The sequence below is a fragment of the Ruminiclostridium cellobioparum subsp. termitidis CT1112 genome (assembly GCF_000350485.1).
GTDB classification, from domain to species: domain Bacteria; phylum Bacillota; class Clostridia; order Acetivibrionales; family DSM-1351; genus Ruminiclostridium; species Ruminiclostridium termitidis.
Window position 1 is genome coordinate 115,344 of the sequence record NZ_AORV01000065.1, and the last position, 230,686, is coordinate 346,029.

Sequence of the window (230,686 nt, forward strand, 5' to 3'; positions counted from 1 at the left end):
TTTACCGATCTGAATTCATCGTCGGCCCATTTTGATATTTCTTCCCACATTTTAGGGCTCAGCCTCAGTAGTATTGATTTCTTTTCTGCCATAATATCAGCGCCTTTATATTAGTTGTGCAAAGTCCCGGTATTAATGACCGGCTGCGTATTTTTTTCGCCGCAAAGTACTACAAGCAGATTACTGACCATGGCAGCTTTTCTTTCTTCATCCAGTTCCACAATCTCATTTTCACTGAGCTTATTTAATGCCATCTGAACCATACCGACCGCACCTTCAACTATCTTTTGTCTTGCTGCTATGATTGCCGCCGCCTGCTGCCTCTGGAGCATGGCTGCTGCAATTTCCGGTGCATATGCCAAATGTGAAAGTCTTGCTTCCTCAACTACCACACCTGCTTTTCCCAAACGCTGCTGCAGCTCGTTTTTCAGGGCTTCCGCAACCTCATCCGCGCTTCCTCTTAACGATATTGTATGACTGTCCTCGGTATTATCGTACGGATACATGCCTGCCAGATGTCTCAAGGCCGATTCGCTCTGTACATTTACGTAATCAACATAGTTATCTACATCAAAAACGGCTTCAGCGGTATTTTCCACCCTCCACACTATAACAGCAGCGATTTCGATGGGATTGCCCATTTCATCATTGACTTTTATTTTATCTCCGTTGATATTTCTGGATCTCAGTGAGATCTTTCTCTTTGTATAAAACGGATTTGCCCAATGCCATCCGGCTTTCTTTATGGTGCCGGAATATTTACCGAACAGAATCAGTACCATTGCTTCATTGGGCTGTATGGTAAAGAAGCCCGGCAGCATAAAAATAAATACAATAAACAGTAAGATACCTAATGCTGCCAAAAACTCAGGTCCGATTATTATAGCCTCTACAAAAATGACAACGCTAAGTATCAAAATCAAAAATGATAATAATAGAATAAATCCTCCCGATTTGGTCTTTCCAATTATTTCTTTCATATCGATCCCTCCATATAAGAACAATATTAATATGATATCTAAATGATATCATATTAATATGAAGAAGTCAATTACTTGAATTTACTCGTTATATGGATTCACTCGTTATAAGAATCTATACATTATTTTAAATTATTCATTGATCATATCCTTTAGTTTATCCGGCTTTAAAATCCGTATTGCCTCCTTCTGAAATTCAATTATCCCCCTATCCCGCATTACTCCCATCTCTCTGGACATGGAGGGTCTCGATATATTCAAAAAATCTGCCATTTCATTTCTGTTCATGGGCAATCTGAAGGTGTGGCTGCCCGATTTCTCCATATGCTCCAGCAGCAGGCAGGCTATTTTTGAGTTTATGCTTTTCATGGACAGGTACTCCACCCTTCTGTTGAGCATGATTGCCCTGTTTGACACTGTCTTGAGCAGATTTTTTATCAGCTGTGAGTGAAAGCTGCAGGCCTCACTGCACTGATTTATAATTGCATTATTTTCAAGAAATATTGTCACGCAGTCGGTTTGAGCCTGCACATTCGCCGGCCACTGCACTTTTCCCGAAAATGCAATTACTTCACCGAAAAGTTCTCCGGCTGTGACCACACCCAGCATAACCCTGCTGCCTGCAGCGTTTTCCTTTGTAATGACGGCACTCCCTTCTACCATGATTCCCAGACCGTGGTACCTGCTGCCCGCCATAACAATAAAATCACCCTTGTTATAAGAATGCAGCTTTGGACTGAAGCATTCCAGCATGGTATTGAGCTGAAAATGGTTAAAACCCTCAAACAGTTCACATTTTAACAAGGTCCTGGCAAGAATCTCATATTTACTCAACTCGTTTTCCTCCAAATTTATTTTTTGTATCTCAGGATACCGATTTATATACAATTATACCTTATAATCATCCCATAAGCTAAAAAACAATACCAAATATAAATCACAAATGTAAGTCATAAATGTTAATAAGTATACAATTACTCAATTATAAATTTTAAGGGAGCACAAGCTCAAGAGGAGGATATTATGAAAAGAAATATTATAAGGATTGATGAGGAAAAATGTAACGGCTGCGGCCTTTGTGTAAATGCCTGCCACGAGGGGGCACTTGTTATAGAAAACGGCAAAGCCAAACTTATATCCGACAGTTACTGCGACGGACTGGGAAATTGCCTGCCAGAGTGTCCTACAAATGCAATCACAATTGAAGAACGCGAGGCCGATGCCTACGATGAAGAACTTGTTAAAGAAAACATGGAGAAAAGAGCCGCTGCAGCGCATATGTCTCATGGAGCACACGCACCACATGTACCGCATGTACCGCATGCACCGCATGCACACCCTCCAATGCACGGCGGCTGTCCCGGTTCAAGGGCAATGGCAATAAAGAGATCCGCTGAAAGCAATGTGTCTGCTCCTGTTTCGGCCCAGCCTCTCACTTCCGAACTTATGCAGTGGCCTTGCCAGATAAAGCTGGTTCCTGTGAATGCACCGTACTTTGACAACTGTGATCTGCTGATCGCAGCCGATTGCACAGCCTTTGCCTATGCCAATATCCACAAGGACTTCATAAAAAACAGGATAACTCTCATCGGCTGCCCCAAGCTTGATGATGGGGATTATTCCGAAAAGCTTACAGCCATTCTTTCCAATAACAACATTAACAGCGTTAAGATCCTGAGAATGGAAGTTCCCTGCTGCGGCGGCATAGTAAATGCAGTAAAGACAGCACTCATGGAGTCGGGTAAAATAATTCCCTGGAGTATTGTAATAATCGGAACAGATGGAGAAATCAGACAAAGCTGATTCAAGTCCTCCTTTAAAATATGGAATTTTTCAATTATAATAGGTCTGTGGGCACTATGCTTCACAGACCTATTATTTTTATGAAATGGAGAAACCTATGTTAATTGGTATAATTGGAGCTATGGAGCAGGAAATCAAGCTGCTCACAAAAAGTATGGAGATCACTGAAACTAAAACCATCGGTATGAGAGACTATTATACAGGAAAACTTTTCGGAAAGGACGCAGTCCTGGTATTTTCAAAATGCGGCAAGGTTGCTGCGGCATCTGCGGTTACTTGTCTTATTGAGGTGTTTAAGGTTGATCTGGTCATATTCACAGGAGTTGCCGGCGGAGCAGACAGAGCATTGAATATCGGCGATATAGTAATTGCCGACAGGCTTGTACAGCATGATATGGACGCCAGCATGCTGCCGGGATGTAAAAAGTTCGAGATACCTCTGCTGGGAGTTGACATATTCAAGGCCGATAGCAGGCTTACAGCTCTTGGGGCGAAATCCGCCATGCATTATGTATCACATTATATGGCAGAAGATGTGTCACAGGAAGCCCTGACAGAGTTCCGCATTACAACGCCAAAAGTTGTCGTGGGCACTGTTGCAAGCGGCGACCAATTCATTGCCGACAGCAGCAAGGTCAGAAGTCTGACAGAGGAGATACCCGACCTCAAGTGTATTGAAATGGAGGGAGCCGCAGTAGCCCAGGTCTGCTATGAACATGGGATTGATTATATTGTTTTCAGAGTAATATCCGACAAGGCCGATGAGCATGCAAGCATTAATTTTCCATTGTTTATTGAAAAAACAGCCAGCCATTTCACACGTGGTATAGTACGTCAATTCATTTCAGAAATTGATTAATTTTTGCTGGAGATCAAGAATATTCAGTTTTGACTGACTTTCTCAACAATTATCATACCCGGTCCCGTACCGGGTATTTTTATGTGTAAATACCATCTGCGAAGTATATTGGTTGTTGAGAGTCCCGCAACCCGGCTAATTTACATAATTCTTCAATTATGTAACATTATCAAATACCCTTTAATATACTGCTATTAGAATATATAGTGATAAATATTTGCTTTAAAGGTGATAGCGAATGCCATACACAGATAGGGAATTAATGGCCAGAATAATACAATGTGAAGCCGAAGGCGAAGGTGATAACGGTATGAAGGCTGTAGCATCGGTAATCATGAACAGAACTACAGTACCATACGGTCAGTTTTTCAGGGAACTTCACGGCGACGTACGGGCAGCAATCCTTCAGGCAGGTCAGTTTACATGTGTGAAGGAAGTCGTAGGCGGTCAATATAATCCTCAGAATATATATAACATGAATCCGCAGCAACTTCATTATGACATAGCTGATTGGGCACTGACGGGAGGTATACTGGGATCAGTGGCAGATTGCCTGTGGTACTATAATCCCTTCAGGCCAACCTGCGGCTCATTTTTTCCACCCGGTAATACCGGTGTAATATTTACGCGAATAGCCCAGCATTGTTTTTACACCCCGACTCAAAAATACGCTCAGACATAATACCGACCATAATAAATTCTAATCATGAAAGGAAGTTCGAATTTTATGACAAACCGACCGATTCCATATTATACTCTGCCCTGCTGCTACGAAGAAAGACCGGATGGCACTACACAGATGGTACCTCAAAGCCAGCCGACCACACCTCAAGGTCAACCGGCATTTCCCCAGGGACAGCCGATGCTGCATCAGGGTCAGCCCACACAAGCCATCACAGGAGGACCGCAGGATTTTGCACCCATTACTCCCTTGACGCAGCCTGAGCCGTTGACATTAACCAGTACGGAATATTTAAATGGTTTTTTACGTACTCAATTAGGAAGAAGAGTGCGGGTGGAATTCCTGATAGGAACCGGGACTCTATTGGACAGAACCGGAACATTAGTTGGCGTTGGGGCAAACTATATCAATTTAAGACTTATAGAAAGTGACGATGTAATGACTGCTGATTTCTTTTCCATTAAATTTATTACTTTCTTATTATAATACTTGTTATGATACTTGTCTGATGCTAAAAATATTTGAATCTCTCTCCTGAACAAAAACAACCTCTGCCTCACCGTGCAGGGGTTGTTTTCGAATAGGTGACTTAAATTTCGTTCCCGGAATCATATGATATACATGCTTTGATATTGGCATACCTGATAAAGCGGCAAAAAGGAGATAGTATCCGTCTATCCCCTCTTGCCTTTAGTCCCTTTGAATATTCAGTTTTATTTAGGGAAAACACCCTATAATAAATAAGTAAAATAAACAGTGCTTTTTAAAACCGGACAGAAAAAAATACCGCACTTTTATTGATTAAAAATACGGTATGGAAGCAAAACTCCCATAGTTACCATCTTATCGAATTAACTTTTAATAAAGATTTAACATTAATAAAATCCTTCCTTAAAACTTAAAATGTAAAATTACATTAAAAGGTGGTGATTTTATGGAAAAACTATTTTCAAATCTGAGTGAAGATGAACTGAAAAGACAAATTGCCGAAAACTCAAGGGCAATAGACCAACTTCTTAAAGAGCTGAAAGATTCACCTGTTCTGCTGACCTCTGAAGGAAGGGATATATTATAATATTCCTTTCTTTTTTGTTTAAAGATTTTTATTTTATTTCTCAATCAGACTTACGCTTCTATAAAACTCCAGTTCGAAAACATTTGGCATTGTCGTTTGGTGAATTATAATGAAGATATTCGGCTATGCTTAAGCCTCACCACGGCACACACGCAAGCCCGTATCGTTACCTCTGCTATTCGCATTCCACTTGTCCCGAAAAGACAGCTCACAGCAGAAACCATCTCCAAGCCAACCGCCGCCTCTTATAACCCGTACAGATTCGCTATTACTATCCAGGTCTTCATACCAGTCCCAGCACCATTCCCTTATATTACCTGACATATCATATATTCCTAGCTCATTAGGCATTTTTGCACCGACAGGTTTTGCCCTGTTATTGTTGCTTTTTATTACAGAATAAGACCAAAAGCCTGTTAAGTTTCTATCTCCTGAATTTACCCAGTACCATGCTACTTGATTAACATCATCGCTTCCACTGTATTTATAACTCTTGCTCATTTGACCTCCACGTGCAGCATATTCCCACTCCGCTTCCGTCGGCAGCCGGTAGCCATTAGCTTTTATATTGGTGGTTACGGTCCATTTTACATTATCATTGTCATTCTTATTTTTTAAATCTTTTTTATCCGTATTAATATTGTAATATGGTTTTAACCCCTCTTTTATACTTCTTTTATTACAGTATTCTACACAGTCATACCAGCTTACCATTTCTACCGGTAAATTATTGCCCTTAAATCCTGAGGGATTACTTTCAACTTCTACCTGCCAATTTTTGTCTTTGAATTCCGAGGGATTATTCTTCATTACATCAAACCACTCTTTTTGAGTTACCTCATATCTACAGATAAAAAAGTCAGATATATTTAAACTTTTTCCATAATATTTTGACTTTGTATTTTTAAAAGTTCCACCTTTGACTAATACAAAATTACCAAGTCTTTCTTGATCTTCAAGCTTTTCTTGGTTATTTGGTCCTGCTTGAGAACATGCACTGCCAGCAACTATTATTGATAAAAAAAGAATAATCAATAGTTTTTTCATTAATATATCTCCTTTAAAAGTTATGGCTAACAAATTAAACCTGAAAAGGTACGATTAAGGCCGCCCCGTGGATTCCACCAGACGGCCTCTGGTTATAAAGTGGGCTTAATTACCCTTGGCAAAGGACTTAGTTAACTGTTACATCAGCACTGCCGCTGCTGCCTCCCCATCCTTCTACCGCTACTATACAGTAATTTGTACTGCCTACAGGTTGTCCCAATGCTCTCCAGCCTGCGAAGTGTTCTGCAAGATTTATGCCGCTACTGTTGCTACCGCTGCAATTATACTGTGTAAAAGTCGTATTTCCTTGAATTGAAGGACCTGTTACCGATTGTGTATATAAGGTGTATGTACCCTTGCTGGTACTATAGGAGCCTTTGCTGCTACCGCCGCCTCGACCGATGTAATACTCTACCAACGGTCCTGTAAGCCACCCATAGACACCAAAATATTGAGCACCGCTGGCATAACCGGACCAGCTCATAGTTCTGCTTCCCGATGGATTATAGCCTTTACCGGCAACAAAATTCCCGACATTACTCCAGTTAACTTTGTATTGTCCACCGGATAAATTTTGGTAATTTACTGTTCCCTGACCATTAGTCCAGCTTTGTGAATAGTTTGTTGCCGCATTTCCAATTAATGCAAAAAACATAGAACAACTCATTACAATTGCCAAACATAACATTAATCTTTTAATCTTTAACATAATATAAGCCTCCTTAAATTTAATTTTACTAGTTATTAGTTACTACTTACCTGTATACAAATCAAATATTCTTTTCCAGGAATCACTCCCTTTCATGTTTTTGACGGTTGTGTACTTTACCGTACATTACTTATCCCGTGTCGTATTCGGTTAACATTTGACTTCACCTCCTTTCTGAGAAGATACTTTTACTTGAAACAACAAAATTAAAATACCAAATAGAACGAAACCGGTAAAAATAGTAAACTGAATACACTCACAATAAAATTTACATAAAATTATTGTAAAATTAGCATACTGCTATAAACCACTTCACTTTTTAAGTAGATTATTGATTGGATTCATAAATAAACATAGAATATTTTTGTTACTTAGAATTAGTAAACTTCTGTTTGATTGAATTGTGGAAAATCTCCTGGAAACACATCGCTGACAATTACTTTAGATGTAAATGAAATAATGGAACTTTAGCAAGATAACATATAAAGCAAATAAAGCAAACTTTCATAAGAAAAAGTGTATTCAATAAAATTCTTTCCCGCCTCCCCCAAGATGTAAATTTATGGAAATTGCTTTAAGCTAATAATACCACCTAAGTTTATTTTTGTAAATATGTATTTTTGTAAAATGTTGTCAGTTTTATAAAAATATTTAAAAATGTTACAGTTTGTTGAATATCGATGTATTTTGTTGTAATACTTTCTGTAACTTTCTCAATAAACCGAATCTTAAATTTTAATATAACATACTAATTTCCTGTAAAATTTGCGGCAGATTTTATACTCTTTCGAATAATACCCTCTTTATAGACAACAATTCATTATAATGTGATGAAACAATTATACAGAATCATGCTTGGAATAGCGCCAAGCGGGGTCATGCAAGCCTTATACGAAAGTATGCTGGAGTGTAAATCCGCCAGGCAAGTAATTTCTGTTCAAAAAGCAAAGAACCCTGCGGGATGGACATTTATAGTACTGTCCTACAGGGTCTTTGTTTATAGCCATATTCTTTTTGCTATATAAAAGCATACAGCTGGCTTTACTTACTTATTGAATTCTGACCGAAACCGGTTAAAGGTTTTTTATTGCTGTCCAGTGAGCTGGGACTTGGTTTGCTGTACTTCGTCATCCTTAGCCATGAGGGCGGGCTTATAATATCCTTTAGCCTGTGCCATCTGGAACAGCTTATACTGCGATACTTCATCATTATTACGAATCTGTTGAATGGCAGCACGCAGCGTGGGGTTCGCACACTCGGAAATGGTGTTGGCATAGAACGTCAGACTGCTCTTTACAGAGGAAAGAACATCGTTTACCATTATTTTCTCCTGTATCATTATTACTTCCTCCTTTAGCTTAAAAAGCCTAATAGCTGTTGTTTAGTTTTCATGGCACCCTGTGCTCCATCCTCAAAAAACTTCTTAATTTCAGGATCGGTTGCTTGCTGGGCATAAGCCTGTAATTTTTGATGAGCGGTGTCGTGAGCGCCAATAAGATGGCGCAAGTTCTGCAATTCAGTTTGATTTAATTGTGACATCAAAAAACTCCTTTCAATTATATTCTTGTATTTAGTATTCCAGCATTTAGTATTCCAGAATATGAATAGAATATTCACATGTAGTAAAAGTTAATTGCCTGCAATATCCGTCAGCGCAGCTGTCCCATGTCAATTTCTGTTCCGCTGATTGGAGATTTTTTGAATTCCGCCATCACTTTGCGATTATCAGCTGGCAGGCACTTGGGATGCAGGCAAAAAAAAGCAGGCTGACTCTTTTCACAAGGAGTCAGCCTGCTCGACAAATTTGTCAGGGTCATATTATATTCAATATTTCCTAAGGCGGACAATCATAATTATAGGAGTTTTCTGGTCTTTAAAGGGCACTTCATAAAATCCATCTATTAAAAACCCTGCGTCAAAAGCTTCACGAAAAATATCTTCCATGGAACGGTGATAGTAGTTTTGAAGAACCGGCTGACCGGCAATTGCTTCACCCTTGTCAATACAGGAAGTAAAGTAATCCTTGTTAGGATACGTAAAGCACGGATGATGCGTTGCAAAAACAAAGACACCATTTGGAATCAACATCTCATAAATTGCCTTCATAAGAGGACTTATTTCAGAAATATCCATAATCGCCATGTTGGCAACTGCTTTATCAAACGGCCTGTCTTGTTTCAAAGTCAGCAACTCGTCATAGTTGGTTGCGTCACATACATTGAAATTTATCTTATCAAGAAAATTGGCACGTCTCCTTTTGGCAAGCTCAATCATATTTGGACTGTAATCAAACGCAACAACATTAGCACCGTTTTCTGCGAGTCTCCGTGAAAAATTTCCGTTTCCACAGGCAATATCCAATATCAAGTCACCCGCCTTTACGTCCAGCAATTTTTCAGTAAAAGGTCTGACCAAATCCCTGTGGAAATGATTTGACTCTTCCCCCATAAAATCATCCCAAAACTCAGCATTGGTTTCCCATGCAGATAGTCCATTATCTTTTTCCATTGATTTATCCTTCCCATGTTATATTAATAACCTTTGATCCAAGACTGCCCGAAAAATTGGAATTTGCTTGCTATCACTGTCGGTTATGCTTATTATCTTTAATAATCTTATCACTATCTAACTCTTTCCCATTCATTTGTCTGGCTGTTTTTTTGCAGCTTTAATTTGTATTCACCATTTGCACTGTAAAAATATATTTTATCGCAGGATGGTTGTAATTTTACTTGAAATTCGTTTTTAGCACCGATGTTACTGTTCAATCCATATGTTGAATAAAAAGTGATAAATTTTTTATTTCGGTCTTCACTCTCTTTAAGCATTCTTACATAACCCATACTGCTTGCTACACCAACTTTTATTGTCATTACACCGCCATCTTCGGATATTGAATAATCGTTTATCATAACACTTGTTAATTTTCCCCCAGTACTTAATAACAGCAACCCGATTGCTATTATTAATAAAAGTATGGCAATAACTCCGATTTTCTTTTTCACAGATAATCCTCCTGGATACAAATTCGTGTAGGCTATATAAGTAATCAGCCCTTCAAATCCTGTTTGTCTATATCATGTTATCTCATCATCACATTGAGGGAATTTAGCTATAGCATGGCTGGGTAAAGCTTTTGACCCTCTAAGCCTGTAATGTCCATATCAACTGTAATGGAATAGGTACATACGACTTCATTAATATAATGCGTATAGTATTCTCTTCGCTCCCAATTCTCCATGTCAAGTAAATGGAAATCCATTGATAGCTCCTTAGATAAATATAAATAATCCATAGCTCCAGGCTACTCGGTAAATTCTTGTTTATCGTCATCATATCATATATTGCTGCTGTCTTCCATCATTCTATGAATTTACTAAAGTAACTAATCCAGCCTCCCCACTCCATCTTTACACCTTAAATAAACTCTTTTAAATATATAACCCAAGAAAGTCAAATTCAGTTACTAAGTTAAAAAAGTTGTTTTTAGGTTAAAAAAAATTCCACCCATGGATGGAATTTTTACTTTTCATAAATAATTGTATGCCGAACCCAATATATTTTGCCGCGCTTCAGTAACTACGGCTTTTAATCATCCCCAGCTGCCCGAAGGAGGCCGCCGCATCTAATACAGTTTCCCTTGGGGTATGCTGGATCCATCCCAGAAGCCGCTCGGCTTTTTCCGTAGTGTGTGAATACTCACGGCCCAACATGGGCACCATTGAACGCAGAGCCGGAATAAAAATCGCCAGAAAGCGCACCATCCAGTTGGGAAACGTATTTATTGGCGTTTTTGAATCCGGATATTGTTCACGGTAAATCCGCGTCACTTCCGGCATGCGGATTGTTTGGCTGGCGGCAAGAAAGCGCTCCCCAATGGCATTGTCGTTTTCAAATGCCAGTCGGTGGAGTTGTGCCAAATCCCGTACATTGCTCACCTCAAGGGGAATATTCAGGGCACGGGGCAGCCCACCATTTATCAGCCTGAGCAGAATATCGTTGGAGCTGATATTTCCGGCACTCATAACCTGCCCGAAAACCGCTCCGGGCAGAATTGTACTCAAATCAAGCCCATGTTTTCCGGAAAAAGTCCACGCCGCCTTTTCAGCGGCAATTTTTGATAAGCGGTATGGGTCAAGTTCAGGATTATTGTCATCACTCCAGAATTTTTCATCCAGCACAACCTTACCTGCGGATATTTTTGGGGTAGAAGCCGCTTGGGAGGACGTCATGACAACCCGCCTTACTCCGGCGTCCAACGCGCCTTGCAGGACATTCAGCGTACCGCCCTCAGCAATACGCCGCAATTCTTCTGCTGACTCTGTACCGTGTCCCAAAGGAGAAGCAACGTGAATAATGCCGTCTGCACCGGAAAAACCATCTGCCCAGCCCTCTGGTGAAGTTAAATCAGCCTCAAACGCCGAAAGGCGCAGCAGGGCTTCTTCATTCACAAAAGTGGACAGGTCTTTTTTTAAAGCTTCAACTTTTGTTAGGCTGCGCACGCTTGCACGTACCATATAGCCGTGATTTAAAAATTCGGCGATGACAAATCCGGCAATGTAGCCTGTGCCACCGGTGACTGCAATTGTTTTGTTCATTTTGTGTTTCCTTTCTGCCTGTTGTTTGCAGTGATAATTTCATTCAGTGAAACATCGGGGTTGCGCCACCGTGAGATGCTCTTTTCGTTTTTCATATGTATCGCATTTTGGGGGCATATGTGGACGCATCCAAGGCACCCCTCACATTGACTTTTGAACATCACTGTATCAGTAACGGTAATGTTTCCGGCAGGGCAGATTTTAGCACAGATACCGCATTGGGTACAATTTTGACTTATCATGTAACGCTGCCCCTGTTTGCCGTTCATAAAAAGATTCTCACCGCTTTTTACCACTGCGGTAAGGGCTTTCCAGACAGGTCCTGCCGCAGCATCAAGCCTTCTGCAGTTTTGAATATCTGCAATGATCCGGGAAAGGTTCTCATCAATATGCTTTTCCGGCAGCTTGGCTATTTGGTCATTCATATCAAAGCCAGGCAGATAATTGTCCACCATCAGCAGGCTTTCGGCATAATCGAAATGCTGTCCATATTTCTTTGCAAATTTTTGCACATCCACCATGGCCGCACCGGGCAGATTTCCATAGGTACCGATGGCAAAGGAATAGTCGGCCTCCCATGTGGCTCTTTCTAGGAATTTACGGACCATTTTGGGCATTCCGAAGCCATAAACAGGGAAAATCAGGCCAATGACATTATCTTTGAAATGCAGATCGGGTAAATCAATAACCTGTGGAATAGAAACAAGATTACCGCCGATTTTCTTAGCCACTGCAAGGCAGTTGCCTGTGGATGTAAAATAGAAGATTGTCATGATTATACGCTCCTTATTTAACGCTGTAACAGGTGTCACTGCCAAAGGTTTCGGTCACCGCTGTGCGAAACTCCTCGATGTGATACACTAAATTGCACAGATGCTGAAATTCCTTTCCAAAGTTACCAGTATAAAAATTCATGGTGCCCTCATGCCATACATCTACCAATCCTGCCTCCAACAAGATCTTCAAATGATGGGACACTGCCGGGCGTGAAAGGTGTGTCTTTGCTGTAATTTCACCTACCCGCATTCCATCACATCCGGCGCTCATTAGCGTAATGATAATGGACTGCCTGGTCTCATCCCCGATGGCAAGAAGCAGTCGGCGACTTTTTTTAAAATCAGCTTTAATAAAATCTATCTGCTTATCAAAATCCATAGTATACCCCTTCCGGTTAAATGGTTCAAATCCTTGAACCATTTTTAGTATAGAACATCGTTCGCCGCAGTACAACATTGGGAAAGAAAATCGAGACGAAAGAAAATATTAGAATAATCATCGTTCTCTTCTTTCATACATTTTCCTGATATTTGTATTTATATATGTATTAAGCCCTCCGCCGCTTTGTGCAAGAACTTTCATGCGCTCTATATTATATGAACCAGCACTTTTATAGGTATAGCGATATATTGTCCCTGTGGAAAACTGAACTCTTATATAATCATTCCCAGATTCATACGCAATAATGCCAGAATCGCCGTCACCACCCCTATAACGCTCCATATTATACATCTCCCTCCTAAATAGTTATTCGTTAGAGCTTCATCTGGCCAATAGCAATCGCTCGTTTTTAAGCCACTAAAATTCTTTTATCAGGCAGATTTTGAATTCATTGATGGTAGTAATGAATATTTCTATACCAATAATATTTATCTTTTTGTCACACATTATACCTCTACTGATGCTACCCCATGAATGTGATCTTTGCTTTTCATAGAAATTAAATAAAAAGAAAATATTATGTCAATTATAAATAAAGAGTTTGAGCATAAAATTAACACTCCATACTCTCTCAGGTTCGAATCCATCTATTATATAAATCCCCGCCGGGAGGCCCAGAGGGGCCTATGGGGAGACTGGTCCCACCCGTAAGGCGTCGCGTTTTTGCAACGCAAAAACGCTTGTGTTTTCCGCAGAAAACACAAGCGCCAAATGGCGTGCCCATGGGGATTCCCGCCTGCTTCGCATGCTAACGACGTCGCCCACCGCTCGCTGCGCTTACGGTGCCGGGCTCCTACTCGAAGCTAAAAAAGTGCATTTAGCACTTTTTCTTAACGCTCCGAGCCCTCCCGGGTTCGAATCCCGATTATTTTTACATGCAAAAAACACTTGCATATCTGCAAGTGTTTTTTTTGGCGTGCCCATGGGGATTCGAACCCAAGACCTACGGCTTAGAAGGCCGTTGCTCTATCCAGCTGAGCTATGGGCACATATTAAATTTTGATTGGAGCGGGTGATGGGAATCGGACCCACGCAATCAGCTTGGAAGGCTGATGTTCTACCATTGAACTACACCCGCATTAACCCTGGTACATCAGCATTTGAGAGTGTTTATCGCCAGCCGACTCTTGATATTATACAGGGTACTTTTTAGTTTGTCAACAGATAAAACTATATTTTTTACTAAATTTAAGTATTTCTCAACCTATTATTAAACGGCTCCTAAATCGCTTTTTTCAACGCATTTTTAGGCATGCTCAAGCCTTCCACAAACCTTTGGATAACCTTAAACGTAATAAATATCCGCATTAACCTTTCCCCCGGCAACCTCCATAATCACATAGGATTCGGATTTGCTGCTCCTGGATTCACTCATGCTTCCCGGATTTATTACAAGCTTGTTATCAACATTGTCAATAACAGCCACATGTGTATGACCGAAAAGGATAACCGAAGCATTTTCAGCTTTCGCCTTTGATAATATACGGTTATAATCCCACTTTACGCTGTATTTATGCCCGTGGGTCATAAATATGGTAACACCGTCAATTTCAATTGTCTTATCGGCACTGATGGTTCCTACTCCAATATCACAGTTACCGTATACATACTCAAACTTTTTATCGGGATACAATTGGCTCAATTGTGATGCATCTCTGCAATAATCTCCGAGATGCAAGACCATCTCAACCTCGGGATGTCTGTCCAGAGCCTCCTTTGCATTGAATATGTAACCGTGAGTATCACTCATTACAAGCACTTTCATTATGTCCTTCCCCCATAGAGTCAAAATAACATTAAAATATCTTCAAATAAATTCTTAATCAACTCTTAATCAACTTTAAATTAAATATAAATATATAAATAACCAAATATAATTTAACTTCATATAATTTAACTTCGAATATGCTACAAATAATCCTTGATCTTATCTGCCATCTTTTCCAGAGCCTTGGCGCGGTGGCTTATTTTATTCTTAATATCCATACTTAGCTCAGCCATCGTTTTATCATATTCCCGGACATAAAAAAGCGGATCATATCCAAAACCATTGTCACCCTTGCACTTGAAATCTACAAACCCCTCACAGTTATCTCTTACCACAAAAGACCTTCCATCAGGAAAGGCCACAGCTATTGCACATACAAACCTGGCGGTCCTTTTCTCAAATGGTACCTCCTTGAGCATATGCAACAGCTTTTCATTCCTGTCCCCATCGGTAGCTTCCGGACCGCCAAACCTTGCGGAATAAATTCCCGGGGCACCGTCCAGATAATCAACCTCGATCCCTGAGTCGTCAGCTATTACAATTGTTTTACATATGCTGCATATTTCCACAGCCTTCTTAAGAGAATTCTCTTCAAAGGTCTTTCCATCTTCTACTATGTCTACAGTTATACCGATATCACCCATGGATAATACTTCAAAAGGCATTGTCTGCAATACTTTTTTGATCTCTGCAATTTTACCTTTATTTTTTGTTGCTACAACCAATTTCTCCATCATTTACTCCCCTGAAGTATCCGACTACTCATTTCTTTTTTCTATATCTCTTTCATTCTTCTATACCAACAGCAGCCATGGACATTCAATTCTGCCCAAGTACTTCCTTCTGAATCTGTATCAACTGCTCTATTCCTTTTTGTGCAATTATGAGCAGAATATCCAGCTGTTTTTTGCTGAAACTGTTTTTTTCTCCTGTTGCCTGAATTTCAATAAATTCACCTTTGTCTGACATGATGACATTCATATCAACCTCTGCCGCACTATCTTCCACATAGCACAAATCAAGCAATTCCTGTTCATTTACCACGCCTACGCTGGTAGCAGCTACATAGCCGGTTACGGGCATTTTTGAAATCAAACCGTTTTCCTTCAGCTTCCGGCACGCATCCACCAAGGCCACATATCCTCCTGTAATGGAAGCAGTTCTGGTACCTCCGTCGGCTTGAATGACATCACAGTCTATGGTTATGGTCCTTTCACCTAAAAGTTTCAAATCTACTATGGTTCTTAATGAACGGCCAATCAGTCTTTGAATCTCCTGAGCTCTTCCATTAAGCTTCAGCTTTGAAATATCCCTGGGGTTCCGTACGCCGGTTGCTCTTGGAAGCATTGAATATTCGGCGGTAACCCATCCTTCTCCCGAATCCTTTTTAAAAGGAGGTGTCCTCTCTTCAACGGATGCGGTACATATAACTTTTGTATCTCCTACTTCAATAAGTACCGAACCTTCTGCATGTTTTATATAATTTCTTGTAATTTTTACCGGTCTTAGCTCTGAATGTATTCTTCCGTCCTGCCTCAACATAATTCCTCCATTAAAATGCTGTATAAATAATATCTTAAAATTCTTCAAAAATCATCGGCCTATTTAGATAAATAAACAGTAAAAAAGTTATCTGTTTTGTATATTGTAACTAAAACATGTATCAATTATCCATCACAGCGTTAAAGGTGGTCGGAAGAGTTTTTGCAAATGCTATCTCCGATCCTTCGGGCAGGGTGGTTTCTTTTCCGTCGACAAGTATCTTGGCCTTTGCGATGCCCCTGAGCTGATTCAGGGTATAGTAAATCTGATTTAACAGCCCGTTCTCTTTTTCATTTCCTCCATAATTGGTAAGCTGAGAGGAGAAATCAAGAACAGCTAAATTATCCTGCATATTGCATGAAAGCAGCTTTGTCCCTTCCGGTAAAGTCGTATAGTATTTTTCTCCATCGGTTTTTTTTGTGAGTTCGGTAAATATTACAGCCGGCAACTGACTGTCATCCGTTTTTTGGACCAGTGTTGAAACAGGCACCATATAATTGTACTTCTCATTGCCCGTTGTCATATAATACAGGTCACACTTGACATAGCCGGCTTGTACCTCTGTTTCCCCGGAATTTATAAAAGTGTTGTCCCTGTTTTTAATTCCCGATATATCGGTACCGTTGTTCAGTGTATTTATTGTTCTGCCGTCAACCCTTATGCTCACATCGGAAATTGTCTTAAAGCAGGTAAGAGTATACACCACCGAAGTAATACCAAGCTTTTCATCCTCTTTGGTCGCAAATTCCATAAATTCCTTTGAAAAATCTATAACTGCGCTTCCATTCTTTATAGTCATGCCCTTTATTTTTGTCCCCTGGGGAAGTACGGGATAAAGTCCGTAATAATCCAGCTGCTCCCTGGTTACCGGTTCATTGACCAATCCGCTGACGGCAGCCTTTGCAAGGCCTTCCTGTTTTAGAACATTTCTTGTGACAGGTATCAGCAGGCCGTCCTTATCCCGGTAGTACAAGGTCAACAGTATGTTGTTTTTATCGCTTGAATTGGATGAAACACCTTTACCTGTACCGTTATCAATCAAAACACCGCTGCCCAATAAATCCCCGGAATTTTCACTTGAGGCCGAACTGGATGCCGTAGGATTAGCTGCCGTCTCCTCATTACTGCTGTTTCCGGGAACGGAAGCTGCCGCTGCATTGGCCTGTGTATCCTGGTTACCGGCCGAATCGATTGCCACAGGTATAATTGGCTCGTCATCACCTTTATCCTTCTGCCCTATAAAAGAGCAGCCCGTTGTTATAAGCATAACGATTAAAACCATACTCAAAATTCTTTTCATAAAAAATAGTCCTCCTTATTTTAGAAAAATTTTCCATAAAATAATTATAGACTATATTATGATTTTTTATTATTTCCCGAAAACTCTTTATTGCTGCACCTTTCAGCCGTTCAAAAACGGTTTTGATTTATGTTGTCAATACTACTCTGCAGCTTGTTCGTCAGCAATATCTTGAGCTGCTTCTGCATCGGGATCGGGCTCATTATTGCTTTCATTTTCCAATTTATCTTCGGTTTTTTTTTCACTTGCTATTATATCCAGAGCTTTGAGTATACTATCGTTTAGTGCCTCAGCCGCTTTTTGCTGAAACTCTGGGTTTGTGAGATTTTTCACTTCGGCAGCATTGGTTAAAAAACCTATTTCGGCCAGTATAGCCGGCATTTTGGTATACTTCAGCACGACAAGTCCGGGCCTCTGCACAGTCTTTCTGTTTACAGACTTGAGCTTTTCAATCAAAGCATCCTGTACCATCTTTGCAAATTTTTCACCTGTAAAAGCCGGATCACCTTTTGCTTCAGGATAGTACAAAGTTTCGGTACCGCTGGTCTTTGCACTGTCTATGGCATTGTTATGTATGCTTACAAATAAAGTTGCATTCAAGGCATTTGCTATGTAAGGCCTGTCGTATAATCCCACAAAAGTGTCATCCTGCCTTAACATAAATGTTTTGACATTGTTTTTCTTTAAAAGTGCTTCCAGTTTCAGAGCAATTGCCAGATTAAGGTCCTTCTCCAATATCTTCCCGTTATTGGCCCCCGGGTCCTCGCCACCGTGTCCGGCATCAATTACTACCAGGGCTTCCCCCTCTTTTGCAGGAGTCAACAAATTAATTTCACTTTGCATGCGCTTGTCATTGTAGGACGTGAGGTAAACAAACTCCTGTTTGGCATTAATGGTTATCTTTGTGTCCTGGGTTTCCTTATCCCTGTATATTTCAACGGTACTTACCAGCGAGTCATCAATATTGTAGACTTCATCCTTTAAACTCAGGGAGGAGGCAGCATCGATTGTAATGGTGTATTTAAAGTTCTCAGCATCATATTCGTGCTTGTACCTCTCTGCAATATAACTCCTGTTGTTTTCCTCTTTAATATCTGCCAGCCTTATATTCTTCAATGAAAAATATACCCTGTCATAACTGTTCTCGTAGGAAAGATTTGTATTAATCGGTTTTTCTATTGTTATTTTGCAGCCATCCTGTAAATCTGCCAGCGAGAAATTAGCCATTTCATTAAGGTTTATTATTACCCTGGTTGAATTATCTGAGATAGCCTCAACGCTTATGCCGCTGATGTGAGCTGAAGCAGTCTCTATTGTTTTCTGATCTGATTTTATATTGTTAAATTCAACAGCTATACGGTCTGGATTTGTGAGACGGTAATATTTATACCCCTTATGATTGTCCATTCTTAATGTAACAATGGTCTTCTCCCCCGAATCGGCACTGCTTATTTCCTTTACAGAACCGGTGTAATTGGTTGAAATCTTTATTACATTGGCTTTGGTATCTGTTGAAGCTATAAGACCTTTGACATTTTTCAGAAAATCAACAGGAACGATAAGCCTGTCGTTTATCTTCTTTGCAGGCGAAGTCATTTTTATGATCTTACCGTTGATTTTTGCATTTGAACTGTTATTCTCGAACTGATATTTTTCACCTTTATATGTAATATCCATTATTTGAGTTTTACTGTTCCAGATTACAGTTCCTCCCAGGCTTTCGAATACAGGCCTTAATGGAAACATTGTTACCTTGTTGAAAACTATTCCAGGAAAATCAGTTTTTATTTCCTTGTCATTGATGGTTATCTTGTATGAGACTCCTGAATACTTGACTGACTTGTTGTCATAGTTCAGTGTTAATTGCTGTGCCGCAAAAACCACATTTTGCGATATGAGTATTATGCAGAATAAAATAATACCCGTAATAAATTTCTTCATTCCCACTCTTTTTATCATTTGTCACCCCGTCAAACTTTTCTGTCAAATTTTATTTAAAATTCTGTTGCTACATCAATTATACTATTAGTTGACAGAGTGATATACATATTTCTGGAGTTTTAAAAGAATTGTAATTAAATTGTAAAAAAACTGCCAGTCTTAGCCATTTAACGACAATATGCATCCGCAATATTTTTGCCTGTACAGCCCCATTTCTTTTGCCATTTGCTGCCCCTGCCTGAAACCCGGTCTGAAATCGCGGTATGCAAAAGCAACTCGGTATTTTTCGGCATAAAACTCTCCAAGCTCTTTTATCAGCTCATGCTTTTGATAGGGACTGACAAGAAGAGTTGTTGTATAGGCCTCAAAACCATTTTCCGAGGCATACCGGGCAGCCTCTTCCATTCTCAGGCTGTAGCACCCGGTGCATCTGGCCGCACCTTTGTCCTCAAGGTTTTCCCATTCAGACTGTCTGAAGTCATCATTATATACAACAGGAATATTGGTAATGGAGCTCATTTTTTCAACGTTTTCTTTTCTTCTCTTATGTTCCTCAATGGGATGTATATTGGGATTGTAAAAAAGGCCCTGAATTTCAAAACCCTCTTTTAACAGTTCCTGTACAGGATAGGTTGAACAAGGTCCGCAGCATATGTGTAAAAGTAATTTCATATCCTTCTCCATAAAATATTTCTCCTCTTTATTTCAAATAACGACAGCGCTGTTGTCTCAGGGGAATTTAACCGCCGGCAATATATAAATTATGCATTTAATTGTCACAGCTGCTAATCCTCAAATTCCAGTCCGAAATGACCGTAAGCATTCTTTGTAGCCATTCTTCCCCTTGGAGTCTTGTTTATAAAACCCAGCTGTATTAAATAAGGCTCGTAGACATCCTCAATAGTACCGGGGTCTTCACCGATGGAAGCTGCCAATGTATCCAGCCCTACGGGCCCGCCGCTGAATTTGTTTATAATGCTCAGCAGCATGTTCCTGTCCACCCCGTCAAGTCCTATCTCATCCACCTCAAGGGCATCCAGAGCATGTTTTGCCACCTTCAGATCTATAACGCCTCCGCCCATGACCTGTGCAAAGTCACGAACCCTTTTCAGAAGCCTGTTTGCAATTCTCGGCGTGCCGCGGGATCTTCTGGCAATTTCATAAGCGCCGTCCTCCTTCAGCTCTATGTTCAGAATTCCGGCCGACCGCTTTACTATCTGCTTTAATTCGTCAGCCGTATACATTTCAAGTTTATTGATTACACCAAACCTGTCGCGCAGGGGAGCAGTCAGCAGCCCTGCCCTGGTGGTTGCACCGATGAGAGTGAACCTGGGAAGATCAAGTCTAATGGAACGGGCACTTGGTCCTTTTCCTATGATTATATCCAAAGCGTAGTCCTCCATTGCAGGATACAATATCTCTTCCACACTCCTGTTCAGACGGTGGATTTCATCAATAAACAGAACATCATGGGTGCCGAGATTCGTCAGTATGGCTGCAAGGTCACCTGCTTTTTCAATGGCCGGACCCGAAGTAATTCTGAGATTGACCCCCATCTCGGCCGAGATAATGCCGGCGAGGGTGGTTTTCCCCAAACCAGGCGGGCCATACAGCAAAACGTGGTCCAGTGCTTCCTTTCTTTGTTTTGCTGCTTCAATAAACACGTTCAGATTATTTTTGGCCTTGGACTGGCCTATATATTCATCCAGTTTTTTGGGGCGTAAACTGACTTCATCAAAATCATCAACCCGCGATTCCCTGTCAATTAATCTTTCCTCGGACATATTAACCTCCATGAGCCACATTTGCGGCCATAAATTGTAATGAAATAGCACTCTCTTTTTACCTTCAGACTATTTGGACAATGACTTTAAAGCCTTCATTATCAATTCCTCTACGCCCATTCCTTCCTGATATGCCTTGCTGACGGCCCCCGAAGCCTCAAAGGAGCTGTAGCCCAAAACCATAAGGCCACTGACTGCTTCGGCTGCCGGCGTCGGACTGCCGTTCTCAAAAGCTGGAATGTCCTCGGACATGCTGCCCGCAGTGAGCTGCTCCTTGGATATCTTGTCCTTCAGCTCAAGAATAATACGCTGAGCCATTTTAGGACCAATGCCGGGGGCTTTGGACAGAGTTTTGGTATCCTGCGAAACAACCGCCAGTGCAAACCTTGATGGCGAAAGCGTTGAAATCATGGATATTGCTGCCTTAGGGCCAACTCCAGAAACAGATATGAGCATGTCGAACAACCCCAGTTCCTCCATTGTATGAAAGCCATACAGGGCGGCAATATCCTCCCTGACATAATAATGTGTGTATATTTTAACCTGGGAGCCAAACTGTCCGACACCATTTATTGTCGAAAGAGCTGTAAAAATCCTGTAGCCGATGCCGCCCGCTTCCACTATGATGCTGTCATTGCTTTTTGCTTCAAGAGTTCCTTTTATGTATGCAAACATTTTAACCTCCGCTATGTACGTTTCTTTTAGTAGGCCTTGTTCCCAAGTATCGCACCCATTCTGTGCGAGTTGCCGTGGCATATGGCCACTGCCAGCGCATCAGCCACATCGTCGGGTTTTGGAATAGCCGGCAAATTCAATATGGCCTTTACCATCTGCTGTATCTGAGCCTTTTCCGCCCTTCCGTAGCCAACCACCGACTGCTTGACCTGCAGCGGAGTATATTCAAATATATCCACTCCTGACTTTGCGGCTGCCAGTACTGCCACACCCCTGCCATGTCCCACTGTAAGTGCTGTCTTTATGTTTTTATTAAAAAATAATTCTTCTATCGAAATTGCATCCGGACTGTACTTTTCAATCAGTTCCTCAAGCCTGTTGTTAAGCACCAGAAGTCTCTGGGACAGCTTCATTGAGGCCTCGGTAGTAACAGCACCGTAATCCAAAACCGAAAATTTGTTCCCTTCATATTTTACAACACCAAAGCCTGTAATTGCAAACCCGGGGTCAATGCCCATAATAATCATGTTACCCTCCACGTTCTCAATATCAAATTTTATTATGTATAATTATATAACATATTGCATATTTATGCATAATGTTATATAATACATCTATCGAGCTGCTACCCTCGGCGGAGAAATACTATCTCAGCAGGGGGCATTCATAATATATTTTAGCATAATTTTCAAAGCTTGTTTTTTTTATTTCCATATTAGAGTTTTGTACGCTTTTTATTTTATTTTGTATTGCTGCATGGCAGCGGAAAGGATGGGGTTAATGAGTACTCAAAAGGAAAAAGTTTTACTGGCATACTCCGGTGGACTTGATACTTCAATAATAATTCCGTGGCTGAAAGAAAACTATGGATATGAAGTTATAGCAATGGCAGGAGATGTGGGACAGGGAGAAGAGCTGGAGCCGTTACATGAAAAAGCTATAAAAACCGGAGCCTCCAAGCTTTACATAGAGAATTTACAGGAAGAATTCATAACTGACTTTATTTACCCGACATTAAAGGCAAACGCCGTTTATGAGGGAAAATATCTGCTGGGTACTTCCTTTGCAAGGCCCATCATTGCAAAAAGGATGGTTGAAATAGCCTTAAAGGAAGGCTGTACCGCCATCTGTCACGGTGCTACCGGCAAGGGCAACGACCAGGTGCGATTTGAACTGACTGTCAAGGCCCTGGCTCCTCACCTTAAAATAATAGCCCCCTGGAGAATCTGGGATATCAAATCAAGAGAAGATGCAATAGACTATGCCGAAGCAAGAAATATTCCCATTCCTGTTACCAAAAAGGATAACTACAGCATGGACAGGAACCTGTGGCACTTGAGCCATGAGGGCTCCGATCTTGAGGATCCCTGGAATGAACCGCAGTATGACAAGCTGCTCAAGCTTATGGTTTCTCCTGAAAAAGCTCCCGATGCTCCCACATATGTTGAAATTTACTTTGAAAAGGGGATTCCTAAAAAAGTTAACGGTGTGGAATACAGCCCCGTACAATTGATGGATGTTCTGAACAAGGTCGCCGGTGCCAACGGCGTAGGAATAATAGACATGGTGGAGAACAGGCTTGTTGGAATGAAATCCAGAGGAGTGTATGAAACTCCCGGCGGAACCGTTCTCTATGCTGCCCACAGGGAATTGGAACTGCTCTGTCTTGACAGGGATACCCTGCATTATAAGGATATAGTTGCTCAAAGATTTGCCGAGCTGGTTTACTTCGGACAGTGGTACACTCCTCTCCGCGAATCCCTGTCGGCTTTCGTAGACAAGACACAGGAAACTGTGACCGGTACTGTAAGAATGAAGCTCTATAAAGGAAACTGCATGCCTGCAGGTGCCAAATCGGAGTATTCCCTGTACAATGAAGCAATAGCTACTTTCAGCAAGGACGAAGTTTACAACCAGAAGGATGCCGAAGGCTTTATCAATTTGTTTGGCCTTCCTATCAAGGTCAGGGCTCAAATGCTGCAAAACAAGGAAAATAAATAATTGCCCGGCAATTAATAATACTTTCTCATTTAAGGGGACAATCCGGAGCGGACTGTCCCCTTATCAGATAATACATTGATCGATCATATATATTAATTATAAATTGAGGTGTTTTTATGAAACTTTGGGGCGGAAGATTTGAAAAAGGAACTGATAAACTGGTGGATGATTTCAATTCCTCCATAAGATTTGACTGCAGAATGTACAGGCAGGACATACTGGGAAGCATAGCCCATTCCAACATGCTCGGCAAATGCGGCATCATTTCCATGGAGGAAAGCACCCTTATACAAAATACCCTGAAGGATATTCTCGATGACATTGAAGCCGGAAAGATAGAATTCGAAGTGGATGCTGAAGATATTCATATGAATGTTGAGAAAATCCTCATCTCCAGAATCGGCGACACGGGAAAGAAGCTGCATACCGGAAGGAGCCGAAACGATCAGGTTGCACTTGATATCAGGATGTATTTAAGGGATGAGATCAAAGTCATAAGTGAAATGCTTCTTTCTCTTGAGAACACTATTTTAAATATATCGGAAGCAAATACAGCTACCATATTACCCGGCTATACACACTTGCAGAGAGCCCAGCCCATAACCTTCGCCCATCATACGATGGCATACTTTGAAATGTTCAAGCGCGATTTTATGCGTTTGGGCGACTGCTGCTCCAGGATGAACATACTCCCTTTGGGTTCAGGTGCATTGGCCGGCACCACATATCCGCTGGACAGATACATGGTAGCCGAGGAGCTGGGCTTTAACGACATAACCCGGAACAGTCTTGACGGGGTAAGCGACAGGGATTTTGTCATAGAGCTTGCCTCCTGCCTTTCCATCCTTATGATGCACGTAAGCAGACTCTCCGAGGAAATCATTCTGTGGTCCTCCCACGAATTTGGCTTTATCGAGCTTGACGACGCTTACAGTACCGGCAGCAGTATCATGCCGCAGAAAAAGAATCCCGATGTGGCAGAGCTGGCCCGTGGAAAGACCGGACGGGTTTATGGCAGCCTTATGACCTTACTTACGGTCATGAAGTCTCTTCCGCTGGCTTATAACAAGGATATGCAGGAAGATAAGGAAGCAATCTTTGACGCAGTTGATACGGTAAAAATGTGCCTCCCTGTTTTCTCCAACATGCTGGCTACCATGAAACTCCGCAAAGCAAACATGTATAAGGCCGCCCAGGGAGGTTTTACCAATGCCACAGACATTGCAGACTATCTGGTTAAAAAAGGTATACCCTTCAGAAGCGCCCATGAAATAATCGGCAAGATGGTGCTCTATTGTATTGAAAAAAACAAGGCTATTGATGAAATGAGCCTGGAGGAATTCAGGAGTTTTTCAGATAAAATTCAAGAGGATGTCTATACTGAGATAAGCCTTGAAAAGTGTGTCTCGGGCAGAAACCTGCCGGGGGGCCCGGCAGCCGAAACTGTTCTTATGGCTATTCAAAAGGCTAGAGATTATATAAACTCCTTCAAATAAAAAAAATCCCCTGGTCTTTTTCAGTGATCAGGGGATTTTTTTTAACTTTTATGCCAATCTTCTAGATCCGCTTATATAAATACTGAGAGATATGTTGTTTGGATTAATCTGCATATTTATACCTGATACAGCCACTCCTCTGTTACCCAGCTGAGACTGTATTTCACTTTTGATTCTTTCCAGCAAATCATTATTCTCTTCATTTTTTTTCTTTTGTTTAATCAGCATATACTGCCCTCCAAACCCAGTATTAATTTATTTTTGCCTTTTTCTCCAAAGCCTTCCCCAGACTGAACCATGAGTCTCTCAGCTTAAAACGCATTTCCTCATCAAGAGTCCTCTCAATTATGTCATTCAGGCTCTTCCTGGCATGGATATAATCTTTGATATCGAATTCTTCCTTGGCAATTATACTTTCTATCTCAGTAAGCCACTCTTTTAAATGTTCACTGCCCACGTATTCGGAAGTGATTTTTTTTCTTATATGGGCAACTACCTGTTTAATAGCCTTCCGTTTGACATCAGTATCGGTTTGCATCTTATTTATTTGTCTTTGACTCATATTCTGTTTCCCTCTCCCTTTAAAATTATTAATACAAACTGTACAAATGTTACACCCAGTAATTTACATTAATTATATAATATTCCCTTGCTTATTGTAAACATTCCTGCATGCAAATATACCTGCATTTTGGAAAGAAAACACAACTTATTTCAGAATATCTGCCGCTATGGAACAAAGGCGGCACGCGCAAAAAAACATACTTTCCCGGACAATAAAAAATACCCCGTGCCGGCAGTTTTTCTGCCTCCTCGGGGTACTTTGGAGCTAGCTCCTAATATGTGACTAATTGCTTTCCATTCAGCCTGGACATATCCACATTTTTTTGCTTGTCTTTAGGTACTGTGACGGTTTCAGGATTTCCATCGCTGACATATTGTGAACTTCCCTTGCCCAGAGTATCAAGCCACCAGGCCAGGTCGCATTCCACTTTCTTTTGACCGGTTGACCTGACCCTTGGCAGCGCCAACGGATCAAATTTCGGTGATACCGGTGACGGCGCCGGATTTGCACCAACCAGCACAACAGCTGAATGCTTGTAATCAACACCCTGATAATTCCCTTTTATCACATATTCCTTCAGATCTTTTGAGGCATTTCCGAAAGGCAGTGAAAATGAATTAAAAGAATATCCTGGTACGATTTCATTCATCAACACCTGATTTCCGCCCACCTCTTCAAGCATTTTCTGAACAGTTTTGACCTGAGGCAGCGACACGTGTGTTTTTGTATGATTTCCAATCTCAAAGCCCTTTTCAATCAGATAATTCATCCTGTCGGTCATATTACCCGAACCCTGGAAGGTCTTTACTCCCAGGTTAACGTAAAAGGTTCCCTGCAACCCGAAATCTGGGTGTTTTTTATAGAACTCCTCCATGATCCCTACGGCTGATCTTGGATTAACTGCCAGCTTTCCGTCTTTCTCAATCATATTGAACTGTCCGGAAGTACCGTCGTCAAAGGTAAACACAATGGGTATACAGCCGGCGGGCACATTTATGTTGTTATTGAGCATATCCGTAAGACTGATCAATCTATACTTCTTCTCATACAATTCCGGCAGCAATTTCTCAAATTCATCAAAAGTTGTCGTGTATTCATTATTCCCCTTGGGATAGGACTCTACAAAATTATGGAACATTACAACCATAATCTGTCCGCTTTCATTTGGCTTTACCTTGGTGTAATCAATAACATCTATTCCTTTTGTATCCGTCGCAGGTGCAGTCTGGGAATTGCCAGTTTCGGCAGCAGGACTGCTGTCGGAGGACTGCGTTTGTTCCGATTGCCCGGCCTGTTCCGGTGCCTGTGTTTGTGTACTGACAGAATTTTCAACAGTTGTTTTATTTGTGTACAAATTATTGTTTGAACATCCTGTAAAAACTGTCACCATAAAAGTTAATACAAATAATACAGAGCATACTTTTCTCATAATCCTAATCTCCAAAGTCTCATCTTTAGTCAATTTTACCAAAGTCAATTACGGTTTAAAGCCTTCGCCTTCCAGGCGGATTAAGCTTTCAGCCGATAGTAATTGACTTTTTTATTATTTTACCCAATGCCAATCAGCAGCAGCAGCTAAAATCAGCTTTCAAAATCCACGGAATAAATGATATCTTTTACAGTTTCAATGTACTCCCCAAATTTAACATGTGCAGGATGTACCTGATAGGCCTTCATATCCTCTAAAGAATCAAATTTTGAATAAAGTACAACATCAAAAGATCTTTCAGTCTGTAGAATATCTATACCGACCTCTATTGACCTGATCAATGGAATTTGTTCCTTCAGCGCAAGAAGATCATTTTTCACTTTTTCAAGTGTTCCCTTGCTTTTATCCTTCAGCTTGAAAAATACTACATGTGTAAGCATCAGTAATTACCTCCGAAAATATTTTGTCTATTTAATTTTAACCTTTCCGACAATAAATAGTCAAATATAAAAAACCAATAATCGGCATATATATAATTAGCTTGCCGAAAAAAGTTGAAAATGGATAAAATAAAATTGTACAAAAAAATAATTGTCAGGTTTTAATAATTTAGCAATTTATTATGATAAATTATTAAAATTTCTTATTGAAATATTTGTTATAATATCGTATAATTATACAATAACCGTGTTTATTAATACATTTAAATTAGCTTATATCTATTTTTTGATAAATCCCTATTATTTAAGGGACTGACCCCGGTCAGTCCCCTCTTTTTTTTAATGTTTCAGGAACGGCAGCTTACCCGCCGTTCCCCTGCTTTTTTTGTGCCTGCTCATTATCACTTACTCATTATTTTTACTTATTTCTTATTTATTGTTTAGCTATATTTCTTTGTTTATTTATTGCTTAAGTAACTGTATATTGAAAGCAGTCCTTCCAATCTGGTCATTTTATTCTGTGGATTAAAGTTACCGTTGTCACCGTTCATTGCTTTTAATCCCGATGCTATACATACATATCCAAGAAGGTCGGGGCTAATTTTGCCGGCATCCTTGAAATCAGATTTGTATATCCCCTTCAATTCAGCCACCTGGCCCAATTTAAGGAATTTTACAAAGAATTTAGCCGCTTCCTCCCTGGTTAAAGAGGAATTAGGAGCTTTTTCAGTCTTTGTAATGATCCCCGAATTTATAAGATTGGTATACATTCTGTCAACAGCCGTTTCCTTATCTGCATTTGAATCAATAAAATAAAGGTCATTGAGCTTGCATAATAAAATGAAATAATCTTTCTGAAGCAGCTGGTCATTTGCTTTCAGTTCATTTTCCTGATATCTGATTGACAGCTGAGTGAGTATCTTTACCTGGTTTTCAGCATATAGACCTTTTATGTCGGTATAATCCGAAACATTATTCTCATTGTATACAACTCCCGAATAATTGAGGATATCACCTGTTTCGGCATTGATAATGCATGGTTTGCTGCTGCTTATGAAATATCCCAGTACGGCTTTGTCAGAATCCTGCTTTACCGGTATTATATCTTTCAGGGAAGTATTGCTGTAATCACTGACATATTGAATACCGTACCCCAATTTTGCATTATCAAAGAGTATGTCATATGCCTTCTCAATTGCAATTGCCTTTTTAGGATCATCGAATTTCACATTCTTGGTCCAATTGGAGTTGACACTTGTAACATTTCCACTGAGATTGTCATAGGTTATTGTAAGGTAGTCGTCGGGACACTCCAGACCATCCTGAACCCTGACATATCTGAAGGTAAACTGCTGGTTCTGTGTTTCATCATAAGCATAATAGGTATCGTCATATTTTACTTGAGAATAATAACCCGGTATCAAGCTCTGTAAAATATCGTCACTGATTTTTTTTGCCTCATCCTTTGTCTTTTGAGGTTTGGTACCTGCAGGAGAATCGTAATATGTCCAGAAATTAATCATATCGCCGCTCCTGGCATCCAATGACACCGATACTTCCCTTATTTGGTTTGTCTCCTTGTTGACAACCTTGGTATAGCGCAAATACCAGATGAAGGAATCACTGTTTCTCCAATCCTTCCTGAGTTCGGCACTTGCCAGGGTGAAGCCGCTGTCAAGTTTGAACTGTGCTATGGCCCGTACTTTAGTATCAAGTTCCTCTTTTGTTTTAAGTCCTGACATGTCCTTGACGGCATCCGTTTCCTCCGGAGTCAGTACCACTGCCGCTCCCGCATTGGAAGAAGCCATTTTTTCCATCATATCACTGCTGTAGAGTATCCTGTTATTGCTTGTTGTTTTTTCCACTTCTCCGGTGATTGCGTCGATATACTTGTTGGAATCCTTCGGAATGTAAGCCAGATACGATACAATTTTATCCTTGTCGGATTTAAAATTGTATACAAGCTTTAATCCTAGCTTCTCTGTAAATGCCTTCTTTGCTTCCTCCAGGCTTATGACCTTATCCGCAGACTCAAACTTGGTATTTTTGGAGTAGGTGCAGTTAAAGTTGGAAACTATTCCGGTATAATTATTAACACTTATACTGATTGTATTTCCGGGATAGTCAATACCGTTAACCTGTCTCACATAGTTAAAATTATACTCTCTGTCCTGTGAATAATTGTTGTTATCTACAGCTTTGAATTCAGAAAGAAGAGAAGGATTCAGCTGCTTAATGAATTTTTCCGCTATCTCCCTGCCCTGGCTCTTTGAGTATTTTGGAATTTTCTTGTCATAATTCGAGGAGTACTGGTATGATGAATAGCCGGATATGAAATTGTTCTCATCAATAGTAACGTTGATATACTTTTGTTCAGCTTCATTGCTCCAACCCAGGTTCCATATTACCGTACCATCCTGATTATAAATATTATAACTAAATTTGTTGCAGTCAGCCGGAATTGTTATTTTTTCCTTTACGGCCTTAATGGCATTTTCAAGTCCCTTGTCGTTTGATGCGGAACTGCTCGCCATAGCCGGTATCACAAATGTAATCAATAATGTGACTACAAGCAGCATTGAAATTATTTTTTTCAATCTAATACCCCCTCGTTTTAATAAATGATAGTAAATCTTGCCAACATATCTAATAGACGTAGCCCGATTTTAAAATGTTCCAGTATTTACACCAAATATTTAAAAATAAAATAGCAGCCGTTTTAAAAGCTGCTATTTATAAAAATATTAAGTTGCTTCAACAATCAGACCCGGGCTATTTTATTTTTGGTATTTTAAGCTCCTGTCCCACATATAAGCTGTTGTCTTTCTTTATATTGTTAAACTCCATGATGATATTGTACTTGTTAAAATCTCCGTAAAACTGTTTGCTTATTCCACTGAAGGTATCTCCTGACTTTACAATATATGTATCATAATCAGCATTTGCGTTTTGTCCTGAATTACCCTGCTGGCTGCCCGAGGAGTTATTGCCCGAACCGTTGCCGGAGGAACTGTTGTCCCTGCCGCCCTGGGAATCAACTGATGCCGCGGAAGTTTCAACGGCATTAGAATTCTCGGCATCGTCCCCGCCGTTTTGGGTCAGATCGGCACTGTCCTCCTGGCTGTTGGTGGTCATACTTGCCTGAGAGGTGTTATTATCCTTATCCGAGCCAAAAATACCGCTGTTGGATAATATAAGATATCCCATGAACAATACACCGGATATTACCAAAACACAAACAAACCCTAATATGTAATTTACAATATTGCTTTCCTTGTGCTCTTCTTCCTCTTCGCCTTCGGTTTCATTCTCATAACCCACCGGATTTATCCGCCTGTTGCCATAACCAAATGCAAGGCTTCTGATTTCATCAACCTTGATGACCATAATGGTTATTCCATCCTCCAGCCCGCTCTTCAGTGCCTCCTGATACAGGACACTGGCCATCTTGGAGGGATCGAAACCGGCATCCACCACAGCCTCCAGCCTGCTTCTGGTTATGCCGTTCAGAAGACCGTCACTGCATAAAATGATAAAATCGTCCTCTTCCAGTTCAAAACTCGGTGACAATTTTATTTTTGTTTTGGATTCCTCTTCGGCCAGTTTTAGAATCTGCTCGGTATCATTGAACAAATCAGGCGTAGTAGGATTTATTCCCAGACTTCTTAATTTTTCGGTTTTACGGCCGTTATTTCTTGAGAAGATATCTTTTTGTACGCCCTGTCTGAATAAAAAAGCTCCGTTGTTGCCCAAATTCATAACTGCCGCTCTGTTATTATCAATGATTAGTGAAGAAAAACCTGTCAATCTGGTGGAATTCTGACTTGCAATTACCGATTTGCTATATATCAAATTGCTGGACAACTGTACCGCTTCATATATTCTTTCAGAAATAGTCTCAAGAGAAAACTGCTGAATTTTTGCACTTTCGTGATATTTTTTTATTTCCCTTATGGCTGATATTCCATTAAAATCCCCATCTTCAAGGCCCATGGAATCTGATATGGCAAAGACATAATTATTTGCCGCTTTTTCAAAGGATAATTGTATACTCTGCGTACTATGACAATTGGAAAAACTTCCATTAAAATAAAAGTCGTCTTGCTCTGAGTCATTGCCCATACAGCTTATTACTGTAGCACTCAATCGTACATTTCCATCCACAGGATTTCACCCCATATCGTATTTTAGTTTTTAACGAATGACATTTTTATTGCCATTCAATGTAAAAAATTTGTCTTTTGTTGGCAGGACCGTGTAACTAAATAATATCATACAAGCTTGATTATTACAACAATAGAATGGTTTCAATAATGTAATATAAAGCGCTGCCGACAAATTTCTCAGCTCATTTCCAATTTGCCCGCATAATAAAAAACGAAAAGGTAAGCCCTTTCGTTTTTTATTAAAAATAATATTATTTTTTTGAAGAAAACGCGTTAATAATGGATTTGACAACCGAGCTTGCCACATTGATAATACTCAGCACGTTCTCAGCATTAAACGAGAATGAATCTATGGTTTCGGTAACTGTATCTTCAACTGTAGAAACAACTGATGTTGCTTTATCAAAAGTATCTTTTGCACTAACTGCAAGTTCATCAATACTTTTTACAGTTGACGGCAGCGCTTCGAGAGTTTCTTCAATACTTTCGGATTTTTTGTCAAGTATCTTGTTGACCCTGTCTACTACCTTTAGGCAATTTCTCAGAAGAATTATTAAAAATACTCCAATAATTACAGCGATACAGAAAATAATAAACCATGCCACAACACTAAGGTCTACAGTAACAGACATACACAACTTCCTTTCGCATTTATGACTTATATTCCGGTTTATTCAACTTCTTCTGCTTCTTCTTCCTTATCTTCACCGCAAATAAAAGTCTTTTCTTTTTTAACCAGTTCTTCTATTTTTTCTTTTGCAACATTTAAGCCCTCTTTTACAGTTTCAAGAGTCTCTTTGGTTGTCTTCACAAGATCTTCTCTGGTTTCTTTTCCAGACTGGGGAGCCAGTAAAACTCCTGCAGCTACACCAACAGCAGTACCAATGCCTGCTCCAATAGCTACATTTTTAGCAGTTTGTTTTTTTGTAGATCTTTTCTTCTTCTTTAATAAGTCCTTTAAGTCCATTTATCTGACCTCCTTACAAAATAATTATATAAATACTCTGCTCATTCTATTAAATAATTACCACAGATTACCTATACAAAATCATTATACGACAGTTACCTGGAAATTGATATAATACATATGTGTTTTTTTAAGAAATTTTTTAAATTTCAAAATTTTGCCATAAAAATTCAAAACCACCAAGTCCCAATATAATAATAAGTATGGTTATTGTACCGAAATGTAAATTCTGCTAAACTAAAGCTATAATTTATCCATTGCTTAGGAGGTTTTATAATGAATAACTTGAATATTCTATTTGCATCTTCCGAGGTATTCCCTTTCGCTAAAACGGGAGGGCTTGGGGATGTTTCCGGCTCCCTTCCCAAAGCAATTTCAAAACTTGGTGCCGACATCCGGGTTGTTATGCCAAACTATAAAGGTATCCCGCAAGCATATAAAGATAAAATGGAGTTCATGGGTTATATATTTGCAGATCTCTCCTGGAGACATCAATACTGCGGCATTTTGAAGCTTGTGTACGAGGATGTCACCTACTACTTTCTGGACAATGAGTACTATTTCAGCAGGAATGAACTGTACGGTGATTTTGATGAAGCGGAGCAATTTACATTTTTCAGCAAGGCCATTATAGAAATGCTCCCTCTGATCGGCTTCAAGCCGGACATTATCCACTGCAACGACTGGCAGACCGGCATTGTCAGCCTTCTCCTGAAAGCAAACTACAAAGAGCCTCACTACAGCAAAATCAAAACAGTCTTTACCATTCACAACCTGAAATATCAGGGAATATTCCCGAAGAGTGTCCTGTCGGATTTAATGAATGTTGACTGGCAATATTTTACTCCAGACGGAATTGAATATCATGACTGCGTTAACTACATGAAGGCCGGTCTGGTTTATTCGGATTCCATCAGTACCGTAAGCCCCACTTACGCTCAGGAGATTAAAACCGATTTTTACAGTGAGGGTTTAAAGGACATATTGGTTAAACGCTCTAAAGACCTGTACGGCATTCTTAACGGAATAGATTATGACAAAAATGATCCCAAAACCGACAGGAGAATATATGCCCACTACTCTGCCGACAGTATTTCATTAAAATATGAAAATAAAAAGAAGCTTCAGGAGGAGCTGGGTTTACCTGTAAGACCCGAAGTACCTGTTATTGGTATAATCTCAAGGCTCACTGCACAAAAAGGCTTTGACCTTATAGAGCACGTGCTTGAAGAATTAATACAAATGGATATCCAGCTGGTGCTGCTTGGAAAAGGTGACGAACATTACAAACAGGTCTTTGAAGATGCGGCCTCCCGGCACAGGGACAAGGTTTCTGCCAGCATAACCTTCAGCGACACCCTCGCCCAGCGTATTTATGCGGGATCGGACATGTTTCTGATGCCGTCTCTGTTCGAGCCCTGCGGCCTGGGTCAGATATTCGGCTTCCGGTACGGCTCTGTCCCGATAGTCCGCGAAACAGGCGGACTTAACGATACTGTTTTTGCATACAACGAGGAAACCGGCGCCGGAAACGGTTTTACCTTCGCCGACTATAATGCACATGATATGTTAAATACCATCAGAAGAGCAGTCAGCTTTTATTATGACCGGAAGGATATCTGGAAGCTGATCGTCGAAAGAGGCATGAGGGCCGACTTCAGCTGGAATAAATCCGCAAGGGAATACATGAAGCTGTATCATGAGACCCTGCATAAATAGAAAATCTGTAAAAGAGCCCCTCTTCAAATCTTTATACCTGAAGAGGGGCTCTTTTAAAATTCCTAGTACTCAATTCCTTTGCGCGCTGCTATGCCCTTTTCATAGGGGTGCTTGACCGCCTTGATTTCCGAGACATAATCGGCAGCTTCGACAAGTGCCTTATGGGCATTTCTTCCCGTCATCACAAGCTCCACCTTTTCCGGCTTGTTTTTAACAAAGTCCAATACGGTTTCCAGGGGCAAAAAATCAAGTGACACAGTCCCAAGTATCTCATCCAGGATTACAAGCTCATATTGACCTGTCTGAACCACAGCTCTAACCTGTTCAAACATTTCAGCCGCTTCTCGGGCGGTATGCTCAAGTTCTTCGCCGGTCATATCCCAGGAAAATTTTTTGCAGGTAAACCCGCGGATCACCTTAAAGTCAGGCTCCAGCCTTTTTATAGCCTCAAGTTCACCTGTAGCCGCACTCTTCAGGAACTGCACCAGCAGCACCTTCAGTCCGCTGCCGCAGGCCCTTACGCCAAGCCCCACGGCGGCTGTCGTTTTACCTTTTCCCTCACCGGTATAAATGTGTACAAGACCTGTCTTATTCATGTATAATGCCTCCTCCTAAAAACTTATATTTTTCAAGCAAGCCAAAGTATATTTTTATCTATCATCCTGCGTTATTGCTTCATACAGTTCACAAACTGTCTTATTGAATACAGGATGTATGGCCGATGGATTTATTTCATTCAGCGGTTCCAGTACAAAGGTCCTCTCATGCATTCTGGGATGAGGTATATTCAAGTTTTCCTTATTTATAATCTGATTTCCGTATAGCAGGATATCCAGATCAATGGTTCTTGGTCCCCAATGTATCAATCTCTCTCGTTTAAGCACTTTTTCAATTAGCCCGCATATCTGTAAAAGCTCATCTGCAGATAATACGGTTTTTATTTCTACAACTGCATTTAAAAAATCAGGCTGCTCCAAGTAGCCAACGGGTGCAGTATTATAAAATGATGATACCGAGGTAACTTCAATCCCTTCCTTTTTACTCAGCAGTTCAATTGAAGCATTTAACAGTGCCGCTCTGTCACCTATATTAGATCCGATCCCAATGTAAGCTGTTACTTCCTTTCCTGAATCACTCAAACTAATCGCCTCTTCTCCGTTCAAGCTCAACAGCGGCATATTTAAGGTGATATCCCATAGGAGCCCATGGTTTTTTTAACAATATTTTAACCCATAATGCATTGGAAAAGCTGTTAAAAATCTCATCTATCACTTTTAATGCTGCAGTCTCTATCAAATCGTACTTTTTGGTATTTAAAGCCTTTTGGACCGCCTTACATACATCGGCATAGTTTATTGTTGCATTGATATCACCGTTGACTGCGGCGGTATTAAGGTCAGCCGATACCTGCAGAGACACGATGAAAATCTGCCCAAGCTTCTTTTCCTCTTCTGCGACCCCATGATATGCGTATATTTCCAAATCTTCAATAATTATTTTATCCATATCTACCTCACCATACTATCCATCATTTTGGCTACTCTGGAATTTTGCAAAACATCATGAACTCTGACCATGTCAATTCCTTTTGTAATACCGATTGAAGTAGCAGCCAGAGTTCCTTCAAGCCTGTCGGCAACTTCCAGGTCCAGTACCTTTCCTATGAAGGATTTCCTTGAAGCACCCAAAAGAACCGGGTATCCAAGTTTTTTAAAATCCTCCAGGTGTCTCATAACCGTAATATTTTGCTCCCAGGTCTTGGCGAAACCTATTCCGGGATCGATCATTATGTTTTCATCCGGTATATTGGCGTTTTTAGCTATTGAAATACTTTCTTCCAGTTCAAGCAAAATTTTACCTATTAAATCATCTCCATAATCTGTTCCGCCGGTCCTGTTGTGCATAATACAAACCGGCACCCTGTAAGTTGCTATTACAGCCGCCATATCCGGATCATATTTAAGCCCCCAAACATCATTTACCATGCTTGCTCCGGCTTTAATTGCAAGCTCTGCGGTTTTAGCCCTGTATGTATCTACAGAAACAGGTATCCTGATTACTTTTGAAAGACTTTCTATAACAGGTATCACCCTGTCAGTCTCAATGTCTGCGGCAACAGGTCCAGCTCCGGGTTTGGTGGTTTCCCCTCCTACGTCTATAATGTCTGCTCCTTCATCGTACATGCGAATTGCCTGCCTGACTGCAGCGTCCCGGCTGACGTAACATCCTCCGTCTGAAAATGAATCCGGCGTCACGTTCAGGATGCCCATTATATATGTTTTATTGCCCCATTCCCAGATATTTTTCCATATTTTCATGAATCTCTGTTCCATATCTACCTCCATGTGCCCGTTTGTGACATGCGGTCAGCATATCCCTACAATCCTTACAAAACTCAACCAGTGCAATTTAAATGTTACAGACCACTAATACAATAATTCAGGTTGATCACCATCAGAATACCAGTTACATTCATTTACCATAACACAATTAATACATGGTCTGCAGGATTTATCACCTTCATAGATTACCTCCCCCAAAAGTGATTTCCCTCTTTTCTTTCCACGGTGACCGGTTATTGCTTCTATAATCATTTCCATATCCCGTTTATCAAAATCTAAATCTTCAAGAATCTTTCCCGCCAGCTTTGCCCCCTCTTCAGCATGGTCCGACTTATCCTCATATTGTTTCCATCTCCCTATATCATGCAGCAGTGCTGTGACATATATAAGCTCCTTACTCAAGCCGTAAGCTCTTTCAAGTGAAATAATATAAGCCACCCTTGCCACATCAACAGCATGCTGCAAATCATGACGACAAAATTTTCGTTCCTTCTCCGCGGCTTCGTTTAACCGCAAATATTTTATGAAATCCGGATGCATCAGCACCTTTTTTACAATTTCCATGAAATAGTCACCTGTATCACATTTATTTTAAAAGCAGCATCAATCTGTTGACCAAATTGCTGTCGGTGTTAAATTTTCCGCGTAAAGTCGTAGTTGCTGTTAATGATCCGGTATTTTTTATGCCGCGTGTGGTCATACAGGCATGCTTTCCCTCAATAATGACGGCAATATCCTCCGAACCGGTTATTTTGTGCATTATTTCTGCTATATCCGAGCCAATCCGTTCCTGAAGCTGGAGTCTCTTTCCAACCATATCCGCAATTCTGGCAATTTTGCTCAAACCCAAAACTTTTCCGACAGGTATATAGGCTATTGCAGCCTTCATGTTATACATCAATGCCAAATGGTGCTCACAATAACTGAATATATCCATATCCTTTACCAGTACAATTTCCCTATTGTCCTCTGGTATAATTAAATCATCTTCAAAGGTTTTGTTGAACATTTCAGCTATATCATCATTTGAATAACCTATACCTTCAAAAATCTCCTCATACATATGTGCAACACGCAAGGGAGTATCCTTAAGACCTTCACGATCAGGGTCTTCACCTATGGCTGACAAAATACCCCTTATATGTTCTTGAACTTTCTTTATATCCACTGCCATTTGATATATTACCTTTCCGGCTTACTAAAATTTTAAGCATATTATGGAAACGTCTTACCGTCCGTCCTTATCCGTTTCACCGGTGCATTGACCGGTAAAATCAGCTTCCGGTAATATGTTGCGGCTTATAGCTTACTATGTTATAATAAATAAATATTTTTATACAGCAAATATATTATAGCATAAAGTTCCTCACTCTATATTTGCTAATTCCCCATATTATCAAGGAGGTTTTATGAATTCGGTAGAGAGCAACAGAGAACTGGCTGAAAACAAGCTCATATTACTTTATATTATAAATAATATTGAACCCCCGGTTTCAAATCTTCTTATAACAAAAATAATACTTGAAAACAAACTGATGAATTATATTTTTTTGCAGCAATATCTTGATGAACTCTGTGACGGTAAATTTTTAGAAAAGTTGGATGCGGACAATAAGAAATCCTACAGGATCTCGCCTGCAGGCAAGCAGGGCCTTGACTATTTTATTTCCCTGATACCTGCCGGAACCAAGTCACGCATAGATGAGGCTCTTCTGGACTACAGAAAAAGGATAAAGAATGAAACCAGTGTCATTGCTGATTTTGTCGCAGTTAATGAAAACGAGTATATTACAAATTTAAAAATCTGCGAAGGAAGTTTTACATATATAGATCTGAAATTAACCGTCGGAAGCAGAAATGATGCCAGAAAGCTATGCAATAACTGGACTGTAAATTCCGAAAAGCTTTATAAAAAGATTATGGCCGATCTGGATGAAAACTAATTGCCGAAACAGCCACCAAAAAAAGCAATACTTCTGAGAAGTACTGCTTTTTTTTATGCCATTTTCAGTCCATGCTTCAAACCCCTTGCAAAACATTCCCGAATTAAAAGTTCCAGTTGATATCTTATAATATCTACTCTAAGACTGGCTATCTTCTTTTTTCCATAGTCATCTTTTACGTCATTAAGATATATTTCGCAAAGTTTTAAGAATTCATATGTTTTTTCCACTCTTTGAAGAAGTGCTTTGTCATTAATTTTTTTGATATCCTCAATATTCAGATATTCATAGTTGTAATTATTTAAATCAATTCCTTCTTGCATACTTACCTCCGGAAATAGTAATTATTGAAATACTTAATATTATATTCATATTAAAAGCATTTCATTCCCAGATTATGTAAGTGATTGTTGATTTGCTCCTATTTCAGTTAAGGTAATTCTATTACAGGTGTTTTTACAGATTCCCTGTACAGAACAAACTTATTCCCGATTACCTGAACCAGCTCGGCCCCGGCAGACTCGGCCAGTTCTTCAGCAACGGTCCTGGTATCACACTCGGCATTTCTCAGTACAGTGGCTTTTATCAGCTCTCTTGCTTCGAGGGCCTCTGAAAACTGTTTGATCATATTGTCATTTATTCCGCCTTTTCCCACCTGAAAAATAGGCTGAAGGTTGTTTGCCAATGATCTCAGGTAACTCCTTTGTTTTCCTGTTAACATATATCCTCCTTATGGATCTGAAATATAATTCCAGCACATTATCTATTTATCTCGTATAATCAAATTCCGTATCCAATATCCTTACGGTATCTCCCTCTTCTATACCCATAGCCTCAAGAGCATCAATAACACCTTTCCTTCTCAAAGCTCTCTGGAAATACTGCAGGGATTCATAATTGGCCATGTTCGTAGACCCCAGGACCTTGCGCACCCAGCCGCCCTCCACAACATAAACACCGTCTTCAATGCGGATTTCAAAAGGTTTTTCCCCCTCGGCAGTATATACCACCTCTTCTTCCCTGCTTTCATCAAGGAGTATGGTATCGGGAAGGGTGCTCAATATATCGGAAACATAATACATGAGCTCCTTTAACCCCTTATTGGTAGCCGCTGATATTCCAAACACCTTATAGCCCCTGCCCTCAAGCTCTTCTTTAAAGGCCTGGTAATTCTCTTCCGAGCTAGGTATGTCCATTTTGTTTGCGGCAACAATCTGAGGTCTTGAAGCAAGCACAGCATTATACTTTTCAAGCTCTGCATTTATTGTGTCGAAATCTTCAATGGCACTACGGCCTTCAACACCTGAAACGTCAACAACATGTACAAGCAGCTTTGTTCTTTCAACATGTCTTAAAAACTCATGTCCCAGGCCGACACCTTCATGGGCTCCTTCTATAAGTCCGGGTATATCCGCTATAACAAAGCTTTTACCCTGTTCAATCTGCACCACTCCAAGATTGGGTACCAATGTAGTGAAGTGATAATTGGCTATTTTAGGCTTGGCAGCAGAAACCATTGACAAAATTGTTGATTTGCCAACATTTGGGAAGCCCAGCAAACCCACATCGGCAATCATTTTCATTTCCAGAATCAGGTTGCGCTCTTCTCCCAGGTCACCGCTTTTGGCAAAATTGGGCACCTGCCTGGTGGGTGTGGCAAAATGCTGATTACCCTTTCCGCCCCTGCCTCCTCTGGCTATTATACATATCTGACCTGGTTTTGTCAGATCAACCAGTGTCATCCCCGTCATTTCATCCTTGACCATTGTTCCCAGAGGAACTTTGATTATCATGTTTTCACCGTTTTTACCCGAACAGTTGGACGGGCCCCCATCCTGTCCAGGCTCGGCCTTGAAATGCTTCTTGTATCTGAAGTCGATCAGGGTATTTAATCCCTCATCCACCTGGAAGATAACATCTCCGCCTTTTCCGCCGTCCCCGCCATCCGGTCCTCCGGCTGCTATGTATTTTTCACGGTGGAAGGATACCATTCCATTACCGCCATTACCAGCTTTAACATATATCTTAGCACTATCTATAAACATATTAACCTCCATGAGCCATGTCTATGGCTTTTAGCCGCAACAGCGGCCGTAAAACAGTTATGAAATCTCTCAAATATCCTCCATGAGCCGGGCATTATTAACCGCAATTTGTTAGACTGAATTTATTATACCCAAGTATCGGAATATTTAAAATATTATCTTGATAATATAAGTCAGTTAACGTTAAAAAACACAAATAAAAAAGTAGAAAATGCATATCACATTTCCTACTTTAATTATTTTAATGCGATAAATTTCTTACTCGGCAACTATCATAACCTGCTTCTTATCTCTGCCAAGTCTTGCAAACTTAACCTTTCCATCCTTAAGTGCAAACAAGGTATCATCAGAACCTATTCCTACGTTTACGCCAGGATGAATCTTTGTACCTCTTTGACGAACAAGAATGTTACCGGCTAAAACGAACTGACCGTCAGCCCTCTTAACGCCAAGTCTCTTAGCCGCACTGTCACGGCCGTTTCTTGAACTACCAACACCTTTTTTATGAGCAAAAAGTTGTAAATTAATCTTTAACATGAGATTACACCTCCTCATCCATTACCTTTACATGTTTGGGGTAAGCAAGTTCTATCTGTTTAAAACCTATTTCAGCAGTAGCCATAATTATTTCGGCATCATGCCTAAGTTCAGGTAAAATATCAACATCGACAGAGCATGTCATAAAGCCATGCTTCTCTTCAAAAAAGTCCTTTATCCCTATCAGGTCTCCAAGAGCACCGGCCGCAGTATAAGCAACAGCTGAAACCGCCGCACATACTATATCTCTGCCTTCTCTTGCATAACCTGCATGTCCTTTGACAACAAACTTTATAATATTTCCTGCTTTATCCCTGCATATATTTACATTAATCATCAATAGTTAACCCTTACGCGTTGATCTTTTCGATCTGAACTTTTGTGTAAGGCTGTCTGTGACCTTGCTTCTTTCTGTAGTTCTTCTTTGCCTTGTATTTGAAAACTATAATCTTTTCACCTTTACCATGGCTGAGAACTTTAGCATTAACAGTGGCTGTTTCCAATAATGGAGCTCCAAAGTTAACTTTACCGTCCTTTGATACTGCAAGAACCTTATCGAAAGTAAAAGCCGAACCTTCTTCAGCAGCGAGTTTTTCTACAAAAACCACATCGCCTTCCTGAACCTTATACTGTTTTCCACCAGTCATTATAATAGCGTACATGATACACCTCCTACTAACAGTCTCGCCGGCTGAATGACGTATACATATCATAAAATATGTTCATCACAGGCAATAACCTTATTAAAACCAATAATGGGATTATTATTGACCCGTTATATTTGAAAGCCCTGGCCGAGCGGTTACCGATATATTCTAGCACAACAAGGTAGTCTTGTCAACGACTATCAACAGGACAAAACCTGCATATAACAGGACGAAAAAAGTACGGCACAGGTTATGCGCCATACTTTTTTGTCATACTTACAGCAATTTCCAGGAAATTTCATTCCATCTTAATTCATTTCTAAGGTTCAGAATAGTAGTGTCCTTATTGATAAGCACATATTCAATTCCAGCCATTTCAGCCCAGTCAACAAGCTGCTCGGCAGTAACCTGCGTGGAGAACACCGTATGGTGTGCACCGCCGGCATAAATCCAGGCTTCGGCGCCCACCTGGAGAGATGGTTCCGGTTTCCATAGTACTCTTGCAACAGGCAGTTTAGGCATCCGGGCAGTGGGCTGGATAGCTTCGACTTCATTTATAATCAGGCGGAAGCGGTTTCCCATATCAATCAGCGATACACAAACAGCATGCCCTGCAGCACCGTCAAATACTATTCTGGCGGGATCGGCCTTACCGCCTATACCAAGCGGATGTACCTCCAGACGTGGTTTTGTAGCGGCTATGGTAGGGCATACCTCCAGCATGTGAGCTCCGAGAATCATTTCCTCACCGGGCACCAGATTATAAGTATAGTCCTCCATAAAGGAAGTTCCCTTGTTATCTGACATTACTTTCATTACATTGGTCAGAGCAGAAATCTTCCAGTCTCCCTCTCCTCCGAAGCCGTAGCCCTGTGCCATCAGATCCTGTGCAGCCAAACCAGGCAGCTGCTTGATTCCATGCAAATCTTCAAAAGTAGTTGTAAATGCACTGAAACCGCCTTCTTCAAGAATTGCTTTAATGCCAAGCTCAATTCTTGCCTGCTCTCTGATTGCCTGCAGCTTTTCATCCGTTTTTGCAGAATCTGCAATATCATATTTATTTTTATATTCGGCTATCTGCATATCTATCTGCTCATCAGTAACGTTGTTTATTCTGGCTGCAAGATCCCCGACCCCATGGGTATTAACCGACCAGCCAAATTTAATCTGGGCTTCAACCTTGTCACCTTCGGTAACTGCAACCTCACGCATGTTGTCTCCGAATCTTACAACCTTGAGCTGCCTTCCCCATATAAATGCAACTGCTGCTCTTTCCCAGGCTCCGATCCTTTCACGGACCTTTGCGTCCTCCCAGTATCCGGCAATTACTTTGCGGGACAAACGCATTCTCGCACCGATAAAGCCATGTTCTCTGTCCCCATGGGCCGACTGGTTCAGATTCATAAAGTCCATATCTATATCATTCCACGGAAGTGCCTGATTGAATTGGGTATGGAGATGCAGCAGAGGTTTTTTCAACTGTGAAAAACCTGCTATCCACATTTTTGAAGGTGAGAAAGTGTGCATCCAGGTAATAACACCAGCACATTTTTCATTTGTGTTTGCGTCGGTGAGAACCTTCGTTATTTCTTCAGGTGTGGTAACCGTCGGTTTATAAACAATTTTATAGGGGATGGCAGAGTCCCTGTTCAAAGCTTCAACCATTGCCTTTGAGTGCTCCGCAACCTGCTTCAGGGTTTCAGGTCCGTATAAATGCTGACTCCCCGTTATAAACCAAAATTCAAAATCCTTATAATTCATCATATTATTCTAACTCCTCCCTATGTGTTAAACTTGTATGCACATGTTATAAGTTAATTTTATATCCCATTTGCAAAAAAATCAATACATTTTTCCATATCCGGACAAAGCATGTCCTACAGGCAATGCGGCGCATGCTCCAATTTGTATTCCGCTTGCCGTCAGGACTCAGGTCTTAAAAGCTAACAGCTAATGGTATATAGTACTTCAATACATTGTATGCACAAGTTAAAGTTTCAGAGGACAAATCAAGCTATCCGGGGGACAAAAGTATTATGACCGCTTATATATCCGAATATTCAGGCTCAGGAGACTCAAAAGAATAAAAAAAGGTTGATGGATACTTTTTATCTTCATCAACCTTTTTTGAACCGGTTCTCTATGTAATTATTGATCCTGCAATTCACATTCACTTAAATAGAGAACACCCCTGTTATATTTTCTGATCAGTATTTGATTTCAGCCTGTTAACCGCATTTGTATCAGCTGAATTTATTTTACCGGTACCTTCGCAATAGGGACAGTCACATTTTATCACTGTTGCAAGCTCCTGACGGATCTTCTTCCTGGTCATTTCCACCAGTCCAAGAGCAGTCATTCCTAAAACGATGGTTTTAGTCCGGTCGCTTTTGAGACTTTGCCGTAATGAATCCAAAACCATCTGCTGATGCTCAGAGTCACTCATATCAATAAAATCTATGATGACAATTCCGCCTATATCCCGAAGCCTCAGTTGTTTTGCGATTTCCTTTGTGGCCTCTATATTTGTTTTCAGCACCGTATCTTCAAGATTATTATCCCCCACAAATTTTCCGGTATTAACATCTATTACTGTAAGCGCCTCTGTCTTATCGATAATGATATACCCTCCGCATTTTAACCATACCTTTCTTGACAGGGCTCTCTCTATTTTTGTTTCAATCTGGTAATAGTCAAAAATGGCATAATCCTTGCTGAAAAGTTCAACCCTGTTCTTCAGTACGGGAGAGATCATTTCCACAAGCTCCAGCACCTTGTTGTATTCTTTTTCATCGTTTATGATGAATTTATCAATATTCCAGGTAAATAAGTCCCTCACCGACCTGTATATCAGGTTTATATCCTTGTGGATGCATCTCGGGACCGGTCCGCTGTTTTCCGACTGTTTTATTTTTGCCCACAACCTGGTTAAGAATGAAACATCCTCAATAAAATCAGCTTCATCCTTACCTTCCGATACCGTACGGACAATAAGTCCCATATTTTCGGGCTTCAGCTTTTCGGCTATTTTTTTCAGCTTCTGTCTTTCCTCATCGCTTTCAATCCTGCGGGATATACCCACATAATCTGCATTTGGCAGAAGAACCAGATTGCGTCCCGGAAGTGTAATATGGGTTGAAACCCTTGGTCCCTTAGTTCCGATAGGTTCCTTTATAACCTGGACAGTTATTTCCTGCCCGACTTTCAGTATATCTGTGATATTGTACCCGGTATAATCACGAAAAACGTCTAATTCATCATCAGTGTACTCTTTCTGAGGTACGGCATCACCGACATAAAGGAAAGCATTCTTTTCGTAGCCTATATCGATAAATGCCGCCTGCATACCGGGCAGGACACTGCTGACCTTACCCCTGTATATATTTCCTACAAGCCCCTGATGATTTGTTCTTTCAATGTGAATTTCAGCCAGCTCTTTATCCTCAAGAATACCCACTCTTATCTCACCGGCGCCGACGTCTACAATAATCTCGTTAATCATTCAAATCTCCATTCCTACGTGGAATTAGTGTCAATCACGTCTGTCTATTTCACGTGTATCCGGGTTTTCCCAAATACAACTTACAAAACCTTTCCATCCATGGGGTCCAGCAATTCCTCCTGAACCTTGACATAAAGTTTGGATCTATGAATCCTGTCTATTTCGTATCCGGCTCCCAACATTTCAAACAGAGATTCCACGAGCAATTCGGGCTTTAAATTGGCCTTGCTGCCGGCACTGACCAGCATGGTGAGCTTTATCATATTAAAAGTCCCGCAGGGCTGCAGCCCGAAATCCAGGTCGAAAATCATGTTTCGTATATCGGTATCCTTGACTCCGCTTTTAGTTTTCTTCTTTACTATTATCTCTTTTTGTGAAAGATATTTGCCTATACCGGCTTTCAGGCTCTTTTCAGTGCACTCGTGCCCGGTGCCGATCATTACAACGTATTCGGAAGCTGAAATTGTAGCCATTATATTCTGCTTTGTCTGCCTCTGTTTTGCTGCTAAAACCTCCAGCCCCTGCGGCAGCTGTTCATTGAGCCTCTCAATAAACTCATTCATGGACAGGCTGTCATCAGTAATTTCAAAGTCTCCATATTCCGCTTCACTTGTAACCCCTACGCTCAGGGGCAGACCGAACACCATGCCGGGATGGGGATTAAAGCCTTGTGAGTAGGCGATGGGAAGTCTGGCCCTTCTTATGGCACGCTCAAACACCTTCATCAGATCCAAATGTGAAATAAATTTTACTTCTTCTCCGCGCCTGAATTTTACCCGTATATTAACCAAAATTAACCTCCGTCTATCACATCTTACATGCAATTTATATAATTAACACCTTATCCGCATACTCCGTTGTTCAGAGCGGCAGCACCGCAGCCTCCGCAGTCAACTCTGCAATTGGGAGTGATTTTTCCTTCCAGAGCCTTTTTACTCTCATTTATCAGATATTGTTTGGATACTCCCACATCCACATGATCCCAGGGCAAAATCTCGTCATACTGCCTCCTGCGGGTAACGTAAAAATACGGATCCACACCGCATTCCTCAAAGGCTTTCATCCAAACATCATACTTGTAATGCTCTCCCCAGCCGTCAAATTTACAGCCCATCTGCCAGGCCCTGACCAAAACCTTGCAGACCCTTCTGTCTCCGCGGGCAAATACGGCTTCCATAAAGCTGAGCTTATTCTCATGATAATTATATGTGATCTGCCTTGAACGTATTTTATCTTTCAAATGCATTTGTTTTTCATGGACATTACCAATACTGTCCTGGGGCTCCCACTGAAAAGGCGTGAAGGCCTTTGGTACAAAAGTTGCAGTACTTACGGTTACATTGAGTCCCTTTCCCTTTTTCTCTTTGGGAACATTTCTGTATACATCAACTACCTTATAGGCTAAATCAGCTATCCCTTCAACATCTTCAAGTGTTTCGGAAGGCAGACCCAGCATGAAGTACAGCTTGACACCGTTCCAACCGCCGTTGAAAGCCAGGGATACGGCCCTCAGAAGATCCTCTTCAGTTACTCCCTTGTTGATAACATCCCTCAATCTTTGCGTCCCGGCCTCTGGTGCAAAGGTAAGTCCGCTCTTACGCACTTTCTGCGCCTTTTCCATCAAATCCAGTGAAAAGGAATCGATTCTTAAGGAAGGAAGTGATAAATTCACTTTCCTTTCCTCCATATCTTCAAGCAAGCCTGTGGTTAAAGGCTCCAGTCCCGTATAGTCACTGGTGCTGAGAGAAGTGAGGGATATTTCCTCATAACCGGTGCTTTCTTCCAGCTTCCTGGCCAGTTCCAGCAGCCTTTCCGGACTTTTTTCCCTGACAGGCCTGTATATGAAGCCTGCCTGACAGAAACGGCAGCCTCTTGTACAGCCCCTGAATATTTCAAGCATTATTCTGTCATGAACTATATCTGTGTATGGAACAACAATTTTATCAGGGAAGTATGCCTTATCCATATCCTTGATAATACGCTTCCTTATTCTGGTGGGATAATGGGGCTTCAGAGGCAGAAATTCCTTTATGGTTCCATCCTCGTTGTAGGTAAACTCGTAAAAGGAAGGGACATAAATACCTTCTATTTTGGCAATTTCCTCAAGAAAAGCTTCTCTCGGCTTGCCTGTTCCCTTCCACCCGCCGTATACATCCATAACTTCATTTATTATTTCTTCACCTTCACCCATCATAAAAAAATCAATTATGTCGGCCAGGGGCTCGGGATTGTATGCACAAGGTCCGCCTGCACAGACAAAGGGAGCTCCGGCATTTCTCTCTTCTGCCAGAATGGGAACCCCGGCAAGGTCAAGCATGTTTACTATATTTGAAAAGCTCATTTCATATTGAAGGGTAAAGCCCACAAAATCAAAGTCCTTAATTGGGTCCTTGCTTTCCAGTGAATAGAGCGGTACGTTGTTTTCCCTCATTTTGCTTTCCATATCCGTCCACGGGGCAAATACTCTTTCACAATAGCAGTCCTGTCTTTCATTCAGTAAATGATACAGTATTTTCATGCCAAGGTGTGACATTCCTATTTCATAGGTGTCGGGAAAACAAAATGCAAATCGTATATTAATGGTTTTCGGATCCTTTATAATGCTGTTCCATTCGTTTCCTGTATATCTGGATGGTTTTTCAACACTTTTCAGTAATCCGTCCGAGAGTTTTATCCCCATATCAAGCTCCATTCTCAATTAAATATTTTTACATTATTATATACTCAATTATATACCCCAAAATAGGCTCTATTGACCTAATAGGATTATTTCATATAAACAAAAAGCCAAAAAAAAAGAACAAAATAAATTCTTTAACAACCTTTCGGTAAATATTGACTGTTACCAGAATTTATTATATCAGAACAAATACAATATGATAATATAATTTTTGTAACAGTTAAAATAATTAAATTGTATTTATAATATTCCCTCATTTTTTGAAATTTAAAATTGGCGGCATATATTTCATCAGATTTTGGTATTGGCCACACGTATGTAATTATCAACTTATTTTATTCGCGTGTCAAGAAAATTTGGAACGAATAAATCAGCCAGGTTAAACAGATGCAGGAAATATTATGCTCGTTTAGTTTTGCTATAAATTTTGTTCCACAATCTTTCCTTCATTATAACATAAACATCAGGTGAGCTGATCAAAAAAAGCATCTTCCGCTTATAATGGAGTAATACAAAAACAGCAGGTTCGAAATATTATTCAAACCTGCTGTTCCCAGTGGTCGGAAATGGGAGACTCGAACTCCCGGCCTCTTGGTCCCGAACCAAGCGCGCTACCAAACTGCGCTAATTCCCGAATTACTACATTTATATATTTTAGTACGAAGATTGCAATTTGACAAGACTAAATATTTGTTAAATCAAATTATTTTTAAATTTTTATAATTTTATTTTTTTAAACTCGTCTATTTTTCCGGAAATAAATTCTACTACCTGTTTATGCTCAGCTTTTCCGTTCCCGGTTATGCTGACCGGTTCTCCGAAAGAAATGCATATGGGCTCTTTTCTGCGGATAGGGCCGATGTCCTTTATAAGTTTTCCATTACCCCAGAAATCAGTCTTTATGGCCACAGGAATAACAGGTACACCTGCTTCCTTCGCCAGCTTTATTCCCAATGAATTAAACTTTTCGGGATTGAACACTCCCTGCCTGGTTCCCTCAGGAAACAAAATTATAGAGATACCTTTTTCAATTTTCTCTTTGCCCTGGCTGATAACATTCAGCAAATCCTGCCTGGAATTTTTTCTTGACACAACTATTGGGTTCCGGCTCTTCATAACATGCCCGAAAAGCGGCATGGATATGAGACTTTCCTTGACAACATAAGTAACCTCTTTCAATGGAGCAATTATACAAGGGAAAACAAAGGTCTCCAGCGTACTCATGTGATTGCTCACAAAAACCACAGGTCCTTCCACTTTTGATATGTTATCAATACCATCAATGAAAATTCTTCCGCCGCTTTTCTCAATATCTTCTAATATCCTGTAGCTGGACTGCGCCCATGCTTCACTGTCATATTTATTTTTCACCGCCAGGTTTCTGCCATTTATGACTACTTTGCCGTAGCCGTAAACGAAATACCATCTTGTATTTAAAAAAAGCTTATCAAATATATTTCTTTTATCCCGGCCAGTTTCATATTTGTTTTCATTAAAAAAAGGTTCCATTATAAAATCACACCCAACAATTTGATTGACATGTACTATTTTAACGCTAGGGATTATTATATATCACATTTTATTCCATGTCCAGTTATCCATGGAAGCATATTATAGTATATGTTTTCCTCCTCCAAAAATAACCCTGCAAATATTTTATAAATATTTTAATTTTTTTACTGAAAAATCCCTATTTATAGAATATAATGTAATAAGACATAAAATTTAAATTTATAATAATATTGGTATGGAGATGTTTAATGAATGCGAAAGACATAAAAGTTGGAACCAAATTAGAAGTTGAAATACCTGAATACGATAGAAAAGCTGATGAGTCAACAACCAGTTACATCAGCCAATTGGCTGATGTTATAGATGACAAAACCATATGCATTGTTTCACCTATGAGTGAAGGACGATTAAAATTCCTGTCAAGAAATTTAACTATCATTATTTACTATTTAAACGAAAGACAGGAGCTCCTGTACTTCAAGGGCCAGGTAAAGGGCCATAGAAAAAGCGGGGCTCTGGATGTATTTGACGTAGAGATTGTCAGTGAGTTCAACAAAATACAGAGAAGACGCTTCTATAGACTTGATGTTGTTCTGAACTGTCTGTATAGAGTAATTGACCACCAGCCAATCAGTACCGACAATTACCAGTTCGATGATCTCAGCAATACCGAATTAACTACTGCCTACACAAAAAACATAAGCGGCAGCGGATTCTGCATGATTCTTGAGGAGCCTCTCAATTCCGGTGCAGTTCTTGATATAAGTATTGATCTGGAGGGTTCAGCCACAATCAGGGTTTTTGCTCAGGTAATACGCAATTCCAGTGAAAAAAATAAAAAATTCGAGGCCGGCATGCATTACATTAAAATCTCACCACGTGATTCAGATGTTTTGACCAGATATATATTTGAAAAACAAAGACAGATTTTAAAAAATACCATGCAAGCCAAATTAAAATAGTCCTTACTAAAGTCCGGAAGGCCATGTTTGTATGGCCTTCTTCATTACAGCTTATTATTTCATCTTATTCACTGCGCCTATTCAATGCAGCTTCTGCGTTGCTGCAGCTGCATTCTTATTGCGGTCTCTTTATTTGTACCGCCCTTGTCACAGAGGACAAGCCATGCCTGTTCCGGATATCATCCAGGGTTTTTTCAAGTTTTTCCTCTTTTTCAGAATTATTATCAATTTCATCCTCTTCAAAGAGTGACAGCTGCTTTGACCTGTTACATTTTTCAAAACTGCTTATGCTCACACCAATGAGACGTACCGGCCTTAAGCTGTTCCAGTTTTTACGGAGCAGCGCAAAACCTGTTTCAAAAATTTCTTTTGTCAGATAAGTGGGCTCAATGCCAACCTGCCTTGTAATGCTCTGAAAATCCGAATACTTTATGGTTATTTGAACAGTGCCGGCCTTTTTGTCATGCCTTCTGGCATCAAAGCCCACCTCTTCGCACATCTCAAGAAATAAGTTCCTGACAGCCTCAACATTGGTAGCATCCTCGGACAGAGTTGTAGATCGGCCTATTGATTTCATCTCCCCTGAGGTATGAGGTGCCACCGGAGAATCATCACGTCCGTTTGCATAGTTCTGAAGTTCAGCTCCCATTTTCCCCAGAACCCGGGCAAGCGCTGCCGGATCATATTCTGCAAGGTCACCTATGGTCAGGATTCCCAGATTATTAAGCTTTTCCCCCGTATGCTTCCCTACTCCGTACATATCGGTTACTTTTAAAGGCCAAAGCTTTTGTTTTATATCTTTTACCCATAATTCGGTAATCCCCATAGGCTTCTTTATTTCAGAGGCTATTTTGGCCAGCAGCTTGTTCTCTGAAATACCTATGGAGCACCACAGACCAAGGCCCTTGTTTATATCCTCCATGATTTTGCCGGCAGCCTCTGCCGGCTTTCCAAACAGGCTTTCGGTCCCCGTCATATCCAGCCATGCCTCATCGATGCTGTTCTGCTCAATAACCGGTGAATAATTTCCGAGCAGTGACATTACTTCTCTTGACCTGGCCTCATAATACCGATGGTCGGGCGGAATGAAAAGCATGCCGGGACATAGCTTTAAAGCCTGGTGAACGACCATTGTTGTTTTTACCCCAAATTTGCGGGCCTCGTAATTGGCAGCAAGTATAATGCCCGACCTGTTTCTGGGGTCTCCTGCCACCGCAGCCGGCTTTCCAATAATTTCAGGCCTCCTGGACATCTCACAGCTAATAAAGAACGCATTCATATCAACCAAAAAAATAACTCTGCTCATAACTGCTCACCTCAAGTTACACTGCTAAAAAGGAGTATCTTTTTGGCTTCAAAAAGATACTCCTTATAAACTATACGGTATTCTTATTTAGCGGCTTTAGCCATCTCAGCAAGCTGAGCAAATCCAGCCGCATCGTTTACTGCCATATCAGCGAGAACTTTTCTGTTAAGTTCAATCCCTGATTTTTTCAATCCGCTGATAAATCTGCTGTAGGATAAACCGTTAATTCTTGCAGCAGCATTTATTCTAGCTATCCAGAGTTTTCTGAAGTCTCTCTTCTTTGCTCTTCTGTCATTGTAAGCATAAGTCAGAGATTTCATAACGGCTTGATTAGCCATTCTAAAAAGCTTGCTCTTTGCTCCAAAATATCCTTTTGCAAGCTTCAATATTTTTTTATGTCTTGCGCGAGTTCTCATCGCACCTTTAACTCTTGCCATAAACCTTCGTCCTCCCTCTTATTTGTATGGAATAAGTTTTTTAATCGCAGCTTCATTAGCAGCTGAAACGTACGCACCCAACCTGTGGTGCTTCTTAGCCTTTGTTGCCTTGGAAACGAGTCTATGGCTTCTCCAAGCCTGTCCTCTTTTAATCTTTCCGGTAGCTGTTACTCTGAATCTCTTTTTTGATGCACTATGAGTCTTTAACTTTGGCATATTTATTCTCCTCCTATCCTACTGCTTTGGATTAAGTATCATTATCATACTTTTGCCTTCAAGTTTGGGTTTCTTTTCAACCACTCCAACGTCTTTTACTAATTCAGCAAACTTTTCAAGAATTTCATTGCCTATTGAGGTGTAATGCATTTCTCTTCCTCTGAACTTTACAGAAACCTTAACTTTGTCTCCATCCTTCAAGAACTTGTATGCGTTCTTAACCTTGAATTCAAAGTCATGATCCTCAATCGAAGGAGATACTCTGACTTCTTTTATGCTTATGATCTTTTGATTTTTTCTTGCTTCCTTCTCTTTCTTGGCAAGCTCGAACATGTATTTACCATAATCCATTATCTTGCAAACAGGTGGTTCTGCCTGTGGAGCAATTTTAACCAAGTCAAGATTTTTAGAATTGGCAAGCTTCTGGGCTTCCTTAGCTGCAATGATACCAATCATAGTACCATCCGCATCGATAAGTCTGACTTCTTTCTCCCTGATTTCCTCATTGATCATTAATTCATTTTTGCTAATAACTGACACCTCCGAAAAATAATAGGCAGAAGGTTAACTTCAAGTCCCCAATAATAAAAAAACAATAAAAAAAGTGGATAGAAGCAAGTATCCACCAGTAATCTCAGTCAATGCGCAAAAATACACACTTAATAACCGATATTAACCCTGCAAATCTAAGTCCGCCAGGTGAGAAGTGGAAAACTTCTTCTTGTTTTGCATAAATATGATAACAGAAATTAAGTTACTTGTCAAATTATTTTTAAAATCTGTAAATAGAAATAAATAGAATTTTAAATTTTAGAATCTACATTTTATGAACATCAATCTACAAACCCATTAATATAGCCAGACCATCTTCCGATGTCAGTTTTTCAAGATTGTTAAATATTCTTTCTTCATCCCAGTTCCACCACTGAAGCTTCAGCAAAAACTCAACCTTATCATCACTGAAACGCTTTCTTATAAATTTAGCCGGATTGCCGTCATAAATCGCATAGGGTTCGATGTTCCCAACAACTGTTGAATCAGCCGCAATGATAGCTCCATCTCCAACTTTTATCCCTGGCATGATGGTTACATGCTGACCTGTCCAGACATCATTTCCAATTATAGTATCACCTTTAAAAGGCAGATCTTCAATTGCGTTCATACACCAGGAATTTGTAAGCATATGGATTTTTTTCGTCCCTGGGTCCCGGCTGGCTTGAAACGAGCTTCCACTGTGAGTAGTCAATCTCAGGAAAATATGTGTCTGCTTCAAAGGCATGGTCGATTTCGGTTATATACAGCTTATGGGCCAGCGGCAGAAATGCTTTATAAATTTCAGCCCCGCCAATTATAAAAACTTCACCTTCAGCCGCATATGCTTTTGCCCCGTCTATGGAATTGACAGTTATGCATCCCTCGGGTTTAAAGTCCTCGTCCCTGGTGATTATTATGTTTTCCCTGCCCGGAAGCGGCTTTCCTATGGATTCATAAGTTTTTCTTCCCATTATTACCGGTTTTCCCAGGGTTATTTTTTTAAAGTAGGCAAAATCGGCAGGCAGATGCCAGGGCATCCTGTTTCTGCAGCCCAGAGCGTTATTCTTTCCCATTGCCCAGATCATTGAAATCATACTGCAACAGCTCCCTTTATGTGCGGATGCGGATCATATTCCGTCAGTGTAAAGTCTTCAAACCTGAAGTCGAACAAATCTTTTACCTCGGGGTTTATTACCATCTTTGGCGGCGTTCTGGGCTCCCTGGAAAGCTGCTGCTTCACTTGCTCGATATGATTGAGATATATGTGTGCGTCACCCAGAGTGTGGACAAATTCGCCGGGCTTTAAGCCGCATGCCTGGGCCACCATCATTGTGAACAACGCATAAGAGGCGATATTAAACGGCACACCGATAAACACATCGGCGCTTCGCTGGTACAGCATGCAGGAAAGCGTGCCGTTGACAACATAAAACTGGTAGAAGCAGTGGCATGGCGGCAGAGCCATATTCTCTATTTCTCCCACATTCCAGGAGCACACTATCAGTCTTCTGGAGTCGGGATTTTCCTTTATTTGTGAAATCACCTGGCCCAGCTGGTCTATCTGCCTGCCGTCGGCAGTCCCCCAGGATCTCCACTGATGTCCGTAAACCGGCCCCAGGTCACCGTTTTCATCAGCCCACTCGTCCCATATGGAAACACCGTTGTCTTTGAGATACTTTATATTTGTATCCCCCCTTATAAACCATAGAAGTTCATGAATTATAGACTTTAGATGAAGCTTTTTCGTAGTCAGCAGAGGGAAGCCCTCCTGCAGATCAAACCTCATTTGATACCCAAAGGTGCTGATTGTACCCGTTCCTGTCCTGTCTTCCTTTTTTGTGCCATTCTTCAATATGTGCTGGCACAGATCAAGATATTGTTTCATAACCCAACCCCCGTTAAATATATGTAGAATTCTCTATAAACCCGTTCAGGCAGCCGCCGACACTAAAAACATATCGAGCCGGCGGCTACTACATATTATTTCATAATTAATAATTAAACACAATGCTGATTTTTATCGTTTTATCAGTCAAAGCATACTGCTTTTTTTATATTTTTTAAACGATGTGAACAGAACCTCACTGCCGGAAGCAGCCAGTATAAACACAATCAATACCGCAAAATATCTGTACCTGACCTGAATCTCTATAAGCAAATGCACTCCGAAATAACACAGCAGGATTATTGAAAGCAGCTTTATTCCGGAAGGGATATCCCGGCTGGCCAGCGCTTTGATCAATCCTGTGAGCAGCAGTAAAAACACCAATATATAAAACATCTTTTCAACCCTTACAGCAACCTGTTCTGCCTTTTCCATCCGCGCCGGTGCCTTGAGTTTTCCGTTGTCATCTTCATAAAATTCCCATGCAAGAGTATCAAATTCAGCCCACATTACAAGAACCTTTGTACCAAAAAACTCCAGCAATTTATGGGGTTCAACCGAAACTCTCTCCTTTATGGTCTTTAGAGCCACTTTATTTCTCTTTGAAAAATCCTCTATCACATATATTTTATTCTGGTCATCATAGGAAAACTGCCCCTTCGACTGCTGATTCAAACCGGCAACGAACTTCCAGAGCGGAAAGTTATTGTTCAGGCCTTCGGCATTAATTCCGGTACTTTTTACAGCTGCCGACAGTCCAAGATTGGCAGTCAGATAAACCGCCACAAGAACAGCAGACAAAAGAATCTTTGCCACGCTTTTGTGGTTCAGCGCCTCTACGATACACCACACGACAACGGCTGTGATGATGACCGGCCCCAGGGGCCTGACCGCATTACCGGCCGCAATGAAAATAGCTGCCGCAATTCCTCTGACAAGGATATTTTTATGTTCCAGAAGCAACAGATAAATCCCCGCTAGAAACATGCAGGCTGCAAAGTGCTGATTTGTCAGAACAGCAGCCAGAAAATAAGGTGCGGGATAAATCAAATACAAAAACGAAATAAATCTGGCGGTAAAATCATTGGACACCTTTCTCGCTATGAGGTATACCAGCATATTCGAACCTGCCATGAAAAAGCAGTTCACCAGTTTCAAAGGCAGGAGTCCTGTCCCAAAAAGCTTCATAATCCCTGCATAATATATCACGGGTCCGGTCTGATAGGCCCAGGTCTTAAAATACAGATATTGCTCCAACGCTTTTTTCCCCTGTATCAGGTCTACAGCATATTTATAGAATAAGCTAAAATCCGAGACAGGCCTGGTATCGGCAAAAAAAGCCAGGGTTCCCTTAAATAAAAACGCCATTATAAAGACCATAATGGCGAAACTGGCAGGTAAAATATTCATTTTTAATGATAAAAACAAAACAGCAGCAAAAACCGGAATTGTGATCAGCGCATACAAAATGGAATTTGTATATACCGAAAACCACAAATTGAGAATTATTATATATGTCACAAATATAGCCGTTATAAGAATTATAAGCTTGCTTAATACGGATGCGGGTCTGGGCTCCATTAATTACCTCTGCTTTTTAACGTCATCTTCATTTATTCTTATTATCCCCATCAAAACCCATTAATTCACCGACAATATACAGCGGCCTTGCTTTTACCTCTTCATATATTCTTCCCACATATTCCCCCATAATACCTATCACTATCAGCATTACACCGTTTAAGAACAATGTCACCGCAATGGAGGAAGCCCAGCCCGAGACAACATCATTTTTTATAAATTTTTGTACAAGAACGACCACAAGGTATATAAAGCTAAATACCGATACCAGCATTCCTACAAAAGTAGCCAGTTTCAACGGCTTGTAGGAAAATGAAAAAATCCCGTCCCCTGCAAGCTTCAGCATTTTCTTCAAAGGGTATTTGGTTTCACCGGCAAATCTCTTTTCCCTCTGATATTCAACACTGGTCTGCTTAAAACCTACCCAGCTTACAAGCCCTCTCACATACCTGGACCTCTCAGGCAGGCACTTCATGGCATCACAGACCTTTCTGTCAATCAGTCTGAAATCCCCCACGTCCACAGGAAGTTTTACATCGGTCATACTGTCAAGAAACCTGTAAAAGGTCTTTGCAGTGAACTTTTTAAAGAAAGTTTCCCCGGCTCTCTGAAGTCTTTTTCCGTATACTACTTCATAGCCTTCCTCCCACTTGTCCACCATCTGAAGAATAACTTCCGGAGGATCCTGCAGATCCGCATCTATTATGACGACGGCATCACCTTTGGCGTAGTCCATACCGGCAGTAATTGCGATCTGATGTCCGAAGTTTCTGGCAAAATTAATAACACGTACTTCTTTATTTCCGGAGGCAATTTCCTTCAGCTTGAAGTATGTATCATCCTTGCTCCCATCATTAATGAATATATATTCCACATCCATAAAGTAATCTTTAAAAACCTCCGATAGACGTCTGTAGGTTTCGTCTATCACTTCCTGCTCATTGTAAACAGGTACTACAATCGACAACAGCTTGTTTGCCATACCATCCTCCACAAGCTCCAAAAGAGCTTAGCTTATATTCATATATGATAAAATTCCAAATTAAGCCAACAAAGCACTAAAAAATATTATAACATAGCAGATAATGTGCCGCAAATAATATAAATTCTTCTGAATATGTTATCTGTGGCCTCTTGAAATCTGCATCCTCACAGAGTATCCCAATAGAGATTATTTACATTTTTAAACGGTATTAATACATATTTGTTTTTTTTACCTTCCAGCCCGGACTCATTTCATCTGATCCTAAGATTATGGGGAGATTTAGCCGATAACAGATTAACAGATTTTTTATATAAATTATATTGGGAGTGATATTATGGAATTATTTGAACTAATCTCATACTTAAAGGAAACAGCAGATTACATTGAATTTTCTTTTTATAAGAATTCTTCCGAGATCATGGGTGCCATTTCACAAAAAGGTATTGATGAAGTACTCAATATACTTACTTTAACGGAATTAAGAAAAGGAGTCTTTGAATGTGCCACCACCTGGGAAGTCAGCCCGGATTGCTGCCTGAGCAAAAATGTAACCATTGATATGTCAGGAGAAATGATTTATATCACTGAAACTCTGGAAAGCAGGGACAGCAAAAATTTAATAAAAACCGAAGCTGTTGCCGGCAGCGATTTTGAGAGGGAATACAGTGAAATATTAAGTATGTTAAAGAGTAAATCGCTTAACAGAATTGAAAAAGATCTGTTAACAAAAGTTGTAGCTGCCTTTTTCAATTGAATAAAGTTTAAAGAAGCTGCTGGCAAATCGGTTTCCTGCCGGTTTGCCAGCTAAACCACGTGCTTCGTTTATAAATTTCAGAAAACTGCTTTTATATTATTATTTAGCCCTGGTTCTGATTTCCTCCACGATCCTGTCGACAAATTCCTGGGCTGCCAAAATTCCGAGATCTCCGTCTTTTCTGGATCTGACTGCCACAGCACCGTTTTCCATTTCCTTATCGCCTATTACCAGCATATAAGGTATCTTTTCCATCTGGGCTTCCCTTATTTTGTAACCTATCTTTTCATTCCTGTAGTCAACTTCAACTCTTACACCTCTGTCTTTCAACATCTGTGCAACCTTTTGAGCAAAGTCGTGATGCTTTTCAACCAATGGAAGTATTTTTGTCTGTACAGGACACAACCAGGTCGGGAAGGCACCGGCGTATTTTTCGATCAGCATTGCAAGAGTTCTTTCATAGCAGCCGATTGAGGTTCTGTGAATAACATACGGGTGCTTCTTTTCATTGTTTTTATCAATATAAACCATATCCAGGCGTTCTCCAAGTGCAAAATCAACCTGTACGGTTATTATTGTATCTTCTTTTCCGTGTACATTTCTGAACTGGATATCCAGCTTTGGGCCATAGAAGGCAGCCTCACCCTCAGCTTCCTTGTATTCAATCTGCAGATGATCCAGAATGGTTCTCATCTTGTCCTGAACGTCCTCCCAATCCTCCGCACTTCCGATATACTTTTCCTTGTTGTTGGGATCCCATTTTGAGAACCTGTAGGTTACATCCTCCTGTATGCCCAAAGTCTCCATCATATATTTGATAAGGTCGACAACACCCTTGAATTCCTCTTCCAGCTGTTCGGGAGTACATACCAGGTGGCCCTCGGAAATTGTAAACTGGCGGACACGGATAAGGCCGTGCATTTCACCCGATGCCTCGTTTCTGAAAAGAGTCGAAGTCTCGCCGTACCTGATGGGAAGATCGCGGTAGCTGTGGAGCTTTGATTTGTATATCATAAACTGGAAGGGACAGGTCATAGGTCTGAGGGCCATTACTTCATCGTCCTTTTCCTCGTCACCCAGTATGAACATGCCGTCCTTGTAGTGCTGCCAGTGGCCTGATAGTTTGTACAGGTCACTCTTGGCCATAAGAGGAGTTTTTGTAATGACATAGCCTCTTCTTTCCTCTTCGTCCTCAACAAATCTTTGCAGGGTCTGTACGATCTTGGCACCTTTAGGCATAAGCAGCGGCAGACCCTGACCGATTTCTTCCACGGTTGTGAACAATTCCAGTTCTCTTCCCAGCTTGTTGTGATCACGCTTCTTTGCCTCTTCCAGCCTGGTAATGTATTCATCCAGTTCGCCCCTCTTTGGGAAAGCAGTACCGTATACCCTCTGGAGCATCTTGTTTTTTTCATTTCCTCTCCAGTAAGCACCTGCGGCACTCATAAGCCTGATAGCTTTGAGCTTTCCTGTTGAAGCAAGGTGGGGCCCGGCACACAGGTCCACAAAGTCGCCCTGCTTGTAGAAGGAAATTTCCTCTCCTTCGGGGAGGTCCTTTATGAGTTCAACCTTGTAGGGTTCGCCCTTCTCCTCCATGAATCTGATTGCTTCTTCTCTTGGGAGAGTATATCTTTCCAGGGGCAGATCTTCCTTTATTATTTTTTCCATTTCCTTCTCAAGCTTCGAAAGGTCCTCAGGTGAGAAATTCTTTTCAATATCAAAGTCATAGTAGAAACCGTTATCAATTGCAGGACCGATTGCCAGCTTTACATTTGGGAACAGTCTTTTAACAGCCTGTGCCAGTACATGCGAGGCCGTATGCCTGTATGCGAGCCTTCCGCCTTCATCCGAGAAGGTGAGCAGGTTCAGGGAACAATCCTTTTCCAGCTTGAAATTCAGATCCTTGACCTTTCCGTCCACTTCACCTGCAAGCGCGGCTCTTGCCAGGCCTGCACTGATACTTTCGGCAACTTGAAGTATGGAAATACCCTCCTGGTATTCCTGAACACTTCCATCTTTTAATGCTATTTTAATCATATGCTGTCTCCTTTTCTCTATTTTATTATAAAAATAAAACTCCCGTCCTGAAGTCAATCATAAATTGACTATATAAGGACGAGAGTTATCTCGCGGTTCCACCCTACTTGCAGCTCGTTGCATATCAAAATTTTGATATTGCAGATTATAACGTAATCACCGATCAGGCTCCGAGGTGGTTTTCGGTAAAGTGCAGGTCCGGTTACTTTCAGCTGTTGTATCCGGTCTCTGAAACCCCATTTTTTACTTACTCTTCTCATCAACGCCTTTGTCAATATAACAACAATATAATTAATTATATTCTCACACAATTTATGTGTCAATACTTCAATAGGCCGCAGCACTTTGCCAGATATTGCCTGTATCAGCAATCAGCCTGTTTTACATGATTTGTCAGCCTGCCTATCCCCTCTATTTCCACCTCCACCACGTCACCCGGCTTCATGGGACCCACACCTTCCGGTGTTCCTGTTGTAACAACGTCTCCAGGTTCAAGAGGAATGACCTTTGAAATAAAGCTGATAAGGTAGTCGGTCTTGAATATGTGCATGGAAGTATCCCCGTGCTGCTTGACCTGTCCGTTCAAAATCAGCTTTACATCCAGTTTGGTATAATCCAGACCGGTAACTATATAAGGTCCTATGGGACAGAAGGTTTCATAATTTTTTCCTCTGGTCCACTGACCGTCCGACTTCTGAATATCCCTCGCCGTAACATCGTTCAGACAGGTTGCTCCCAGAATATATTCGGAGGCCTGTTCCGGCTCAATATTTTTGCAGTATTTTTTGATAACTACGGCAAACTCCGCTTCGTAATCAACCCGGTTGGATATCTCCGGCAATATAATTGAATCATCCGGCCCTATTACGGTATGAGGAAGTTTTATGAAGATGACAGGATTCTCAGGTATATCCCGGCCGGAAAACTCTTTGACGTGATCCGCATAATTCAGCCCGACAGCTACAACCTTACCCGGTTTGCAGGGTGCCAAAAGCCTGACATGGCTCAAATTGTACCTTTTATCGGTCACTGCCGGATTTTCAAAAATACTGCCCTGTATTTCGGTAATCTCATTTCCATCTAAAATTCCGTACTTTTCCATTCCATCGGCTAAAAATCTTAAATACTTCATATTAGTTACCCCCGTTCCGCGGCTTGCAGAGTCACATACCTACTTAAAACCAAATTACTTGTTTGAGTGTTATTGAGAGCAATTATAGCACAGCATAATTTCTGCTGCAACAAAAAATCCGTATATGGTGTCCTTCTGCTGACTACTCGCCTAATTTCTTGGAAATAATATTTGTTGATGCAATTTAGTACCCTGCAAGGTAATATAGGGAGGCAAAGTTGAGAAACACCAGATTTAAAAGATTTAAAAAATTCAGACATAAAAAGCTATTCAGCGTAATTCTTTTCGGTATTTTGGTGCCATTAATTTCTTTGCTGCTGGCGTATATACTGGTATCAGTACTGATATTGCCGTCATTAACAAGGTGATTGTTAATATTGTATATAATATTACATTATTCGACCGGCAAAATCGTTTATAAATGCCATTTGAAATACTTCATTATAATACTATAATAAATAGTGAAAATTTAATTATATTTTCCTCCTTTAAATTATTTTACAACCGGCTTGTTTATACAAGCCGGTTTTTGTTTTACCGGATTTTAGCGGTCTGTAACCTCCAAAACGCATATTGTACTAAATGCATATATGATCTTTTATTTTATCAAAGGTTTTCTGTTTTATTCCGGTTATTTTCATCAAATCGGTAACCTTCTTAAATCCACCGTTTTTATCTCTGTATTCAATAATGGCCTTTGCAGTTGCAGGTCCAACATTGGGCAGTCCCTCAAGTTCAGCCTGGGTGGCTGTATTTATGTTTACAAGATTGGTTTTCGCATTTCCGCCTGCTTTTACCTGTTCATCCGCAATCACTGCCCCCAGGCTGTCACTGATAATATCCACACCGCTGTTCAGGATATCCGGTGTCCCGGCTTTTTTTGAGTCTGAAGCAGGGGCGGCAGTTTTTGCCTTGTTATCCGGTTGAGCAGCACTTTTAGCAGCTGCAGCTGTTTTCCCTTTGATCTTCAGCATGGTATTATCCTCCAGCCGGTAAGCCAGATTTATATTATCCAGATCAGCCTCCTTTGTGGCTCCTCCTGCCAGCCTTATGGCATCTTCTATGACATTGCCCTTCTCAAGCATCACAACGCCGGGTTTATTTACACATCCCACAATGTAAACCTTGATGCTTTCGACTGTTTCCTCCTCCCCCCCGCTTTCCCGGTCAATACCGCTTTTTTCACTCCCCGCAGTTATTGGTGCTCTTTCTATCACCGGCTCCTTCAACGGCTGATATACCTGCTTTAAAAAGTATCCCAGCAGGCCTGAGCCGGCAACCATTAATAAAATGACTGCTAAAAGCAACACCTTGTTGATAAAGTATTGCTTTCCAAATATGCATATTTCCATAATACCTCCTTAATACTTTTGAATAAAATGACATGGTTTTAAATATTGATTTCTTGCTTTAACCCAATTTTAATGGCACAAATCACAAGAATGACGCATATTAATCTAATAAAGGCTGTTTTTTTTCGATACGCGAAATTTTAGAAATAACCTGGAAAACACTGCCGTATGCACGAATTTCAGCGGCTTAAGAAATTAAAAGAATTGATCTATTAACATTATAATACAATTACTGTCAAATTACTATATATATAACAAATGTTGTCGAAAGGTTTCATATTTTTGGTTTTTGTTTTATACTTATATAAGATGTATTTTACTGAGGAGGAAATATGAAGAAAGCACTAGTTACATTAATACTTGCCATCATTCTTGCATTTCAAATCTCACCCGCTTTTTGCAAAGATCTGGATATTGATGCAGCCGCCTACATATTGATGGACGCCAAGACTGGAAGTGTTTTATATGAATACAACCCCGACGCCCGTCTGAGACCCGCAAGTACAACCAAAATAGCAACTGCACTTGTCGCTCTGAAAAAAGGTAATTTAAGTCAGGTTATGACTGCAAGCAAGGAAGCCGTTTCCGATATCGGAGTCGGCGGAATGAATATAGGAATTATACCAGGTGAACAACTTACGCTGGATAATTTGCTCCATGCATTGTTAATTGCATCGGCAAACGAAACTGCGAATATTATAGCTGAAAATCTTTTCTCCGGTAAAGAAGAGTTTATGAAGGAAATGAATAAAATGGCTGCCGAGGCCGGTGCAAGAAATTCCACTTTCACCAACCCCTGCGGTATAGACGAATATGAAAAGGATGCGGAGCACTATTCAACTGCAAGGGATCTGGCTCTGATAGCAAAAGAATGCTTAACCTTCCCAACTTTCCGGGAAATCATAGGCCGGAAGAAATTAGACATGCTCAGTCCTACAAATAAGCATAACAAATGGAATGTATTGAGCAACACCAACAAAATGCTGGGCCAGTCATATAATTATGGACCGGATACGGGAGATGACAGAAATCAGTTTACCGTAACAGGTTTAAAGACCGGTTCAACCGTGCGTGCAGGTGCCAACTTCATTGCATCGGCAGTAAACAAGGATGGCCTGGAGCTTATCTCAGTCATACTGGGAGTAAACAACAAACCCGGAAGGACAGTTTTTGATTTTACTGAAACTTTACTTCGGGCAGGATACGAAAATTACTCAAACCAGCTGATAATTGACAGAAACGAAATAATAAAAAAAGTTGTTGTACAGGATGCGGCAGATGATGGCCAGCTGGATCTGGTGACAAACGGCAAGGTTGAGGCCATTTTACCCAATGACAAAAATCTCTGGAAGATTGATGAAAAAGTGACCATAAAGGAGAATTTAAAAGCTCCTGTCACAAAGGGTACCGTTCTGGGAAATATAGCATATACACTTGATGGAGTAAACATAGGCAAAGTTGATATTGTTTCCTCCAGAACAATCGATCAGAGTATGAACGCAAAGATTAAGGCTTATGTAAATAAATTTACTTCTTCTCCCTGGTTCAAATTTGGATCAATAACCTTGGCCGTTGTAATATGCTTTTTTATTTTAAGAAAGATATTAAGAAAAATATCCAGAAGAAGGATTTATAAGATAAAAGAAAGACATAAATGGTAATTTATTTGATTTTTATTTACTTCATATATTGATTTAATTTCAATATACTTATATTATAGTATGTGTTTGATAGTAATATATGGAATGAACCATTATGACTGGTTATGTGGGTTCTGGAGCTTGGAATGGTTCAATCGGAAACGATTAGGAGTTAAAATAACAGCATTTATTGCTTATTAAGAGAGGTGTAATCAATGAGAGCCGAACCGATTTACCAACTCAGAAAAGTCAAAGATCTAAAAGATATGATGGTTCAGAGTACAAATTTATTCGGATCAAGAAATGCATTTTTAATCAAAGGCAAAAATGGAGAATATTACGCAAAGACATATATAGAATTAAAAAATGATATTGATGCTTTGGGAACTGCTCTAATTGATATGGGTTTAAAGGATAAAAAAATAGCTATATTATCTCAAAACAGGGCCGAGTGGTGTACAACCTACTTAACGGTGACCGGAGGGGTCGGTGTGGTTGTTCCGTTAGACAGGGAGCTTCCCTACAATGAAGTTGAGAACCTTACTTCAAGAGCAGGCGTGGACGCCATTGTATTTTCTTCAAAACACAGAAGTGACATGCTGAAGCTTTCCAGAACCTCGGATATTAAGTATTTTATTGATATGGACCTGGATGCGGATGACGATAACAATTTTCTTTCACTCCCAAAATTGATTGAAAAAGGTGAATCCCTGCTGGCAAATGGTGACAAGAGCTATCTGGATGCCGAAATAGACGAAAACAAAATGGCGGCTTTGATTTTCACTTCAGGAACCACAGATCTGGCAAAGGGTGTTATGCTTTCCAGCAAGAACATAGTTTCTGACGTCATATCGGTATGTTCCATGCTGTATCTGGATGAAACCGACAGCGGACTTTCCATACTGCCGCTCCACCACACTTATGAATGTACCGCCAATTTCCTTGTAATGATGTACAACGGCTGCTGCTTCTCTTTTAATGAAGGCTTGAAGTATATCGTACAGAACCTGCAGGAAACCAGGCCGACAATTTTGATGCTGGTGCCGCTGATTCTGGAAAATATGCATAAGAAGATAATAAAGCAGGCCTCAAAGAATTTGTTGAGCAAAATAAAGTTGAATGTTGCCCTTGAAATAAGTAATTTCCTTTACTATTTCTTAAAAATTGACATACGGAAGAAAATATTCAAGCAGGTTCATAATATATTCGGAGGAAGAGTCAGGCTTGTCATTTCAGGAGCTGCCGCCATAAACCCCGATGTGTCAAATGATTTATGCGCAATGGGAGTAAGGATTGTTCAAGGTTATGGACTTACAGAATGTGCTCCTATCGTATCCGTTAACAACGACCGTGGCTTCAGACATGACTCGGCCGGGAAGGCGCTTGCCGGAATAGATATCGAGGTTGAAGATATAGGCGAAGACGGCATAGGAGAATTCGTAGTGACCGGGGATAATGTAATGCTGGGTTATTACGAAAATCCGGCAGCTACAAGCAAGGTGCTGAAAAATGGCCGCCTGTACACCGGTGACCTGGGCTATATTGATGAAGAAGGATATATTTATATAACGGGAAGGAAGAAAAATGTCATTGTAACTAAAAACGGCAAGAACATATTCCCCGAAGAGGTTGAAGCATACCTTGCAAAGTGTCCTTATGTTAAGGAAAGCCTTGTATGGGGCCGTTTTGATGAAGAGTCCGGCGAGACTGAGGTAAATGCGCAGGTTGTAGTGGATATTGATGAAATAAAAGAAAAACTCCGCCTGAATATTATTTCCAATGATGAAGTATACAAGCTGATCCAAGCCGAAATAAAGGAAATAAACAAGCAAATGCCCATGTACAAACGGATCAAGGACTTCACCATCCGTGAGGAAGAGTTTGCCAAAACCACTACTAAAAAAATCAAGAGATATGTTGAAAACATAGGCTAGTTTTACAGATATATGATAAATTAAACCAATATGAGAACAGATATTTAAAATTAAGGGTACGGAAGCAATGTTCCGTACCCTTCTGTTATGTGGATAGTTTTTATTATACTGCAGAGTTTCCTATGACCACATTTCTTTTCTGAGAGCCTGAATATCCTCATTTTCAAGGTACTCGTCATAGGTCATCTGTCTGTCGATGATTCCCTTTGGAGTTATTTCAATAATTCTGTTTGCTATGGTCTGCACAAATTCATGGTCATGGGAGGTAAACATTATTGTTCCCTTGTAGTTGATAAGGCCATTGTTCAGTGCAGTGATGGATTCCAGGTCAAGGTGGTTTGTAGGTTCATCAAATAAAAGGACATTTGCTCCTGAAAGCATCATTTTTGCCAGCATACAGCGGACCTTTTCTCCTCCTGACAGTACCGAAGCCTTTTTTAATGCCTCCTCGCCCGAAAACAGCATTCTTCCAAGCCAGCCTCTCAGGAAGGTTTCTGTCTGATCCTTGGAATACTGTCTCAACCAGTCCACAAGGCTCAGATCAACTCCGTCAAAGTATTCCGAGTTATCTCCGGGAAAATAGGCCTGCGAGGTTGTTATTCCCCATTTAAAATCACCGCTGTCGGCTTCCATCTCACCCATAAGGATTTTAAACAGCGCAGTTTTTGCGTTTCCGTAAGTTCCCACAAAAGCTATTTTATCACCCTTGTTTACTATGATATTTACATCCTTTAAAAGCTGCTCGCCCTCAATTTCCTTTGATATGCCGCTTATCACAAGAAGGTCGTTACCGGCTTCTCTTTCAGGCTTGAAATCTACAAAAGGATATTTTCTTGAAGAAGGCCTTATGTCTTCCAAAGTCAACTTATCCAGCAGTTTTTTACGGGAGGTGGCCTGCTTTGATTTGGAAGCATTGGCACTGAACCTCTGGATAAACTCCTGCAGCTCCTTCATTCTTGCCTCGGTTTTCTTATTTGCATCCTTTGCCTGCTGCAGGGCCAATTGACTTGACTGATACCAGAAGTCATAGTTTCCGAAATATAATTGTATTTTACCGAAATCGATATCCGCAATCTGGGTACAAACCTGGTTCAAAAAGTGTCTGTCATGGGAAACAACTATTACTGTGTTTTCAAAGTTTGCAAGGAAGTTTTCCAGCCAGGTTATTGAAGCCACATCAAGGTGGTTGGTCGGTTCGTCCATGAGCAGTATGTCAGGGTTTCCGAAAAGTGCCTGGGCCAGCAGAACCCTTATCTTTTCGGTACCGTCAAGGTCTTTCATCAGCTTGTAGTGATACTCTTCACCTATATTCAGGCCGTTTAGCAGAATAGCCGCATCTGATTCGGCCTCCCACCCGTTTAATTCTGCAAATTCTGCTTCCAGTTCAGAGAGGCGGATTCCCTCTTCCTCAGTGAATTCGGATTTTGCATATAACTTTTCTTTTTCCTCCATTATTTCAATGAGTCTTTTATGACCCATGATCACAGTCTTCAGAACCTCGAATTCATCATATTCATAGTGGTTCTGCTTAAGTACTGCAAGCCTTTCACCGGGTGTAATGGATACATCTCCCTTACTGGGCTCTATTTCACCCGAAAGAATCTTTAAAAAGGTTGATTTTCCCGATCCGTTGGCCCCGATCAAGCCATAGCAATTACCCTTTGTAAATTTGATATTAACGTTTTCAAATAAAGCCCGTCCCCCGTATCTCAGGGAAATACCGTTTGCACTAATCATTTTTCTTTTTACAGCGGAATAATTTCTTCCGCTATTCACCTCCATTTGTTATATTTAAATTGTAATATTTGCCCATTTACCTTTTTTAAATCTTACCAGATACATTGCCGACCTGATGGAAAAATCCAGAACCAAGGCTATCCATGCAGCAGTTATTCCGGTGTTAAACAGCAATCCCAGAATAAAAGTTACAAATACCCTGAAACACCATATGCCCACAAAGCTTGTGATCATGACATATATTATGTCCCCTGCACCTCTTAATGCATTGGATACCACAGTTACAATCGATACAAAGGGCTGTGAAAAGCTGAAAATCCTTATAGCCGCTGTTCCGATTGAAATTATTCCAGGATCATTTGTATATATTCTGATCAAACTTCCGGCAAAGATAAACAGAAGACTTGAAATTACAACAGTGATCATCAGGCATATCTTAATGGTTTTCCAACCGGCTTTTTTTGCAAGATCTATCCGCCTGGCCCCCAGGCTTTGACCGACAATAGTCGTTGCTGCCAGGCCGAAGCCGAATATTGGAACAAAACACATGGAATTAATAGACATTACTATCTGATAGACAGTTGATGCTTCAGTACCCATCCGTGATATTACCACCTGCAGTATAAGAAATCCGCCCTGCATAATAAGCTGTTCCATTGAAGCCGGTATTCCCACATGAAGAATTCTCTTAAGCAGCTGAAAATCAAAAGTCAGCTTTCCTTTCAGGCTGAAGGACAATGCAACGGATTTGCTCAGAACTACAAGCAGACTAAGCAGCCCACCCACACCTCTTGATACGCATACAGCAATTGCCGCACCTGTGATACCTTTTTTTTCAATTGTCAAATTACCAATACTAACCCCATATATTAAAACATAACTTAGAACAATGTTCAATATATTTACCACATTTGCAATGAGCATGGGCGTTTTTGTGTCGCCTGCCCCTCTCAGGGAACCGCTGATTATTATATTGGAAAACATTAAAGGCAGTGTTATCAAGGTTATCTTAAAGTAGCCGGCAGCCATCTCAACCACCGATCTTTCGGCACCGCTGAAGAATACCGAAATTACCGGTTCCGCAAAAATGATCAGCAGAATGGCTATCACTGAAGACGCCGCAAAGCCGATCAGGACACATTCCTTTATTGCCATTTTTGCGTTTTCGGTATCACCTTCCCCTATCAGCCGGGCAATAATAACCGTGCATCCGGTGGACAGGGCTACAAAAAACACCTGAATAAAGCCAAACAGGGAATTTATAAAGCCTACCGCCGCAACTGCCTGATTGCTTAAGTGCCCTACAAAAGCCAGTGAAACAACCCCTACAATCATAATCAATAGCTGTTCCACAACAGCTGGAACAGCTACTTTAAAAATACTTCCTCTAATATTATTCTCATCTACAACCATTTTTATCTTATATTAGTCAATACTCCATCTGACCAAAGCCTCTCTAAATTGTAAAAGCCCCTGTCCTCCTGATGGAAAACATGGATTACAACATCGGAGTAATCCAGCAGTATCCACCTTGCTGTTTCATAGCCTTCCTTGTGGTGTGCATGAAGCCCCATTTCGCCCAGCTTGAAGTCCAATTCGTCAGCTATTGCTTTTATATGGGTTGTGGAGGTTCCGCTGCAAATAATGAAATAGTCGGCAATTTCAGTAATGTTTTCAATATCGATTATACTTATATCTCTTGCTTTCTTTTCTTCCATAAATGATACGATTTTCTCTACCAATCTTTTAGAATCCAAATGTTTGCACCTCGTCCTAAGCTAAATTTTTAATGAAAAAATTAATTTTATTACGGATTAAAATCACTTCCTAAAATAATTGTCACATCATACCTGGAATCCGGCTGTAATTCTTCCTTAACCACCGAAATCTTCAGTACATCCTTAATAACGTCCGGTATTACACCTTTTTTTCTGATTATAATCTGTGACGTACCCTGCTTTTCCGCATTTGTGCCTGCACTGACTTTATAGCCCTGAGCTTCCAGCATGCCTCTTGTATCTTCGGCCAGTCCGTTTTTGTCGGTGCAGTTTAACACTTCTATAATCAATTTCTTATTGTCAACCGTGGATTGAGCCACAGTATCCTTTGACGGTTCACTTTTTTTCGTGGACTCGCTGTCGACAATTATTTTTTTTGGAGCACTGCTTTCCGACGACTGTTCTTTTGGCGTCTGTTTTTTTACCTCCACGACTTCCTTGTCAAATACCCCGGAGTCCCTTGTAAAATTAGCACCTACTATAATTGATGAAAATAACAATAAAAAAGTTCCAATTGTATAAAATGCAATCTTCATAAATTTACTTACATTACTCTTATTACTCATATTACTCTTATTACTCTTATTACTCTTGTTTCTCATAATTTAATAATTAACCCCTTAAATTCTGATCTGATTATTATCAGAAATCAACATTAAAATACTGTTCCTGGCTTTAATAGTATTGGGATGGATCAATCCCCTCTGGTGAATGACATATTTGATTATATTGTCAAAAGAACCGATTAAAGCCCTGTTTATATCTTCATAGGCCAGCTTTCTCACATTGTCGACCTCACTGTGTGTTCTTCCAGGCTCTATGTAATCTGCAAGAAAAATAATTTTATCCATCATATTCATTTCCGGATATCCCGTAGTATGATACCTGATGGCGTTCAACACAATTTCATCATTGACTCCGTACTTTTCACAGGCTAATATCGCACCCACTTCGCCGTGCATTAAAAACACCTGCCGCTTTTCAAGCTCACTTAGCTCTATTCCATGAATCCTGCAATATTCAAGTGTTTCATCATCTCTCAAGTTTTTTGCACAATCGTGCAGGAGGCCTGCTACGGCTGCCGCTTCCATGTCTTCACCATAATGTTCGGCCAGCGAAACGGCTGCCTTCATGGTATTGACCGAATGAATATATCTTCCCGGCTTCAAGGCTTGTTTTAACAAGAGATCCATTTGGTCCAGCTTCATAGTCATTTTCCTTTTTTATAATTCAATTGCGCTTAATTACCTTCCAAAATATCAGGAAGTAATTTTACTGCTGATATAGTTTGTTTTTAATAATATATTCTTCAACCTCTTCTTTAACGAGGTACTTAACCGACTTTCCAGCCTTGATCCTGTCTCTGATAAAGGTTGAGGATATGTCAAGAAGCGGAATTTCAAAGCTTCTTATATTTATTTCATACTCTCTCTTTAATTCAGCTAAGCGCTTGTTGAAGGCTTCATCTGAAAAGCCCGGCCTCATGACGGCAATAAAATCAGTCAGTTTGAAAACCTCCCGGGCATTTCTCCAGGTCAACAGATCCAATAGCACATCTGCACCGATTATATAGTTAAATTCTGTTCCCTCAGGGTAACGCCGGTGTAATTCTTTTAATGTATCGACAGTATAGGTATAACCTGACCTTTCTATTTCTATCGCCATAGCTTCAAAGCTTGAATTTGAACCGACAGCACATTTGACCATGTTTAATCTGTGCACAGGAGCCGTGACATCTTCCAAACTTTTATGCGGGGGCATACCTGATGGAATAAATAATACCCTGTCAAGCCCATATTCACATCTTACCAATTCTGCAACGGCAAGATGCCCTGTATGAATCGGATCAAAAGTTCCTCCGCAAATGCCAATTTTCAAGAGTGTATCTCCCATCTGGAAATTCCTTTTTATAAATGCCCGATATCCGGTAATCTGTAATATCCAAATCCCCCTTATGGAATAACGTTTTAGATATCACAGACTGCTGATTATTATAATACAAGTGATATTATAGCATAAAAATATTAACTATTTATTAAAAAATATAAAAACACGGTGTTAAATAATAGAAATTTTAAGATGTGCCTATGCGAAATGGCCTGTTATTCCTGAGCTTGCCGGTACTTTTTCATAATGACCATGGTTAGAGCTTTTAATAAAATTGCTATAATTATATAAATCGGAAATGAATATATATGCTTCCAGGTTAATAAAACATATATTTTTAAAGCGACAAATATCGGCTCGCCGACAAAAGTAAAGAACGCTGCTGAAAAAAAATTGGCCAGCAAAAATGATTTCCAGCGGCAAGCATACTGATAAACCAGCATGTACCATACCGGCAGCATTGAAAAGTTCATAGGTATGAGTCTTGGAAAATATGGTTCTATGTCAATGTAGTACTCCCATAAATTGAGCTGACACCCGAATTCGTCAAGAAATGTGACCACTGTTACCACAAGAAGCCCATAAATAAAGATTTCTGCAAGTCTTTTTTTGTCCACAAGTTTTGCCCAGATTATCCATGGAATTATCAGCATGGCCAACAACAGCCAAAACTGAAAGGAGAATACTTCAAATTTGCACCAATGCTTGAATTGCAGAATAATAGCCTTACTTTGAGCATCCAGTATCTGCTGGAAAGACGGAGATTGATCCATTAGCCATAAACCTTCCTTTATTAGGTGATATTACATGATACAACTATTATTCTCAATCAAACAGTAAATATTATTCACAATTAATCTTAGTAAACAAAAAAACTGCTTGAAACAGGCTAAGTTTCAAACAGGCTTTAACCAGTGCATTTTATCGGGTCAGTCCTCGGACAAAAACTCCAGCCAGAGAGAGCAAAGATTCATCGCACCTCTAAAGCCCATGTATGCAGGAGTATACCAGTTGAAATTCCATGAATCCAGTCCTCTGCTAATGGCCGGTGCAGTATCTTTTCCTGCCTTTGCCAGCACTTCTTTGCCTGCCATAAGAATACCCGTGATATTCCGGTCAATATTTTTCATCCACACGGCTTCATTCCAGTATGGTTAAGCTTCAGCTTTCTTTTTCTTTTGTTCACTCTTACCAATTAACCCTTGTGCTGTAAAATATAATCCGCGGCGATCTTATATCCGCCGGCTTGAATAAATGAATTCCCCAGCTCAATGCTCTTTTGCTTATAGCTGCCGTTTGTCAATATCTGAGTAACATAATCCCTTAATAGCTCCGGAGTAATTTCACTCATTTTCATACTTAACCCCGCACCCAGATTTACCAGCCGGTGGGCAACCATCGGCTGGTCATTGGCCTGAGGCACTGCGATGACTGGTACTCCGTAATACAGTGCTTCATTTACGCTGTTAAGGCCGCAATGACTGATAAATACCGAAGTTCTTTTTAATACTTCAAGCTGGGGTACATGATTTCTTATGATTATATTGCCTGGAATTTCACCAAAAGCCGCCATATCAACCTTATTACCAACAGACATAATAACTTTGTACTTCTGACCCCCAAAGGCTTCCATACATTTTGTGTAAAAATCCATGTATTGATTGTTGATGGTCCCAAGCGAAATATAAATTATTGTGCCGGTATCCAGCTCTTCCAACAGTGAATCGTTCTTTTCTGCCCTTGCCAATATGGAGAGTCCCACAAATCTAAAGCTTTCATCGAAGCTTTCACCCTCCGGCTGAAACATTTTTGATGTAAATACCAGATTCAAATACTCTCTTTTAAAAAATATATCCATAATCTCAAGGTTGTCCAAATTCCATTCCTTTCCGGCCTCTTCCAATTCTTTGTATAAAAGATCCAACTGCGGATGAAAACCCGGTTCCAGCATATGTAACGGCAGAGGCGGTTTATTCATGGCAAATGATGTACAGGAACATACAGCCGGGAGCTTCAGCATCCTGGCCACTATATTTCCCCCGCCAAGCATGGCATCATGTATGATCAAATCTATACCGGCATCCTTTATCTTTTCCATTACCAGTGGAACTACGGTTCTATCCATCTTTATTATAAATTCAACCAGTGAGTAAAAGGGATGCTCACCGCTGGGTCTGTATCCTTCAAAGAATTGCTTCAACTGAAATCCATAATCAATAAATTCGGCCCCGGCAGCTTCAATCTTCTGTTTAAACTCAGCGGTTGAGAAATAGATAACCTCCTGCCCCCTGCACACTAATTCTTTTACCAGCGGTAGAGTAGGGTTCATGTGCCCGTGTGCATTACCATTTAAAAACAATATTTTTGACATATAACCTCCTGGGATATACTCTTAGTATCTATTTACTATATCTTTATTTAATATATCATAATGATATATTATGGCTAAAAATTTTTTGCCAGACTATCAAATATAATTACTAATTTAATTTTCTTTCTTAAAATTGTGAGTCCTTATACGCTCAATGGTCTCTTCACACCATTTGATTCTGAACTCCGCGTCATATATGCCATACCTGATCGTGGAAATCCAATATGGATATCCGTCATCTTCCCGGACTTTATTACTGCTTGTGTATTCATTCTCAATGCGGTAATATCTTTCCAGGCTTCTGCAATGACCTTCCTTTACCCTCTGGAGCTCTTTTATCATACTATCGGGAGGAATAACCTTTGCAAAAGTCAGCTTAAGCAGCAGCTCCAATCTCTGAGGAGCCTGTATGGTGGGGCTCATCAACCACTCTGTAAGTTCTTCCCGCCCTTTATCAGTTATAAAATATACATTCCGTGGAGGTCTTCCTTCATTTTGTTCAACTTTCTTTGTTATGACGTTATCCTTTTCCATTTGTTTAAGCACAGGATAAATATGACCAAAATTTTCATTCCAGAAATAAGATATGGATTTATCGCAGATCTTTTTTATGTCATAACCCGAACCCGGTTCAATACTCAGTACTCCTAAAATCGCATATCTGGTTTTATTAATTTTCGGCATGGTGCACCCCAACAATATAATTAAAATAGACACTATGTTTACAATTTATTTCATTAAATAATATATCATTCTGATATATATGTCAATATCGCTGACGCCTTTTATAAACTGAAACTGTCAATAATAAAATTGCCGTCCTGGCCGATTCTCACATAAAACAATTCATTAAAACCCTCTCCAAGTGTTGGTGGCTCAAGTTTTGCATGAGTATTTCTGATTCCCGGTAGAGGTACATTCTCTTTACCTTTTCTCTTGCTGTTTCTATAAATAGCCTCTTTAATATCTGAATTAAAATAATAGCCAATAACTTTAAAGCGGGCACTATGGGCCATATCAATATACCTCTTTCGATCAGCAGCAGTAGAATTTGTATTGTCCACGACAAAAGATTGTCTGGCTTTAATACAGGCCTCCAGAATAATACTTTCCCTGGTCCGCGTTTTCAGCATATCAAGATTTATTCTGATATGAGTATTTATAAAATTTTCCTTATAAAATGTGCTCTTGCCTGTTGCCTGTATACCCGTAAAAATTATGGCTTGCATGTTTACCTCATGAAGAAAGTCTTGATTTCCCCGGGAGACTTTGCTTTTTCCTTTACATGTAGTATAGTTCCCACCCTCAAATACTTTAAAACTTATTTCATATCAGTAGTTTTAAAATGATAATTCCTTTTAATATTTTTTGTGATGTGAAAAATTTTTGGCGTTTCACAAAATTACTATACCATAATAAACAGCTTACCCGGTATCCTCAAAGATTGAGGTGACCAGTTAAGCTGTTTTATAAAGTTTCTTTTTACCAAAGTCAATTACGGTTTAAAGCCTTCGCCTTCCAGGCGAATTATGCTTTCAGCCGATAGTAATTGACTTTTTCCCTATATCCTTCCTGTAGTGCATACCCTCAAAGCTGATTTTCTCAATACCGGCATAAGCTTTGCTGATAGCCTTTTCCATGTTTTCTTCCACCGCCGTAACACCCAGTACTCTTCCGCCTGCCGTATAGAATTTACCGTCGGTACAGCTTGTACCTGCATGGAAGATAGTTAGGTTTTCATCTGCTTCTGCTGCTTCCAAACCGCTTATTTCAAGGCCGGCAGGATATTTTCCAGGGTATCCGCCCGAAGCTGCTATAACGCATACTGCAGCATTATCGCTCCATTCGATTTTTATCCCGGCAAGCTCCTCATCTATTATGGCATTAAATATGTCCAGCAGATCGGTTTTAAGTCTCGGAAGCACGACCTGAGTCTCAGGGTCTCCAAAACGCGCATTGTACTCAATGACTTTAGGTCCGTCTTTTGTTATCATCAGACCAAAATATAAAATTCCTTTGAATTTACGGCCTTCCATGTTCATAGCCTCTATGGTTGGTATGAATATCTCCTTCATGCATTGCTCTGTCAGTTTGCCGTCATATATCAAGCTTGGTGAGAAGGTTCCCATCCCGCCTGTATTCGGCCCCTGATCATGGTCAAATACACGTTTGTGGTCCTGTGACGAAACCATGGGCACTACAGTCTTTCCGTCCGTAAAGGCCAATATGGACACCTCGGGGCCCTCGATAAATTCCTCTATGACAACCTTGTTTCCCGCTTCTCCGAACACCCTGTCATTCATGATGCTGTTCACTGCAGTTTTGGCTTCGGCTATGGTCTGAGCTATAATAACACCTTTTCCAAGTGCCAGGCCGTCGGCTTTGACAACAACGGGTGCGCTGCAGATATCAAGGTACTTTAGCGCCCCGGCACTGCTCTCAAATACCGCATAACCGGCAGTAGGTATATTGTATTTTTTCATCAGATCCTTTGAAAAGGATTTGCTGCCTTCTATAATGGCTGCCGCCCTGACCGGACCAAAGGCTCTGATGCCTGCAGCCTCAAGTGCGTCTACCATCCCCGCCACCAGAGGATCATCGGGTGCCACCACAACAAGATCCATTTTATTCGCTCTGGAGAAATTAACTATCCCCTCGATATCCGTGGCTTTAATGGGAACACAGGAAGCAAGTTTAGAGATACCGCCATTTCCGGGAGCACAGAACAATTCACTTATCTTCGGGCTTTGAGAAAGCTTCCATATTATTGCATGCTCTCTTCCACCCCCGCCAACTACCAAAACCTTCATTTGGACCCTCCCTGATTTTCTTAGTGGTTTGTAACATCTTAGATGTTATTGACCATTAGTGTTTGAAATGTCTCATTCCTGTTAATACCATTACTATGCCGTGCTTGTTGCAGGCATCGATTGATTTCTGGTCATTCAATGAACCGCCGGGCTGGATTATTGCCTTGATCCCCGCCGCTGCAGCTGCTTCAACACAATCTTCAAAGGGGAAGAAGGCATCCGAGGCCATAACAGCACCCTTTGATCTTTCTCCTGCATATTCGATTGCGACTCTTGTGGGAACTATTCTGTTTGTTTGTCCGGGGCCGACGCCGATTGTCATCTTACCCTTGGCAAGTGCTATACCGTTTGATTTTGTATGCTTGACCACCTTCATGGCAAACACCAGATCTTCCAGCTGTTCACTGGTAGGTTCAACATCTGTGACAACCTTCAGCTCCTCTTCATTAAAGAGCTGGCTGTTATACTTCTGAACCAGAAGACCGCCGCATACCTTTTTCATATCAAGCGTGTCTGCAGAAACTTTTTCCGAGATTCCCTCAAGCTTGAGCAATCTGATGTTCTTCTTCTGTGAAAGAATTGCAAAAGCCTCATCAGTAAAGGATGGTGCAACAACTATCTCAACGAAAATCTTATTGATCTCTTCAGCTGTTTTTGCATCTATTTCCCTGTTGGCAGCGATGATTCCTCCAAAAATGGATACGGGATCGGATTCATAGGCTCTCATGTAGGCTTCATATATTGTTGCTGCGCTGCCCACTCCGCATGGATTGGTATGCTTGACGGCGACAACCGTAGGCTCGTCAAATTCCTTAACAAGTTCGATTGCACCGTTTGTATCGTTTATGTTATTGTAGGACAATTCTTTTCCGTGAAGCTGAACGGCACTTGGCAGAACTCCTCTGTTGGCTCCCACTTCCTTATAGAAAACAGCCTTTTGATGGGGATTCTCACCATAGCGCATATCCTGTACCTTTTCAAAGGTAAGTGAAAGAGTTTCGGGGAAGTCAATGTCACCGAGGGTATCTCTGAGATATTTGGCTATAAGTGTGTCATAGTGACTTGTATGTTCAAAAACCTTGTATGCAAGTCTGAATTTTGTTTTCACACTTACATCACCTGTTTCATTGAATTCCGAAAGCACTTTTTCATAGTCTGCAGGATCGACGACAACTGCAACGTCCTGATAATTCTTTGCGGCAGCTCTTAACATGGTAGGTCCGCCTATATCAATATTTTCGATAGCTTCTTCAAGCTCCACGTTTCCCTTTAATATGGTCTGTTTGAACGGATAGAGATTTATAACAACAATATCAATGGTTTCAACGCCCAAGTCCCTGATCTGTTTCATATGTTCTTCATTGCTTCTGATGGCAAGCAGTCCGGCATGAACCTTGGGATGAAGTGTCTTAACCCTTCCATCCAGACACTCGGGAAAACCTGTGATGTCCGAGATGTTTGTAACCTTTAAGCCTGCGTCAGACAAAGCTTTGGCCGTACCTCCGGTAGATATGATCTCCACACCCTTTGCAGCCAGATTTTTGGCAAAATCAACTATGCCTGTCTTGTCCGAGACACTGATTAGTGCACGTTTAATCATTACCCAATCCTCCAATCGAATTTTTAAATTGAATATTTTTTACTCGCCGCCGATAGGACGGGAGCTGTTTTCTTGATCAGTACCTTCTTTCCCTCAATAACCAATCTGTTTTCAGCAAACAGTTTAATGGCTTCGGGCAGTATTTCCCATTCGGCTTGCTCCATAACCCTTTTCTGAAGAATTTCCGGAGTGTCACCCTCCTCTACATAAACAGCCTTTTGAAGTATGATGGGTCCTGTATCGGCCTCAAGCTCCACAAAATGTACTGTTGCTCCGGTGATTTTAACACCTGATTCCAATACGTGTCTGTGGGGAATTATTCCGTAGAACCCCTTTCCGCAGAATGCGGGAATCAATGAGGGATGAATATTTATAACCCTGTTTGTGTAATATTTGTTAAAACGTTCTCCCAGAATGGAGAGAAAACCCGCCATAACAACCAGCTCCACCTTATGTTCAACAAAATGGCTGATCAGCGCTTCGTCGTATTCATCTATATTATTGAAGAACTTTCTGGAAATACATGTGCCCCCTATTCGGTATTTTTTTGCCCTCTCAAGAGCAAATACGCCGGGTTTGCTGGATACGACGGTCGCAATTTCAACATTCCTTATGTATCCGCTTTCTATCTTATCAATTATGGCCTGAAGGTTTGAACCTCCTCCAGACACCAATACGCCTATTTTAAGCATATGATTTCAACTCCTGTTTCGCCTTCTGTGACAGTTCCGATAATATATGCCGCTTCGCCTGCTGATTTAAGATAAGCTGTAATTTCCTCAGCCTTTTGGCCGTCTACTGCCATAACAAGCCCTATCCCCATATTGAAGGTGTTGTATATATCTCTGTCCTCCATATTGCCCAGGCCTCTCAAAAGCTCAAATATGGGCAATACCGGCCAGGTTCCCTTTTCAATATTAACTTTTAGACCTTCAGGTAACATTCTTGGTATATTTTCGATAAAGCCCCCGCCGGTTATATGTGAAATTCCCTTTATCTCATATTTTTCAATCAATTCCAGTACGGTTTTCACATATATTCTGGTTGGCTTGAGGAGTTCTTCCCCCAGGGTGCAGCCCAGACTTTCCACATATTCCTTCAAGTTCTTTTCGGTGGGATTTATCAGTTTGCGGACCAGGGAATAACCGTTGCTGTGAATACCCGAAGAGGGAAGTCCTATCAGCTTGTCTCCCGCCTTTATTTTTTTACCGTCAATGATTTTGTTCCTGTCCACTATCCCAACGGCAAAGCCTGCCAGATCATACTCGTCAACAGGGTAAAAGCCCGGCATTTCGGCCGTCTCCCCTCCGATCAGCGAGCAGCCCGACATAAGGCAGCCCTCTGAAACGCCCTTTACGATTTCTGCAACCTTTTCGGGATAGTTTTTGCCGACAGCGACATAATCCAGGAAAAACAACGGTTCTGCACCGCTGCATACTATATCGTTCACGCACATTGCAACACAGTCAATACCCACTGTATCATGTTTGTTCAATAGAAAAGCCATTTTCAATTTTGTTCCTACTCCGTCAGTACCCGAAACCAAAACAGGCTGTTCATATTTTGACTTGTCCAGGCTGAATAAGCCCCCGAAGCCTCCCAGCTCAGTCATTACCTCCGGTCTGAACGTACGTTTTACATGGTTCTTCATTAACTTGACTGCTTCATAACCTGCCTCAACATCTACACCTGCATCTCTGTAAGTGGTCATATTAACCTCCATGAGCCGCTTAGCGGCCACAAAATATTATTGATGAAAATTTACTCACTCCCACACCGGCTTTGCATCAGCTGCCGCAGCTGAATTTGTCTCCTTCGGCCGGAACTTCTATGGGATAGTCACCCGTCAGACAGGCAGAACAGAAGCCGCATCTGGAATCAACAGGAGTCTGCAGGAGTCCTTCCAGGCTCAGGTAGCCCAATGAATCGGCACAAATCATTTCTCTTATCTCTTCGACAGAAAGCTTGTCTGCTACAAGCTCTTTTCTTGATGATATATCAATTCCGAAATAGCATGGAAATTTAAGAGGGGGTGAGCTCACTCTCATATGTACCTCTTTTGCTCCGGCTTTTTTAAGGATCTTTACTATTCTTCTTGTAGTGGTACCCCTGACTATGGAATCATCTATGATTACGACTCTTTTGCCTTCAATTGTCTTTTTAATGGCATTGTGCTTTATTCTGACAGCCACCTCTCTCATACCCTGACTGGGCTGAATAAAGGTTCTTCCCACATATCTGTTCTTGACTATACCCTCGCCATATGGAATTCCTGTCTGCTTTGAAAAGCCGATAGCAGCGGATATGCCTGAATCAGGCACACCTATTACAACATCTGCATCGACCGGATGCTCAATAGCCAGGAGCTTTCCAGCTTCGTACCGGGACTGTTGAACGCTTGCCCCGTCAATTACGCTGTCGGGTCTTGCAAAATATACAAATTCAAATATGCAGAGCTTTGTATCCTTGTTGTTGAAAACTTTTATAGATCTGATTTCATTATTTTCTATGGTTACAATTTCACCGGGTTCGATATCCCTGATAAATTCGGCGTTGACCGCGTCAAGGGCACAGGATTCTGATGCAATGACGTAGGAGGACGAGGTCCTGCCTATGCATAACGGCCTGATGCCGTAAGGGTCCCTGACACCCAGCATTTTGTTTGCGGTCATTAAAATTAGTCCGTAAGAGCCCTTAACGTCCTTCATCATTTTTTCAACCGCTTCTTCTAAGGTCTCTGAAGTAATACTGTGCTTTGTAACCAGATTAACAAGAACTTCTGTATCATTGGTGGTTTGAAAAATGGTTCCGTTGTCTTCCATCTGTTCTCTGAGAATTGAGGCATTAACAATATTACCGTTGTGTGCAAGGGCAATTTGTCCGTTTCTTGATCTTACAACTATGGGCTGTGCGTTCTCGCGTTTGCTGGCGCCGGTGGTGGAGTATCTCACATGCCCCACAGCCATTGTACCCTGAAGATGGGTTAACAGCACCTTGTCAAAAATTTCAGGAACCAGACCCATATCCTTGTGAAATACGATGGTTTCCTTGTCACTTACTGCAATACCAGCGCTTTCCTGTCCTCTGTGCTGAAGTGAGTACAGGCCGTAATAAGTCATTCCTGCAACATCCATATCATTGTTATCAGTTGAATATATCCCGAATACTCCGCACTCTTCATGCATTTTGTCCATCCTGTCGTCGAAGCAGTCAAGGTTTTCGCATTGCATGCATTGTCCAAATTCACACATGAGTAACTCCTTTTTATTGCCTTATTGGTTTATATTTCCTCAAGTTTCTTCTGAAGTTCCTTATTCTTTTTTTCTACTTTTTCAGCCAGGGATTTTTTATATTCAACCATTTTGTCCCGTAAACCGTGATAAGCTACCGACAGGATCTGAACCGCAAGCAATGCGGCATTTTCGGCTCCGTCAACGGCAACCGTTGCAACTGGAATTCCAGATGGCATCTGGACGATTGAAAGAAGTGAATCAAGTCCGTCAAGTGTTGACGACTTTATGGGTACTCCTATAACAGGAATTGGGGTGTAGGCAGCCAGCACTCCCGGAAGATGCGCAGCCTTTCCCGCCGCAGCTATGATAACATCGATTCCGGTTGCTTCCGCATTCCGTGCAAACTCGGATGCCTTATCAGGTGTTCTGTGAGCTGAACATACCATTACGTCACATTGAACTTCAAAATCCTTTAGAATTTTAATACAGCTTTTCATTACCGAAAGATCGGAATCGCTTCCCATAATTACCGCTACCCTGGCATCTTTAGAAATACACATGCTATTTGCCTCCATTGTTAATATTAATATTAATTAATTGTGAACATTTTTAACCTTTTTAAAAAAATTATTCGCCTTTTGATACAATAATATTATCAAAGAATAAAGACCATTGTCAATTAAAAAAGCGAACAATTTTCAATTGTTCGCCCCAAATATTCGGATTATTGCAATATCCTCAAGTGATCTGCTCATACATTACCTGCTTAAAATTGGCATTTAAAGCGTCAGCAGATAAACTATCAACGGCAGCGTAAATATGGACAGAATGGTGGAAACAAATATGCCTTCGGTAGCTGCATTATAGTCGGAATCATATTCCAGCGCCAGTGCCGAAACTATGGTAGAAGCCGGCATGGCAAGCTGCAGGGCTACAATCCTCTTTACAAACAAATCAAAGAAATTGCCGGTTGCCTTGAAAAACAATATTGCCGCCACCGGTACTATAATCAGCTTGAACAGCGAATAGACAAGATATATTGCCCTGTCGAATATATCCTTTATCCCCTGGATCCTCACTCCGGAAAGTATCAGCCCTATAAATATCATGGACAAATAGATGGTAATGTGCCCGAGATTATAGAAAGCCGAATAGAATATATCCCAGATTGACTTATAAACAAGGGTATTTTCAAAGTTAAATGTCCCTTTCAACAGGATAATGAGCAGTCCGCCCATAAAAGCCAGAGTATTTGGATTGACCAGATGGGACAGATTGTCCCTCCAGTTTTTCGTATTATGCCTGTTGAACAGGTAAACCCCCAGTGTCCAGAGGATAGCGTCGTTTGCAATGTTAAAGAATATGGCATATACGATTCCCTCATCCCCGTACATTGCTTTAAGCAGCGGGTAAGCCATGAATATGACATTTCCGAACATTGACTGTGCAATGTATATATTTTTTGTCTTTTCGCGGATACCCATCAATTTACACGGTCCCAGTGAAATAAACCCGCCCAGCAATATAAAAAATATACCGAGAACAAATATGAGAAAACCGTTTTTAAGGGTCTCACCGGTAAAGGAGTAGTTTCCCATGGTTGTAAATATTAAAAACGGCATTGTTATTTTCAATATCAGAGCCGAGATGTATTTGTGGGAATTTTCCGGCAGGAATTTTCCCTTTCCCGCAGCAAAGCCGGTCACACCCAGTAAAGTTAATATAAGTATCTGTTTGAGAATAATTTCTACTTCGTTCATTGTCTGCCTCCGAAAATAGGTCAAGGTCTGTCGCAAAGATATAATAAAAGCGACCTGTACAGCCGCTTTTATTATATAATCTTATTACTTTATTCTGTTAAAGTCCATAGCTAAATACATATTTATTTACTACATGCAATTTGCAATTTAATGTACACGGCTCTCTGATTTAATTTACTTAATCTTCTCTTTTATCTTCTCTTTGGTCTTCTATTCCGGCATCAGTTTTTGTTACCGCACCGTTTTCTACAATAGTTTGTAGCAGTCTTCTTATCTCGGCTATATCTCCCGATGTTCTGGAATAGTCTATTGCTGTTCTGACAGCAAGTATGGTTATAATAATCCCGATACCAATAAAAAACAGGTATACAATTGCCTCCATATATTCACCTCCAAGGATTTTTCTTGATTAAGATTTCTTAATTAGATTTCTTCAATTAAATATACCACATGTTAACTAATTAGTTCCATGTTTTTGGAGGCTAATTCAACCGCTTGTATGAGAGACAGTATGGAAACATCATAAACCCATCTTAATATGATGCTGGCTAAGCAGCTTTTCGCTTGTAAATCCCTACTGATGCAATATAGGTGACTATCAGAATTCCAAGGCACCAAAGTATCGCTGTTATTGCATTATTTCCGGCACTTCCACCCAGGAGCAGTGAACGTACCGCTTCGATAATGGGTGTCATGGGTTGGTTTTCTGCAAATATACGCACCGCCGGAGGCATGGTTTGAGTTGGTGCAAAAGCTGAGCTAATAAAAAGCAGTATCAACAAAATATAGCTGAATACTCCTGCGCCTTCGGCATTGCTGGCCAGCAGGCCAAACATAACTGCTGTCCAGGTCATTGCCAGAGTAAAAATCAGTAAAATCACGGCGGCAAGAAGCCAACCGGCAATACCTGCACCAGCTCTGAAGCCCATTACAAATCCAAAAACAAGTATCACTACAGTTGAAAACGAATTGAAAAGCACTGATGTGAGCACATGGCCTCCCAGTATTGCTGATTTTGCAATTGGCATCGAATGAAAACGCTCGAATATACCTTTTGTGACGTCATTATTCAGGCGGACTGCGGTATAAGCTATCCCGCTTAATATGCACATCAGAACTATCCCGGGCACCACATAATTAACATATTTGATTGATCCGGTGTTCATGGAACCGCCGAACACATATACAAACATAAGCATCATCAAAACAGGCATAGCAACCACGGTAATTATGGTATCGACGCTCCGGAGCGTGTAATTCAGCACCCGCCCCGTCATGACCATCGTATCGCTGATATTGTTTTTAACTTTGGACAACATAGCCATTAAATTGCCTCCTTTTCCTTGTTCTCACCGATTATGGCCAGGAAAACCTCCTCCAGTGTCGGCAGCTTTTGAGAGAACTCAGCTACAGGTATTCCTTGTTTCTCCAGTTTATTCAATATATCGGTTATTTGTTTTATACTTCCGTCGGTAACAACCGAAAGAGTTGAATTCTGTATATCCTGGCTGGAGCTGTATTCTTTCAGTAAATCCCGGACTGCTTGTAACAGCTTTCCGTCATTAAATTTCAATTCTATATGCCCATGAGGCAGCAGCTTTTTTAGTTCTGCTGCCGTCCCCTCTGCCACAATTTTTCCATCATTAAGGATTGCTATTTGATCTGCCAGCTGGTCAGCTTCATCCAGATACTGTGTGGTTAAAAAAACAGTTATCCCTGAACGTGAGAGCTCCTTAATAATTTTCCACATAGCTATGCGGCTTTGGGGATCCAACCCTGTAGTCGGCTCATCCAGGAATATGACCGATGGATCTCCAAGAAGGCTCATTGCCAGATCCAATCTTCTGCGCATACCGCCGGAATAGGCTGCAACGCGCCTGTCGGCCGCATCAGTTAATTCAAATCTACTCAGCAATTCATCCGCCCTGGAATTGACATCCGAAAGATGCCGGAGCTTTCCGATCATCCGTAAATTCTCTTTTCCCGTCATAACCTCATCCACAGCTGCGTATTGTCCTGTCAGGCTTATGGCTCCTCTGACCTTATCAGCCTGACTCAAAATATCCAGGCCGCAAATTTGCACACTGCCTTTATCAGGTTTCAATAAAGTGGTCAGAATCTTGACAGTCGTTGTTTTACCCGCACCATTTGCTCCGAGAAGTGCAAAAATACTGCCTTTTTTAATTGTCAAATTAATTCCTTTGAGTACTTTTAGTTTCTTGTAGGATTTCTCAAGTCCTTTTACCGAAATTGCAATATCAGCTTTAAACATGTTATGCCTCCTATATTACCGTTACATTTGACAGGTCAGCTTTTGTTCCCTTTAATACTGCGTAGGTCACCTTATCCATGGCAGCACCGTCAAATATTGCTTTTTTGGGCTCAGCCCATTTGAAGGACACATCTCTTAACACAGCATTTCTGAAGGAAGTTCCCTTCAAACCGGCTTTCTCAAAAATGGTACCTGTCAGAGTCATATTGTCAAAGCTCACACCTGATAAATCAGAAGAACTGAAATCTGTATAATCCAGAGTACAATTGCTGAAACTTGTACCTTTGAGATCACCCATTTTTAATATGGCTTTTGTAAGATTGGCTCCGTCAAAATTAACATTTCTCAAATCGGACATATCCAGCTTTGCTCCGGTAAGGTCAGCCCCATTGAAATCCACATTTCTCAGATTGGACATATCGAATTTTGCTCTGGTAAGGTTGGCTCCCACAAATCTTACATCAACCATGTCGCTGCACTTAAAGGAGCTTTCAGAGAGATCTGAGCCGGTAAAATCCGATCTTTTCAAGTCACTGTAATCAAACTTGCTGTCATGCACAGCTACCCCGATAAAATCTGAATCCTGGAGATTGATTTTGGAGAAATCCCTGCTTGTCAGATGTTTCAATTCTCTTGTATTGACTGATATACTTTCTATGATTTCCTTTATATCTCCAATGGAGCTGACTGTCATGTTATAGGCAGTCTCCTCATCATAGCCCTGTTTTGTATAATCATTCAATCTCTCCCGCAAATCACTGAGAAGTTCTTCTTTTAGTTCCTTTACTGTGGACAGATCCTCATAAGGTTGAAATATATCGTTTAGATATTTTTTTAATTTATCGCTCATTTCAATATCCTCCATTTTTATAATAGTAGGTCTAATATACGTTTTGCATCTTCCCAGTTCTGCTTGTTTGCAAAATAGGTACTTTTGCCTTTTTCAGTTATACTGTAGTATTTTCTTCTTCCTCCCTGAGTCTCGTCGCCCCAGTAGGAGATTATGCTTTCATCACTTTCAAGTCTCTTCAGGCTTGAATACATGGTAGCTTCTTTAAGCTCATACTCACCGTTTGAGTTAACATTTATTAATTTTGAAATTTCATATCCGTATTTATCTCCGTTCAGCAGCAACTTCAGAATTATAGTATCGGTATGCCCTCTTAATAAATCCGAGGAGATTTTATTTTCAACCATTTGTTCACCTCCGCAATTACACTATATATCAAATTACTATGTCTGTCAAGGTAGTTTTGTGATCATAGTAATTTGTGGGCAGTCTTTTGAGAGACAAAATCGCTTTATTAATGAGGCGGTACAATTTTTGTAATTGTTTTGGTTGCGCCCTATTTCATGAAGTTAGTGCGGAAGTTACCAGTTGATGTAAAGAATTACACAGGTAAAGCGAATCTAAATTAATTAGCACAACGCGTTAAATTAACTACTGTGTCAGTTAATCCATTAAACTCGCCGGTAAAATCGGACAAAAAAATGGCTGCCGCGTCTGCGACAGCCGTATAAGAGGATATATTTAAAGGAGACAATTTATCTAGATTTTTATTACAGCTTTTACAACATCCTGTTTATTATTTATAACGTAATCAAATGCTTTGGCGACTTCATCAAAATCAAATTCATGAGTAACTATACCCGAAATATCAATTATACCCTTTGCTATGGCTTTTATAGCCGTAGGATAAATATTTCTGTAACGGAATACAGATTTTATCTGTGCTTCCTTTGCCATTATTTTTGCAAAATTGAATTCTATTATATCCTGTGGAGCCAAGCCTACCAATACAATAGTTCCGCCATTTTTGATCAGGTAAGGAGTCTGGGAAATTGTCCGGGCAGAGCCAGCGGTTTCAATTACCGTATCCACACCCTTTTTACCGGTCATTTTTTCTACTTCAGCGAAAACATCTGTTTCAGCAGCATTGATTGTTGCAGTGGCTCCCAGCTTTTTAGCATATTCGAGTCTCTTTGGTATAACGTCTACCACTGTGATATCAGTAGCGCCATAAGCCTTGCAGGCCAAAAGGGTTACAAGTCCGATGGTGCCTGCTCCCAATATTACTATTGAATCCCCAAGCTTCACATTTCCCTGAATTGCAGCGTGCATTCCAACTGCCAGAGGTTCTACAAGTGCACCCTCTTTAGTTGTTATATTGTCAGGAAGCTTGAAGCACATATTTTCCGGAAAAGCGATATAGTTCATCAGGGAGCCATGGTATGGCGGTGTAGCCAAAAACTCCACATCAGGACACAAGTTGTATCTTCCTGTTTTGCAGAATTCACACTGACCGCAGGTAATGCCGGGCTCAAGTGCTACTTTGTCTCCAACCTTAAGATTCTGGACATCGTTTCCTATCTCGACAATAGTTCCGGCGCACTCATGACCCAGTATAAAGTCACCGTTAACAATAAAATCACCTATTTTGCCGTGTTCAAGATAGTGTACATCCGAACCGCATATCCCAACGTATTCAAGCTTTACCATTACATCCCTGTCCCTCAATTTTGGCATTTCAATGTCTCTGATTTCCATCTTGTTGATGCCAGTCATATATGCTGCTCTGTTTTTCATCATTAAACCCTCCTGTAATTTGATTTTAAAATATTAGCTGTCATTAAATCACGCTTATTATAATGTATATTAAGAAGTCTTTTAATTAGATTTGGATAATTTTTTAACAATGTTAAATGTATATAAATTCAATTGCTATTGTTTTCAACTTTAATTTTAAATACTTTAATGTATTTAGTAAATAGTTTTATTATATAGTTTTATAAAAGTTTTATAGTTATCTTTTAGTAAATATTTATAAGCAGCCTGTTATTATTTGTGATACATTATATTGCACCTGAGATGCGTGAAACACATTTCACGCATCTTCAGTGCAGTTAAATCAATAAATCTCATTAATAATTACTATTTTATTGCTCCGGCTTTCTTCAATACATCAATATACTCTTGAACATTATCCTTGTTAACCAATGGGTTTCCGATATCTGTATCAATTTGCTTTTCAGCTCCGGTTAAAAGCTTGTTGCTTGTTTCCATCAATTTTGTTGCAAGGTCATAAGCACTCTGCATACAAGTTGAAGTCATCTTGCCTTCCTGTATTAAGAGAAGAGCTTCTGCAGTTCCGTCAACACCGTAAACAAGCATGTCTTTGAACTTTGCATTGTCTTTTACAACTTCAATAGCACCTGCTGCCATGTTATCGTTCATTGAGATAACGGCATCGATCTTATCATTGGCCTGAACCCAGTCTTCCATGTACTTCATGGCTTCATCCTTATTCCAGTTTGCAATCTGTTCTCCAACAATTTTAACATCAGGACGTTTGTCAAAGAATTCCTTCTGCCAGCTTGCACGTCTTTCATCAGCGTGGAAGTTACCTGAAGGTCCTTTTAATACAACAACCTTAGCATTCTGCGGGATTTGCTCCACTGCTGCACGAGCATTAACAGCTGCCTGTTCATATGGATTTGCATCTACCGAAGATGCTCCTTCAATACCTGAAATACGAGCATTTGTTGTTATTGCAAAAATTCCTGCTTTAACAACCTTTTCAACATATGGTCTTTGAGCTTCACCATTGTTTGGCTGTACTATAACCAGATCGTATTTGTTTGTGATAGCATTTTCTATCATGGAGTTTTCTTTTTCATCATTTGCTTCACCGTCAAATACATCAAGAGTTATGCCCGGATACTTCTTGGCTTCATCTTTAACAGCATTTGCGAGCCATGCAGCAAAGGAATCTGATTGTGCACGAGCAATATATGCTATTTTATAAGTTTTCGCTCCGCCATTACCAGTTGTTGTCCCTGCAGCTGTACTGTTTGAAGCGTTTGGTGTAGCTGTCTTACCACAAGCAGCGAGTAAAACAATTGCCAGTAACATTGAAAGTACGCTAATCAGTCTCTTCTTCATTGTTGACCATCCTTTTCGCATAATTTTTTTTTATTTTAAACAGCTTTGTGCTGCTTAATACTGTTTTGTGTTATTGATAACAAGTTTTAAATAAAATACTATAAATAAAATGCTCTAGCTAAAATACCGCGAACTATTTTGCTTTTATGGCTTTAGGCTTTTCCTTGTCTTCGATTCTTCCCATTGCACTCTTTGTTCTTCTGTTCTTTGAACGGATATCATAAATAACCGCAAGGGCTATAATGGCACCTCTGACTATCTGCTGCATATAGGAATCCACACTTGCCAGGTTCATAATGTTATCCAGGAAGCCCACTATGAAGGCACCGGCCAAAGTACCTGCAGCAGTACCGACACCGCCTGAGAAGCTTGTTCCTCCGATGATTGCGGCTGTCAGGGCTGTGAATTCATAACCTACGGCTCCGTTAGGAAGACCTGCATTAACACGGGACATGAACAATACGCCTGCCAGACCCACAAATATACCATTGATAATGAAGGCCGTATATTTTACTTTGTGAACATTGATACCTGATGCAATTGAAGCTTCCTCATTTCCTCCCACAGCATACAGAGATCTTCCGAACCGTGTGTGCTTCAGGATATACCACGTAAAGATGGCTATTATTACAAGGAATATGATAGGTATAGGAATAATACCGGCTGAACCCTGACCAAATACCACGAAATTGCCAAGCTGCAGTAAGTTTTGCCCCTTAGTAAACAACAGTGCCACACCCCGGGCCATCGTAAGCATTGCCAGCGTTGCAATAAACGGAGGTGCCTTGAAGGTACTTACCATTATGGCGTTTACAATATTACATACAACACCTGTTACAATACCAACCAATACGGCTATTACCAATGAACCGGTTGATTTGTAAGCCGATACGGCAAACACTCCCGACAATGCAAGTACCGAACCCTGGGACAGGTCAAGCATGCCTGATATGATGAGCATTGTCTGTCCGAAAGCCAGAATTGTTGTAACTGCCAGCTGTCTGGATATATTTGTAAGGTTATTGGGTGTTAAAAAGTTTTCATTTATTATTGAACAAATAAAGAATAGTACAAATAGTACCATAAAAATACTGTATTTCTTTTTAGCCGTACTCCATACATTTTTTAAATCCATTTTAGTTCACCTCGTTAGATATTAAAGTTCCGGTAGCATACTTCATTATCAGTTCCTGCGAGAAATCCTTCCTTGAAATCTCACCTGTAATTGTGCCCTTGCACATAACATAAATTCTGTCACACATACCAATCAATTCAGGTAATTCCGAAGAAACCATTATGACTGCTTTACCTTCCTGTGCCAAATTGGTCATTAGCTTGTAAATTTCAAACTTGGCTCCGACATCAATACCTCTTGTAGGTTCATCCAATATCAGTATGTCAGGATTTCTGATCATCCATTTTGCGAGAACAACCTTCTGCTGATTTCCTCCGCTTAAGGACTGGATAGTTGTTTCCAAAGATGGAGTTTTTACCTTCATTTTTGAAAACATATCAGAAACGATATTCTTCTCTGTCTTGTGGTGAAGCCTGAACCGGTAAAATACCTTTTGCAGGAAAGACAATGTGGTATTTTCCTTTACTGACCTTACAGGGATTATTCCATATCTTCTCCTGTCTTCTGAAAGCATTACCAATCCGTTTTCAATACTCTGCCTTACATTTTTGATTTTGACCTCTTTACCCTTGATGGTAACTTTGCCGTCTGTAATTGGATCAAGACCGAACAGAGAACGCATGACTTCTGTTCTGCCTGCTCCCATCAAACCTGCAAACCCGATTATTTCACCCTTCTTAAGGTGGAAGTTCACATCGTGGTATACATTACCATTGTTCAGATTCTCAACTCTGAGGATGTCCTCTCCTATTTTCACTTCTTCCTTAGGATAAGTGTTTGTAAGCTTACGGCCTACCATAAGCGCTATTACCTGTTCAATATCCAGTTCTTCCCTGGGATGGCTTTCAACTACCGTACCATCTCTGAAAACTGTAATTTCATCAGCTATCTGGAATATTTCATCAAGTTTGTGAGAAATATATATGATACTCACACCTCTTGCTTTTAACTCTCTGATCTTCGCAAACAGCTTTTCTACTTCCTTTAGGGTTATGGCCGATGTCGGCTCATCCATGATGATGATGTCAGAATTATAAGATACGGCTTTTATTATCTCCAGCATCTGTATATCTGAAACAGTGAGATCCTTGAGAAGCGTCGTCGGAGAATATGGCAGATTTTCTTTTTTCAGCAATTCGTTGGTGCGACGCCGTACTTCCTTCCAATCAACATTTCCAAGTTTTCCAACAGGCAGATTGCCCAGGAAAATATTTTCCTCCACCGTCATTTCAGGGACATAGTTCATTTCCTGAAATATCATTGAAATCCCAAGACTTCTTGCCTGTATGGGATTACTGATTTTTACCGGTTTTTCATCAATGAATATTTGACCGCCGTCAGGTTGATAAACACCATTAATTATTTTCATTAATGTTGATTTTCCTGCACCGTTCTCACCGCACAAAACATGGACTGAGCCTTTTTTTACAGTAAAATCGATTTTATCAAGTGCCTTTACCCCTGGAAAGGATTTTTCAATTTGTGAAACTCTTAATTTAATGTTTTGATTCATATCCCTCTCCCCGTAAACTCCCCTGAATAGATTTGTTCTAAATTTACAGCTGCAATTCAGAGCTAAAATGGCAATTATGAATTCCTATACAAATATACACTTATCAGCAAATGTTTTCTAAAACACATTCAGCGAATGTATTTATATAAGACTTTTATAAATTACTTTTAATAAGATTATATCGTGTTTTTATACAAAGTCAATATACAATTTTAAAATAATCAATTTTATTTTAGTGATTTTGCATAAAGTGTCCACGCGGCTATACAGCTGTTCCTATATGTATCCTCATAACCCACTTTTTAGAATTATTTTGAACGGAAATTATGAATTAATAAAAAAAGGTACGTAACCCATAATACCATCAATTTGATGAAGGATACATACACTTTATTTTTCCAAAAATCTCAGAATTTATTTAAGAAAATAAAAAATCTTTGAATTATTTGAATTATCAGATATTTTTTATAAAATCTTCAACATGGAGCAGAGCTGCTCCCACTGCCGTTGTTTCCAGCTTGTATTTACATACATGCAAATATGTTCCGTCCACTTCAAAGGTGTTGTATCTCGATACCTTTTGTCTCAGTTCGTCAAGATATTCATCCATGTATGCACCGGCATACCCCCCAAGGATTACCTTACAGTCAAACAGCATCCTTAAGTTGTTGATGGCTACCACAAGATATGATACATACTCCTCCCATATACTTTTCTGAGGCTCCTTACCTAATCTTAAAAGTCTGAAAAACTCCGCAATATTCCCATTTGTGCTGTCGGATAATATTTTTGCAGAACAATAGGCATCCACACAGCCTTTTTGTCCGCAATAGCAGGTTCTCCCGGCAGGAGCGATGGTCATATGACCAAATTCACCGCCCCGCTGATTTTGACCATTGTAAATGTTTTTGCCTATTATAATGGATCCGCCCACAGAATTGTTCAGAGATAAATATGCAACACTTTCGTCTGTCTTGTCCCCCCACCTTTCGGCAAAACCGGCAGCATTTGCATCATTGCTGAAGGTGCATCTGTATGGGATAAATTCTTCAAAGGCAGTAATGCTGCCGCCTTCAAAGTCAATAACCTGGGCGTAGCTCACCGAACGGCTGTCATCGGACAAAATAGCAGGCAATGCTATACCGACACCCAATATGTTCTCAGGTTCTATTTTGCAATCCAGGATAAAGCTGTTTACAAGATGGCCTACACCTTTAAAATATTCCTTTGAGTTGACAAACGGAAACAACTTCCTATAATTCCTGATAACTTTGGCACTGAGATCTATCATAACAATACCCACATGGTTCCTTGTTATGTCCAGACCAACTGCATATTTGGCCGTACTGTTATAGGATATGGCCTTGGCCTTGCGTCCTCCTGTGGACTCAAACAGGCCTGTCTCTATGACCAACCCGCGTTCATATAACTCCTTTATATTTTGAGTCACGGTTGGCAGACTCATATTTAAAGAGTATGCTATCTCCTGGATAGAAATAGGTTCTCTCATATATAGGAAATTATATATGGCATTTCTATTTATTTTTTTTACCTCGATACTATTTACTCTACCAGTCGTCATAATAATCTCCCAGTTTTATAAATGTCTTTTAATAATGTATTTATAATAATATATTTTGATTTTTAAAGCAATCCAAAGTTTAAACAAAAGAAGATAAGGATTTTTATGATAATTTTTATATTGTGACAAATAGGAGTTGTATTTTATGTAGTTTCTACAGTGATTTTGTTACATATGCTTAATTATACCATATTAATACAGTATTATATATGAATTTAAAAAATATATTGTATACATATCTTCAAATTGTTTTAAATAAAATACATTGATGATATAATCAAAATATAAAAGTAAATATTGTCGGCGTTGCAGTATTAAAAATTAGCTTCATGCGGAGGAAATGTTATGTGCATTCATAATCGCTTGTTCGCTTTAATTTTTAGAATTCTGTTTTTAGCAGGTTGTGGAATCGGACTTTACCTCAACTCGGGCCTTCCCAGCGGGAAGCCCGCACCTTACATGCTGATTTTTTATACTATTCAAAGCAATGCCTTATGCTTTATTTTCTTTGCCATCCTCATAATTAAAACTTTTCTGGATTTAAAAAACAAAGGTATCAAGGGTACGACGGTATTTCTTCCTCATTTCAAGGGTGCGGTTACAATGGCTATAGCCGTGACTTTCATAATCTACCAGTTTGTTTTGGTTCCAAAGTTTTTGAATGCCCCAGCTGCTGCTTACAGTATATTCAACTGGCAAAACATGCTGGTCCATTATTTTGTTCCGATTGCGGCTTTAACCGATTGGCTGGTTTTTGATGAAAAGCTCAGTTTCCGTTGGTTTGATCCAATAGTATGGCTGATGCTTCCCATTGCTTATTTTATATTTACTCTAATCCGAGCCAGATTCGGAGGCGTTATTGAAATTGTTAAAAGTCCTTATCCATACTTCTTTATTGACGTTGAACTGCTTGGCTGGATTAAGGTTATCAAAAATGCTTGTCTGTTGATTTTGGGGTTTTTAGTTCTTGGCTACCTGATATTCATTGTAGATAGAGTAAAAATAAGGAGACATTCCCCGAAATTTGACGTATTACAGACGAGATAATGTCTAATCCTGCCACATTGTAATGTAAGTGCAATGAAAATGTTTTAATATTGTGTTATCATGTTACCATGCATTTAAAAAAATTATGTATACTAGGAATTGTCACAATTGAATTTTAATGCCTACATAAAGTTTTGTCTGGTAAAACATATTTTTAAAACTTTCTTTATTGATTGTATCATCCTGTAATTAATTCTTTTTGTTTCAAATCTATTACCAATTCCTGTTGCAATTTTTTTATGTGGGAAGTGGTTTTTTATTGCGTGAAAAATACAAAGAATACGTAGTTTTTTAAAACCATTTCTATACAAAATTTAATATAATACATAATTTATTGGAGAAAACATGAGTAAAAAAAATAAAAATGCAAAACACCTTTATAGCAATCTTACCCGGAAGATTAAAGCATATAAAGAAAAATACCCCAGAAAATTCAAATATTATTTGATTTCAGCCTCGGGAGCATTGGTGATAACCCTCGCAGTTGCCGTAGCCACTTCTCTTCCATCCGGCTCAAGTATTCCTTTATCCACGGCGGATAACCAAACCTCAGATACTTTTGCACTCCATGCCTCTGACAGCACCCCGGCAAAAGCCGTAAAGGGCGCTTCGTCTGAAGCAAGTGCGGAAGCCGGTAAATTTTCAGCAGAAAAGGTCTCCCGCGGCAAAAAAGCGCCCATGGACCCTTCAAAAGGTGACATAATAAAGCTTGGAGTAAAAGACGAAATTGTTACCGTTATCCAGCAAAGACTGGTTCAGCTCTATTATCTGGAGTCGGACGAGCCTACCGAGGAATTCGGTGAAGCAATAGAAACATCCGTAAAACTGTTTCAACGAAAACATGAGCTGGAAATAACAGGTGAAGTCAACGCTGAAACCTATAATTTGCTTATGTCCGACGACGCAAAAGAATACACCGTGTACATAGGTTCTGAGGGCACAGATGTGGAGCAGCTTCAAACGCGCCTGTACGAGCTGGGCTACCTGAATAAGGTCACAAGTTATTTCGGTACTGATACTGAAGCTGCAGTAAAGGAATTCCAAAAGAGAAATGGTCTTTTTGATGATGGAAACGTAGGTAAAAATACCCGTGAAAAATTATATTCTGCTGAAGCGGTACCTCTCTCCTTCTATTTGGGTGACGAAAACGACGAAATACTGAAATACCAGCAAAGACTCGGTCAGCTCGGTTATCTGACAACGAAGCCCGACGGAAAGTACGGTAACGATACGGTATTGGCTGTAAAGCACTTCCAGGATATCAACGGCATCATAGCAGACGGATATATGGGACCTGCCACAAAGGAACTATTAATGTCCGGTGATGCCCAGGAATATTGCATTAAAACCGGTGACAAGGGGTCGGATGTTGAAAATATTCAAACCTATCTGAAAAAACTGAAATATCTTAAGAGTGTAACCGGCTATTTCGGCTCGGATACAAATGACGCTGTAATAAATTTCCAGAAACGTAACGGACTGTCCGCAGACGGTAAAGTTGGATCACAGACCATAAGCAAGCTTCTTTCGGACAGTGCAAAAAGCTGGAACGGCGGCTCTTCTGGCAGCGGTTCAAATTCAGGCTCGGGCGGCAGCAATTCAGGGGGAAACAGCGGCAGTGGCAATGATTCGGGCTATTCCTCCAGTTCAACGGTAGAACGGATAATTTCAATAGCAAAATCAAAAATCGGTTCCAGATACGTATACGGTGCAAAGGGACCTAACACTTTTGACTGCTCCGGTTTTGTATATTGGGTACTGAATCAGGCAGGTATCAGACAAAGTTATATGACCTCCTACTCCTGGCAGAATACAGGCAAATTCCAGAGAATTTCAAGCATGAAAAGCATAAAGCGCGGCGATATAATTTCCTACCGGGGACATGTGGGTATTGCCCTGGGCAACGGTCAGATGGTAGATGCATCCTCCAGCCAGGGAAGGGTAAGGATTACCTCAATCAATTCATCCTATTGGATAAATCATTTCGAATGCGCATACAGAATTTTTTAGTACCGGCAAAATATAATATTCGGCAAGTCATCTGAGTTCCATGAGAACTCATTGCATTAAACAAACAGCAGCACGTTTGGAAAAATGCCCCCGGCCTTGTGGCGCCGGGGGCATTTTTTTTAAAATCAAATAATTAATTCAAATAAACAATTCAGGTAAACAATCCTGAAATAATACTTCCTAACAGCCGTGCAAATTTTATCTTGATCCACCCCGCAGAGTTCCGGGTATAATAGCTGCAGTCATTGTTCAGCCAGCCTTTTTCCTTCCAGTAGGTATAGTCAAATGTCCAGGTGTCTTTGGTTCTCTGCCAGTATTTCTGCTGTACCTTGAAGTAAATCAGAGAATAAACCGACGGATACCTCTCAGTTTTGTGTGTAATTGCATTGTACAGCCTGGCAGACAGCTTTTTGATTTTCTTGAGGTTCTTAATTTTTATATCTTCTTTACCTGTGAGAGCCCCCGTTCTAAACCTGTCTTTTCCCACAGATATACCTCCCCAGGCATTAAAAGCCCTTTCCATGGTTTTAAGAGCGTGCTTTGAGGAATATGTACCCGAAGTTGTCAGAATTATGGCCGGTTTCCCGCTAAATGCGGGACGGTGGTTGTTAAAAGCCATCCTGTCAATCCAGTTTTTCATAATACCATTGACATCTTCCACATAAACAGGACTTGCCAAAACAACACCGTCAGCACTGTCCAGCCTCTCTTTTATTCCCGGAACTTCATCCTTTAAAGGACAGCTCTTTTCTCCCCTGTCAAAGCACCCGCGGCAGCCCCGGCAAATTTGTACATCCGAATGCGCCAGGGACACAGTTTCAAACTCAGCACTTAAACCCTGCCGCCCTGCTGTCAGAAGTATTTCCTCTTTTATGCATTCCAGCACTCTTGCCGTATTGCCGTCTTTCCTGTAACTGCTGTTCAATAGCAATATTTTCACAACCTCACTGCTCCATTCCATTTCAATGATCAGACCATAAACCCCCATATACAATATACGTATATTGTGTGGTTATATTATCCCAACCCGGTTTTTTACAATATAAACTATACCTGAGATAAATAATAGGGCAATAACAGCATTTTTTACAGCCTTATCGCTTATTTTTGAATCTATCTTCCTGCCAAAAAACATTCCGATTGCCACCGCAGGCAATAAACTTAAGCTTACAGCCAGAATTTTAAGGTTAATCAGGCCGTTGATACAGTACATCACAAGCCTGAACAGATTGTCAATTACGAATACAAAGCATAAATTACCCCTGTAATTACTCCTGCTGCCGGTCTGTCTTCCAATGAAGGCAGCCAGAAGCGCACCGATGCCAAACAGCCCCATTAAAACGCCTGAAATAATTCCAACCATGTAAATAGCGGGACCATTGACTTTGCTTCCCTGTGCTTCAGACAGCCGAGGCTTTCTGACATACATTTCAATTGCCAGTAAAACAAGCACTGCTCCCAAAATGGTTTTTAACTGCTTGTCCCCGCCCATATTGAGCAGTAATATGCCTGGAATATTCCCTGCAAGCACCATTATTGACAAAGGCGCAACAATTTTTACATCTATGGCTTCTCTATCCTTCCACGCCATGTAGATATTCGCAGGCAGACCCAACAACAGATCTACAGGAGTTATAAACCTGTTTTCCTTGACTATTGACAGAAGTGAATTAATTATCAGTGTATTGCCAAAACCCGTCAGGCTTTTAATCAAATATGCTCCTGATACTGCTAAAAACAAATATATCTGTATTTCCATCCCGTATGACCTTTATTTTTTTTCTTCATACCATTCCACAACTTTATTCCTTTTTTTGTAATATATCTTAAGAAAACTTGTACTGATGCCGTATTTGTCATATCCCCCGGTTCCCCTCTGGTATATGGACAACGCCACGTCACGTTTCTTGTCGTCGGCAGCATCCTTGACTCGCTTGTCCGCCAGTATCCAGCTGTACATGGCCGTACCCCAGTTTATATTTACAGCGCCGTCAAGAGGTTTGTTTTTTGTTTTCAGCTCTGCCGCAAGATTTGCGCAATTCCCCCGGCTGATCTGAAAATACCCGTAATACTTGCCTGTAGAACACTTCTCGTCGAAATTGCTCTCGGTATAAATCAGTGCAAGCATATCTATATAGTTTACTTTTCTTTTTTTGCAATAATCCCAGAGCAGCTGTTGATGCTCCTTTTTCATTGGATTCTGCTTCCTATACCATAAATCCTCTTCATCTTCATTCTTGTCTTTCGCTTCTGCATCAGGAGGTGCGGCAGCCTCCACTCCCGGGCCGGGATCTGCTGGATTTTCTGCTCCTTTTATTCCGGATTTATCATCAGCTTTGTTAATATCTTCTCCGTTTTCTGCAGCTTTTTTATCTTCTGCATCCTGAGTAACTACTATATCTTTTGATTCTTTTGTATTGTTTTCATTTTTTGTATCTTTTGTATCTTGCGGGTTTGCAGTCTGGCTTGTTGCAGCTGTCTTGTCTGAAGTAACCGTATTTGTCTGAGCGTACGAATGAATGGGTGAAAAACAGCTTATTGCAAAACAAAATGCAACAATAAGTGCTAAAAGTCTTTTACTTTTCTTCAATTCATCTTCCTCCGGACCGAATATTTTGGTACAACATGAACATTATATCAATGCTCTTCCCTTTTTGGAAGTTTTTTTAACTGTAAACTACACTTCATTTTTGAATACTTAATATCTCCAATAATCCGGAAAACCATCGTAAAAAGGCAATAATAGAACCGTCTTAGAAATATCTAACACGGTTATTTATATATCTGTTGTAAACTTTGTTTTCCTATTCTCCAGAATCTCCTGCTGCCTCAAGCCCCCCGCGGCACACGCGAAAACCTTGATCGGCGCCCTTTCCATTGGCCTCGAACTTGCCTCTGTAAGACGATTCGCAGCATTTGACGTCCCCGAGCCAACCGCCGCCCTTCCAGACCCGCAGAGAACCGCTGTTGCTGCCCGGGTCCCCATACCAATCCCAGCACCATTCCCTTACATTGCCAGACATATCGTAAAGTCCTAACTCATTGGCTTTCTTGGCGCCGACAGCTTTTGTCCTGTTTTTGTTGTTTTCTATCGCAGGCCAGCTCCAATCCCCTGAAAGGCGTTTATTGCCTGAATTTCTCCAATACCATGCCACATCTTCTTCATTGTTGCTTCCACTGTAGGTACAGCTCCCGCTCAACTGACCCCCGCCTGCGGCATATTCCCACTCAGCCTCGGTGGGCAGACGGTAACCATTGGCCTCCGGATTTGAAGTCACCGTCCATTTTATATCATCGTTTTCACTCTTATTATCCTGATCCAATTTATTCTTATCTATATTGTAGTACGGCTGCAGGCCCTCTTTAACACTTCTTTTATTGCAGTATTCCACACAGTCATACCAGCTCACCGTTTCTACAGGCAAATCATCGTCTCTGAATTGTGATGGATTACTTCCCATTACCTCAGTCCATTCTTTTTGAGATACCTCATATCTGCCCATATAAAAGTCTGGTATTGATACGTTTTTTTCATAGTAATTGGACTTTGTGTTTACGAAAGTCCCGCCCTTGACTAATACAAAGCTGTCCGTCTTTTCTTGCGAACAGGCGCTGATAACAATCATTATGGTTAATAAAAGGAAAATAAATAGTTTTCTCATGATATCTCTCCTTTAACCTGACAGGAAGTATTGTAGACCGTAATGTACTTCCAATGCTTTTTAATATGAGGCCGCCGGCTGTGAAACCGGCAGGCCTTAGCAAAATAATGTTTAAAATAATTCCAAATACTCTGGAAACACCAGGTTTCCATAAGCAGACCTGCTCAAAAGGCAGGCTGTTACCATACAGTTACGTTGGCGTAGCCGCTGCTCTGATATCCCTCTACGCATAATGCCTGATAGGACCAACTGTTTCCAAGATTCATTCCCTTACTCCTCCATGCATTGACATGGTTGGCAAAATTGATTTGAACATTACTTCCGGTTGCTCTCTTGGATTGTCTGACACTCCAGAACTGCTGGAAAGTTTGAGTACCATCGATGGATGGTGCGTTGTAACGCATACTTGTATATATGTCATAAGTACCTCCATCACTGGACACTGTGCCTTTATACGTACCGGTGGGTCTATAAGTGCCCCAGGAATCAACAACATAATATTCTATGAGTGAATTTCTCGTCCATCCGTAGAGAGTCAGATATCCATTGCCTGAAGGCGAAAAAGCGCCGGCATTGTAGTTTGCCACCCTGGATGCCGATCCGGTGTTCCAGCCTTTACCAACAACAAAATTTCCGCAATTTGTCCACGAAACACTATAATTGCCGCCCGATCCATTGGTAGCGTTTACTGTTCCGCCCCCATCCGTCCAATTTTGCCAGTAATCTGTAGCAGCATATGCAGTTCCTGCAAATACGCATGTAAAACTCATTGTAATCGCAAAAAATAATGCCAAAGCCTTCTTATTTAATTTAATCATACTATAACCCTCCTAAAATTTTAATTTTACTTGTCAATACCTGTCTGTGTACTATTTGATATTTTTAAATATTTTTTTAGCAACCACTCCCTTTCATGTTTTTGACGGCTGCTTCACTTTTCCGGACATTACTTATCCTGTGTCGTATACCGTTAACATCTGACTGTCACCTCCTTACTGAGAAGATATTCTCACTTGAAAACATAAAATTGGAATTCAAAATAGAAGGAAACCGGTAAAAATGGTAAACCAAATATACCTGCAATAAATATTTACATAAAATTATTGCATAGTTGCCTGAGCCTATAAAAGCTCCGCTTTTTTAATAGATTTATTAATTGGATTCATATTGAAATAGAATTTCTTCTGTTACTGGAAATTAGTAAAATACTTTTTGATTGAGTTATGAAAAATTTTTCGAAGGAAAACACATTGCTGATAATTACTTAGTTGTGAACAAGAATAACTTAATAAGATAATATGTAAGGAAAATTTTCATAAGAAAAATACTATCCGGTATATTTCTTTTCCACCTCCCAAATGTAAATTATTGTAAATTACTTTTCAAGTTAATAATACCATTTATATATAATATTGTAAATAGATTTTCATGCGAAATGTTGTCAGTTTTATAAAAATATTTAAAAAAGTTACACCTTGTTGAATATTGATACGTTTTGATGTAATACTTTCTGCAATAGTAATCAATAAGCAGACTTTTATTTTTAATTGGGCCATGTTATTTCTGTGTAACTTGCCGGTCCATGGACAGGATTTTTTATAATAAATGTGCATGATATCCAAAGTTTATCATTCATTTCGAATGTTTATTTTATTCATCCTTGACCACATAAAAAAGCCGTAAAATGCATTCATCAGATATACCGACCACATTGACACCTGAATCATATCCCCGGCCAGAACCCACATGGTAACAGTAATAATATCAACGACAATCCAAAGAATCCATTGCTCCTTATATCTTAGCACCATAAGTGCATTAGCAATTATGGAAATCACAAGTGTAGTGCTGTCCAGCCAGGTTTGGCTGCCTCCAAGCAGTTCCAATATGTATTGGCAGCTTATAATACCGATGACTGTTCCACAAATATATAACCCAATCTGCTTAAGACTCATTTTCTTTGACTTGACTGCATTTACATCCTCATGCATATGTTTTTTCCACATATACATGCCTACAAACTGGGTCGGAAGATAGTAAAGTGCATTTAAGGCAACCTGCCCGTAGTATTTACCTGTCATGGCAATTACGATATATGCGGCAATATTTACAAAACCAAAATAGTACTGGGACTTTTTACCTGCAGCACAAAGCACAACACAGAAAACTCCGCATATTGCTGAAAGTGAATTTATTACAAGATATAAAGCTGAACTTTCTTTATCAACAGCTGCAAAATATGTTGTAAATCCTATTAATATAAGCACCTCAAACCACTGAAAGGGTGTCATGAAGTTCACGAACTTCGTAATCGGCTTCGTGTTATTTTCAACTTTCATCATCTTTTATGCTCTCCAAGTAATTTATCAATTAGACTAACCGACTTCAAAAATCTCTCCTGGTAATCTCCTGAAACTACCTCTATATTGTATTTTCTTTTTTTGTACAGTTCCTTTATCTTATTACTATAGTGTTCCCTATCAGCTGCTATTACGGAACTCCTGTCACCTTCCTGAACAAAATTCACATCAGGCTCTAGAAATATCACCAAATCATAATTGTTTAATTCTGCAATTGCATCAGCCAGATTTTCATTTATAGCCTTGTCTTTTCCATCAAGAAATTGAATATAAAACTTGGTAACCAGACAGTCGGTATCTTCAAAAAGCACCTTGTTACTGGATAAAAGAGCTTCTCTTTCCCTTGACTTATGTATTAAAAGTATATCTGTAAAATCCTCCGGTAGCATTAACATACCGGTGCCCGAACGTTCAGATAAATTCTTTCCTATCTCCTCTAAATAATTCGTGTTATAGTAATTTGCAAGGTTTATAGTCAAAGTTGATTTACCGGTACTTTCTCCGCCCGCAAGCAGCACCTTTTTTACATAATGAGGCTTTACAATATCCGGAAGCCATTCCCAATGAGCCATAACATCTGCTCTGATTTCAGCAGATGAAATTTCATCCCTTTGAAAGAAAATGTTTTCTGATTCCGGGTAGCATCTGGCCCAAAAGCTATTCATATCGTAATCACTGCCGCAAAAAACAACATCAATCTTTTTTCCTGCAAATTCTTTAACCTTTTCGGCATCCTTCATCCAGTATTCTTCTGTGTAATCCTGTTTCGTCTTAACATGATCTTGTAAAATGAATAATCTTACATTTCCCATATGCTTCGTTAACTGGTATATCCAGCGATATCTTACCCTGATATCTATTTCATCCCTATTAACACCTTCACTGATCACCACAATCAGGTCTTCACACTGATTTGCCGCCTCTATGATACAACGCACATGTCCTAAATGCAGCGGGTTGAATGAACCGCCATACAATCCACATTTAAATTTCATTTTTGTTATCCATTCCCAATCATATTAGTTTATTCAATGTATTTTGTATTAGTAAGTTAGCCCGTAAACTTAATAGTCGATAATGCTCTTGGACCCATCAATGTTATTTATATTTTCTTGAATTTCACCAATACGTTCTTCATATACCGGTATCTGTACATTTGCTGATATTCTTCTCAATAGTTCAATTTTTTGTTCTTTTGTTAAATTAAACTTTTTTAATACTGTGATCCACCATACAGGGTCTCTATAATCACATACATCAAATTCTATTCTGCATTTGGGATCAGTGTATATCATAGTTCCACAAGTGCCATATTTGTTATCTTTTGATGTATAAATATCATAATTTTTAGTTAAATCCATTTCGCTCAGCTCCCTTTTCAAAGAAACTATATATTTACCCGTAACAAACCTTATAGTTTCAATGTTCTATTGGCATCAATATCCAATATATTAAATTGCTAGTCGATATTTTCACTTCACATACAAATTTATTCATAACTATATACTACCAAATTATACTATAACCATCGAGCCATAAGCCATATAAACTTCTAAAAAAATACTTTAACTAACTTTGATGTTACCATCGGAAGGACCTCCAGATGGTTAATCCTTTATACCTTTTGAGCAGATTTCTTCTTTGAAATATCTTCATTATTCTGACTTTTTTCTTTAGCAGGACTTACCTGTGGAGATAGATTAATTTTCAGTGCATCTGCAATTTTTTTGCATTCATCGAAAGAATATTTATCCGGGAAACTGGTAATATGTTGGGCCAATTGTTCTGGCTGTAATACCGGTATATCAGAAAAATGTTCTTTCAGTTTCTCATCCCAGTCAGCAAATACAACAATTGTATTAACAAAATAGTTTCCCGCTTGGTTCTTCTGCAGAAAATCATTTAAAAGTTTAGAATTCAATATTCCTTGCTTTATCATATTATACTGCTTATTATACTTTAGATTCTTTTGAGCAGAATCCTTCCAATTCTTTGTATCTATGGTAAATATACCTTTGGGACAAACCACAATGTGGTCAATTAAGTTGTTTTCAATTTTAACTTCATTAAATAAATAATAATCGCTGGGGAGTTTTGACAAAAGCCTTATAACATCAGAATCTTTAAAGTTATGTATGATACTCTTGATTCCTTTTACGATAAACCATGCGCTTAATGCTAACAAAACAGCAGTTATCATTGTAGGAACATTCAAAGGAATGTTAATCTCACTTAAAGGACTAATGAAGTCCTTTAGTACTGTAACTGCTCCTCTGAAAAATGTTTTTAAAGCATTTACAATTGAGTATGAATAATTAAACGTTATATATCCTGCAACTATTAAGATTAGCCCTGTACACAGGTAAGAAATAGGCTTTCGTATAATGCTTTTTTTCTTTGTTTGAATAGATGCCATAAGAACTCACTCCCTTAATCTTTCTTCCGTCTATAAACATATGTATTTTACTGTATAATATTATATTAATTTGTAATTAAAGTCTATATTTTCCTGTTTCCTTAAAAATGAAATGCATGGAGTAAAATGCTCTTACTTGGCTTGAAAAATAATAGAAAAACCGCCTTAGATATACCTTAAAATCGGTAAATATCTAACACGGTTATATATAATCATCTGAAATTTAAAACCATAAAACCCTTTTTGTTAATAAGCAAAAAAACACTAATACCTCCGGCAGCGCTCGGCGTTCTTTAATGTACCCGGCTTGCCGCATAGTCGCTCTGCTCCCTCCCGGTCGCATTGCTCCTTGCGCTGCGCAATAATCGCCTTCGCTTCTTCTGCCTCCGGCAGCGCTCGGCGATTATTCCCACTCAATCGTCGCCGGTGGCTTCGAGGTGATGTCATAAACTATTCTGTTTATGTGCTTGACTTCGTTGACAATACGTGTTGAAATACGCTCCAGCACATCATATGGAATCCTCGCCCAGTCAGCGGTCATAAAGTCTGTGGTTGTTACTGCACGCAAAGCCAGAGTATAGTCATAAGTTCTTTCGTCACCCATAACTCCCACACTTCGCATGTTTGTCAATACTGTAAAGTACTGGTTTATTTCTCTGCCAAGGCCTGCTGCCTTTATTTCCTCGCGGAAAATGTAATCGGTATCTCTCAATGTATCGAGTTTTTCCTTTGTAAGATCACCGATTACTCTGATAGCAAGACCTGGCCCCGGGAAGGGCTGCCTCCAGACGATGTCCTCAGGAATACCCATTTCTTCTCCGGCCTTTCTTACCTCATCCTTGAACAGATTTCTCAAAGGTTCGATTATCTCCTTGAAATCCACATGATCGGGAAGTCCCCCCACATTGTGGTGGCTCTTGATAACTGCCGCATCACCGTGACCGCTTTCTATTACGTCAGGATAGATTGTTCCCTGGACAAGGAAATCAACCTTTCCGATTTTCCTGGCTTCGTCTTCAAATACCCTTATAAATTCTTCACCTATGATTTTTCTCTTGGATTCAGGGTCGGATACCCCTTTCAGCTTTTCCAAAAATCTGTCTTCACAATTAACACGGATCATATTTATATCATACTGGTTTCTGAATACCTGCTCCACCTGATCTCCTTCATACTTTCTCAAAAGTCCGTGGTCGACAAATATACAGGTCAGCTGCTTTCCGATTGCCTTGTGAATGAGAACCGCCGCAACAGAAGAATCCACTCCGCCTGACAGGGCGCATAAAACCTTCTTGTCTCCAACCTTTTCCCTGATGGCTTTGATCGAATTTTCAACGAAAGATGACATTTTCCAATCACCTTTGCAGTGACAGATATTTAACAGGAAATTTCTCAACATTTCCTTTCCCTTTGGAGTGTGCATAACCTCAGGATGGAACTGAACCGCATACAGATTTTTTTCAACATGCTGCATAGCTCCGGCTGGGCAATTTGTAGATTTAGCAGTAATGACAAACCCTTCGGGCGGATTGCTCACATAGTATGTGTGACTCATCCAGCAGGTGGTGTTTTCGTCAACATTCCGGAAAAAGGGCTGGGACTTGTCCACACAAATCTCCACCTTGCCATATTCACGCTGTTTGGCGGCTTCAACCGAACCTCCCAGCATGACGCTCATAAGCTGCATGCCATAGCATATTCCCAAAACCGGAATACCAAGCTCAAATACTCCCGGATCACATTTCGGTGCACCTTCATCCAGTACTGAATTAGGCCCTCCAGTGAATATGATGCCCTTGGGATTATATGATTTAATTCGCTCCAGTGACGCACTGTAAGGAATGACCTCACAGTATACATTAGCTTCTCTGACGCGGCGTGCTATCAATTGGTTGTACTGTCCGCCGAAATCCAGCACCAATACCATCTCATTGTTCAAAAATAACAACTCCTTATTCGTATAATAGGCATATTTTAAAGCTTAATACTTTAAGTCATATCAATATTTTAATATTATATCGAATTTTGTTTGGTATGCATAGCATCAAAAATGCTTTTGTAAATAAAATTTTGTAGTCAAATTGAATACTTAAGCATTTAAGCGCATAATTATTCACAATTAGCATTTATTGGATTCGGCTAACTATAAAATCAGGATTAATTGGCAATAAACACCGGGCATCAGGTTTCCTTCAGTTATTGGCAATGGGACCGAAATCGGTAAAATTCCGTCAGTCTTTATCATAATCATGGAAATTATTACAGATCATTCTTGACAAAATCGTTCTATATTATATAATAATATTATTAATAATCGTACTTTTCCTATTAATATCGTACATATGTCCGCAGATGACGCCAATCTTTCATACGATTTTTTCCAGGAACCTTATTAAAATAAATACATAAAGGAGATCTGCCATGGATTACGAAACCAAGGTAATAACGGCAACCGAGCTCAAATTAAATTTAGGTAAATACCTTGACCTGGTGAGTAATGACAATGAAGTAATCATTACAAAAAACGGAAAGAAAGCCATCAGACTGACCCCTTACATCAATGACATCGAAAGATATTTTACAGTGAAGGAAAAAGCCCTGGATTATCGGTATGGTGGTAAAAAGGTGTCCTATGAGGAGTTCATGGAAATCTATGAAAACAGTGAGCTCCGTATGGAATACATCAATGGTGAGATAGTCCTGTTATCTTCGCCCAGCACCTTTCACCAGGTAATCTCCGGCAATTTGCATGTAATTTTAAGAAATTATTTAAAAGGGAAAACCTGCAAGGTTTTCTATGCTCCCTTTGATGTACACTTTTTTAAGAAAGACTTGAAAACTCCCGACGTCATGCAGCCCGACCTGCTTATAGCCTGCGATCTCGAAAATACCGTCACTGAAAAAGGACGGTATATGGGAACACCCACTCTGGTTGTAGAGATTTTGTCCCGGAGTACCCGGTCAAAGGATATGGTGGATAAATTGAACACCTACATGTTGTCGGGTGTTAAGGAATTTTGGGTAATTGATCCCAAAAACAAATCTGTTCTTCTCTATGGCTTTAAAGATTGTGAAATTGACTTCCATTCAGTCAGCAAGAATAATGATATTGTAACGTCATATTGGTTTAAAGATCTGGAGGTTACCCTTGAAGATATTTTTGAAGGCTGAAACAAGCCTTCAAAAATATCTTACCTGATTGTTCATATTTCAGAGTGTCAATGTATTTTATTCATCAAACTGTTACCTGCTTTATACAGTCTGCCCTGGCAGGTGTTTTGCTCAACCATTTTTGCTTCTATCATATCCTGTAGCTTCCACCAGCTGGTATTCCAGTTGCAGAAAACAGTTCTTTCGGCAGGGGCCCTGCCAATCAGCCTCTGTACCACAATATCAGGGTCGAGATGCTCCAAAAATCTTATGGTTCTGTCAATGAACTCATCAATGGTTATCGGCTGAATTTCTCCACGGGAATACATTCTTTCCAGCTCAGTATTTTTAAGAATAAACAGCGAGTGGCACTTCACCTGTGAAACACCAAGGGCTGAGATTATCTTTGCCCCTTCAATAACATCGTCCACATTATCCATGGGAAGGTCGGTTATATAATGGGCGCATATACCAAGCCGGTATTTTCTGATCCTTATTGCGGCATCTATGAATTCCGCAAGTGTGTGCCCCCGGTTAAGCAGCTTTAGTGTATGATAATTGACAGTCTGCAGTCCGAGTTCCATAACAATATCTATTCCCTTTTCCTCTTTCAGTCCGGCCAGAAATTCCATATACCTGTCGGCAATACAATCAGGACGGGTTGATATATATATTGCAACAATTCCCTCCCGGCAGGCTTCGGATATATTTTTTACGAACAGCTCGTATGGAAGGTAGGTATTTGAATAATTCTGAAAATAGGCAATAAACTTTTCACTTCCATAGTTTTTCCCTATATACCTGACGTTTTGCTCCAGCTGATCTGCAACCGAGATTTCACAGGACAGATTTTCGAAACCTGCCCCTTCTTCTCCGCAAAAAATACATCCCGCCCAACCCAGACTGCCATCCCTGTTCGGGCAGGTGACAGGCAGGTTTAGCGGGAGTTTATATACCTTTGAGCCGTATTTGTCTTTCAGAAATTGAGAAAATTTATTGTACAGCAATGCAGCTTCCTTCCTGCCTGTAAGTTTCATTTACCATTTCATATACTTTAGTTATGGGTATACCGTTCTTGACGGCTATACTCTTGCAATCTTCATACTCGGGAGCAAATTTATGTATATCACCCATGCTGGCGACTTTAACTCTCACATCTCCGTACATTGTATTAACCTTCACAAATTCCCTGTTCATACAAAACCTGGCCGACCTTTTTACCCTTATCCCCAGGGTGGAAGTCTCACTGAATATGACATCCGAAAACTTTTTCTCATCTCCGCATTTTATCAATACTGTCAGCATTACCGAAGGTCTGTTTTTCTTCATATATATGGGTGTGTAGTATACATCAAGTGCACCGGTGTCCAGAAGCTTCTCCATAGTATAGCCCAGGATTTCGGGAGACATATTGTCAATATTGGTCTCAAGTATTGAAATTTCATCGTTAGGTACGTTGTCCTGCTCGTAAAGTGTGCCAACCACCGCCCTTAAGGCATTAAAATGGCCGGTATTCCTTTTTCCCATACCATATCCCGTTTTTTCTATGGACATGGGAGGCATTTTTCCAAAAGCAGAACAGGTCATTTTAAGAATTCCGATACCTGTGGGAGTGACCAGTTCAAAGGGAATATTCTCAGTCACCAGAGGAATTTTGCTGTTGCACAGCATTTCCATGACAGCCGGCACAGGCACGGGTAATAGACCGTGTGCGCATTTGACAAAACCCTTTCCCTCATGCAGCTCGGAGGCATATATCCTCTCAACCCCGAGCATGTCGATGCATATGCATGCACCTATAATATCTACTATTGAATCGATTGCTCCAACCTCATGGAAATGGACCTCGTTAATATCCTTGCCGTGTACCTTTGCCTCGGCACGGGCTATTTCCCTGAAAATTCTGGTACTCATAGCCTTGACTGCCGGCTTCAGACCGCTCATATTAATGATATTTTCTATATCGGCAAGGTTCCTCTCCTGGTGGGAATGGCTATGTTCATGCCCGTGACTGTGGTCATGGTCGTGATCATTATCGTGCAGATGTTCGTGATCGTGGTTATGATCATGGTCGTGGTCATGATCATGGCTGTGAAGGTGGTTGTGCTCAGAACTGTGTCCATGAGCCTGTTCATTATCATGCTGATGTCGGTGCTCATGGTCATGATGATGGTCATGAGTATGACCGTCACCATTTTCGTGCCTGTGCTCTTCACATTCGTCATGGAGTATAACATTTACGTCAGTACCGGTTATGCCATTTTTAACAACCTTTTTTATCTCAATGGAATAACCGTCCACTTTAAGCTTGTCCAGTTCCTGTAAAAAGGCTTTGCTGTCAAGCCCCAGGTCCAGCAGGGCACCAAGGGTCATATCTCCGCTTATTCCGGAAAAACAGTCAAAATATAAAACTCGCATTAATTCCTCCGCAATACTAAATAGTTAATCGATATTTTTTAAAATTTTAATCTTGTTATACCCTAAATTTTGAAATATAAACACTAATATAACAAAACTCTCCCGTACTGATTTCAAGAACGGCTAAAGCTTGTTGATATTGCTGGCCAGGTAGCCTGCGCCGAAGCCGTTGTCTATATTGACAACACCTATACCGCTGGCGCAGCTGTTCAGCATGGTAAGCAGCGCCGCCAAACCGCCGAAATTTGCTCCGTAGCCTACACTTGTGGGCACTGCTATCACCGGCTTGTCAACCAAACCGCCTACCACACTTGCCAGAGCCCCTTCCATTCCTGCCACCACAATTACCACATTTGCCTGGGTAATGGCATCAATTTTGGACAAAAGTCTGTGGATACCTGCTACACCCACATCGTATATCCTATTGACCCTGTTGCCCAGTACTTCTGCCGTAATTGCTGCCTCCTCGGCAACCGGGATATCGGAGGTTCCGGCGGTTATAACCGCAATATGCTTTTCACTGACAATTATCTCTTTTCTTTTGACAACAATTATCCTTGCAGCCTCATGGTACTCAGCATCGGATATGACTTCGCTCACTGCGGCAAAATCCTCTTTTGATGCTCTTGTGGCCAGTATATTATTATTCTTTTCCATTAATCTCTTAACTATTTCAACAATTTGTCCGCTGGTTTTCCCTTCACAGTAGACAACTTCAGGATAGCCGACTCTGATGCTGCGGTGGTGGTCTATCTTTGCAAAGCCCAGATCTTCATAAGGCAATGCCTTTATTTCCTTGAAGGCACGGTCTATTTCAACTGTCCCGTTCTTAACTCCTTCAAGCAATGCCTTCAATTCTTCAGAATTCATACCAATCCTTCTTTCCGTTACCTGTTAGTATTAAGCCTTTGCATTGCCTTTAAACGGCAGCATTTTCACCGGACTTTTCCATTGAAAGGTATGCATTTATAAAGCCGTCCAGATTTCCGTCCATTACACCGTTAACATTTCCTTCCTCATAATTTGTGCGGTGGTCCTTTACAAGGGTATATGGGCAGAACACGTATGACCTTATCTGGCTGCCCCAGGCAATATCCAGCTGGACTCCCTTCAAGTCCTCTATCTTCTCTTTCTGTTCACGCTCTTTTAGCTCAAAAAGCTTTGCCTTCAACATCTTCATTGCAGTATCCTTGTTTTGGAACTGTGAACGCTCGGTCTGACAGGAAACTACAACACCGGTGGGTATATGTGTTATTCTGATGGCGGAGTCGGTCTTGTTTATATGCTGTCCTCCGGCTCCTGATGCCCTATAGGTATCAATTCTCAAATCATCGGGATTGATATTGATTTCTATGGTATCATCCAGCTCGGGCATGACATCCATGGACGCAAAGGAAGTATGTCTTCTGCCTGAAGCATCAAATGGAGAAATTCTGACCAGACGGTGCACTCCCTTTTCTGATTTCAGATACCCATATGCATTTTCCCCGATAATGTGAATTGTTACACTTTTAATTCCCGCCTCATCGCCATCGAGCAGATCCAGTATCTTTACTTCATAGCCTTTAGCCTCTCCCCACCTGGTGAACATGCGCAGCAGCATCTCCACCCAGTCCTGGGCTTCTGTTCCCCCGGCACCTGCATGCAGGGTAAGAATGGCATTATTCTTATCATATGGCCCTGTCAGCAAGGTTTCCAACCGCAGTGACTCAAGATTTTTTTTCAGCTTTTCCAGCCCTTCGCCTACCTCGGGTATTACACTTTCATCCTGTTCTTCAATCCCCAGTTCGGCAAGAGTGATTAGATCCTCCCACTGGGAGGTCAGGTTGGTAAATCTCTCTATTTTTGATTTAAGATTCTTTGTTCTTTGAAGTATCTTCTGCGAATTCTCCATATCATTCCAGAATTCGGGTTCAGAAGCCTTGTGCTCCAACTCGGTTATCTCATCGCTCAGTCTGGCGATGTCAAAGTGAAGCCCTCATTTCCTCTAAATTGCTTTTCAAGCCTTGAAGTTCAAGCTTGTATTGTTCCAGCTCAAGCATTTAATCATCCCTCTCTAAAGTTAATAATTGATTCTGTACATTACTATTATATCCAACGTCTAGCCTTTTGCCAAAATAAACTTTTCTATAGCCTGTGCGACACCGTCAGCTTCATTGGATGCCGTTATGTAGTTTGCAGCAGCCTTGGCAATTTCTTCACCGTTATCCATGGCTATGCTCATACCGGCATATTCGAACATGGAAATATCATTTTCGTTGTCTCCGATAGCTATCATCTGTTGGGCAGGAATACCGTAAATATCGGTTAATTTAGCCAGAGCCGAACCTTTGCTGACACCTTTGTTCATTACCTCGAAATTGTCGAAGTTGGAACTCATGACATCAATCTCACGGAGCTGTTCCATATCTGCTCTCACTTTCCTGAGCTGCTGCAGATCATCGTTGACTATGACAAATTTCAGCACGGTATCCGGAATACTTTTCAATTTGGCTTCCATGTTTTGTACCACTTCGATATCCACCCGGTCCTCAGACGGCAGAGACCTGTTTCTTTCATAATACTTTTTGGATGTAAAACCCAATCTTTCGGTCAGCATGGTATCACCGGCATAAACGTGGTAGTATACGCCATGCTTCTGGCAAATGCGGTTAATCTTTAAGCTGACCTCCACATCCATATAATCCGAATATATTATTTTACCGTCGATTTTATCTGTAATAACAGCTCCGTTACAGGCAATTATCGGATCCCGGGAACCTATTTCCTTTGCATACAGCCTAGCTCCGGTATACACTCTGCCTGAGCACACAACAACCTTAACGCCCTTTTCCATTGCTTGGGAAATTGCTTTCTTATTTCTCTCCGATATTTCCTTATCCATATTCAGCAGCGTTCCATCCAAATCTATTGCAACCAACCTGTACATTAATTCCTCCAACCAGGCTTCAACCGGCAGCAGTGCAGCAGCGCCCTAACCAAGACTGTCGGTAAAAGTCCTTATCCTCTTCATTGCTTCGATTATATTTTCCATTGACGATGCATAACAGGCACGGACATATCCTTCACCGCATTCTCCGAATGCTGTTCCGGGCACCACCAACACCTTCTGCTCAATCAAAAGTCTTTCGCAGAATTCATCCGAACTGAGACCCGAGCTTTTTATATTGGGAAATACATAGAAGGCTCCCTTCGGTTCAAAGCTCGAATATCCTGCTTTCTGAAATCCGTCCACCATTACTCTCCTGCGTCTGTTGTACTCTTTTGCCATCATGGCCACATCGTCATCACTGTTCTGCAGTGCCTCAATCGCGGCATCCTGAGCCGTTGTGGGGGCACACATGATACCGTATTGATGTATCTTTTTCATCTCACCGATCAGGTCCCTGTGGCCGCAGGCATAGCCCAGACGCCACCCGGTCATGGCAAAGGATTTTGAGAATCCGTTGATTACAACCGTCTGTTCCTTCATTTCCGGAAAGCTTGCAATTGAAGTATGCCCGCCTTCATAAGTAAGTTCGCAGTATATTTCGTCCGACAGTACCACTATGTTTTTGTCCTTCAGTACCTTAACCAGTTCATATAAATCCTCTCTGGTCATTATAGCTCCTGTGGGATTATTGGGAAAGGGTATGATTACTACTTTTGTTCTATCAGTAATGGCATTTTCCAGCTCTTCAGCCGTCAGCTTAAATTCATTTTCCTGCTTTAGCGGAATGGTGACGGCTGTAGCGCCTGTAAACCCAGTACAGCCCTTGTATGCCACAAAGCTGGGCTCCGGAATAATTACCTCGTCACCGGGGCCCACAAGAGCCCTCAAAGCTGCATCAATTCCTTCACTTCCTCCCACCGTAACCAATATTTCATCCACAGGATTATATTCCAGTGAAAATTTTCTCTGCAGATATTTGCTTATCTCTTCCCTGAGTTCAATAAAACCTGCATTGGAGGAATACTGTGTATGCCCGTTTTCCAGCGAATAAATTCCGGCCTCCCGGATATTCCAGGGTGTTACAAAGTCAGGTTCCCCCACTCCCAGGGATATGACATCCTTCATCTCGTTAATCAGATCGAAGTACTTTCTGATACCCGAAGGCGGGACATTTTTTATTCTGTCCAAAATCATATCTTTCATTATCATATGAAAATCGGCTCCCTTCTATCTATGGGTTTTTCCTCAAATATGGTTCCCTTGTCCTTGTATTTTTTCAATACAAAATGGGTTGCACAGCTGAGAACCGATTCAAGGGGTGCAAGCTTTTCCGATACAAACAACGCAACTTCCTTCATGGTTTTCCCCTCAATGATTACAGTGAGGTCAAACCCGCCCGACATCAGATAACAGGCTGTAACTTCAGGATATTTGTAAATTCTGTCGGCTATTTTATCAAAGCCCAGCCCTCTTTGAGGTGTCACTTTGACTTCTATAAGTGCCGTAACCTTTTCCCTCTCGGTTTTATCCCAATTGACCAGTGTACTGTATCCGACTATTACATTTTCAGCTTCATATTTCTTTATGGCTTCCGTTACCTCTTCAACCGATTTGCCAAGCATAACCGCTATCTCCGCCGCTGTCACTTTACTGTTCTTTTCCAAAATCTCCAGAATCTCTTCCATTTTCAATCTCTCCTTTACATTTTTATTTAGTCGTTATTAACTTATAAATAATATCTGATCAGAATATTTTTTTAATATAATAAGAAAGGTGGCACAAAAAAAACCCAAGTCCTCCAAAACAGGGACGAAGGTTTCCGCGGTACCACCCTAATTAATGCTGCAATGCATTCACTCAAATAATGCGACATTAATTACACTAATGTTTACATTACGCGCCTGTAACGTAGCGTCACGTCTTTTTCTACTTGCCGTCTCCGACTTTCGAAAAATCTGCTCCCGGGCTGCCTTCAATACCAACCAGTACCGGAATCCCACCAACAGCGACCTGTTTACCGGCTCTCTTAAACTGATTCAATACTTACTCTTCCCATTCACAGCATTTAAATTTATAAATTTGTCACCCTACTTATTTAATGTATGCAATATTAATATATGCAATAGCCATCAAAAAAACACAATAATTATTAAAGCTTATTATAATTTAAATTATCTTTTTATTCAAGTATAAAAATAATTTATACTTTTATTCCTTTATAAAGCCTGACAGTTCACCCTCATATTTTTTAAGCTTGCCGACTAGTTCCACCTTTAAGACCTTAAGTTCTTCCTTTATATCCACAAGCTTTTCTTTTTCTTCTTCCACCTGTTTTTCAAGATTTTTCTTCTCGCTGATGGCCTGAAGTTTTGCGTCGTTAATGATAGTCTCTGCCTTTTCCTGTGCAGTAATAAATGCAGTGGCTATCTTTTCCCTGTCTTCCTTTATCTGCTGAATATTTGAACTGATCTCATCATATTTGGATTTGATATCACGATACTGGGCTTTAACATCAGCAATTTCCTTTTCCTTGGCTTTAAGCTTTTCTTCATACTCTTTATTTAATCTTTCAAGATAATCATTCACATGTTTTTTCTTGAAACCGAAAAGGGCCGTAGAAAATAATTTTTCCCCTGCCATAGTACATCCTCCCACAAAATATTTGTAGTAAATGAATTATTTTATAATATCTTCCATTATAACAAATGAATCTCTTAAGGGCAAGCTTGAACAAATCAACTGCCGAAAGAGATTCATCATATGGAAATAAATAATATTCTCATTTATTGTAAAAAAGAATTAACTAATATACTGCTATACTGCAAAGCTCCGATTCTATAAATGTTTATCTATGAGCTCGGCAAACTCATCTTTTGCCCTGGCTCCCACAATCTTTTCGGCAACCTGGCCGTCTTTAAATATCAGCACAGTCGGTATGCTCATTATTCTGAACTGGGCAGCCAGTTCACCCTGGTCATCCACGTTTACCTTTGAAATCTGAACTTTCCCCTCATAATCCTCTGCCAATTCCTCCATTATTGGAGCCACCATCCTGCAAGGGCCGCACCATGATGCCCAGAAATCAACCACTACCGGCTTTTCTGATTTAAGTACCGACCCCTCGAATGTATCTTTGGTAATATCAATTATTTTACCTGACATAAAAATTTCCTCCTGATTCACATGTTGGTTGCTAAAACTTAATTTATTTATACCCATTTGAAAAATTATTAAACATCTCTGCCGGCTAATATTCCTTCAAGGAATTAATGTTAACCTTATTCCCGTCGATGGAAACAAGCGTACCGTTAAGTACCTCCAAAAACTCTCCTCTGAATGAAGCTTTCAAATCATTTTTAACATTAATAATTTTGTTCTCACTTCTATTAATATAATAAACATTTCCGCTGCCGGATACAACTATATCTTCCGGAGGCACAGGTTCTTTCAAAGGAGTTTTGGTCCAGTCATCAGTAAACCTGTTTTCTGTGATCTTCTGCTGGTATAGCTGAGTCACCTTTCCGTCGTCCCCCAGGGCTGCAATAAACAGGGTATCGTTTGCATCTATATCCAGGATCCTCACATTTTCGGAATCAATGGTTATCTTTGATTTTGACTTATCCATATCATTATACACATAAACCGGTTCCCCCGGGTTCTGATAAACCAGCTTGTTAACATAGGCGCTCTCCTTGATAATTGCGTCAGCACCAAGGGTTAAAACATTTGAATACTGGTTCATGACATTGATCCTGTAAATTCTTGACCTTGTCTCCGAAGTATTTAATTGTGCATAAACTACGTTTGTATACGGTGAAAGATCTATATCCATAACTTTGCTTTGTGCATTTACGGCTTTTATCTCGGGCAGATCCCTGATAGTTCCGTAATCGGCCTCATAGGTTGAAATCTGTATCACTCCCCTTTTACCGTTTTTGGTATCCGAGGAGTAAATAATCATATCCCTGTCAGGCAGCCACTTGAAAAATGTTATCATATCGTCTTCAAGACCGGATATCTTTTTATCTTTTTTCGCTTTTATATCCACTATATGCAGCGCTCCGTCAGTGTCCACATATGCGCCGAATCTTGAATTATATGATACCTTTACTTCCTTGACTCCGTCTGCAACTGTGAAAACTCCAGTCACCGGCTTTTCCTTCACTTCACCATCAGCCGTTGTTATACTAACCGAACCATCACTATTTAAAAATATATTATTTATATAAAACAATACACAGAATTGGAACATTACTGCTAATAATATCCACTTATACCACCTAGCTAAAGTTTTCAATCAGGTACCATTCGCCTTTCCAGCCCACATAAATGAGTTATGAATAAATGTACGCACCTACCGTGAGCCGGGTAAGGCGTGAAGCAGAGCTCTTATTCTACGGCATTACCATAAATACCGACGGAACCGATCTTTCACCCAGAGCGTCAGAAGGTGTATTGATTACCTTTCCGTCATAATACATCGTTGTTGAAGAACCTCCGTCCAGATTGGCAGCATTTACGGCGCCATGCTTGAGCATGATGTTCTGAACTTCCTCCAGGGTTGCTCCAAAGGATTTCAGGCTTCTCCCGTCAATAACCAGCATGAGCACAGAACCATCTTCTTTTTGTCCTATTACTGTTCTTGGAGAGATACCCCATCCGCCGTCTCCCTTTACAGTGGGTTTACCGTTAACTATCAGAGGAGGACCGAAACTGATTGCCTCCTTAACCTTGTATTTATTCAGATCGTTCTCCGAATGCTTCCCTACTATGAGCATACCATCTTCAGTAAAAGCGATGGTATCACGTTTTTTGTCCTTATCCTTGATTTGTCCGCTTATATACTTGCCGTTACTGATCAGATATCCCAGCGGAGCGCCTCCTGTTCCTGCCCATTTGGTGTCAATAAAACCGCCTCCGTTTATGGCTGCAATGGCACCATTTCTTTTTGCTATACTGCTGGTGGTTTCACCGGCTCTGGGCATCTGATTGGAGTATCCGACCTTTATTCTGGTGGGATCTTCTATCAAAAGCATCTTACCTTTAAAATTGGAGCTCTCAACATCGAAAAGTTCAATCTCCCCGGTGTGCTTTACTCCAAATTTAAGCATTTTTATTGCTTCGGTATCTAAATCCGATATTGCATAACCGTCACCCAGTATCCTGGATATTGCATTGTCCGACAAAAAGGCCTTCGGAATTTTCTGAAGCGTAAAGGAGTTCCAGGTCATCCCTATTATGGTTCGCTTTACGTTGTTGAAAGGACCGTAAAAGACCAGCAGCGGTGTTGTTAACGACATAAATAAAAACTCAAATATTAAAAAAACAATAAAGCTTTTCAGCTTTGATTTTTTCTTTTTTTTCTTTACCTGCTTGAGCTGATTTTGCAGCCCAAACTGTTCATTTACCGTTATGTTATTCATTTAGCCCCCTAAATCAAATAAGCCCCACAAAGTGCAAACAAAAAGCATACACCCTCGTGTATACTTTTTAGTAATCTAATATAAAAAGTAATTATATTATAATATTGTTATTGGTATATTTCAAATGAATCACAAAAAATTAATATTTGTAACATTAGTGACACAGGATACTGGAAAATCTGCCATTTTCTACACGATCTTCAATCTGTCAAGTGCCCGGTGCACACGTTCGAACAGCAGCCCTGCCAGAAACCATGCGGGAGCATAATCCAGCCTGACAATACCCTCAACGGCAAATCTGCCGAAATACTGCCATGGATATACGTGCAATATGCTCAGGATCAGTTTTCCGGTTGTGTATTCTATTCCCCAAATTATCACAACCCAAACTAAACCTCTCAGTACAACATTCCAGGAACGTATAATGTCATGAAGAGGTTCCAGGAAAACTCCGCATCCGTATATAAAAAACATCCACAGGCTGGTATATGCCTCAAGGGTCATATTGCCGTTGATTAACGAATATAGTCCCGTCCAGACTATTTCCATACTCCAGCCGATAATACCGTAAATAAAAAATCGTTTTATCATATTTATCATAATATATATTTTTTTCACATTTTGGTACTTTTTATTTATCAAAATCATAAATTGTGAAAAGTATTTTTTTCCATTTGCTGAAAAGCAATCATAATTTAACGGCACAACAAGTTAAATTAGCTCGTAATGCTAGTTAATAATTTGTTTTGCTTTACAGATAGATTTAATTAGAATCAACTGGTACGAGGGACAACTTCATAAAATAAGGGCGCACGGTTAAAAACAATTGCGATAAATTGTCGCCAAAGGTAAAGTGGTTTTGCCGACAAAGCAACAGGACGTTGCTTTAAGCTTCAAATCGAGACAGGATGTCAAGTTTGAGCGACGGCAAAACCGCTTTAAATGAGGCGATACAATTTATGTAATTGTTTTGGGGGCGCCCTTATTTTATGAAGTTAGTACGGAAGCTACCAGTTGATATAGAATATTACACAGGTAAAGCAAAATTCAAATTAATTAGCACTACGCGTTAAATAAATTTTAACATTGTATTAATTAATGATAAACGCTACCAATAACATCTTCTTTATGTTATTATATCAACAACTGAAAATCGGATAAGCAAATACAGCTTGAATCATATAAATAACGGGTAGAAATATATAATCTACTAAATAACAGATTGGAGGATGCACATGTATCTTGTTGGAAAAATCAACGTAATATCAGCCCTGCCTGAAGAATTTAAGAGATTGAGCGATATCGCATATAATTTATGGTGGTCATGGAATCCTGAGGCAATCGACCTTTACAGGGAGATCGACTTGGAGCTGTGGGAAAAGCTGGGCAAAAACCCCGTACGTTTTCTGCAGGAGGTAAGTCAGAAAAAGCTTCAGGCCAGGCTTGAAGATAAGGATTATATGTCAAGGCTTCATAATGTGGTCGCTGCCTTTGACAGCTATATGTCCGAAAAAGACACATGGTTTTCAATAAATCATCCTGAAAGTAACGGAAAAAGAATTGCATATTTCTCTGCCGAATACGGTCTAAACGAAGTGCTGCCTATTTATTCCGGCGGTCTGGGCGTTTTATCGGGTGATCACTGCAAATCTGCCAGTGATCTGGGCCTTCCCTTTACTGCAATCGGTCTTTTTTACAAACAGGGCTATTTCAGCCAGAGAATCAATATTGACGGCTGGCAGGAAACCAGCTTTAATAATTTGAATATTTCCCAGCTTCCCATATTGCCGGCACTTAATTCAAACGGCGAGCAGGCTGAAATCAATATCACCTTTGCGGGCAGAACCGTATATGCAAAGGTCTGGAAAGTACAAATCGGCAGAATCAATCTTTACCTGATGGATACCGATGTGTCGAAGAACAATCCTTCTGACATAGCCCTAACTTCAAGGCTGTACGGAGGAGATCATGAAACCAGGATTCAGCAGGAAATTTTCCTTGGCATCGGCGGCATCCGTGTTTTGGATGCACTGGATATCCACCCCACGGTTTATCATATGAACGAGGGACATTCCTCTTTCATGGGACTTGAACTTATAAGAAAACTTATTAATGAAAAACATTTAACCTTTAAGGAAGCAAAGCAGATTGTGTCCAACTCCGCCATATTTACTACCCATACCCCTGTTCCGGCAGGAAATGACACCTTTCCGCTGTACATGATGGATAAATATTTCGGAGATTTCTGGGGTCAATTGGGACTCAGCAGATATGATTTTCTTGAACTGGGACTGAAAAATCCCGAGGATCAGAATTTCAACATGACAGTCCTCGCTCTGACGCTTGCCGGCAGAAAAAATGGGGTAAGCAAGCTTCACGGTGCCGTCTCCAGGGATATTTTCGGAGATGTTTGGCCCGGTGTACCCCAGGATGACGTTCCCATAACACACGTAACCAATGGAATCCATACACTGACCTGGTTATCGCCTAAAATAAAGGAGCTTTATGACAAATATCTCGATTCCGGCTGGAAAACCAGGATATATTCCGCTTCCACTTTTGAAGCTGTAGACAATATTCCTTCCGGAGAGCTCTGGAATACCCATTTGGAATTAAAGCACAAGCTGATCGGTTTTGTAAGGGATAGGCTGAAGGCTCAGAAACTGGCTAACGGTGAATCTATGGAAGCGGTAAGACAGGTTGATACCTTCCTTGATCCCAATGCGCTTACCATCGGTTTTGCTAGAAGGTTTGCAACCTATAAGCGTGCAAACCTCATATTCAGAAATCTTGCAAGGATACAGAATATCCTTAATAACCCGGAAAAGCCGGTGCAGATTATTTTCGCCGGTAAAGCCCACCCTGCCGACGGCCCGGCTCATGATGTCATCAAGAATATAAACGATATAGCAAGGCAGGAAGGCTTTTATGGAAAGGTTATCCTTCTTGAAAACTATAATATGACTGTTGCCAGAAATCTTGTTCAAGGCGTTGACATATGGATGAATAATCCAAGAAGGCCTCTTGAAGCAAGCGGAACCAGCGGTCAAAAGGTCTGCATTAATGGCATCATTAATTTCAGCATTCTGGACGGCTGGTGGTGCGAAGGCTATAACGGTGAAAACGGCTGGGTTATAGGTGATGAGACCGAATTTGACAATGAGAACTCCCAGGACAATATAGACAGCGAATCCATATATGACACTCTTGAAGGAAAGATCGTTCCTCTTTTCTACAAGGTTAACGAGAAAGGTATCCCTGAGGAGTGGATCCGTATTATGAAAAATTCCATAAAGTCACTGGCCTGGAATTACAGTACCGACAGAATGGTAAAGGAGTACACCGAGAGAATGTATCTGCCCGCCATGACCGGGGCTTCAAAGCTGTTGGAGGATAACTGCAATACGGCAAGAAGTTTCAGCTCCTTTGAAGAACATATGAAAAACAATTGGGCCCAGGTGCAGCTTATGGCAGATAAAAACCACAATGACCTGAAAGATTACAGGTCAAATTCCGGGCAGGAAATCAACCTGTGGGTCAATGCCCAGTTAGGTGCAATCGATCCGGCAAACATTATGGTTGAATTATATTACGGAACTCTGGAAAACGGGAAAATAGCAAATGCACAGGCAGTTGAGATGAATTGCACCGAAAAGCTGGCCGACAGCCTGTACAGATATTCTCTGAACCTTAGAATTGAAGACGGCGGAGAATATGCCTATACTTTCCGTGCAACCCCAAAGCATCCGGATATGATAAACAGGTTTGATATGGGCCTGATCCGGTGGGTAATGTAGAAAACTCCAGTTAAATGTTTTCTGATATATTTAAAAATTGTATGGTTACTTGTAAAAATCCCACCGGATTAATCCAGTGGGATTTTTATTTTAGTACAAATTATGGATATAATAGTACGGGAGCACTATTCTCAGTAATTTATTATTTGCAATTCCCTCATTTCAAGACGGCCCTTTATCTAAAAAGAGCCTTTACGCAGTCCCGCTCCACTTGCCGCACTTGTCCCCCCAGCACGCCACAGGGTCGTCATCCAGTGTGATCTGGACAATTTCACAGCAGTTGGAGCACCCTGAGCATTCCCTGCTTTCGGTGGTATATGAACCGTTAAGCTTGTCAAAGCCGTTAAATTGTGTTTTTCCCGAGGCGTCCTGTACACTTTCCCTTGCCAGCAGAGCCACACCGTAGGCGCCCATGACATCAAAATGCTCCGGTATTATGATCCCGACTCCCAGAGCTTTTTCAAATGCTCTGACAATACCTATATTTGCCGCTACACCGCCCTGGAATACAATCGGAGAATCCAGCCTTTTTCCTTTTGCCAGATTTGCAAGATAGTTTCTGACCAGGGCATCACATAAACCGCCGATGATATCTTCTCTTGAATGTCCCATCTGCTGTTTATGTATCATGTCGCTTTCGGCAAAAACAGCACACCGTCCTGCTATTCTCACAGGATTTTTAGATTTTAACGCATATGACCCGAAATCCTCGATTGCTATCCCTATTCTGGAGGCCTGCCTGTCCAGGAAGGAACCTGTCCCGGCAGCACATACGGTGTTCATGGCAAAATCATGGACCACCTGGTTTTTTAACAGAATAATCTTGGAATCCTGCCCGCCTATTTCAATAATAGTCCTGACATCGGGTATTGTTTTTTGTGCTGCCACCGCATGGGCCGTTATTTCATTTTTTACAACATCGGCTCCCACTATTGCAGCTGCCAGCTGCCTGCCGCTTCCTGTTGCTCCGACACCCGATACCACAATATTCTTGCCGATCCTCCGGTCAATGTCCTTCAGACCTTTCCGTATGGATTCGATGGGCTGCCCTTCGGTGCGGAGATACTGCTTGTCAAGGACATTGTTCTCCTCGTCAATAAGTGTGATATTTGTGCTTACCGATCCTACATCAATACCCATATAACATTTTATTCTGTTCATTCAAGTGCTCTTCCCTTCTCTTTTTAATTAAATCGACAAATGCTTCAACTCTGGTATTAAATCCGGCTTCCCCCGTCATTTCGTCCCTGATGATAGTCATTACGGGAATCTGATGATTTTCTTCCACCGCCGGAAGAATAGCCTGTGATACAATCTCAGGCATGCAGCCCAGGGGATAAATATGAATAACGCCGTCATAGCCTTCCTTTGCATGGACGACGGTATTGCCCACGGTATGATGGGCATGTCCGCCTACCATACTGCTCATATATGCTTTTGATTCTCTTACGTCTTCCGATTCCACAGGCAGATGAAGACCCTTCTTCAGCATGTCATTTATGATCCAGCCGCTTACCGTAACCTGTCTCGTCACTTCCACCCCCATATTGCCCAGCATTCTCTCAATGGAAAAATTCGCATATGGCTCGATTGTGGTGTAAATCTCTCCGACAATGCCGACTTTCAAGGGCCGTGCCTTTTCATTTACCGGCAGCTTTTTAAGTGTCTTTTCTGTCTGTCTTATAAATTTTAATATTTCTTTCGAACCACTGACCTCCAGAATCCCTGTTTGGAAGCCGCGGTATATTTTATCAACACTCCCCTTTTCAAGCTGCCTGGCCCGTTTTATACGAGACAGCCTTTCCAGGTTGTCCAGCTGAACCGCCACATTTTTAGCTGCGTTCACCGCTTTTGCAACGTTTAGATAGTTTGAGCCGCCGCTGACCTTCTTAATCCTCGCGGCCAGCTCCTTCATGCCCTGATCCGGAACCTCAAGAGTTATAATATCCATCTTTATTCCGATCTCGACGGCGGTTTTTTTCAGCATCTCTCCGAAGTATCCCAGCTTGCACGGTCCGCAGCCTCCGGTTATCAGCATGGTATCGGCGCCCATTTCATGAGCCTGGAGCATATTTCCCACAAAAAGCTTAAAGGGCAGACAATGTGCTTCAGAGGTATATTTTGAGCCCAATTCCAGCGTCTTATTTGTATTAAAGGGCGGAACCACGTATTCCGAGCCAAAATCGTCCAAAAAGGATTTTGCTGTAATATAAGTATTACCTATATGAGGAAACGTTATTTTCATGGGTTACCCTCCTCACAATCATATCTACAAATGCCTCCAGTCTGGTGCAGAAGCCGGTCTCTGCCGAATGTTCATCCAAAACCAGCTTCATAAATGGAATGTCACTTTCCTCCCTAATTTTCTTTTCAACCAGTTCTATCACAAAACTGTCCACCCCGCAGCCAAAGGAAGTTATGGCAATAACTCCATCTATTCCGCCATTTTCTATGAGCTGAATGCTTCCTCCATATGCCCGGGTTCCATAATCCCAGAACAACATTTTGTCAAGTTCCCTGCATTTTTCCTTTGACTCCCGGTAATCCAGCATATCCAGCGTTACGATTCCTATCCCGTAATCTCTCAGCTTCCTCATCAATTCCATGTTTATAAAACTGTCATATACCGTATAGCAATGGCCTAAAACAGCAACCGTAATATTGGTGCTGCGTTTCTGAATGACCCGCAGGGGCATTGAACCGATTTCCTGCTTGAACTCATCGGTCAGCATTCCGGATTTCATGACCTGCCTCTCATTTCTGTATGCCTCCAATGCATTTTTATAGGCATTTTTTATTTTTTGTTTATCCTTCGTTATAAATTCACCGGTATACTGCGCGGCAAGCCATGAATTTTTTTCGCTCTTCCTCAGATTGATTTCGGTATCGATTATCCTGGGCATTAATTTTATGGAATTTCTTATCATATCCTGAACTCCGGCGACTTCCGGGCAGATGTACTGTTTTTTTGAGATACTGGTAAAACGCGGCAGGAAAATAAAGTCCGCTTTTCCAAGCAGATTTATCACATGTCCGTAATATGCCTTTATTGGGAGACAGGCTTCGGAAACGCAGTTATTGGCACCCTCCAATAATATGTTTTTGTTGGTTTTATCCGAAATTACAATTTCTGCTCCCAGTTCGGTAAAAAAGCTTTCCCATAGGGTGGAAAACTTATAATAATACAAACCTCTCGGTATTCCTACTTTGACCATTCAAGCCTCCATTGATTCATATTATGCAAATGAATGGAATAAAAAAAAATCCACTCTCAATTCATTATTGACGTGGATTCAATCTGTTATACTTTATTATTATTCTGCTGAACTTTATTATTTTATAGAGGCTTTATTGATAATCCCTTTGTAATAATTTTCTGAAACTGCTCTGCTGAAAATCAATTGAAGAACGATATATACTGCGGCAATTTTTGCGCTGGCACTCCAAAATTCCTTATATAAATCATTGCCTCCCATTATTGACTGGATAATAAGCATGAGGCAGGCACCCATAAATAAACCGAGGATAAGAGGGATAATAAACAGGAAACCTGTCTGGGTATGAATAAATTTCCTGAATTCCTTTCTCATTACTCCGATTTTTCTTAACTGTGAATATTTCTTTGCCATCTTATCGGTACTTTCATATTGGCGGAAGAGCAATATCAGTATTGAAGACGCAAAGAACAAAATGCTTATAAAGTTTGTAACAAATACAAAGTTTGAATAAAGGTGTCTCATTAGGGTATAGCCTGCATAATCGCCAAATACGGTAAAATGCTGTGACAGGGGATTGCTGTTGTCCCTTATCCCGTTCAGCCTGTCGAAAACAGGCCCTGTTTTTTTCCATTTATCCACTCTTATATCGTGTATTATACCGTTAAATTCTTTATTTGAGCTTTCAAGCTCTCTGTAATTTTCATCGGCAACAACCAGAATATATCTGTTTCCCAGAACAATTTCACTGCTGAAATTGTGATTGGTGACAGTGCCTTTCATTAGGAGTTTTTTTGTTATAACACCGTTTGTTATTTCAATTTCCTTGAGACTGCTCTCTGAAGGTACAGCCAGGGGGTCGGCTGCAAGAATCTGTGCTTCACCGCTGCCTATTGCCAACTGGTCCCCGGTCATAATATGCAGTGTGGATCTGCTTATGATACATACCGGAACGGCAGGGCTCTGTGAAGCTCCCTTATCTGCCGGTGATGCCGGCACACTTTCAATTTTGTTTGCAAAAGTACAGGGATATCTGAAATGCTCTCTCAGCCCTGCGCCGCTTTCCCTAACAAGCTCATCCGCATAGCCCTCTTCAAACCTGTTTACCCCGAAAGCCTCAATATAAGTTATTACCTGTTCCGGAGTCCTCTCTACGATTTTTTCGGATATACTCAGCAGTGCAAAGGTGGAAGCCGAGCATAACAATATCATTCCGCTGAGTATACTGAGAAGGAAAAGCACATTTGCATTCTTTTTTGAAGTATATTTCAGTTCCGAAAGATTGAGCAGGCTCCTGCCGTAAAGCTCCCTATTCCCTTTAACAAATGCCGAAAGAATTCCCGTTATATGTGATATGACCAGATACATTCCGGCCATTCCTGCAATAATCGCCAGAATAATGGGTATTCTTTTCATAGCTATATCCCTTGACATTGCTGCTGACACCGAGGTTGAAGCAAATACCGCCATCAGCACAAGCCCCGCGGCAGCAAGACCGCTGTGACTCCGGGCGGTAAACTCGGATTCCCTGTCCGAGGTCATCAGCCTTTTAATGTTCATTTTTCTGCGGGAAAGAATAGTTATAAAAATATTTACCCCATATATGACGATGAATATTGCGGCAGTCAGCAAATAGCTCCGGTAGTCAAGTACGAATCTTCCGTTTTCTTCTCCGATTATTTTCATATTGATCATGTAAACCAATCTGGAAAAAACCGTTCCCACCGCTATTCCCAACACAATTGAGGCAGCCAGTATCACCAGATCCTCAAGAATTATCAGTCTGGATATATCCCTGTAAGTCATGCCCATTGTCATGTAAAGCCCGAATTCCTTTGACCTGCTTTTGTTTTTGCTGCTGTTGATATAACTGATAAATCCTACCGAAAAGATGGATAAAATAATGACCATTATTGAAAAAACATATTCGGATCCCATTCCTGCCCTGTTCATAAAATCATTGATTTCCTTGCTGAAGGAAAGATTGCAGAAAATGAAAAAAATAGATATGGTGAAGGTACTGCACAGAAAAAAGGCGATATATTTGCGAATCCCGAATTTGAAATTTTTCCACACAATTCCGCTAAATTTCATCTTTATCAGCCTCCCCTTCAAGTACAGCAAGGCTGTCTATTATCTTCTCAAAAAATTGGCTTCTGCTGCCGTCCCGGAGCTGTTCAAAGCATATCTGACCGTCCCGTATGAATATAATTCTCTTGCAGTAGCTTGCTGCAAACGGGTCATGGGTGACCATCAATATTGTTGCCTTTTCATCTTCGTTGATTCTTTCAAAACAGCCCATTACGGCTTTAGCTGACTTGGAATCGATGTTTCCGGTGGGTTCATCGGCAAATATTACCGCCGGGTTGTTGACAAGGGCTCTTGCCACAGCCGCCCTTTGCTGCTGTCCGCCTGAAACATTATAGGGATGTTTGTCTGCCGCCTTCTCTATATCAAAAAGCTGCAGATACCTGTTTATTTTCTCTTCAATCTGAGACATGGGCTTTTTATCAAGAATAAGCGGCAGCATGATATTTTCTCTCAGTGTAAGGCTGTCAAGCAGGTTGAATTCCTGAAAAACAAAACCCATCCTCCGTCTTCTGAAAAGAGCAAGCTCCTCAGCCTTCATGGAAAACAGGTCCTGATTCTCAATGACCACATTGCCGCCTGTGGGAACATCTATGCCGCTCAGCATGTTCAGCAGCGTGGTTTTGCCGCTTCCCGACGGTCCCATGACACCCAGGAACTCTCCTTCATTTATGGTCAGTTCCACACCGTTAAGAGCATTTGTGCTCTGCTTGTTTTTTTGGCCGTAATATGTCTTTATCAGATTTTTAACTTCAATTAATGCCATATGCATTCCCTCCGTTTGATCTCTTTAATCAAATTATAAATTTACGGAGAATAAATAAGTATTCAACAACCTTTCACAAAACTTACATTTTTGAAAGAATAGCAGTTTTTGCGTACTGAAGTTTTACGTTACTGAAGTTTTAATTTACGGTAGATTACCGACACACATGTACCTGAGCCGGAATGGGATTCCACAACAATCTCGTGGCCCAGCCCCTGGGATATTAGTTTAACTATGTACAGTCCAATACCGGTGGCGTTTTTCATCTTCCTGCCGTTTTCCCCTGTGAAGAAGGGGTCCATTATCTTCTGAAGGTCATGTGCCGGAATCCCTATTCCGTAATCGCGTATACTTAATATTGTCTTATTTTCATCAGTTTCAATTTTAAAATCCACTTTTTTCATTTCCTCAGAAGCACCGGAATATTTTATGGAGTTGGATATTATCTGTTCAAGCATCACAGCATTCCATTTTGAATCGGTAAGTACTTCGGCCCTTTGAATTCCGTTGGGAACAATATGGGGACATACGTTGTTATAAATAAAACTCCGTTTTTTGCTGTTGATAATTTTTATCAATTCCGGGTATAAATCCACAGACTCAGGCTTATAATCCTTGTTGAATTCATTGATACGCAGATAGTCAAGCAGATTGTTCAGCATTTCAAGCTGTCTTTTATTTTCCTCTGAAATATCCTGAATGGTGTTATACAAGCCACATTCCCGCCTATCCTGGCAAGCCGTGCCGGGGGTGTTTTGAACGGCCAGGTCGATGACCGTTACAGGTGTTTTCATAGCGTGGATAAACTGTGAGATAAACCTTCTGAAATCCAGGTTCTTTTGTTTCTCTTCATTGAGTCTTGTATTATAATGCCTGTGGATTTTGATAAGCGTCGAATTTATTTTCCTTACATAATGCTTGCCGGAATAAACCTCGTCCGGGAGGTTTATTTCTCCGGTATCACACATGATCATCAATTTCCTGTAGGAAAAGTATTGTACAAACAGAAACGGTCCGGATAGGACAACAGAAAGACAGGCCGGATAAAGCCATTCGGTGCTGTCCATGGAAAGATTGAAGAAAAGGATAATTACAGCTGTATTTATGATAAGGAGAATCAGAAGGGAGAGCTTGTCTTTCAGGAAACATAAGAATATGGATAATTCCTGTTTCATAAGCTCTTCTCCTCTTTGGACCGGGTCAGGGCTGCAGCATCAAGAAAGTAGCCTGCTCCCCGTTTAACTTTAATTGCATTTGAAAATCCAAGCTCCTGGAGGCGTGCTTTCACTCTGGTCATATTAACCGAAAGGGTATTTTCCTCAACAAAGGTTGCATCATCCCATAATTCCTCAAAAAGCTCTTCCCTAGGAACCACATTGCCCGGTTTTTCCATAAGCTTCTTAATAAGCCTATACTCGTTTTTTGACAGCATGACCTGGTTATTCCGAGTCTTCAAGGTCAGTTTTTCGGTATCCAGTTCTAGCTCTCCCGCCTTTATTACAGTGACAAACAAATTGGCTGCCGCCCGGCTTCGCCTGAGCAGCGCTCCCATTTTGGCAATGAGCAGCTCAATATCAAAGGGCTTGGTTATATAATCATCGGCACCGAATTCAATTCCCATGACCTGTTCACTGCTGCTGTTCCTTGCAGATATTATGATGATGGGAGTTTCCGAAACACGCCTGATATAACGCACGAAATGAAAACCGTCCAGATACGGCAGGTTGATATCCATAAGCACAATGTCGGCCCTTGATTGCTCAAACTGCTTTTCCACATTCTTAAAATCGGTTACTTTTTCAACAACATAGTTATATTTGGCTAATCTGTCAGCCACCAGACTTGAGAGAGCCAGATCATCCTCTGCAAGAAATACCTTCGGCATACAATACCTCTCATGTTATCTTGTGTTCTTTACGGCCCAATCCTGTATGGCCTTACCTATAGAATTGGCCATTTGTACCTGGTTGTCATAATTAGACAGCCACTGATACTCCTCGGGATTTGACATAAAGCCGCCTTCAACCAATATGGCCGGAGATTGAGTAACTGTGCATACCGAAAGGCTCTGCCATCTAAATCCTCCATCATCGCGCTTCAGGTCTGCTATCAGGGAATCCTTCACAAAACCTGCCGCAGCCTTTGAACTGTCCTTTGAATATAATACCAGCAAACCCACGTGCTTTGTGTAGTCTGCCGTCACATCCATGGAATTGTTGTGTATGGAAACCGCTATATCGGGTTTCTCTTTTCTTATTAAATTTGCTCTTTCATTTAGGCTGACAGTCTTGTCACCTGTTCTGGTCATAATAACCGCGGCGCCTAAATCCTGCAGATACTTTCTGGTATTTAAAGTAATGGCCAGATTGAGCTGCTTTTCATACGGGCCGTATTTTCCAAGAGGCCCTATGGCTCCGGTTTCGCTTCCCCCGTGGCCCGCATCAAGTAAAACTCTCAGGCCTGTCAGAGGTTTGCTTCCCGTGCCCGAAATCTTTGGTGCATTCTTGAGTGATAAAACAAGTGCTCCGTTTTTATACTGGGCATAATACCCGAAATAGTTGTCAGGTGACTTCAAATTAAAGGTGTATTGGGCCGCACCGTCGACTGCCATATAATCTATGGACTTGAAAATGGCTGCTCCGGGCACTGCCGACCCGGCATTAATACCTGTCGTACCATATATTTTCAGAATTACTGCCGCCGGGGATGCTTCTATGCCAAACACCATATTAACAGGCATTTTAAAAGTAATGTCGGTATAGCTTCCGTTATCCTTTACGTTTATGGAGGATATTTTGTTGGAGGCCAGCGGTTTGTCATTTACTACCTTAACATATTTTTTGTCGGTCCAAACACCGCTTTTCAGCAGATAATAACCGTTCTGCTCACCTACGATGTAATCCACCGCACCGTTTATCAACGGAGTAACCCTGGATTGATCCGATGACGGTCCTGACCTTGCCACGGCTTCGGCCTCGGAAGTGCTGACAAGGGCATATTTATAATACTTGTCGGATTGAATGCTGAGAATATTGCCCTGCTTGCTTGTTATTTTCTGTCCCTTGTACTCCATGACAAAAACAGGCTTGTCAAGATTCAATATTTTCTGGCTTCCCGGCACTGCCGGCATGGTAAAGGTTCCTTTATACCTCGCCGGGGTGATGGCCCCTCCGTTGGAATCCATGTCACCAGCATTGGCAAGCTCCACCCTGTATTTACCTATCTCCACCCACACCTTTGCTCCGGTGGGCGCTACACAGGAAAAATCAATTTTCTGACCTGTTTTCATTGTCATGGACGCTGTCGGCGAAAAATACCCTGTCCTGAAGCCCGGCTTGTTCATCTGATAGGGAGCAGCGGAAGCCGAGGCAGCTGTCCTTGTTATTTTAAATATGGTTTCCTTATCCTTATGCTTGAAAACAAGTACGTTCTCACCAACCTGAAGCTCCTGGTAAACCGTAAAGTATCCATCCTCGGAGGGAGTTATCTGATTGCCGTTCAGGTACAGCGGCTGATCGGGGTCACAGCTTCCCATTATACTCACCTTTGAGGAGGAGGTTTTATATCCGTTGCCGGGAGCTGCAATATAAAGCTGACGGTCTTCGGGCACCGGGCTGCCGGCATCCCTGCCTGCCACATATATCCCTCTGAGTTTGTCCTTGATTCCCAGCACATTTGCTTTCAGATTCGAATATCCGTAGAATATGCTTCCGCTGACAGCTTTGCTTTCTCTGTTCATTGCAATCTGCTTGGGTATCTGCAATGGGTCAAGCCACTCGTTGGCCTGTGAGGGATCATTTATCTTGTAGGCGGCATGTCCTACATATAATTTTACGCTGCTGCCGCTGCATACATTTTTCCACCAATCCAGAATTACCGAATAATCCGCAATCTTAAAGCCTATATTCCAGTATATCTGAGGAGCTATATAATCTAAGTATGCTTCCTTTACCCATTTCTTTGTATCGGCATAGTGATCGTAATACGTTGATATACCGCCCTGTGTATCGGATCCTTCTGCATTTTTATCCTTGTTGGACCATATTGCAAACGGACTGATTCCAAACTGAGCCTGAGGTTTTATTGCTTTTACAGTGTCGTATGTACTCTTTACCAGTGTATTTATATTGTTCCTGCGCCAATCGTCCTTATTGGTGAAGGAACCCTTGTATTTTTCGTAGGATTTGCTGTCGTTAAAGTCCTTACCGTTGCATTCACTTTTTGAGGGATAAAAATAATCATCGAAATGAATACCGTCCACATCATAATTTTTAAGAATTTCGGCAACCCCGTCGGTAATGAGCTTAATGGCTTCGGGTGAGCCCGGATCGAGATAAAGCCTGCCGTTACCTGCCGCCACTACAGCACTGGATATTTTTCTGGCAGGATGGCCGGCTGATAAAGCGTCCACACTTTTAACCGGTTTTGAGGTTGTGCCCATTGAAAGTCTGAGAGGATTCAGCCACGCATGTATTTGTATGCCCTTTTTATGTCCCTTTTCTATTATATATGCCAGGGGATCAAAATTCTTGTCATTTGCTTTTCCCTGCTTGCCGGTCAGATATTCAGACCATGGGAAAATCGAGGATTTGTACAATGCATCACCTGTAGGACGCACCTGGAAGAATATTGCATTCATCCCCATATACTCAGCATTATCCACTATTGCATCAAGCTCTTTCATTTGCTGTTCCGCACTTAGTCCCGGCTTGGAGGGAAAGTCAATATTGCTTACCGTCGCGATCCACACTCCACGCATATCCTCAACTGCAGCTATTTCCTGCGCATTTGTCACATTTCCCGGATACTCCCTTTCTGTAAAGACCTTGTACCCCACCACTGGAAAAAGCATCAAAATAACAAGTAAAAGACAAACTACTCCCGCTTTTTTTCTCATTTTTACCCCCACATCATTAATCATAAAAATCAAATAGTTAAAATTACCAAAAATACATTTCTATTATAAATATAAACAATTCGACCTTATATCTCAACAAATCTTAGAATATTTAATAATTTCTTAATATAAAAAACACAGTTTCAGCAAAAAAGTCCCATTCCCCGGTATTTTAAGGGATGAGACTTTCGCCTTGAATATATATTTTATTTGATTTAGTATTCCCCTGTCGGCTGTGTATTCATTTCTGATAATTTCATTCCGGACAGTGTAATAAGACAGTACGGAGCATTGATAGCTTTTATGGTCAAGTAAGTGTTTTACAGGTTTCGGGTGATTTAAATTAACGCATTGTGCCAATTGATTTAGATTGCTTTACCTGTGTAATTCATTATGTCAACTGGTAACTTCCGTACTAATTTCATAAAATAGGGACGCACCCAAAACAATTGCGGTAAATTGTATCGCCTCATTATAAAGCGATTTTGCCGCAATTGTTTTTAACCGTGCATCCTATTTTATGAAGTTGTCCTCGCGTTACCAGTTGGTCCAATTAAATCTATCTGTAAAGCAAAACAAAATTTCACTTAGCACAATCTGTACGTATTTGCCTATATAATTTCTACTCTTTTTTGTCCGCATGACTTTCTCAATATTTGACCTATATCTGTTTTTATCTTCCCGCATATTGCCTGTCTACAGTATTTTGGTGCAAACACTATATTGCAATTATATTTAGGCCAGCATATAAGGAACTACTACGCAGACAGTGAAACGGCTGCTGACAACAAATGGGCTTGGCCTTATTAGTATAAGGTGATTGAAGCAAATGCTTATACTATTCGCCTGTTCTTTCTGTCGTATATCACAACGGTTACAATAGAAATAAGAACAATCACAGCATTTGCGGCAATTGTTCCCGCCCAAGTCATAGTCATGGTGCCAAAAATTGGAGATACCGCATTGAACATGGTGTGGAATAACACGCACATAAACACACGGCCTTTTCCTGATATTTTGTAGATTGCCCCATTGAAAAACCGAAATGCAATGAGTTGAACTGCAAACATCCAAAAGTTAATGAGTCCCTCTCCGTGATTCGTCCCCGGAATGAAGAAGAGAGGAATATGCCATAAAGTCCAAATGATTCCAACAGAAACGGAGGATAAAACAAAGCCATATTTTTTGTCAAGCTCAGGCTGCAATATGTACATCCAGCCAGCTTCCTCCAAGCCGCCGATAATAAGACAACCAGGCAGGGAAAGGAAGAACATATAAAATGGAAGCACCATTTCGGTACGGCCTGAAACTGCAATATGTACCAAAAAATACAGCGCAAGCCCTGCAGCAACGAATAAATAAAGAGATATGTTAATTTTGGCGTAAAAAACAGTTTTCAACCATTCCTTAAAATCTGCTATTTTGTTATTTTTCTTCAAAACTATATATGAAGCAATGGCGGGCGACAAAATATAGATTGCAAAAGGAATATTCATCCCGAACTGCTGTAACGAGTGAACCCAATTGTGAACCGAATATCCGAATTGCCCAAGAGCAATCAAAGCACCTGACACAAGATAGGCTATGCAAAATGTCAGCATCGTAAATTGTACTGTGATTTTTTTGTCTGTCATGATTTCTTCACCTCGTATTTTGAAGTATACGTTACCATTGTGAATCTGTAATAAATCCATTCTACCACATAAATACAGTCATATCACTTGTGTTTTCTCTTCCCTCTCTGCCTGACAGGACTTTTTAGAAGTTCGCCAGCTTAACAAGGAGGCTTTATATTTTTCACTCAAAGCTATAAGCTTTCCGGAACCACACGCAGAACGTGTAGTATTCGTTACACAATAAAACAGCTCCCGAACAAAAGGAGGGGTATCATAGTGGCAAAAAGTGAACCGGATATAAATCCCTGTGATGGGGCGGGCAGCTTCGGCTGTCAGGTCTGTCGCTTGGATATCCATGAGCTCATATTCCTCAGGTACTGCTTCTGTTTCACAGGATGGTTCCTCCGGCGTGTCCATCAGCCCAATGTCGCGGTAGTAAATCCAGATATCCTGTTCGGCAGTGCGAGAGTATTTCTGCGGTTTTTCACCTACCACGATCTTCTCAATGAACAGCCGCAGGATTTCCGGCGCGAGCTCCGTGATGTTGCTGTACCGTTTGGCTTTGTCAATAAACTGTGCCACATTGGTCAGTGAGTTCTGAAGTCGTTCCAGCCGTTGCTCCAGCTTCGGGAGCTTCTCCCGTAGTTGCGCCTGTTCCGTAGTGTACTCTGCAGACAGCAATCGGAAGTGTTCGTTGGGGATGCGCCCCAGCACATTGTTCTCCGACAACTTTTGTCAAGGAGGTTTGTCCAACTATTTAAAAATGTTTTAATATGACATATAGATGTCGTGTTCGTGTGTTATAATATCGTTGGTGATGAAAATGAAAATTGACCGCTTAATCGGTATTCTGACTATATTACTTCAAAACGAAAAAACTACCGCGCCGGAATTGGCACGACATTTTGAGGTGTCGCGGCGAACGATTTTGCGTGATATTGATGCGTTGGCTATGGCTGGCATACCCATCACGGCAACAAGGGGTGCAGACGGCGGTATAGCTATCATAGATGGCTATAAAATCAATAAAGGTATATTAACGTCGGATGAATTGCAAAATCTTGTGGCTGCTTTGAAAAGTTTGGATTCTGTATCAAGTCAATCAAACTTTACGAATATAATGGCTAAACTTGCAACGGGTAACAGCATTGTTTCATTGGCAGATAGCATTGTTATAGATTTGTCAAGTCATTACAAGGACAGTCTTTCTGAAAAAATCGAGTTGTTCAAACGGGCAATTTATGAACATAAGACAGTTCGCTTCGATTATTACTATTCAAAAGGGGAAATAACTCGTGAAATAGAGCCATATTTTATCCAGTTTATCTGGAGCACTTGGTACGTATTTGGTTGGTGCAATTTAAGAAATGATTTTCGGCAATTTAAGTTGAATCGTCTGTGGAATCCATCAATAACCGATATTACTTTTATAGCTCATCCTATCCCAAACGATAGAGCCAGTAGCGGATATGCTACGCCCGAGCCTTATAATATAAAAATCCTATTTGATAAAAGCGTCCGTTTTCGCTTAATTGAAGAATACGGATTAAACAGTTATGAGGAAACCGACACGGGCTTGCTTCTATCACTTGATTATACTAACAAGGAATATATTTTCTCATGGATACTTGCATTTGGCGATAAAGCTGAAGTATTGGAACCTAAAGAAAGCCGCGATGAATTTGCTCGCTTGGCAAAAAATATTTCTGAACGCTATGAATGAATGTGACATACAGTTGTCGTGTTTGAAATTGTAGAATGATATTGAAAATGCGATGAAAATGGAGGTAGTATTGTGGTTGATTCGAGATGTGGGTTACATTGTTCAGACTGTGATTGGAAAGAATCTAACGGCTGTGGTGGCTGTATTGAAACGGGCGGGCATCCATTTCATGGAGAATGTCCGATAGCTATTTGTTGTCAGAAGAAAAGCCTTGTCCATTGTGGAGAGTGCGATGTCATCCCCTGTGGCAAGCTGTATGCTTATTCCTATCTCGACCCAGAACACGGGGACAATGCGCAGGGGGCGCGTGTCGAGGTCTGCCACCGCTGGGCGGCTGAATCAGGTAACCAGGTGTGGCAGAATGTTTTGTTGACGGATAGTGGATGGTATTCCAGCTTTGAGTGCTTTGACAAAAGCACAGTGCATCAAAACATCATCCGCAGGTTTCACGAGATGTTAGGTAAGCCGGCAGAACAAGCTAAAGTTCTGTTTATCCCCACTGCGGCAAACAGCAACGAGTCACGCCCAGCAGCCGGAGCTTGCTTTGCAGAGCTATTAAGCGCGGGGATTTTGCCGAACAGCATACATATTTACGATATCGACGGCACGCTGACTTTAGATCAGGCCATGACCTATGACGTAGTCTATGTTACAGGCGGAGATACGAGCCATCTGCTTCGGCGTATGAAAGAAACCGGGTTTGACGAAATTGTAAAAAAGATGGTCTATGCGAATAAAATCTATGTGGGAGCTAGTGCGGGTAGCCTGATTGCTGCGCCGAGTATCGGTAAACCATATGACAAAGAAAAAGCGGGGCTTTGTCTTATTAACGCTTATCTTTCATTTCATTGCCCCAAGGGTACGGAAGTGAGAACGGACTTACCGTTGCGGCATATCCCGCTGACAGGCGGACAGGCCTTGACGGTAAGCTGGGCAGGGTATGAATTGATCGATGCAAAGGAGCGTGAATGAAATGGAACAGCCAGACAATCAGGGCTTGCGGATACTTTGCATTTCAGCTTCTAATAATTTTCGTCCGGGGATAAAAGAAACCTATTCCTATCAGATTTGCAAGTCCGTTTTAGATGAAGCTAAAAAACACATAGCTGGCATGGAGGGTGAGATTGTCGAACTTAAAAATCTGGATCTTAGTCCATGCAGAGATTGCGTGAAATGTCTGAGCAGCCGACGCTGCGCTACAGACGATACATTCAATCGGCTTTATGAAAAAATAATAGCCTGCGATATCTTGTTTATCGTATCCCCGCACTATGCGCCGATCCCGGCGAAGCTGTGTATGCTCCTTGAGAAAATGGAAGAAATTACTTTTTACCGATGGGATAAGGACACCTCGTATCAGTCAGAGGTGTACGGCATAAAAACGGCTGTGATTGCTCACGGCGGCGGCTCAGGTAACGAAGTTGCTCAAGCCGATGGGATTTCTCAAAAGGATTATAAAAAAGTTGTCAACGACCCAATAGCTAATGCACTGCATACTATACAGCTAAAACTGATACCGTATGATGATGAATGGAACACAGGCATAGTCGTGAAACCTGAAACCGCCGAGCAAGGATTTGATAAAAAAATCGGGCAATATGTTCGTCAGGTCTTGAATGTGGAGGCAACATGAACATAGTCGATAACGCTCCACATTTTACTGGGTTCCCAAAAGATTTTACGAACCTTTTATTTTCATTACAATTCAATAATACGATTGAGCTGCTGCCTGAAAACAAATTGGCCTACAAGCCACTTATTTCAGAGCCATTGACACTCTTATTTAATGGGCTTACGCAAACGGCTTTGTCCGTCAGCGATACACTTATCACAAAGCCATCAAAATGCGTATCGACCATGTACAGCGATATGCGATTTTCAAGGGCAACGCCGTTGAAAGGATATATGTATATACGGTTTCGTGAACCTTCAAGTGAGAAAGATATTTTAGGTCTTTATTTCGATATGGGCTGCGATTATTACGGTTATGGCATAAGGATATACAAGCAGACCAGTGCAGGCATGGAGCGTATACGGGGAAAAATTATTGAAAACAGCCAGTCGTTCATGAGGGAACTTGATAAATTGGACCGATTGAATATGGCGATTATCGGTGACAAATTCGCAAAAGATCACTATCCGGAGATCAATAATGAAGCGTTAAAAAATTTGCTGAATAGAAAGAGTTTTTATATCGAACGCGCTTGTCCAATAAACGAATCCGTCTATAACGGCAAGTTACAGGACGAGATTATTGATGCATATCAAAAGTTAAAAGGCTTGTATCTCCTCTTGCGAAAGTCATTATATGGGAATTAGCGACGGGCGGAAATTGCCCATCGCTGCGTTGTTATATTTCCATATCCTGCTTTCGTGTGGGTTGCTCCCTGCGGGTTTCCGCTCTCATAATGGCATAAACATTCCTGCGGATTTTCTCAACCTCGGCGGTATCGGTGAGATGGTTACGGTCGATTATATACCGTATCAGAATAAACAAAAATGAAAATTTACGGTATGCTTTACAACTCTATAACAAAACGCTGATAATATTATTAAAATAAAATAAGGAGGTGGAGTAATTTGGCATCTATTTTAATCGTTGAAGACGAAACGGCAATCAATGAGCTTGTAAAAAGAAACCTACAGCTTGTGGGCCATCAATGTGTCTCTGTTTTTGACGGAAAAACCGCCGTTTCTGAAATACAGAATCAATCCTACGATCTGATAATTTTAGATATTATGCTGCCGGGGCTTGACGGGTTTGAAGTGATAGAGCAAGCAAATAAAACACCCACGATTTTCCTGACGGCGAAAAACAGCCTGCCTGACCGTATCAAGGGCTTTTCCATGGGAGCAGACGATTATCTGACAAAGCCCTTTGAAATGTTAGAATTGCTGGCCCGCGTGGAAGCAGTCCTGCGGCGGACACAGAAAAACGCGAGTTGTTTTGAAGCGGGAGACATAAAAATCGATTTTGGTAGCCATCAGGTATTTCATACCGGGCGGTTGGTTGAATGTACTCCAAAGGAATATGATTTATTGGAAGTCCTTGTGAACAACCGGAATATCGCGCTCTCCAGGGAAAGACTCTTGGAACTGGTTTGGGGCTACGATTTTGAAGGAGATACCCGGACAGTGGATGTACATATACAAAAGCTACGTAAAAAGCTGGATTGGGACGACAGGATAAAAACCGTGTACAAGCTGGGCTACCGTTTGGAGGCAGGCCGATGAAGCAGCGGATTTTTTTAACGACGCTTGCACTTTTTCTTTTCTTCTTTAACCTTGGAATTTTCATTGTTTCCGTTACTATGTTCAGGGACACGGTAAACCGCGCGGAGGAAAGAATCCTGGGCGAACATTATTTTATCGCCTCCGCCCTGCTCAAGGATTTCATTGCAGTAGAAAGCCGCGGGGCTGACTTGGACGGCTCCATAAGCTTACTGTTAAAGCCTTACAGCTATCTATCAGGAGACAACAAGACGAGGCTTGCGCTTTACAAAAACGATCAGCTTATCTATTCCGATCAGAACGCCTCTGTACTGGAGGACAATTCCCTAAAGCCACCGGTGGGCGGAAACCGGCTGGCAACGATCCGGAAGGCGAGCAATCAAACATATGTTATCGTCTCGGGAAAGCTTTCCGACCCTTATCATTCCTACACCCTGGTTTATCTTTACGATACGACGGAGGCCATCAGCTCATGGAGCCACCTGAAAAATAATTTGTTTTTGGCGGGATTTGCGCTCTCCATCCTGCTCGCTTTTGGCCTGCTTCTTGTACTAAACCGGATATTCAGGCCGTTTAAGCAGATTTCCCGGACAGCCAAAGATATCGCAGGTGGTGCGTATGAAACCAGGCTTCCGGTATCAGGTGGTGATGAGCTTTCTGAAATGGCCCAAAGTTTCAATCACATGGCGGAGGAAATCCAGCTCCGGATAACGGAATTGAAGAATGCCGCCGATCAAAAGCAGCAGTTTGTTGATAACTTTGCCCACGAACTCCGCACGCCGCTGACCGCAATCTACGGATATGCGGAATATATACAAAAGGCTGTCATGTCGGAGGATGACAGCCTGTCGGCGCTTCAATACATTATGTCGGAAAGCCGCCGCCTGCAGACGATAGCGTTTCAGTTGCTGGAACTTGCCAATTTGCAGAACAATCCGCTTACCTGTGAGGAATTGAAAGTATCCGACCTCTTTCATTCGGTCAGGCAAACGCTGTATGGGAAACTGGCGGGAAAATATATCCAGATAGAGTTTTGCAGCGAGATAGAGACGATACGTGGAGATGTCTCTCTACTGGAAAGCCTGCTGATCAACCTGATCGACAACGCGATAAAGGCATGCGGAAAAGACGGCCACATCGATGTTCGGGCAGCGATGGAAAATGAAAAGAAAACGATCAGTGTTCAGGATAACGGAAAAGGTATGACCCAGGAAGTCCTTTCGCAGATCACCGAACCTTTTTATCGGGGAGAAAAGTCACGGAACCGCAACGACGGCGGAGCCGGGCTGGGGCTTGCCATCTGCAAGCAGATTGCTTCGAGTCACGGCGCGGAATTGAGTTTTATCAGCCGGCCCGGCGAAGGAACAACGGCAAAAATAACTTTTACAACTTCACAATAACTTGATTAAAACTCTATAATTAAGGCCCCGTATACTGATCCCGTGATCACAAATTAAAACAATAAAGGAGAGCTTCCCATGAGAGAAAAAAGATCAAAAGGAAAACAGTTCAAAAAGACCATTTTGGCCGCCACGATGATTATCGGGGCAAGCACGATGATATTCCAGGGGCTTACACAGGCGGCTGCGGCTGCGGAATATAACAAAACAGATACAATTCCGACAAGCTATGTCAATGTGGATGCATCATCCTCAAAGGAATTGCCTGAAGGCTATGAAAAAGCCAATTATTCAATTAAGTGGATCAAGCCGTATTATGAAAACATTGAAAACAAGACTCCCTCGGAAAAAGACCTGACAAAAGAAGAAGCGGCGGAGCTTGCGGCACAATACCTTTGGCAGGCGTATGGCGTGAACCTGGAAGGCCAAACCATTGAAATGCATTGGCGGGACGATGGACTTCCGATGTGGGATGCTCAGGTTAAGATGGAAGGCCAGGACTACCACGACGGATATCGTGTGGATGGTTATTCCGTGCGGATTGATTCGGTTACCGGCGACTTGCTTCACGTATACATGAACAGAACGCTGGAAGAGAAGGTTAATGCAGATTCTATTGACAAAGACGAAAGCAAATATGAACCTACGGCAAAAGAGCTGGCAGAAAAATATGATGTCGTTCACGGCGATATTGAAGCAATTAATTGTGTCGGGCAGGCATACGACAGCATAGAGGGTGACGTGCTTATCAGTTTCAAAATCCAGGGTAAAAACGGCGAAGTGGCGTTTATAACCTTTTCCCAGTATGACGGGGTGCTGGAGCAGATCGAATATAATGATCACTATAAGTTTAACTTGCTGATGAGTGAAAAAAGTCGAGAGGAAATGAAAGCAGAGTAGGAAGCGAGATCCGCCCAAAGAGCAGCGGCCGCTGCCAACGGGAGCAATTAAACGAAGCGTTCCGAACTTTGTTTGCAGTCCTTTTGTCACATGTAACCCAGTACTAAGCGGCGGTCCTCCAGGCAAGAGACTCTATCATTTGGGATATGGATAGATATAGATTTACGATCCTTTCGGAATATCCCATAAAAGAGTTGCAAACAAGGCCGTCTCCGTTACAGCAGAAAAATAAGCTCGCGCGCGAAATAAAAATCCCTACAACTTTTTAGGAAGTCAGCTTTCTTTATTTGGGAACAAGAAACGTACACAGAAAAAAGCAACAGGTGACTATTGGCTCCTGCTGCTTTTTATGTTCCGTATTCAGTTTGCCTTATGAGGTGGGTTCACAACTTATCCTTGTGACTTCCCACCTAAAGTCCGGAAGCTGTTTATTATATTTCTTCAAATTAAATTACTGTTAATTAAGCTTTGCCATCTGAACCGAGAACGTTAACGATCTTGTTCTTAACAAGTCCCTTTATAGCTTCTCTAGCTGGTTTGAGATATTGTCTCGGGTCGAAGTGGCTTGGATTTTCAGCAAAATACTTTCTGATGCTGCCTGTCATTGCAAGTCTCAGGTCAGAGTCAATGTTGATTTTGCAAACAGCCATTGCTGCTGCCTTTCTGAGCATTTCTTCAGGAATACCTATAGCATCTGGCATTTTTCCGCCGTTGTTGTTGATCATTTCAACAAACTCAGGAATAACTGATGATGCACCGTGGAGAACTATTGGGAACTTGGGAAGTCTTTTTTCAACTTCTGCCAATATATCAAATCTGAGTTGTGGTTTCTGTCCCGGCTTGAATTTGTATGCACCGTGGCTTGTTCCGATAGCTATTGCCAAAGAGTCAACACCTGTCTTGGTAACAAATTCTTCAACTTCATCAGGCTTTGTGAATGCTGCATCGGCATCTGATACATTGACAGCATCTTCAATACCTGCGAGTCTTCCCAATTCAGCTTCAACAACTACTCCTCTTGCATGGGCATATTCAACAACCTGTTTTGTCAATGCAATGTTGTCTTCAAAGGAATGGTGTGAACCATCTATCATAACCGAAGTGAATCCTCCGTCAATACATGATTTACAAAGTTCAAAGGTATCACCATGGTCAAGATGCAGACATATTGGAAGGTTGGTTTCAATAATTGCAGCCTCAACCAACTTCATGAGATAAGTATGATTTGCATACTTTCTGGCACCTGCCGATACTTGAAGAATAAGTGGAGCATTTACTTCCTTTGCTGCTTCGGTTATACCCTGAACTATCTCCATGTTATTAACATTGAAAGCACCTATGGCGTATCCGCCTTCATAAGCTTTCTTAAACATTTCTGTAGAAGTTACTAATGCCATTTTTAAATGCACTCCTTTTATATTTTATTTTACCTGAAATCCTATGTTTTTGTGGCCTGCACATCTTTGCCTTCAGTACAAAAACTATGAATCCCATTTTATAATAATTATTATTTATCAAAAATATTCTTTTAATAAATAATAAGGTAATTCCAGAAACCCATCGTTTCTATTTTATGAAAAATTCAGCTTAAAATCAAGGGAATTTTTGATATTTTTTTGTCAATGGCTAAGCAGCAATAATAATATTCAAACAAAAATCAAATATTATTATAAAACACTACCTATAAATCTGAATGAAGCAGCGAGTGATTCAGAATGCTAAATCTGCAAGAAATGAATATGTATAATTGCAATTTATTATCCATTATGCTATATTTTAATGTGATTGCGTATTGTAATATCAGCCTTTCAAAGAAAGGTTTGGTAAAAGCAGCGTACATTTATACAAATTAATATAAATCATTAGGAGGTATATACAATGACAGTTTTAAAGGGTGCCGCTATCTTCGGACAGTCAGGTGGACCAACTTCAGTAATTAATGCAAGTGCCTGCGGCGTTTTCCAGGAAGCATTAAAACAGGAAGCTATTACAGCTGTATACGGTGCAGCTCACGGAATCAAGGGTATTCTTGATGAAAAATTCTATGATATGAGCAAGGAAGATCCATACGAACTTGATTTATTAAAAACTACTCCTTCTTCCGCTCTGGGATCAGTTCGTTACAAGCTCAAATCAGTTGATCAGGATGAAACTGACTATAAGAGACTCGTTGAAGTTTTCAAAAAATATAACATCAGATATTTCTTCTACAATGGCGGAAACGACTCAATGGATACCTGCAACAAGGTCAGCAAGTACATGCAGAAGGTTGGTTACGAGTGCAGAGTAATGGGTGTTCCAAAGACTATAGACAATGACCTTTTCGGGACAGACCACTGCCCCGGCTTTTCAAGTGCCGCTAAATACATTGCCACTTCTACCATGGAAGTTTACCACGATGCAAGAGTTTACAACACAGGCATGATCACAATATTGGAAGTTATGGGAAGAAACGCAGGATGGCTGACCGCTTCAACAGCATTGGCTACTTACAAGGGTGCAGGTCCTGATTTGATATACCTCCCTGAAATAGATTTTGATATGGATCAGTTCCTTGAAGACTGCGCTGCAATCTACAAGAAAAACGGCAACTGTATCGTAGCTGTTTCAGAAGGTATCAAGGATAAGAACGGAAAGTATATCTCCGAGTACGGTTCAGATCTTGCCCAGCAGAGAGATTCCTTCGGACATGCTCAATTAGGAGGTCTTGCAGCTACTTTGGCCGCTATTGTTAAAGAAAAGACCGGAGCCAAGGTCCGTGGTATAGAATTCAGCCTTCTCCAGAGATGTGCAGCTCACTGCGGTTCGGCCAGCGACGTCAACGAATCCTACATGTCGGGTCAAATGGCTGTCAGATATGCAGTTGAAGGTATGACTGACAAAATGGTTGGTTTCAAGAGAGCTGAAGGAAAAGAATACAAGTGCGAAATTCAGCTGCTTGACTTGAACGATGTTGCAAATACCGAAAAGAAAATTCCAAGAGAATGGATCAACGAAGCCGGAAACGGTTTAAAACAGGAATTCATCGATTATGCATTACCTTTGATACAGGGTGAATCAACTCCTCCAAAGGAAGATGGACTCCCAAGATTCGCCAGGCTCAAGAAAGTATTGGCTACAAAATAATAAATATTCATGCATATATTCAAGAACAGGTTACATTTTTACTGTAACCTGTTCTTTTTTACGTGCTTATGAGATTTGCCCGGCACATTCCCGGCACATTAAAGAACGAAAGTCCATTAATTCAACCTTTGTTTTATAATTGTTCAAGTTAAATTACATCTGATTTAAGTAATGAATACAAATCAAGGTCAACCACTCCTCTTCCTGTCCAAAATACCCCCTGTCTTATTGTTCCTTCTTTTAGAAAACCATTCTTCAGCAACACATTTCCCGATCTGACATTGGCAGGCATTACAAAGGCCTGTATTCTGTTTATATCTGCAGTGTCAAACAGGAAACCGCATAAAGCATTTACGGTTTTGGCGGCATAACCCTGTCCCCAATAGTTTTCGCTTAAAGTGTAACCAATTGTAGCCATATTTACTTTTTCGTCAAAATCAAATATTTCTGCTACTCCAATAATCCTGCCTGCATTTTCATTGCTGCAAATACCGAGGTAGATTATCTTCTTTTTGCCAAAATCTCTTTCAAAATGTGTAATCATATTTTCCACTGCGGACTTATTTTTTCTGACTTCTCCGGTCTGAATCTGAATATGTTCTCATTGTTATATATGGAAAACAGCTCATCCACATCTGATTTTTCTATTTTTCTAAGTGTAATTTCATCGGTCCTGATATAAGGAAATGCTGAAAATAAGCTTGTTTTTTTCACTTTACCCTTTCACCTCCATATATCCGGTTATAACAGGTACCCATAATTCATTTTCAGGTTGGTGCCCCGGTGCAAGAAAATTCTCTATGCAGGGCAGATTTCCAAGTTGGTAGCCTGAGGTAGGAAGCCATTCGGAGTATATGCGTTTCCAGGTATCAATAACATTTGGAAAAACAGCCCAGCCTGACGGTGGAATTAAAAGTGTTTCCATACCCTCGGAGACCTCACCCTGGTATCTTGCCCCCATAAAATACTCAAACTCTTCCTCCCTGATATCGGAATCTTTTCCGCATATACCCAGGATGCCTTCCATTTTACACTGCGGCTTTTCCCAGGACATATCAATCAGCGTTTGGAGAAATCGATTTCTTCAGTTAAATTTGTTTCTATGTACTCCAATGCATTATTAATGCTCTTAATCCAATCCATTTGATGCCCTTCGAGTAATATAATAATAAAAACAAGATAATGGTGTCCGACTTTTGTTGCACATGTTTGCAGGGTTCACTGATATACGTTTGCATGTTGAGTGTCTGCCAAGTAATCTTCCAAATCTTTAATTTCCAGCTCTCTTATAAAATATTTACAGGTACGTTCTTAGAGTTCTCTTAATGCAAAAATAAAAACTTAGTGAAATCCTGGACCGTATTGAAATAATAGTCGGAGTGGATTTTCATATACTCCCTGATCTCAGGAACAATATGCGACCAGCCGGCGCCTGCAAACTCCACATTGCATTTTCTGGCCATATCCAACCCCGGTTTTAAATCGTCAACCACCAGTATATCCTTAACATCCAGATTGTACCTTTTCATAGTCTCGTATATTGGATATGGGTTGGGTTTTCTCTGGTGTTCCTCCATGTCCCAGCCGAAAATCAGGTCGGGCTCCATATTGCAGTTATGTAAATAATCCCTCCGGATTTGTTGGCTCTCGGAATGAGAAACCACCGAAATAAGGCCTCCGTCCTCCCTAAATTCCTTCAACAGCTTCTTGACGCCTTCATAGAACACCGGTATCCTGCTCTTTGTATAACTTCTCCATATTTGATACTGGCACTCCTGCTCTTCTTTTGTAAACTTCATAATGTCCCTGCACAATTCATTAAACCCCGGATTAAAACAATGTGAAACAAATTCTTCAAGGCTGGGGGGCTCCATATCCGGCCGCAGAGTCCTTACTGCTTCCACAAAGGAAGGATAATGAATATCAGGCGTACTTTTAGTAACAGTATCGTCATGGTCCAGTATCAAACAACGGTATCTCATATTTTTGTTTACCCTCCTGATTTGCATTTCCTTTTTGTTTCCTCATCTACCAGTTCCCTAATGTTTTTAATAACTTTATCAAAATCCATATATGAATTACCATAGTTTAAATTAAATTCATAGTCGAAATCAGAGGGATTCCTTCCCTGATTGTGCTGCATTATTGTCTCCAACTTGTCCAGAGCTTTGACAAGTTTTGCTTCTAAAGTCACGGCAGTATTGTACTCATTCCAAAGGTCCTTAATCCTTTGTTTCGGATTTTGCGGCAGATCTTTTACCAATGTACTTACAGCATCTGCCTCTCTTTTCAATTTTCCGTCCGGGTCGCTTTCAAGCTTTGCCGACACGTCACCCTCATAAATTTCACCAAAGTCATGTATAATGCACATTCCCAATACTTTACCCACATCAGCCTCAGGAAAATATTCCGCCAGAGAAAGTGCGAATACTGCAAGCCTCCAGGAATGTTCTGCGACACTTTCCTGCTTTCCTTCAGAGGTCCATGCAGTTCTTGTTACATTTTTCAGTCCTTCAATATCTTTTATAAAATTAAGAATATTATATATTTCGGTCATATGTGCCTCCGGTTAATTTCTTATTTATTATTTTAAACAATATAATATAATTAAGTCTGTACATCTCAATAATTAAACCTGTAAACTTTCTTTTATCCTGAAAAGCCACTCCTTAACCATTGCTTCAAATAGATCAACCTGTTCAAACTGAAGATTATGTCCTGCTCTGTCCAGTACTGCAAAAGTGGCTCTAGGATATTTTTCCAGTATATCCCATGCATCCTTATAACCTACACAGGAATCCTGTCTCCCCAATATAAATAACGCCGGTTTTTCATATTTGTGATCAATAAGACCGGCTTCAAATGAGAAATAATAATTTTCTCTAAGCTTCTCAAGAAAACCCATATCCGCCATATTGACACCGGATAGTATCTCGGATTTGTATCTTTCTAAAATTTCCATACTCTGTACGACGGACATTTCTTCGAAGCCTTCCGCTTCTTCTTTTGACAATCCGCCAAGCAAGGATTTATTCCTTACCAGAACGGTTTTTTGCGGAAGGGTTCTGTTATTGTCCCTCTCCTTAACTACAGGACAGAGTAAAAAAAGTCCGTCGATGTTATTTGCCTGATGGTAAGCAACTCCTCTCGCAAGGTAGCCTCCGTACGACTCGCCTGCAAGCAGATAACGCTGTCCGGGAATAACCTTTTCAATAAATTGCAGCACCACCTCCAACATTTTGTCGGAACTGGTTATCCACTGCTCTCCCTTTGTCCTTCCCATTCCGGGCAAATCAAGATAAATCCGCTTATAGCCCTGAATTGTATTTAAAATGGGTTCCATACAGCCAACCATCATTCTGTGGTCTATTGTATAGCCATGTATCATTATTATTGGCCGTCCTTCGCCATACTCTTCATAATAAACAGATATATCTCTTAATTGGCACTCCATTTTTTTCTCCTCCCAATATCTTTTTCTCCAAAAATCTTCCATAACTATGGTAATAGTATACCAAACGTATGTTCTTGTCAACAATGCTTTATCTGCGCTCACATTTGAAATAAGCCACAATATATAGTTTATTGCTTTAATATATTAGCATATCTTGTAGATTTTTTCATAAATTTTATCTTGAATTTTGGGATATCACTTGACTTTTAAATCAAAGTTAATTTATACTTAGTATGTAAAAATTAATTTTAAATTTTGATTCAAAACTGTCATGCAACTGGCGGAAGTGGAGATTACCACACGGGAGTATGACTTTTAAAAGCCGGCCGCCTGGGCGCTTAAAATGCCCAGGCGGCTTTTATTTTGCTACTTTTGTCTTGCAGAGTAAATCCCTTGGCAGAAAAAATCATATAGGGAGGCAGTACTTATGAATCTATCTTTTCCTGAATTTAAAAGCGGCAAATGGAATAATACCATCGATGTTCAAAATTTCATTCAAACAAATTACAAACCTTACGACGGCGATGAAAGCTTTCTGACCGGTTCAAGCATAAAAACAAAACATTTGTGGGAAACCTGTAAAAGCCTGCTGATTGAAGAACATTTGAACGGAGGAGTTCTGGAGATCGATTCCGGAACCATCTCGGGTACTACAAGTCACAAGCCCGGTTTTATAGATGAACCCTTTGAGGTAATAAAAGGGCTCCAGACAGATTCACCCCTGAAAAGGGCCTTTATTGCAAAAACCGGCTATCGCATGTCAAAGCAGGCCTGCGAACAGTTCGGCATCTCGCCTGCGCCTGAAATAGAAAGTATTTTCAGCAAAGAAATCAAAACACACAATGACGGTGTTTTCAGCGTTTATTCCGAAGAAATGCGCAGAGCGAGAAAATGCGGAGTCATCACAGGCCTGCCCGACACATACGGCAGGGGCCGGATTATCGGAGACTACAGGCGGGTGGCGCTTTACGGTATCGACAGGCTGCTGCTTCAAAAGCAGCAGGACTCTGAGGCCCTGCCGCCGCAAATGTCCGAAGAAGTAATCCGGCTCAAGGAGGAAATCCACGATCAGATCTCAGCACTTAAGGCTTTGATAGAACTGGGCAGTTCTTATGGCTTTGACCTTAAGCGCCCCGCACAGGACGCCTTTGAAGCAGTTCAGTGGACTTATCTCGCTTTTCTCGGAGCAATGAAGGAAACCAACGGCGCGGCAAATTCCCTGGGAAGACTCAATGTGTTCTTTGATATCTATATAGAAAAAGATATTGAAGACGGCATATTAACAGAAATTCAGGCCCAGGAGCTCATAGACCAGTTTGTCATAAAACTCAGATTCATAAGACATTTGAGAGCCAAGGAATACAATGAGCTTTTTGCCGGTGACCCCGTATGGCTGACCGAATCCATTGGCGGTATTGGAACGGACGGAAGACATATGGTGACCAAAACCTCCTACAGATTTTTGCATACCCTGAATAATCTTGGTGCAGCTCCTGAACCAAACCTGACAATTCTCTGGTCTCCAAAGCTGCCAAAATCCTTCAAGCTGTACTGTTCCAAAATATCCATAAAGACAAGTGCCATACAATATGAAAATGACGAGCTTATGAGACCTGCTTACGGGGATGACTACGGAATATCCTGCTGTGTTTCTGCCATGCGCCTTGGAAAGGACATGCAATTTTTCGGAGCCAGATGCAATCTCCCCAAGCTTCTGCTGCTTTCATTAAACGGCGGCAGGGATGAAATCACCGGCGAACAGGTGGCTCCGGCACTTCCCCCTTACGAAGGGGATTACCTGGAATATGACAAAGTGCTCGACAATTTCAATAAGCTTCAGCAGTGGCTTACCGGACTCTATGTAAATACCATGAATGCCATTCACTATATGCACGATAAGTATGCCTATGAGAGACTGATGATGGCGCTGCACGACAGCGATGTCAACAGGCTCATGGCTTTTGGTATTTCGGGCCTTTCAGTCATTGCCGACTCCTTGAGCGCCGTAAAACATGCCAGGGTCAGAATAATCCGGGATGAAAGAGGCCTTATCACTGATTTCGGGCTCACTGAGGACTACCCGCAGTTTGGAAATGACGACGACCGTGTGGACAGCATTGCAAAAGAAGTGGTAGAAGTCTTCTATAACAGCCTGAAAACCCACCCCACTTATAGAAATGCAAAGCATACCCTATCTGTGCTGACCATAACTTCAAATGTCGTATATGGTAAAAAAACCGGCTCAACACCCGACGGCAGAAAAAAAGGAGAGCCCTTTGCTCCGGGCGCAAACCCCATGCACAACAGGGACAGATCGGGTATGCTGGCCATGCTTAATTCCGTTGCAAAAATACCTTACAGCTGCTGCAGTGACGGAATATCACTTACACTTTCAGTGATCCCGGCGGCATTGGGAAAGGAAGAAAATACTGAAATAAGCAATCTTTCGGCACTTATTGACGGCTATATATTGAACGGAGGGCATCACATAAATATAAACGTACTGGACCGGTCAACCCTTGAGGCTGCCATGAATGAGCCCATGAAGTACAATCAGCTCACAGTCAGGGTCTCAGGCTATGCCGTACATTTTATAAAGCTCTCAAGAGCCCAGCAGCTGGAGGTACTGTCAAGAACCTTCCATGCAAGGGCATAAGGCCTAAAACATGGAGCTGCCTCAAAGTAATATAATTATAATAATATATCCCTGATAATAGTGCGCGAGTGCAACTTCAAAAAAATGAGAAGCTCCATTAAATGTTTCACATCTATTTAAATTGTGTTAGTTTTGCGACACATCTCTTCCGTCCAGCATATTTACAAACTCCCTCATAAAACAGGGCAAATCCTCAGGACGGCGCGAAGTGACCAGGTTGCCGTCAACAACCACCCTCTGGTCAACATACACACCTCCCGCATTTATAAGGTCGTCCCTGATGCCGGGATAACAGGTACACTTCCTGCCGTTCAAAACCCCGGCCGATATCAGAATTTGCTGCCCGTGGCAGATGGCTGCAACAGGCAGCTGCTTCTCCATAAAATAGCAGACTGCCTTAAGAGCAGCTGAATTCTGCCTGATTTTTTCAGGAGCCTTTCCGCCGGGTATCATCAAACCGGAATATTCTTCGGGATTGATCTCTTCAAAACTTATGTCTGCATTTATTACAAAATGGTATTTACCGCTTACGGACCCCTTTTCAAATGATGCCGTGTCCACCCGGATCCCTTCCTCAAGCAGTCTGAAATATGGATAGAGTACTTCGGAATCATCATATCCGTCAGCTGTGATCATTAATATTTTCATATATACATCACCCTTTGAATAAAGTATTATTAACATCTTTTTATCTGTAAAGCAGGCAGGATATTAAAAATAATATCCTGCATTACATCCTCATCATTGCTTACGGTTATTATATCTGCCGCCTGCTTGACACAATCCCTTGCATTTCTCACAGCAATGCCCACATCAGCCGATTTTATCATTCCAATATCATTGTCGTAGTCACCTACGGCGATAACGGTCTTTTGGCTGAACCGGGGCAGCTTCTTCAGCCCTTCCAGAGCCATGCCCTTGGAAACATTCTTTTTCAAAAGCTCCAGATAGAAATCCTGGGAAAAAACGTTTTCAAGTCTCTCCTCCAGTTCAAAAGCTTTAAGGGCAGCCTGCGCCTCAAACAGATTTTTACCGGTATCGAAGAGTATTGCCTTGTACCAGTCCATTTCTGAAACTTCAGCCAATGCAGAATACCTGAACACCTTTTTTTCCCTTTCAACAGAGGGATCCACATTTCCCTCGGGCGAAACTATGTACATCATTTCAGGAGTGAAGATTTCCACTGTCATATTCTCAAAATTTTTTAAACAGTGGTCAACATATTCATCAAGCATATGTTTTTCCAGAAATTCGGACTTTATATCCCTGTCCTTTTCAAAATCATATACCAATGCACCGTTGTAAAGGATGCACGGACCATTGGGTTTCAGATCTCCCATATACGGTCTGATACTGTATTTTGTTCTGCCGGTTGCCACTCCGAAAATTCCTCCATGTTCAATGAAATATCTTATGGCATTAAAATTTTTCTGCGATATTTTAAAATTTGAACCAATAAGAGTTCCATCCATGTCGCTCAATATCAGATACCGTTCATAGCTGTCTATCATGTCCGAACCTTCCTTTATATTCATAATGATAGGGGCTGTCCCAAAAACTTATATTGTATAAGTTCTGAGACAGCTCCCCATTAATTAAAGTATTATATCTATATCAACTTTGATTTCTGCAAAAGATTTCTTATAATAACACAAGCTTCGGCTCTGGTTATGTCAGCCTTTGGAGCAAGCATTCCGGCATCCTTTCCCGAAACAATACCAGTATCCACACATGAGGCAGCACCTTTGACCGCCCAGGAAGCAACCTTTGATGAATCACTAAAACCTGCAAGAATCTTTTGGTATTCATCAGGATTTGCTTCAGGCTTTAATCCGGTAATTTCCATGGCTTTTGCAATAACAGTCAGAGCCTGTTCGCGGGTAATCCTGTCTTCCGGCCGGAATTCGCCGTTTCCGCTGCCGGTCATAAGCCCGTATGCTGCTGCAATGGAAACAGCATCATGGTACCAGGCTTGAGCGGGTACGTCGGTAAAGGAATTATTTCTGCTGTCTGTGTGCCTGAGCCCCAGAGCATTCACAACTATAGCAGCAAATTCCGCCCTGGTTATGCTTCCTCCCGGATTGAAATTGCCATCTTCCGTACCCGACACTATCAATCTTGACCCCATGTCGTTTATTGCCTGTTTTGCCCAGTGTTTTTCAACATCCTTGAAGGACTTTGTGCTTTCTATCAGCAGATATGTACTGTTGGTAAGGCTGTTTATCCTTGCATAATATTTTCCGTCAATGACAGTTATGGTGGTAGGTACATGGAACAATGCCCCATCCTGCCCTGCCACAACACCTGTAGTGATGCTTGCAGGATCAGCACCTTCCGGTACTGCCAGCCGCCTTTCGACATAGCCCTTGAAATTGGAAACCTCTACTGTTTTGCTTCCAGCTGTACAGGTTATTTCAAATTCAACCGGCCCGGTTATCACCCGGTAGTTGTTTTTGCCGGCAGCTTCCCTGATCATGGCTTCCGTTTCTCCGGATACTTCGGATAGTTTCACTTTAACTTTTATATCCTTCAGCTCAATGTTACTGCCGAATTGAGGAAGAATATCATCTATCCCCATCATGGCGGCAGGAACATTGTATATCATGCTGCCGGCCTTGATTTCAAGAACAGCCTGCTTTGCTTCCATATTTTTAATACTTTGAGCATTAAGTACCAATATTGAAGTATCATCCCCGGTGTCAAACGGTACGGTAATCTTTGCCCCATTGTTCAGGCCGCTTATTATTTCCTGTATCTTGCCATCGTCAACAGTAACAGAGGTAACAGTTTGGCCGCCGGTCTTTTCGGTAACTGCAGAGGCAAATTTTCCTTCAATTCCGTTTACATATATTTTTACACTGGCTTTTTCAGCTGCCGGAGCTTTTGTATTGCCGGAAGTATTGCTGCCTGACGAATTTCCAGGACCAGAAGTACCCCCGTCATTGCCCGAAGTACCGATAGGAATAACAACATTGGATGCTACTGATTCGGGGCCGCTGCCGGCACTGTTTACAGCTCTTACCGTAAACCGGTAGGAAGTGCCGTTGTTCAATCCCGTGACAACTATGGTATTTCCCGTTCCGGTTGCGGTTATGCCTCCGGGAATTGAGGTTGCAATATACCCAGTGATCGGGCTTCCGCCGTTATCCTCCGGAGGAGTAAAACTTATTGTTGCACTGCCATTGCCGGCTGTAGCACTGACTCCGGTAGGTGCACCAGGTACGGCGGCAACGACCGCACTGATCTCGTTTGAGTTCCTGCTTACTCCATACTCATTTACAGCCCGTATTACAAAGTAATAGGTCTTGCCTCCTGTTAAGCCGGAAGCCCTGTAACTCAGCACAGTACCATCCACCGTGGCTGACGCCGCTCCGTATACTTCTGAGGTTTCAGATTTGTATATTTTATAACTGTCTGCTCCCGGAACATTGTTCCAGGTCAATACAATTTCAGAACTTCCAGCTGCCGCCGAAACACCGTCGGGCGGGGCAGGAATACCGGTTGGAACTGCCATTGCCTGATTTGAGAGCGGACTTTCGCCATATGCATTAACTGCTGTTACAGCCAGGTAATAGAGGGTGCCGTTTGTAAGATCCTGTATATTATATTCATAAGTAGCGCCATCAACATATTGTATAAGGTGTCCTCCGGCTGCGCCGTCAACATTATCCAGATATATTGCACCGGGAGAAGTCGAACCTCCGTCGGCAATATCTATTGCACCTGATGTTGTATTTGTAATCATTGCTGTTGTGTTCACATCAGCTGTACTCATGTATATTGTGTCGGCATATATTTTATAGCCTGCGGCACCTTCAACAGGGCTCCAGCTGATTTTAACCCCGCCGTCTCCGGCAGCTGCAGACAGTATTTCAGGTACGCCGGCCGCAGAAGCGCGAGGTTGGGCCATGACCTCTCTGGAGTAACTGCGCTCAATACTGCCGCTTACAGCCTTTACTGCAAAGTAGTATTTTTTCCCGTTTACAAGACCTGTTGCATCATAGCTGTTGGTCAGGCTTCCTGCAGTCCCCAGTTCGGTATCATATATCCCCGATACCGTGCCTGAGAATACTTTATAGCCTTCTGCGTCGGCTACCGGATTCCAGCCAATCACGACATGTGAATCTCCCGGTATTACCGATGATATTACCGGCACCTCCAGAGTACCTGGAGCAGTCCGTACACTTGTGAGCGGAGTGCGCAATACCGCGCCTTCCTCATTTGTTACATTGGCGCACCACCAGTACTGTGTATCGGGCGATAAACCCTCCCACAGCTGGGTAACCGTTCCCGACATATTTTCCTGTTTCCCTATGAGGTTGTTTGTGTAAATACCCACATCCAGTCCACCGGTCTCCAAGGTCTTTATGCTTGTGTCAAAATCCACGTCCAGTTCATAAATATCCTGTGATGAAGCCGTTACTCCGATGTCATAGGAGCTCAATTTGGGATTGTCAAAGTAATTGAAGTCATTTAAATAAGGAGAATATGAATTCATATAGATCTTATCGTTTTCAAGGTCGAAATAGAGCATTTTTATGTATTGCAGACCGCCTTCGGCTGCTCCCTGGTAGTCGGTACAGATCTGATATACCTTGCGTTCCTTTATGCCATCTCCGTTATCGTCGAAGCCGTCAACCTTTATTGCAGCCCCAAAGTAATGTCCGTTGATAACTGCAAAAACATTTGGATTTTTAGCTACCACCTGTTCCTGCACGAGCAAACCTGTATAATCCAGAGTACCGCCCTGTTTCAGATAGCGGTGTATGGCAATGATCGCCTTGCGTTCGGGATACTTCGCCAGAACCTCGTTCATCCAGTCAACTTCCGGCTTATAGCAATCCCAGCTCATATATAGAATGATAAAGTCCTGTCCTCCGGCCGAAATCAGATCATAATGTCCGAGATTATTGCGGTAGGAACCTCCATAATAGATATTCTTATTATACCTGTCTTCTCCGAAATACTTCCAGTAGCTGTCAAATTCCTCATTTCCCGATGCCACATCATGGTTCCCCGCAAGCACTCCATTGGGCATTCCCGCATCATCAAACAGTTTTTGTGCCTGATCGGCTATCTTCCATTGTTCTTCCCGGTCCCATTCATCGATCAAATCTCCCGTATTAATGGTATACTTGATATTATAATTGTCCCGGTTATCCAGGATCCATTGATTCATTTCAGGATAATGATGAGGCCAGCTTTCTACATAGTATTGCGGATCGGATATCCATGCAAAGCTGAAGTCATAGTTTTCAGGCACACCTGTGCCATCCCATGCCTGGCTGCCTTCATTGGAGCCATTTCCCGGGCTCTGAGCCGTGTTCCTCCCCGATGTGGACGGAATACTGCCTTCACTCCGGTTTTGCACCAGCAGCAGTGCCGTACCGTCTTTTATATGATTTTTTGCTTTGAAGGAAGCCTTGATTCCCCCCTGGTCTTCAGAAGCAACAGGCTCCCATTTGTTTTCAGATACATTGAGCACATACATCTGAAGAGTACCGGGTGCATTGCTGCTGCCTTTCCAATCGGCCTCGATCAGATCCTCATCCTTCAGTTCTCCCGTCTGTATTTGGAAAAGCTGATACGGAAGCTCCCTGTCACTGCTTGAGCTCAAACCGCCTGAGCTGCCGTCGAACACCGGATTGTCCCCGGCTCCTGAACTTACCTGAATATTATTATTTTGAAGAGAAAACTGTTTACCTTCCATAAAAGCTACGGTAACTCCGGCATTATAACCGCCGTTCACCTGTACCGATATGGCTGCCGACGTGCTGCTTTCCTGTTCAACCTGATTTACAGCAGCATCGGGTACAGTAATATCCGTAACGAAGGTAACCGATTTTTGAGTGGTTTGTCCCAGCATATCGGTAAAGGAGACATTCAATACATGTGTCCCGTTGCCGATATCACTTGAGGAAACCGTATACGGCAGCGATATTTTCCTGCCGTCCAGGACCGCTTGGGTCTTTGAACTGTCAATATCGCTTCCGCCGTCATTGGCTGCCGGGGAAATAACATATCCCTGATCCAGTTTTTGTCCCTCTTCAAAGCCCACATCCACACCGGGTCCGGCATTATCTGAAATTATGGACGCACTTGCTGTGCTGCCGCCCGCAGAAGCCCTTATAACATGTCTTCCTTCGGCCAGGGCCGCCGTATCAAGTTGAAAACCCCTGCCCTTCAGCATTTCCTCCGGAATTGTAAAATGTACATCCAGTGAAAGACCGCTGCTGCCAATTGTATATTTATCCGAATAGTTTATTCCATTGTCGGGATAGATAAATGTTCCGTCAGGTAAATATAGCGCCATATTGCTCATTGCAAAGCTTGCATAGGTTCCGCCCTCCTGAAAGGGACTTCCCTCGGTACCCGCGCGGAGTGTTACCGTTACCTCATAATCTCCGTCGGCCTTCCTGACAAAATCGCCGCTGTCTATATGAGCTCCTTTCAAGCCCACTCCTGCCCAGCTGGACAGCAGCTTTACAGCTTTACCGCCCACAGTTACGGCATTTTTATAATAGGAAGTCAGATTGTCGGACTTGTACGAGAAATATGCTCCGTTATGCAGAACCGGTACAAGAGACTGCGGCTGACCGTCAATCTCAATATTTATCTCATCGTCTCCGTTCAACATTATTGCAGAAACAGGAATGACTCCGCTCACAACCTGGTTATCGGATACATTCAAAGTAATACCTTCGGTTTTTACCGTTGGATTGATGTCCACGCTGTAAACCGGGGTATCATAATATCTGTATGCATTGTACGCTCTTATGTAAAACGTTACCTTTTTGTGCCCCAGAAATTCACTGGCCGGGATGGAGGTTATGAGCTGCCTGGCAATACGCTGAGTTTTTTCAAGCTTGACCCTGTACTGAACTTCGTCATCAAACCTGTAATATGTCTCAATTGTATTTACCCCGGTTGCAGTGTCATAACAGTCAAAAGCCACATTCAAGGCAATACCTTCATCAATTGCTTGCGGTATGGCCTCTCTGGGTCTGAGCACCATGGTGCTTCCGTCGTCTTCAAATCCTCCGTAATTGTCAAAGGCAACCCTTTGGGCAGGCACCTGCCAGGCTTTTACACTGCCGGGAGTGGGCGTGCTTTTTGTTTCGGCCTTGACCATCCGTATTCCGTTATCCCTGCTATATGTATAATCGATTGTAGTGGTTTTTTCCGTATCATCTATTTCATCTTCATGGTATGTGCCCAAAACTACAGGCTTTTCATAAACATTGCCTAATTTTATGGTTCTTTCAATATCAGGGCTCATACCCGAATAATTCACTTTAATTATGGACTTATTTTCTTCAAGTGCCACACCATAGTGCTGATTAAACTGCGCAACTGTTTTTTCATCATCGTTTATCCATACTACCAGCGTTTTTCCCGGATCTATGTATAGTGCATTGGTTGCAAAGGTCCAGCGCAGGTATGACAAACCCGACGGGTATTCATAAAACACATTGTAGTGGCTGAAGTTGATAGTATGGTCCGAATTATTGTAAAATTCAATATAATTATATTTCGTATCCTCGGTTTTAAGCTCTGTCATCAGCACCTGCGGCTGCTTTGCCGGGTCATATGCATATTGGATACCTGAGGTTTTCTCCTCAGACCTGGTGGTTTTTGTATCGTTATAAGCTTCAATATACCAGGTCACAGTATCCCCCCATAGCTTTGTCCGGGGGACAGTTACACCCAACTTACCGGTTTCGGTGCTTTTCATTGGGAATTGCTGAAATCCCGTATATTCACTTTGTTTCAAAAAAAGACTGGCTGACTTTGTATCTGTAAAATCGGCCGAAACAGTGAATGGTTCCTCACCGGAATAATTATCCTTGGCAAATATATTTGAAATAACCGGCTGATTTGGAATCGTTGGAGGAGTATATTGTTCTTCGGATACAACTCCGGGATTGGGGGCTGTTTTTTGACCATAAACTAGCATGACAGTACCTTCGGCAGGAGCCCGGAATTCAATGCTTTTCCCGTCTGCCGAATCTGTTGCAGGTGTAAAAGCAGCCTCATATATCAAACTTCCGCTGCTGCTCTTTATCCGCATACTTCCGTTATATGTATTGTAAAAACCTTTACATGACGATGAGTCTATTTTATACACCGGCACGCTTTCCTGGATGCCGAATGCACTGCGGAAATCGCTGATGGTTGGGGTCTGGCTTTCAGACGCAGAACTGTACTTGCTTGAATAATATGCCCACAAAACGGCACAGCTGTTGGCAGGAATTATAACATCCCCTGTCTGCCCCAAGAAAGGCATCAGGTATTCCTTGTCTTCAGTTTTTCTGTAGTGATACAGCTTGTAATCCCTGGAGAGATTTATATCGCTGTCTGTGGGATTGTAAATCTCCACATATTCCATAGGGTCAAACACGGCCGAACCTGTGGGAATCCATTGGGGTCTGTCTATATCATCTATATAGACTTCGGTAATTAGAATATTGGCTGCCTTTTGCGCAGCTGCCACCCCGCCGCTGCCTGCAAACATTGAAAATGTCAGCGCAACAGTGCATACCCCTGCAACTATTTTTTTTAGAATGCTTTTCATGACTACCTCCATTACTTATTTTAAATTTCTTTGCTCATACATTAGCCAAATCGAAAATTATATTAGGGAATGCTTTAATAACAACCTCTCAGGAAATTCCAGGTCATTATTTAATCATTCCTAAGTATATTTAATAAAACAGGATTAATCTGTACAGTTACTGTTAACTTTCCGTTATTTTTAATAGATAGATAAAAGTTTTGTGTAAGATTCGGAATGATCTGAGAAAAACAATAAAAATGTAAAATGAAAAGTAGTTCCAATAATTCTGGTATTATTGGCATGCTGCGAAAAATGCCTTCTTGTTTAATTTTCTCAGAAAACATTTTGGAGAATTTTTCTATTGACCAGATTTATAATTTAAATTATTTCAATATATCTTCAATCTTTTTTGATATACCCGTAAAAATTACACCTATTGCCACCGCTCCTGCATCGGGATAGTTAAGGCTCCTCTCGCCCAGATAGCTGGCCCTGCCCTTTGATGCGACATAGGAACGGGTTTTTTCTCCCCCCTGAACTGCAGACACCGCTGCCAGCTTGGAAGCTTCGGAAATTGACAATCCTGAGTTTGCACTTATTCTCAGAGACTGTGCCGCCGGAATCAGTGCATCCAGCAAGGTCTTGTCCCCCAGCTTCGCCCCGCCCCTCTTTTGAATTCCTTCAACGGCACAATTGAGCATTTCCGCAATACCGTTGAGGTCCAAAGCTGCGGCTCCGGCAGAATATTTGGCAGCACTTCTGAAGGCCGAACCCCAAATTGGCCCTGAAGCCCCGCCGCAATACTCGGTGATGATCATACCGACATCCTTCAAAAAATGTCCGATACTCTCCCGTGACAGCTCGCCCGATCTGGCTTTAACCTCTCTGAAGCCTTTTGCCAGCGACATTCCAAAGTCACCATCCCCGGCAGCAGAATCAAGCTGGCAAAAGGGCACCTCGTTTTCAATAATGATATCTGTCATGGTTTCTATAATGATTTCAATATGTTTTACTGTAAGCACATCCATTTACAACACTCCAATCTATATTTTTAGTTCCGGCGCAGACTCTGTCAGAGCAGCCCGAAAGCCGGCGTATCGGCAGGACTGTCCAGATAGGCCATAGTTTCGTCATCCAGCTTTAACAGTGAAATTGAAGCACCTGCCATATCTATTGCCGTCATATAGTTTCCCACGAAAGTCCGGTATACTTTTATTCCGTGCTGATCCAATATTTTTCCGGCGCTGTTGTTGAGTATATACAGTTCCTGCAGGGGCGTGGCTCCCAGCCCGTTGATCATAAGAGCTGCTTTTTCACCCCGAACCAGCGGCATATCTTCAAGAATCATGTCCAGCAATTTTTGTGCCAGATCATCGGAACCGGTGATTTTTTTCCTTTCGACACCCGGTTCACCGTGTATACCCACTCCAAATTCCAGCTCATCTTCAGCAAGGGTGAAGGTAGGCGTACCTTTGGCAGGAACGGTACAGGAGGTAAGAGCAAATCCTATTGAGCGGACATTTTCAGCCACCTTTTCGGCTATCCTTTTCACCTGGGGCAGTTCCAGACCTGTCTCTGCAGCGGCACCGGCTATCTTGTGCACAAAAACGGTACCGGCTACGCCCCTGCGGCCAACCGTATACAAACTGTTTTTTACCGCAACATCATCCTCCACATATACTTTTTCTACTGCAATATCGTCATCTTCCTGTGCCATCTCGGCTGCCGCCTCAAAATTCAGCTTATCCCCGGTATAGTTCTTTATAATGAGCAGTGTGCCCTTATCCGTTTTATTGTTTACAATGGCATTATATACCTGCACGGTTGACGGAGACGCAAAGACATCTCCGCAAACGGCCGCATCCAGCATGCCCTTGCCCACAAAACCTCCGTGAGCGGGTTCATGGCCGCTGCCGCCTCCACTTATCAGGCATACCTTGCTTTTATCGGGCTGTTTTCTCGATAAAACCCTGTATTTTGGATCAAAAACCAGGTAATCCGGATGGGCCCGTTCCATGCCCAGGCACATTTCATTTACAACTGCTTCAGGACTGTTAATAATTTTTTTCATAGTAACCTCCATAGTATGTGAATAATCAGTATCAAGCCCTTGAATACCCTGCTTATGCTCCCAATTTATCTGCAACCAGGATAGCGGAATACACATCCTCCGGTGTCACTTTAAACGGCATGTTATGTATTGTCTCACCCTCGGCACAGGCCGCTCTGGCGACAAGCATCAGCTTTTCGGCGTCAGGCTCTGTGACACCCACATCCTTGAGGCAGGTTGGCAGCCCTACGGTTTTAAAATATTTTATTATAGTGTTGATTTCTTCTTCGGGAGCATTTTCCAGTACAAGATGAACCACTACCCCAAATGCCACTTTTTCCCCATGATAGTAATGGTGGGTATCCTCCAGCTGTGTAAGGCCGTCATGGATTGCGTGGCAGGCTGCAAGTCCGCTGCTTTCGAAGCCCAGACCGCTCAGAAGTATATTTGCCTCCACAATATTTTCAAGTGCCTGGGTGACAACTTTGGCCTCACAGGCAGCCTTTGCCTTGACCGAATCCTCCAGCAGCGTCTCATAGCAGGTTCTGGCTATTGCAAAAGCAGCTTTTGTGCTTTTGGCGCCCGACATGTTATCTGCATTTGCACGTACACAGGACCTTGCTTCAAAGTATGTAGACATGGCATCACCCATACCTGCCACCAGAAATCTTACCGGCGCTTTTGCTATAATAGTTGTATCAACCAGTACAATGTCAGGGTTTTTATTCAGATGGAAATACTCCACAAATTCATGAGCTTCATTGTAAATTATGGCAAGTTTACTGGTGGGAGCATCGGTAGATGCAATGGTCGGTACGATGATAACAGGCTTTTTACCGATGCAGGCTGCAGCCTTTGCCGTGTCGAGAGCCTTTCCCCCTCCAAGCCCGATGAATACACCGCAGCCGTTGTCTTCCGCCAGTTTCATCATGCGTTCAATTTCAGCCTTTGTACACTCTTCCTTAAACTCTCCATAAATAATTTTAAAAGGATTTTTTTTGATTGAATCATCCAGGTACTTCTGGACACGTGCCTGGTCATCTTTGGAAGCTACCAGCAGAGCACTGTCTGAAAATTCCAGTACCAGTTCGCCCAGTTCGGACAGCACATCCTGCCCCTGAATATACTTTGATGGCGAAATCATTATTTTTTTCATATCACACACTCCTTGTAAAATAAATTATTTACATAATATTAAATTGGTCTTTATATAACTTAAACCTGGAATTTAATTTTGTTTATTTGTATCCGGCAATTGAAAACCTGAGCCAGAACCGCGCTGTTTCTCCCCGGGGCAATACCAAATGGCCTCCCGGCATATTAAGCCCGTTTACAGGTCCTGTCTGAGGCTCAACACACAAAAAACCCTTATTGCCTCCGCCGTTGTAAAGCACCCACTGTGTAAATTCCGGAGAAGCCTGGAATAAAACATCTCCCAGACGTGCAGCCTGGCTTTCAGCGGTATAATAATCCGAAATCACCTGTCCTTCGGAAACACAACCCTTCTTGAAACAGAGCTCACGTTCATTCAAAGCGCTGAGCTTTCCTGTGGGAAGATGACGTTCATCCCTTTCCCAGCGCTCTTTTATGGCTACTGAAAATTCCCCGGGTGCGGCAAAGCTGGTATGAAAGCCCAGCAATACCGGCATGTTGCAGCTGCCGTCGTTGAGTATCTCTATGTTTTGGGTGAGACCCTCCCTGTCAAGTTCAAAGGATAACTTCATGGAAAAGTCAAAGGGGAACCATTTCCCTCTGTTTTTTAACAGGCATGTGGCACTTCTGTCTGTTACTTCAGCCGCCTCAAAGGGTGCATTGTACAGACTGCCATGCAGGTGGCTGCCTGTGTTGGGTTCGTTCACCGGCAGACGATATTTCCTGTTTTCGAACTTAAAAATGCCGTCTGCAGTCCTGTTTGGAGGGAAAAGCACCGGATTTCCGTACAGACATGGATTTTCCCTCAGCTGCTCAATATTATCCGGTGTGCGTAAAACCGGGAGACCTTTATATTCAAGTAAAATCAAATTCGCCCCGAAGGACGGCAATACTTCAGCCTCCCAGTCCTCAAAGCCCAAGTGTATACAATTTTCAAGCATAGGTTTTCAGCCTTTCCAGGGCAGGCAGGTCACAGCCTGTGAAGCCAGCTTTACTGTCTGACCGCATACTGTAAACTCCGCGGGTATGTCTGAATCGTTCCAGAGTACCAGCAGGATTTGTCGGTCTGCATTTTCATACTGGGTCATGCGTACTTTTTCCGGTAAAACAGGAGTATGCCTGCACACAAAACGCCCCCTGTAGAAAAAATCCCTGTACATTTTTTTCAGCTCCAGCAGCTTTTTAACATAGGCCGCATAATCTGGCAAATCACTGATTATGGACTTTCTGCCCCGGTATATTGAAACGTCGAACCGGAAACCGTAGGCAAATGAATAGTTGAGTATCCTTTTGAAATCCTCCCGGTCATCGTGCAGAAATCTGTCCGACATGATGGGCTCGGGAAAAGTCCTCAGAAACATATCGGGAAAAGCAGTCTCGCCATAAAAATTACCGTACTGGCAGCCGTGATGGTAATGAACGTGGGGTGCAAAAGCGTCAACGCACTGCTCAGTTCCGTAAGCCACTTCCGGCCCGCACAGCCTGACTATGGCATCCATATTTTCAATGCGCCATTTTGCCTCGGTATCACCGCGTTTTCCATGCTTATGTGTTTCATCAAAGCAGATTTTCGGCAGATGTCCCCCCATCTGGTCATAAAATATGGAGTCGGGACCGAAGGAAAGCTTTGTCCTTCCATTTTCCAGCAGCTTCTCCTGCCACTGTTCCGTTGCCTGGCAGGCCGATACAAAGCTCTTGTACCCATAGCTCCGCAGCAGCATGCCATCGTTTGAAAACTGGTAGTGCTCACGGTATTCATTGAGGTCTATATCCTTGCGGCAGATCTCCCTGCCGGTTTCCTGATAATAGTCGGTAGTTATATCGATAAGGACCCCGTTGGTGTAGAGTGCCACATGCCCTCCCATCTGACGCACCTGTGCGATGGCGTCCTTCAAGCCCTGCTCTCCGCCCAGCTCCGGGTCGGCCTCATACCGGGGATAGCCGTTGTCAAACCGTCCCTTCCACCAGCCAAACACCAGCAGTGTATTGAGTCCGTATTTCATACCCTCCTCATAAATACGGGGCAAATCCCCATACCTGAAAAATACCTCGCCATACTGGTGCCTCAGTATTATTCTCTGCCAGCCCGGCATATCCTGAACCCACTCAGGTTTTTCAGGCACTGAATACCAGTTGCCTCTGGCCCAGTTCCCGTAGATATCGGAGCCTGTTCTCCAGTCCCCCTCGTTCAATGAGATTACAGAGTGCGCGCTTTCCAGCCTTTCTCCCGGTTGAACCAGCATATAGTTGGAAATCGAAAGAATCATCCTTTTCCCGGAGCCTCGCGGATTCAACCCCGCCGCCAGAGTAGCAGATCGGAATTGATTGTCATGGCGGCCCACATACAGGAAATGCCCTCCGCTTTCCACACCGGACCAGCACATTGCCGCATCGCAGGGATACTGCACCACATTCCATATTTCATTGTAGTCTGCCGCCATATACTCGCTGTGTGATTTTTTAAGAGTTTCCCACGGGTTTATGATTTTCTCCCCCAGCCCGTTCATCTTGTAATAGATGTCCTTTTCGCGCTCAAGAGAAGCGATTGAGGACAGTTCCACAAATGGAAGCTGCAACTCATTGAGCCTTGCTCCGCTTTGGTTTTCTGCTTCGGCCCACATTTCCAGCGACTCATATGTGTGGACCGCGGCTTTTATATGAATTTTGAGCTTTACATCAAATACCCGCCCGTCATCACCTGTCAACTGAGGATAACTTATTATGATTTCATCTTTAAATTTTTCGGCAGTACCTTTTTGCTTTGAAGAACGTATTGTCATGGAACGGTAATATCCGTCATCCATGTGACAACGCCAGAAATCAGCCTGCTCCCTGTTTTCAAGCGGAAGCTCCCTTGCCGACCATATTATCCGGCTTCCGTCACCGCTGATCTGTAACTGCAATTTACCTGCCTCCAACGTCTCGTATTGATACATGTTCTTATCCTCCAAAAATTTGTCTCATTTTGAGAGCCTGTTTAATGTCTGCTGCAAAATCCGACAAAATGGCGGGTGCAATGAGACTTTAAACAGGCTCTGAGACAGCCCCGCTTTACTTGATTACGATATCTCTATTTCTGTGAGTTGTAAGCGGCTGTTGCTTCCTGCTCCCACTCTTTTCCGCCCTCATTTTCCCAGCGGGCTATGGCTTTCTTATATTCCTCTTCCAGATTTCCCTTTGTTGATATAAGCTGACAGAATACTTCCTTTTCTACAGTCTTTAAATTCGCTCCGTAATTGGTGTCTGCTTCAAAGGATGTGTAGATGAAAGGCCATTCTATTGTACACATTGCATCGGCCATTTCCACGCCCTGTTTGGTCTGTGCATTAAATGTACGGCGTTCGGTGGTTATCTTTGGTCTGATGAAATCGGAATAAACAAACACTCCGTCATTTCTGTTGGTTGTGCTGTCGTCATATGGTTTAATCATCTCATAGGTGCCGGCAGCTTTGTCGACCCAATTAAAGTGCTTGCCTTCAACACCCAGACGGAGAAGAGCATTTCCATCTTCGGTCAGGAAGAAATCAATAAGCTTTACGGCTGCGGCAGGATTCTTGCAGGTGGAACTTACAACAACACTCGGTGTATAGCTGGGATAGATTTTCCCCTGGGCCGCCTGGCCTGTGGGCCCTTTTATTGCTGCAAAATCAAAGGTAGGCACAGGATTTTCGGTGTAGCGGGAAGGCATCCAGTTATTAGTCGGTCCCGGGCACTGGAAGTCAAAAGCTCCTACCTTACCGTTCCACAGCTTGCCAAAGGAGTCCATTGTGGGGATGGTGGCAAAATCGGGATCCATTACCCCGTTCTGGTACAGCTTCTGGAAATATTTAATGGCATCCAGGAAGTTTTTATGCTTCAAGCCTGTGGTTACAGTACCGTCGTCCAGTTGGACGGGACGCAGACCGTTCATGTTCGCTGCAATACCATAGGCCCCCAGTATGCTGGTGAAATTGTTCCAGTTGCCTACTATGGAAGCACCAAGTCCTAATGTGTCATTTTTTCCGTTGCCATCCGGGTCATTGAAAGTAAAAGCATAGAGTACGTCATACAGGCTGTCCAGATCGGTAGGCATTTCCTTGCCGACTTTTTTCAACCAGTCGGTACGGATATTCATATTCTGTGCATAATCGTGATCGGCGTTGAACAGTGCATATACTTTTCCGTCCTTGTTTAAGGGATGGCTGGCAAGCACTTCTCCAAGATTGTCCTGAATTGACTTTGCATCCTTAACATATTCCGTCAGGTCGGACAGCATCCCGTTTTGTTTTAACTGTTCGGCGTCAGATATGGTCGACGCCCAAAAGATGTCAGGTAGAGTTTTTGCTGCGATCAAGGTATTTAGCTTTGAGGCTGAATCAGCCAGTGAAACATAGGTTACCTTCAAACTGCTGTTGGTCTTGTTTTCGATTTCCTTCAATACTGAGTTGGTATCCGGCGGAGAATTGTCACCTACCACCAGCATGCTTAATTCAGCAGGACCAGCTGCTGATGCAGAAGCCGTCTGCCCAGCCGAAGCACCGGAGCTTCCTGAATTTTCCGAAGGTGAACCCCCGCAGGCACTCATTGTAAATGCTATTACGGCAACAAGTGCTGCGCTTATAATTCTTTGAATCCTTTTCATACGCTCTCTCCTTAACAATTATTTTTTTGGTTATTTGTAAAACACCAAAACCCATTTGCAGGTTTCAGCATAATATTATCCCTTCACCGCGCCGGTGGTTATGCCGGTTGTATAGTATTTTTGCAGGTACGGGTATACGATCAGTATAGGTATTACAGAAACCGATATGGTTACCATTTTCAGAGTTTCCTCCGTCACCCTGGCAGCATCGCTGATGCCCTGTATGCCCGAAAGTACCGCTCCTGAACCCGCCGAGGAAAACAGGTTTCTCAAGTAAACCTGCAAGATCTGAAGACTGTTGTTGTTAATGTAAAGGACTCCATCCAGATACGCATTCCAGTTGCTGACCCCGTAGAACATACCGACTGCTGCCAGAGTGGGAGTCGAAATGGGAAGAATTATACGGAACAGAACGGTTATGGGATTGGCTCCGTCAATTCTCGCAGATTCCTCCAGACTTGCCGGAATGGATTGGAAATAGTTTCTCATGATGAACAGGTTGTAGGCACTCATTGCGTTTGGTATAACCAGCGCCCAGAAAGTATCAATCATATGAAGGTCGTTTACAAGAAGATATGTAGGAATCATGCCGCCGTTGAACAGCATTGTAAAGAATATGGCAATACATAGGAACTTTCTGCCTTTCAGGCGCGACAATGAAAGAGGATAAGCCAGCATGGCCGTCAGTATAACACTGAGCAGGGTTCCCACTGCAGTCCTTGCTATGGTATTCCAGTACGCGTTATACAGCTGCGGCTGTTTCAGCACCAGTTCATAGCCTGTAATGTCCAGGCCCTTGGGCAGGAAGAACAGTCCTCCTGCCGACGCCCTCTGGGAATCGCTTATAGAGTACATTAAAACATGCCAGAAAGGGTATATTGTAATAAACGCGATCAGGAACAAGGCCACACCGTTTATGATCATTCCGATTATTTCTGCTTTTGACTTTTTCATGGTATCCTCCTTAGATCATGCTGCTATCAGGATCAGTTTTTTTAGCGATAGCATTTGTTATGATAACCAGCACAAGACCGATCACGGACTGGAACAGACCTGCGGCAGTAGCAAGCGCAAATTGTTTGTTTTGAAGTCCCACGCGGTACACAAATGTGTCTATGATATCGGCTACAGGATTTACCATAGGATTGGTTATGGCAAAAATCTGGTCAAAACCAGCATACATAACCTCACCGACACGGAACATCAGAAGTACGATTATTGTGGATTTTATACAGGGAAGTGTTATATGTATCAGCTGGCGCCATTTTCCCGCGCCGTCAATGGAAGCTGCCTCATACAGCTGATCGTCAATTCCCATAAGGGCTGCCAGGTAAACGATTGTACCCATACCTGCATTTTTCCAAACATGGGACCAAACAATCACCGATTGAAAGCTGTCCACATCTGTCAGGAGGTTGGGAAGCTGTCCGGTATATCCTATAAAATTGGCTATTTCACGTATTCCGCCCATACTTGGAGAAAACAGTGCGTACATCAGACCATTTATTACCACCCATGAAACAAAGTTCGGCAGGATAACCGAAGTCTGGATAAATTTTTTGCAATTGCGGCTGTTCACCTCATTTATCATCAAAGACAGTATAATCGGTATTGGAAAGCCGATAACCAGCTTCTGCAGGCTGATTACAATGTTGTTATACAATGCTCTTTGAAATCCGATCTGGGAAATAAGTTTGCTGAAATTGTCAAATCCCACCCAGGTGGAATTGTCGGGATTAAAAATGTTATAGTTTTGAAAAGCAATTGATACGCCATACATCGGTATGTACTTGAAAACAAGAAAATAAAGAAGCCCCGGAACCATAAGAAGATAAAGCATATATTCACTTCTCATATAGGAAAAGATTCCCCGTTTTTTAGGAACAGCGAGTGGCCTGGTCTGAATTGACATTTTTGTTTCTCCTCTCTGGAACTAAAAATTGCATAAATAATATAGAGTTTTTGAGATGTAAATTGTTGATATTTCATAGTATAATCATTTGAAATGATTATGTCAATATTTTTTATTTATTTTAAAACAAATTTTTAAATATATTTTTGTAACTTGTCCTTTGTTTGATTTATTGATAATATAAATACAATGAATTTAAATAAATACAAAGAATTCAAATAATTACAAGGAATTCAAAGAAAGGAACAAGTAAATTGACCGGATGCTGTTTGAAGATAAAAGAGTCATTAAGTGGACTTACCAAAAAAGAAAAGCTGGTGGCAAATTATATACTTCAATTTCCACAGGATGTCCCCAAAATGTCCATCTATGAGCTTGCAGTGGCCAGCGGAACAAGTCCCTCTGCAGTAGTCAGGCTCTGTAAAAGTCTTGGCTATGACGGCTACAAGGAGTTTTGCAGACTGCTTACCGCAGACGTCAGTGCCAACAGGAAAGATGACATAGTTTACGAAGATGTGCGTCCCGGAGACAGTCTTTCCTCCATTGCCAAAAGTGTTGCCATGAGTAATATCAGAGCTATTGAAAGTTCTCTGCAGATTTTGGACGAAGCCCAGCTGGAGCAGGCTGTAGACGCTATTTCAGAAGCCGACAGGGTGGATTTTTACGGAGTCGGCACCTCCTGTCTTGTGGCCATGGACGCTCACAGCAAATTTCTGCGTATAAGCAAGAACAGCAACGCCAGCGAAGACCCCCATGTGCAGGTTTTAAGCGCAGCCACCCTGAAGAAAGGCGATGTTGCCGTCATCATTTCCTACAGCGGTGAAACCAGGGATATACTGGTTATTGCAGACATTATCAAGAAAACTTCCGCAACAGTAATTGCTGTTACAAAATACGGAAAAAATTCATTGAGCACACTGGCAGATATAAATTTGTGCACCTACAGTACTGAAAATCTCATCCGCAGCGGCGCCATGAGTTCACGGATAAGCCAGTTTACCATCATCGATATTTTATACACGGCGGTAGCCAGCAATAATTATTCAAAGGTGAAGCCTCACCTGGACAAATCACTGTTTGCCGCCGGACGTCTGCGTTCAAGCAAATAAAAACAGGAATGGTTGGAGCCTGGAAATACTCCATCCGTTCCTGTTTTTATTTGCGAAATTCATATCTATTATCCTGTTTATTATCTCGACCGGAAGACCTTTGCCGGTTTTGCCCCAGGACTGATGCTGCCGGATACATAGTCGTAAAGCTTATGATTTGTTGAAATAAAATGCCTTATCAATTCATCGTAGGGCCGGTTGCATATGTCTATTACGCCATGCTGCATGCACTCGCCGTCAAAACGTCCCAGCAGAGGCTGATCATTCATTTCAAAATAATGAATTCCAATACAGTTTTTGTGATTCATAGCCCCCTGCATATAGTATTCACACGCCCTGCCGCGCTCCTCCTGAGTTTCGGCAGCCAGCAGGCCGCAGGACAGAAGTCCCTTGTCGGCCCCTCCAACATGCCATTCTCCGACAATACAGGGCATGTCGGCAGAATCCGCCGCAATTTTCAGGCTGGGCACCGCCGAATCGAAATAGCAGTTGAATGAAATAACCTCAAAGCACTCACTGCCTGCTATTTCATTCCTGCTGATTTCGCTGTACCGCATTCCCAGGTTCATGTGATTGGGATCTACTCTGCGCAGGGCATCCCCCGGAACCTGTGAATATTTTTCCAGAAGCCTGGCCCTTAAAAATTTCATATCTTCCATGGCTTCAGCACTGAAGCCGTCCGCATGGGAAAAGGGCGCATACAAATCCTCAAATGCTCCGAAACTCCGGTTCCAGGCCCCATTCAATGCATCTATGATACCATATTTATTGCGCAGGATATCTATAAGCGCTGTTTTTGATGCCAGCCTTTGAGGATGGGCAAATACTCTCTCGGCAATATTGACCGAGGTCTGGAACTTCCATTCCGGTTCGTTGGTGATAAAGTATCCTATCATGTACTGATTTCCCGCAAAAGGTGCCAGCTGTTTTTCGGCAAATAACCTTGAACGCTCCTCATACTGCCGGGAGTATACATCCGGAAAGTCACGGAATACAAGCTCATCCGTGAGAGGAAAATCCTTAAGCGTCCACACAAAAGGAATCCTGGCTTGAGCCAGAAAGTCCATAACTCTTTCATCGCCGTAGTTATCTACACCGACACCGATGGTGTTGAAGCCCCACCTTTTCAGCCTGGCGCTGTTTATTTTCAGCCAGGCCTCCCACCATTTATCAGGGCCGAAAGCTCTTATCATGTTGGCACGTGCAAAGTTGAACATCTTTCTGTTTTTACCTGCCTCGGGACCGTTCCTCTTGGCGAATTCCGGTATCCTGTCGGCGGTGGTCCAGGCAGCTGTGTAAGTTTCATCTTCGGGATCAGGAAGCCAGGAAAACAGGTTTTCCATTTTATCCACAAAACCATGTACGCCCATCCTGCTGCCGTAACACATACCGTTGCTGAAAAAAGCATACCCGTCAGGATCTGCAAGCCACCAGCGTTTACCGTCATAATGCGTATGAAAGAATCCGGTAGCATCAAATTTCAGTGCCTTCCAGCCGCCGTATACGCTCCAGCCTTCAGGGTAGCTGTTGTCCGTTTCGGAGCGTTTATACTCCTGCTGGAGATATTCCACCATTTCTTCCACACTGCCTGTTTTTGAACTCCAGCTTTTTTGAATCCACTGCCCCATTTCATCCACCATCGGTTGGCCTATGACCTTCATATCGGGAAGGGCATCGGAAAGATATGCCTCAAAAATGGTGATGCTGTTGAAAATACGGCTGTAGCCAGGATGGAAATACAGCTCCACAGCATTCATTTCAGTAATGGCACATGGCTTGCAGGTGACCCTTGCCTTCAGCATTCCCGGCAAGGTCAACAGGAAAAAGCGCTTGGACTGAAGTGCTTCAAGGTCCACAACCAGCTTCACCCTTCTTGTAGGAAGCATTTCATAATTGATATGCCCCGGTTCCTCTCCTTCAGCCGGTTTGGCCTTTTCAAAGCGGAAATCCAGAAGCATCTGGGAATCCATGTCCGCAAGCATGTCAACAATAAAGTACCGGTAATTCCCCCAGCTGACATCTCCCATTTCAGCAGTTTCGCCCTCAAGCCTCAGCCTGATGAAACCGTCGGCATCGGGCTCAATAACCCGCAAATCCCCGCCATTGAGTTCTGTTCCCTGCAGTAAATGGAATTTTTTTAAATCAATATTCTGTTTATTCATTTCAAGCCTCCTGATTTAATAATTGAAGTAGCTTTACACTGCCCAACTCAAATTTTACTGTTTCTTTTATTACGAAATATATCGCATTTTAAATTAAAATTCAAGACAATTTGTTTCGTATTCAAAAATACTTTCTGATATTTTGTTTCATATTTTTCATTTGAGTATCCCATGGTATACTTATGTAAAATTTTAGAAAACCATTAATATGTGGGCTTTTGACCTAAATATTATTTTTATATAATTTATAATTTCCGAAATTATTTTCATCATTATTATTTTTTTTCGAAAATACTATTGACGCTTTTTGGTGTTAAATATATAATTGTGATAACAGGAATATAAGCCTTAAGTGGGCAGCTACCCTGAACATGTTATCTTAAGGTCATTCTTACTACTAATTAGGAGTAACGGCTGGAAAGACTTTTAGTCGGAAAAGCCGGTATCATCTGCCCGTTTGCCGGGCAAACAAATAGCTGGTGCATTAAATAAATTTAACCCCATAAAAAAGTGTATAAAATACTTTTGTCGTTGGCACATCTGGGGATAATAGAGGAGTTAACAAATTTCATTACAATTTGTTGCCGCTATTGCGGCTTAAAGCCATAGCATGGCTTGGAGGTTAACATGCAACTAATACCAAAAACAGGACTATTGCTGATTGCTACGTCCCGCTTCCGTGAACTTGGCAAAGGCCTTGCGCAGGGCGATTACGGTTTACGAAAGGAAACAGAAGCAGATCAATATGTAAAGGAACTTGAGAAATTCAGTAAGGTATCGTTTCCCGGTATAATTTATACCCGTGAGGATATTGAGACTGCCATACAATTTTTTCAGTCCGAAAAAGTTGATTGGGTTTTTGCACTGTTTCTTTCCTGGTCAGAGGATTTTGCCTGGGTACGGTTTTTGCGGGATATGGTGCCTGTACCTGTCTTCTTTGGCTGCAAAACCAGAGACAGTATTTCATTCACCGATACCGCCGATGAATCGGACTTTGTAGAATTTCTTTCGGCCGGAGGGCTTGTAGGTACCCTTGAAGCATCCGGCTCAATAAAACGTTTCGGCAGGCCCATGCTGGTCACATCCATCGGGCAAACCGATGAGCTCATGCTTGCCGCAAGACATTTTTCACAGGCTGCCGCAGTCCGCACTGCTCTTCGCAGTATCAGCTTCGGTTTGCTGGCCTCGTATAATGAAGTCATGTGGTCAACCTATGTAGATCCTTATAATTTTTTTATGAAAGCCGGTCCGGAGCTCCGATTTCTTTCTGTTGCCGGTCTGACCAAAGAAATCGGCACAATTGACACTAAACTTGTACATAATACCCGTAACATTTTAGAGAAACAGTATCAGGTTTTGCCTGACGTTGACGTCGAAAAATTCAATGCCTCCATCCGCGCCTCCCTGGCTGTTGAGAGCATGGCGCGCAAGGCAGGTGTGAGCATGGTGGTGCTCAACGATGTGGATCCTGTTCTATTGACCGAGGTAGGCCTCCGTCCCGGATTTTTGCCATGTCCAGGCACTGATGACGTTGCAGTCGTGCCGGAAGGGGATATCGGAGGAGGCCTGGCAGTTTACATTTTAAAAAAGCTATCTGGAAAACCGGTCAGCTTTATTGAACCTTTTCATATTGATATGAAACAGGACTGCTTTGCAGGAGGCCACGCAGGACCAAACGATTATACCGATCCTTCCGGCAGCGTGAGGATTGCCAGAGATGTCAGGTTTGCAAAAACAAATTACAAGCATGCCGGGGCTCCCTTTGCCTGGTATGTGATTCCTCCGGGACTGAAAACAATGCTTCATGTCTCGGAATGCAACGGCCGTTTTAAAATGGTATGTACCTTGGTGGAGGCCTTGCCCTGTGAGCATTTTATCACATCCTATTCCCACGGCCTTTTCCGTCCTGCGGCCGGCACGGTACAGGAGCTGTTTCAAAGGCTTGTAAGTATTGGAGTTACTCAACACTACGGTATAGTCTCCGGTGACTACACCCGTGAATTGTCATATTTGGCACAGTTGCTGGATTTTGATTTAGAAATTCTATAATTCTGGTGTCATCTAATAAATGTATGAAGCTCAATTAAGAATCATATAAGAATCATAATTAAAATAAAAAAAATAGTGAGGTGCCCGATAATGAGTTTTATGTTTAATCCATACCCATATGATGATCCAAATGCCGTCAATCATATTTCCTTTAATTCTGAATTGAAAAGCAGCATCACTCCCGATTCACCTGCATCGGCCAAAAAGCTGGCCGCACAGGTCAAGGATATGCTTTCGGGGTCCCCCCGCTGCATTATAGGCCTTGATGGTTATATGAGTGCACCTATGGACAGTTTCAAGGGACTTCTTTCGCTTCAACTGGCTCTTAATGGTATCCAGGTCGATACGCTATCCACTGAAACACTCTTCCTGGACAGCGATACGCTTTACGAGAAATTTCTTCCCTACCTGCCCGAGGACAGGGAAACCGATCCTGTCCTTCTCTATGGTTCCCGTTATGAGGAAGGTTATGAAAGCCTGATGCAGCAGAAAGAAATTGAAAAGCTGTCTGCCAGGCTAAAGGAGTTTTCCGAAAAAGGAAAAGGTGTACTTGTCATATACGGTTACGGAGCACTTATAGATGCTCTCCGCCCCTTTTACAATCTTAAGCTTTACATCGATATGACCCAAAAACGTACTATTTTGAACATCCGTGCCGGAGCCTTCTCCAATCTTGGCTCAACCAGGCAGATGACGATAAATCATATTCTCCGCCGCAGCTATTACATAGATTTTGAAGTAGCGGCAGAACTGCGCGGACAATTAATACACAATAATGAAATCGACTATTATCTGACCGGTGACAATCCCGATAAGATAAAAATGCTCCCGGTCAATACTTTGAAAGCACTCTTCGATACTATGGTCAGCTACCCTCTCCGCTGCCGTCCGGTTTATCTTGAAGGTGTATGGGGAGGGTTCTATATAAAACGCCTGCGCAACCTGCCGGAGGATATGAAAAATTGTGCATGGGTTTTCGATTTGATTCCCATGGAAGTCTCCATTGCTGCCGACATTGATACAATGGAGCTGGAATTTCCCTTCTACTGTTTTGTGCAGGTAATCGGTACAAAGCTCATGGGTGAAAAATCCGCAAAAAAATTCAACGGCTATTTCCCTGTCAGGTTCAACTATGACGACACCTACCATTCCAGCGGAAACATGTCAATTCAGGTTCATCCCAACGGTGATTACATAAAAGGGAATAACGAACTTGGACGCCAGGATGAAAGCTATTACATGGTCGTTACCGGCCAGGAGGCAAAAACCTACTGCGGTTTCCGCCAAAATGCAGATGTGGAGGAATTCATCGAAAAAGCCAGACGTGCCGAAAAATACGGAGAAGGCTTTGATCATGACGAATATGTATACTCCGAACCATCGGTTGCAGGACAGCAGTTCCTGATACCTGCCGGCACCATACATGCTTCGGGACGCAACCAGGTCATCCTGGAGATCGGCAGCTTGACAATTGGTTCCTATACTTATAAAATGTATGATTATATGAGAAAAGACTTGGACGGTAATCTTCGTCCCATTCACACATACCACGGCGACAAGGTGTTGCGCAGGGACTTCAAGGAAAGCTGGGTCAGGGAAAACCTTATCCAGAAGCCCCGTGTCATCCGCGAAGGTAATGGATATGAGGAAACGGTTGTCGGAGAACATGAGCTTCTGTATTTCAGCTTGAGAAATGTGAGGTTCTTTGAGAAATATGAAGATGAAACTACCGACAGATTCCATGTCCTGGTGCTTGTTGAGGGCGAAAAGTGCCTGATCCGGTCACTGACCGATCCTGACCGCTGTTTTGAGCAGAATTATCTTGATATGGTTATCGTCCCTGCCGGTTTTGGACCTTATGAGGTTATAAATAAAGGTGTCGGCAAGGTTACAATACACAAAACCCTGTTGAAGGACGGCTTTGAAAATGAGTAAATCCGATGCATGTGTTCTTTCCATAGACGCAGGAGGAACCTTTTTAAAAGCCGCGCTTGTTAAAGGTGACGGAACTCTTGTAGAAAACAGCTTCCTCCGGGTGCCTGTCAATTCCCATGGAAGTGCCGGCGCTATCAGCAGTTCTTACAGGCAGCTGGCGGTTCTCGGTCTGGCAAAAGCCCGTGAGAACAATCTTGATCTGTCGGCAGTGGGCGTATGTATTCCCGGTCCCTTTGACTATGTTGAAGGAAAGAGTCTGATGACCCATAAGTATGCCTCTGTAAAAGGCTTGCCAATGCGTCCATGGCTGCAGGAAAGCCTTGGTGATATTCCTGTCTGCTTTCTTCACGATTCACATGCCTTTTTACTTGGAGCACTGTGGAACAGCACAGTTTATGGAGCAGAGAGAACCGCAGGCGTTATAATCGGCACAGGTTTAGGATTTGCTTCCATGCTGAACGGCAGAATATATGCAAACCTGCAGAACGGGCCGGGTATCAGTATATTTTCAAGACCTTACAAAGGCCGGACCAGCGAAGACTATGTTTCGCGCCGGGCCATACTGTCCCGCTATTGCGAGCTGACAGGCTGCACTCCGGATACCCTTGACGTAGTTGATATTGCAGGGCTGGCATATCAGGGGCAGGCAGAAGCTCAACTGGTTTTTAAAGAGCTGGGACAGCATCTTTCTGAAATAATACATGATATCCTGCGGGACAACCATTTTGAAGGCCTGCTTCTGGGAGGGGCCATTTCGAAATCTGCCGGTTTGTTTCTTCCCCAGCTCAAAAATGACCTGTCCGATCTGCCGCAGCTGCGTTACATTGCAGCTGCAGACGATATTGATATGGCACCGGTATTTGGAGCAGCCCGTGCGGCACTTTTTCCGCTCCATTACCAGTATGAATTGACATAAATAATAACAGTATTTTAGTTTTAAGGAGGAAGCCTTATGTCCAGCTGTTGCCTGCGTCTTAAGGAGCTGATGAATTCCTTTGCTCCCAAGGAGCAGAAAATCGCAAAGTTTATACTTGATTTTCCCGGCGAAGTTGTAAATATGTCCATAGAGGAGTTGGCCGATGCTTGCGGCACCAGTATGTCCTCGGTTGTCAGGCTCTGCAAGTCTGCCAATTATTCAGGCTATAAGGAGCTCTGCCGTATGCTGTTCACAGACCTGGCCCTTGAGCAGCAGGAGGTCACACCCTACAATGACGTAAGGCCCGGTGATTCCACCGAATCCATCGTGCAAAGCGTTTGCAGCAGCAATATCAAATCAATTGAAAATACCAGGGCATTTCTGGATATCGAAATTCTTGACCGCGCCATAGATGTAATAAGTGCTGCAAAGCGTGTGGACTTTTACGGTGTGGGCACCTCAGGAATCATAGCAATGGATGCTCATAATAAATTTGTACGTATTCATAAGCTCTCCATGTCCAGTTCCGATCCCCACGACCAGCTTTTATGCGCCACCAGCCTCCAAAAAGGAGACGTGGCAGTACTTATCTCGTATAGCGGCGATACAAAGGATATCCTTGAAACAGCCGAAGTAATACGGAAAACAGACGCAACATTAATAAGCATCACCTGTTACAGCAAGAATCCTCTCAGCCAGAAAGCCGACATCAGCCTGTATTCCTCATCTTCCGAGACATTGATCCGCAGCGGTGTAATGGGGCAGAGAATCGGACAGCTTACAATTATTGATATTTTGTACACTGCTGTGGTAAGCCGGCTTTACGGCTCTGTAAAAATCCATCTGGATGAAACAAGGCTGCTCTCGGCACGGAAGCATCTCCATGGAGGCAACCAATACCAGTAATCGCATCAGTGAGATTCAGTCAAGCACCTGATTAAGGGCTGCTCAAAAAGTACAAACCTGAAATTTTTATGTTTTACCACATTTCAGGTTTGTACTTTTAATATAACTTCCCTTTTATCAAAGTTGTACCCTCAGCCCAGACTTAAAGACGTACCTGTAATTGAGCGCCGTTGCCATTATTTCGGCAAGAACCGCCATGCAGAGAAAACCGGCTCCGAATGCAAGCAGGATATAAGGTGAAACAGCAAACCGAAGATTCCAGCCCACCATATTATTCATGCCCTTTGTCATAATCCACCCCAGCATCACACCGGAGGCCTCCCCGACGACAATGCCGAAAATGCCGTAAAGAATGCCTTCTATCCCGCTTTGCAGCATCAGATCCCATTTTGCGGCTCCAAGCAGTTTTGTGACAGCCAGAGAATACCCGTTATTCTTTATATTCATAGAAATGGAATTGACGAGTATCAGAATACCTGCCATAACCAATACGACGATCATGCAGTCAATGAGAGAAAGAAACTGCCCGTCTGATTTTTGTTCTGCATTTCGCATTGCATCCATGCTTAGCACCTGAATGAAGCTATCGTTGACACTCCGTGCAATGCCTGCTTTCAGGCTGTCAAAATCCGCATCGCTCTTTTTAAACACGTTGACGGCCCGGATGGTATAATTTTCGAAGGTACTCAAAAATGCATCCTCCGAGATGATGCCTGTCATCCCGTTATTATTCAAGGTTTCATAAGTTCCCACGATTTTGAACGTCTGCATTCCTGTCCCGGTATCCACTGTAACGGTATCGCCCTCTTTTAGCCCCAGGTCGTTCGCCGCTTTCTTCGACAGGATCATGGTATTTTTGTCAGAGAGCTTCCGTGCTGTATCCCTGCCTATTTCCCAATATTCCGAGAAGTTCTTCAAGGTGGTGTCGTCAAGCCTGTAACCTTTCATCTGCACGTTATCACTGCCGAGCTTCAGGTATTTCTGGTAAATGGGATAGGCCCTGTCCACGCCCTTTGCCTCCCCAATCTTTTGCAGCGTATCGCTGTCGATGCTTTTGCCCGTCACAGAGGAAACAATTGCGTCACCATAATAAAAGCCTCTTTCCATCCGTTCTATGGCGTCGCCGATTTCGCTGACGATCAAGTAAACACCTGTCGAAATTGCAATAACAAAAGAAAAAAGTACAGCCAGATTGATGGCCTTTCCAGACTGCTTGAACAGGTTGTTTTTCACCGTAAAGCCGTTGAAGGGAGAAATGCGGTTGACAGGTTTCAAAGTCAGCCGCACAAAAGGAAGAAAAAAGACAAGTGCGGCAAAATATATGCCGGCCGCAAGCGCCACAAAGGTAACGAGCTTTCCGAGGGATGAGGAACCCAGTAAAATCCGGAGGACAACCAAAAATGCAAACAATACGCCCGCTGCAAGCTTGCGTTTCAAACCGACTGCATTCTTGCGGTCATATTGCCTGAAACCCGATACAATACTCTCCCTTGCGGCCCGCCGGGAAGCTGGAAGAGATGTAAGCAGGCACAGGAGCACGGCACTGATTGCCACGGCGCCAATCCCGGTCAGGGGGAACGAAACCCGGATCGTCATCCCACCGCCGCTGAAAGAATTATCTACAAGGCGGATCAGCCCCAAGGAGCCGAAAGCACCCAGTGCAATCCCCAAAGCGGTTCCGATACAGCCGGTAATTAAGCTCTTTTCCAGTATAAGCCCGGTGATGGACGTTCCTTTTGCGCCCAAAACCTTGAGAATGGAATTCTTCCCGCGCATTCTCCGTACAAACTCATTGACCGTGACGTTGATCAAAAAACCGCCCAAAAGCAGCGTCAGCAGACCAAAGCCCAGCATAACATCAAAGAGAGAGCTTGCCTGATTGAGAAATTCCTCCGCCTTTCCGGCAGGATAATCAACCGTATAGCTGCCATTCAAAGCCTTTTGAAGCAATGCCTTTTCCTTTTTTACGTCTGTGCCGGATTTCAGCATCAGCTTATAGGTCATGGTTCCATATTCATTATAATGGCGGATATCGGTCAGGATACATTGACAAAAATTGCCGGTGGCAATGCCTGCATCCTGTACTATGCCCGAAATGCAGTAAGTGAAGCTGCCCCGGTTTGTCCGTATCAGCATCTTGTCCCCTGTTTTCAGCTGGAACAGAGATTCCATATTCTCGGTAATCAAGCATTCTCCGTTTTCCGGAAGCTTTCCCTTCAGCAGCTTATAGCCGCCATACTCCGCTTCCCTTCCGAAATCTGCCGCCATCAGCGTAAGCGTATGGTAGCTGCCGGCCTTTTGGTAATAGGAATCCTCGCTGAAAAACGGAACCGAGTCTTTAATAGAAGAATCCTTGTAATTTAAAATGGCATTGCTGACCTTTTGATCAGCAACAGAGGTTACAATCAAGTCAGCCCCGGAACTCCCCTCAGCCGCCATTTTAAAAAACTCCTGTTTCGTGGAGGAAATGGTAGTGGATGTAGCAACGATCAGCGCCACCCCCAGCATAACGGCCAGTATTGAAAGTATGTTTTTTGTTTTCTCCTGAAAAAACTCCCGTTTAAGCAGCAATCCTCTCCAGCTCATATGATCACCCCGTCTTTGAGTTCGATTACGCGGTCGGCAATAGACCTTTCCCCGGCAGAATGGGTCACCATCAGCAGTGTGGCACCCTGCTCCCGGTTGATCTGCTGAAGCAGCTCAAGAACTTCTGTCCGATTTTTGCTGTCAAGATTTCCAGTCGGCTCATCGGCAAAAATGACCGCCGGTGCGGCCACCAGTGCACGTGCTACCGCAACCCGCTGATTCTGCCCGCCCGAAAGCTGCTCAGGCGTGTGCTTCATCCTGTCCTCCAGTCCGACATAAAGCAGCAGCTGTTCTGCCTGCTCACGGGCTTTTTTAATTGGCGCTTTTTGAATCAGCAGCGGCATCATCACGTTTTCCAAGGCCGTAAGCTCGGGCAGCAGATGAAACTGCTGGAACACAAAGCCCACGTTTTTGCGCCGGAACATGGCTCTGCCCGATTCGCTCAATTTGCAGATGTCGGTGCCGGCAAGGTCTATCTCTCCCCTGTCTGCATTCTCAAGCCCGGCCAGCAGGTGGAGCAGGGTGCTTTTTCCAGACCCGCTTTCCCCATGAACTATGATAAATTCGCCTTTCTTAACCGAAAACCCGATATTTTTCAAGACCGGTATTTTACCGCCAGAATAGCTTTTACCTAAAGAACTGACTTTCAGGATCTCTTCATCCTGCCTGATGGTTTCCATTATTCCTACCCCCAAATCAACATGTATTATACGTCCTATTTTAAAAGTCTCCCCGCCGGTCCGAAACATGCCGAAAGTCACAACATATCACAAAAAGCAGCCTGAACATTACTAAAGTAATGCCAGGCTGCTTTTTAATTGTCTATTATGTCTATTTTTTATGGAAAAGGGCCAAAAGCTGTGTCCTCCTTTGGAGGTTCAGTTTATTTAATATTTTGGAGACAGCATTTTTGACTGTCCCTTCGGAGATAAACAACGCATTTGCAATCTCCAGGTTGCTCTGCCCTTTGGCGATCAGATTTACAATCTGCCGCTCCCTTTCTGTCAGGCCGTCAATTGCCGGCGGCGGCTCGTGCTCCTGTCCGGCGGCGTTTATCGCTTTGATCAGCTTTGGCGTCACATCCGGGTCAAAGATCATTTTGTCCTGATAAGCATTCTTAATGCTTTTAATAATGAAATCAACGTCACTGTCTTTCAGTAAATAGCCGCTGATTCCGCTCTTGATACCATTGAACAGGTATTCATCCTCATTAAAAGTGGTTAAGATAATTATTTTTACCTTCGGGTACTGTGCCTTGATTTTTCCTGTGGCCTGTATTCCATCCATCTTGGGCATCCGCACATCCATCAGGATCACATCAACAATATGTTCTCCCAGTTGTGACAGAGCTTCATAGCCGTTTCCTGCTTCGCTTACAACCTGTATTTCAGGATCGAGGGATAAAATTTTTTTCAGGCCTTCCCGAACAACAACCTGATCGTCCGCGATCATAACTTTTATCATGTTTCAATTCCTCCCGGCAGTATGGCTCGGATAGTAAAGCCCTTATTTTTTGCACTGGTGAAGCTTATTTCTCCGCCGGTTTCCTCCACGCGCTCCATAATACCGCTGAGACCGAAAGACTTGTGGATATCTGCACAGCCCGAACCGTTATCCTCAATGACAAGTTCAACACCATCTTCCCTGCAGTGAATGGAAATCTGTATCGAGCTTGCGCTGCCGTGCCGGATGCTGTTGGTTATTCCCTCGCGTATGGCCTTATGTATGACCTCTTTGACATGACCGGGGGCCTTATCCGCCTCACTGTCATAATCCAGACCGATCCTAACAAGGCCCAGTTCGTCGAATTTTTGAATAATGCACTGGATTTCTTCGCGCAGGTTGATGTTTTTATCCAGCTCCCGCAAGCTATATACGCTGCTTCGCAGGTTTGTGACGCACTCCTTGAGGAGATTCTCAATCTCGTCGAGCTGTTTGTCCTTTTCTTCCTGGCTTTTGCCCTGAATTGCTTTTAAATATTGTACGTTCATCACCACCGCCATGAGGGAGTGTCCGAGCGAATCATGAAGTTCCTGTGATATGCTGCCCCTTTCCTTCGCAAGGAGATATTCCCGTTCCTGAAAAGAGTATTCGATCAGATTGGCATTAAGAACCTTCAGCCGTTCCCGTTCCCATTTGAAATAGTGTATCCAGGCAAAAATGAGTAATATCAGGGCATAGCAGACAAACACCACAATGATGTCTGAAAAACCGTGCCTGAAAATTTCATGCTCCGTCACAAAAATGGCGTAGCCCTCCGCGCCCATAAATCCGGCGAAATGGAATGCCACCAGTGCCTTCGGTACTTTGCCTTTTTGTATGGTGAAAATATCGTGGAGCAGGAAGAAGTAATATATCTGGACCATGTCGGCTCTTCTTGCTGTAAAGAACAATAAGCACAGAGTAATGGACAGAATTAAAAAGGCGGCAGAATGTCTGCCGACAAACGGCAGGCACAGCCTTCCAATATCAAGCAGAATCAGCAGGGTTACAATTACAAATAAAAGCACAAATAACGGTGAGTTCTGCCGTAGGACAACGCTTATCCCCACCGCCGCCCAGACAAGCAGAACAAACCGGGCCGCCAGATAAGGCATTTTCATATTTAAAATTTTTTGCAGAAACTTTATCATATCAAAAGGAGTTTTCATAATATTTTCATCTCTAAAATCTCTACAGCCATTTCTTTAAAAATTCCAGAGCGTAAGTCCTCATCTCCTGTGTTTCATAGTGTCCCACCGGGTACTTTTTCAACTCAAAACATTCGCTGCTGTTATCATTCAGGTATATTTCCCTCAATTCCTCATTGACTGAATCCAAACCCTTATGAGGAGTGATCCTGTCAAAGATTCCATTCATGCTCAAGTGGGGTCTGGGGCAAATGAGAGCATTTATCCGGGCAGTTGAAAAGTATTTCAGCAGACCGGGCACATAATAATATACACCGTGCTTGTCAATGCCCTGGGTTTCGATCAATGAGTTATACTCGGTCATACTGCAGATGTCAACGCATACCTTGATCCTTTCATCCACAGCCGAAAGCCACCATGCCTTGTTTCCGCCCATGGACATACCCAGTGTGGCAATACGCCCGGTATCCACATCAGGTCTTGTAAAGAGGTAGTCAATGGCTCTCATGCTGTCATAAACCATCATTCCCCACATTACCCGCCCTTTCCAGAGCATTTCCTTGAATATCTCGGTTTCAGTTCTTCCCCTTCTATCTCCAAAAGCCCATTCATCTATGCAAAGTACCGAAAAACCGCATTCGGCAAGGTCATTTGCATATGAAGCCCTGTTCAGGTAGGGTGCACCGTTTATCAGCTCCTGCCTGCCTACATCATAATGTCCTCCATGGGAATGATTGAATATTACTACGGGAGTTTTTTCTCCTGCCTTTTTTGGAGTTATAAAATAAGCGGGTACCGGCTCAATACCGTTCAGGTCCAATATGAGATTTTCCAAATGGAATTTTTCTCTTTCCTCCCTGGAAATCAGCCTTGAATTCACAGGAGCCCGCCTGTCGGGCAAGTCCCCCAACAACCCGTATAGTTTTGCTCTGTCCTCGGTCCTGCTCATATTTCCCCCACCTTAATTATATTGAATGATTATTTTTCTTTTTTCCTGCTGCTTTATGTTTTCCGGATACCGGCCTGGGTTTTCCATTTGTTGACTTCAAATTTACCGAGGGCTTTTTACCGGCTGTAATATTCTGATTTCTTTTCAAGTTCTTCCGCCTGGTCACAGAGTATCCAAAATAGCCCAAAGAAGCCCCCAGAGGGTAGTACTCTCCGTGGGAATAGCATATAAGCTCCGCTTTATGAAGATCCAATTTCCCATTTTCGTCCAGAAGCTTTTCGTCCACATTGGTTGCTACCACTTCAGCCAGGAACAAATCATGTGAACCCAGCTCCATAACCTGCCTGACCACGCACTCAAGATTTACGGGACATTCCCTTATTAATGGAACCTCAACTTTGGAAGCACTTTCGGGTGTCAGCTTCATTTCTGCAAATTTATCAACATCCTTCCCCGATTTTACACCGCAGAAATCTGTAGCAAAAGTCAGATTCCTCGTGGGAAGATTTATAACAAATTGTCCTTTTTGTTTAATCAATTCATAGGAATATCTTTGTTTCCTCACTGATATAGATACCATGGGCGGATCGGAATTTATTGTTCCCGCCCACGCAAGAGTAATAATATTAGGTTTTCCATCACTGTCTGAACAGGATACCATGACCACAGGCACCGGATTCAGCATGGTGGAAGGCTTCCATATCTGTTTAGCCAAAAAAACCGCCTCCTATCAGCTATATTAATTTAATGTGCTGTGCTAATTGGTTAATCAGCCCTGCATCTACCTGGATGACATAAATGAAAATACAAAAATCGCAGCCGAATTCCAATAGGTTGCAACTTCATTAGAGGAATAGGAGTTCATATCGTCTATGTAACACTGTGCCGGAGCTTTTCCCGACAGCTTTGACCTGGACACATCGTCCTCCAGCGCAGAATCGGGACCTCCCACCAGCAGTCCCGGAACCGGTTCGGCCACACCGTCTCCCACCGATGGTCTGTGGTGGGGCTGCATGACCTTTTTACTGCCGTAGCCTGTAATATAACTTTGATTCATGGTATTTCTGCCAAGGAAATAATGAACGCAGTTCGCTGCCGTTTCTGTGTATTTTTCATTATTGCTCAATTTATCGGCAATTAATAAATGTATGGCATGATTGGCCACATTCATATTACTTCCCCAGGTGTATTCCATTTTATGCATTGCCAGCAGGTAGCCGTCTTTTTCAGCAGTACTGACGAACATATCGGCTTTTTCAAGCCACGCTTTTTTTATTTCTTCAGCCTTTTTGGAATCAATCGCACTCTGATCTGAAAACAAATATGATATGGCTGCAAAACCGCTTACATTCTGCCACCCCAGTCCAAAACCCTCAGTTCCGTAGTTTGCCTTAAAATAGTCATTATACTTTTTATCCCCTGTTGCTCTAAGCAGTTCGGCTGCCGCCCAGGCTTTTTCATCCTTGCCTGAGCTGTCGCCGTATTCTCCCGACGTAACATCCTGAGGATTTTTGTATTGAACAAAATCCTTGTTCGTTTCCAGCCAGTTCCAGGCCTTTAATGAAGCAATCCGGCACTGTTGCGAAAAAGAGGGGTCAAAGTCCTTAAATATTCTTGAAGCCATGGCTGTTACAGCAGCAAAATCTGCCGTGGCAGTGGTTGATACCGGCATGACCAGAAGCTCATCCACATCGGTATCCGGCATGGCAGTCAAATCGGGAAAGTTTCTGGAGGTAACCTTGTGGTACACTCCGCCGGTCTGCTTATCCTGCATTTTCAGCATCCATGTCAGACCGTATTTTACTTCATCCAAAATATCCGGTATATTGTTGGTGCTCTCAGGTATATTGTATTTATTTTCAAAGCTTTGGGGATAAAACTCATAGGCCAGCATAAGATCGGCAGCCGTCACGGCAGCAGGCACCACATATCTGCCGTAATCCCCGGCATCATGCCAGCCGCCGCTGACATCTATTTCGGTTTCCTCGTTCCCATACAGCCTGGCCCTGCCTGTATGGCAGGATGCATGGGCATACTCCCCTGCATATTTTGAGTCCAGTGCCATTCCACACCTTTGATAATATAAGGCTTTTACCATTGCCTCATTTACTTTTGAAAACAGATTACCGTCACCTATTTTAAAGTCGTAGGATTTTCCAAGGCCTTCAACCGAAATATAGTAACTGCCGACGGTTTTTAACTCTGAAAAATCAGCATAGGAGACGGTATCACCGCTGGATTCATCATTTACCTTGCCGGTTGTATCCTTGGATAAAACAGCCTTGCCGGTTGCAGTTTCTATTACCTTGAACTTTTTGTCAAAGCCTTTTATGATTGCAATTTTTTTATCATCAATTTTATAACCGACCTGATTTACAAGTATATTTTCACTTAATTCCTCGGAATTTGCCGTCCCATTTCCGGCTGCTGAAGAGAGGCCTGTTTCTCCGGCTCCTGCATTGGTTGGCAGGGTACTGTCCGCCGGCTTTGTTTTTGAGGTGCATGATGCTGTCATAAATATTAGACTCCCGGTTAATGTAATAGTAATTATTCTTTTCAATAAATTCATATGTACACTCTACTTTCAGACTATTTTAAGAAAATACTCCTTCAATTATATAGCATTTTTAATGTAAATTTATTAATTTTTTATTAATATGCTTTCACGGAAATATGCCATGTATCCGTATATAACTAAATATTATACCATATAAGCCAAATACTGCTAATAAATTTTTGTGCACAAAAAAAGCCTTATGTTAACATAAGGCTTTTTTAATCAAGCTTATCCCAGTGTAGCGTGAACCCTTGGCATCCACTCGCTTATGGGTATTTTCTGAGGACAGTTTTCTTCACAGACTCTGCACTGAACACATTCGCTGGCGTGATTCTCCTTGTTGAAGAAATTGCTGTAAGAAAATCTTGCTCCCTTTAAGTCTTCATGAATTACACTCTCATTGTACAGTGCAAAATTCTTTGGAATGTTTACATTATTGGGACATGGCATGCAATAGGCACATGCGGTACACGGTATGGCCGCCCTTTGAGCATACCTGTCTATTACCTTACAGACAATGTCCAGGTCAGTTTTGTCCAAGGTTCCGACACCGGATTTGCCGGCAGATACAATATTTTCTTCAACCTGCTGCATAGTGCTCATACCGCTTAATACAACCGAAACCTCTGGCTGATTCCAGAGCCATTGCAAAGCCCAGTCTGCTCCCGATTGATTTTTTCCGTTCTCATCAAGAATGGCCTTGATATCTTTTGGAGGGTTAGCCAATTTACCGCCTAAAAGAGGTTCCATTATTACAACTGCAATCCCTTTTTCCGCCGCATATTTTAACCCTTTTTGACCTGCCTGGTTTTCAATGTCGAGGTAATTGTACTGTATCTGGCAGAAGTCCCACTTATCGTATCCATCTATTATTTCAATGAATGCTGAACCTTCATCGTGGAAGGAAAACCCGAGATATTTGATTTTTCCGGCCTTTTTAGCGGCTTCAGCCCTTTTGATAATATCAAACTTTAATATGACGTTATTCCACGAATTCCTTGAAAGAGAATGAAGCAGATAAAAGTCTATGTGATCAGTCTGAAGTTTTTCAAGCTGCTCGTCAAGTAATCTGTCAAAATCTTCAGGCTTTTTAATTAACCAGGTAGGGGATTTTGTAGCCAGTTTTACTTTTTCCCTGTAGCCGTCTTTCAGTGCCTTACCCGTTACTATTTCGCTGAAGCCATCATGATAAACATATGCCGTATCAATATAATTAACTCCCTTATCAATGGCATAGCGCATCATTCTTATTGCTTCAGCCTCATCAATTTTGTTCTGCGGCTTGTCGCCGGCTGTTTCAACTTCCCTGGTGGGTAAACGCATTGCTCCGAAACCAAGGGCAGATACCTTAAAATCCAGACTTCCGAAATTTCTGTACTGCATAATCATGCCTCCTGTAATAAATCTTATTTTTGTCCTGCGAGTCAAAATTTTACCAGGTAGAGTATATGTATTTTGTTACGTATCAAGCAACCCATACATTTTTTTATTGCCGTCCATGGACGGCATCAGCTGTCTCAGCTGATTATAACCGGGTTATAGCAGTCCCCGCCTCCAACAGGCGGCGGGGACTGTTTTACCTGTACCCCTGCGTTATAAATAAAGTGTATACCTTAGAGTGCACTTTAATGCAATAGTTTTTTGTTAAATGAAAAGGTAAATTCTTGATTGCATTGGAGGTTAGCTTATTTTAAAGCCGGTGATTAAACTGTCCCGGTTCCCTGCTACCTCATACCATATTCCGGCTTCTGCATCAAATTCAATGGAAGTCTCCCCGTACCTTACTTTTACCCTGCCGGTTTCTACCGGTTTGATTTTTGCCAGCACCAGTTTTCCGGAGCTCCACTCAATATTCACTTCAAAGCCCCCTCTTGCCTTCAGGCCGGTAACCGAACCCTTGTCCCACTCCTCCGGCAGGGCAGGAAGGAGCAGAATCTCATTGAGGTGGCTTTGCAGCAGCATTTCTGCTATGCCGGCCACTGCTCCCAGATTGCCGTCAATCTGGAAAACCTCCAGTTCACCTTCTGTTTCCCCCAGGGGAGGATGAAGTCCGAAGAGATTGTCATACATGGCGTGGGTGATGAACTGCCTGCAATAGTCATATGCCTTTCCGCTCTCCCTCAGCCTTGCAAAAATCCCTATAAGCCATGCACAATTCCAGCCGATGTGACCGCTGCTGTTTTCCAGCCTCCTGTCTATCAGCCTTTTCACCGCCTGTACCAACCCTGGCGTATCCTTCTGGTTTATCAGCGCAAAGGGGTGGAAGGCAACAACCGGCGCAAAATGCCTGTGACCGGCATCCACTTCCCTGAAATCCTCAATCCACTCCTGGAGCTGACCGTATCTGCCGATTTTGAATCCGGGCAGCAGCGGCAGCTTTTGGGCTAAAACCGCTGCAAATCCGTCATCCATGTGGAAACGCTCATTTGCTTCTATAATATTGCCGAACAGTTCCTTTATCAACGCCATATCCATGGTGGAGGAATAGCTGACACTGCAGGGTCGGCCCTCTGAATCAAAAAAGCTGTTTTCCGGGGAAGTGGACGGACAGGTGTGCAATTTTCCGTCCTCACCTTCTACCAGCCAGTCCAGACAAAACAGCGCCGCACCTTTCATAACCGGATAGCAGGTTTCAATGAGGTATTCACTGTCCCGTGTAAAACGGTAATGTTCGTATAAATTGGCACACAACCATACGCCCGCCATAGGCCAGTAGGCATATTTTGCCAGACCCGAAACAGGAGCAGTCTGCCTCCAGATATCCACATTGTGATTCACCGCAAAACCGCTGCAGTGATTGGTCAGCTCGGCCGTTTTCACTCCGCTGTCCTTCAGTTCCCTGACCATATCAATGAGCGGGGCTTCACAGTCGCTCAGATTGCAGACACCTGCCGGCCAATAATTCATTTCCACATTGATATTTGTTGTCCAGTTGCTGCTCCAGGCCGGCCGCATGTCCTCATTCCAGATTCCCTGGAGATTGGCGGGCTGGGAGCCTTCCCGCGAACTTGCTGTCAAAAGATACCTTCCATAATTGAAGAGCAGGCTGAACAAGCCGTTGTCCCTCTCCCCCCGTTTAAAACGCCGGATTCTCTCGTCGGTGGGTAGCATGGCTCTTTCCTCATCTCCCAGCTGTAAACCAACACGGCCGTATAGACTGCGATGATCTGCAATATGCTCTTCCTTAAGAACAAGGTATCCCTTTTTCTCCGAAGCTGTTATCCGCTCTCTGCAACAAGATTCCAAAACCCGGTCATTAACTTCCAAGGGGCTGTCATAACCCCTGTATCCGTTGGCCGTACTCAGCAGCAGCAAGACTTCGCTTGCATTCTCTATAGTTATTTTTCCTTCTTTTGCACTCACTTTCCCATGGTCCACAGCCGCCTTCAAATGAATATGAAATCTCATCCCCGGGCTTTCAGTATCATATACAACAGGATTCCGGCTACTGACATAATTGGGTTCCACATGGGACGGAGCATTTCCATACAGTACCAGGCCATCTTCACCATTCTCACCCACTCTGCACTGCAGCCGGCTCTCCAGTCCCACCGTCAGATTGAGCCTTTGAGCCGATGGGCTGACGATTCTGACAGCCATGACATTTGCAGGATAAGAGACAAAAACCTCACTGCTTATCAAACTCCCGTGGGCCTGAAAAGATGCCGAAGCTACGGCTGTCTCCAGGTCCAGCTCCCTGCGGTATTCAGTGAAATCCGCCACATCATTATAACTGATGTGCAGCGTTCCCAAAGGCATATAGGATTCATTCCAGCAGCCCAGCATATCCTGCTCCATCAGCTTCTCCGCTTCATGGTACTTCCCGTTGAAAATGAGACTGCGTACGCCGGACAATTGCCCGGCTGCTACGGGAACCTCTTTTACTCCGGGCACTCCGGACCATAATGTATCCGAATTAAGGCTAATACGCTCCCCGGGGCAGGAGCCGTAAACCATGGCTCCCATATGCCCGTTTCCCAGGGGAAGAGCCTCTTTAAAAGCCCGGGCAGGCCTTTGATACCACAGTTTGGAATTAAGATTCAAGCTCATATATATTCTCCATTTCGTAGGTTGCACATTTTCATAGGTCGTACATATTCATAGGTTTGTACATAGAGGTAAAGTCCAATGTAAAGCCGGGCCTATACCCTTAGCTGCGGCCGCGACCGCAACCCGAAGGGCGGCAGCACCGCAAGAGCCGACCACGCATCTCCCGCCCGCCATACCGGTGTAGTTGAAAGTTCAATTGCAATCACATTTTCACCCTGCTCCAGAACCAGCTCGAAATCATAGGGAGTACCAATGCGCCTGCCACAGGACTTTCTGTTGACAAAAACCTCCACGGCATCCGGCAGTCCCTCAAGTGCAAGAACAGCCTGCCTTGGCCCTGCCTTCTCAATCAAAACAGTTTCATAGCGCACCATGCCGTTGAACTTACCTTCGGCCGCCCAATCGGTTAAATCCGGAAAAACTTCCTCTTCCCCGATGTCGCACAGCCACTTGAAATCAGGATATTCACTCACGTCTGCACAGAATACCTTCCATGCACCCTGCAGTTTTTCACAGCTGTCTCCGGGTGTAAAGGGCGGTGCATACGGGGCTTCATCCGTTAAAATGATAACAGCTGCTTCCCCCGGTGCCAGTTGCAGCCGGAAAGATGTCTTTCCTCCAGAAATTCCCTCGCACAGTGTATATATCCTGTTCTTCCACCCGTCAAGCCTCAGAACCTTTCCCGTACATTCCTGAAATGCAGCTGTTACAACAGTATCTACAGCATTTACCGTATTCTCATTGAAAAAGTATATGCAAATCCCGCTGTCATTCCGGTAGGAATAGGTACGCAGATCGGGATAAACTCCGTCAGTCTCTATTGCAGGCCCTATAGCTTCCTGCACCATTCCGGCAAGCGTTTCAAGTGAAACCACCGGGACGGCGGCCAGCTTCTTCAAAACTTCAGCCTCATCGGGTATGTCCTCGCAAACAGCCCGGGGCACACCCTCCAGCAGGAATACGGGATACCCATTTTGTACCGCCTCACCTGCAAAACGCGCCGCCGCCTGCGGAATATATTCACAGTACGGAATCACCAGAGCGCGGTAGGCCTGTGTACCCGCATGGAGCAGGGTATCAAATTTCATACCATATTTTTCAGGCTCTGCAAACAGGTCATTGGGAACAACATCACATTCTATCTGATGCTCCATCAATGCTCTGAGGGGCTTCTGAAACAGCATGGCACCGCCCGCCCATTCGGCATCGGCATGGTACAGCACCGCAACTTCGGCCAGATAACGTCCTCCCGAAAGCAAATGGCTCATGCGGTTCATATATGCCATCAGTTCCCCAAAGTGCCAGTATTGCGGATGATTCCCCCCGGCATAAAAATGCGGCGGGCAGTCGGGGTCCGGAAAAGCCTTGGGAGAAAAAGCGTGGGGAACAAAGTGGTTGATGCCCCGGCACAGCATGTGATCAGCCAGCCATTTCATAAGGGAAACGCCTTCCTGCCAGCCGTATGCTCCAAAAATCTCACACATGGCCCTTCCTTCTTTTTTTGCATCTATGTGGGCCAGGGAGCTGCCCATTTTTGCCAGTCCGAAATGAAAGAATTCCCCGTCCCTGTCGGACGCCACCCATTGGTGGACGGTCTGGGTGAGCCCGGGCATGATCTGCAGCAGCACCACATCAATCCCGGCCATGCCCATTCCCGAAATACTTCTAAAATAATGTCCCGTGCTGCAGCCCAGCCTTCCATGGGAATTGTCGTCCTCTATAATATGTCCGATATGTGAAACGCCGCGCTGGCTGCACCACTGGTGAATCTGCTTTGAAAATGCGGCCTCCAGTTGAAGGGTCACTTCATCCATATAGGCATACCGGATTTTACCGGTAGCCTGTCCCGCATAAAACCACAGCGCCGCAAGAAAGATAGAGAAATCGTCCTTCCAGCGTTTCTTCAATCTCTCTCTCAGTTCCCCGCTCCAGGGGATAAATTTCATGCCTTTTCCCAGCCGTGCCTGAAAATCATAGCCCGGCAAATTGCCAAATTCCTGCTCGTCGGAAAAAAAGCCCATAAAGGTTTTGCCGAAATCCTCACGGTACCTTTCGTAATGGGGCCTGTATACCTGATCAATCAGTACGCCCACCGATTGTGAATCCAGTATGTTAAAATAATCCCTCTTTCCGTCGCCATGGTGGGTGGCGTATATTATAAACACCCTCCATAACCCCCGGGGTACATCCCAGCGAAGCCATCCGTTGCGCACCTGCGCCGTCAGCTCCACACCCTGCCTGAGATCAATATCCCCCGTATCCGGGCTGGTCCGGGGGTAAGCCGTTACAGCTATGAGTTCATCGCCTTCTCCAAGCACGGCGTCCACCAGCATGGCACTCTTTTCCAGGGGGCCGTTCACATCGGCATGCCACTCTGTCAGAAAAAGATTGGCCAAATTCTTATGGGCACCTGAGAATACTCCATTGGCATGGCCGGTTGGAAAACTGTCGTCATCCAGAAGCCATACCTGCATATTATTGGTGCGCGCCTCCTCCATAATGAGATCCATGTCACGCCACCAGTGCTCTCCGGCAAAATCCGGGTGAGGCCTTGATTCCACACATACAGCTGAAATATTGCTTTCACGGATGCGCTTCATTTCCTCCAGAAGGACCTCCGGAGCCTCCCCGTGCTGCCAGAAAAACGGAAAAATATAATTGTCCTGACGGTTCTTTAAAATCTGCTGCAGTTTATTGTCCATTCTTATCCTCCCTGGCTGCCCGGGCAAAAATTTCTACCCCGTACTCTCTGACCATGCCCTGACAACCCGGTGAGACCGGCCTCCAGGTCTGATCTATTTTAAGGCTTTGGGCCTTATTCGTATGATTTATGGCAAACATATAGTCGTTTTTTCTGCCGTTCCTTACAGTGAGCTCCACACCATCGGGTGAAGCGCCCCAGTTTGGAAGGGACAGCTCCGATATCAGATAATCCGCCAGTCTGTCCATCAGAGGTCCATCCGGCTCTGTGGCAATGTAGAAAGCTTTGCCTTTGCCAAAACCGTTTACAGTAATGGCAGGGGTATCCTTATAGAATTCTTCCTTATACTCCGCAAGCACTTCCGCCCCTTTCAGCGTGACAATGTCACACCATTTCCGGGCTTTTCCCCTCTCTCTGCCATTTTTCCATTCAACTTCAACCTCCATATCCAGAAGGCAGTCATAATCCCTTATGACAAGGCCGCTAAGCCTGCCCAAATTCCCCGGCAGTTCCCTGTCCAGCTCACATACACTGTTGATGTTCTTTACGCCTGTCCGCATTGTAAGCACTAGATTTCCGCCGTTGGACACATAATTTTCAAATTTTTCCTCCAACTCAGGTGTCATGAGAATCTGCAGTGGTGCTATCACCAACCTGTAAGCTGAAAAATCATCCTTTTCGCTTATAAAATCCATGAGAACATTGCGTTTGTAAAACCCGTCATAATATTTTTTTATCTGGTCAACATAACTAAGTTCAGGGTGATGAGGCTGTATTTGAAAGGCCCAGTCCTGATCATAGGAAAAGAGGACAGCCACCTGGGCTTTTGTTACCACTCCATGGATATCCTCCATGACAGGAACCATTTCTGCAATAGTCTTTTTTAATTCCTCATACCGTCTGCCCGGAATACCACTGTGAGGCAAAATCCCATGCCAGTACTGCTCGGTTCCCACAGTACAGGTTCTCCACCTGAAGTAGACTATGGTATCGGCTCCGTGCGCCACACAGTGCATGGTCCACAGTCTGAGCTGGCCGGGACGCGGCGTTCTGCCTATAATGGCACCGCCGGTAGGGCCTGCTTCCAGTTCCATCATCCAGAAATTCTTCTTCTTTACTCCCCTGATGAAATCCAGACATGCCGAAATCTCAAAATCCGGCTGTCCTTCTCCGCTTTCAAAATAATATCCTGTAGGGTACTGGTCGTTTGAGGCAAAATCAAGGTTCCTGCCCAAATCGAAATAATTGGTTTTATCATATAAGCCCATCATATTATGGGTTATAAAATGGTGTGGACATATTTCCCTGATAATATCTACCTGGAAATCCTGGAAATCCACTATCAAATCCGAGCAAAAGCGCTTCCAGTCCAGTAAAAGAGAAGGATTATGGGCTGTGGGTGTCTTTCTGGGAACCGGTACCTGCTCGAATTTGTCATAGTCCTGGCTCCAGAAACAGGTTCCCCATTCCCTGTTCAGTGTTTCAACATTTTTATATTTCTTTTTCAGCCACTGCTGAAAATGCGCCTTGCAGGAATCACACATGCACAGGTTCTCATGGCTGTTTCCCAGCTCATTGTCAATCTGCCAGCCAATTACATCCGGATTGTCCCTATAGTGCCCGGCCATGGCAGTTACAAGGCGGCCGACATGCTCCCTGTAGGCCGGATTGCTCTGGCAGTCATGATGCCTGCCTCCGAAGCTTTTTACCAGGCCGTCGGAATCCACCGGAAGTATTTCAGGATTTTGTTCGATTATCCAGGCAGGCGGTGCCGCCGTGGGTGTACCAAGTACAGTGCTGATCCCGTTTTTTCCGAGGATCTCAATTGCTTCATCCAGCCACTCAAAATGAAATTCGCCCATGCGGGGTTCAAACCTGGCCCAGGAGAACTCTCCCAGCCGGGCCACCTGCAGTCCCATCTCCCGCATCATGGAGGCATCTGTTTCCCAACGCTCCCTGGGCCAATGTTCAGGATAATAATCCACTCCAAAAAAAATACTCATATTTTATCAACATCCCCCTGTCGTATATTTTTTCTGTACTGCTTGGGGCTTACCCCCACCACCTCTTTAAATATCCTGCTGAAATAGTTCACATCATTGTAGCCCGTCATTGCGGCAATTTCCTTCAGGGGCCATTTGGAATCCGCAAGCATTTCCCTTGCCTTTGCGATCCGTAGATTGGTCATCAGTTTCATTGGGGATATCCCCTTGATTCCTGTAAAAGTGTTTGAAATATAACTTGCATGGTATCCGAATTTTCTTGACAACTGTTCAAAAGAAACAGCCTCGGTATAATGCTGGCATATATACTGGTAAATCCGTTCAACCACTTCATGCACATTAAGATTCACCTTGGATCTCACCACATCTTCCTCAATATCCCGCATAAGGCCTGCAATGCCTTCCTTGAAATCCCCGAAGCCGGCCGATGAACAAACAACCTGTTCCACCTTTGAAAGCAAATCCTCCAGCAGATACAACTTCTGAAGAAAATCATACCGGTTATATATTTCAGAAACCAGATATTTGGCGCTGAATTCGCAGATCACTTGCGGCAGCCTGGCTTTCTTCCATTCTTCGGCCAGCAGCAAAAACTGATCTATCACACCGGCAAGGTTTTCGTTGCCCAGCAATTCATGGATGCTTTTACGCTGCTGGCTGTTGATAGCAACATAATTTTCAATCGGTGCGGTATCCTCTGGTATGATCACACTGCTTTTCCCAAGCACGATACGGTTGCTGAGATTTATTCTGGCCTCATGATGGATTTTATTGAGCTGTTCAATATCTTCAAAAGGGTTGCTCAGGGCAATTGTCAGCGGCATATCCAGTTCCTTTGCATAATTGCTTGCCTCATTGACAAACCTTTTTACATGCATTACGCTCTCATCGGTGACAGAGATGAAAACAATCTTCTCATTGGTCACCTTGGCATCAAGGACACAGCATTGTCCGCTCTGTCCCATTTTATCATTGATCCGCTTTTCGATTTCCGGCGCATTCCAAACTGTATAGTCAGGTGTTATAAAATCCACCGAACGCACCGAAAAGGCTCCCAGGCACAGGAGCGCCAGATAATGGCAGCAGTATTTTCCAGGTACCTCCGCTTCTTTATTTTTCTCAGGATGATTATTAAACAACAGTTCCTGTATATACCGCCTGTAATTGTACATTTTTTTATTTTCAACTTTTTCGCATACCTTTTTCATTACCTCCCGGAATTCCTGATAGGTAAAAGGCTTCAATATATAATCATTGACACCGTACTGCATGGCCGTCCTTACATACTCAAAATCACTATACCCGCTTAGAATAATATATTCTATGGACGGCATAACTTCACGGGACTTTTGAATCAGCTCCAGACCGTTCATACCCGGCATTTTTATATCGGTAAGCACAATATCGGGTTTAAGTGTTTCCAGACTTTCCAGCGCGCTTTTTCCGTTGAAGCAGGCCCCCACAATCTGCAAGGGAAGATTCAGGTCCGGGATCATAGCCATAATCCCGTTCTGAATAGCCGGTTCGTCTTCAACAATAAGCAGTCTTGACATAGTTATCACTCTCCCTCAAATGAAATTACCACTCTGGATCCTCCGTCTGGGGTATTGCTTAAATCAAGCCGTATCTTCCCATTTGAATACAGGCGTAATCTGCCGTATGTGTTTATAAGAGCCAGTCCGCCGATCTGGAAATCGGAGGAAAACATTCCCTCGTCAATTTCACGGTTTACCGTCTCAAATTGTTCCTTTAACCGGGCAATGGCACCTTCTGTAAAACCCCTTCCATTATCCTCTATGGCGATATTCCAGCCATTTTCATCAATACTTCCCCTGATTATGATCCTGTATGGAGGTTCAGCATCCTGCAGGCTGTGCTGAAAGCAGTTTTCGGCAATGGGCTGGAGTACAAATTTGGGAATAGTCACCTGTTTTAAGCATTCATCAATCTCCAGTGTGTACTCAAGATAATCAAGATACCTGTATTTCATTAATTTCAGATAATTGGACACATGTTCCAGCTCCTGCTGTATGGTCACGGTTGACTGGGTCGTATCTGTAGAGTAGCTCAGCATTCTGGTAAGAGCAGAACACATGTCCATGATCTCAGGCGCATTTTTTTGCCTGCCCATCATTCCGATAACCGCCAGGATATTGTGCATAAAGTGAGGATTTATCTGAGCCTGGAGCATTTTATAATAAGCCTGGATTTCCCTGGTGCGGAGCTGCATCAATTCCCCTGTCGCATGCCGTATATCCTCCAGCATTTTTTCAAAAGCATGGGTGAGCTGGGTTACCTCATTGTTGGTATCGGCTACCTGCAAATCCACCGAAATAGTGGCATAATCAATGCGGCTCACATTGTCACGCAGTTGTCGGATGGGCTTGTAAAGGCTTTGCGTCACCCCGTAGACAATCAGCAGCAAGGCTGCAAGGATGGTAACGGCACATATTACAAAAACCGTAGTTGTATTGTTGACAGAAGCCAGATAATGCTCGGTATTGACCAGTAAATAAAGCTTCATATCATAATCATTGAGCAAAGTGGAGCAAACGATATACTTTTTCCCGTCCAGGGACATTGACTGTATGGTCTGGCTGCCCGGCCCCACCTCACAATTCCGGACCAGCGGTTCCATAGCTCCGGCCGGGGCACCGCCGGTTGAATAAAACATTGTATTGTCGTCCTTCACCACTACCGTATGCACCGGATAGCCCGACAGCTCCATGGTAAATATTTTATCCAGGTAGGTTTTTTCAAACTGAACATCAATTACTCCATAGGTTTTATATTCATTTTGAATCAGCCGTACGAAGGAAAAGGTTTCATTCCGGGATCTTCCGTACATATCCTCAGAGACAGGTGAAATATATTTGCTTATATTGTTTTCAAGTACGTAACGGATCCAGGTAATCCGTGAAAGAGCTTTCTTGTCCAGTGTTACACCGTTATAAATGTCCACGCCCACATAGTCGTAGTTCTTTGATATTACGTTAAAACTCCGGTTATTGAAATACGTACCGTTAAGACCGATAATAACATCCTGTATCCTGCTTTTTCCCTGGGGATGGAAATAAAAATAATTTTCCGGTGCATTATCCTGGGCAATTTCATTCATTGCAGCCTGGACTTCACTGCTGATGGCAACCCCGCGCGATATACGGCTCATTTCGTCCAGCACTCCCTTAAACTGGTCCGAAACCCTGGAAGTCATCTGAATCAAATTATCCTGGGAGGATTTTTTCAAATTTTTGACCTGAACCTCATAATAAATACTTATGAATATCAGAAACAAAAGACCTATTATTGTAGAATATGCCAACAGCAGTTTCGTAAGATAACTTACATTTTTCAGCAAAGCCCAAACCTCCGAATCCGACAGATATTTATATTATCATACACAATTATACCAGCAGTAATACTTATATATCCAATCGTATGCCTGTAACAGCTTTGCATCTGTCAGCCTTTCACCGCACCTGAAACCATTCCTGAAATAATATATTTTTGTCCCGACAAATAGATGATTACAACAGGCAGGCTCGACATCAGTATATGTGCGCAAACCAGATTCCAGTCAGAGGAATATTGGCCTATAAACCCGTAAATCCCCAGTACAAGCGTCCATTTCTTAGTATCTGAAAGCAGGTACAAAGGGTACTGGAAATCATTCCAGATAAACATAAACTGCGTGATACAGGAAGTGATAATCACCGGTGTCAGCAAAGGAAAAAGTATTTTAAAGAACAGCCTCAGTGCCCCGCAGCCATCCACGATTGCAGCTTCATCCAGTTCCCGGGGAATGGACGACACCGCGCCGTAGGTGAGAAAAATCGTCAAAGGCGTGAATATTGCCACATAAACTAAAATAATGCCCTGATAACTATTCATCATATGGAAATATTTCAATATCTCTATCAGGGTGATTATCTGTACCGGAATGACAAGGCCCAGCAGGAAATAGTTATAGACAGTCCGGTTCAGTGAGGAACGCCTGCGGTTGAATACAAATGCGGCCATTGAACCCAGGATCACGGACAAAAGCACTGCTGCTCCGGTAATTAAAGCGCTGTTCATGAGAGAGCGGAACACCGAGCCCGTTGTCAAAACCGTTTTAAAGTTTTCCACCATAAAGCTTTTAGGCAGCAGCAGATTCATGGCATCTGCTTCGGCCGACGACTTGAAGGAATTTATGACCACCAGCAGCAAAGGCAGTAAAATCAACAGACTCAGTGCCCAAAGCCCCACCAGTGCCAAACCTTGAAAAAAGCGTTTTTGCCTGTTCATCTTTCCACCTCCAGTTTTGAGAACACACCGTTGATGACTGCAAATACAGCTACAACAAACAGTGTAAGTACTATATTGGCCGCACCTCCGGTAGCAAGTGCCCCGTTGCCCATATATTTGTAAATCCCCGTACTAAGCACTTCAGTGGAAAGGCCTGGGCCTCCTCCGGTAAGTGCAATGACAATATCAAAAACCTTAAGCCCGTTAATAATACTGAGCAGAATATTTACATTTAATGAAGGTATCATCATCGGCAGAGTGATACTTTTAAACTGCTGCCAGTTGTTTGCTCCGTCAATTGTTGCAGACTCATAGTAATCCTTTGAAATTACCTGAAGTCCGGCTAAAAAGATTACCATGCAATAACCCGTACCCCTCCATATTTCAACAAGTATTACCATCCACATGGCATATGCGGGATTCCCCAGCCAATCGGTAGACGAAAGGTTTGTGCTGAAAAATGAGAAAAATACATTAAGCAGCCCGGTATCGGGCATAAAAATAGATTTGAAAATAATACCCACTATAAGGGTACTTAAAACCATGGGCAGAAAGTAAACCGTCCTGAGCAGATTTTTGGTCTTAAGCTTTGTATTGAGCGCAAGAGCCAGCGCAAAACCAAATACATTTTTAAACACGGTAGTGATAAGCGCAAAAAGCAGAGTATTTTTTAAACCTGTTTTGAATAAACTGTCATTCAACAGGTTGGTGTAATTCTCCAGTCCAGCAAAAGACTTGGTAGAGGAATAAATAGTCCAGTTGGTAAAGGAATATATGAGCCCCAAAAGGCCCGGTAAAATAAAAAGAATTGTGTAAATGGCAAAAGGTACTATCCAAAAATAGTTGGGATAAGTCTTTTTCATATTCATTGTCATACACCTCAATTTCCTGATGCTCTGAAAAATATACGTTATTGAACATCGGGGATAAAGCCGACAATTTTACAGGTACCGTAAAATCCATTGACCTTATCCCCGTGTGAAAATCCTAAACAATCTCTGACTTGTTAAAACCCTTCCAATCCAATGGATTTTGCAATTTTTGCCCTCATGGTATCGTATTCCTTTGCAGCAGCTTCAGGTGTTTTTCCACCTATGATAACTTCCTGTCCCAGCTTGCAAAGACCGTCATAGTCCTGCCCCTTCACCAATGAATTGTGTGAACGGTGAGTCAAATATTCCCCGCTGTTGATTTTGTCTGAAAGCTTTTGTGCGGCACTTGGAATTTGTGCCTTAACATCCTTGAAGGGAGATATGGACTGCAAATTGCTGTAATATGCATTTAAATTATCCTGCTCTGCGGCAAAATTAAAGAAATCCTTTACAATATCAACATTTTTGCCTGTTTTAGGTATATACCACTGTCCGCTTGTTCCTGCAAAGATTGTTGTGTTATCCCCTATATAAAACGGAATAAACTCTATTTTATCAGCTGTTCCCGGATATTTTTTCTCAATTTCATTAACCCAGGAAGTCAATCCTACACCTACGCCCGCCTTGCCCTCGGCAAAAGCTGCAAACTGTCCGTCCCAGGTGTTTGCCATGGTATTCGGTCCGAGATAGCCCTTGTCGTTAAAGCTTTTCAAATCTGCAAGACAGCTTACAAAACCCGGTATTTCAGAGTATTTTGCCTGATTGGTCTCCAGCTTTTTCGGAAGTTCGGGATCTTTCTGTATGGCCGCCCACAGCGAACCGCTGGTCATCTGCCCTACCATCCAGGGATCTTTGCTTCCCAGATACAATGGCTGTATATTGTTTTGCTTTAAAGTGTCAAAGGCTTTCAACAGCTCATCTTTACTGGTCGGAATGGGAATATTGTATTTCTGGAATACCTCGGTATTAACTGCAAAGCCCCATAAATCCTGACCCCAGAGCGGAAGTCCCCACACCTTGCCCTCAGCCATAAAATCTTCCTTATTGATGAGCTTGTCCACCCATGGTTCATTGGTGAGGTCCACCAGCTTTTGTTCAGGCATCATATAGTTCAGTTCCAGTACCGACGCTGAATTAACCATAATATCCGGGAACTCATTTGTTGCAAATTTGGTTTTAATGATTTCAGAGGCTTTGTCATCAGGCAATACCTGAACATCAAATTGTACGCCTGTCTTGTCGGTATACTTCTGGAACAGTTCATGCATTGCAGGCTTTTCCCAGCCCTTTGCCATAACAATACTCAATGTAACATTTTTCTTTGGAGCCGAAGTCGTATCCGTTGAAGTACTGCTGCCGCTTTCGGCAGGCTTTTCTTCTCCGCAGCCTGTCAGAACAAATGCCATGGACATCATAACCGCCAGACTCATTGTCAATAGCTTCTTTCCGTATTTCATTCTGTTTCCCCCTGTTCATTTGTTGATTTGTCTTTATTGTATCCCGAATTGAACAGCAATTATATTCAGATTTCACAAATAAAATATGGACTATTTTTTGCACCGGCAGGATACGGCCATTTGGATATAAAAAAGCCGGTAAGCTTTTCAGCAATACCGGCAGCATGAACTTTTATTCTTTTGATTTGTCATCCGAAATTCCGGTTGAACATACAATTCAACGGTGCATTGTACCTTGTGGTTTCATATATATTCTCAACCGCAAGTAAACCATCTGAAACCATGTCCTTCATATCACAGCACAATTTTTTGGCATATGGCTGAAAATGCTTGTTTTCCTTGCTGTCCACTATCAGAGCGGTGAAAGGACCTTTTTTGCCCGAAAGGCCTTCTGCAAACACAAGCAACTTTTTCTTGATATCCCACCTGCAAAACAATATCATCAGATAGAAGCCCATACTGTTCACACACTCTTTTAAATGCCTGGCTTCAATTTGCGGATAGACCAGTTTCAGAAAATCCCATTTTTTATTGGTTGATTTCACCAGCTGATATCTGTTAAAAGCGTGAGGCTTGCTGCTGTAATTCCCTTCAATGATTTGCCTGTCCATCTCGGCTTCCAGCAGAAGATGCTCTCTTATATCAGGGGCATATTGGGTTATTTCCCCGTGCAGGCCGCTGTCCAGTACAAAGTGGCAGGCCAGCCCCATCAGATACCCAAGTGCGGCATTGCTTTTTTCCTGTCTGATATTTACAGCTGCACTGTCAACCAGGTCTCTGGCAGGCCGGAAATGGATCTCCTCCCCCAGTACATTTATTTTGTTATTCATATACGGCTTATAATAAAATAACAGATCGGGTCCCTGCAAGCCCAGATTGAATACAGCCCTGTAATTATGAATAAATTCACCTATTTCAGAATTATCCCTATTTATCTTTTTTAATATTTCCTGTCCGAAATAATAATGAGCAGCTATACTAGGCATATGTCATCGCTCCTGTGCAATATTATATTCTTTAATTACAGAATAACCGGCTTGTTATGATTTCAAATTATACTGGTGTAAAGTTTGTGTAAAAATTTTTATTGACAAAAAATAAGTCCCGGGCTTCAATTCATCAAATTGAAACTCAGGACTTATAATAACCAATAAGTTAATTATTTATTTGTCATTTCAGGATAATTTTCTCTCCGTACATAGTGTGTGTGCAGTACCTTATGGGCCTTATGGCTTCCGGGCTCACCGAAGTATTTTTCATACATTTCCTGTACGATTGGGTTCTCATGGGACTTTCTAATGGTGAGGCTCTCATCCTCCCTGTATATTGCCTTCGCCCTTTCAGCTCTGAGGTCGGTCCAGCTTCTGACAGATGAAGGCTGGATGGGCTGTCCGCCGCCATTGACACATCCGCCGGGGCAAGCCATGATCTCAACAAAATCATACTGTGCCTCTCCTGCCTTGATACTGTCCAGCAGCTTTCTCGCATTGCCCAGACCATTTGCAACGGCGGCTCTCACCTTCATGCCGCCTATCTCTATGGTAGCTTCCTTGATGCCTTCAATTCCCCTGACAGCAGCATACTCCACAAGATCAAAGGATTTTCCCGATACGATTTCGGCCACTGTACGCAGGGCTGCTTCCATTACGCCGCCGGTGGCTCCGAAAATAACCCCTGCACCTGTTGCTTCACCCATGGGATCATCAAACTGGCCGTCTTCCAGACTGTTAAAGTCTATTCCCGCTTCCTTTATCATTTTTGCAAGCTCTCTGGTAGTGAGTACAACATCTACATCAGCAAAGCCTGCCGCCGACAATTCCGGCCTTTGAGCCTCGAACTTCTTTGCGGTACACGGCATGATTGAAACAACAAATATTTTAGCGGGATCAATACCCGTTTTTTCTGCATAATAGGTTTTCAGAACAGCTCCAAACATTTCATGGGGCGATTTGCAGGAGGACAGGTTATCCAGAAATTCAGGATAATTGTGCTCGCAGAATTTGATCCATCCGGGGCTGCAGGAAGTTATGACCGGAAGTTTTCCCCCGTTCCTGATCCTGTTCAGCAGTTCGGTGCCTTCCTCCATGATTGTGAGATCGGCAGCTGTATCGGTGTCAAAGACCTTTGCAAAGCCCAGACGGCTCAACGCCGAAACCATTTTCCCAGTGACTCTGGAGCCGATGGGCAAACCGAATTCTTCTCCAATTGCCACCCTTACGGCAGGAGCAGTCTGAACCACCACATGGAGTTCGGGATCTGCCAGCGCCTCCCAGACTCTGCCGGTATCATCCCTTTCCTTCAAGGCACCTACGGGACAGACACTTATACATTGTCCGCACATGGTGCAGGGCACATCAGCCAGGGATTTGTCAAAAGCACAGGAAATGACCGACTTGAAACCCCTTTCGGCAGCACTTATGACCGATACGGTCTGAACATTCCTGCACACGCTTACACAACGTCTGCAAAGTATGCATTTATTGGGATCTCTTACTATTGAAGGTGAAAAATTGTCCAGAGGCATATCCGTGCTCTCGCCCTCAAATCTAAGTTCGTTGATATTCAATTCCTCCGACAGGGTCTGAAGCTCACAGTTCCTGTTTCTGACACAGGTGAGACACTTCTTGTCATGATTGGATAAAATCAATTCCAGGGTTACTTTTCTTGCTTCTCTTACATTTGGACTCTGGGTGTATATTTCAAGTCCCTCGGCCACAGGATAAACACATGCTGCCTGAAGTGCCCTTGCCCCCTTTATTTCAACGACGCACATCCTGCATGCGCCTATTTCGTTAATGTCCTTCAGGAAGCAAAGTGTTGGTATTTTAATGTTGGCCTGCCTCGCTGCCTCTAAAATAGTCATATCCTTTTCAACCTGCAGTTTTTTGCCGTCTATTGTTATATTAACCATTGACATATCGCACTCTCCTCCCCTCATATTTTCGCTATGGCCTTGAATGGACATTTTTCCATACAAGCACCGCATTTTGCGCATTTGCTCTGGTCTATCACATACGGAACCTTCTTTTCTCCGCTTATGCAGTTCATTGGACAGACTTTTGTACACAGACCGCAGCTCTTGCATCTGGCGGCGTCTATGGTGTATTGCAGCATGGATTTGCAAACCCCGGAAGGACATTTCTTCTGATACACATGGGCTTCATACTCATCTCTGAAATATTTCAAAGTGCTCAGTATGGGGTTTGGAGCAGTCTGTCCCAGACCGCAAAGTGCCGAAGCCTTGATATTTTTAGCCAGAAGCTCAAGCTTTTCAATATCGCCGTCCTCACCTTTTCCTTCGGTTATTCTTTCAAGTATTTCATGCATGCGCTTTGTACCTATCCTGCAAGGCGGACATTTACCGCAGGACTCGTCCACAGTGAACTCGAGGAAGAATTTAGCTATGTCAACCATACAGTTGTCTTCATCCATAACTATAAGACCCCCGGAGCCCATCATTGAACCAAGAGCTATCAGAGAATCATAGTCTATGGGTGTATCCAGATGGGATACGGGGATACATCCGCCCGAAGGTCCTCCTGTCTGGGCAGCTTTAAACTTTTTGCCCTTTGGAATACCTCCTCCTATATCATAAACAACCTCTCTCAGGGTAGTTCCCATCGGAACTTCCACAAGACCGGTATTGTTGATTTTTCCGCCCAGTGCAAAAACCTTTGTCCCCTTGCTCTTTTCCGTTCCGATGCTTGCAAACCATTCGGCGCCTTCAAGAATTATTACAGGAATGTTCGCATAGGTTTCCACATTGTTAAGTATGGTAGGTTTCTGCCACAATCCCTTAACAGCAGGAAAAGGAGGTCTTGGCCTCGGTTCCCCTCTGTGCCCTTCAATGGAAGTCATCAATGCGGTTTCCTCACCGCAAACAAAAGCTCCCGCTCCAAGTCTTATTTCAAGATCAAACTTATGGCCGGTACCGAGTACGTTGTCCCCAAGTATTCCGTATTCTTTTGCCTGTCCGATGGCTATTTGCAGTCTTTTTACAGCTATGGGATATTCCGCTCTGACGTATATGAAGCCCTCAGTTGCGCCTATGGCATATCCTGCAATTGACATGGCTTCTATGAGCGAATGAGGGTCCCCCTCAAGTACGCTTCTGTCCATGAATGCGCCGGGATCGCCTTCGTCGGCGTTACAACAGACATACTTCTGATCCGAGACCTGCTTTGCGGCAAATTCCCACTTTATACCCGTCGGAAAGCCTCCGCCCCCTCTTCCGCGCAAACCTGATCTTTTTATGGTGTCAATGACCGCCTTGGGAGTCATTCCGGTCAATACCTTTTCAAGCGCCCTGTATCCGTCGAAAGCTATGTATTCATCGATATTTTCAGGATTTATACGCCCGCAGTTCCTCAGTGCTATGCGGTGCTGCCTCTTAAAGAAATCAACACTTTCAAGTGCTTTTGAAATATCCTCCGCTTCCTTTTCCCCTGCAAGCAATCTCTTGACAATCCTGCCCTTGAGCAGATGCTCTTCAACTATATCTTTGACATCTGCAACTCCAACCCTGGTGTACATGGCGCCTTCAGGATACACCACAACGATGGGACCTTCGGCACACAGACCGAAGCAGCCTGTCTTGACAATTTTTATCTCACTTTCCAGGCTGTTATCCTTGAGCAGGGTCTCCATTTCCTCCATGATTTTCAAGGAGTTGGAGGAAGTACACCCCGTACCTGCACAGACCAGCACATGTGCTCTATATAATTGCATAATTTCAACCTCCATAATTATTTTTTGGACTCTTCAGCTCCAATAGTAAGCTCAGAACATACCTTGCCGTTTACAATGTGCTCCAATACAACTCTTTCAGCCTTTTCAGCAGTCATTTTCACATAGGTAGTCTTATTTCCCTCGCTGTCAATAATATCCACTATGGGTTCAAGCCGGCATGCACCTATACACCCCGTCATAGATACGGTAATATTTTGCAGCTTTCTTTTGTTTATCTCTTCCATAAAAGCTTTCATCACCGGTCTTGCACCCGCTGCAATACCGCAGGTAGCCATTCCGACAATAACCCTCAGACCATTTTCATTTGATCTGAGCGAGATCTGTTCAAGTGTTTTCCTTCTGATCTCATCCAATTCAGCAATTGACTTCATTAAGTACACCTCCGAAAATATTTTTTATGCCGTCATCAATATACTCTTTCAACCAGTTTATAACTGCATATTCCGTAATAATCACACCCTTAAGTGATTCAGCAACCTCCCGGGTATCCAGCCCGAAGCTTCCCTTTTCACCTTCCAAAAACAACATGAAGCGTATTTCCGGATTTGATGATATCAAGGTAATCATGGTCTCACCCACATCACCCACAGGAAGCCTGTCGATGTGGTCAATTGGAAAGGCGGCTGTAATCTCCGTTCCTGCATCCTTTTGAGAACTTAATTTGAATTCACCGTCACATTTTAAGGCAGATTCCTTTAACAGCGGTATTCCCAGTCCTACTTTGCGGGAAGTCCGTGTTGTCATAAAAGGATCTTCAACCCTGTTCAGCAGTTCGTACTCCATTCCTGTGCCATTGTCTGTTATTATGAGTTTCAGAATATTTTTACCAAGTAATGAAATGTATTCGTGTTTTAATATTATTGAGATTTCTGATGCTTTTGCCTTTATAGAATTTTGTACTATATCAAGAATATGAAGTGATAAGTCTCTCATATGTAGCTCCGGTTTTATAAGTCTTTATATTGTTCCAGTATCCCGGCTACATCGTCAGGAACCAGTCTTCCATGGACATCGTCATTAATCATGATTACAGGAGCAAGACCGCAGGCACCAATACACCTGCATGCATCCAATGAGAATTTCCCATCTTCAGTGCATTGTCCTACGTCTATGCCGAGTTTCTCCCTGAACTTTTCAAGAATGTCCCCCGAACCTTTCACGTAGCAGGCAGTACCCATACAAACATTGATTTTAAAACGTCCTTTTGGATTTAATGAGAATTGAGTATAGAAAGTTACAACACCGTAAATCTCAGCAAGCGGTACGTTCAATTCGTCGGAGATTGTTTTCAATACCTTCTCCGGCAGATAGCCGTATACCTCTTGAGCTTCGTGCAAAACAGGGATAAGAGCACCTCTGGTCTCTTTGTATTTTGCAATGATTTCTGTGAGTTTCAAGCTGGTTTCGTCTGCACATCCGCAGCAGCACTCATTTGCACTCATTAATTTTGACCCCCTCTAAAAAATGTATTAATTTAAATTGTTATAATATTAACAATATTCGTTAATATTATAACAAATAAAGTTGAATTATTCAATAAACCTGTTAAAAATATATCAAATTATAGATAAGGTACATAATACTTATTTTGCATGTAGTCTGTTTTAATTTTGTATGGAAATTTTTTAATAGAATTGAGTTTTGTGATCCAATATATAACTAAAAACCTCCAAACGATGCATATTCACCCATTTGGAGGCCTGTTGGCAAGCTTATTCCTCGAAGTCGTATTCTTCTTCCATTCTTGTTTTAAATTCCTCGAATACATTATTTAATTCATCTTCATCATCAACAGTTACGAAGGAATCCTCTCCGTCATCACCGTGGTCGACCTTGAGGATAACCACTTCATCAGCTTCTTCATTCTCCTGGTCTTCCACCGGCAGAAGAACTACATATTCATTTCCGTTCATCTCAATGGTATCGATATGTTCAAACTCCACTTCTTCTCCGTCTTCTCCTACCAATATTACAATGTCGTCTCTTTCTTCATCCATATTGCTCATAATCTATTTCCTCCTGAAACCAATCGAATTTATTATTTTATTACTATTTATCAAACAATAATTTCAATATTTTTACACTAAAATTATTGCTTTAATAATATCACACTTATAAAGGATTTCCAACAATAAGTTTTATATGTTATTCCTGCTCTGTCTGTCCAAATATCCCTGGAGAATGAATACGGCAGACATGGTATCGACAATATTCTTTTTGTTTGAGGCCTTGATCCCAAGCTCATTCATCGCCCTGTGGGCCGATACCGTTGTAAGCCTTTCATCCCATTTGACAATGTTGAAATCACCCAGTTCCAGCAGTTTCTTTATAAACGCTTCGGTGCGTTCTGCCCGTGGACCTGCTGTTCCATTCATGTTAAGTGGATAACCTATCACAATATCTTTGACTTCGTACTGCTTTATTATCTCCATCAGCCTCTCAATTGCCTTCCTCAGGCCATCCTTGCTCTTTACCGTCTCAAGCCCCTGTGCAGTCCAGCCCATAGGGTCGCTGACAGCAACGCCTATCCTGGAATCTCCGTAATCTATGCCCAATACTCTCAACTTTAACCTCCACCGCCTTACAGCGCCGCAAAAAATAATAAAAATCCCTTTCCTTATCCGCCGCCGCACATAAAAATATTTCAGGAAAAATTAATAGGCACTCCTTTAATTTAGAGTGCCTTAAAATCTTAATAATATTTATTCCACAGTATTATTATTGCTTTCAAGGTAGAACTTCAGCACTTCCTCCAGAAGCTCGTCTCTTTCCAATCTCCGAATAATGCTTCTTGCATTTTTGTAATTTGTGATGTAAGTAGGGTCTCCTGATAATATATAACCTACCATTTGGTTTATGGGGTTATAGCCCTTTTCCTTAAGCGCCTGATAAACCGAAATCAAAATCTCTTTGGCTTCATTATCCTTTTCCTTGTCTACATTAAACATCATAGTTTCATTAATGCCCATTTAATCACCTTCCTAGCGTAGCCGTAGTCTCTCATTATACGCTTTTGTAACCTGCCGAACCCTTTTTTTGGGTTTTTATTCTCCTTATACGCTATATATTAATACTAATATATCCTTTAAGCTTTTGCAACAACTTTACTGTGTCAATGACAAAATTTGTTATTTATTTCCACCTTCCAATCCAGGTTGAAGTCTTTATGTCTTATTTACCATAAAATATTACCTTCAAACAGGTTTCCGGAAACTTTTTTCAATTTTGTATTGACTATTTTACCTGTTATTTCCTGGCCCCCCTGTGCCCCAACCCTGATATAATTTTTGGTAAGGCCCTCGATATATCCTTTTTTGTCATGAAGTTCCTGTTCGTACAGCACTTCCATTTCTCTGCCAATAAATTTGTTTAAATACTGTTCTTCCAACCGTTCGGACAACGCAAGCATTTTTTCGCTTCTGGCCTCCTTGATTTCGGGGGCAATCTGGTTTGCCGCCCCGGCTGCGGGAGTTCCCTTTCTTGGAGAGTATTTAAACACATGGATCTTTGAAAAACCTATTTTCTCTGCAAATTCCAGTGACTTTTTAAAATCCTCTTCGGTCTCTCCCGGAAAACCCACCATAATATCGGTAGTTATGGCTGCGTCAGGAATATACTTTTTAAGCAGGGCAGCACTTTTACTGTATTCCTCCGATGTGTATTTCCGGTTCATAGCCTTCAGGGTGTTGTCACACCCGCTTTGAAGCGAAAGATGATAGTGGGGGCAAAGTTTTGGCATTCCAGCCGCAACTCTGACAAACTCTTCTGTTATGGTAGTAGGTTCAATCGACCCCAGCCTGATCCGTTGTATACCCTCTATCCCATTGAGCTTTTGTATTATATCAAGCAGATCTGTGTCTTTCAGGTCCCTGCCGTAGGATGCCAGATGAATACCAGTCAGCACTATTTCAGTAAAACCGTGCCGGGACAGCTCCCTCACTTCCTCTATGACATCCTGTGGCTTTCTGCTTCTGATAGGCCCTCTGGCATAGGGTATGATACAATAGGAACAAAACTGGCTGCAGCCTTCCTGTATTTTAAGGTAGGCCCTTGTTCTCTCCTTGTAGGTACTTACCTTGAGTTCTTCGAAGCTTCTTGAAGTCATTATGTTGTCCACGGCATTTATTTTGCACTCACCGGCTTCGAGCCTGTCAACGTACTCCAATATTCTATTTCTGTCCTTTGTCCCGATTACCAGGTTCACACCCGGTATTTTAAGCACATCCTCGGAGGAGGTCTGAGCATAGCATCCCATAACAGCTACAATTGAATCCGGGTTGGTTTTTTTAGCTTTTCTGATTGCCTGCCTGGACTTTCTGTCACTGAGGTTTGTTACAGTACAGGTATTAATTATATAAATGTCCGAATTCTGATCAAAAGATACAATTTCGTACCCGTTTTGTTCAAACAGTGAGGAAACTGCTTCCGATTCATATTGATTAACCTTGCAACCGAGGGTGTAAATAGACATGGTTTTCTTACGCCCATGCATATCGGCCTCCCGGAAACCAGGACTTGAATCCATGTTGCCGTTTTTGCTTTCCAACATTATAAAACCCTTTCTAGATACATCGCAAGCGCATATATGATGTACCACAAAGTATAGCATTGTATTGACGGTTATTTCAAGGATGTATTTTACATAAAGTCAGCAGTTTATTTTATATAGTTTCACTAATCTTATACATTGAGCCGTTAACTAAAATTTATAAATAAATGCGTGTGGTCATTATTGCATGTGAAAGAAGTCAGTATCGGGGGAAATATTATAGAGATAAAATAAATTAAGCATTTGCCGGTTGGTTGCCTAGAAAATTGTTAAAGTTGAGAAGCAAATACTTGTCCACTCTCAGAGCAGCTTGCCTGCAGCAAACTCGGCATGGACAATAAACGAGATATGGGCTATAGCCGCAAAGCGCATAATCAATTGCGTCATAAAACCAAAACTTGAGGTACTATCAAGATAGCCGCGCATGTAGTCCTTCTCTTCCACGTTAACAATCTCTGCTGACCAAGCTTCCAGTTCTCTTTTGGGATTTTCCAGAGAAAAGAACGACTTTGCTTCACTGCCTGCCATTCCCACCTCTTTATTAACCGCCTTCAGGCCCATGGCATTGGTGGCGTCAAAAGCAATCATGCCGCCTGGAAAGCGTTGTGCCATAGTACTTATAAGAAGCTGAACCTGCTCCTTTTTGAAATAGTAGAACAGGCCTCCGGCTACAAAGACGATTCCCTCCTGAGGCTTAAAGTCAATGGCATCAAACCAGGAATAGTCGTTGAGATTGCATACAATATTTTTCTCATGCTCACCGGTGGGGATGTGGGCTTCCCTCAGAGTAATGACCTCTGCCATATCCATGTTATACCAGGGATTTGTATCATTGCCTATTTGACGGCGCAAAGTGGACAATCCCGCCCCCAGTTCCACCACGGCAGCTTTGGGATGGGCTTTTAAGTAATGTGTAATTTCCCAGGCCAGATCATACTGGCGAACAATGGTGTTAAGCCAGGTGTATTCCATTTTGTAAATCTTTTTATCCGAAAAATCAATGCCTAATGCTCTTATGATACGTTCAGCATCCCTGTCTGGAAACAAAACCGGATAGCGGTGTGCCGCAAGCATACGTCCCCATAACGGGATGCACAGGGTATGCTGTACGGTATTTGTCTTTAACAGTTCGGTACCGGCTTCACTCATAGCTTAACACCTCTTTGGCTATATATTTAAACTTCCTTGTGCCTTTTAAGATTACCTGCGCAATCTTCCTTTTAATCCCATTATAGGCATGGCTTCATCGAGGTGTCAATCATCGTCCACCATCCCTTTTGCACATAGGGCACTTTCAACGCTCAAAGCCCTGAAACAACTGATATTATTGAATGAAAACAGCAATGAAAGTTTGTAAAATATGCACAACAACCCCTGAAACGCTTGGGCCACATGGGCTTTGAGGATTTTAGCCCATAAATGGTACAAGGTGCATGAACATCTCGATTGACTAAAATATAAAAAGAAGATAATATTAAAGTATAAATTTAGCAGTTTTGATTTTTACCTTTTAAAGGAGGATGGGATAATATGAAAGCATTTGACATTTCTTTAAAATCAATTAATGATGTAAAAGATTTCGTTAATATTGTTAACAAGTATGATTTTGATGTTGATTTGTCATCAGGCCGCTACATTGTTGATGCAAAGTCAATAATGGGCATCTTCAGCCTTGATTTGAGCAAACCGATCAGAGTAGAAATTCAAATTGATGATTGCGGAAACTTCTGCGAAGAAATCAAACGTTTTGTAGTTTAATTTCGGGCAGCCGCCGCTGTTGATTCGATTTCAGGCGTGTATGCGCTTAAATAAGGAGCTGAGCAAAACCAATTTTATAAAGTTGGCTTTGTTCAGCTCCTTTTTGATTTAGCTTACTTCTTCTTTCTTTTGCCCTTGCCGTTAATTTTATCGTATACCTTCTTGTCTATGACCTTGCCTTTTTTATTCGGTTTCTTTTCAGCCGCCTTTTTGCCCGTCCTGGGTTCTGCTCCAAGAGCCCTGTCCCTGTTGGTTATCACTTTCCCCCTGGCTCCTGTGTTTTTTTCTTTGCCGGCTTTTGCCTTATTTGACCTGCTGAAGATAAAATCATCTTCGGCCTTTTCATCAAGGACTGGAAAATCCTCATCTTCTTCCCCTCTGTCGGCAAGCACAAATTCGATTTTTCTTGTGGAAAGATCGGCCCTGGCCAGTATAACGCTCACCGTATCACCGATTCTGTATGTTTTGTGCGTACGTTCACCTACCAGTGAATACCGCCTTTCATCATAGTTATAGTAGTCATCCTCCATGCTGCTCATTCTTACAAGTCCCTCTATGGTGTTGTCCAGCTCTATAAACATACCGAATGAAGTTACATTGGCAATGATACCTTTGAATACCTCTCCCTCGTGAGCCTTCATATATTCTACCTTCTTAAGGTCTTCGCTCTCTCTTTCAGCCTCGTCGGCAGCTCTTTCCCGTTCGGAGCACTGCTTTGCTATTTCGGGCAGCATTCCCTCCAGCTGGCCTATCCTCTGTTCGGTCATTTCACCTTTCAGATACTGCTTCATAATCCTGTGTATTATCAGATCGGGATATCTTCTGATAGGTGAAGTGAAATGACAGTAGTATTTGGCTGCCAGCCCGAAATGCCCCACGCTTTCACTGCTGTACTTTGCCTTCTGCAGGGACCGGAGCATGACGGTGCTGATAATCCTCTCATGCTGCGTGCCTTTAACCTTTGCCAGCAGGTCCTGCAATGCCCTTGGATGTATTTTATTGATTCCCTTGATGCTATAGCCCAAATTATAGATAAATTCGTTGAGGGCCGTGATTTTCTCCTCATCGGGGTCCTCGTGGATTCTATATACAAAAGGTGTATTGGTCCAGAAGAAATGCTCGGCCACCGTTTCATTGCATATCAGCATGAACTCCTCAATAATCTGGTTTGCTATGGTTATTTCATACCTTTTAACCTCAACTGGTTTTCCCTTTTCATCCAGAATCACTTTGGCCTCATCAAACTCAAAATCTATGGCACCCCTCTGGAACCTTTTCTTTCTCAGCAGCAGGGCAAGTTCATGCATTATGCGGAAATCCGGTACAACATGGCTGTACCGTTCCATCAGCTCTTCATCATGATCTTCAAGAATTTTATATACATTGGTGTAGGTCATTCTTTCGTCTATATTGATTACACTTTCAAATATCTCATGATTGTAAACCTTGCCGGTTTTATCAATGTCCATCATGACGGTAAAACTCAATCTGTCAACCCGGGGATTCAAGCTGCATATGCCATTGGACAGCTGCCGCGGCAGCATCGGGATGACCCTGTCGACGAGATAGACACTGGTTCCCCTGTTCAGCGCCTCCATATCAAGAGGAGAGTTTTCAGTCACGTAATTTGTGACATCGGCAATGTGCACGCCAAGGCGGTAGTTCCCGTTTGGAAGCTTTTCCACCGATACGGCATCATCCAGGTCCTTTGCATCCTCTCCGTCAATTGTAACCATTCTGAGGCCCCTCAGATCCCTCCTGCCCTTGATCATATCCTCAGTGACGGTATCGCCGGCCTTTTCAGCCTGGGCCATTACGTCGGGAGGAAACTCCTCTTCCAGGTTGTAGGACTTTATAATGGATAATATATCGGTACCCGGCTGGTTCACATCCCCGATTATTTCGATTACCCTGCCTTCGGCATTTCTCCTGGCCTCGGGGTATTTTAATATCTCAACCACAACCTTCTGGCCTTTTTTTGCTCCGTTGAATTCCCCCTTTGAGATAAAAATGTCGCCGGATATCCTCTTGTTGTCAGGGATGACAAAACCAAAGCTGAGGCTCTTCTCAAAGGTTCCCACAAGGGTGGTATTTGCCCTTTTGACTATCCTTACTATCTCCCCTTCCATCCTTCTGTCCGAGGAACTCTTCCTGTTGACCCTCGCAACGGCCTTGTCCCCGTGCATGGCACCATTGAGGCCGTCGGCGGGTATAAATATATCCTCCAGCATTTCATCGTCCGGAATCAGAAAGGCATATCCCCTTTCATGCCCTTGAATTCTTCCGGCAGCCAGGTTCAGCCTTGCCGGAACACCATATCTGTTGGCATGGGTTTTAAAAATTCTTCCTTCCTCCTCCAGTTCGTTCAACACCTGACTGAAGAATTCAATATCCTCGGCAGGTACGTCAAGTACCATTGCCAGTTCCTGAAACAGCAGCGGTTTATACGCCGATTCCCTCATAAATGCCACAATCCGCTCTTTTCTTTCTTCCATCCTTGTCATAAATCTTCTACCTTTCAGTCCCTTATTTAATATCACAGGACCAGCCGGAGTTTTTCCGCCTGTTTATTTAATGTAAATTTTCAAATCATCTGTTCATATGTTTTCATAAATGATAAATATATTATACCTGCATTTTCAGGCAATAATGCATCTTTAATGCCATATATACACATCATATGCAGAATATTCAGATCATCGGCCGGAATAACCGCTTGAGTTGTCGGCGGTAAATATCTTTCCTACAAAATTATCCCATATATCAGCGTATCTGCCTATGGACCATTCGGCCATTACAATGGTTTCACCTTTTGCCAGCTGAATTTTCAGCAGCTGTTTGCCGATATTGCTGCTGTTCTTTATAGTATAGAGACTCAGGCTGTTCCCGTCTACAAGAACGGCAATATCCTTATTGGGCGACATAAATGCATCGGAGGTCCAGGGAAGCTTTGACTTTATATCATTCCACTGGATATTCATTTCATCATAGTGTATCAGCCTTGAAGGAACCATAAGTTTAAGATCAAAGTCCTGGTACTCTTTTTCATAAGGCTGCTGGAAATACAGCCTGCTCTTCAATATCCAGTGCCCGTTGCGTCTTGCAAGGGTGAAGTTCATTTCGTCAACCTTTTTGATGGCTTTATCTGCAGCCTCTCCTTTCAGAGATGTAATAAAATTATTGGCGGCTTGTTCATACACATTTTCGGCATATTCATTATTGATTTCCGGAAACAGAGCAGCCTTGCCCTCTTTCAGGGTTTCAACCGGGTAAACCCTGTATTCCTCCCCATCTCCGGTGCCGATGTAGTCGTTTCCCAAAAAGGTTATCCTTGTTTCAGGGCTTATTTTCAGTATATTTCCTTTAAGCCTGTCCATTATGCTTCTATCTGGAATATCCCTTTCGATAAAGGGTTCTGCATAAATTGCGTTAATATTATTTTCATTTATTACCCCCACCTGCCAGAAACCCTTTGCCCTGGGCAGCAGCAGTTGTTTAGCCCCACTTACGGTCTTCACCTCTCTGTTCTTGGAGTAAATCCACAAGGTTCTGTAAGAATTATCCTCTGCCCGTATTCCAATAAGTATGCCGGATCTCAATAATGGGTCTTCTTCATATTGACCGTTGCTTACATTCTGTCCTACATTTCCCAGACTTTTTTCCTTCAGTTTGGCATCCACCTTGTCGGAGGTCTTGCTTAAGGCCAGAAAACCGTTGTCGATATATACATATGCCGTTTTTTCATCGGTCAGGATGATTTCATAAAACAACTGGTTGTCCGACGAAACATTGACAACCGATATATCCTGTTTTCCCAAACCAAGTTTGTTTCCATCAATCCTATACTTGCTTTGTATAAAGGAATCGGCTGTTGTCCTTATAACCCTGTAACGAGGCTTTACACAGGTATCGGTTCCCACTGCGCCCAATTCGCTGTCGAATATGGCCCATTGATCCAGATATTTATTTTTTATACTCTCGATATTGATCTTGGTATCCTTGTTCTCAGGTATGGCCGATATGAACCTGTCTATTTTCCATGTTCCCTGGACTGCCATCCTGTCATATTGAGGGGGATTTATGGTTTCCTCAATGTCAAACTCAATGCTTGTACAGCCGGCAGTTGAAAAACAAAGGATCAGCACCAATATTGCCCATAATAGTCTGTAATTTGGTTTCATTTTTCTCCTCATAAAAACTTCATAAAACAATACACATTTATTCATACACTGCACACATATTTATACATGCACTTTTATATACACTAGTAGTCTGTAACATCTAAATTCATATATCGCAGACGGTTAAATTCCTCCAGAACTGCGTTGTCGTCAGTTGGAACAAAGTGATTATTCCGCCATCCTCCGCCTTGTTCCGAAAAAACTTTCCTTGCCGGACAATATAAGTTTTAGATGTTGCAGACTACTAGCAGGGTATTTTTACCGTTACCACCGTTCCCTCCCCCTGCCGGCTTTCAATGGTCAGTTCCCCATTGTGCAGCCGGACTATTTCTTCACAGATGGAAAGGCCCAACCCTGTCTGCGATTTGCTGTTTTTCCCCTTGTAAAACTTCTCTTTGACAAACGGAAGCTCTTCACTGCTTATGCCGCAGCCGTTATCCTCAACCTTGAATACCACCTGTCCCTGGTCATGGAAAGCCCTGAGAGCCACATTTCCTCCCGGCTGGGTAAACTTGAAGGCATTCCCCAGCAGGTTCAGCAGTACCTGCTTCAGCTTGTTCCGGTCCAGATCGATTTCAGGAATTTCTTCACAAACGGCGGTGAAATTTATATTTTCCTTTTTCGCTCTGGTTATCATGTGTTTTCTTATATAGTCAATCAGCTGGGAAACATCTGTTTTCTGCCTGTCCAGCTCAACCTTTTCCGATACGAACCTGGAAAAGTCCAGGAGCTCCTCTACCATGTTTGTGAGTCTGTCGCTTTCCTTGACAATAATATTCAAGCCGTCCTGGATTATTTCCCTGTCGGTAAACTCATCGTCAATTATTGTGCTGGCCCATCCCTTGATGGAGGTTAATGGCGTCCTTAGTTCATGGGATACCATGGATATAAAATCATTTTTTATCCGCTCCCTGTTCTGAACCTCGGTAACCATATAATTCAGGGTATCCGACAGAACACCTATCTCGTCGTTCCTTCCCTTTTTGATTCTTATATCCAGATTTCCCTTGGCCATCATACCGGCCGCAGAGGTGATATCCCTCAAAGGGTGGACTATGCTGTGTGCCAGAATAACACTGATTATTATTGTTACAAGCACCACCACAACACCTATTATTATGAATATACCCGATATGTTGAATATGATCCTGTCAATGTCGGACAGTGAAGTTACAAACCTTATTACCCCCACCTGTTCGCCGTCTGCTTTCAACGGATAGGCTACGGCCATAATGTGCTCTTTTCTGCCTCCGCCCTGGATAAACCCGGTCCAAACACCCTTCTCTCCCTGTACTGCATCTTTAAAATCGGCAGTCTGGACCTTTTGTTCACTCCCCATTCCTTCCGAGTCCAGCAAAACAATGCCGTCCTTCTGAATAATCTGAACCTGCGCATTGGTCTGTCTCCAAAAAACATCGGTGTTATCAATTATGTTTACTTCCAGGGATACATTTGAAAAGTATTGCGCATAAAAATCTGAGGCCGTACGGACCTGATTGGTCAATATGCTCTCCACATTCCCGTAAAAGTAAAAACGTGTAAAGTATATCAGCAGCCCCTCAAAAGCCAGCACACTTATCAAAATAATTATTATGAAATTCCCCACCAGCCGGGCTCTAATGCTTTTTTGAACCGGTTTATTGTTTTTGTCCCCAGTCATGTCATTGTTCCTTTCTCCATCTGTAGCCCGTACCCCAGACTGTTTCTATATACATAGCTGCGGAATTTTTATCTTCTATTTTGCTTCTGAGCCTTCTAATATTCACATCCACTATTTTTGTATCCCCTATAAAATCATAACCCCAGATCTTGTCCAGCAGCTCGTCCCTTGTAAATGCCTTGTTCTGGTTTTCAAGAAATAATTTTAACAGGAGATATTCCTTGGGTGTAAGCATTATTTCAGTTCCATCCTTGAAAACCCTCTGTGAGTAGACATCTATCCTGAAAGCTCCGCTGTTCACAGTCTCAGCCCTGTCATTGGCTTTGTTCCCGCCAAGCCTTCTGAGCAGGGATTTAGCCCTGAGAATAAGTTCTGTTGTATTAAAGGGTTTCAGCACATAGTCGTCGGCACCGAATTCCAGACCCTTTATCCGGTCAATGTCCTGCCCTCTTGCTGTGAGCATTATAATACCCATGTCGGGAAATTCTTTTCTCAATACTTCACATACCTGAAAGCCGTCCATACCCGGAAGCATCACATCCAGCAAGACTACGCTGGGCCTTTCCTGTCTGGCTTTGTCCACGCCTTCCTCACCCGAGCCTGCTTCTATAACTATGAAATCATTTTTTCTGAAATTTATTTTGAGAAAGCCTCTGATGCTCTCTTCATCCTCAACAATCAACACTTTGTTTTCCATAAATGCTTCTCCTCAAAAAATCTCTATCCTCTTTATTATACCTCATTTGAATTTTTACCAATAGCCAAGAAAATTTGGAACATTAAAAAACTCCGTTCAATTTTGCTTGAAAGAAGTTTTTATCCGATTTATTTCTTATTGTTTTCTGCATAATAAGTGGAGCACTCAAAATATTCCTTTCCGTTCTCAAGTGAAATATCCCGTGCCTGATAAAGCTGGCTTATGGTAACCAGCTGATATCCTCTGGCCCTTAGTTCGCTGATTACCACTTTGGCGGCATCCGCAGTTGACTTATATATATCGTGCATTAATATAATGTCCCCGTCTTTAACCGTGTTCAAAGTCCTATGTACTATTTTCTCCTTGTCTCTGCTCTTCCAGTCCAATGTGTCAACCGACCACAATATCAAAGGAGAACCTGCACATGTTTTGACATTCTCATTTACACTTCCATATGTGGGACGTGTCAGGAATGGTGCTTTTCCTGTAATAGCTTCCAAAATATCCGATGTTTTTTTTATTTCACTTTGGATTTCCGACTTTTTCAGCCTGGTCAGCTCCCTGTGGGAATATGTGTGGTTCCCTATCTCATTGCCGTTTTCAACAATGGTATTTATAGTACTCTTATATTTTTCAGCCCTGCTGCCCAGGACAAAGAAGGTTGCCCGGGCATCATTTTTTTTCAGTGCTTCAACAATTTCAGCGGTATATTTGGGGTGCGGGCCATCGTCAAAGGTCAGCGCTACCATTGGCTTGCCCTGATCGGCCATACCGCTGGCAGGGATGTCTTTTTGTCCGCTGCCAGCTTTTATTTTACTGCTATCTTTTATTTTGTCACCATCTTTTACATTATTATTAATTTTTGTATTGTTGCTATCCGTTAGTTTGTTGTCATCTGTTGTTTTGCTGCCATCTGTTGTTTTATTGTCATTTGCTATTTTGTCGGGTTCTACCGCATACTGCCTGTCTGCCGGTACATTTTCCATTGCAGCTTCCTTTAATGTTCCATTGCCGTCCTGTACAGCAGCATACGCCGATACGCTTTTTTCGCCGGCGCCATAGCCGCTTGTGTAGCCCACTGTAATAATCATCAGAATTAATAATACCAAAGAAATTTGAATAATCTTTTTCATTTGTCCACCCTTTTTTCATAAAGAACTTATACTCAAATTCTATTAGTTACTATGCTCCAAAGGGTTACAAATTAACAAAAAAAAAGTTACGGTTCAGTAACTTTTTCAAAAGCTTTCAGGGCCAGTTCTACGAATTCCTGCTGGGCTATACCGAGCTCTGCAAATTTATCAGGGTGAAGCTCCCCTGACCTGATTTGCTGCAAAACAGCTCCGGCTGTGGTTTCGGGCACCATAGGCTTATGCCGGGAGCAGTAATTGATTATGTAATCCGCAACAAAGTCCGAAAGGTATAATGCTTTGTCCATTTTTCTTTTTCTAGGGATATTATTCCTGTCATTGTGTGCCCTGACAGAATACACAACAGCTTCGTCAACATCCAGATTCTCCAGGATTTCAGCTCCGGTAATCCCGTGTAGTCCGGGCCGGTCAAGTGTCTTTTCGTAATCGATATCGTGCAGTAAACCAGTCAAACCCCACAGGGCTGTATCGGCATTGAAATATCCTGCAAGCTCCTCCATTATTGCTTCAACAACCAGTGATCTGAATAAAATATGTCTGTCAAAAAGTCGTAATTTTAATTCTTCGAGTGCTTGAGCCCTGTTCAAATGATGACCTCCTTAAATACTGCTCATGGAATTCAGCTAACGCTCAGTAAAGGAATACAGTATAACAAAAAGCCCAGTGCACGTGGTACGCCTGGGCTTATTTCCATTTCTTAAATTATATTGATTTGATCAGCATGAAGAGAACAACTGAAGTAATAAGGAATGCTATAGCGGCAAAAGCAGTATATTTGCCCAGCAATGCATCAATAGTACGTCCCTTGTTCTTTCCAAAGAAGGTTTCAGCTCCACCCGCTATCGAACCTGACAAACCAGCTTGCTTTCCAGATTGAAGTAATACAATAACAATTATCGAGAGAGCAAAAATGATGTGAAGTATATTGACAATCCATTTTGCAATTTCCAATTAAAACACCTCCTAAAATAGACAAGTAACATTCTAGCATATTCAAATGGAAAAAGCAATAAAAAAGGGGCAAGTTATTTAAAAAGGTTGAACCAGGCTTTGAGCCCCGGATATTCCGCAACTTCATCCAATTCTTCTTCTATTCTCAAAAGCTGATTATATTTTGCAACCCTGTCGGTTCTTGAAGGAGCACCGGTTTTTATCTGCCCTGAATTTGTCGCAACGGCTATATCAGCTATTGTAGCATCCTCGGTTTCTCCCGACCTGTGTGAGGTTACTGCCGTATAACCCGCTCTGTTTGCCATTTGTATGGCATCAAGGGTCTCGGTCAGGGTCCCTATCTGGTTGACCTTTATGAGTATTGAGTTTGCAACGCCCAATTTTATACCCTTTTCAAGTCTTCTGGTGTTTGTTACAAACAGGTCGTCTCCAACCAGCTGGATTTTCTTTCCCAGCTTATCGGTAAGCAGCTTCCAGCCCTCCCAGTCCTCCTCCGAAACACCGTCTTCAAGAGAGATTATAGGATACCTGTCGCACAGATCTGACCAGTATTGAACCATTTCTTCCTTGGTTTTTCTTATGTTGGTCTTCCAGAAGAAATAGGTTCCGTCCTCCTGGTACATTTCTGTAGCAGCCGCATCTATAGCTATCCGGAAATCGTCTCCGGGCTTGTAACCTGCTTTTACGACAGCCTCCAATATGACCTGTATGGCCTGTTCATCTGTTTCCAGATTCGGTGCAAAGCCGCCTTCATCACCAACTGAAGTACTCAAGCCCTTGCTTTGCAGTACCTTTTTCAGATTGTGGAACACTTCGGCGCACATTCTCAAAGCCTCCTTGAAGCTTTCGGCACCCACAGGCATTATCATGAATTCCTGTATATTAACGCTGTTGTCGGCATGTTTTCCGCCGTTTATAATATTCATCATGGGGACAGGCAATGTCTTGGCATTGACACCACCTATATATTGGTACAGGCCCAGACCCAATGCCTCAGCAGCTGCTTTGGCAACCGCAAGTGATACTCCCAGGATGGCGTTTGCTCCCAGCCTTTCTTTGTTTGGAGTTCCATCCAACTCAATCATCAACTTATCTATGGCAACCTGATCGAATACATTCATTCCTTCAACTTCAGAGGCAATCACGCTGTTTACGTTTTCTACGGCAGTTTCCACACCTTTGCCCATGTACCTTTCGCTGTTTCCATCCCTTAATTCTATGGCTTCAAAGGCACCTGTGGACGCTCCTGAAGGTACCGAAGCCCGTCCGATATAGCCGCCTTCCGCAATAACTTCAACCTCAACAGTGGGATTTCCTCTGGAATCAATGATTTCTCTGGCAAAAACGCTTTCAATAGGTATATATTGTTTCATACAACTTCTCCCTTCAAGGTAAATTCTTCGTATTTAGAATAACATTGCAACATTACCGTTGTAAATATTTCCCTCATAAATCTTTATTTAGCACTTTGTTCATACCAATAATTATTATGTGTTAATTTCTGAATATCATTCAAATTAAATCAATCTGTAAAGCAAAACAAAATTTCAATTAGCACAGCAGGTCAATTTCACGTGTGTGCTAATCCTGATCAGTATTAACGGTAATAATTGTACAAGTTAATTTATTATTTACCCGCAAACGGAATATTTAAACAAAAATTTGGATATGCCTGTCAATTAATTGCCCACGGACAGAAACAGTCCCGGGAAAGTGCAAAAATCCGGCTGCACCTTCCCGGGACTATCCCCACTATTCCTTAAGCCTTTTACGGCTGCCCCAAAATATCACCAACCCCCCAAGGTGACAGGCGGAATCCCGGACCTTCAAATCCGCTATATTTGGGGTAATACTTTCCAAAGGGTTCAGATTCACTCCGGTTTTGCGAATATCCTGGCTTCGCTATCCGGCATGAAGGGTTTTAGAGCCAATACAAATGATTTTCAATAACATCCTGCATTCCTTGACAGCATTAATCCTAACTATGGTATCATGTTTCCGGCGTTTCTTGGTGTAACAAAAGTAATTTAATTTCTCCTGACTATTTTGCAGATATTAATGGTATAATTCCTTGACCCACTGAACAATCAATTCGTCAAGCCTGTTATTGATAGCCCGGAGCTCAGGCTCATCATTTATCCCCTTCTTGTCAATATAATCATGCAATTTTTCTCTAAGCTCCTGAATTTCATCATTAAGCTTTTTGTTTACTTTTGTCATCAGCTTCCTCCACAATATAATTCTTTTATATCCCATGATATACTTACCATATTTTATCATAAATTACATTATATGTATAAAAAGAAACTTTTTTCACAATTAAATATATTTTAACGTATATTTCGTTCAAATTCAACAAAAATTTAGAATATTTTGTTCGTTTTACGTAAATTAAAAATCCCAGATGTTATATTAGTTATCAGGAGGCATGATATGGGATTCGGTGACAGATTAAAAGAGTTAAGAGAAGAAAAAGGTATTACACAAAAGGAACTTGGCAGAATTGTAAATATCTCAGACAGAGTTATCGGTTACTATGAAGCTAATAACAAGTTCCCCAAAGATGAATATGTTCTTAAAAAGCTGGCAGATTTTTTTGATGTGTCTATTGATTATCTTGTTGATCGCACCTCGAACCGCAAATCTCTGGACGGGTTCATTGCCGAGTCCGCGTCGGCTTACGGTATCTATCTGAACGATTTGCCGGAGGAGGCAATAAAACGCATTAAAGAATATGTTGAGTTGATGAGGTTAAAATACAATAAAGGTAATAAGGTTGAAAAATAAAGCTCCCGGTTAATCTGGGAGCTTTAAAATTTATATATTCTTATATCATTTGCATGGAATCATTTATATATTGCTTTAGCTGTATCTCATATTCGCTTATCAACTGCTTCCTTCTGTTCTCAAATTCCGTATGGTCCTGTATATAATCCGTACCCTCGGGAACAAAGTTTATTCCGGTATATTCGATATCATTAGTCTTTTGGGGCAATAGATGTATTAGTTTCCCCATAGTTTTGTTCATACTTCCTCATCCCTTCACTAAATACTTTCCTTTCTTTGCTTTTCTTTAGTATATCAAATTTCTTGACTATTACTTTAAATAATTCATCCTGATAGTAGTTCACTGTCAGTATATGTATATATGCCATAAATGGCTTAACGAAATCTCTGATTTCATCCATGGTTCTTCCGATTTGTACGTCGTCAGCCATCTCTATCTGCAGCAGCGATATTATTCCCTGATTTTCGCAGAATACCGGTATGGCAATATATTGGGTCATTTTTTCATTACTGTTTTTTCCGTATACACACTCCTTTTTGATTTCAGCGGCATTGGTCAAAATAAAAATATTATTCTGGTTATTGTTAAATATTCTCACTTGAAAATAACTCTGATCCCTGCCCAGGTAAAAATGCCTGTCAAATACGCTGGGAGATATCTGATTTGCATTGCCGTAGCTGATCATCTTTATATATTCTAACCCGGATCTTTTCTCTTTAAACTTCTGCATAAGAGAAACCTGATGCGTTTCCTTGTCCGTTGATATTTTTATGGCATCATATATATTATGGCATACAAGCGCAGCAATATCCTGGTAGCTGAGATTGCTGAAATCTGATTTTGTTGGGATTGAGCTTGATTTTACAGATATACTGCTTGTAATATCATATAACTTTCTGCCTATCGTCTGGTTTATGACTGTTTCCCGGTTGACTATTTCCCTGATGCATTTTGTTGATTGCACCTGGTATTTCTGGTAGCTGTCAATTAAAAGTACCAGCCAGTTATAAACCACAATAAACACGAACGTTACCAGTATATGCACCTTATCCTGATAAAATTCCAATTGATTGAGTTTAAAAGTATGGAAATCTGAGAGCTGCATCTCGAATGCAAATACAACTGTAAACAAAAAATTGATTAAGGTTCTTGCAAACGGGGATTTTAAAATGTTATAAAACCTGTTAATAAGCCTGCCGAATTTCTTGTAGTTCCGTGAAACTTTCTTAAAAAACATAACAGTCTTTACTGGTTTTTTCATTTTCTTATGCCTCCCTCAAGTTGTATGTAAATATATTCTATATCAGTAATATTATACCTCTTCCAGGGAAATAAATTATACCTTATTTAATGGGCGTTGGCAATATGCTACTGTTACTATTTTTATTGAATTTAATCATTGGATTTTATATGAAGTTTTTTGGGTAATAGTGTCTATTTGTGTAGAATTATGATATAATTTATAAAGTTAAATTATTTTTTAGGGAGGCAATTTCTTATGTACGCAGTAAAAACAAACAAACTTTTTAAGTTATTGGCATTGATGTTGTTATTGGCAATTTTTGTTCTTCCGTCCGGAATATTGACAAATACAGCTCAGGCAGCAGCCAAGCCATCAGTTGAAGCAAAAATGACAATCGGTACGGGAAGTATTGTAGGAAGCTTTGATTTTTATTCCAAGGAAGAAGGAAAGTACTCTTTAAGTGTATCAGATCCTGTAAAGAACGCCACTTACAGCTTTACTTCCAGCAACACAAAAGTACTTACAGTCAAGGCAAGCGGTACAGTAGCATATTTAACCGGTGTAAAAGCAGGAACTGCAACAATTACGGTTAATCAAAAGCTAAGCGGCAAAACAACCAAAGTAGGAACCTGCGCTGTAACTGTAAAAAATTCCGTAATACACCAGGATTTCGTGCCTGAACTGCCTTTAGGTTCAAGTGTGGCCAGCGAGCCATTGGTATTTGACTACCGTAATAATGACGCAACTTATACATATGCTTCAAATAGTAAAAACTTTTCTATGAGTGAAACTATTAAGAAATTTGACGGCATGAATTTCATATCACAGAGTTTTACTGCAAAAGCACCTGGAACATACACCATTACTGTTAAGGAAACCTATAATAAGATCACCAGAACAGTGGGAACCATAAAGTACACTGTAAAGAAGGCCACAGTATCTGCTGAGGGTTCAGTGGATCTGGGCGGCGATGTATGGGCATTCGAACTTTTAAACAATTACAGAACAGACGTGCCTTACTATTTTATTTCTGATGATAAAAAGGTTCTTGATATAGTTTCCGATAAAAATTACGTTTCTTTAAAAGGTTTGGCAGAAGGAACCACAACCTTGAAGATATATGAAAATGCTAAAGCAGCTGATGAAAGCAAACTTATCGGAAAGTGCAAAATAACAGTTAAAAAAATAAAATTGACTGATCTTAATATTGATTTTGATGAGACTGAAGCTTATGTTGGCGGAGATCCTATTGAATTTTCGGTAGAGAAAGAGCCGTATAACGCTTTTGATGAAATTACAGTCACTTCTTCCAATCCAAATGTGGCTAAGGTCAGCGAACTTGATGAAGAAGGTTTCGGTACCATTTCACCTGTAAGTGCAGGAACAGCCACAATCACCATAACCTGCGGTGACATTACCAAAACACAGGACATCACTGTATCAGAAGAAGATGAATATTAATATTTAGATTTAAATCTAAATTTATAAAAAAAATGGGACTGTTTCGACAGCCCCATTATTTTTTTATGTTTTTTTATGCTTTATTTAATTTTCCGGCCAGATAGGTGTAATTATTTATTTTACAACAAGTGATTTTCCTGTCATTTCTGCGGGTTTTGCCTCTCCCATCAAATCAAGGATTGTAGGTGTAAGGTCGGCAAGTTTTCCTTCCTTAAGTTTTGCATTTTCCAGACCGATGCCTATCAGAGGCACCACGTTGGTGGTATGCGCGGTGAAGGCTCCGCCGTTTTCATAGTCAATCATCTGTTCCGCATTTCCATGGTCGGCTGTGATAAGTACTATTCCTTTCTGAGCGGTTACAGCATTAACAACCCTGCCGACACAGGTATCAACTGCTTCAACAGCGGCTTTTGCGGCGTTGAAATCGCCTGTATGCCCAACCATGTCACAATTTGCAAAGTTCAATATGATAACATCATATTGCCTGGAATCTATTCTCCTTACACATTCATCCGCAACTTCATAAGCACTCATCTCAGGCTTCAAATCATAGGTCGCAACCTTGGGTGAAGGAATGAGTGCCCTGTCCTCGCCTTCATACTGGGTTTCAACTCCTCCGTTGAAGAAGAAGGTAACGTGGGCATACTTCTCTGTTTCGGCTATTCTAAGCTGTCTGTAGCCAAGCTTGCTGATGTATTCACCAAAGGTATTGTCAAGAGTCTGCGGCTTGAATGCTACAACCACGTTGGGCATGGTCTTGTCGTACTGGGTCATGCAGACATAATACAGCGGGAAAAAGCCGTTGGCTCTTTCAAAGCCTTTGAATTCAGGATCAACAAATGTCCTTGTAATTTCTCTGGCCCTGTCGGGTCTGAAGTTGAAGAATATTACAGAATCATTGGCTCCTATTGTTGCTACCGGTTTTCCGTTTTCCAATATGGCAGTTGGCTTGACAAATTCATCATATTCCTTCTTTGCAAAGGAGTTTTTAACAGCCTCAACAGCCGAGTTGGCTGTCAGGCCCTTGCCCAGCGCCATTACCTCATAAGCCTGCTGCACTCTGTCCCAACGGTTGTCTCTGTCCATTGAGTAATATCTGCCCATAACCGATGCAATTTTTCCAACACCTATCTCAGCTATTTTTGCTTCCAGCGCTTCGGTATACAGCTTTGAACTGTCGGGCGGCACATCCCTGCCGTCAAAGAAGCAGTGGACGAATACATCCTTCAGTCCGTTCCGCTTTGCCAATTCAAGCAGGCCGTACAGATGTGTGTTGTGGCTGTGAACGCCACCATCCGACACCAAACCGAACAAATGGAGCTTTGAGTTATTTTTTTTGCAGTTTTCAACAGCCTTCAGGAACTCTTCCTTTTCAAAGAAGTCCCCGTCACTTATGGACTTG

The 230,686-nt window shown here is 42.0% G+C and carries 211 protein-coding genes, 3 tRNA genes, 2 pseudogenes, 1 riboswitch and 1 other annotated feature (2 of these 218 only partly in view); of the genes and pseudogenes, 35 read left to right on the top strand and 181 right to left on the bottom strand.

What is annotated here, in order from left to right:
• From CTER_RS22635 to CTER_RS22645, 3 genes are all read right to left on the bottom strand, one after another.
• Positions 1-92, bottom strand: partial view of a type II toxin-antitoxin system antitoxin gene (locus CTER_RS22635; protein ID WP_004630124.1) — the beginning only. It extends 106 nt beyond the left edge of the window; the window shows 92 of its 198 coding nt (coding positions 1-92); the start codon lies at positions 90-92; its stop codon lies beyond the left edge, outside the window.
• 18 nt (positions 93-110) lie between these two features.
• Positions 111-980: an SPFH domain-containing protein gene (locus tag CTER_RS22640; protein WP_004629957.1), complete on the bottom strand. Its 870-nt coding sequence runs from the start codon at positions 978-980 to the stop codon at positions 111-113.
• A gap of 132 nt (positions 981-1,112) precedes the next feature.
• On the bottom strand, positions 1,113-1,814 hold the full coding sequence (locus tag CTER_RS22645) for a Crp/Fnr family transcriptional regulator (RefSeq protein ID WP_004630023.1): 702 nt from the start codon (positions 1,812-1,814) through the stop codon (positions 1,113-1,115).
• Between the two features lie 189 nt (positions 1,815-2,003).
• Between CTER_RS22645 and CTER_RS22650 the strand changes: the two genes are divergently transcribed.
• From CTER_RS22650 to CTER_RS28450, 5 genes are all read left to right on the top strand, one after another.
• Positions 2,004-2,783, top strand: coding sequence for a 4Fe-4S binding protein (locus CTER_RS22650; protein WP_004629753.1), 780 nt, complete (start codon positions 2,004-2,006; stop codon positions 2,781-2,783).
• Between the two features lie 97 nt (positions 2,784-2,880).
• Complete coding sequence (locus CTER_RS22655; protein ID WP_004630182.1) at positions 2,881-3,642, top strand: 5'-methylthioadenosine/adenosylhomocysteine nucleosidase; 762 nt, start codon at positions 2,881-2,883, stop codon at positions 3,640-3,642.
• 238 nt (positions 3,643-3,880) lie between these two features.
• Entirely contained in the window at positions 3,881-4,324 is a 444-nt protein-coding gene (locus CTER_RS22660; protein WP_004629983.1) for a cell wall hydrolase, read from the top strand.
• A 45-nt stretch (positions 4,325-4,369) separates the two neighbouring features.
• Positions 4,370-4,810: a hypothetical protein gene (locus tag CTER_RS22665; RefSeq protein WP_004629974.1), complete on the top strand. Its 441-nt coding sequence runs from the start codon at positions 4,370-4,372 to the stop codon at positions 4,808-4,810.
• 448 nt (positions 4,811-5,258) lie between these two features.
• Positions 5,259-5,399 (top strand): hypothetical protein, encoded by a 141-nt coding sequence (locus CTER_RS28450; protein ID WP_004629883.1) that lies wholly within the window; start codon positions 5,259-5,261, stop codon positions 5,397-5,399.
• Between the two features lie 129 nt (positions 5,400-5,528).
• On the opposite strand, the gene CTER_RS22670 is transcribed toward CTER_RS28450, so the two are convergent.
• From CTER_RS22670 to ruvC, 22 genes are all read right to left on the bottom strand, one after another.
• Positions 5,529-6,446 carry a formylglycine-generating enzyme family protein gene (locus CTER_RS22670; RefSeq protein WP_004629608.1) on the bottom strand — a complete coding sequence of 306 codons (918 nt, stop codon included), beginning with the start codon at positions 6,444-6,446 and terminating at the stop codon, positions 5,529-5,531.
• Positions 6,447-6,573: 127 nt separating this feature from the next.
• Positions 6,574-7,155, bottom strand: a complete 582-nt coding sequence (locus tag CTER_RS22675) for a glycoside hydrolase family 11 protein (protein ID WP_004630131.1) — start codon at positions 7,153-7,155, stop codon at positions 6,574-6,576.
• A 1,084-nt stretch (positions 7,156-8,239) separates the two neighbouring features.
• Complete coding sequence (locus CTER_RS22680) at positions 8,240-8,494, bottom strand: spore coat protein (protein WP_004630196.1); 255 nt, start codon at positions 8,492-8,494, stop codon at positions 8,240-8,242.
• A 14-nt stretch (positions 8,495-8,508) separates the two neighbouring features.
• Entirely contained in the window at positions 8,509-8,694 is a 186-nt protein-coding gene (locus CTER_RS22685) for a hypothetical protein (protein WP_004629670.1), read from the bottom strand.
• 285 nt (positions 8,695-8,979) lie between these two features.
• Entirely contained in the window at positions 8,980-9,663 is a 684-nt protein-coding gene (locus tag CTER_RS22690) for a class I SAM-dependent methyltransferase (protein ID WP_004629592.1), read from the bottom strand.
• Between the two features lie 113 nt (positions 9,664-9,776).
• A complete protein-coding gene (locus CTER_RS22695) occupies positions 9,777-10,160 on the bottom strand; it encodes a hypothetical protein (protein WP_004630199.1) in 384 nt (127 codons plus the stop codon).
• 107 nt (positions 10,161-10,267) lie between these two features.
• The gene (locus CTER_RS29325; protein ID WP_083909078.1) at positions 10,268-10,450 is read right to left on the bottom strand and encodes a CatA-like O-acetyltransferase; all 183 of its coding nucleotides are present in this window, start codon (positions 10,448-10,450) and stop codon (positions 10,268-10,270) included.
• A gap of 277 nt (positions 10,451-10,727) precedes the next feature.
• Positions 10,728-11,753 (bottom strand): NAD-dependent epimerase/dehydratase family protein, encoded by a 1,026-nt coding sequence (locus CTER_RS22700; RefSeq protein WP_004629968.1) that lies wholly within the window; start codon positions 11,751-11,753, stop codon positions 10,728-10,730.
• Positions 11,750-12,526 carry an EFR1 family ferrodoxin gene (locus CTER_RS28455; RefSeq protein WP_004629991.1) on the bottom strand — a complete coding sequence of 259 codons (777 nt, stop codon included), beginning with the start codon at positions 12,524-12,526 and terminating at the stop codon, positions 11,750-11,752. Before CTER_RS28455 ends, CTER_RS22700 begins: the two co-directional genes overlap by 4 nt.
• Positions 12,527-12,539: 13 nt before the next feature.
• Positions 12,540-12,908: an ArsR/SmtB family transcription factor gene (locus CTER_RS22710; RefSeq protein ID WP_004629667.1), complete on the bottom strand. Its 369-nt coding sequence runs from the start codon at positions 12,906-12,908 to the stop codon at positions 12,540-12,542.
• Between the two features lie 117 nt (positions 12,909-13,025).
• Positions 13,026-13,253 (bottom strand): hypothetical protein, encoded by a 228-nt coding sequence (locus tag CTER_RS22715; protein WP_004630185.1) that lies wholly within the window; start codon positions 13,251-13,253, stop codon positions 13,026-13,028.
• 630 nt (positions 13,254-13,883) lie between these two features.
• Positions 13,884-13,960 (bottom strand) — tRNA-Arg (locus CTER_RS22720).
• A 15-nt stretch (positions 13,961-13,975) separates the two neighbouring features.
• Positions 13,976-14,049, bottom strand: a tRNA-Gly gene (locus tag CTER_RS22725).
• Between the two features lie 207 nt (positions 14,050-14,256).
• Positions 14,257-14,736 carry a YfcE family phosphodiesterase gene (locus CTER_RS22730; protein WP_004629922.1) on the bottom strand — a complete coding sequence of 160 codons (480 nt, stop codon included), beginning with the start codon at positions 14,734-14,736 and terminating at the stop codon, positions 14,257-14,259.
• 143 nt (positions 14,737-14,879) lie between these two features.
• Complete coding sequence (locus CTER_RS22735; RefSeq protein ID WP_004629835.1) at positions 14,880-15,473, bottom strand: XTP/dITP diphosphatase; 594 nt, start codon at positions 15,471-15,473, stop codon at positions 14,880-14,882.
• Between the two features lie 85 nt (positions 15,474-15,558).
• On the bottom strand, positions 15,559-16,281 hold the full coding sequence (gene rph / locus CTER_RS22740) for a ribonuclease PH (RefSeq protein ID WP_004629690.1): 723 nt from the start codon (positions 16,279-16,281) through the stop codon (positions 15,559-15,561).
• 121 nt (positions 16,282-16,402) lie between these two features.
• Complete coding sequence (locus CTER_RS22745; RefSeq protein ID WP_004629862.1) at positions 16,403-17,581, bottom strand: GerMN domain-containing protein; 1,179 nt, start codon at positions 17,579-17,581, stop codon at positions 16,403-16,405.
• A 141-nt stretch (positions 17,582-17,722) separates the two neighbouring features.
• Entirely contained in the window at positions 17,723-19,540 is a 1,818-nt protein-coding gene (locus tag CTER_RS22750) for an N-acetylmuramoyl-L-alanine amidase (protein WP_004629729.1), read from the bottom strand.
• A gap of 141 nt (positions 19,541-19,681) precedes the next feature.
• Positions 19,682-20,194, bottom strand: coding sequence for an epoxyqueuosine reductase QueH (locus CTER_RS22755; protein WP_040761965.1), 513 nt, complete (start codon positions 20,192-20,194; stop codon positions 19,682-19,684).
• A 113-nt stretch (positions 20,195-20,307) separates the two neighbouring features.
• Positions 20,308-21,306, bottom strand: a complete 999-nt coding sequence (gene ruvB / locus CTER_RS22760) for a Holliday junction branch migration DNA helicase RuvB (RefSeq protein WP_004629886.1) — start codon at positions 21,304-21,306, stop codon at positions 20,308-20,310.
• A 69-nt stretch (positions 21,307-21,375) separates the two neighbouring features.
• Positions 21,376-21,981, bottom strand: a complete 606-nt coding sequence (gene ruvA / locus CTER_RS22765; protein WP_004629746.1) for a Holliday junction branch migration protein RuvA — start codon at positions 21,979-21,981, stop codon at positions 21,376-21,378.
• Positions 21,982-22,007: 26 nt separating this feature from the next.
• Positions 22,008-22,508 (bottom strand): crossover junction endodeoxyribonuclease RuvC, encoded by a 501-nt coding sequence (ruvC, locus tag CTER_RS22770; RefSeq protein WP_004629657.1) that lies wholly within the window; start codon positions 22,506-22,508, stop codon positions 22,008-22,010.
• Positions 22,509-22,761: 253 nt separating this feature from the next.
• On the opposite strand from ruvC, the gene CTER_RS22775 reads away from it, so the two are divergent.
• Positions 22,762-23,982, top strand: coding sequence for an argininosuccinate synthase (locus CTER_RS22775; protein WP_004630079.1), 1,221 nt, complete (start codon positions 22,762-22,764; stop codon positions 23,980-23,982).
• Between the two features lie 116 nt (positions 23,983-24,098).
• Positions 24,099-25,478, top strand: coding sequence for an argininosuccinate lyase (argH, locus tag CTER_RS22780; protein WP_004630046.1), 1,380 nt, complete (start codon positions 24,099-24,101; stop codon positions 25,476-25,478).
• Positions 25,479-25,526: 48 nt separating this feature from the next.
• On the opposite strand, the gene CTER_RS22785 is transcribed toward argH, so the two are convergent.
• From CTER_RS22785 to CTER_RS22820, 8 genes are all read right to left on the bottom strand, one after another.
• Entirely contained in the window at positions 25,527-25,706 is a 180-nt protein-coding gene (locus CTER_RS22785) for a hypothetical protein (protein WP_004629710.1), read from the bottom strand.
• Between the two features lie 22 nt (positions 25,707-25,728).
• Complete coding sequence (locus tag CTER_RS22790) at positions 25,729-26,040, bottom strand: hypothetical protein (protein ID WP_004630220.1); 312 nt, start codon at positions 26,038-26,040, stop codon at positions 25,729-25,731.
• A 274-nt stretch (positions 26,041-26,314) separates the two neighbouring features.
• A complete protein-coding gene (locus CTER_RS22795; protein ID WP_004630035.1) occupies positions 26,315-27,472 on the bottom strand; it encodes a polysaccharide deacetylase family protein in 1,158 nt (385 codons plus the stop codon).
• Between the two features lie 152 nt (positions 27,473-27,624).
• Complete coding sequence (locus CTER_RS22800) at positions 27,625-27,912, bottom strand: Dabb family protein (protein ID WP_004629642.1); 288 nt, start codon at positions 27,910-27,912, stop codon at positions 27,625-27,627.
• A gap of 458 nt (positions 27,913-28,370) precedes the next feature.
• Positions 28,371-30,509, bottom strand: a complete 2,139-nt coding sequence (locus tag CTER_RS22805; RefSeq protein WP_004630058.1) for a YcdB/YcdC domain-containing protein — start codon at positions 30,507-30,509, stop codon at positions 28,371-28,373.
• Positions 30,510-30,684: 175 nt separating this feature from the next.
• Positions 30,685-32,076: a LysM peptidoglycan-binding domain-containing protein gene (locus CTER_RS22810; RefSeq protein WP_040761912.1), complete on the bottom strand. Its 1,392-nt coding sequence runs from the start codon at positions 32,074-32,076 to the stop codon at positions 30,685-30,687.
• A gap of 253 nt (positions 32,077-32,329) precedes the next feature.
• The gene (locus CTER_RS22815; protein WP_004629917.1) at positions 32,330-32,710 is read right to left on the bottom strand and encodes a hypothetical protein; all 381 of its coding nucleotides are present in this window, start codon (positions 32,708-32,710) and stop codon (positions 32,330-32,332) included.
• 38 nt (positions 32,711-32,748) lie between these two features.
• Complete coding sequence (locus CTER_RS22820) at positions 32,749-33,045, bottom strand: YtxH domain-containing protein (protein ID WP_004630175.1); 297 nt, start codon at positions 33,043-33,045, stop codon at positions 32,749-32,751.
• A gap of 276 nt (positions 33,046-33,321) precedes the next feature.
• Here CTER_RS22820 and glgA point away from each other — a divergent pair, with 276 nt between their 5' ends.
• On the top strand, positions 33,322-34,764 hold the full coding sequence (gene glgA, locus CTER_RS22825) for a glycogen synthase GlgA (protein WP_004629607.1): 1,443 nt from the start codon (positions 33,322-33,324) through the stop codon (positions 34,762-34,764).
• Between the two features lie 62 nt (positions 34,765-34,826).
• Here the strand turns inward: glgA and cobO are convergent, their stop codons facing one another.
• The 6 genes from cobO to folE all read right to left on the bottom strand — a co-directional run bounded on the left by cobO (position 34,827) and on the right by folE (position 38,280).
• A complete protein-coding gene (gene cobO / locus CTER_RS22830) occupies positions 34,827-35,360 on the bottom strand; it encodes a cob(I)yrinic acid a,c-diamide adenosyltransferase (RefSeq protein WP_004629614.1) in 534 nt (177 codons plus the stop codon).
• 54 nt (positions 35,361-35,414) lie between these two features.
• Entirely contained in the window at positions 35,415-35,903 is a 489-nt protein-coding gene (gene folK, locus CTER_RS22835) for a 2-amino-4-hydroxy-6-hydroxymethyldihydropteridine diphosphokinase (protein WP_004629876.1), read from the bottom strand.
• A 1-nt stretch (position 35,904) separates the two neighbouring features.
• Positions 35,905-36,270 carry a dihydroneopterin aldolase gene (folB, locus tag CTER_RS22840; protein WP_004629832.1) on the bottom strand — a complete coding sequence of 122 codons (366 nt, stop codon included), beginning with the start codon at positions 36,268-36,270 and terminating at the stop codon, positions 35,905-35,907.
• Between the two features lie 2 nt (positions 36,271-36,272).
• Complete coding sequence (gene folP, locus CTER_RS22845) at positions 36,273-37,097, bottom strand: dihydropteroate synthase (RefSeq protein ID WP_004629939.1); 825 nt, start codon at positions 37,095-37,097, stop codon at positions 36,273-36,275.
• Positions 37,098-37,190: 93 nt separating this feature from the next.
• A complete protein-coding gene (locus CTER_RS22850; RefSeq protein ID WP_004629921.1) occupies positions 37,191-37,670 on the bottom strand; it encodes an HD domain-containing protein in 480 nt (159 codons plus the stop codon).
• Between the two features lie 22 nt (positions 37,671-37,692).
• Entirely contained in the window at positions 37,693-38,280 is a 588-nt protein-coding gene (folE, locus tag CTER_RS22855; RefSeq protein ID WP_004629851.1) for a GTP cyclohydrolase I FolE, read from the bottom strand.
• Positions 38,281-38,515: 235 nt separating this feature from the next.
• Between folE and CTER_RS22860 the strand changes: the two genes are divergently transcribed.
• The gene (locus CTER_RS22860; RefSeq protein WP_004629656.1) at positions 38,516-39,049 is read left to right on the top strand and encodes a DUF4364 family protein; all 534 of its coding nucleotides are present in this window, start codon (positions 38,516-38,518) and stop codon (positions 39,047-39,049) included.
• A 53-nt stretch (positions 39,050-39,102) separates the two neighbouring features.
• Here the strand turns inward: CTER_RS22860 and CTER_RS22865 are convergent, their stop codons facing one another.
• The 12 genes from CTER_RS22865 to CTER_RS22920 all read right to left on the bottom strand — a co-directional run bounded on the left by CTER_RS22865 (position 39,103) and on the right by CTER_RS22920 (position 49,969).
• Complete coding sequence (locus CTER_RS22865; protein ID WP_004630070.1) at positions 39,103-39,372, bottom strand: hypothetical protein; 270 nt, start codon at positions 39,370-39,372, stop codon at positions 39,103-39,105.
• 107 nt (positions 39,373-39,479) lie between these two features.
• The gene (gene yhbY, locus CTER_RS22870) at positions 39,480-39,770 is read right to left on the bottom strand and encodes a ribosome assembly RNA-binding protein YhbY (RefSeq protein WP_004630094.1); all 291 of its coding nucleotides are present in this window, start codon (positions 39,768-39,770) and stop codon (positions 39,480-39,482) included.
• A 46-nt stretch (positions 39,771-39,816) separates the two neighbouring features.
• On the bottom strand, positions 39,817-41,094 hold the full coding sequence (gene obgE / locus CTER_RS22875) for a GTPase ObgE (protein WP_004629795.1): 1,278 nt from the start codon (positions 41,092-41,094) through the stop codon (positions 39,817-39,819).
• Between the two features lie 258 nt (positions 41,095-41,352).
• Positions 41,353-41,631: a 50S ribosomal protein L27 gene (gene rpmA / locus CTER_RS22880; RefSeq protein ID WP_004629598.1), complete on the bottom strand. Its 279-nt coding sequence runs from the start codon at positions 41,629-41,631 to the stop codon at positions 41,353-41,355.
• A gap of 4 nt (positions 41,632-41,635) precedes the next feature.
• Entirely contained in the window at positions 41,636-41,968 is a 333-nt protein-coding gene (locus CTER_RS22885) for a ribosomal-processing cysteine protease Prp (RefSeq protein WP_004629646.1), read from the bottom strand.
• 13 nt (positions 41,969-41,981) lie between these two features.
• On the bottom strand, positions 41,982-42,293 hold the full coding sequence (gene rplU, locus CTER_RS22890; protein WP_004630078.1) for a 50S ribosomal protein L21: 312 nt from the start codon (positions 42,291-42,293) through the stop codon (positions 41,982-41,984).
• A gap of 261 nt (positions 42,294-42,554) precedes the next feature.
• Positions 42,555-44,042 carry an L-arabinose isomerase gene (gene araA / locus CTER_RS22895; protein ID WP_004629971.1) on the bottom strand — a complete coding sequence of 496 codons (1,488 nt, stop codon included), beginning with the start codon at positions 44,040-44,042 and terminating at the stop codon, positions 42,555-42,557.
• A gap of 430 nt (positions 44,043-44,472) precedes the next feature.
• Entirely contained in the window at positions 44,473-45,780 is a 1,308-nt protein-coding gene (locus CTER_RS22900; RefSeq protein WP_004630198.1) for an Rne/Rng family ribonuclease, read from the bottom strand.
• Positions 45,781-45,860: 80 nt separating this feature from the next.
• Positions 45,861-46,571 (bottom strand): TIGR03936 family radical SAM-associated protein, encoded by a 711-nt coding sequence (locus CTER_RS22905; RefSeq protein ID WP_004629681.1) that lies wholly within the window; start codon positions 46,569-46,571, stop codon positions 45,861-45,863.
• Positions 46,572-46,621: 50 nt separating this feature from the next.
• A complete protein-coding gene (locus tag CTER_RS22910) occupies positions 46,622-48,460 on the bottom strand; it encodes a TIGR03960 family B12-binding radical SAM protein (RefSeq protein WP_004629895.1) in 1,839 nt (612 codons plus the stop codon).
• Positions 48,461-49,017: 557 nt separating this feature from the next.
• Positions 49,018-49,094 (bottom strand) — tRNA-Pro (locus tag CTER_RS22915).
• Positions 49,095-49,177: 83 nt separating this feature from the next.
• Positions 49,178-49,969: a lysophospholipid acyltransferase family protein gene (locus CTER_RS22920; RefSeq protein WP_004629950.1), complete on the bottom strand. Its 792-nt coding sequence runs from the start codon at positions 49,967-49,969 to the stop codon at positions 49,178-49,180.
• Positions 49,970-50,220: 251 nt separating this feature from the next.
• On the opposite strand from CTER_RS22920, the gene CTER_RS22925 reads away from it, so the two are divergent.
• Positions 50,221-50,934, top strand: coding sequence for a flagellar brake protein (locus CTER_RS22925; protein WP_004629827.1), 714 nt, complete (start codon positions 50,221-50,223; stop codon positions 50,932-50,934).
• A gap of 115 nt (positions 50,935-51,049) precedes the next feature.
• Here the strand turns inward: CTER_RS22925 and dinB are convergent, their stop codons facing one another.
• The 9 genes from dinB to CTER_RS22970 all read right to left on the bottom strand — a co-directional run bounded on the left by dinB (position 51,050) and on the right by CTER_RS22970 (position 57,875).
• Complete coding sequence (gene dinB, locus CTER_RS22930) at positions 51,050-52,240, bottom strand: DNA polymerase IV (RefSeq protein ID WP_004629650.1); 1,191 nt, start codon at positions 52,238-52,240, stop codon at positions 51,050-51,052.
• A gap of 83 nt (positions 52,241-52,323) precedes the next feature.
• Positions 52,324-52,677 carry a 50S ribosomal protein L20 gene (gene rplT / locus CTER_RS22935; protein ID WP_004630110.1) on the bottom strand — a complete coding sequence of 118 codons (354 nt, stop codon included), beginning with the start codon at positions 52,675-52,677 and terminating at the stop codon, positions 52,324-52,326.
• Between the two features lie 18 nt (positions 52,678-52,695).
• A complete protein-coding gene (rpmI, locus tag CTER_RS22940; RefSeq protein WP_004630256.1) occupies positions 52,696-52,893 on the bottom strand; it encodes a 50S ribosomal protein L35 in 198 nt (65 codons plus the stop codon).
• An 18-nt stretch (positions 52,894-52,911) separates the two neighbouring features.
• A complete protein-coding gene (gene infC, locus CTER_RS22945; RefSeq protein ID WP_004629695.1) occupies positions 52,912-53,406 on the bottom strand; it encodes a translation initiation factor IF-3 in 495 nt (164 codons plus the stop codon).
• A 325-nt stretch (positions 53,407-53,731) separates the two neighbouring features.
• Positions 53,732-54,055: a CatB-related O-acetyltransferase gene (locus CTER_RS22950; RefSeq protein ID WP_479725122.1), complete on the bottom strand. Its 324-nt coding sequence runs from the start codon at positions 54,053-54,055 to the stop codon at positions 53,732-53,734.
• Positions 54,042-54,521 carry a dihydrofolate reductase gene (locus CTER_RS22955; protein WP_004629854.1) on the bottom strand — a complete coding sequence of 160 codons (480 nt, stop codon included), beginning with the start codon at positions 54,519-54,521 and terminating at the stop codon, positions 54,042-54,044. Before CTER_RS22955 ends, CTER_RS22950 begins: the two co-directional genes overlap by 14 nt.
• A complete protein-coding gene (locus CTER_RS22960; protein WP_004630138.1) occupies positions 54,518-55,312 on the bottom strand; it encodes a thymidylate synthase in 795 nt (264 codons plus the stop codon). Before CTER_RS22960 ends, CTER_RS22955 begins: the two co-directional genes overlap by 4 nt.
• Before the next feature lie 147 nt (positions 55,313-55,459).
• Positions 55,460-56,893, bottom strand: coding sequence for a glycosyltransferase family 39 protein (locus CTER_RS22965; RefSeq protein ID WP_004630235.1), 1,434 nt, complete (start codon positions 56,891-56,893; stop codon positions 55,460-55,462).
• Between the two features lie 28 nt (positions 56,894-56,921).
• Positions 56,922-57,875: a glycosyltransferase family 2 protein gene (locus tag CTER_RS22970; RefSeq protein WP_004629834.1), complete on the bottom strand. Its 954-nt coding sequence runs from the start codon at positions 57,873-57,875 to the stop codon at positions 56,922-56,924.
• A 337-nt stretch (positions 57,876-58,212) separates the two neighbouring features.
• Here CTER_RS22970 and CTER_RS22975 point away from each other — a divergent pair, with 337 nt between their 5' ends.
• A complete protein-coding gene (locus CTER_RS22975) occupies positions 58,213-58,632 on the top strand; it encodes a hypothetical protein (RefSeq protein WP_004629890.1) in 420 nt (139 codons plus the stop codon).
• A gap of 99 nt (positions 58,633-58,731) precedes the next feature.
• Here the strand turns inward: CTER_RS22975 and thrS are convergent, their stop codons facing one another.
• Positions 58,732-60,669, bottom strand: a complete 1,938-nt coding sequence (thrS, locus tag CTER_RS22980; protein ID WP_004630118.1) for a threonine--tRNA ligase — start codon at positions 60,667-60,669, stop codon at positions 58,732-58,734.
• Positions 60,670-61,033: 364 nt separating this feature from the next.
• Positions 61,034-61,801 (bottom strand): fumarylacetoacetate hydrolase family protein, encoded by a 768-nt coding sequence (locus CTER_RS22990; protein ID WP_004630248.1) that lies wholly within the window; start codon positions 61,799-61,801, stop codon positions 61,034-61,036.
• A 218-nt stretch (positions 61,802-62,019) separates the two neighbouring features.
• Between CTER_RS22990 and CTER_RS28460 the strand changes: the two genes are divergently transcribed.
• On the top strand, positions 62,020-62,169 hold the full coding sequence (locus tag CTER_RS28460) for a hypothetical protein (protein WP_165585979.1): 150 nt from the start codon (positions 62,020-62,022) through the stop codon (positions 62,167-62,169).
• A 210-nt stretch (positions 62,170-62,379) separates the two neighbouring features.
• Here CTER_RS28460 and CTER_RS22995 read toward each other — a convergent pair whose 3' ends face one another.
• On the bottom strand, positions 62,380-63,153 hold the full coding sequence (locus CTER_RS22995; protein WP_004630098.1) for a ComEA family DNA-binding protein: 774 nt from the start codon (positions 63,151-63,153) through the stop codon (positions 62,380-62,382).
• A gap of 332 nt (positions 63,154-63,485) precedes the next feature.
• Between CTER_RS22995 and CTER_RS23000 the strand changes: the two genes are divergently transcribed.
• Together CTER_RS23000 and CTER_RS23005 are read left to right on the top strand one after the other, a co-directional pair.
• Complete coding sequence (locus CTER_RS23000) at positions 63,486-64,814, top strand: D-alanyl-D-alanine carboxypeptidase family protein (protein ID WP_004630202.1); 1,329 nt, start codon at positions 63,486-63,488, stop codon at positions 64,812-64,814.
• A gap of 194 nt (positions 64,815-65,008) precedes the next feature.
• Positions 65,009-66,727: an AMP-binding protein gene (locus CTER_RS23005; RefSeq protein WP_004629739.1), complete on the top strand. Its 1,719-nt coding sequence runs from the start codon at positions 65,009-65,011 to the stop codon at positions 66,725-66,727.
• A 120-nt stretch (positions 66,728-66,847) separates the two neighbouring features.
• Here the strand turns inward: CTER_RS23005 and CTER_RS23010 are convergent, their stop codons facing one another.
• From CTER_RS23010 to CTER_RS23145, 28 genes are all read right to left on the bottom strand, one after another.
• Positions 66,848-68,464, bottom strand: coding sequence for an ABC-F family ATP-binding cassette domain-containing protein (locus CTER_RS23010; protein ID WP_040761975.1), 1,617 nt, complete (start codon positions 68,462-68,464; stop codon positions 66,848-66,850).
• A 54-nt stretch (positions 68,465-68,518) separates the two neighbouring features.
• On the bottom strand, positions 68,519-69,877 hold the full coding sequence (locus CTER_RS23015; protein WP_004629707.1) for an MATE family efflux transporter: 1,359 nt from the start codon (positions 69,875-69,877) through the stop codon (positions 68,519-68,521).
• Between the two features lie 2 nt (positions 69,878-69,879).
• Entirely contained in the window at positions 69,880-70,221 is a 342-nt protein-coding gene (gene rsfS, locus CTER_RS23020; RefSeq protein WP_004629654.1) for a ribosome silencing factor, read from the bottom strand.
• A gap of 50 nt (positions 70,222-70,271) precedes the next feature.
• On the bottom strand, positions 70,272-70,808 hold the full coding sequence (locus CTER_RS23025; protein ID WP_004630041.1) for a LytR C-terminal domain-containing protein: 537 nt from the start codon (positions 70,806-70,808) through the stop codon (positions 70,272-70,274).
• Positions 70,809-70,862: 54 nt separating this feature from the next.
• On the bottom strand, positions 70,863-71,450 hold the full coding sequence (gene yqeK, locus CTER_RS23030; protein WP_004629864.1) for a bis(5'-nucleosyl)-tetraphosphatase (symmetrical) YqeK: 588 nt from the start codon (positions 71,448-71,450) through the stop codon (positions 70,863-70,865).
• A 64-nt stretch (positions 71,451-71,514) separates the two neighbouring features.
• Positions 71,515-72,120, bottom strand: coding sequence for a nicotinate-nucleotide adenylyltransferase (nadD, locus tag CTER_RS23035; protein WP_479725123.1), 606 nt, complete (start codon positions 72,118-72,120; stop codon positions 71,515-71,517).
• A gap of 224 nt (positions 72,121-72,344) precedes the next feature.
• Positions 72,345-72,902: a CBO0543 family protein gene (locus tag CTER_RS23040; protein WP_004630241.1), complete on the bottom strand. Its 558-nt coding sequence runs from the start codon at positions 72,900-72,902 to the stop codon at positions 72,345-72,347.
• A 156-nt stretch (positions 72,903-73,058) separates the two neighbouring features.
• The gene (locus CTER_RS23045) at positions 73,059-73,259 is read right to left on the bottom strand and encodes a hypothetical protein (protein WP_040761918.1); all 201 of its coding nucleotides are present in this window, start codon (positions 73,257-73,259) and stop codon (positions 73,059-73,061) included.
• A 65-nt stretch (positions 73,260-73,324) separates the two neighbouring features.
• Positions 73,325-74,500 carry a macrolide family glycosyltransferase gene (locus CTER_RS23050; RefSeq protein WP_004630014.1) on the bottom strand — a complete coding sequence of 392 codons (1,176 nt, stop codon included), beginning with the start codon at positions 74,498-74,500 and terminating at the stop codon, positions 73,325-73,327.
• Positions 74,501-74,614: 114 nt separating this feature from the next.
• Positions 74,615-75,184 (bottom strand): PadR family transcriptional regulator, encoded by a 570-nt coding sequence (locus CTER_RS23055; protein ID WP_004630096.1) that lies wholly within the window; start codon positions 75,182-75,184, stop codon positions 74,615-74,617.
• A gap of 101 nt (positions 75,185-75,285) precedes the next feature.
• Positions 75,286-75,729, bottom strand: coding sequence for an AAA family ATPase (locus tag CTER_RS23060; protein WP_004629830.1), 444 nt, complete (start codon positions 75,727-75,729; stop codon positions 75,286-75,288).
• 306 nt (positions 75,730-76,035) lie between these two features.
• Positions 76,036-77,310, bottom strand: a complete 1,275-nt coding sequence (purD, locus tag CTER_RS23065; protein ID WP_004629674.1) for a phosphoribosylamine--glycine ligase — start codon at positions 77,308-77,310, stop codon at positions 76,036-76,038.
• Between the two features lie 55 nt (positions 77,311-77,365).
• Entirely contained in the window at positions 77,366-78,910 is a 1,545-nt protein-coding gene (gene purH, locus CTER_RS23070; protein WP_004630259.1) for a bifunctional phosphoribosylaminoimidazolecarboxamide formyltransferase/IMP cyclohydrolase, read from the bottom strand.
• A gap of 23 nt (positions 78,911-78,933) precedes the next feature.
• Positions 78,934-79,602: a phosphoribosylglycinamide formyltransferase gene (purN, locus tag CTER_RS23075; protein WP_004629808.1), complete on the bottom strand. Its 669-nt coding sequence runs from the start codon at positions 79,600-79,602 to the stop codon at positions 78,934-78,936.
• Positions 79,590-80,621 carry a phosphoribosylformylglycinamidine cyclo-ligase gene (purM, locus tag CTER_RS23080; protein WP_004629778.1) on the bottom strand — a complete coding sequence of 344 codons (1,032 nt, stop codon included), beginning with the start codon at positions 80,619-80,621 and terminating at the stop codon, positions 79,590-79,592. Before purM ends, purN begins: the two co-directional genes overlap by 13 nt.
• A 76-nt stretch (positions 80,622-80,697) precedes the next feature.
• The gene (gene purF, locus CTER_RS23085; RefSeq protein WP_004630031.1) at positions 80,698-82,161 is read right to left on the bottom strand and encodes an amidophosphoribosyltransferase; all 1,464 of its coding nucleotides are present in this window, start codon (positions 82,159-82,161) and stop codon (positions 80,698-80,700) included.
• Between the two features lie 29 nt (positions 82,162-82,190).
• Positions 82,191-82,703, bottom strand: a complete 513-nt coding sequence (purE, locus tag CTER_RS23090; RefSeq protein ID WP_004629644.1) for a 5-(carboxyamino)imidazole ribonucleotide mutase — start codon at positions 82,701-82,703, stop codon at positions 82,191-82,193.
• 219 nt (positions 82,704-82,922) lie between these two features.
• Positions 82,923-83,903 carry an AEC family transporter gene (locus tag CTER_RS23095; RefSeq protein WP_004629831.1) on the bottom strand — a complete coding sequence of 327 codons (981 nt, stop codon included), beginning with the start codon at positions 83,901-83,903 and terminating at the stop codon, positions 82,923-82,925.
• A 178-nt stretch (positions 83,904-84,081) separates the two neighbouring features.
• Positions 84,082-84,285, bottom strand: a complete 204-nt coding sequence (locus CTER_RS23100) for a hypothetical protein (RefSeq protein WP_004629996.1) — start codon at positions 84,283-84,285, stop codon at positions 84,082-84,084.
• A 166-nt stretch (positions 84,286-84,451) separates the two neighbouring features.
• The gene (locus tag CTER_RS23105) at positions 84,452-85,228 is read right to left on the bottom strand and encodes an ABC transporter permease (protein ID WP_004629893.1); all 777 of its coding nucleotides are present in this window, start codon (positions 85,226-85,228) and stop codon (positions 84,452-84,454) included.
• Positions 85,228-86,175: a daunorubicin resistance protein DrrA family ABC transporter ATP-binding protein gene (locus tag CTER_RS23110; RefSeq protein ID WP_004629685.1), complete on the bottom strand. Its 948-nt coding sequence runs from the start codon at positions 86,173-86,175 to the stop codon at positions 85,228-85,230. The genes CTER_RS23105 and CTER_RS23110 overlap by 1 nt, the downstream gene beginning before the upstream one ends.
• 10 nt (positions 86,176-86,185) lie before the next feature.
• Positions 86,186-87,025, bottom strand: coding sequence for a pentapeptide repeat-containing protein (locus CTER_RS23115; RefSeq protein ID WP_004630257.1), 840 nt, complete (start codon positions 87,023-87,025; stop codon positions 86,186-86,188).
• Between the two features lie 17 nt (positions 87,026-87,042).
• On the bottom strand, positions 87,043-87,372 hold the full coding sequence (locus CTER_RS23120) for a PadR family transcriptional regulator (RefSeq protein ID WP_004630082.1): 330 nt from the start codon (positions 87,370-87,372) through the stop codon (positions 87,043-87,045).
• Positions 87,373-87,724: 352 nt separating this feature from the next.
• Positions 87,725-88,762, bottom strand: a complete 1,038-nt coding sequence (locus CTER_RS23125) for an NAD(P)-dependent alcohol dehydrogenase (protein ID WP_040761981.1) — start codon at positions 88,760-88,762, stop codon at positions 87,725-87,727.
• Between the two features lie 345 nt (positions 88,763-89,107).
• Positions 89,108-90,118, bottom strand: a complete 1,011-nt coding sequence (locus tag CTER_RS23130) for a sugar ABC transporter substrate-binding protein (RefSeq protein WP_004629828.1) — start codon at positions 90,116-90,118, stop codon at positions 89,108-89,110.
• A gap of 133 nt (positions 90,119-90,251) precedes the next feature.
• Complete coding sequence (locus CTER_RS23135; protein WP_004629889.1) at positions 90,252-91,253, bottom strand: ABC transporter permease; 1,002 nt, start codon at positions 91,251-91,253, stop codon at positions 90,252-90,254.
• A 1-nt stretch (position 91,254) separates the two neighbouring features.
• The gene (locus CTER_RS23140; RefSeq protein WP_004630153.1) at positions 91,255-92,766 is read right to left on the bottom strand and encodes a sugar ABC transporter ATP-binding protein; all 1,512 of its coding nucleotides are present in this window, start codon (positions 92,764-92,766) and stop codon (positions 91,255-91,257) included.
• 454 nt (positions 92,767-93,220) lie between these two features.
• A complete protein-coding gene (locus CTER_RS23145) occupies positions 93,221-94,348 on the bottom strand; it encodes an ROK family transcriptional regulator (RefSeq protein WP_004630238.1) in 1,128 nt (375 codons plus the stop codon).
• 345 nt (positions 94,349-94,693) lie between these two features.
• On the opposite strand from CTER_RS23145, the gene CTER_RS23150 reads away from it, so the two are divergent.
• Together CTER_RS23150 and CTER_RS23155 are read left to right on the top strand one after the other, a co-directional pair.
• Entirely contained in the window at positions 94,694-95,395 is a 702-nt protein-coding gene (locus CTER_RS23150; RefSeq protein WP_004630103.1) for a Pr6Pr family membrane protein, read from the top strand.
• Positions 95,396-95,740: 345 nt separating this feature from the next.
• Complete coding sequence (locus CTER_RS23155) at positions 95,741-97,405, top strand: peptidoglycan-binding protein (RefSeq protein ID WP_004629625.1); 1,665 nt, start codon at positions 95,741-95,743, stop codon at positions 97,403-97,405.
• A gap of 151 nt (positions 97,406-97,556) precedes the next feature.
• On the opposite strand, the gene CTER_RS27220 is transcribed toward CTER_RS23155, so the two are convergent.
• The 10 genes from CTER_RS27220 to guaA all read right to left on the bottom strand — a co-directional run bounded on the left by CTER_RS27220 (position 97,557) and on the right by guaA (position 107,782).
• Positions 97,557-98,345 (bottom strand): flavodoxin family protein, encoded by a 789-nt coding sequence (locus CTER_RS27220; protein ID WP_004629786.1) that lies wholly within the window; start codon positions 98,343-98,345, stop codon positions 97,557-97,559.
• 72 nt (positions 98,346-98,417) lie between these two features.
• Complete coding sequence (locus CTER_RS23165) at positions 98,418-99,164, bottom strand: sulfite exporter TauE/SafE family protein (protein WP_004630077.1); 747 nt, start codon at positions 99,162-99,164, stop codon at positions 98,418-98,420.
• A 12-nt stretch (positions 99,165-99,176) separates the two neighbouring features.
• A complete protein-coding gene (locus CTER_RS23170) occupies positions 99,177-99,995 on the bottom strand; it encodes a lysozyme family protein (RefSeq protein WP_004629602.1) in 819 nt (272 codons plus the stop codon).
• 214 nt (positions 99,996-100,209) lie between these two features.
• On the bottom strand, positions 100,210-101,067 hold the full coding sequence (locus tag CTER_RS23175) for a formylglycine-generating enzyme family protein (protein WP_004629720.1): 858 nt from the start codon (positions 101,065-101,067) through the stop codon (positions 100,210-100,212).
• A 179-nt stretch (positions 101,068-101,246) separates the two neighbouring features.
• On the bottom strand, positions 101,247-101,885 hold the full coding sequence (locus tag CTER_RS23180) for a glycoside hydrolase family 11 protein (RefSeq protein ID WP_004629994.1): 639 nt from the start codon (positions 101,883-101,885) through the stop codon (positions 101,247-101,249).
• Between the two features lie 810 nt (positions 101,886-102,695).
• The gene (pnuC, locus tag CTER_RS23185; protein WP_004629909.1) at positions 102,696-103,409 is read right to left on the bottom strand and encodes a nicotinamide riboside transporter PnuC; all 714 of its coding nucleotides are present in this window, start codon (positions 103,407-103,409) and stop codon (positions 102,696-102,698) included.
• Positions 103,406-104,422, bottom strand: coding sequence for an AAA family ATPase (locus CTER_RS23190; RefSeq protein ID WP_004629718.1), 1,017 nt, complete (start codon positions 104,420-104,422; stop codon positions 103,406-103,408). The genes pnuC and CTER_RS23190 overlap by 4 nt, the downstream gene beginning before the upstream one ends.
• Before the next feature lie 69 nt (positions 104,423-104,491).
• Positions 104,492-104,788: a hypothetical protein gene (locus tag CTER_RS23195; RefSeq protein ID WP_004630126.1), complete on the bottom strand. Its 297-nt coding sequence runs from the start codon at positions 104,786-104,788 to the stop codon at positions 104,492-104,494.
• A gap of 254 nt (positions 104,789-105,042) precedes the next feature.
• A complete protein-coding gene (locus CTER_RS23200; RefSeq protein ID WP_004629959.1) occupies positions 105,043-105,843 on the bottom strand; it encodes a nuclease-related domain-containing protein in 801 nt (266 codons plus the stop codon).
• Positions 105,844-106,246: 403 nt separating this feature from the next.
• A complete protein-coding gene (guaA, locus tag CTER_RS23205; protein WP_004629962.1) occupies positions 106,247-107,782 on the bottom strand; it encodes a glutamine-hydrolyzing GMP synthase in 1,536 nt (511 codons plus the stop codon).
• Positions 107,783-108,264: 482 nt separating this feature from the next.
• Here guaA and CTER_RS23210 point away from each other — a divergent pair, with 482 nt between their 5' ends.
• The gene (locus CTER_RS23210; RefSeq protein WP_004630162.1) at positions 108,265-109,014 is read left to right on the top strand and encodes a type II toxin-antitoxin system Phd/YefM family antitoxin; all 750 of its coding nucleotides are present in this window, start codon (positions 108,265-108,267) and stop codon (positions 109,012-109,014) included.
• Between the two features lie 47 nt (positions 109,015-109,061).
• Here the strand turns inward: CTER_RS23210 and mnmL are convergent, their stop codons facing one another.
• The 12 genes from mnmL to CTER_RS23270 form a co-directional block, all read right to left on the bottom strand.
• Positions 109,062-110,000 carry a tRNA modification radical SAM protein MnmL/YtqA gene (gene mnmL, locus CTER_RS23215; RefSeq protein ID WP_004629777.1) on the bottom strand — a complete coding sequence of 313 codons (939 nt, stop codon included), beginning with the start codon at positions 109,998-110,000 and terminating at the stop codon, positions 109,062-109,064.
• Positions 109,987-111,411: a nickel pincer cofactor biosynthesis protein LarC gene (gene larC, locus CTER_RS23220; protein WP_004630265.1), complete on the bottom strand. Its 1,425-nt coding sequence runs from the start codon at positions 111,409-111,411 to the stop codon at positions 109,987-109,989. The genes mnmL and larC overlap by 14 nt, the downstream gene beginning before the upstream one ends.
• A gap of 123 nt (positions 111,412-111,534) precedes the next feature.
• Positions 111,535-112,281: a nickel pincer cofactor biosynthesis protein LarB gene (larB, locus tag CTER_RS23225; RefSeq protein WP_004630178.1), complete on the bottom strand. Its 747-nt coding sequence runs from the start codon at positions 112,279-112,281 to the stop codon at positions 111,535-111,537.
• Positions 112,282-112,330: 49 nt separating this feature from the next.
• A protein-coding gene (prfB, locus tag CTER_RS23230) for a peptide chain release factor 2 (protein ID WP_200859492.1) occupies positions 112,331-113,453 on the bottom strand; the annotation gives its coding sequence in 2 pieces (ribosomal slippage) (positions 112,331-113,377 and positions 113,379-113,453; 1,122 coding nt in all).
• Positions 113,454-113,512: 59 nt separating this feature from the next.
• On the bottom strand, positions 113,513-114,340 hold the full coding sequence (locus CTER_RS23235) for a Cof-type HAD-IIB family hydrolase (protein WP_004629891.1): 828 nt from the start codon (positions 114,338-114,340) through the stop codon (positions 113,513-113,515).
• A gap of 45 nt (positions 114,341-114,385) precedes the next feature.
• Positions 114,386-115,552 (bottom strand): pyridoxal phosphate-dependent aminotransferase, encoded by a 1,167-nt coding sequence (locus tag CTER_RS23240; RefSeq protein ID WP_004629676.1) that lies wholly within the window; start codon positions 115,550-115,552, stop codon positions 114,386-114,388.
• Positions 115,549-116,028, bottom strand: a complete 480-nt coding sequence (locus tag CTER_RS23245) for an Lrp/AsnC family transcriptional regulator (RefSeq protein WP_004630105.1) — start codon at positions 116,026-116,028, stop codon at positions 115,549-115,551. Before CTER_RS23245 ends, CTER_RS23240 begins: the two co-directional genes overlap by 4 nt.
• Positions 116,029-116,145: 117 nt before the next feature.
• Positions 116,146-116,412 (bottom strand) — a binding site (T-box leader).
• A 139-nt stretch (positions 116,413-116,551) separates the two neighbouring features.
• The gene (locus CTER_RS23250; protein ID WP_004629926.1) at positions 116,552-116,983 is read right to left on the bottom strand and encodes a divIVA protein; all 432 of its coding nucleotides are present in this window, start codon (positions 116,981-116,983) and stop codon (positions 116,552-116,554) included.
• A gap of 195 nt (positions 116,984-117,178) precedes the next feature.
• Positions 117,179-117,562 (bottom strand): thioredoxin, encoded by a 384-nt coding sequence (gene trxA / locus CTER_RS23255; RefSeq protein ID WP_341349550.1) that lies wholly within the window; start codon positions 117,560-117,562, stop codon positions 117,179-117,181.
• Between the two features lie 28 nt (positions 117,563-117,590).
• Positions 117,591-118,640: a hypothetical protein gene (locus CTER_RS23260; RefSeq protein WP_004629841.1), complete on the bottom strand. Its 1,050-nt coding sequence runs from the start codon at positions 118,638-118,640 to the stop codon at positions 117,591-117,593.
• Positions 118,641-118,737: 97 nt separating this feature from the next.
• A complete protein-coding gene (locus CTER_RS23265; protein ID WP_004630010.1) occupies positions 118,738-119,766 on the bottom strand; it encodes a phosphodiester glycosidase family protein in 1,029 nt (342 codons plus the stop codon).
• Positions 119,767-119,955: 189 nt separating this feature from the next.
• Positions 119,956-120,357: a putative ABC transporter permease gene (locus CTER_RS23270; protein ID WP_040761989.1), complete on the bottom strand. Its 402-nt coding sequence runs from the start codon at positions 120,355-120,357 to the stop codon at positions 119,956-119,958.
• Between the two features lie 644 nt (positions 120,358-121,001).
• On the opposite strand from CTER_RS23270, the gene glgP reads away from it, so the two are divergent.
• Entirely contained in the window at positions 121,002-123,563 is a 2,562-nt protein-coding gene (glgP, locus tag CTER_RS23275) for an alpha-glucan family phosphorylase (protein ID WP_004629833.1), read from the top strand.
• A gap of 192 nt (positions 123,564-123,755) precedes the next feature.
• Here glgP and CTER_RS23280 read toward each other — a convergent pair whose 3' ends face one another.
• The 11 genes and pseudogenes from CTER_RS23280 to CTER_RS23325 form a co-directional block, all read right to left on the bottom strand.
• Positions 123,756-124,724, bottom strand: coding sequence for an acyl-CoA dehydratase activase (locus CTER_RS23280; RefSeq protein WP_004629617.1), 969 nt, complete (start codon positions 124,722-124,724; stop codon positions 123,756-123,758).
• Positions 124,693-125,808, bottom strand: a complete 1,116-nt coding sequence (locus tag CTER_RS23285; RefSeq protein ID WP_004629796.1) for a hypothetical protein — start codon at positions 125,806-125,808, stop codon at positions 124,693-124,695. The genes CTER_RS23280 and CTER_RS23285 overlap by 32 nt, the downstream gene beginning before the upstream one ends.
• Entirely contained in the window at positions 125,780-126,778 is a 999-nt protein-coding gene (locus CTER_RS23290; RefSeq protein ID WP_004630166.1) for an acyl-CoA dehydratase activase-related protein, read from the bottom strand. The genes CTER_RS23285 and CTER_RS23290 overlap by 29 nt, the downstream gene beginning before the upstream one ends.
• A 117-nt stretch (positions 126,779-126,895) precedes the next feature.
• Entirely contained in the window at positions 126,896-128,872 is a 1,977-nt protein-coding gene (locus tag CTER_RS23295) for an ABC transporter permease (RefSeq protein ID WP_004630052.1), read from the bottom strand.
• Complete coding sequence (locus tag CTER_RS23300) at positions 128,862-129,632, bottom strand: ABC transporter ATP-binding protein (protein ID WP_004629813.1); 771 nt, start codon at positions 129,630-129,632, stop codon at positions 128,862-128,864. The genes CTER_RS23295 and CTER_RS23300 overlap by 11 nt, the downstream gene beginning before the upstream one ends.
• A gap of 128 nt (positions 129,633-129,760) precedes the next feature.
• Positions 129,761-130,807, bottom strand: coding sequence for a sensor histidine kinase (locus CTER_RS23305; RefSeq protein WP_004629882.1), 1,047 nt, complete (start codon positions 130,805-130,807; stop codon positions 129,761-129,763).
• Positions 130,804-131,517, bottom strand: coding sequence for a response regulator transcription factor (locus CTER_RS23310; RefSeq protein ID WP_004629794.1), 714 nt, complete (start codon positions 131,515-131,517; stop codon positions 130,804-130,806). The genes CTER_RS23305 and CTER_RS23310 overlap by 4 nt, the downstream gene beginning before the upstream one ends.
• A gap of 15 nt (positions 131,518-131,532) precedes the next feature.
• Positions 131,533-134,529 (bottom strand): family 10 glycosylhydrolase, encoded by a 2,997-nt coding sequence (locus CTER_RS23315; RefSeq protein ID WP_004629583.1) that lies wholly within the window; start codon positions 134,527-134,529, stop codon positions 131,533-131,535.
• Positions 134,530-135,143: 614 nt separating this feature from the next.
• Positions 135,144-135,278: pseudogene (locus CTER_RS27815) on the bottom strand (IS200/IS605 family transposase); the annotation flags it as partial.
• A gap of 84 nt (positions 135,279-135,362) precedes the next feature.
• Positions 135,363-136,163, bottom strand: coding sequence for a CPBP family intramembrane glutamic endopeptidase (locus CTER_RS23320; RefSeq protein ID WP_004630183.1), 801 nt, complete (start codon positions 136,161-136,163; stop codon positions 135,363-135,365).
• A gap of 78 nt (positions 136,164-136,241) precedes the next feature.
• The gene (locus tag CTER_RS23325) at positions 136,242-136,859 is read right to left on the bottom strand and encodes a DUF4368 domain-containing protein (RefSeq protein WP_040761923.1); all 618 of its coding nucleotides are present in this window, start codon (positions 136,857-136,859) and stop codon (positions 136,242-136,244) included.
• 109 nt (positions 136,860-136,968) lie between these two features.
• On the opposite strand from CTER_RS23325, the gene CTER_RS23330 reads away from it, so the two are divergent.
• The 7 genes from CTER_RS23330 to CTER_RS23365 all read left to right on the top strand — a co-directional run bounded on the left by CTER_RS23330 (position 136,969) and on the right by CTER_RS23365 (position 143,399).
• The gene (locus tag CTER_RS23330) at positions 136,969-137,868 is read left to right on the top strand and encodes a helix-turn-helix transcriptional regulator (protein WP_004629941.1); all 900 of its coding nucleotides are present in this window, start codon (positions 136,969-136,971) and stop codon (positions 137,866-137,868) included.
• Between the two features lie 72 nt (positions 137,869-137,940).
• Positions 137,941-138,840 (top strand): Type 1 glutamine amidotransferase-like domain-containing protein, encoded by a 900-nt coding sequence (locus tag CTER_RS23335; protein WP_004629763.1) that lies wholly within the window; start codon positions 137,941-137,943, stop codon positions 138,838-138,840.
• A gap of 1 nt (position 138,841) precedes the next feature.
• Complete coding sequence (locus tag CTER_RS23340) at positions 138,842-139,501, top strand: flavodoxin family protein (protein WP_004629634.1); 660 nt, start codon at positions 138,842-138,844, stop codon at positions 139,499-139,501.
• Positions 139,498-140,187 carry a DUF2461 family protein gene (locus CTER_RS23345; RefSeq protein WP_004630106.1) on the top strand — a complete coding sequence of 230 codons (690 nt, stop codon included), beginning with the start codon at positions 139,498-139,500 and terminating at the stop codon, positions 140,185-140,187. Before CTER_RS23340 ends, CTER_RS23345 begins: the two co-directional genes overlap by 4 nt.
• Positions 140,188-140,448: 261 nt before the next feature.
• Positions 140,449-141,102 carry a response regulator transcription factor gene (locus tag CTER_RS23355; RefSeq protein ID WP_004629861.1) on the top strand — a complete coding sequence of 218 codons (654 nt, stop codon included), beginning with the start codon at positions 140,449-140,451 and terminating at the stop codon, positions 141,100-141,102.
• Positions 141,099-142,499: a sensor histidine kinase gene (locus CTER_RS23360; RefSeq protein WP_004629954.1), complete on the top strand. Its 1,401-nt coding sequence runs from the start codon at positions 141,099-141,101 to the stop codon at positions 142,497-142,499. The genes CTER_RS23355 and CTER_RS23360 overlap by 4 nt, the downstream gene beginning before the upstream one ends.
• 78 nt (positions 142,500-142,577) lie before the next feature.
• The gene (locus tag CTER_RS23365; protein WP_004630050.1) at positions 142,578-143,399 is read left to right on the top strand and encodes a hypothetical protein; all 822 of its coding nucleotides are present in this window, start codon (positions 142,578-142,580) and stop codon (positions 143,397-143,399) included.
• 461 nt (positions 143,400-143,860) lie between these two features.
• Here CTER_RS23365 and fba read toward each other — a convergent pair whose 3' ends face one another.
• Complete coding sequence (gene fba, locus CTER_RS23370; protein WP_004629653.1) at positions 143,861-144,796, bottom strand: class II fructose-1,6-bisphosphate aldolase; 936 nt, start codon at positions 144,794-144,796, stop codon at positions 143,861-143,863.
• A 481-nt stretch (positions 144,797-145,277) separates the two neighbouring features.
• On the opposite strand from fba, the gene CTER_RS23375 reads away from it, so the two are divergent.
• Positions 145,278-146,525, top strand: a complete 1,248-nt coding sequence (locus CTER_RS23375) for a 6-phosphofructokinase (protein ID WP_004630214.1) — start codon at positions 145,278-145,280, stop codon at positions 146,523-146,525.
• Between the two features lie 148 nt (positions 146,526-146,673).
• Here CTER_RS23375 and CTER_RS23380 read toward each other — a convergent pair whose 3' ends face one another.
• From CTER_RS23380 to CTER_RS23400, 6 genes are all read right to left on the bottom strand, one after another.
• Positions 146,674-147,069 carry a GNAT family N-acetyltransferase gene (locus CTER_RS23380; protein ID WP_242835059.1) on the bottom strand — a complete coding sequence of 132 codons (396 nt, stop codon included), beginning with the start codon at positions 147,067-147,069 and terminating at the stop codon, positions 146,674-146,676.
• Entirely contained in the window at positions 147,066-147,239 is a 174-nt protein-coding gene (locus tag CTER_RS28960; protein ID WP_242835061.1) for a GNAT family N-acetyltransferase, read from the bottom strand. The genes CTER_RS23380 and CTER_RS28960 overlap by 4 nt, the downstream gene beginning before the upstream one ends.
• A 1-nt stretch (position 147,240) precedes the next feature.
• Positions 147,241-147,588 carry a GyrI-like domain-containing protein gene (locus CTER_RS23385; protein WP_341349553.1) on the bottom strand — a complete coding sequence of 116 codons (348 nt, stop codon included), beginning with the start codon at positions 147,586-147,588 and terminating at the stop codon, positions 147,241-147,243.
• Between the two features lie 259 nt (positions 147,589-147,847).
• Positions 147,848-148,507 (bottom strand): HAD family hydrolase, encoded by a 660-nt coding sequence (locus CTER_RS23390; protein ID WP_004630033.1) that lies wholly within the window; start codon positions 148,505-148,507, stop codon positions 147,848-147,850.
• Between the two features lie 8 nt (positions 148,508-148,515).
• Positions 148,516-149,082, bottom strand: coding sequence for an HD domain-containing protein (locus CTER_RS23395; protein WP_004630022.1), 567 nt, complete (start codon positions 149,080-149,082; stop codon positions 148,516-148,518).
• Between the two features lie 72 nt (positions 149,083-149,154).
• Positions 149,155-149,979 (bottom strand): alpha/beta fold hydrolase, encoded by an 825-nt coding sequence (locus CTER_RS23400; RefSeq protein WP_004630233.1) that lies wholly within the window; start codon positions 149,977-149,979, stop codon positions 149,155-149,157.
• A 263-nt stretch (positions 149,980-150,242) separates the two neighbouring features.
• Positions 150,243-150,322, top strand: a riboswitch (ZMP/ZTP riboswitch).
• A gap of 84 nt (positions 150,323-150,406) precedes the next feature.
• Between CTER_RS23400 and pflB the strand changes: the two genes are divergently transcribed.
• Complete coding sequence (gene pflB / locus CTER_RS23405; RefSeq protein ID WP_004629663.1) at positions 150,407-152,635, top strand: formate C-acetyltransferase; 2,229 nt, start codon at positions 150,407-150,409, stop codon at positions 152,633-152,635.
• Between the two features lie 126 nt (positions 152,636-152,761).
• Here the strand turns inward: pflB and CTER_RS23410 are convergent, their stop codons facing one another.
• From CTER_RS23410 to CTER_RS23460, 10 genes and pseudogenes are all read right to left on the bottom strand, one after another.
• The gene (locus tag CTER_RS23410) at positions 152,762-153,283 is read right to left on the bottom strand and encodes a type 1 glutamine amidotransferase domain-containing protein (RefSeq protein ID WP_004629824.1); all 522 of its coding nucleotides are present in this window, start codon (positions 153,281-153,283) and stop codon (positions 152,762-152,764) included.
• 29 nt (positions 153,284-153,312) lie between these two features.
• Complete coding sequence (locus CTER_RS23415) at positions 153,313-154,170, bottom strand: Cof-type HAD-IIB family hydrolase (protein WP_004629942.1); 858 nt, start codon at positions 154,168-154,170, stop codon at positions 153,313-153,315.
• A 74-nt stretch (positions 154,171-154,244) separates the two neighbouring features.
• Positions 154,245-161,210 (bottom strand): S-layer homology domain-containing protein, encoded by a 6,966-nt coding sequence (locus CTER_RS23420; protein WP_004630225.1) that lies wholly within the window; start codon positions 161,208-161,210, stop codon positions 154,245-154,247.
• A gap of 365 nt (positions 161,211-161,575) precedes the next feature.
• Positions 161,576-163,263: pseudogene (gene dhaK / locus CTER_RS29330) on the bottom strand (dihydroxyacetone kinase subunit DhaK).
• A 52-nt stretch (positions 163,264-163,315) separates the two neighbouring features.
• The gene (locus tag CTER_RS23435; RefSeq protein WP_004630039.1) at positions 163,316-164,398 is read right to left on the bottom strand and encodes a glycerol dehydrogenase; all 1,083 of its coding nucleotides are present in this window, start codon (positions 164,396-164,398) and stop codon (positions 163,316-163,318) included.
• 82 nt (positions 164,399-164,480) lie between these two features.
• Positions 164,481-165,335, bottom strand: coding sequence for an aldose 1-epimerase (locus tag CTER_RS23440; RefSeq protein ID WP_004629976.1), 855 nt, complete (start codon positions 165,333-165,335; stop codon positions 164,481-164,483).
• 6 nt (positions 165,336-165,341) lie between these two features.
• On the bottom strand, positions 165,342-167,330 hold the full coding sequence (locus CTER_RS23445; RefSeq protein ID WP_004630203.1) for a DUF6259 domain-containing protein: 1,989 nt from the start codon (positions 167,328-167,330) through the stop codon (positions 165,342-165,344).
• A 134-nt stretch (positions 167,331-167,464) separates the two neighbouring features.
• A complete protein-coding gene (locus CTER_RS23450) occupies positions 167,465-169,015 on the bottom strand; it encodes an extracellular solute-binding protein (protein WP_004629649.1) in 1,551 nt (516 codons plus the stop codon).
• Between the two features lie 75 nt (positions 169,016-169,090).
• Positions 169,091-169,969: a carbohydrate ABC transporter permease gene (locus tag CTER_RS23455; protein WP_004630025.1), complete on the bottom strand. Its 879-nt coding sequence runs from the start codon at positions 169,967-169,969 to the stop codon at positions 169,091-169,093.
• A gap of 10 nt (positions 169,970-169,979) precedes the next feature.
• On the bottom strand, positions 169,980-170,927 hold the full coding sequence (locus tag CTER_RS23460; protein WP_004630134.1) for an ABC transporter permease: 948 nt from the start codon (positions 170,925-170,927) through the stop codon (positions 169,980-169,982).
• Positions 170,928-171,196: 269 nt separating this feature from the next.
• On the opposite strand from CTER_RS23460, the gene CTER_RS23465 reads away from it, so the two are divergent.
• A complete protein-coding gene (locus CTER_RS23465) occupies positions 171,197-172,036 on the top strand; it encodes a MurR/RpiR family transcriptional regulator (RefSeq protein ID WP_242835064.1) in 840 nt (279 codons plus the stop codon).
• Positions 172,037-172,116: 80 nt separating this feature from the next.
• On the opposite strand, the gene CTER_RS23470 is transcribed toward CTER_RS23465, so the two are convergent.
• The gene (locus CTER_RS23470; RefSeq protein ID WP_004629805.1) at positions 172,117-174,198 is read right to left on the bottom strand and encodes a hypothetical protein; all 2,082 of its coding nucleotides are present in this window, start codon (positions 174,196-174,198) and stop codon (positions 172,117-172,119) included.
• Between the two features lie 627 nt (positions 174,199-174,825).
• On the opposite strand from CTER_RS23470, the gene CTER_RS23475 reads away from it, so the two are divergent.
• The 4 genes from CTER_RS23475 (at position 174,826) to CTER_RS23490 (ending at position 180,004) form a co-directional block, all read left to right on the top strand.
• Complete coding sequence (locus tag CTER_RS23475; RefSeq protein ID WP_004629772.1) at positions 174,826-176,247, top strand: hypothetical protein; 1,422 nt, start codon at positions 174,826-174,828, stop codon at positions 176,245-176,247.
• 90 nt (positions 176,248-176,337) lie between these two features.
• Positions 176,338-178,182 (top strand): class I mannose-6-phosphate isomerase, encoded by a 1,845-nt coding sequence (locus tag CTER_RS23480; protein WP_004629744.1) that lies wholly within the window; start codon positions 176,338-176,340, stop codon positions 178,180-178,182.
• Positions 178,175-179,098, top strand: a complete 924-nt coding sequence (locus CTER_RS23485; protein ID WP_004630281.1) for an ROK family protein — start codon at positions 178,175-178,177, stop codon at positions 179,096-179,098. Before CTER_RS23480 ends, CTER_RS23485 begins: the two co-directional genes overlap by 8 nt.
• Positions 179,099-179,134: 36 nt before the next feature.
• On the top strand, positions 179,135-180,004 hold the full coding sequence (locus tag CTER_RS23490) for a MurR/RpiR family transcriptional regulator (RefSeq protein WP_004630080.1): 870 nt from the start codon (positions 179,135-179,137) through the stop codon (positions 180,002-180,004).
• A gap of 117 nt (positions 180,005-180,121) precedes the next feature.
• Here CTER_RS23490 and CTER_RS23495 read toward each other — a convergent pair whose 3' ends face one another.
• The 27 genes from CTER_RS23495 to CTER_RS23625 all read right to left on the bottom strand — a co-directional run bounded on the left by CTER_RS23495 (position 180,122) and on the right by CTER_RS23625 (position 214,543).
• Complete coding sequence (locus CTER_RS23495; protein WP_004629884.1) at positions 180,122-182,590, bottom strand: ABC transporter permease; 2,469 nt, start codon at positions 182,588-182,590, stop codon at positions 180,122-180,124.
• A complete protein-coding gene (locus CTER_RS23500; RefSeq protein ID WP_004629880.1) occupies positions 182,587-183,270 on the bottom strand; it encodes an ABC transporter ATP-binding protein in 684 nt (227 codons plus the stop codon). Before CTER_RS23500 ends, CTER_RS23495 begins: the two co-directional genes overlap by 4 nt.
• 151 nt (positions 183,271-183,421) lie before the next feature.
• The gene (locus tag CTER_RS23505) at positions 183,422-184,054 is read right to left on the bottom strand and encodes a response regulator transcription factor (protein WP_004629769.1); all 633 of its coding nucleotides are present in this window, start codon (positions 184,052-184,054) and stop codon (positions 183,422-183,424) included.
• Positions 184,051-185,241 (bottom strand): sensor histidine kinase, encoded by a 1,191-nt coding sequence (locus tag CTER_RS23510; RefSeq protein ID WP_004630262.1) that lies wholly within the window; start codon positions 185,239-185,241, stop codon positions 184,051-184,053. The genes CTER_RS23505 and CTER_RS23510 overlap by 4 nt, the downstream gene beginning before the upstream one ends.
• Positions 185,242-185,263: 22 nt before the next feature.
• Positions 185,264-186,169 (bottom strand): dienelactone hydrolase family protein, encoded by a 906-nt coding sequence (locus CTER_RS23515; RefSeq protein ID WP_004629711.1) that lies wholly within the window; start codon positions 186,167-186,169, stop codon positions 185,264-185,266.
• Between the two features lie 16 nt (positions 186,170-186,185).
• Entirely contained in the window at positions 186,186-186,884 is a 699-nt protein-coding gene (locus CTER_RS23520; RefSeq protein WP_004629784.1) for a flavin reductase family protein, read from the bottom strand.
• A 66-nt stretch (positions 186,885-186,950) separates the two neighbouring features.
• Positions 186,951-188,684, bottom strand: coding sequence for a glycoside hydrolase family 9 protein (locus CTER_RS23525; protein ID WP_004629820.1), 1,734 nt, complete (start codon positions 188,682-188,684; stop codon positions 186,951-186,953).
• 270 nt (positions 188,685-188,954) lie between these two features.
• Positions 188,955-190,109: an aldo/keto reductase gene (locus CTER_RS23530; protein WP_004630071.1), complete on the bottom strand. Its 1,155-nt coding sequence runs from the start codon at positions 190,107-190,109 to the stop codon at positions 188,955-188,957.
• Positions 190,110-190,406: 297 nt separating this feature from the next.
• Positions 190,407-192,776, bottom strand: coding sequence for a glycoside hydrolase family 95 protein (locus CTER_RS23535; RefSeq protein ID WP_004630127.1), 2,370 nt, complete (start codon positions 192,774-192,776; stop codon positions 190,407-190,409).
• Positions 192,777-192,868: 92 nt separating this feature from the next.
• Positions 192,869-195,478, bottom strand: coding sequence for a glycosyl hydrolase family 2 protein (locus CTER_RS23540; RefSeq protein WP_004629879.1), 2,610 nt, complete (start codon positions 195,476-195,478; stop codon positions 192,869-192,871).
• Positions 195,468-197,480: a beta-galactosidase gene (locus CTER_RS23545; RefSeq protein WP_004629945.1), complete on the bottom strand. Its 2,013-nt coding sequence runs from the start codon at positions 197,478-197,480 to the stop codon at positions 195,468-195,470. Before CTER_RS23545 ends, CTER_RS23540 begins: the two co-directional genes overlap by 11 nt.
• A complete protein-coding gene (locus CTER_RS23550; RefSeq protein WP_004630252.1) occupies positions 197,477-199,033 on the bottom strand; it encodes a response regulator transcription factor in 1,557 nt (518 codons plus the stop codon). Before CTER_RS23550 ends, CTER_RS23545 begins: the two co-directional genes overlap by 4 nt.
• Positions 199,034-199,038: 5 nt before the next feature.
• The gene (locus tag CTER_RS23555; protein ID WP_004629781.1) at positions 199,039-200,838 is read right to left on the bottom strand and encodes a sensor histidine kinase; all 1,800 of its coding nucleotides are present in this window, start codon (positions 200,836-200,838) and stop codon (positions 199,039-199,041) included.
• Positions 200,839-200,942: 104 nt separating this feature from the next.
• Positions 200,943-201,767 carry a carbohydrate ABC transporter permease gene (locus CTER_RS23560; protein ID WP_004629903.1) on the bottom strand — a complete coding sequence of 275 codons (825 nt, stop codon included), beginning with the start codon at positions 201,765-201,767 and terminating at the stop codon, positions 200,943-200,945.
• The gene (locus CTER_RS23565) at positions 201,764-202,636 is read right to left on the bottom strand and encodes a carbohydrate ABC transporter permease (protein WP_004629716.1); all 873 of its coding nucleotides are present in this window, start codon (positions 202,634-202,636) and stop codon (positions 201,764-201,766) included. The genes CTER_RS23560 and CTER_RS23565 overlap by 4 nt, the downstream gene beginning before the upstream one ends.
• Before the next feature lie 137 nt (positions 202,637-202,773).
• Entirely contained in the window at positions 202,774-204,096 is a 1,323-nt protein-coding gene (locus tag CTER_RS23570; RefSeq protein ID WP_004630149.1) for an ABC transporter substrate-binding protein, read from the bottom strand.
• A 188-nt stretch (positions 204,097-204,284) separates the two neighbouring features.
• The gene (locus CTER_RS23575) at positions 204,285-205,082 is read right to left on the bottom strand and encodes a zinc dependent phospholipase C family protein (RefSeq protein WP_004629924.1); all 798 of its coding nucleotides are present in this window, start codon (positions 205,080-205,082) and stop codon (positions 204,285-204,287) included.
• A gap of 173 nt (positions 205,083-205,255) precedes the next feature.
• Complete coding sequence (locus tag CTER_RS23580; protein ID WP_004630049.1) at positions 205,256-207,013, bottom strand: NADH-dependent [FeFe] hydrogenase, group A6; 1,758 nt, start codon at positions 207,011-207,013, stop codon at positions 205,256-205,258.
• 17 nt (positions 207,014-207,030) lie between these two features.
• The gene (locus CTER_RS23585) at positions 207,031-208,824 is read right to left on the bottom strand and encodes an NADH-quinone oxidoreductase subunit NuoF (protein ID WP_004629704.1); all 1,794 of its coding nucleotides are present in this window, start codon (positions 208,822-208,824) and stop codon (positions 207,031-207,033) included.
• A 17-nt stretch (positions 208,825-208,841) separates the two neighbouring features.
• Positions 208,842-209,216: a (2Fe-2S) ferredoxin domain-containing protein gene (locus CTER_RS23590; RefSeq protein ID WP_004629751.1), complete on the bottom strand. Its 375-nt coding sequence runs from the start codon at positions 209,214-209,216 to the stop codon at positions 208,842-208,844.
• Complete coding sequence (locus CTER_RS23595) at positions 209,200-209,778, bottom strand: ATP-binding protein (RefSeq protein WP_004630121.1); 579 nt, start codon at positions 209,776-209,778, stop codon at positions 209,200-209,202. The genes CTER_RS23590 and CTER_RS23595 overlap by 17 nt, the downstream gene beginning before the upstream one ends.
• A gap of 14 nt (positions 209,779-209,792) precedes the next feature.
• On the bottom strand, positions 209,793-210,287 hold the full coding sequence (gene nuoE / locus CTER_RS23600) for an NADH-quinone oxidoreductase subunit NuoE (protein WP_004629590.1): 495 nt from the start codon (positions 210,285-210,287) through the stop codon (positions 209,793-209,795).
• A gap of 270 nt (positions 210,288-210,557) precedes the next feature.
• On the bottom strand, positions 210,558-210,851 hold the full coding sequence (locus CTER_RS23605; protein WP_004630156.1) for a DUF1292 domain-containing protein: 294 nt from the start codon (positions 210,849-210,851) through the stop codon (positions 210,558-210,560).
• 132 nt (positions 210,852-210,983) lie between these two features.
• Positions 210,984-211,409 (bottom strand): Holliday junction resolvase RuvX, encoded by a 426-nt coding sequence (gene ruvX / locus CTER_RS23610; RefSeq protein WP_004629980.1) that lies wholly within the window; start codon positions 211,407-211,409, stop codon positions 210,984-210,986.
• A 138-nt stretch (positions 211,410-211,547) separates the two neighbouring features.
• Positions 211,548-211,814 carry an IreB family regulatory phosphoprotein gene (locus CTER_RS23615; protein WP_004630108.1) on the bottom strand — a complete coding sequence of 89 codons (267 nt, stop codon included), beginning with the start codon at positions 211,812-211,814 and terminating at the stop codon, positions 211,548-211,550.
• 206 nt (positions 211,815-212,020) lie between these two features.
• Positions 212,021-213,337 carry a tRNA (N(6)-L-threonylcarbamoyladenosine(37)-C(2))-methylthiotransferase MtaB gene (gene mtaB, locus CTER_RS23620; protein ID WP_004629979.1) on the bottom strand — a complete coding sequence of 439 codons (1,317 nt, stop codon included), beginning with the start codon at positions 213,335-213,337 and terminating at the stop codon, positions 212,021-212,023.
• A 357-nt stretch (positions 213,338-213,694) separates the two neighbouring features.
• A complete protein-coding gene (locus tag CTER_RS23625; protein WP_004630159.1) occupies positions 213,695-214,543 on the bottom strand; it encodes a class I SAM-dependent methyltransferase in 849 nt (282 codons plus the stop codon).
• 381 nt (positions 214,544-214,924) lie between these two features.
• On the opposite strand from CTER_RS23625, the gene CTER_RS23630 reads away from it, so the two are divergent.
• Positions 214,925-215,152, top strand: a complete 228-nt coding sequence (locus CTER_RS23630; RefSeq protein ID WP_004629640.1) for an HPr family phosphocarrier protein — start codon at positions 214,925-214,927, stop codon at positions 215,150-215,152.
• A gap of 113 nt (positions 215,153-215,265) precedes the next feature.
• On the opposite strand, the gene rnr is transcribed toward CTER_RS23630, so the two are convergent.
• From rnr to CTER_RS27820, 9 genes are all read right to left on the bottom strand, one after another.
• Positions 215,266-217,656, bottom strand: coding sequence for a ribonuclease R (gene rnr, locus CTER_RS23635; protein ID WP_004630047.1), 2,391 nt, complete (start codon positions 217,654-217,656; stop codon positions 215,266-215,268).
• 192 nt (positions 217,657-217,848) lie between these two features.
• Positions 217,849-219,333: a hypothetical protein gene (locus tag CTER_RS23640; protein ID WP_004630272.1), complete on the bottom strand. Its 1,485-nt coding sequence runs from the start codon at positions 219,331-219,333 to the stop codon at positions 217,849-217,851.
• A gap of 244 nt (positions 219,334-219,577) precedes the next feature.
• Positions 219,578-220,993 (bottom strand): sensor histidine kinase, encoded by a 1,416-nt coding sequence (locus tag CTER_RS23645; RefSeq protein WP_004629619.1) that lies wholly within the window; start codon positions 220,991-220,993, stop codon positions 219,578-219,580.
• A gap of 1 nt (position 220,994) precedes the next feature.
• A complete protein-coding gene (locus CTER_RS23650; RefSeq protein ID WP_004629817.1) occupies positions 220,995-221,690 on the bottom strand; it encodes a response regulator transcription factor in 696 nt (231 codons plus the stop codon).
• A gap of 128 nt (positions 221,691-221,818) precedes the next feature.
• On the bottom strand, positions 221,819-222,823 hold the full coding sequence (locus tag CTER_RS27225; RefSeq protein WP_004629964.1) for a polysaccharide deacetylase family protein: 1,005 nt from the start codon (positions 222,821-222,823) through the stop codon (positions 221,819-221,821).
• Between the two features lie 86 nt (positions 222,824-222,909).
• Positions 222,910-223,428, bottom strand: a complete 519-nt coding sequence (locus CTER_RS23660) for an HDIG domain-containing metalloprotein (RefSeq protein ID WP_004629919.1) — start codon at positions 223,426-223,428, stop codon at positions 222,910-222,912.
• Between the two features lie 115 nt (positions 223,429-223,543).
• A complete protein-coding gene (gene secG, locus CTER_RS23665; RefSeq protein ID WP_004629759.1) occupies positions 223,544-223,792 on the bottom strand; it encodes a preprotein translocase subunit SecG in 249 nt (82 codons plus the stop codon).
• Between the two features lie 74 nt (positions 223,793-223,866).
• Positions 223,867-225,165 carry a phosphopyruvate hydratase gene (gene eno, locus CTER_RS23670; protein WP_004630270.1) on the bottom strand — a complete coding sequence of 433 codons (1,299 nt, stop codon included), beginning with the start codon at positions 225,163-225,165 and terminating at the stop codon, positions 223,867-223,869.
• A 682-nt stretch (positions 225,166-225,847) separates the two neighbouring features.
• Positions 225,848-226,012, bottom strand: coding sequence for an aspartyl-phosphate phosphatase Spo0E family protein (locus CTER_RS27820; RefSeq protein ID WP_004630089.1), 165 nt, complete (start codon positions 226,010-226,012; stop codon positions 225,848-225,850).
• Positions 226,013-226,225: 213 nt separating this feature from the next.
• Between CTER_RS27820 and CTER_RS23675 the strand changes: the two genes are divergently transcribed.
• A complete protein-coding gene (locus CTER_RS23675; protein WP_004629846.1) occupies positions 226,226-226,579 on the top strand; it encodes a helix-turn-helix domain-containing protein in 354 nt (117 codons plus the stop codon).
• Between the two features lie 40 nt (positions 226,580-226,619).
• Here the strand turns inward: CTER_RS23675 and CTER_RS23680 are convergent, their stop codons facing one another.
• Positions 226,620-226,820 (bottom strand): hypothetical protein, encoded by a 201-nt coding sequence (locus CTER_RS23680; RefSeq protein WP_004629727.1) that lies wholly within the window; start codon positions 226,818-226,820, stop codon positions 226,620-226,622.
• On the bottom strand, positions 226,771-227,841 hold the full coding sequence (locus tag CTER_RS23685; RefSeq protein WP_004630194.1) for a hypothetical protein: 1,071 nt from the start codon (positions 227,839-227,841) through the stop codon (positions 226,771-226,773). Before CTER_RS23685 ends, CTER_RS23680 begins: the two co-directional genes overlap by 50 nt.
• Positions 227,842-228,078: 237 nt before the next feature.
• Between CTER_RS23685 and CTER_RS23690 the strand changes: the two genes are divergently transcribed.
• Positions 228,079-229,284, top strand: coding sequence for an Ig-like domain-containing protein (locus CTER_RS23690; protein WP_004630020.1), 1,206 nt, complete (start codon positions 228,079-228,081; stop codon positions 229,282-229,284).
• Between the two features lie 114 nt (positions 229,285-229,398).
• Here the strand turns inward: CTER_RS23690 and gpmI are convergent, their stop codons facing one another.
• Positions 229,399-230,686, bottom strand: the 3' portion of a protein-coding gene (gene gpmI, locus CTER_RS23695) for a 2,3-bisphosphoglycerate-independent phosphoglycerate mutase (RefSeq protein ID WP_004629632.1). It continues 248 nt past the right edge of the window; only the last 1,288 of its 1,536 coding nucleotides appear in the window; its start codon lies beyond the right edge, outside the window; the stop codon is at positions 229,399-229,401.

Excerpts from the sequence above, each read along its gene's own strand:
- CTER_RS23525 (WP_004629820.1), bottom strand. The coding sequence starts at position 188,684 with ATGACAGCATCATGCACCTCAAAAACAAAGCCGGCGGACAGTACCCTG.
- CTER_RS23120 (WP_004630082.1), bottom strand. The coding sequence starts at position 87,372 with ATGGTTGAAAATAAAATCTCCTCGGATTTATTAAGAGGGCATACCGAT.
- CTER_RS23480 (WP_004629744.1), top strand. The coding sequence starts at position 176,338 with ATGAGTTTTATGTTTAATCCATACCCATATGATGATCCAAATGCCGTC.
- CTER_RS23025 (WP_004630041.1), bottom strand. The coding sequence starts at position 70,808 with ATGAGTAATAAGAGTAATGTAAGTAAATTTATGAAGATTGCATTTTAT.
- purE (WP_004629644.1), bottom strand. The coding sequence starts at position 82,703 with ATGTGTATTTCTAAAGATGCCAGGGTAGCGGTAATTATGGGAAGCGAT.
- CTER_RS29325 (WP_083909078.1), bottom strand. The coding sequence starts at position 10,450 with ATGGATTATTTATATTTATCTAAGGAGCTATCAATGGATTTCCATTTA.
- CTER_RS23295 (WP_004630052.1), bottom strand. The coding sequence starts at position 128,872 with ATGAAATTTAGCGGAATTGTGTGGAAAAATTTCAAATTCGGGATTCGC.
- CTER_RS22815 (WP_004629917.1), bottom strand. The coding sequence starts at position 32,710 with ATGTCTGTTACTGTAGACCTTAGTGTTGTGGCATGGTTTATTATTTTC.
- CTER_RS22965 (WP_004630235.1), bottom strand. The coding sequence starts at position 56,893 with ATGGAGCCCAGACCCGCATCCGTATTAAGCAAGCTTATAATTCTTATA.
- eno (WP_004630270.1), bottom strand. The coding sequence starts at position 225,165 with ATGAAACAATATATACCTATTGAAAGCGTTTTTGCCAGAGAAATCATT.
- CTER_RS23330 (WP_004629941.1), top strand. The coding sequence starts at position 136,969 with ATGAAAATTGACCGCTTAATCGGTATTCTGACTATATTACTTCAAAAC.
- CTER_RS22920 (WP_004629950.1), bottom strand. The coding sequence starts at position 49,969 with ATGGAACCTTTTTTTAATGAAAACAAATATGAAACTGGCCGGGATAAA.
- folB (WP_004629832.1), bottom strand. The coding sequence starts at position 36,270 with ATGGATAAAATAATTATTGAAGATTTGGAAATATACGCATATCATGGG.
- CTER_RS23550 (WP_004630252.1), bottom strand. The coding sequence starts at position 199,033 with ATGTCAAGACTGCTTATTGTTGAAGACGAACCGGCTATTCAGAACGGG.
- CTER_RS23265 (WP_004630010.1), bottom strand. The coding sequence starts at position 119,766 with ATGAATAACATAACGGTAAATGAACAGTTTGGGCTGCAAAATCAGCTC.
- CTER_RS23390 (WP_004630033.1), bottom strand. The coding sequence starts at position 148,507 with ATGAGATACCGTTGTTTGATACTGGACCATGACGATACTGTTACTAAA.
- CTER_RS23280 (WP_004629617.1), bottom strand. The coding sequence starts at position 124,724 with ATGAACAGAATAAAATGTTATATGGGTATTGATGTAGGATCGGTAAGC.
- CTER_RS23005 (WP_004629739.1), top strand. The coding sequence starts at position 65,009 with ATGAGAGCCGAACCGATTTACCAACTCAGAAAAGTCAAAGATCTAAAA.
- CTER_RS23515 (WP_004629711.1), bottom strand. The coding sequence starts at position 186,169 with ATGAGCAGGACCGAGGACAGAGCAAAACTATACGGGTTGTTGGGGGAC.
- CTER_RS22685 (WP_004629670.1), bottom strand. The coding sequence starts at position 8,694 with ATGTCACAATTAAATCAAACTGAATTGCAGAACTTGCGCCATCTTATT.
- argH (WP_004630046.1), top strand. The coding sequence starts at position 24,099 with ATGAAACTTTGGGGCGGAAGATTTGAAAAAGGAACTGATAAACTGGTG.
- CTER_RS23415 (WP_004629942.1), bottom strand. The coding sequence starts at position 154,170 with ATGAATATAAAGGAAGGTTCGGACATGATAGACAGCTATGAACGGTAT.
- CTER_RS22660 (WP_004629983.1), top strand. The coding sequence starts at position 3,881 with ATGCCATACACAGATAGGGAATTAATGGCCAGAATAATACAATGTGAA.
- CTER_RS23545 (WP_004629945.1), bottom strand. The coding sequence starts at position 197,480 with ATGAGTATTTTTTTTGGAGTGGATTATTATCCTGAACATTGGCCCAGG.
- CTER_RS23685 (WP_004630194.1), bottom strand. The coding sequence starts at position 227,841 with ATGAAAAAACCAGTAAAGACTGTTATGTTTTTTAAGAAAGTTTCACGG.
- CTER_RS23540 (WP_004629879.1), bottom strand. The coding sequence starts at position 195,478 with ATGGACAATAAACTGCAGCAGATTTTAAAGAACCGTCAGGACAATTAT.
- ruvA (WP_004629746.1), bottom strand. The coding sequence starts at position 21,981 with ATGTTTGCATACATAAAAGGAACTCTTGAAGCAAAAAGCAATGACAGC.
- rpmA (WP_004629598.1), bottom strand. The coding sequence starts at position 41,631 with ATGTTAAAGATTAATTTACAACTTTTTGCTCATAAAAAAGGTGTTGGT.
- CTER_RS22665 (WP_004629974.1), top strand. The coding sequence starts at position 4,370 with ATGACAAACCGACCGATTCCATATTATACTCTGCCCTGCTGCTACGAA.
- CTER_RS28455 (WP_004629991.1), bottom strand. The coding sequence starts at position 12,526 with ATGACAATCTTCTATTTTACATCCACAGGCAACTGCCTTGCAGTGGCT.
- CTER_RS22910 (WP_004629895.1), bottom strand. The coding sequence starts at position 48,460 with ATGGGGATAAAACTCTCGGACGGATTACTGAAAAGTGTTGAAAAACCA.
- CTER_RS23455 (WP_004630025.1), bottom strand. The coding sequence starts at position 169,969 with ATGAAAAAGTCAAAAGCAGAAATAATCGGAATGATCATAAACGGTGTG.
- CTER_RS22955 (WP_004629854.1), bottom strand. The coding sequence starts at position 54,521 with ATGATTTCAATGATCTGGGCAATGGGAAAGAATAACGCTCTGGGCTGC.
- purH (WP_004630259.1), bottom strand. The coding sequence starts at position 78,910 with ATGATTAAACGTGCACTAATCAGTGTCTCGGACAAGACAGGCATAGTT.
- CTER_RS23615 (WP_004630108.1), bottom strand. The coding sequence starts at position 211,814 with ATGGGCATTAATGAAACTATGATGTTTAATGTAGACAAGGAAAAGGAT.
- CTER_RS22675 (WP_004630131.1), bottom strand. The coding sequence starts at position 7,155 with ATGTTAAAGATTAAAAGATTAATGTTATGTTTGGCAATTGTAATGAGT.
- CTER_RS23150 (WP_004630103.1), top strand. The coding sequence starts at position 94,694 with ATGTGCATTCATAATCGCTTGTTCGCTTTAATTTTTAGAATTCTGTTT.
- CTER_RS23045 (WP_040761918.1), bottom strand. The coding sequence starts at position 73,259 with ATGAAAAATATTGACCGGAATATCACGGGTATTCTTATGGCAGGCAAA.
- glgP (WP_004629833.1), top strand. The coding sequence starts at position 121,002 with ATGTATCTTGTTGGAAAAATCAACGTAATATCAGCCCTGCCTGAAGAA.
- CTER_RS23630 (WP_004629640.1), top strand. The coding sequence starts at position 214,925 with ATGAAAGCATTTGACATTTCTTTAAAATCAATTAATGATGTAAAAGAT.
- CTER_RS23530 (WP_004630071.1), bottom strand. The coding sequence starts at position 190,109 with ATGCAGTACAGAAATTTCGGAAGTCTGGATTTTAAGGTATCTGCCCTT.
- rph (WP_004629690.1), bottom strand. The coding sequence starts at position 16,281 with ATGTTGAGGCAGGACGGAAGAATACATTCAGAGCTAAGACCGGTAAAA.
- CTER_RS23340 (WP_004629634.1), top strand. The coding sequence starts at position 138,842 with ATGGAACAGCCAGACAATCAGGGCTTGCGGATACTTTGCATTTCAGCT.
- CTER_RS23140 (WP_004630153.1), bottom strand. The coding sequence starts at position 92,766 with ATGAATCAAAACATTAAATTAAGAGTTTCACAAATTGAAAAATCCTTT.
- CTER_RS23565 (WP_004629716.1), bottom strand. The coding sequence starts at position 202,636 with ATGAATATGAAAAAGACTTATCCCAACTATTTTTGGATAGTACCTTTT.
- CTER_RS23490 (WP_004630080.1), top strand. The coding sequence starts at position 179,135 with ATGTCCAGCTGTTGCCTGCGTCTTAAGGAGCTGATGAATTCCTTTGCT.
- CTER_RS23105 (WP_004629893.1), bottom strand. The coding sequence starts at position 85,228 with ATGGCTATGTTGTCCAAAGTTAAAAACAATATCAGCGATACGATGGTC.
- CTER_RS23175 (WP_004629720.1), bottom strand. The coding sequence starts at position 101,067 with ATGAGAAAACTATTTATTTTCCTTTTATTAACCATAATGATTGTTATC.
- CTER_RS23300 (WP_004629813.1), bottom strand. The coding sequence starts at position 129,632 with ATGGCATTAATTGAAGTTAAAAATCTGATAAAGACATATTACGGCCAA.
- CTER_RS23145 (WP_004630238.1), bottom strand. The coding sequence starts at position 94,348 with ATGACGACTGGTAGAGTAAATAGTATCGAGGTAAAAAAAATAAATAGA.
- CTER_RS23590 (WP_004629751.1), bottom strand. The coding sequence starts at position 209,216 with ATGAAGTCAATTGCTGAATTGGATGAGATCAGAAGGAAAACACTTGAA.
- CTER_RS23285 (WP_004629796.1), bottom strand. The coding sequence starts at position 125,808 with ATGAAAATAACGTTTCCTCATATAGGTAATACTTATATTACAGCAAAA.
- CTER_RS23650 (WP_004629817.1), bottom strand. The coding sequence starts at position 221,690 with ATGGAAAACAAAGTGTTGATTGTTGAGGATGAAGAGAGCATCAGAGGC.
- CTER_RS23605 (WP_004630156.1), bottom strand. The coding sequence starts at position 210,851 with ATGAGCAATATGGATGAAGAAAGAGACGACATTGTAATATTGGTAGGA.
- CTER_RS23475 (WP_004629772.1), top strand. The coding sequence starts at position 174,826 with ATGCAACTAATACCAAAAACAGGACTATTGCTGATTGCTACGTCCCGC.
- folP (WP_004629939.1), bottom strand. The coding sequence starts at position 37,097 with ATGGAACAGAGATTCATGAAAATATGGAAAAATATCTGGGAATGGGGC.
- CTER_RS23505 (WP_004629769.1), bottom strand. The coding sequence starts at position 184,054 with ATGATAAAAGTTATGATCGCGGACGATCAGGTTGTTGTTCGGGAAGGC.
- CTER_RS23155 (WP_004629625.1), top strand. The coding sequence starts at position 95,741 with ATGAGTAAAAAAAATAAAAATGCAAAACACCTTTATAGCAATCTTACC.
- CTER_RS23460 (WP_004630134.1), bottom strand. The coding sequence starts at position 170,927 with ATGTCAATTCAGACCAGGCCACTCGCTGTTCCTAAAAAACGGGGAATC.
- CTER_RS22700 (WP_004629968.1), bottom strand. The coding sequence starts at position 11,753 with ATGAACAAAACAATTGCAGTCACCGGTGGCACAGGCTACATTGCCGGA.
- CTER_RS23245 (WP_004630105.1), bottom strand. The coding sequence starts at position 116,028 with ATGGAAGAGATTCTGGAGATTTTGGAAAAGAACAGTAAAGTGACAGCG.
- purM (WP_004629778.1), bottom strand. The coding sequence starts at position 80,621 with ATGACCACTTACAGAGATGCAGGTGTAGATGTTGAGGCAGGTTATGAA.
- CTER_RS23485 (WP_004630281.1), top strand. The coding sequence starts at position 178,175 with ATGAGTAAATCCGATGCATGTGTTCTTTCCATAGACGCAGGAGGAACC.
- CTER_RS23445 (WP_004630203.1), bottom strand. The coding sequence starts at position 167,330 with ATGTATCAATACGAGACGTTGGAGGCAGGTAAATTGCAGTTACAGATC.
- CTER_RS23310 (WP_004629794.1), bottom strand. The coding sequence starts at position 131,517 with ATGCCGAAGGTATTTCTTGCAGAGGATGATCTGGCTCTCTCAAGTCTG.
- CTER_RS23040 (WP_004630241.1), bottom strand. The coding sequence starts at position 72,902 with ATGGATCAATCTCCGTCTTTCCAGCAGATACTGGATGCTCAAAGTAAG.
- CTER_RS23625 (WP_004630159.1), bottom strand. The coding sequence starts at position 214,543 with ATGAGTGAAGCCGGTACCGAACTGTTAAAGACAAATACCGTACAGCAT.
- CTER_RS23100 (WP_004629996.1), bottom strand. The coding sequence starts at position 84,285 with ATGGAGGCAATTGTATACCTGTTTTTTATTGGTATCGGGATTATTATA.
- CTER_RS22850 (WP_004629921.1), bottom strand. The coding sequence starts at position 37,670 with ATGGAAATTGTAAAAAAGGTGCTGATGCATCCGGATTTCATAAAATAT.
- CTER_RS23190 (WP_004629718.1), bottom strand. The coding sequence starts at position 104,422 with ATGAAATTTAAATGTGGATTGTATGGCGGTTCATTCAACCCGCTGCAT.
- CTER_RS23380 (WP_242835059.1), bottom strand. The coding sequence starts at position 147,069 with ATGATTACACATTTTGAAAGAGATTTTGGCAAAAAGAAGATAATCTAC.
- CTER_RS27820 (WP_004630089.1), bottom strand. The coding sequence starts at position 226,012 with ATGACAAAAGTAAACAAAAAGCTTAATGATGAAATTCAGGAGCTTAGA.
- rplU (WP_004630078.1), bottom strand. The coding sequence starts at position 42,293 with ATGTACGCTATTATAATGACTGGTGGAAAACAGTATAAGGTTCAGGAA.
- CTER_RS22710 (WP_004629667.1), bottom strand. The coding sequence starts at position 12,908 with ATGGATTTTGATAAGCAGATAGATTTTATTAAAGCTGATTTTAAAAAA.
- CTER_RS22690 (WP_004629592.1), bottom strand. The coding sequence starts at position 9,663 with ATGGAAAAAGATAATGGACTATCTGCATGGGAAACCAATGCTGAGTTT.
- yhbY (WP_004630094.1), bottom strand. The coding sequence starts at position 39,770 with ATGTTAACAGGAAAACAAAGGAGTTACCTGAGATCATTGGCAAACAAC.
- CTER_RS22975 (WP_004629890.1), top strand. The coding sequence starts at position 58,213 with ATGGAATTATTTGAACTAATCTCATACTTAAAGGAAACAGCAGATTAC.
- larC (WP_004630265.1), bottom strand. The coding sequence starts at position 111,411 with ATGCGAGTTTTATATTTTGACTGTTTTTCCGGAATAAGCGGAGATATG.
- CTER_RS23290 (WP_004630166.1), bottom strand. The coding sequence starts at position 126,778 with ATGGTCAAAGTAGGAATACCGAGAGGTTTGTATTATTATAAGTTTTCC.
- CTER_RS23470 (WP_004629805.1), bottom strand. The coding sequence starts at position 174,198 with ATGAATAAACAGAATATTGATTTAAAAAAATTCCATTTACTGCAGGGA.
- CTER_RS23575 (WP_004629924.1), bottom strand. The coding sequence starts at position 205,082 with ATGCCTAGTATAGCTGCTCATTATTATTTCGGACAGGAAATATTAAAA.
- CTER_RS23595 (WP_004630121.1), bottom strand. The coding sequence starts at position 209,778 with ATGAGAGACTTATCACTTCATATTCTTGATATAGTACAAAATTCTATA.
- larB (WP_004630178.1), bottom strand. The coding sequence starts at position 112,281 with ATGAATTCTGAAGAATTGAAGGCATTGCTTGAAGGAGTTAAGAACGGG.
- CTER_RS23050 (WP_004630014.1), bottom strand. The coding sequence starts at position 74,500 with ATGTCAAAAATATTGTTTTTAAATGGTAATGCACACGGGCACATGAAC.
- cobO (WP_004629614.1), bottom strand. The coding sequence starts at position 35,360 with ATGAATAAGACAGGTCTTGTACACATTTATACCGGTGAGGGAAAAGGT.
- araA (WP_004629971.1), bottom strand. The coding sequence starts at position 44,042 with ATGATGAATTATAAGGATTTTGAATTTTGGTTTATAACGGGGAGTCAG.
- CTER_RS23365 (WP_004630050.1), top strand. The coding sequence starts at position 142,578 with ATGAGAGAAAAAAGATCAAAAGGAAAACAGTTCAAAAAGACCATTTTG.
- CTER_RS23495 (WP_004629884.1), bottom strand. The coding sequence starts at position 182,590 with ATGAGCTGGAGAGGATTGCTGCTTAAACGGGAGTTTTTTCAGGAGAAA.
- CTER_RS22775 (WP_004630079.1), top strand. The coding sequence starts at position 22,762 with ATGAGTACTCAAAAGGAAAAAGTTTTACTGGCATACTCCGGTGGACTT.
- CTER_RS23675 (WP_004629846.1), top strand. The coding sequence starts at position 226,226 with ATGGGATTCGGTGACAGATTAAAAGAGTTAAGAGAAGAAAAAGGTATT.
- purD (WP_004629674.1), bottom strand. The coding sequence starts at position 77,310 with ATGAAGGTTTTGGTAGTTGGCGGGGGTGGAAGAGAGCATGCAATAATA.
- CTER_RS23320 (WP_004630183.1), bottom strand. The coding sequence starts at position 136,163 with ATGACAGACAAAAAAATCACAGTACAATTTACGATGCTGACATTTTGC.
- CTER_RS23395 (WP_004630022.1), bottom strand. The coding sequence starts at position 149,082 with ATGACCGAAATATATAATATTCTTAATTTTATAAAAGATATTGAAGGA.
- purN (WP_004629808.1), bottom strand. The coding sequence starts at position 79,602 with ATGCTTAAAATAGGCGTATTGGTGTCTGGAGGAGGTTCAAACCTTCAG.
- rplT (WP_004630110.1), bottom strand. The coding sequence starts at position 52,677 with ATGGCAAGAGTTAAAGGTGCGATGAGAACTCGCGCAAGACATAAAAAA.
- CTER_RS22960 (WP_004630138.1), bottom strand. The coding sequence starts at position 55,312 with ATGAAACAATATCTTGATCTGTGCCAGCACATATTGAAGAATGGCACA.
- CTER_RS22640 (WP_004629957.1), bottom strand. The coding sequence starts at position 980 with ATGAAAGAAATAATTGGAAAGACCAAATCGGGAGGATTTATTCTATTA.
- CTER_RS23560 (WP_004629903.1), bottom strand. The coding sequence starts at position 201,767 with ATGAACAGGCAAAAACGCTTTTTTCAAGGTTTGGCACTGGTGGGGCTT.
- mtaB (WP_004629979.1), bottom strand. The coding sequence starts at position 213,337 with ATGCATGGGCGTAAGAAAACCATGTCTATTTACACCCTCGGTTGCAAG.
- glgA (WP_004629607.1), top strand. The coding sequence starts at position 33,322 with ATGAATAACTTGAATATTCTATTTGCATCTTCCGAGGTATTCCCTTTC.
- yqeK (WP_004629864.1), bottom strand. The coding sequence starts at position 71,450 with ATGAAGCTGGACCAAATGGATCTCTTGTTAAAACAAGCCTTGAAGCCG.
- CTER_RS23200 (WP_004629959.1), bottom strand. The coding sequence starts at position 105,843 with ATGGCATCTATTCAAACAAAGAAAAAAAGCATTATACGAAAGCCTATT.
- CTER_RS22795 (WP_004630035.1), bottom strand. The coding sequence starts at position 27,472 with ATGAGAAAAGTATGCTCTGTATTATTTGTATTAACTTTTATGGTGACA.
- rpmI (WP_004630256.1), bottom strand. The coding sequence starts at position 52,893 with ATGCCAAAGTTAAAGACTCATAGTGCATCAAAAAAGAGATTCAGAGTA.
- CTER_RS23095 (WP_004629831.1), bottom strand. The coding sequence starts at position 83,903 with ATGAACGAAGTAGAAATTATTCTCAAACAGATACTTATATTAACTTTA.
- dinB (WP_004629650.1), bottom strand. The coding sequence starts at position 52,240 with ATGAGCAGAGTTATTTTTTTGGTTGATATGAATGCGTTCTTTATTAGC.
- CTER_RS23130 (WP_004629828.1), bottom strand. The coding sequence starts at position 90,118 with ATGAAGAAGAGACTGATTAGCGTACTTTCAATGTTACTGGCAATTGTT.
- CTER_RS22715 (WP_004630185.1), bottom strand. The coding sequence starts at position 13,253 with ATGGAGCGTTATAGGGGTGGTGACGGCGATTCTGGCATTATTGCGTAT.
- CTER_RS22990 (WP_004630248.1), bottom strand. The coding sequence starts at position 61,801 with ATGAAGTATTTAAGATTTTTAGCCGATGGAATGGAAAAGTACGGAATT.
- CTER_RS23420 (WP_004630225.1), bottom strand. The coding sequence starts at position 161,210 with ATGAAAAGCATTCTAAAAAAAATAGTTGCAGGGGTATGCACTGTTGCG.
- CTER_RS23270 (WP_040761989.1), bottom strand. The coding sequence starts at position 120,357 with ATGATAAAACGATTTTTTATTTACGGTATTATCGGCTGGAGTATGGAA.
- ruvB (WP_004629886.1), bottom strand. The coding sequence starts at position 21,306 with ATGTCCGAGGAAAGATTAATTGACAGGGAATCGCGGGTTGATGATTTT.
- CTER_RS23585 (WP_004629704.1), bottom strand. The coding sequence starts at position 208,824 with ATGCAATTATATAGAGCACATGTGCTGGTCTGTGCAGGTACGGGGTGT.
- CTER_RS23060 (WP_004629830.1), bottom strand. The coding sequence starts at position 75,729 with ATGCAAGCCATAATTTTTACGGGTATACAGGCAACAGGCAAGAGCACA.
- CTER_RS23690 (WP_004630020.1), top strand. The coding sequence starts at position 228,079 with ATGTACGCAGTAAAAACAAACAAACTTTTTAAGTTATTGGCATTGATG.
- CTER_RS23180 (WP_004629994.1), bottom strand. The coding sequence starts at position 101,885 with ATGATTAAATTAAATAAGAAGGCTTTGGCATTATTTTTTGCGATTACA.
- CTER_RS23400 (WP_004630233.1), bottom strand. The coding sequence starts at position 149,979 with ATGGAGTGCCAATTAAGAGATATATCTGTTTATTATGAAGAGTATGGC.
- CTER_RS22650 (WP_004629753.1), top strand. The coding sequence starts at position 2,004 with ATGAAAAGAAATATTATAAGGATTGATGAGGAAAAATGTAACGGCTGC.
- pnuC (WP_004629909.1), bottom strand. The coding sequence starts at position 103,409 with ATGATGAAAGTTGAAAATAACACGAAGCCGATTACGAAGTTCGTGAAC.
- nuoE (WP_004629590.1), bottom strand. The coding sequence starts at position 210,287 with ATGAGTGCAAATGAGTGCTGCTGCGGATGTGCAGACGAAACCAGCTTG.
- CTER_RS23135 (WP_004629889.1), bottom strand. The coding sequence starts at position 91,253 with ATGGATTTAAAAAATGTATGGAGTACGGCTAAAAAGAAATACAGTATT.
- CTER_RS22970 (WP_004629834.1), bottom strand. The coding sequence starts at position 57,875 with ATGGCAAACAAGCTGTTGTCGATTGTAGTACCTGTTTACAATGAGCAG.
- CTER_RS23440 (WP_004629976.1), bottom strand. The coding sequence starts at position 165,335 with ATGCTTGAAAATTGTATACACTTGGGCTTTGAGGACTGGGAGGCTGAA.
- CTER_RS23500 (WP_004629880.1), bottom strand. The coding sequence starts at position 183,270 with ATGGAAACCATCAGGCAGGATGAAGAGATCCTGAAAGTCAGTTCTTTA.
- CTER_RS23010 (WP_040761975.1), bottom strand. The coding sequence starts at position 68,464 with ATGATTAGTGCAAACGGTATTTCCCTGAGATACGGGGGACGGGCTTTA.
- CTER_RS23580 (WP_004630049.1), bottom strand. The coding sequence starts at position 207,013 with ATGTCAATGGTTAATATAACAATAGACGGCAAAAAACTGCAGGTTGAA.
- CTER_RS22730 (WP_004629922.1), bottom strand. The coding sequence starts at position 14,736 with ATGAAAGTGCTTGTAATGAGTGATACTCACGGTTACATATTCAATGCA.
- CTER_RS22860 (WP_004629656.1), top strand. The coding sequence starts at position 38,516 with ATGAATTCGGTAGAGAGCAACAGAGAACTGGCTGAAAACAAGCTCATA.
- CTER_RS23315 (WP_004629583.1), bottom strand. The coding sequence starts at position 134,529 with ATGAGAAAAAAAGCGGGAGTAGTTTGTCTTTTACTTGTTATTTTGATG.
- CTER_RS23510 (WP_004630262.1), bottom strand. The coding sequence starts at position 185,241 with ATGAAAACTCCTTTTGATATGATAAAGTTTCTGCAAAAAATTTTAAAT.
- CTER_RS23115 (WP_004630257.1), bottom strand. The coding sequence starts at position 87,025 with ATGAGCGATAAATTAAAAAAATATCTAAACGATATATTTCAACCTTAT.
- purF (WP_004630031.1), bottom strand. The coding sequence starts at position 82,161 with ATGTGTGAATTTGGACAATGCATGCAATGCGAAAACCTTGACTGCTTC.
- folE (WP_004629851.1), bottom strand. The coding sequence starts at position 38,280 with ATGGCAGTGGATATAAAGAAAGTTCAAGAACATATAAGGGGTATTTTG.
- CTER_RS28450 (WP_004629883.1), top strand. The coding sequence starts at position 5,259 with ATGGAAAAACTATTTTCAAATCTGAGTGAAGATGAACTGAAAAGACAA.
- CTER_RS23305 (WP_004629882.1), bottom strand. The coding sequence starts at position 130,807 with ATGAAACAGGAATTATCCATATTCTTATGTTTCCTGAAAGACAAGCTC.
- CTER_RS23015 (WP_004629707.1), bottom strand. The coding sequence starts at position 69,877 with ATGGTTGTAGATGAGAATAATATTAGAGGAAGTATTTTTAAAGTAGCT.
- CTER_RS22995 (WP_004630098.1), bottom strand. The coding sequence starts at position 63,153 with ATGGAAATATGCATATTTGGAAAGCAATACTTTATCAACAAGGTGTTG.
- CTER_RS23450 (WP_004629649.1), bottom strand. The coding sequence starts at position 169,015 with ATGAAAAGGATTCAAAGAATTATAAGCGCAGCACTTGTTGCCGTAATA.
- rnr (WP_004630047.1), bottom strand. The coding sequence starts at position 217,656 with ATGACAAGGATGGAAGAAAGAAAAGAGCGGATTGTGGCATTTATGAGG.
- CTER_RS22655 (WP_004630182.1), top strand. The coding sequence starts at position 2,881 with ATGTTAATTGGTATAATTGGAGCTATGGAGCAGGAAATCAAGCTGCTC.
- CTER_RS22790 (WP_004630220.1), bottom strand. The coding sequence starts at position 26,040 with ATGAGTCAAAGACAAATAAATAAGATGCAAACCGATACTGATGTCAAA.
- CTER_RS23165 (WP_004630077.1), bottom strand. The coding sequence starts at position 99,164 with ATGGAAATACAGATATATTTGTTTTTAGCAGTATCAGGAGCATATTTG.
- CTER_RS23055 (WP_004630096.1), bottom strand. The coding sequence starts at position 75,184 with ATGCCGAAAATTAATAAAACCAGATATGCGATTTTAGGAGTACTGAGT.
- CTER_RS23535 (WP_004630127.1), bottom strand. The coding sequence starts at position 192,776 with ATGAGCTTGAATCTTAATTCCAAACTGTGGTATCAAAGGCCTGCCCGG.
- CTER_RS23375 (WP_004630214.1), top strand. The coding sequence starts at position 145,278 with ATGACAGTTTTAAAGGGTGCCGCTATCTTCGGACAGTCAGGTGGACCA.
- pflB (WP_004629663.1), top strand. The coding sequence starts at position 150,407 with ATGAATCTATCTTTTCCTGAATTTAAAAGCGGCAAATGGAATAATACC.
- CTER_RS23125 (WP_040761981.1), bottom strand. The coding sequence starts at position 88,762 with ATGAAAAACAGAGCAGCATATATGACTGGCATCAACAAGATGGAAATC.
- CTER_RS22900 (WP_004630198.1), bottom strand. The coding sequence starts at position 45,780 with ATGATTAACGAGATTATTGTAGACGTCGGCGCCGGTGAGATAAGAGTG.
- CTER_RS23250 (WP_004629926.1), bottom strand. The coding sequence starts at position 116,983 with ATGGCAGGGGAAAAATTATTTTCTACGGCCCTTTTCGGTTTCAAGAAA.
- ruvC (WP_004629657.1), bottom strand. The coding sequence starts at position 22,508 with ATGATTATTATGGGCATTGACCCCGGGTTTGCAATTACAGGCTTTGGT.
- CTER_RS23240 (WP_004629676.1), bottom strand. The coding sequence starts at position 115,552 with ATGATAATGAAAGATATGATTTTGGACAGAATAAAAAATGTCCCGCCT.
- CTER_RS22950 (WP_479725122.1), bottom strand. The coding sequence starts at position 54,055 with ATGAACGCAATTGAAGATCTGCCTTTTAAAGGTGATACTATAATTGGA.
- CTER_RS23410 (WP_004629824.1), bottom strand. The coding sequence starts at position 153,283 with ATGAAAATATTAATGATCACAGCTGACGGATATGATGATTCCGAAGTA.
- CTER_RS23110 (WP_004629685.1), bottom strand. The coding sequence starts at position 86,175 with ATGTTTAAAGCTGATATTGCAATTTCGGTAAAAGGACTTGAGAAATCC.
- CTER_RS23195 (WP_004630126.1), bottom strand. The coding sequence starts at position 104,788 with ATGGATTTAACTAAAAATTATGATATTTATACATCAAAAGATAACAAA.
- CTER_RS23435 (WP_004630039.1), bottom strand. The coding sequence starts at position 164,398 with ATGAAAAAAATAATGATTTCGCCATCAAAGTATATTCAGGGGCAGGAT.
- CTER_RS22750 (WP_004629729.1), bottom strand. The coding sequence starts at position 19,540 with ATGATAAAAAGAGTGGGAATGAAGAAATTTATTACGGGTATTATTTTA.
- CTER_RS22755 (WP_040761965.1), bottom strand. The coding sequence starts at position 20,194 with ATGAAATTACTTTTACACATATGCTGCGGACCTTGTTCAACCTATCCT.
- CTER_RS22925 (WP_004629827.1), top strand. The coding sequence starts at position 50,221 with ATGAATGCGAAAGACATAAAAGTTGGAACCAAATTAGAAGTTGAAATA.
- CTER_RS23000 (WP_004630202.1), top strand. The coding sequence starts at position 63,486 with ATGAAGAAAGCACTAGTTACATTAATACTTGCCATCATTCTTGCATTT.
- CTER_RS23645 (WP_004629619.1), bottom strand. The coding sequence starts at position 220,993 with ATGACTGGGGACAAAAACAATAAACCGGTTCAAAAAAGCATTAGAGCC.
- CTER_RS22820 (WP_004630175.1), bottom strand. The coding sequence starts at position 33,045 with ATGGACTTAAAGGACTTATTAAAGAAGAAGAAAAGATCTACAAAAAAA.
- CTER_RS23640 (WP_004630272.1), bottom strand. The coding sequence starts at position 219,333 with ATGAAACCAAATTACAGACTATTATGGGCAATATTGGTGCTGATCCTT.
- CTER_RS22680 (WP_004630196.1), bottom strand. The coding sequence starts at position 8,494 with ATGATACAGGAGAAAATAATGGTAAACGATGTTCTTTCCTCTGTAAAG.
- trxA (WP_341349550.1), bottom strand. The coding sequence starts at position 117,562 with ATGGGTATAAATAAATTAAGTTTTAGCAACCAACATGTGAATCAGGAG.
- CTER_RS22745 (WP_004629862.1), bottom strand. The coding sequence starts at position 17,581 with ATGAAAAGAATTTTGAGTATGGTTTTAATCGTTATGCTTATAACAACG.
- CTER_RS22670 (WP_004629608.1), bottom strand. The coding sequence starts at position 6,446 with ATGAAAAAACTATTGATTATTCTTTTTTTATCAATAATAGTTGCTGGC.
- CTER_RS23360 (WP_004629954.1), top strand. The coding sequence starts at position 141,099 with ATGAAGCAGCGGATTTTTTTAACGACGCTTGCACTTTTTCTTTTCTTC.
- CTER_RS23680 (WP_004629727.1), bottom strand. The coding sequence starts at position 226,820 with ATGAACAAAACTATGGGGAAACTAATACATCTATTGCCCCAAAAGACT.
- CTER_RS23345 (WP_004630106.1), top strand. The coding sequence starts at position 139,498 with ATGAACATAGTCGATAACGCTCCACATTTTACTGGGTTCCCAAAAGAT.
- CTER_RS22865 (WP_004630070.1), bottom strand. The coding sequence starts at position 39,372 with ATGCAAGAAGGAATTGATTTAAATAATTACAACTATGAATATCTGAAT.
- CTER_RS22800 (WP_004629642.1), bottom strand. The coding sequence starts at position 27,912 with ATGCTTACACATGTAGTATTTTTCAAGCTGAAGGATAAAAGCAAGGGA.
- CTER_RS23570 (WP_004630149.1), bottom strand. The coding sequence starts at position 204,096 with ATGAAATACGGAAAGAAGCTATTGACAATGAGTCTGGCGGTTATGATG.
- thrS (WP_004630118.1), bottom strand. The coding sequence starts at position 60,669 with ATGATTAAAATAGCATTAAAAGATGGAAGTGTTCAGGAATACCAGGAG.
- CTER_RS23210 (WP_004630162.1), top strand. The coding sequence starts at position 108,265 with ATGGATTACGAAACCAAGGTAATAACGGCAACCGAGCTCAAATTAAAT.
- CTER_RS22885 (WP_004629646.1), bottom strand. The coding sequence starts at position 41,968 with ATGATTAATGTAAATATATGCAGGGATAAAGCAGGAAATATTATAAAG.
- CTER_RS22735 (WP_004629835.1), bottom strand. The coding sequence starts at position 15,473 with ATGGAGAAATTGGTTGTAGCAACAAAAAATAAAGGTAAAATTGCAGAG.
- infC (WP_004629695.1), bottom strand. The coding sequence starts at position 53,406 with ATGATCAATGAGGAAATCAGGGAGAAAGAAGTCAGACTTATCGATGCG.
- CTER_RS23235 (WP_004629891.1), bottom strand. The coding sequence starts at position 114,340 with ATGTACAGGTTGGTTGCAATAGATTTGGATGGAACGCTGCTGAATATG.
- CTER_RS27225 (WP_004629964.1), bottom strand. The coding sequence starts at position 222,823 with ATGAAAAAGATTATTCAAATTTCTTTGGTATTATTAATTCTGATGATT.
- obgE (WP_004629795.1), bottom strand. The coding sequence starts at position 41,094 with ATGTTTATAGATAGTGCTAAGATATATGTTAAAGCTGGTAATGGCGGT.
- fba (WP_004629653.1), bottom strand. The coding sequence starts at position 144,796 with ATGGCATTAGTAACTTCTACAGAAATGTTTAAGAAAGCTTATGAAGGC.
- CTER_RS22785 (WP_004629710.1), bottom strand. The coding sequence starts at position 25,706 with ATGCTGATTAAACAAAAGAAAAAAAATGAAGAGAATAATGATTTGCTG.